The organism is Streptosporangium sp. NPDC049248 (genome assembly GCF_040678965.1).
Lineage (GTDB): Bacteria > Actinomycetota > Actinomycetes > Streptosporangiales > Streptosporangiaceae > Streptosporangium > Streptosporangium fukuiense.
Window position 1 is genome coordinate 1 of the sequence record NZ_JBFAQY010000012.1, and the last position, 230686, is coordinate 230686.

Consider the following 230686-nt stretch of genomic DNA (forward strand, 5'->3'; position numbering starts at 1 on the left):
GGCTGGTCGGGCGGTAGAGGCGGAAGTCGAGATTTCGGCTGTGGATAGCCGTGCCCGGCGTGGGGCCGGATTGGTTCCCGCAGCGGTTTCACTGCGCTGACCTGGTCAGACACCGTCTCGGGAACCGGACAGAGCTGATGTTCTGTCCTGTGTGCCGACCGCTATTGCCCTTTTCCGGCTTACTTGGTCTGCCCCCACAGGAGGGTGTTCATACCCGGGAGGAATGGGAAGCGGGCAAGACCAGCGTCGGACATGTGTCGGTCAGTGCAGACCGCCGAGATGCGGGCGGCCCGCGAGTACCTCGTTGCCGCGATCGGCAACGTCGACATCCTGCTCGGCGTCCTCCTCCCGAACGTGTCCCCAGCCGCCAACTGGCCTTCGGGGAGGATCGGTGCGGATTTTGGCGGTAGGGATGCGAGGAGGGGCCTTTCAGCAGCTCAGAGCATCCCGTGTTGCCCGTCATACCCTGCGGAATCCGATCGATGGTGGGTCTGGTTTCCGGAGCACCGCAGGTAGTGAGCTCTACCGCTAATTTCCGTACCGATCCTCCCCGAAGGCCTGGAGGCGCCCATGCCGAACAGGACGTCGCGGCCGGACAGGTCGCCGAGGATCTGGCAGGCTTCTTCGACGTTGCGGGCGAACCGGTCGAATTTGGTGACGGTGAACACGCTGCCGGGCCAGACGGCTGCGAGGGCCTGGTCGAGTCCGTTGCGGTTTCGGCGGGTGGTGCCGGAGAAGCCGTGGTCGATGTAGATCCGGTCGGCGTGGACGCCGAGCGTGGGCTTCCCCTCGTAACGTAGAGACATCGCCTTAAGGGGGAAACGGCGATGCCAGAGACACGACGGAAGTTCGATCAGGACTTCAAGGACGGTGCGGTGCGGATCGTCGAGGAGACGGGCAGGCCGATCGTGCGGGTGGCCCGGGAGTTGGGTGTCAATGCGGGCACTCTGGCCAACTGGGTGAACATGGCCCGGCAGCGGCACCGGGCCGGTGACGATGGCCTGGGTGAGGACGAGCGTGCCGAGCTGATCCGGCTGCGCCGGGAGGTCGCTGAGCTGGTGATGGAGCGTGATGTGCTCAAACGCTCGGTGGCCCTCTGGGTCAAGGACGCGATGGGCCGGTGAGCCTGGCCGCTTTCATCGCCGCTCAGAGGGCCGAGCACGGTGTTTCGCACGCGGTCGCGTGCCGGGCGCTGGGGGTGTCGCAGGCCTGGTTCTACAAGTGGCGCGCGCGGGGGTTGTCGGCGCGTGCGGGGCGCCGGCAACGATTGGACGCCGCGGTCGCGGCGATCTTCCGCCAGAGGGACGGCAGGGACGGCTCCCCGCGCATCACCGTGCGGCTGCGCCAGGCCGGATGGCGGGTGAGTGAGAACACCGTGGCCGCCTCGATGCGACGGCAGGCCTTGGCGGCCCGCCCGAAGCGGCGGCGTAGGAACACCACCCGGCCGGGCAGGGGACGCCGGCACGCGCCTGACCGGCTGGGGCGGAACTTCACCGCGATGGCGCCGGACATGCACTGGTGCGCGGACGGCACCGAGATTCCCACCGGTGAGGGCAAGCTGTATCTGGCTGCGGTCTCGGACCTGTTTTCTCGCCGGATACTGGGTTATGCGATGAGCACCCATCATGACGCGGCGCTGGCTGTCGCGTCGCTGCAGATGGCCGTGGCCGGCCGTGGTGGCGTGGTCGGCGGCGTCGTCTTGCACTCCGATCAGGGCAGTGAGTACACCGCCGGGCACTTCCGGGCGGCGTGTGAGCGGATGGGCGTGGTGCAGTCGATGGGCCGGGTCGGCTCCGCGCTGGACAATGCCGCCGCCGAATCGCTGTTTTCCAGCCTGGAATTTGAGCTGTTTCGCATCCTGGGCCCGTTCGACACTCGTGAGCAGGCCCGCCGCATGGTCGCGGTCTGGGTCGATGACTTCAACACGATGCGGCTGCACTCGGCCAACGGGATGTGCTGCCCGGTGGAGTACGAGCAACAGCGGGCCGCTACGCGGACCAAGAGGGAGGCGGCATGAGCCGCCACGACTTTCCAGCGAGCACCGCATCTGGCTGGGGGGCGTCGCGCAGCGTCCGGGGCCGCCTATTCCGGCCTCAAGGGTCGCCGGCGCGATCGCTGCGCGACGGCCTTCGGCCGCCCTTGACCCCGGAGACCTCTGCGGCCCTGGGGGGCAGGAGCGCGGGCAGGCCGGGGCCTGCCCCGGCGAGGGCGCGCGGCGCACTGGCAAGATCCTAAAAACGCAAGATCACCACAGGGGATTGCCAACTGTCGAGTTTTCCATAATGGCGTGAAACTGATCGCCCCATCACCGCTTCCCCGCGACAAAACCGCCGGTTGCCGCACAATTCCGCGAGCTGGTCACGACTGCCAACTTGGGTTCTAAAAAAGGCGGCGACATCGGTGTCACGTGGTCGAGGGTTCGGCTGCGTGACGCCAACGGAGCAGGTGGTGCCGGGGCTTATCGCTGGGCGTCTTGGAGAACTCCTTAACGAAGTAGATCGGCGGGGGTAGACGTGCGCGGCGAGATGGGTATCGAACAGATCCGATTTGCTTCTTCCTTCAGCGTCGAGCGCGGCTGCAGGTCTCGCACTCCACCGGAGGTCTGCCTCTGCCCGAATAAGTCAAGGGCTGTCGGCAGACGCGGCAGAGGCGTTCGGCGCCCTGGGCAGGTGAGGCGTCACTGCGGCCGGGAGTGAAGACCGGCAGGGAATGGACATGCAGCCGACCGGCGGGAAGCTCTTGCCGGGCGAGGTCGATCAGATGGGGATGATGGGTGAACACGATCATCTGGAAGCGGTCGGCCATCTCGTTCAAAATCGCCAGGGCCGCGCGGGTGCGGTGGTCGTCGAAGGTGATGAAGATGTCGTCGACGGTGAAGGGGAGTGTGCGGTCCTCTTCGGCGTAGCGCTCCAGGGAGGCCAGACGCAGGGCGAGGTAGAGCTGATCGGTGGTGCCTTCGCTGAGCTGGTTGACGCTCAGCAGTTCTGATGCTCGGCGGGCCAGCACCAGGGGAGCGTCGTGTTCGTGGTCGAGTTCCAGGCCGGAGAACCGCCCCAAGGTCAGGCGGGTGAATAGGTCGCTTGCCCGCAGCAGGATCGGATCCTGCTGCGCTTGTAGGTAGTCCTCCATGCATCGCGCGACGATGGGGCGGGCGACCTGCAGGCGCAGGTATTCCTCGCTCTCCTCTATCAAGGCCGCCACAGAGATCTCCGCTTCGGCCGCTGCCTGGGCGGCCGCGGGCGATCCGTCAAGCTGTGCCAGCTCGGTTTTCTTGCTGCCGGTGAGCTCGGCTTGGTTGGTTCGTTGCCTGTCGAGGTCGGTGATGCGGTCGGTGAGTTCGGCCAGCTGGGCTTCGAGCCGGCTGCCGTCGGCGTTGGCGGCCTCGCTGATGAGGGCATCGAGCTTGTCGCCTCTGGCGGGGATCGCCTGGATCACCTCTTCGAGGCTGGCGCTGAGAAGGGTATGGCGTTGCCGTCGCCGCACGGCCTCGGCAAGGGCGCTTGGGTCGTCCACCTTCGATGCTCGTGCCAGGGCAGCCAGCTCGGCCGCCAGTCGCTGGCTGGTTTGATGGAAACCCGCGACAGCGCTGAGAAGTTCGTCGTGCGTGCTGCGCAGGATGGCGTGTTGTTCGAAACGCGAGCGGTTGGCCTTGGCCTCGTCGTAGAGGGCGGCGACGAGCTGATCACGCTCGGGGGGGTTGTCGGGGAAGCGGCGGCCACACGCGGCGGCGGTCGTCTGCAGCAGGGTGTGGAAACGCTCGATCACAGCGGTGGCATGTTGCGACTCCTGTTCGCTGGTGAGAGCCTCAGTCATCAAGGCCGCGACCCTGTGGAGCCGTTCCAGGTCGGCCAGTGCGTCAGCGGTGTCGTGGTCGGCGGGCAGATCGACGCGGGTAAGCCAGGTGTCCCATGCGGCCTGCCAGTCGGCCAGGTCATGCTCCTGCTCGGCGATCTGAGTCTCGACGGCGGCGAGTTCGGCCTGCGCCGAGGCCAGACGTTCCTGCATCGTGTTGCGCTCCCCGGCGGCCTTTTCCTGCAGGCTCAGCCGGGCTGCGGCGATCTCGCGGAGCTCGGGCAGTTCGACCAGGGCGTTGTGCGTGCCCAGCAAGGTCGAGCCGTGCGGTTCACGCAGCCCTTCCCGTAGCCGCTCGATGTGCTGGTGAGCCTGCCCAGTGAAGGAGGCGAGCCTAGCTTGCACCGTGCTCAGTTCGCTGAGGGCTTCTCGGAGTCTTCTGACGTCGTCGAGGGTGATCAGGGCCGCGGCAGGCAGGGGGAGGGGACCGGGGAAGTCCTGCCACAGGCCGATCCATTCGGTTTCCAGTTTCTCGGCGTGCCGCTGAAGATCGGCTCGCTCTTCGTCCAATTCGCTCAGCTCTCGCTCATCGCTACCGATCTGGAGTTCCATTCGGTAGCGCTCGGCGATCCGGTGGGCGTCTTTGCGCATCTGGTCGGCAAGCCGGTCGGCGTGCACGATCGCCTGCTCGAAGTCCGCGAAACGGTCCAATTGACCGGCGTTGATCTCCTGCCAGAGGGCGTCGCGCAGGGATCGAACACCGAGGAGGTCGTCCTCGCTGGGCGGTGGATCGTTGTTCAGTAGGGTCGCCAGGTTCAGCCGGTTGGCCGCCAGCTGCTTGGTGACGCTTTTGGTGCGTTTGGTCAGATCGCCGCGTTCATGCTTGAGGTCGCTCAGGGCAGCGATGTGTGCCTCGACCTGGGCGCGGGAGGGTACGGTGACGGCTGTCACCTCTTGTACGGTCAGCGGTTGCAGCCGCAGGTCATGCAGGATGTGCTCGGCGCTGCTTCGGATGCGTTGTGCGTCTTCGTCGATGCCGGCTATCTGGCCGAGCAGGTCGTGGGGGATGGCGTCGAGGATGGCCCGAAGCGGCCCGATGTCTTCGGCCACGGGAAGTTCGCTGAGCAGTTTGTCGGCGTCTTCGAGAGCGCGGCGTCGCTGCTCAAGCGCTTTGCGGCTCTGTTTCAGTGCGGCGTCTGCCTTGGTGCGTTCTTCCTGGAGTTCCGCGGCGCGGCTGCGCAGAGAAGCAGGCACGGTGTAGCGGGTGGTCTCGGTGAGCTGGGCGCCGGGGTAGACCTGCTGGAGCAAGGCTTGGGCTTCGGTACGTAGTTTGGTCGCCATACCGGCGAATTTGGCCAGCCGTTGGACGGCTTCCGCCGCAGCTTTACGATCTTGGAAGAGGTTTTCGATCGCGTCTTCGGCGCCGAGAAGGTCGTCGTCGACGATCAGCTCATCCAGCAAGACCGAGGCGCGCTCCGCGCTCGGGATGCGCACCATCATCGATGACTCCACCTTCCATGATCACCTGAAGCTGATGAGCCGATTCGTCCGGCTGGCCGGCTACGACGGCCTCCTGGTCTGCCTGGACGAGATGGTCAACCTCTACAAATTGGGCTCCACCCAGGCACGCAACGCCAACTACGAGCAGATCCTGCGCATCCTCAACGACACCCTCCAAGGCAGCGCCGCCCACCTCGGCTTCGTCTTCGGTGGCACCCCGGAATTCCTCGCCGACAACCGCCGCGGCCTCTACAGCTATGCCGCCCTGCAGTCACGGCTGGCCGAGAACACCTTCGCCTCCGGCGGCCTGGTCGACCGACCCCGCGGAATCCTGCTGATCACCCCAGAATCCCTGGAGGCACTGTTCGTCCTGCGCGGCTGGAAGATGGGCGACCTCACCGCCGCGCTGCGCTACATCGTCATCGACGAGCTGCACTCCTTCATCGGAACCGAGCGCGGCGCTCAACTGCAGTCGCTCATGCACCGACTGGACCTGGCCGCGCGCCGCCACGTTCCTCGCATCGGCCTGTCGGCGACCCTCGGGGACATGAGCCAAGCCGCCGACTTCCTGCGCCCGGGAGCGGGGGAGCGGGTCACCTCGATTGGCCTCCCCGACGCCGCAGACCTGGCGAGCCTGATCCCCGACAAGAGGATCGACAAGTACGACGACGTCATCGGCGAGAGCCTGCTGACCCGCTCTTATGCCGCCCGCAAACTCGACGTCCCCGGCACCGAACAGGCGATCACCACCCTCGCCGACCAGGCCGCTCCCGTACAGGCCGCGCAGACCAAACCTCCTGTCGTCGCAGCCGCGGCGTCGCGTCGGTACCGGCTGGGATCCCTTCCCTACGCCGTCGTCGACGTCGAGACCACCTCAACCGACGCCCACAAGGCCCGCATCGTCGAGATCGCGATCATCCGCCTGCACCCTGACAGCAGTGACGACCGCCTCTACTCCACGATCGTGGACTCCGGAACGGGCCCCGGTCCCACGCACATCCACGGTCTTACCATCGGGGATCTGGTAGGAGCCCCGCGTTTCGCGGAGATCGTCGGCGACATCGCGGCCATGCTCGACGGCGCGGTGATCGTCGCCCACAACGCCCGCCACGACACCGAAGTACTCAGCGCCGAGTTCGCCCGCCTCGGAGCCGCACCTGACGACCTGCTGTCCCTGTGCACCCTGGCCCTGTCACGCCGCTTCGGCCCTCCACTGACCTCCCACCGACTCACCGACTGCGCCGCTGCCGAGGGAATCGACTCCGGCCTGGCACACAGCGCCGAAAGCGACGCACGTACCTGCGCCCACTTGCTGCGCCTGTACCTCGAGCGCGCGAAAGCTCAGGACCTGCGCTGGTTCCATCAGATCGGCACCGTCGGTAATCTTCCCATTACGCCATGGGTCTCATCGCCACCTACCGGCCGCAGTCACCGCCGTCCGATGCTGGATATCACGCCCGCGCCCCATTGGTGAGATCACCGACCGGGGGAGTGGTCCACCATCGGATCCAGAGTGACGTGCCGGTCGCGAGGATCTTCAGTAGCGCTGACCTGCCCATATTCATCCGTCAAAGCGAATATTTTGCCCTGACGGCCCAGGGGAGAGGTCACCTGGGCACTGATTTCGTGGACGCCAGCCACTGTCATTGAACGGCCAACGAAAGACACCCGACAGAGCAGTTCAAATCAGACAAATCGCTCGACCGGGCAGATCGCTCAAGATGACCATGCAAGATGACCATGATCGCAGAGCAGGTTGGCCGAGACGTGCGACCCGATCACATCCACGAAGTAGCTTTTACCGAACAGGCCGCCCGTGACAGGACAGTCCTGCGTGGCACGCACCAGCGGGACCTCTCTACCTCTTGATCATTTTGGACGATACGACAGCTTGTGGATCTTGTTCGACGAAACGATCAAGCATGGCGATCATGCATAGAAGGAGTCTCCGGGCGCCATGACGCCCCCGGAAGGAATCACACCGTTCTCCGTCTTCTCGTAACGGGAAGCATCCGGCGGACAAACCTGCACGACATACCAAACGGGCCCTACCAGCACAAAATACCTTTAACCATACAGAAGCTTGATTCTGTATGGTATAAAACATGACTGTTTCAATGTCTGCCCAACCGGCGGCGGCCGGCTCCCGCCGCAGGATCAGGTTCTGATCCTGCGGCCGTTCCGGCGCCTGACGCGGTCCGGATCACCTCCTGCCGCTGAGCGCTCTCGAGCCGAGTGATCTCCACACTCAAGGCGAGAAACATTGTCCGTAATGTTCCTTATCGGCCTTGTCGATCGACCTGCTGCGGCGACAAGAACCGCTGGTGAAGTTGCTCGATGAACGCCCTGCGGACGGCGAGGTGACCGCCCTCCACGCCCCGTCCCCTTCCATGGCGGCGGTCTACAGCAGCGGCGGGAGGATGAGCAGGTCGTCGCTTCCGTGCTCGAGTCGTGAGGTGACGTCGATGACGCCTTCGAGCCGGTGGATCGCCTGGATGAGCCGGACGGCCTGTGAGCGGTGTTCGACCTTGCCTTCGAGTGTCACCACGCCGTTCTCGACGCCGATCGTCACGTCGGTTCCGGTCAGGTCGCGGGCGACGGCTTCGGCCTCGGCCCGTAGTTCGGCCTCGGGGCGGTCGAAGACGCGCAGCAGGTCCGACCGGTGCAGGATGCCGGCGATGCGGCCGGTCACCGGGTCGATCACCGGGAGTTGTTCGATCTTCTTGTCGTGCATGAGCCGCGCCGCGTCCCGGGCGGGCATGCCCGGGGTGACGGTGATGGCGGGTGAGGTCATCAGGTTCTTCGCCATGACCGCTGCGGCCTTCTCGTGTTCGCGGCGGCGGGCGGCGCTCTCGAAGATCGAGGTGCTGTGGCGCGTCGTGTCGCTCTCCTTGAGCAGCAGGTCGTCCTGGGACACCACCCCGATCGGACGGCGGTCCAGGTCGATGACCGTCACCGCGCCCACGGCGTAGCGCCGCATCACGTCCACGATGTCGGCGAAGCCCGCGTCCTGTCGCACGGCGATGGCGGTGCGCCCCATCACGTCACTCACTTTGATCGGCATCTTCTTCCTCCGTTCCCGTGATTGCTTTGGGTGTTCCTATGAGCGGACGACCGCCACGGCGCAGTGCGCGTGGTGCAGGACGCCCCGGCTGACCGAGCCCAGCAGCAGCGAGCTGAGGGCGCCGCGACCATGGGAGCCGACGACGATCAGGTCGCTGCCGGTGGAGGCCTTGGTGAGCGCTTCGACAGGGTGCGCGCACCGGATGTCCTCGATGAGGCTCACCTCGGGGTATTTCTGCTGCCAGGTGGCGAGCCTGTCGGCCACGACGGCGTACTGGGCGATGCGGATCTCGTCCATGTCGTAGGTGATCTCGGGGGCGTAGGCGTGCACGGGCAGCTGCCAGGCGTAGATCGCGCGCAGTGTGCAGCCGCGCAGCTTCGCCTGTTCGAAGGCGTAGGCGAGGGCGGGGTCGCAGGCGTCGGAGCCGTCGACGCCGACCGTGATCTCGCCATGTGCCGGTGCCTGAGCGGGGCGGACCACGACGACCGGGCAGTGCGTGTGCCCGGCGACGTGCATGCTGACGGAACCGATGACGGCTCCGGCGAAGCCACCGAGGCCTCGGTGGCCGATGACGATCTCCGTGGCCTGCTGTCCCTGGTCACGCAGGACCACTGGGGGCAGGCCCTCGACCGGAGCGGTGCTCACCTCGATGGCGGGTTGCCGGGTGCGCGCCGTCGCCTCGGCCTCGTCCAGTATCTTGCGGGCGTCCCTGGTCATCAGGTCCTCTCCGTTGGGGGCGACGAACCTGGAGAGGTCGTTCGGCCAGCGGTGCACGGCGGTGACGATGCGCAGCGGCAGGCCCGTACGAGCGGCGTCGTCGGCGGCCCATTCGACGGCGGCGGTCGCGCCGGTGGAGCCGTCGGTTCCGGCGATGATCAGAGCAGACATGATTGTTCTCCCTTCCTTTCCCATCAGACCTCGCCGGAAGGCCGGGCCCCAGGGCCACAGGTCCTGATCCCGCCGCGGGAGGACAGGGTCTTTCGCCCTTCGCCGTGATCATGTCCTGCGGGGGTGGGGCGATCACCGGCCCGAGAGCCATGGCGTGCTCTTCGGTGCTGCGCAGATCGCCTGTCCTGGCCTACGGTGGCGATCATGAGTCTGCGTTCCTCTGGTGAGGGCTTGCCCGTCCCGACTCCAGAAGTCGAGCGGAAGGAGACGTTCGATCTCGCCGGTTATGTTCAGCGGGTCAAGGGCGGCCCTTGCTTCGTCTGCGCCATTGTGGCGGGCGCCCCCGGTTATGACTTCGAACAGATCATCTTCGAGGACGAGCAGCACGTCGCCTTCCTGGACCGCTACCCCACGATGCCCGGCAAGGTCCTGGTGGCTCCCAAAGCCCATGTCGAGCATGTGGTCCGTGACCTCAAGGAGGAGGCGTATCTCCAGTTGATGCGGACGGTTCGCCGGGTCGCTCTGGTTGTCGAGGCGGTTGTTCCCTCTGAGCGCACCTATCTGCTTTCGCTGGGCAGTCAGCAGGGCAACACCCATCTTCACTGGCATATCGCCCCGCTGCCGCCCGGGACTCCTTATGCGAAGCAGCAGCATCATGCCCTGATGACCGAGAACGGTGTGATCTCCTGGTCCGCGCAGCAGGCCTTTGATCTCGCCGAGCGTCTCCGTGCGGCCTTGGCCGAGGCGGGCGCGGGCGGGTGACCTTCACCAGGTGCCGGTGTACTCCCCTGCGGGTGCAAGCGTCTGCGTGGATGGCGGTCTATGGCTGGTGCGGGTTTCCGGAGTCCCCGAAGGCGAACGCCCGTGCTGGACCTTGGCCGGAGGCTCGCGCGGTCGTGCCTCGGCTTCGCTTCCGGCGCACGGTGTCACCATCATGCTGGTTTGTGCGGTTTTTCCCCCTTTTTTTGCCTGGAGGAGATGGTGGTTCGCACCTGACATCAAAGGTATGCACTCTATAGAGTGAACGTATGCATATTAAGGATAAGCGGACCAGCTTCTCTCACACCAAGGAGCAGGCGGCCCAGCTCAAGGAGGCCGCCGACGAGTACGGCGTCACCGTATCGGCCTATATCGGGGAAGCCGTCACCGAGAAACTCCAGCGTGACCGCCGCATGACTGCCTGGCGGCAACTCGTCGGCCACGACCTCGATGACTCCCCCGGCGACGTCCTCGCCCGTGTCCGCGCCATGTTCGACCGGATCGAGGAGAGCCACCGTCCGTGAGGTTCTTCGACACCGGTCTCGTTCTGGACCACTCGGCCCTCAACGACTGGCTGAGCAAGGACATCGAGATCGAAGTGATCATCGGCGAGGCCGTCCGTCGCGGGTACCCGATCGTCGTGTCCGCCGTAGCGGCCGCCGAGGCCTCCCGTCAGGCGCTCACCGTTCCAGCTCGCGAGCGTCTGCACGGCCTTCTCTACTTGATCGCCCAGCATGTCGACGGGCTCGACGCCGACGGTGCCCTCATCATCGGCGGCCTGGCGGCCGAGCGCGAGGTCGTCTCCCTGGCCGCCGCCCACACCGCCCACTCGGCCTCCACGCGGGTCGCCGAGATCGGCAATGTCACCGACTGGCGCATCATCGCCCGTGACGCGGAGCCCTATCGGCGGTTGTGCCCGCGCATCCCGGTCAGCTGGCCGTAGCGGGCGAGGGAAGGTGGTGAGAGGCTCCGCTCCCCCGATCTCCGCTCCGGGCTCTCGGCGAAAGGCCACGTGGGCGCCGCCGTGCTCGGTCTGCTGTGAGGGGCGGCCGGGGTGCGGGCGTTCGTTTACCGTGGGGATGGACATGATCGGTGATCTGGCGGGCAGGGCGGGCGCGGCGGTGTTCTTCCGCGTCGCCGTTTCGTGGCCTCGTCCTTACCGGTGCCGGTGCGAGGCGAGTGGCCGTTTCAGGGCGGCCTGGGCGCGAAAGGGGTGTTGTCGGGGTCATGCGGCCGGCTGATCTGAACCGTCTCAGTGTGGGTGAGTCCGCCGACCGTTATGTGGAGCTGGTGCGGGCCAGGACTCTGACCGGTGCGTTGTCGATGTCGACGGCGGAGGTGTACGCGCGTGATGTGACCACTTTTGTGCAGTTGGTTGGCGAGGAGGTGGTTTTGGATGATCTGACGGGTGAGGAGGTGGACGCCGTTCTGCTGGCCTTCGCGCGCAAGCCGGACGGGCGGCGGCGCTCGCAGCCGGAGGCGGCCTCGGGGGCGTTGCAGTCGGCCTCCTCGCAGGCGCGGTTTCGGCGGTCGGTGTCGGCGCTGTTCAAGCACGCGGTGCTGGTCGGGTGGGTGCAGGTCAATCCGATGGCGACGGCGACGGTCACGGCCAGGGAGCGCGGGGGGCTGCGGCCGGAGCGGCGGGCGCTGACCCGTGAGCAGGCGCAGGGGCTCATCGGTGCGGCGCGTGACCTGGGCGGCGGGCCGCAGGGTGTGGCGGCGAAGGAGACGGCCGGCTCGGGGCGCAGGCGTCGTCGTGACCAGAACACCGAGCTGCGCGACGGGCTGATCGTGCTGATGCTGTCGACGATGGGGCCGCGGGTGTCGGAGCTGGTGCGGGCCAATGTGGAGGACTTCTACACCAACGACGGGGTGCGTTACTGGCGGATCTTCGGTAAGGGCGGCCGGACGCGGGACGTGCCGCTGCCCGGTGATGTGGCGCTGGCGCTGGAGGCCTATCTGGCACGGGGGCGGATCGCCTCCCCCGACAAGGCGTTGCTGCTGTCGTGGCGGGGCCGGCGTCTGGCGCGCGGGGACGTGCAGGCGGTGATCGACCGGGTGCAGCGGGGGGTGGATCCCGATCGGCGTCGTTCGGTGACGCCGCACGGGTTACGGCACACCACGGCCACTCATCTGCTGGCCGACGCGGTGGACATGGACGCGGTGCGGCGGGTTCTGGGACACAGTGATCTGGCGACGCTGGGGCGTTACCGCGATGAGCTGCCCGGGGAGCTGGAGGTGGCGATGCGTTCGCATCCGTTGCTGCGCGGCCCGGCCGGCCGCGGCGCGAGTGCGTCGGGATCGGTCTCCGCCGAGGGGGTGGGGAGGTCCGGGCCCGCGGCGCCGGCGTAGCCGGTCGGGCGGGGTCAGGCGGCGCGTTCGCCGGCGCACATCTCGGCCAGGACGTCCAGGGAGACATTGAGGACGGCGGCGAGTGCGGCGATGGTGAAGAAGGCCGGGGTGGGGATGCGGCCTGTCTCGATCTTGCGGAGGGTTTCGGCGGACAGGCCCGCGGCGGCGGCGACTTCGGTCATGCTGCGGGTGCCGCGTGCCTGGCGCAGGAGCGTGCCCAGGCGGTGGCCTCGTTCGCGGTCAAGTTCGGTCAGCGGGGATCGCACCATGCGCATGATCCTAGCAAGCGTGATAATAATACCGCTACAAGTGTTGGGGCGATCAGGGATGTGACGCATGGTGGAGATCAAGACCGTGGCCGAGCTGGACGCGATGCGCGAGGCCGGCCGGGTGGTGGCGCTGGCGCTGGAGGCGGTGCGCGAGCACGCGCGGGTGGGTGTCGGCCTGCTGGAGCTGGACGAGGTGGCCGCGGCCGTCATCTCCGGTGCGGGCGCCAAGTCGGCGTTCCTGGGCTACAAGCCCGGTTTCGCGCCGACTCCGTTTCCCGCGGTGATCTGCGCCTCGGTCAACAACGTGATCGTGCACGGCATCCCCGACGGCTATCGGCTGCGCCCCGGTGACCTGCTGAGCGTCGACTGCGGCGTCTATCTGGACGGGTGGGCCGGGGATGCGGCGATCAGCTTCACCGTCGGTCCGCCCCGTCCCGGTGACCTGGAGTTGATCGCGGTGACCGGTGCCGCGTTGGGGGCCGCGATCGCCGCGTGCGTGCCGGGCGGGCGCCTGGGGGACATCGGCCACGCGGTGCACGCGGCGGGGCGGGCGGCCGGGTACGGCATCCCCGAGGACTTCGGCGGTCACGGCATCGGCCGGGCCATGCACGAGGACCCGCACGTGCCCAACCGGGGACGTGCCGGACGGGGCCTGGTGCTGCGGCCCGGCCTGGTGCTCGCGATCGAGCCGATGTTCGTCGCCGGGGGCGGCGACGGCTACCTGACCGCCCCCGACGGCTGGGCGCTGTCCAGCGTCGACGGCAGCCGGGCCGCGCACGTGGAGCACACGGTGGCCGTCACCACCGACGGGCCGCGCGTGCTGACCCTGCCCTGAGGGCGCGGGCGTACGGCGTCGCTGTCTGATCGATGTCGGTTTGCCCCTGCCCTGCCCTGCCCGGTGCGGTGCGGTGCGGTGCGGGCGACGCTAGCGGGCGGGTACGGCGGAGAACTCCCCGAGGCCGTCTTCCAGGTCTTCGCGCTGGTCGAACTGGGTGCGATACAGCTGCGCGTAGCGGCCGCCGGCGGCCAGCAGCTCGGTGTGCGTGCCGCGCTCGGCGACGCGCCCGTCCTCGATGACCAGGATCAGGTCCGCGGCGCGGACCGTCGACAGCCGGTGGGCGATGACCAGCGCGGTCCGTCCGGCCAGTGCCTCGGCCAGGGCTTCTTGCACCGCGACCTCGGAGGTGGAGTCCAGGTGCGCGGTGGCCTCGTCCAGCACCACCAGCTGCGGCCGGGCCAGCAGCAGCCTGGCGATGGTCAGCCGCTGGCGCTCCCCGCCGGACAGGCGGTAGCCGCGTTCGCCGACCACGGTGTCCAGGCCCTCGGGCAGCGCCGCGACCAGTTCGGCCAGCCGGGCGCGCCGCAGTACCTCCCACAGTTCCCCGGGCTCGGCGTCCGGCCGGGCCAGCAGCAGGTTGGCCCGGATCGAGTCGTGAAACAGGTGCCCGTCCTGGGTCACCATGCCCAGTGTCCGGCGGATCGAGGCCGCCGACAGCTCGCGTACGTCCACTCCCGACAGCCGTACCGCGCCGCTGTCGACGTCGTACAGGCGGGCCAGCAGCTGCGCGATCGTCGACTTGCCGGCTCCGGAGGAGCCCACCAGCGCGACCAGCTGCCCGGCCTCGGCGCGGAAGGACACCGCGTGCAGCACCTCCTCGCCGCCGCGCGCGTCCAGGGCGGCGACCTCCTCCAGGGAGGCCAGCGACACCTTCTCGGCCGAGGGGTAGGCGAAGGTGACCTGGTCGAACTCCACGCTCACCGGTCCGTCGGGCACCGCCTTGGCGTTCGGCCTGTCGGTGATGAGGGGGCGCAGGTCGAGGATCTCAAAGACCCGCTCGAAGCTGACCAGGGCGCTCATCACCTCCACCCGGGCGCCGGCCAGTGCCGTCAGCGGCGCGTACAGGCGGGTCAGCAGCAGTGCCAGCGCCACCACCGCGCCCGGCTCCAGTTGCCGGTTCAGCGCGTAGAAGCCACCCAGGCCGTACACCAGGGCCAATGCCAGCGCCGAGACCAGGGTGAGGGCGGTGACGAACACCGAGCGCACCATCGCGGTGCGTACCCCGATGTCGCGTACCCGTCGTGCCCGTGCCAGGAACTCGGCCGACTCCCTGTCGGGGCGGCCGAACAGTTTGACCAAGGTGGCGCCGGGCGCGGAGAAGCGCTCGGTCATCTGCGTGCTCATCGCCGCGTTGTGGTCGGCGGCCTCGCGTTCCAGCTGGGCCAGCCGGGCGCCGACGCGCCGGGCCGGCAGCACGAACACCGGCAGCAGCACCAGTGCCAGCGCGGTCAGCCGCCAGGAGATGCCGATCATCACCGCCAGGGTCAGGGTGAGGGTGACCAGGTTGCCCACGACCCCCGACAGGGTGTCACTGAAGGCGCGCTGGGCGCCGATGACGTCGCTGTTGAGCCGGCTGACCAGTGCGCCGGTGCGGGTGCGGGTGAAGAAGGCGACCGGCATGCGCTGGACGTGGTCGAAGACGGCGCCGCGTAGCCGCAGGATCAGTCCCTCGCCGATGTTCGCCGACATCCATCTGGTCACCAGGCCCAGCGCCGCCTCGGCCAGCGCGATCACCGCGATCAGCCCGGCGAGCCCTGCCACGGCGCCCGTCGCGGCGCCGCTGACGATCGCGTCGATCACCTGCCCGGCCAGCACCGGGGTGGCCACCGTCAGCACCGCCGAGACGACGCTCAGCGGCAGGAACCAGGCCAGCAGGGTGCGGTGCGGGCGGGCGAAGGCGGCGATGCGCCGCAGCGTGGCGGCCGAGAACGGCCGCCGGTCGCGCTGGGCGTTCATCGCGCCGTACAGCGAATGCCAGGCGGCCATTTCCATGCTCATCACACATCACCGTGCTTTCCGGGTTCCTGGTCTCCCGCGCTCTTGGGGTGAGAACAGCGGCGCGGTCACGGCACGACCCTAAAAGCTGAACTTAAGTTGAGGTCAAGAGGCGTTGTCTTCCGGGCTCTTTCGGCGCCCCTGTGCTTCCCCGGCGCTCCCCCGGCGCGCCGACCGGCCCTGCACCCCCCTAGGCTGAAGAGCATTGTCCGATCCGCACGGATATCCCAGTTTTGATTCCCCTCTTGGGAGAGGTGTACTTCGTCGTGCCGACTCTGCCGCTCACCCTGCGTCTGTTCCGTTACGTGGCCTTCGCCGAGGCGTGTTCGTGGACGGGACTGCTCATCGGCATGTACTTCAAGCACGTGGCCGCCACCGGCGACCTCGGGGTGAAGATCTTCGGGCCGGTGCACGGCGCCCTGTTCGCGCTCTACCTGGTCGCGCTGCTGCTCGCCGCCCGCCAGGCCCGCTGGAGCCTGGGCACACTCGTCACCGGCCTGGTGTGCGCGGTGCCGCCGCTGGCCACGCTGTGGTTCGAGCGGCGGATGTTCTCCCGCCGCGAACCGGCCACCGTCTGATCTGCGCTGCCTGATCTGCGCTGCCTGGCCTACAGGTCCAAGATGGCGCGGGTGGCCGCCCGGCAGCGCCGCGGATCGGCCAGCAGGTCGACGCAGTCGCCGAACTGGTCGACCGACCCCACCGGAGGCAGCGCCCGCACCCGGGCGTCGGTGATGGCGCCGCCGAGGGCGTCGGCGAACCGGCCGGCGTCGATGACCTGGAAGGGCCGCCGATGGTAGGACCGCAGGCTCCCCTCCAGCGCCGGACCCACCCCCATCCGGTTGTACAGGGCCGCCACCCGCCGGTAGACCATCCCCAGGTGCTCCTCGCGCTCCCGCCACCCGCCGGCCGCCACCGCCGCCGACAGCGCCTCCGCGAGCTCGGCCGTACCCGACAGTCGCGCAAAGGCACTGCCCAGCCATTTGGCGTACGGCGGGTAGCGGCGGCGCAGCAGCAGCACCAGGCGCATCAGATCGCGGGCCAGGCCGGCGGTGACCAACGCCGAGCCCAGATCGTCGCCGACCTCCCCGCACCGCCCGGGGAAGGCCTCCTGCTGAGCCAGGCGCCGCCACTGCCCGGCCAGCACGTAGCGTTCCAGATCCGGCGGGTACCAGCGCAGCACGGCACGGGCGCGTTCCAGGACATCCAGGCCGTCGTGGAAGACCTCCCCGCAGGTGACCTCCGCCAGCCTCTGCCAGGGGGTCGACAGCCAGTCCAGCATGCTCACCCCCCGCAGCGGGTCGAAACCGAGCCGCCCGGTGAACCAGGACGCCGCGTCACCGACGTGCACACCGTGCACACCGGGCCCACCGGCACCGGTCACGGCGGTGGGGTAGCCGCGAAAAACCTCCGGCAGGCCGCCGTCGACGGCGCGCCGGACCTGCTCGATCCGGTGCTCCTCGACGAAGAGGACCACCCGAGGACCCCAGTCATGGTCGGTGGAGCGTTCGGTGTCGAACGCCAGCACCTCAGAACCGGCGCCGACCAGCGCGGCACTGTGCGGCACCTCGGCCACGATCGGCCGCACGACCTGGGTGTAGAAAGTACGAGAAAGCTCCAGACCAGGTATGAAACCAGACATCATTTCGTCCACTCTGCCTGCCACGACCTCGCCCCGCACCAGGTTTTCCGGCCCCCGCCCGAGGGCCGGGCTCAGGCACCGCCCAAAGCCGCGGCGGCCAGCGGGCGAAGGCGCAGGCCCAGCCGCCCGTACAGGGCGAGAGCGGTGTGGTTGGCGGTGTCGACCATCAGCGCGGCACGGCCGCGCGAGGTAAGCAGGTCACCCAGCGCCAAGCGGCACACCGCCTCGCCGTACCCCGCGCCGCGGCGGCACGCGGCGGTGGCGACCCCGGCGACGAAACCCACCTGCGGGCAGGACCAGGCGTCGGCGGCCACCGCGACCAGGACACCGTCCTGGTCGCGCACACCCGCCCAGCGGCGTACGCCGGCCACCCCGGGCGCCGCCCACGAGGAGGGCGCCGCGGCCGCGAGCAGGGCGCTCACCTCCCCCTCCTCCTCCGGGCCCAGCCACCGCGCCCGCCCCGGCCCCGCGTTGAGGACGGGGCTGAGCCGGCGGGTGTCCATCCACTCGAAGGTGCCCAGCAGACGCAGCCCCGGTGAGTGGGCGACCACCTGCTCCACCAGTGCCCGGCTGCCCACCACCCGGTAGGAGGGGCCAAGGTGCCCCAGCGCCCACTGCGCCAGCGCGGCCACCTGATCAGGCTCGCCGCACACCGTCAGGCGGTCGCGGCGGTTGAGATCGGGACAGGCCACCGCGACCGCCTCCCCCAGCGCCCAGGCCCGCACGCCCCGCACCATCCCCTGGGCACCCCACAGCACGAGCGGGTCGCCGGCGCAGGCCGCGGCCACCTCGGCCACCTCGCGCAGCACCCTCGGCACCCCCGGCGCGCTGCTCAGAGGATCGCCTCAGGACGGTAGGCGGCCGCCTGCGGATAGCGGGCCACGACCTCCTGCACCCGGGCCACGACCGCCGCCACCTGGGAGGTGGCCGCACCGGTGAAGGAGATCGGCTCGCCCAGCAGGCCCTCCAGCGCCGCCCCATCCAGTGGGAAACGCTCGTCGGCCGCCAGGCGGGCGAGCAGCTCGTTGCCGCCGGCGCCCTCGCGCATGGCCAGCGCCGAGGCCACCGCGTGCTCCTTGATCAGCTCATGGGCGCTCTCGCGGCCCAGCCCCGCCCGCACCGCGGCCATCAACATCTTCGTGGTGGACAGGAACGGCAGGTAACGCTCCAGCTCGGCGGCGATCACCGCGGGGAAGGCGCCGAACTCCCCCAGCACCGTCAACATGGTCTCCACCAGCCCGTCGAACGCGAAGAACGCGTCCGGCAGCGCCACCCGGCGCACCACCGAACACGACACATCACCCTCGTTCCACTGGTCGCCCGCCAGTTCCCCGGCCATCGACGCATACCCGCGCAGGATCACCGTCAGCCCGTTGACCCGCTCACACGAGCGGGTGTTCATCTTGTGCGGCATAGCCGAGGAACCGACCTGCCCCTGGGCGAACCCCTCGGTGACCAGCTCGTGCCCGGCCATCAGCCGGATCGTCTTGGCCAGCGAGGAGGGCGCCGCGGCCAGCTGCACCAGCGCGGTGAGCACCTCGTAGTCCAGCGAGCGCGGATACACCTGCCCCACACTGGTCAGCCGGTGGGCGAACCCCAGGTGCGCGGCCACCTCGTCCTCCAGCGCGACCGCCTTGGCCGCGTCCCCGCCCAGCAGGTCCAGCATGTCCTGGGCGGTGCCGACCGGTCCCTTGACGCCGCGCAGCGGGTAACGGCCGATCAGCTCCTCCAGCCGGGCGAACGCCACCAGCAGTTCGTCGGCGGCCGAGGCGAAACGCTTGCCCAGCGTCGTGGACTGCGCGGCCACGTTGTGCGAGCGCCCGGTCATCACCAGCTGTGAGTGCTCGGCCGCCAGCCCCGCCAGCCCCGCCAGCAGCGCCACGCACCGGTCCCGCACCAGCACCAGGCTGTCGCGGATCTGCAACTGCTCGACGTTCTCGGTCAAATCCCGCGACGTCATGCCCTTGTGCACCTGCTCGTGCCCGGCCAGCGCGTTGAACTCCTCGATGCGGGCCTTGACGTCATGGCGGGTGACGCGCTCGCGGGCGGCGATCGACTCCAGGTCGACGTGCTCGACGACCTTCTCGTAGTCGGCCACCGCCTCGGGCGGGACATCCACCCCCAGCCGGGCCTGCGCGGCCAGCACGGCCAGCCACAGGCGCCGCTCGGCCACCACCTTGTACTCGGCAGACCACAGGCGGGCCAGTTGCGGTGAGGCGTAGCGGGTGGCAAGGACATTGGGGATACGCGGCTTGGCAGTCACGTTGCGTCAGTATATTCCGCCCGCCCCGCCCACCCCGCCCAGGGGTTCGCAGCCGGACGGGCCGGGAACGCGAAAAAGCCGGTCGTCGCGCGGTGCGCACCCCCGCGCGCCACCCCACCCGCCGGTGGGGCGCGGCCGGGCTTGGGCCCCCTCAGATACTGGGGGGGGGGGGGGGGGGGCCCCCCCCCCCCCCACGACCGGCTCACAGGGTTTGCCCGGAACCTACTCCAGGGTTCACTGCCTGCTCGGCGCCAGCTCGTCCTTGTCGTAGACCTTCAGCTCCGGCCGCGAGTTCCCCTCCTTGGGGGTACGCCGCAGCCGCTCCTTGAGCCGCTCCACCATCACGTACAGGGTCGGCACCAGCACCAGCGTCAGCAGCGTCGACGACAGCAGCCCGCCGATCACCACGATCGCCAGCGGCTGGGAGATGAACCCACCCGAACCGGTCAGCCCCAATGCCATCGGAATCAACGCGAAGATCGTCGCCACCGCGGTCATCAGGATCGGCCGCAGCCGCCGCCGACCCCCCTCGACCACCGCCTCCACGATGCCCATGCCCTGCTCGCGGTACTGGTTGATCAGGTCGATCAGCACGATGGCGTTGGTCACCACGATGCCGATCAGCATCAGCATGCCGATCAAAGCCGGCACGCCCAGCGGCGTGCCCGTGGCCAGTAGCAGCCCGATCGCACCGGTCGCCGCGAACGGCACCGACACCAGCAGGATCAGCGGCTGCACGAAACTCCGGAACGTCGCCACCATGATCATGAAGACGATCGCGATCGCCGCGAGCATCGCCAGCCCCAGCTGCCCGAACGCCTCGGCCTGGTCGGCGCTGACCCCGCCCACGGTGAAGCTCGCCCCCGCGGGCATCGCCAGCTTGTCCAGCCTCGCGGTCAGCTCGGTGCTCACCGCGCCCAGGTCACTGCCAACAGCCGTGCCCGACACCGTCGCGCTGCGCGCACCGTCGATCCGGGTCACCTGCGTGGGGCCGTCGACCTTGGAGACCTCGGCCACCTGCGACAGCTTGACCATGCCCGCCGCCGTCGGCAGCGTCAGCGCGCGCACCGCCTTGAGGTCCTCGGGAGCCTCACCGGCCCGCAGCACCACCGCACCGGCGCGCCCGTCCAGTGTCAGCTCGCCCAGCGACATCCCGCGGAACCGCTGCGCGACCAGCTGCCCGATCTGCGTCTCGGTCAGTCCCCTGGCCGCGGCCTTCTGGCGGTCGACCCGCACCTCGATGCGCTGCGCACCGGCCTCCAGGTTCGAGGTCACGTCCCGCAGCTCGCCCAGGTCCGCCATCGCCGCGCGCACCGTCTCGGTCGCGGTGCGCAGCGTCGTCACATCCGGCGCCTGCACGATCACCTGCAACTGGTCGGTCGAACCGCCGCCGGGGGCGCCCTGAGCGCCGCCCACGGTGATCTCCCCGACGTCGGAGAGCCCCTTCAGCCGCTCACGTAGCGTGTCCTGCAACGCCTCGGCGTCGGCACCCTCCTCGATCGTCAGCGAGTAGGAGGCCCGGTCTCCGCCGCCACCACCGGTCAGCCCCTGGAGCCCACCGCCGGCCCCCACGTTCACCTGATAGCCGTCCACCGCCTTCAGCGACTTCAGAACCTCCTCGACCTTCTTGGCCGCGGCGTCCGTCGTCGCCAGGTCCGTCCCCGCGGGCATCCGCTGGCTGACCGAGACCGTGTCCTGCCCCGAGGAGTCGATGAAGTTCGTCTCCAGCCGGCCGGCCAGCCCCATCGTCGCGGCGAACACCACCACCCCCACCAGCAGCGTCACCAGCCGCCGCCGGGTGGCGAAACGCAGCACCGGCAGGTAGGCCCGCTGCAACGGACTGCGCAACTCCTTGGCCTCGGCCTCCTCGCGCACCGCCCGCGCCTGCTCGGGCGAGAGCACCGGCGTCTTCAAAAACCAGTAGGCCAGCACCGGCACCACGGTCAGCGACACCAGCAACGACGCCAGCAGCGCCACGCTCACCGTGATCGCGAACGGTGCGAACAGCTGCCCCACCATGCCGCCCACCACCGCGATCGGCACGAACACCGCGACGGTCGTCAAAGTCGAGGCCGTCACCGCGCCGCTGACCTCACGCACCCCCTCCAGCACCGCCTTGCGCTTGGCCTCGCCGTAGCCGAGATGACGCTTGATGTTCTCCAGCACCACGATCGAGTCGTCGACCACCCGGCCCACCGCGATCGTCAGCGCGCCCAGCGTCAGCATGTTCAGCGAGTAGTCACCCACCCACAGTGCGATCAGCGCGATGATCACCGACAGCGGGATGGAGGCCGCCGTCACCAGCGTCGAACGCACCGACAGCAGGAAGACCAAGATGACCAGCACCGCGAACGCCAGCCCCAGCAACCCCTCGGTCGTCAGGTCGTGGATCGACCGCTCCACATAAGGCGCCTGGTCGAAGACCACCGTCACCTGCGAGGAGTCACCGATCGCCCGCACGAAACCCGGGATCTTCTCGCGCACCGCGTGCGAGATGGCCACCGCGTTGCCGTCCGGCTTCATCGTCACCACCACGCCCAGGCTCGGTTGCCCGTTGGTGCGCGTCAGCGAGGTGCCCTCGGCCAGCGACCGCTCCACCGTGGCCACCTCGCCCAGCCGCACCGGCCGGGGGGCCGGCGCCGGACGCTGGGCCTGAGCCTGCCGGCCCTGCGTGCCCTGCTGGGCACCTCCCGGCCGCGCCTGCGCGGGAACCTGCGCCGGCACCGCGGGGGTCAGGTAGAGGTCCTTCAGCTCCTGCAGAGTCGAGACCCGCGCGCCGACCTGCACCGTCAGCGACGTCTTGTCCTCGGTCAGGCTGCCCGCGGGAATCGGCTGCCCGTTGGCGCGCAGCAGGTCGGCCACCGCCGTGGGCGCCAGACCCAGCAGCGCCAGCTTCCCAAGGTCCGGAGTGATCGTCACCACCTCGTCGCGGGTGCCCGTCACCGCCGCCTCGCGCACCCCCTCGATGCCCTGCAGCTCCGGCACCACCAGCCGCTGCAGCCGCTCGGCCATGACCCGCTGGTCGCCGCCGTCGCCCACCGCCAGCTGCACCACCGGAATGTCGTCGGTCCCGCCCGTCAGCACCTGCGGGTCGACCTCCGCCGGCAGCTGCGTTTTGATCCGCGACAGCGCCTGCTGCATCTTCGAGACCGCGGCGTCGATGTCGGTGCCGTACTCGAACGCCACCTGGATCTGCGCCATCCCCTCCCGAGACGTCGAGGTCACCTCCGTGACGCCCTCCAGCCCCTGGAAACTGTTCTCGATCGGCTCGGTGACCTGCTCCTCGACGATCTCGGGAGAGGCGCCCAGGTAGGGGGCCACCACGAACGCCCCCGGGAAGGAGAGCGAAGGCAGCAGTTGTTGCTTCAACGACGGGATCGCGAAGACACCGAACGCGCTGAGCACCAGCGCGATCAGTATGACGAGGCTACGGTTGGCGAGGCTCAACCTGGCCAAGGAGGTCATGGGGGCGGGACTCCTCAATGGATGTCACAACAAGATTCGCCCCAGACTAACACTTCGCCTCATGCGAATATTTAAGGAAGCTTACCGTTCCTGATAACCTTCTCAGGAAGCGAGAGGTGAGCGTGAACGACAACCGCGAACGACTGATCGACCAGATCGGTGCCATCCAGCGCGACCTGGGACGACTGTTCGCCCAGCACCGCCCCTCCTCGCCCCTCTTCGACTCCAACCTGACCATGCGCCAGCTCAAGGTCGTCATCTTCCTGTCCTGCCAGGACTCCGCCTCCGGCCAGGACCTCGCCGGCCACCTCGGCGTCGGCCTCGGCACCGTCACCGGCATCGTCGACCGCCTCGTCGCCCACGGCCTCGTCGACCGCCGCGAGGACCCCCACGACCGCCGGGTACGGCGCGTCGGACTCACCCCCGCCGGCCTGGCCCTGACCGAGCAGATCGCCGACGCCGGCTTCGCCGACTTCCGCCGCATCCTGTATCACCTCGACACCGCCACCCTGCACGACCTGTCCAACGTCATGGAGAAGATCCAGCAGGCCGCCTCCACCCTGCACGACCACTCTGCACACGAAAAGGTAGGACGATAGGTTTCGTTGCTGTGATCACACCCATCAACGACCTCTTCCGCCTCACCGGCCGCACCGCCCTCGTCACCGGCGGCAGCTCCGGCATCGGACGCACCATCGCCCACACCCTCGGCCACGCCGGCGCGGCCGTCGTCATCGTCGCCCGCCGCACCGAACAACTCACCCGTACCCTCGACGAACTCCACGACCAGGCCATCAACGCCGCCGCCATCAGCGCAGACCTCGCCGACCCCGCCGACATCACCCGCATCCGCGACCAGGCCCCCACCCTCTTCGGCGACATCGACATCCTGGTCAACAACGCCGGCAACAACATCCGCCACCCCATGGCAGAGCTCACCGACGACGACTACCACCAGACCATGGCCGTCAACATCACCGCCCCCTACCTCCTCGGCCAGCACTTCGGCCCGCGAATGGCCCAGCGTGGCTGGGGACGCATCATCAACCTCGGCTCCCAGCAATCCCACAAAGCCTTCGGCGACAGCGGCGCCTACGGCATCTCCAAAGCCGCCATCACCGGCCTCACCCGCTCCCAGGCCGAAGCCTGGTCCCCCCACGGCGTCTGCGCCAACACCATCATCCCCGGCTTCGTCCTCACCCCCCTCACCGAACCCGCCCAGGCCATCCCCGGCCGCGTCGAAGCACTCGCCGCCCGCTCCATGATCGGCCGCAACGCCACCCCCGCCGACTTCGCCGGCCTCACCCTCCTCCTCGCCTCCGACGCCGGCGCCTACATCACCGGCCAGGCCATCTGCGTCGACGGCGGCTTCTCCGTCCACTGAGCCACCCACCGAGCCACCACCGGCCACGCCATAGCAACCCCGCTATGCCCCCCAAGCCATCAAAACCGCCCCCAGACCGCCCCAGGCCGAGGTGGCGCGCCCGGCACCGAGGAGATCGGCGCGCCGCCCATGCCGCAGCAGAGGATGGAACACCAGGCCACGTCGCCGACCGGGACGACCCCGCCCGTGCTACCACCCGGCCGCGACCAGGACGGCGCTCACGGACCTCCCCACACCCTCAGGCCTAGCACTAACACCCACGAGCAGAATCCCAGCCCCAACCCGGCAAAACCCCCATAAACCATCAGCCTGCACATCACCCACCATGATTGAATAACGCCCCGGATCCCAAACACCCCCGGGGACGCTCATGACCACCACACACCAGCACCCCACCAACGCCCGACGAGCCGTCTCCTACTTCTTCATCCTCCTCGGCACCGTCTCCGGAGCCTGGGCCGCCCGCATCCCCGCCATCAAACACACCCTCGACCTCAGCGACGGCCAGCTCAGCTACGGACTCCTCGCCATCGCCATCGGACTCATCACCGGCATGCGCTTCGCCGGACACCTCACCGACCGCCTCGGCAGCGCCCGCCTCATCACCCCCGCCGCCATCGCCACCTCACTGACCGTCATCCCCCCCGGCTACGCCACCACCCTCCCCGCCCTCATCGCCACCCTCTTCCTCTTCGGCCTCGTCAACGCCTCCCTCGACGTCTCCATGAACGCCCACGGCGTCGAAGTCGAACGCGCCTACGGCCGCCCCATCATGTCCTCCTTCCACGGCATGTTCAGCATCGGCGGACTCATCGGCGCAGGCATCGGCGGACTCTTCGCCTGGCTCGACCTCAGCGCCGCCGCCACCCTCACCGCCGTCGGCATCCCCCTCGCCCTCGCCTCCCTGTACGCCCGACGCCACCTCCTCCCCACCACCCCACCCCCGGCCACCCACACCACCACCCCACGCCGCGCCCCATGGACCAACTGGATCATCCTCATGGGAATCGTGGCCTTCGCCGGACTCGTCGGAGAGGGCGCCGCCAACGACTGGACCGCCGTCTACCTCTTCCAGAACCTCGGCGCCCCCCAAGCCGTCGCCGCCGCCGGATTCGCCGTTTTCTCCACCGCCATGACCATCGGCCGCTTCGCGGGAGACCACCTCGCTCAACGGTTCGGCCCGGTGCACCTGGTCCGCTACTCCGGGCTCGTCGCCGCCCTCGGCCTCGGCACCGCCCTGCTCGTCGGCCAGACCCTCGTCGCCTTCGTGGGATTCGCCCTGTTCGGCCTGGGCCTGGCCACCATCGTCCCCCAGGTCTTCTCCGCGGCGGGAAACCACGACCCGGCCCGTGCCGGGCAGGCCATCGCCCAAGTAGCCACCGTCGGTTACGCCGGGCTCGTCGCCGGCCCCGCCATCATCGGCGGCGCCGCCGAACTCATCGGCCTGCCCGCCGCTCTGGGGATTCCCGTCCTGCTCGCGGCGTTCATGGCGGCCTCCGCCGGAGCACTACGTCACCCGCAACCGTCATGATCGGTGAACAGGACGTCCCTTGTCTCCTGGAGAGAGTCTTTAGTCCACTTGTAAATGATCTTGATGCAAAGCGGATGCCTTTACAATGTAGATTTATAAGAGAGGCCCGAGTCCGTACGACCACCGGTGCCGGTACACCTTCGCCCGCTGGCGCTCCACCGGAAGCCGCGAGACCGACCCCGTGGCCATCCCGCCCCGGCTGTGGCGGTGGGACCTTCCCCGACGTGCGTGAAGGCCCCGCCCCTACCTGCCCGCAGGCCTGGCTGGACGCCCCCCAGCCGATACGCGACTGCTCGTGCTCGACATCGGACAACACCCCCGGCGTCATCCGCACCAGGAGGGAAAGACCCGCCCATGACCGACCAGCCCACCCGCTCCGGCGGCGCGACGATCGCGGTCACCGGCGCCACCGGCCGTCTCGGCGGGCGTGTGGCCCGCCGTCTGGCCGCCGCCGGCATCCCGCAACTGCTGCTGGTGCGCGACCCCGCCCGCGCCCCGCACCTGCCCGGCGCCGCCGTCGCCCGTGCCGGCTACAGCGACCGCGAGGCCGCAGCGGCCGCCCTGCGCGGCGTCGAGACGGTGCTGATGGTCTCGGCCTCGGAAAGCCCCGACCGTCTGGAGCAGCACCGCGCCTTCGTCGACGCCACCGCCGAGGCCGGCGTCGCCCACCTGGTGTACATCTCCTTCTACGGCGCCGCACCGCAGGCCACGTTCACCCTGGCCCGCGACCACTGGGCCACCGAGCAGCACATCCGCGCCACCGGCCTGGCCTTCACCTTCCTGCGTGACAACCTGTACGCCGACTTCATGCCCGCCCTGGTCGGCGACGACGGCGTCATCCGCGGCCCCGCCGCCCTGGGCCGAACCGCGGTCGTGGCCCAGGACGACATCGCCGACGCCGCGGTCGCCGTCCTCACCGACCCGGCCGGGCACACCGGGGCCACCTACGACCTGACCGGCCCACATGCTCTCACCATGGAGGAGATCGCCGCCGTCCTGTCGCAGGCCACTGGCCGCACCATCACCTACCGGCCGGAGACGGTGGAGGAGGCATACCGCTCCCGCGCCGCCTACGGCGCCCCCGCCTGGCAGCTCGACGCGTGGATCTCCACCTACACCGCCGTCGCCGCCGGCGAACTCGACGGCCTCGGCGACGCCGTCCCCCGCCTGACCGGCCATCCGGCCACCCCCCTGGCCGACGTCATCGGCGGGCGGAGCGGGTAACCCGAAAAAGGGACGGACACGTCAAACGACAAGTTCGCAGCTCGGTGCAGTTTCGGGAGTACCGGCCGAACCAGCGGGACGTCGGCGAGGAACACAGAGAGTTGACACTGGGTTATCGCAACCTCACAGTGAAGCCGGCAGACGCTCCCGCCGCGAGGGGATCCCATGAGCGCATCGCACGATGCTGACCGCCGTCTCCAGGCCCTGGAGCTGCTTCGGCGGGAAGGGGTCCACTCCCCCGACGACCTGGCGGGGCTACTGCTGGCCGAGGCCGACCGCACGTGAGCCTCTGAGGAGGACATCCTCTACCGCCGGGCCAGCGGCAAGCCGGTCGGGCTCGCCCAGCCCGCCTCCCCCGCGTTGCCTTGGCGGGCCGGGCGTACGCGGCACCGGCCCACCCAGCTGCCGATACTGCTGGACGACAAACACGAGATCGCACCCGGCGAGGTGGCCGCACTGGACGGCCTCGCGCTGGATTACGTATGGGACGACGCAGCCGCCGAACGCCAGGTCCTTCGCGCCTTCTCCGTAACCCAGGAAGCGCTGGACTACATGCGCGACCAGCCCGTGCGGACCGCGTCCCCCGGCACCGGCACCCACTCCGCTATCCCGCCACCTACGGTTTGCCGCCTGGATCCAAGCTGCACGTGCAGCCCTTCCAGAGCATCGCCGATCTGGGAGCCAAGGGGTTCAACGATCGCATCTCGGCTGTGAACCACCACTACTTCGCGTTCTAATGGTCGTTGGTGAGGATCGGCCGATCCTTGGGATCGGTCGCCGGGGTCGGCGACGCCCGCGACGTCGGTGCCCCCAGCACGTGAGGAGGCGACATCCGCAGGTGGGCGCTGTTCGACGATGTCCGACCATCGATCTCAGGGAGCCGCACCAGGCGGGCGGGCGGCCGTAGCGGGGCGGAGAGATCGGCCGCATCGCCGGACCGCCGTACCGTGAAGAAGTGACCACCGTGCCTTCTCATCAGAGGTCCGCGGCTCTGGCGCCGTTCGTGGCGGGCTGCCCTCGTCCACGATGTCGATCACGATCCCGGAGGCGGACTCATTGGAGATCGCATGGCTCGGGCGGCCCGGCTCGCGGGAACGATTCCGGGCCGTCGTCGCCGGGCTTCACCTGAAGGCAGCCGAGCTGAGGCAGGAAGGCGGCACGCGCGGCGTGTGGCGGTCAGCCTGGCGGCAGTGGCTGCGGCGTCGGGATTCGCCGACCAGGCGCACCTCACCCGGGAATGGCGGGCCATCGCCGGGTGCACGCCGACCGAGTGGTTACGCGCCGAAGGCCTGACCGCGCGGGGCCCATCAGCCCACGACAGCCGCCAGGCCATGAGGGTGCGTCCAGATGAAGCGGCCGGTACCGTCGCCCCGAACGGGGCGGCTTTGACAGGGCGGCGGGAGTGCTCGCCCACCGGCGACCACCAGAGACCTCGAGTCTGCCCGAACAGCCGACCCGACGGCTCCCATCAGGCGGCCTTGAGCACGGTGGCCAGGTCGTCGGGGATGGGCATGGGCCGGGTGAGGCCGGCGCGGGCGCGGCCGGTGTTGCCCTCGGGGTAGCGGCCCAGCGCCGAGCCGGGCGCCGCGACGATGATGCGCACAACCTGGCCCAGGGCCTCGCGGCGGTCGCGCTGGGCCACGGCGAGGGCGAACATCGCGAGGTGGTTGGCGGTGTGCGGCCACGGCCAGGGCTGGGAAAGGATGTGGGCGCGCTCCAGGTGCCGCCAGCGGGTCCGCGCCTGCGTGGCGGCGCGGGCGGCGCGCATCTCGGCCTGGTAGGCGACGCGCACGTGTTCAGGCATCCGGCCGATCATCATGCCTCCTGACCACCGTGTCGATGCTGACGGTGGTGGGGGCGTCGGCCTGGCAGCAGCCGTCGGCGCGGTCCTTCCCGCTCGCCGTGGCGCTCTGGCCCGCCTCACCGGTGGGGGCGCAGCAGGCGTCCCCGCGCCAGGCTTCGCGGCCTTCCTTGACCGCGACGGCGGCGATGACCAGGGCGGCGATCGGGTCGGCCCAGGACCAGCCGAACAGGCTGTTGAGCGCCAGGCCCACCAGCAGCACGCCGGACAGGTAGGTGCACAGCAGCGTCTGCTTGGAGTCGGCCACCGCCGAGGCGGAGCCCAGCTCGCGGCCCGCGCGACGCTGTGCGTACGACAGGAACGGCATGATGACCAGGCTCAGGGCGGCCAAGGTCAGGCCAGGGGTGGAGTGCTCGGCCTCGCCGGCGCCGAGCAGGGCGCGGACGGCGTCGAAGGTGACGTAGGCGGCCAGGGCGAAGAACGAGATCGCGATGACGCGCAGCGCGGTCTTCTCGCGGCCTTCGTGGTCGGCGGCGGAGAACTGCCAGGCCACCGCCGCGGCGGAGGCGACCTCGACGATCGAGTCGAGGCCGAACCCGATCAGCGCCGCGGAGGAGGCGGCGGTGCCGGCGGTGATGGCCACGGCCGCTTCGACCACGTTGTAGGTGATGGTGGCGGCGACCAGCAGCCGGATGCGGCGCTGCAGTAAGACCCGCCGCTCCGGGGCGGGCAGGTTCAGCGTGGTCATGACACGCCCTCTGCTTCGATCGCGCCTGCCTGCTCGGCGAGGCGTCCGAGATCGTGGTCGATCTCGGCCCGCAGAGCGCCGTGCGCGTCGGCCGGGCCCTGCCGGGTGCCGGACCGGGTGCCGTGGACGGGGCACAGCATCACGGCGTGGCCGGTGACGGCCAGCAGGTGCTCGGCCGAGGCCAGCAGGTCCATCAGCTCGGGCCGGGCCAGGGAGTAGAAGGACTGGCGGCCTTCGGCGCGATAGTCGACCAGGTCGCAGTCGCGCAGGCAGGCCAGGTGTTTGGACACCGTTGACTGGGCCAGCCCCAGCTCTGCGGTGAGGTCCACCACCCGGGCCTCACCGCGGGCGAGCCGTTGCACGATGCGCAGCCGGCTCTCGTCGGCCAGGGAGTGGAACAGCGCTGCCGCCGGGGAGACACCGGTCGCGATGTCGGCACTGACACACCGGCCACCATCAGAATCAATCGCCATATGACGATGATATCCCGATTTGCTTATGTATTGGGGAGAGGGTGCGCTACGCTCGGCGTTGACATCACGTCACGACGGTCGCAGACGTGGCGGCGCTCAACGCCGAATCGCCCAGCCCGGCGCCCAGGTCCCGGCGGCGTCGTGACCGGCGGCCGCGGCGGCGAGGTGGGCGCGCAGGGTGGCCAGCGCCGGGTGGAGGTTGTCGCGACGCCACAGGAGCGAGTGCGGGTAGACGGGCGTCGGGTCGGTCACCGGGATGCGGCGCAGGCCGTGGTCGGCGGGCCAGACCAGGCGGGTCTGCTCGCTCATGAAGGTGGCCAGGGCCGGGGTGTCGGCGATGGTGTCGAGGAGCGCGTCGGAGCCGAAGTTGGGGCCGGTCGCCTCGATGGTGAGGCCGAACTCGGCGACGAGATCGGCGTAGTAGGCGGCCCACTCGGTGCCGGGGACGATGCCGGGCATCCAGATCCGGTGCCCGGCGAGCTGGGCGACGGTCACCGACCGGGCGCCGGCCAGCGCGTGGGCGGGGCCGATGAGGAGCTGGAGCGGCTCGTCGAGCACCCAGGCGGACTCGACGTCCTCGGGAAGGGGCCGGCCGGGCACGACGACGGCGCGGAAGGAGGCGTCGATCGCACCGGACCGAACGGCGGCGACGGCCGTCTCGATGTCGAACAGCATCACCACGTCGAGCTCGATCTCGGGGTGCGCGCGGTGGAAGCCGCGCATCAGGCCCGACGCCGCGCTGCGCGAGGCGATCACGTCGACGCGCAGCGGACGGCTGCCGGGGAGCACGGACGCGACCGCCCGCTCGGCGACGCGCAGCAGCTCGCGCGCGTGGGGCAGGAAGGCCTGCCCGTCGATGGTGAGCCGGGCCCCGCGCGCAGCGCGAGTGAACAGCCGCACGGCGAGGTCCCTCTCCAGCCCGGCGATGCGCTTGGAGACGGCCTGCTGGGTGATCGACAGGTCTGCGGCGGCGTGCTGGAACTGGCCGGTGTCCACGACGGCGACGAACGTGCGCACAGCATCGAGATCCACACTGGCCGACCTTAGTGCACAACTCGTGGTTGTGTGACTTCGGTCGGCTGGTTGTTTGACCCGCCTGCTGGCTGCGCGTTTTGATCTCTCGAATCAACGGGTGGTTGTTTCCTAGAGATGGCGGGGTACGGGGTGGGAAGGTCGCTGGGGCGGCGGTTCAGGTGGTTCTGGGCCGCCTATGCGGTCAGCACGTTCGGCACGAGGTTCGCCTTCGACGCGTTCGCCCTGATCGCGATTCTCGCTCTGGACGCAGGGCCCACCGAGGTGTCGGTACTGGCCGCCGCGGGGCTCGCGGTCGGGGCTGTGGTCGCGGTGCCGCTCGGGCCGTGGGTGGAGTTCCGGCGCAAGCGGCCGGTGATGATCGCGATGGACCTGATCCGGTTCGCGGCGCTGTCGAGCGTTCCCGCCGCCTACGTGCTCGGCCGGCTGAGCCTCGCTCAGCTCCTGGTCGTCGCGGTCGTTGTCGGCGCGGCCGACATCGCCTTCACCGCCGCGAGCGGAGCATGCCTGAAGGCGCTCGTCCGGTCCGAGGACCTGCTCGTCGCGAACGGGCGGCTCGAGGCCACGACCTGGACCGCCACCGCGCTCGGGCCGCCGCTCGGTACCGCCGCGCTCGGGCTGGTGGGCCCGGTGACGAGCGTGGCGGCCAACGCGGTCGGCTTCCTCCTCTCGGCCGCGGGGATCCGCGCCATCGGCGGGCGGGAGCCACGTCCCGCGCGAACCGCCGCACCGCCCCGGCCTGGAGCCGGCGACCTGCTGGAGGGGTGGCGGTACATCCTCGCCAGCCCGGCGCTGCGCCCGTTGTTCTTCAACACCGTCCTGGTCAACGGCCTGATCATGGCAGTCTCACCGTTGCTCGCCGCCCTCATGCTCGGCGACCTCGGGTTCGCCCCCTGGCAGTACGGCCTCGCCTTCGGAGCACCCTGCGTCGGCGGTCTCATCGGCTCGCGACTGGCCCGCCCGCTCCTGGCGCGGTTCGGGCAGCACAAGGTCATGCTCACCGCCGGGACGCTGCGCGCGTGCTGGCCGCTCGGATTGGCCTTCATCGGCCCCGGCCCCGCCGGACTCCTCCTCGTCATCGCCGTCGAACTCGGGCTGATCACCTGCATGGGCGTGTTCAACCCGGTATTCGCCACCTACCGGCTCGAACAGCTTCCGTCGGACCGGATCGCCCGCACGCTGTCCGCCTGGTCGATCACCAGTAAGGCCACCATCGCGGCCATGACCGGACTGTGGGGCCTGCTGGCCGGCCTCACCAGCCCCCGCACCGCGATCGCGATCGCCGGTCTCCTGCTTCTGGCGACCTCGCTCCTCCTGCCTCGACACGGCGGGGCGGTGCGCGCCGACCTGCTGTGATCCGGCGCGCGGCGACGGGCGAGCGGATCGTTTTCGGCGGTGACGCGGGCGGCGGCAAGGAGTTCAGGGACGATGGAGCGCGACGGGCCGAAGCCGCCGTTCCGCCGCACCGGGCACGGCCCGGATCCCGGCGCGGGTCGCCGGTCAGCCGCGTGTGTCGAGCGGGACGTGCAGCGAGAGTTGCGAGGACAGGGCGCGGAGGAAGTCCGGGGCGTCGAAGACCGCGCCCGCGGAGGCGACGCCGGCGGTCCTGGTCCGGCCGGTGAGGATGAGGATGCGGTCGACGGCCTCCACCGCGAGCGGCGCGCTGATGGCATAGATGTCCTGACCCGCCACTTCCGCTCTGCGGCCGGCACCACCCCGCTGCAGTGGCTGCTGACGCAGCGGATCCGCCGCGCGCAGGAACTGCTGGAGAGCACAGACGACAGCGTCGACGCCATCGCCTCGGCCGCGGGCATGGGCACGGCGATGACTGGGCACGGCGACGACACTGCGCCGCCACTTCCACCGCACGATCGGCGTACCACCGGACACCTACCGTCGCACGTTCCGGGCATGAGGCCGCGGTCCTTTCTCGGTCGGCCGGTGGGGGCGAGCGGGCCGGTGGCCACCGAGGGAGGACTCATCGCGACATCTGTGATCGCGCACATGAGGACGTAGTAGGTCTCCTCCGATTTCAGTCCCTGGACGACCGCGCTCGTCTGGTTCGCGGGCACGTAGGTGACACGGCTGTGCGGGGAGGTGAGGATGGCGTGCTCGCGGACCGGCATGCCTCCCCGTTGGTCTTGGGAGCGGCCCAGGTCACCGGGTAGCGGCTCCTGCAACGCGGGCATCAGGATCGGCGACGGCGTCGTCGTCAACGGCCGGCTCGAGCTCACCCCTCGCGGAATCATCACCAGCCCATGACCCCGACCCGGGAGACATTCCCTGGCCGCGCCCGGGGCCGCCGGGGTCTCGGCCGCCGGCCGGAGCCGAGGTGTGGACGCGAGGTCAGCCGGGACCCGGACCGTACAGCACGGCCAGGTCGGCGACGGTGGCGGCCATCCGTTCGCGCAACTCGGGCGGCTCCAGCACCTCGATGTCCGCGCCCAGGCGCAGCAGCAGCCAGTGGGCGTGCCTGACGGACTCGGTCGGCAGGCGCAGCACCACCCAGCCGCGCTCGTCGGGCGGGCCCGCGGCGGCGAGCGCGGCGTCGGCGACCTCGGCGCCCACCGTGTACCGCAGCATCTTCTCGGTGCCGGGCGCCATCCGCACCAGTGCCTCGCCGGTGTACATCCGCTCACGGAAGTCGGCGGTATAGCGCTGCCAGAACCCGGGCAGGTCGAAGTCGGCGGGGCGCTCGAAACGCCCCGCCAGGAGTTCGGCGCTCACGATCCGCGCCACCTTGTAGGTACGCGGCCCTCCCTCACCGGCGACGGCCACCATGTACCACGACCCGCCCTTGAGGACCAGGCCGTACGGGTGTGCCAGGCGCTCGACGTCGCGAGGTCCCCAGCGGCGATAGGTCATGCGCAGCGGGCGCTGCTCCCACACCGCCTCGGCGACCTCCCCCAGGAAAGGGGTCGCGTCGGCGTCGCGATACCAGCCGGGCACGTCCAGGTGGAAGCGCTCGCGCATCCTGGCGGCGTGGAAGCGCGGTTCGGGGGGCAGCGCGGCGAGCATCTTCAGCTCGGCGTTCGCCGCCACCTCGGCCAGTCCCAGTTCGGCGGCGGGGCCGGGCAGCGCCGCCAGGAACAGGGAGGAGGCCTCCTCGGCGGTCAGGCCGTTGAGGCGGGTGCGGTAGCCGTCCAGCAGGCGGTATCCACCGGCGGGCCCGCGGTCGGCGTAGACCGGCACCCCTGCCGACGACAGCGCCTCAACATCGCGGTAGACCGTGCGGACGGAGACCTCCAGCTCCCTGGCCAGCTCGGTGGCCGTCACCTGCCCCCGCGTCTGCAGGAGCAGCAGGAGGGAGAGCAGACGACTCGCGCGCATGGCGGCCATTGTTCCGCACGTTTGCCAATCTCACACACACCATGTTCAAATGAACACGTGGAAGGTAACAATCGCATTCGCGCGATCATGTCGGCGCTACGCGCCAGCGACGCCGTCTCCGTCGCGGAACTGGCGGTCGAACACGCCGTCTCGGAGATGACCATCCGCCGCGACCTCGACGAGCTCGCCCAGCAGGGCGTGGTCAGGCGGGTCCGCGGCGGCGCGGTGAGCCTGCTGCTGCGCGGGGAGGAACCGCCCTTCGTGGTCCGCGAACGCGAGGCGGTGGAGGCCAAGCGGCGGATCGCGAGCGAGGTCGCGGCCCTGCTCTCCGACGGCGAGGCCGTGCTGCTCGACAGCGGCACCACTTCCCTGGAGATCGCCCGCGCCATCCGTGACCGCCGCCTGACGGTCCTGCCGCTCTGCCTGCAGGTGACCGCCGAGCTCAGCACCGCCCCCCGAATCCGCCTGGTGCTGCCCGGCGGGGAGGTCCGCCCCGGCGAGCTGAGCTTCACCGGCCCGCTGACCGAGAACGCCATCCGTTCCCTGCGCTTCGACACCGCGGTCATCGGTTGCTGCGGCCTGTCCGCCGAACACGGCCTCACCGCCCACGACCTGTCCGACGTCGCCGTCAAGCAGGCCGCGATCGCCTCCGCCCGGCGCGTGGTCGCGGCCACCGACTCCGGCAAGTTCACCCGCACCGCGTTCGGCGCGGTCTGCCCGCTGGACCGTCTCGACATGGTCGTCACCGACACCGCACTCCCCCCCGCCGAGCACGACGCCATGATCGCGGCAGGCGTCGCCGTCCGCGCCGTCTGACCCGCCCGGCCGGAGCCCCTGCCGCACGGCCCGAACCGCCCGACCTGATCCGCACCACTTGACTGGAGCCCTCCCCCATGCGCGTCACCCCCCTCGACCGGACCGCGCTGCTGCGCGGCCGGGTGGCGGTCTACCTGCTCTTCCTGCTCTCGGGCATGGCCATCGGCACCTGGACGGCACGCATCCCATCGATCAAGCAGGGACTGGGACTGAGCGAGGGCGAACTCAGCATCGCGCTGCTCGGCATCGCCGCCGGGGCGATCGCCGGCATGCAGGTGGTCGGCCACCTGGTCGACCGCTACGGCAGCGTCAAGGTGATGCTGCCGATGGCCTTCGCCCAGAGCGTGGTGCTGGTCCTGCCCGCCCATATGCCGAACCTGGCCGGCCTCGCCATCGCACTGTTCGTCTTCGGCGCGGCGCACGGCACCCTGGACGTCGCGATGAACGCGAACGCCGTCGAGGTCGAGCAGGCCACGGGCCGGCCGATCATGTCGTCCTTCCACGCGGTGTTCAGCATCGGCGGGTTTCTCGGCGCCACCACCGGAGGACTGCTCGCCCAGGCTTCGTTCAGCCCGGGAGCCACGTTCACCGCGGTCGCCGCGGTGATCGCCGCGCTCGCGCTCTGGGCGGCCCGCTGGGCGCTCCCCCTGACCGCACAGGCCGTCTCCTCGGGAACGGAACCGGCGTCCGGCAGAGGTGAAGGGGTGATGCTGCTGGGTGTCCTGGCCTTCTGCTGCATGATCGGAGAAGGCGCCGCGGCCGACTGGAGTTCCGTCTACCTGAACGAGAGCCTCGGCAGCTCCGACGGGTTCGCCGCGGCCGCCTACGCCGCCTTCTCGGTCATGATGACCGCCGGCCGGTTCGCCGGTGACAGGCTGGCCGCCTGGCTGGGACCGGTGAACCTGGTACGCGCATGCGGTGTGCTGGCCGCCTCCGGACTCGGCCTGGCTCTGCTGGCCGACCATCAGGTCGCCGCGGTGATCGGTTTCGGCTGTTTCGGGGCGGGCCTGTCCTGCATCGTTCCCCAGGTCTTCTCCGCGGCCGGCCGGCGCGACCCGGCTCGCGCCGGACAGGCGCTGGCCCGGGTGTCGAGCCTGGGCTACGCGGGATTCCTCACCGGACCCGTGCTGATCGGGGGTGCCGCCGAGCTGATGGGCCTGCCTCTCGCGTTGGCGATCCCCGCCCTGCTGGCTTTTCTTGTCGCTCTGGCCGCGGGAGCGCTCAGGACCACGCCCTTTACAAAGTAGATCAAAACAGTGGGCGTGTCCCGCGCCAGGCCACCGGGACACGGCGTCGCTGACCGGCCGAGCGAGATAGCGAGATACGGCCGGTCAGCGGCGGCCCCGTGTCCCGGGCCTTTCGAAGGGGATCAGATCGCGCGGAGCCAGACGGCGGTGTCGGAGGGGAGCCTGTCCCCCTCCAGCGGGCCGCTGGCCAGCAGGACCGACTCGTGCTCCGGCAGGGAGATCGACTCCGCGCCGAGGTTGACCACGCAGATCAGGCCCGACTCCCGGCGGAAGGCCAGCACCCCCTCCCCCACCTCCAGCCAGGCCAGCGTGCCGTCACCGAGCAGTTCACGACGGAGACGCAGCCCGGTGCGGTAGAGGGTGAACATGGACGCCGGGTCGGCGGCCTGTACCTCGGCCGTCAGCGCCTTCCACTCCGGCGGCTGCGGCAGCCACGGCTGCCCCGTACCGAACCCGAACGGCGGTTCGTCACCCGACCAGGGCAGCGGCACCCGGCAGCCGTCACGGCCGGGATCGGTGTGGCCGGAACGGGCCCAGATCGGGTCCTGGCGCCGCTCGTCCGGCAGGTCCTCCACCTCCGGCAGCCCCAGTTCCTCACCCTGGTAGACGTAGAGCCCGCCGGGAAGCGCCATCGCCAGCAGCGCGGCCGCGCGGGCCCGTCGCTCGCCCAGCACCGGATCCGACGGCATGCCGTGCTTGCGGTCGGCGTGGTCGAAGGAGGTGTCGGCCCTGCCGTACTTGGTCACCGGGCGGGTCACGTCGTGGTTGGACAACACCCAGGTGGGGGGCGCGCCCAGCGGGATGTGCGTGGCCAGGGTCTCCTCGATCGACCGGCGCAGCGCGGCGGCGTCCCAGGCGCACGCCAGGAAGTCGAAGTTGAACGCGGTGTGCATCTCGTCGGGGCGCAGGTAGAGCGCGAAGCGCTCCTGGTCGGGCAGCCACACCTCGCCGATCAGGATCCGATCGTCGTACTCCTCGGCCACCCGGCGCCAGCCCCGGTAGATGTCGTGCACGCCGTCGAGGTCGGTGTACGCCTCCTCCCCTCCCTCGCTGTCCATCTCCTTGACCAGCAGGGCGGCCGAGTCGATCCGGATGCCGTCCACCCCCCGGTCGAACCAGAAGCGCAGCACGTCGTGGAACTCCTCGACGACCTCGGGGTTGGCCCAGTTGAAGTCGGGCTGCTCGGGGGCGAACAGGTGCAGGTACCACTGACCGTCGGCGACCCGGGTCCACGCGGGACCGCCGAAGATCGACTGCCAGTCGTTGGGCGGCAGCTCACCACTCGCCCCCCGGCCCTCGCGAAACAGGAAGCGTTCGCGCTCGGGCGACCCGGGCCCGGCCTCCAGTGCCCGCACGAACCACTTCTGCTGGTCGGAGCCGTGGTTGGGGACGATGTCGGTGATCGTTTTGATACCCAGGGCGTGCGCCTCGGCGATGAACTCCTCCGCCTCGGCGAGCGTGCCGAACGATGGCTCGATGTCCCGGTAGTCGGCCACGTCGTACCCGCCGTCGGCCATCGGCGAGGGGTACCAGGGATTGAGCCAGATCGCACCGATGCCCAGGTCGGAGAGGTATGGCAGGCGGGCGCGAAGCCCCGCGAGGTCGCCGACCCCGTCGCCGTTGCCGTCGGCGAAGCTCCGGAGGTAGACCTGGTAGATCGCGGCTCCCCGCCACCATGCTTCGGGGTCCGGGGTCGCTCCCGGGAAGGTGCTGCCGGACATGCTGGAACAACTCCTTGCGGTTGAAAGTGGGTAACGAGGTCAGCCCTTGAGACTGCCGGCCGTGAGGCCGGCCATGATGCTGCGTTGGAAGATGAAGAAGACCACCATGGTCGGGATACTCGCGATCACCAATGAGGCGATCAGCACGTTCTGCGGCATCTGCGCCGAGAGCGAGGCGATGCCCACACTGATCGTCATCTTGTCCCCGTCCGGCAGCACGAGCAGCGGCCAGACGAAATCCTTCCAGACGTTGACCACCGAGAGAATGGACACCACTCCCAGGATCGGCCGGGAGACGGGCAGCACGATCGACCACAGGATGCGGGCCGGAGAGGCGCCGTCGATCTGGGCGGCCTCCAGCAACTCCCGGGGGATCGAGTCGAAGAACCGCTTGAGCAGGAAGATGAAGAACCCGTTGGCCGCCGCGGGCAACCAGATCACCCACGGGGTGTTCAGCAGGTCCCAGCCGAAGATCGGCATGTCCTTGACCGTCAGGTAGGCGGGCAGCAGGATGACCATCGGCGGGATCATGAGCGTGGCCAGCATCAGCGCCAGGACCACGTTGCCCAGCACCGGCCGCAGCTTGGACAGCGCGTAGGCGGCCGAGACGTCGATGGCCAGCGTGAACAGCCAGGCGCCACCGGCGTAGACGACGGTGTTGGTGAGGAAGAGCCCCAGGTCGAGCTGGTCCCACGCCTCGGCGTACACCCCGAAGTCGAAGGAGCCGGGAAAGAAACTCGGCGGGATCTGTGCCAGTTCCTCGGGGGTCTTCAGCGCGCCGGTGACCATCCAGTAGAGCGGGAACACGAACACGGCGGTGAAGACCGCCACCACCAGGGTCAGCGTGATCCGGTAGACCAGCCGCCCGCGCGGGGTGTTGAGCGTGTGCGGGGAGACCAGGCTGCGAAACTCCCTGGGCGCCTCCCTGGCCGCACGCGTCCGCCCGGCCTTCTTTCCCGAGCCCCGCTCCGGCGGCCGGGCGGGGGCGGGGCGAGGTGGGTGGACTGTGAGGTTCGGCATCGGCTCGGCTCCTCCCTAGCTCTGGTTGTCCCGCGACAGGCGCAGGTAGAAGGCGGAGAACACCATCAGCACGACCATGAGCATCAGCCCGAGCGCGCCTCCGGCGCCGAAGTCACCGAAGTTGAAGGCGTACTGGTACATGAGGTAGGCGACGGTGAGCGTCGCGTTCTCCGGGCCGCCGCCGGTGAGCAGGTACGGCTCGATGAAGACCTGCATGGTCGCCACGATCTGCAGCAGCAGCATCACCAGCAGGATCAGCCTGGTCTGCGGGATCGTGACGTGCCAGACCCTCTTGAAGAGCCCGGCACCGTCCAGTTCGGCGGCCTCGTACAGCTCACTCGGGATGCTCTGCAGCGCGGCGAGGTAGATCAGCGTGCCGGTTCCCAGGTTCATCCAGGTGGAGACGATCACGAGGGAGATCAGCGCGGTGTCCGTGGAGTCCAGCCAGCTCAGGGCCGGCAGGCGCGCCAGCTCCAGGATCTGGTTGAACAGTCCGGCGCCCGGGTCGTAGAACCACTTGAACAGCAGCACCCCGACGGCCGGCGGCAGCATCACCGGAAGGTAGACGATGAACCTCAGGTAGGCCCGTGCGTGTCGCAGCTCGTTGAGGACGATCGCCGCCACGAAGGGGATGACGTAGCCGAACACGAGTGCCAGGCCGGTGAAGGCGAGGGTGTTGAGCCACGCGTCGGCGAACGCCGAGTCCTCCGTCACGGTGCGGAAGTTCTCCAGGCCGACCCAGGTGGGCTCGTCGACGAAGTTCGTCTGCTGGAAGCTGAGCAGAACCTCCCGCACCATGGGGTACCAGGAGAAGAAGGCGAAGCAGATCAGCGCCGCGCAGAGGAACCCGTAGGCGGTCAGGTTGCGTTGCAGCCCACGCCGGAACGCCCCCGGTCCCCGCCGCCGTGCACCTTTCACGGTCATTGTGGTCATCGGTCGACTCCCGATTTCGACATGAATGCCGGGGTGCCGGCCGACGGACCGGCACCCCGGGAGGGCAGAAGATCAGCTCGACTTCGCCAGCACCTTGTTGGCCTTGGCCTCGGCGTCGGCCAGGAGCTTGTCGATGTCGGCGTCCTGCCTGGTCAGCACCGCCGACATGGGGACATCGAGGATCGCGTAGAGCTCCTGGGACTTCGGCGGCTCCAGCTTGTTCTGGATGGTCGCCGACCCCTCCACGAAGGGGGTGAAGTTCTCCACCGGCACCGTGGCGTTCGCCTTGCGCAGCTCGGTGATCTCCTTGCCCGGCGCGGCGTCGCCGTACAGGTCGGGGATCGGCAGGCCGACCGGGCGGCCCTGCTGCTTGCTGCGCGCGTAGTTGAACTGGCCCTGGCCCGGGGTCAGCTCATGGAACTCCAGCCACAGCATGGCGGCCTTGATCTTCTCGGGCGTGGCCTTGGGGTTGATCATGTAGCCGTCGCCGCCGTTGAGCGAGGCCCTGGCCTCGGGCAGGGCGGTGACCCCGTAGTCCTCGAACTTGCCCTTGAAGTCGTTGTTGACCGTCTGGACGACATCCGGGGCGCCGATCATCATGCCGAGTTTGCCGCCGCCCATCATCCGCATCAGGTCCTCCCACTGGAGGAGCTGCTTGGCGCCCATGCTGTCGTCGGTCCAGCGCATGGTCTTGAGGTTCTCCAGGACGGCCTTGCCCTCCGGGCTGTTGAACGCCGCGGTCTTGCCGTCGGGGGTGACCATCTCGCCGCCCCGCCCGTAGAGGGAGGCGGCGAAGTGCCAGCCGCCGGTGTTGCCGGCGCTGTACTCACCGAATCCGACATATCCGGCACCAAGTCCGGAGATCTTCTTCGCGGCCTCTCGCACCTCGGCCCAGGTCCTGGGCGGTGCGGCGGGGTCGAGACCCGCCTGGGTGAACAGCTTGCGGTTGTAGACCAGGCCCATGGAGTAGTTGTTCCTGGGAAGGCCGTAGATCTTGTCGCCTTCCTTGAAGATGCTCATGACGTCGGGCCGCAGGTCGCCCAGCCTGGTGACGCCGCCGACGTACGGGCTGATGTCGGCCGCCTGGCCCGCGGCGATGATCTTCTTGACATCGGTGTAGTAAACGTAGAAGACGTCCTCCATCGTGCCGCCGGCCAGCTTCGCCTGGAAGGTGTCCGGGTTGATGCAGGGGAAGGCGTCCTTGCTGTCGATCGTGATGTTCGGATGCAGTTTCTGGAACGCGGCGACGTCCTCGTCCCAGGCGGTTCGCTCCAGCGGGTTGCTCTTCGGCGGCTGGCAGCCGACGGAGATCGTGACCGGAGCATCGGCCCCAGCGGCGCTCGGACTGGTTTCGGCGGCCTTGGATCCGCTGTCGTCGCCGCCACAACCGGCGGCGGTGAGCGCGATGGCTGCGGCGAGCAGCATCGAGAGCTTGGGGGATTTCATCCGAGGCACTCCTTGGCGGGTCGGTTGCGAGAAACATATAGATACGTGCAGGAAGTAGCAAGACTCCGTCAGTTCAGATGCAAAAAAGTGACAGTGGTCGGTCAGCCATCTTGCCGTAACACTTCACCGCGAACCAAAACCCAACCTGACCTGCGGATATGTCGAGACAACACAGAATGACGTCATCCAGCTGCAAGAAGATGCTTGATGACGTCGTTTTCTTGTCAGAACTTTCAGAAAGCGGTTGCCTGAAGCCGCACCGCACGGGGACATCGGGGGAAGAGCCCCAGGCCGCGGGGAGCGGCGCCCGCTCCCCGCGGGGACACTCGAAGGAGCGCGCGGGCACGACGTGGCGAGATGGCCGTTTGAGCACACCACACCGTGGAAGCCGTAGCATCGACGGTCCACGAGGGGGAGACGATGACGGAGCGACTGGTGGTGATCGGCGGCGACGCCGCGGGAATGAGTGCCGCCTCCCAGGCCAGGGACCGGCGCGGGCCCGATGACCTGCGGATCGTCGCCTTCGAGAAGGGCGCGCACGCCTCCTACTCGGCCTGCGGGATCCCCTACCTGGTGGGCGGTGAGGTCACCGACGTCGAATCCCTGGTCAGCCGGCGCCCGGAGGTGTTCCGCGACACGCTGGACATAGATCTGCGGCTGCGCACCGAGGTCGTCGAGATCGACCTCGACCGGCGCGCGGTGGCCGTACGCGCCGAGGAGGGCGACCTCGGCTGGGAGCCGTTCGACCAGCTCGTCATCGCCACCGGCGCCGTGCCCGGCCGCCCCGACCTGCCCGGGGCCGGCGCCGGGGGCATCCACGGCGTGCAGACCCTGGACGACGGCATCGCGCTGCTGCGGGCCCTGGAGAGGGGGCCGCGCGAGGCGGTGGTGGTCGGCGGCGGCTACATCGGCCTGGAGATGGCCGAGGCGCTGGTGCGGCGCGGCCTGAAGGTCTCGCTGGTCGACGCCGCCGGCCAGCCGATGAGCACGCTCGACCCGGACATGGGCGCCCTGATCGCCGACGCACTGCGCGACCTGGGCATACGGGTGCACCTCGGTGAGCGCGTCGAGGGATTCGAGGAGTCAGGCGGGCACGTCACCGCGGTCCGCACCGAGAACCTGACCCTGCCGGCGGACCTGGTCGTCCTGGGACTCGGCACCCGGCCCAACAGCGCGCTGGCCAAGGCGGCCGGCATCGAGGTCGGCGAGACCTCGGGGATCAGGACCGACCGGCGGATGCGCACCCCGACGGAGGGCGTCTGGGCCGCCGGCGACTGCGTCGAGACCTTCCACCTGGTCTCCCGGCAGCCTGTCGCGATCGCGCTCGGCACCCACGCCAACAAGCAGGGACGTGTCGCGGGCATCAACATCGGCGGCGGCCACGCCTCCTTCCCGGGGGTCGTCGGCACCGCGGTGTCCAAGATCTGCGAGTACGAGGTGGCGCGGACCGGCCTGACGACCGCGGAGGCGGCACGGGCCGGGTTCGAGCCGGTCGGTGAGATCATGGAGTCCACCACGCGCGCCGGCTACTATCCCGGCGCCCGCCGGATGAAGATCAAGATGATCACCGACCGGGGGACGGGCCGGCTGCTGGGTGCCCAGATCGTCGGCCAGGAGGGCGCGGCCAAGCGCATCGACGCCCTGGCCATCGCCGTCTGGCACGAGATGACCGTGGAGGAGATCACCGGCCTCGACCTGTCGTACGCTCCCCCGTTCGCCCCCGTGTGGGACCCCGTCCTGATCGCCGCGCGCAAGGCGGCCGAACACCTCGAGCGGCTCGGCCGGAAGGGCTGATCCGCCGGGACGGCCCGGACGCCGCGGCCACAAGAAAATCCAGGTGGATGGTTGGGCCGGATGAGAGCGGGCAAGGGCGAGGAATCCAAGTCCCGATACCGACAAGGAGTAGCAATGCTCACATTGACGGACACCGCGGCCCAGGTAATCCGGGATCTCAGCTCGCAGGTGACGGACTCCCCCGAGACCGGGGTCCGCATCTCGTCCCAGAGCGACGGCACCGGATCGCTCATGCTCTCGATCGCCGAACACCCCGAGTCCGCCGACAGGGTGGTGGAGTCGGCGGGGGCACGGATCTTCCTCGACCCGCAGGTCGTGGACATGCTGGACGACAAGTCCCTGGACGCCGACGTCGACGAGGGCGGCGGCGTCGCGTTTCTCGTCACCGAACAGCCTCACTGACCATCCGCCGTAAATCCGGCGCACGTGCCCCGGTCCCCAGGGGGACCGGGGCACGTCCGTGTTCCCGGCGCGGGCGGGACCGTGGTCAGTACGGCCAGGTCCAGTCCCGGATCTCGGCGGGATCCTCTCCGTACTCGCGGGTGTGGGCGCGAGCGCTCAGCCGGCGGTCCATCATGTGCTGACGCAGATGCGCCGACCGCTCCGCCAGTCCGGGAACCCGGTCGATGACATCCATGACCAGGTGGAAACGGTCGATGTCGTTGAGCATGGCCATGTCGAACGGGGTGGTGGTGGTCCCCTCCTCCTTGTAGCCGCGCACATGGATGTTGTCATGGCCGTGGCGCCGGTAGGTCAGCCGGTGGATCAGCCACGGATAGCCGTGGAAGTTGAAGATGATCGGCTTGTCGGCGGTGAAGACCGTGTCGAACTCCGCGTCCGACATGCCGTGCGGATGCTCACTCGGCGGCTGCAACCGCATCAGGTCCACCACGTTGACCACCCGCACCCTCAGTTCGGGCAGATACTCGCGCACCAGGGCCGCCGCCGCCAGCGTCTCCAGCGTGGGCACGTCCCCCGCGCACACCAGCACCACGTCCGGCTCGGTGCCGGCATCGCTGCTGGCCCATTCCAGGATGCCCAGGCCCCGGGTGCAGTGCGCGATCGCCTCGTCCATCGGCAGCAGGTCCAGCACCGGCTGCTTACCCGCCACGATCACGTTGACGTAGTCACGCGAGCGCAGGCAGTGATCCGCCGTCGACAGCAGCGTGTTGGCGTCCGGCGGCAGGTAGACCCGCACCACCTCGGCCTTCTTGTTCACCACCACATCCAGGAAGCCCGGATCCTGATGGCTGAAACCATTGTGATCCTGACGCCACACGTGCGACGACAGCAGGTAGTTCAACGACGCGATCGGCCGCCGCCAGTGGATCTTCCGGCAGGCCTCCAGCCATTTGGCATGCTGGTTGAACATCGCATCGACGATATGGATGAACGCCTCGTAGCAGTTGAAAAGCCCATGACGGCCGGTCAGCAGGTACCCCTCCAGCCACCCCTGGCACAGGTGCTCGCTGAGCACCTCCATCACCCGCCCACCCCTGGCGAGGTTCTCGTCGGTGGGCAGGATCTCGGCGTCCCAGGCCCGGTCGGTGACCTCGAAGACCGCCGACAGCCGGTTGGACGCCGTCTCGTCGGGGCCCATCAACCGGAAGTTGTCGGGGTTGACGGCGATCACGTCACGCAGGAACATCCCCAGCACCCGGGTGGGCTCCGTCGACACCCGGGCGGGAGCCTTCACCTCGACCGCGTAGTCACGGAAGTCGGGCAGCACCAGCGGCCGCAGTAGCTCACCGCCGTTGGCGTGCGGGTTGGCGCTCATCCGCAGCGGCCCCTCGGGGACCGTCTCCAGGACCTCCGCCACCGGGTGGCCTCGGCCGTCGAACAACTCCTCCGGCCGGTAGGAGCGCATCCACTCCTCCAGCATCGCCAGGTGCTCGGGACTGTCGCGCACTCTGGTCAACGGCACCTGATGCGCCCGCCAGGTCCCCTCCACCGGCAGGCCGTCGACCTCACGCGGCCCCGTCCACCCCTTCGGCGTCCGCAGGACGATCATCGGCAGGCGGTCGGCCCGTCCCTGCCGGTAGTCGGCGATCTGGTCGAACACCCGCTCCAGGGTCTCGGCCATCAGCGTGTGCATGACCTCGGGGTCCTCGCCGGAGACGAAGTGCGGACGGTAGCCGTACCCCTCCATCAGCTTGACCAGTTCCTCCTCGGGGATCCGGGCCAGCACGGTCGGGTTGGCGATCTTGTAACCGTTCAGATGCAGGATCGGCAGCACCGCCCCGTCGCAGGCGGGGTCGAGGAACTTGTTGGAGTGCCAACTACCCGCCAGCGGCCCGGTCTCGGCCTCGCCGTCGCCGATGACGCAGGCCACCACCAGGTCCGGGTTGTCGAACGCGGCTCCGTAGGCATGGGCCAGGGCATAGCCCAGCTCACCGCCCTCGTGGATCGACCCCGGTGTCTCGGGCGCGACGTGGCTGGGTATGCCGCCGGGAAAGGAGAACTGCCGGAACAGCCGCTGCATCCCCCGAGCATCCTGCCCCACGTCCGGATATTTCTCGGTATAAGAGCCTTCCAGCCAGGCATGCGCCACCGCCGCGGGACCGCCGTGACCGGGACCGGCGACGTAGATCATGTCCTGGTCGCGTTCGGTGATGATCCGGTTGAGGTGGGCGAAGCAGAAGTTCAGCCCCGGCGTGGTCCCCCAGTGCCCCAGCAGCCTGGGCTTGATGTGCTCGGGTCGCAACGGCTCGGTCAGCAGCGGGTTGGCCAGCAGGTAGATCTGACCGACCGACAGGTAGTTGGCCGCGCGCCAGTAGGCGTCGACGTGCGCGAGTGCGTCCATACATCGACAGTTCCTCCATGGAGGCGTTCCAATCTCGACCTGGCGGACGTGTTCGCCCCGTGTGCCGGGCACGAGCGCCCCCGCACCGGGCCGGAGCCGAGATCTCCACACCACCGTGATCATCTGTGTCCTCTGTCCCATTACCGTATTGAGGTGGAATGTACGAAGATCTCCGTGGCGAGCCGATGGCGCCGTGGCGGTGTTCGAGGATGCGATGGTTCCCCTCGCCGGGAACGTCGGGAGTGAACGATGAGATTTGTCGGGTTCCGGGATGGTCGTCAGGTCCGGGTGGGAGTGCTGACCGGCACCGACCGGGTGGCGCCGCTGGCCGAGGTGAGCGAGTTCTACGAGGACCTGCCCGGCTGGACCGCCAGGGCGCGCGAGCTCACCACCGACGAGCCCGCGGGTGAGCTCGCGTTGGGCGAACTGAGCCTGGCTCCGGCGGTGACCGGTTCCGCACGGGTGCTGTGCGTCGGGTTGAACTACCGCGAACACGCCGCGGAAGGCGGTTTCTCCACCCCGGAGACACCGACGATCTTCGGACGGTGGACGACGTCGCTCGCGGTCGGCGGGACACCTGTGCCGGTGCCGCCGGACGAGGCGGGCCTGGACTGGGAGGTCGAACTGGTCGCGGTGGTCGGTGCGGCCATGCGGTGCGTGGACGCGGAGACCGCGCTCGCCGGGGTGTTCGGCTACGCGGTCTTCAACGACCTGAGCGCCCGGCGGGCACAGCGGCTGACCGCGCAGTGGACGCTCGGCAAGAACTCCGACCACAGCGGGCCGATCGGGCCCGTCGTGACCGCCGACGAGGTGGGCGACCCGGCCGGCGGCCTCCGGCTGGTGACCCGGGTCAACGGCGAGGTCGTCCAGGACGGCAACACAAAGGACATGATCTTCCCGGTCGGGCAGGTGCTGGCGCACCTGAGCCGGACGATGACGCTGCTGCCCGGAGACCTGGTGGCGACCGGCACCCCCTCGGGGGTGGGGCACGCACGCACCCCGGCGTGGTTCCTGCGACCCGGTGACGTGGTCGAGGTGGAGATCGACCGGCTGGGCTCGGTGCGCAACCCGATCGTGGCCTGGCCGGAGAGCTGAAACGACGTCGCGGGCGTGTCGGCCGGTGCGCTTCCAGATCGCGGTGCGCCGGAACGAGACGCCGTTCGAGGAGAGGAACCCCTGAGTGAGAATCGCCATCATCGGCGGAGGCCTCGGCGGGCTGGCCGCCGCCCTGCTGCTGCGGCAGGCGGGTGTCGAGGCGGTCGTGTACGAGCAGACCGCCGAGCTGCGTGAGGTCGGCGCCGGGATCGTGGTGGGCCCCAACATGGTCCGTCCCCTGGCGCGGGCCGGGCTCGGCGAGCGGCTGGCGTCCTTCGCCGTGCCGCTGGAGGCCGCCTGGGAGTTCCGGCGCTGGCAGGACGGCCGGGTACTGTTCTCCCAGCCGATGGGCGAGGAGTGCCGCCGGCTGTACGGCGCCGACTGCTACGTCGCGCACCGGGCCGACCTGCTCCAGATGCTGCTGGAGGCACTGCCCTCGGACGCGGTCAGGGCCGATCGGAGGCTGGAGACCCTGCGCCAGGACGGCCCCGAGGTCGAGCTGGTCTTCACCGACAGCCGGGGCGAGAAGACGACGGTGACCGCCGACGGGGTGATCGGCGCGGACGGCATCCACTCGGTGGTGCGGCCCGCGGTCGTCGCGGAGGAGCCGCCGCGTTTCTCCGGGCTGTGCGCCTACCGGTGCCTGGTCGAGGCCGAGCACGCGCCGGAGCTGGCGCTACGCCGGGTGCAGACGCTCTGGCTGGGCCCGGGCCGTCACTTCGTCCACTACCCCATCAGGGACAGAAAGCTGATCAACATCGTCGCGATCGTGCCCGCCGGCGAGTGGCGTGTCGAGTCGTGGACCGCCGAGGGACGGATCGAGGACCTGGCACGCGAGTTCGAGACCTGGGACCCGCGGCTGAGGCAGCTGGTCGCCTCGGCCACCGAGACCAGGCGCTGGGCCCTGTACGACCGCAGTCCCCTGGAGCGCTGGACGTCCGGGCGGGTGGCCCTGCTGGGGGACGCCGCCCACTCGATGCTGCCCTTCTTCGGCCAGGGAGCCGCCCAGGCGGTCGAGGACGCGGTGGTCCTCGCGAGCTGCCTGCGCGTCGCCACCCGCGAGACGGTGGCGCAGGCGCTGGTCCGCTACGAGGAGATCCGCCGGCCCCGGGCCTCGCAGGTGCAGCTGATGAGCCGAGGCCGCGAGGTGCAGAACCACCTGCCCGACGGGCCCGCCCAGTTGGAGCGCGACGCGGCCTTCGCCGGCGGCGATCCGCTCCGGCAGAACGCCTGGCTCTACGGCCACGACCCAGAGACGATCACGGCTGGCTGAGGCGGCCGGTACGCACGCTCCGGTACATCCCAGGCCCGGCGTCGGAGCCTCCGCCGGGCGGCCGGGGCGCTCAGCGGCGCGCCCGGCCGTTCACGGTCCGGCCGCGACCTCGTCCCGGGGCTCGGTGGACGTCACGGTGGACGTCGCGGTGGACGCCCTCGGCGGCGGCTGCCTCTCGGCGGCGGTGAGCAGGTCACGGGCGTGCATGATGGCGGCGGGGGTGTCGGGAAAGATCAGGCCGTCGTGCCGCAGATGGTCGGCCACACCGAGCGCGGCCAGCACCTGATCGTGACCGGGCCGGATGCCGGACAGCAGCACGGTGACGCCGCGGTGTTCCAGATCGGTGATCACCTCTCCCAGCACCCGCGCCCCGGTCGCGTCGAGAGTGGAGACCCGGGACATGCGCAGGATCACCACGCGCGTGTCGGCGACCTCCGACAGCTCCAGCAGGAACCGATGGGCGGCGGCGAACACCAGCGGCCCGTCGAACCGGTAGGCGACGATGTGCTCCCGCAGCAGCCGGTACTCCTCCTCGCTGTGGTCACCGCTCTCCAACGGCACCCGCTGCACCTGCGTGTTCCTGACGATGGCGCGCAGCGCCAGGACGATCGCCGTACCGATGCCGACGGCGACCGCGGTCACCAGGTCCACGGCGACCGTGACGACGAAGGTGAGCAGCATGACGAGCCCGTCACCACGTGTCGCGCGGGCGATGGCGCGCAGCGAGCCGACCTCGACCATCCGCACCGTCGTGGCCAGCAGCACACCGGCCAGCGCCGCCAGCGGGATGTGCCCGACGACTCCGGAGGCCGCGAGCACGATCACCGCCAGCACCACCGCGTGGCTGAGTGCGGCCAGCCGGGAGCGGGCGCCCGAGCGGACGTTGACCGCGGTGCGTGCGATGGCGGCGGTGGCCGGGATGCCGCCGAACAGCGGCACGGCCAGGTTGGCGATGCCCTGGCCGAAAAGCTCGCGGTCGGGGTGGTGTCTCTCGTTGACGCTCATCCCGTCGGCCACGGAGGCGCACAGCAGGCTTTCCAGGGCCGCCAGCGCGGCGACGGCCAGCGCCGAGGGAAGCAGCGCGGCTATCGCGCCGGTGTCGAGGAAGCCCAGCGAGGGGGCGGGCAGACCTGTGGGAAGCGCTCCGACCTGGGCGACATCAAGGCCGGCGAAGACGGTGACCACCGTCGCCAGCGCCACACCGATCAGCGAGAAGGGCAGGCCGGGCCGCAGACGGGTGCCGACCAGCATGAGGGCGGCCACCGCCACGGCCATCACCACGGGCACCGGGTCGGGGGCGGCGGCGAAGCGGGCGACGGCCTCGGCGGCCACCCGCCAGACCTGCTCCCCGTCCACTCCCGAGACCCCGAGGGCGGCGGGCACCTGCTGTAGCGCGATCACCACGGCGATCCCGGCGGTGAACCCCTCGATGACCGAGGTGGGGATGAACTGAACGTAGCGGCCGACCCTGGCCACCGCGAGCCCGACCAGCACCACCCCGGCCAGCAGTCCGACCATCAGCACACCGGGTGCGCCGAACTGGTGCACGATCGGCAACAGCACCACGGTCATCGCGCCGGTCGGCCCGGAGACCTGCAGGTTGCTTCCGCCGAAAACCGCCGCGAGCGCCCCGGCGACGATCGCGGTGACCAGGCCTGCCTGGGCCCCCATCCCCGAGCTGACCCCGAAGGCCAGCGCGAGGGGCAGCGCCACGACCGCCACGGTCAGCCCGGCCAGCAGATCCCGCCGCGGATCGCGACGTGCGGGTGTCCAGTCGGCGCGAGTGGGCAGCAGGTCCGACAGGCGGGCCCACCATCGCCCGGCGGCGGTGGACGCGCTCACCCGCGAGCCTCGGCGCGCAACTCGGCGAGCAGCTCACCCTGTTCGGCGAGCAACTCGGTCAGGATGGATCGCGCCGCGAACATCAGGGTGGCCACATCCGGGGTGGAGAGCACGTACACGACGGTGGCGCCCTCCCGGGTGGCGGTCACGAGCCCGGCACGGCGCAGCACCGCCAGCTGCTGGGAGAGGTTGGACGCCTCGACGTCGATGGCGCTCAGCAGATCCCGCACCGGCAGGGGGCCGTCCTGCAGCAGCTCCAGCACCCGGACACGGACCGGATGGCCGAGGGTGCGAAAGAGCTCGGCCTTGGCCTGGTGCAGTGGCACCGGCATGATCACGCGGCCCCGGCGACTGGCCCGCCACCGGGGGGTCGTACCTCGACGCCGTGCCGGGCGGCGATGCGCAGCAGGTTCTCCAGGCGCCCGGTCAGGACCTCGACCGCGTAATCGTCGGAGTCCCGGCGCATGAGCTCCAACTCGTCGTCGACATCGGCTATGCGCGCCCTTAACTCCGCCGCGAACTCGCTCTCGCTCACGCCCCCCACCTCCCGTGGATCAGGTCATCCCCCGGCGCCCGGTTTACCGGCACACCCTTCCTGATGATGTGCCAAATTGCATAATTCTTCAAATCGTAATGACGTTGGCTATGATGGCGGGAGCCGTTTGCCACAGATCCCCGGCCGGTCGGGCCCGATCAATGACGGATCGACCGCCAAGCGGGATACTTGGTGCGGCTACCGCGGGCTGACCTGCGGCGTCAGAGCGCGCCAGCCGGCGATGCGACAGTGACGAGAGGCCGAGCACGGCCTGCGTGAGGGAGTACAGCCAATGGGACGGGGCCGAGCCAAGGCGAAGCAGACAAAGGTTGCTCGCGAGCTGAAGTACAGCAGCCACAGCATGGATCTTGACCGGTTGCGTAAGGAGTTGGGCGCCGGTGACGATACCGCGCCGGAGAGCGAGGCCGACGACCCTGTCGGCGAGCCGACAGGCAGGTAGGGCTGGTTGCGCGGGACTTCGCGGATCGGGGGAACGGCCCGTGTCCCCGAGTACGACGGCGAATCCCGCGCAACATCCTGCAACATCATTGAGGCGACCTGGCAGAGCTGCTTACCGTCACGGTTGTGCGATACCGCCGCGACGGCGGGTCACACCCCCCGTACGGCGCGTCGACGGAGAGCTCTGGCGGGTCCCACCTCATCAAGACGGTGACCGGCTGCCCTTCCCCCCGGACGCCGGGATCCGCCAGTTCACACGCCGTGGCCCCGGGAAGAATCGCCGGCTCCCGCGAGGTCACGCCTCGCCGAGGCGGAAAGTCTCCCTGGGCCACGGCCACCACCCATCGCGTGCGCCGGAGAGTCCTTGACGAACCGCTACGGGGCCCAGTTCGGGCCCGACATCACCTTCCTCGGCGTCGGCCGGTGCTCACTGGACGACCCCGCCAGCTACGCGGGCGCCGACATCGTGATCGTGGGGGCGCCGTTCGACGGCGGTACCTCGCACCGGCCGGGAGCGCGCTTCGGGCCGCAGGCGATCCGGATGACCGACTACCTGCCGCACGACGGAGCGCGTCCCAGCCTGGCACTGCGCACCGACGGGCTGCGCGACCTGCGCGTCCTGGACGCCGGTGACGTCGAGATGCCGCCCGGCGACATTCTGGCCTCGCTGTCCGCGCTGGAGGCCGCCGTCGAGAAGGTGGCCCGAGCCGGAGCCATCCCGGTGGTCCTGGGCGGTGACCACTCGATCGCCTTCCCCGACGCCAAGGGCGTGGCCAACGTCCTGGGGCACGGCCGGATCTCGATGATCCACTTCGATGCCCACGCCGACACCGGCGACATCGAGTTCGGCTCGCTGTGGGGGCACGGGCAGCCGATGCGCAGGCTCATCGAGTCGGGGGCGCTGCGCGGCGACCGGTTCCTGCAGATCGGCCTGCGCGGCTACTGGCCGCCGCCGGAGACGCTGGACTGGATGGCGGAGCGCTCGATGCGCTCGTACGAGATGACCGAGATCGTGCACCGCGGCCTGACGGAGTGCCTCACCGAGGCCTTCGCCATCGCGACCGACGAGTGCGACGGTGTCTTCCTGTCCGTCGACATCGACGTGTGCGACCCGGGTCACGCGCCGGGCACCGGAACGCCCGAGCCCGGCGGCATCACCGCGCGCCAGCTCCTCGACTCCGTGCGGCGCATCTGCCTGGAGCTACCGGTCGTCGGAGTCGACGTGGTGGAGGTCAGCCCGCCCTACGACCACGCGGACATCACCGCAGCGCTGGCCAACCGCGTGGTTCTCGAGGCGTTGAGCGCCATCGCCCGGCGGCGGCGCGACGCCCGGGACGGTACGGCGTGGAACCCGCTGCTTCCGCTGCTCGCCGACCGCCCGGACCGCTGAGAGGTCTACCTGGTTCTCGGGCGGTTGCCCCACCTGGGCTTGCGGAACAGGTCGCGCCGCTCCAGCAGGTAGACGAGCTTGGCGGCCGCGAGCCTGACGGCCTCCTCGTGCCGGTGACGCTTCTGCGGTACGGCGGCGCTCCAGCGCTCAAGCAGCAGGGCGATCTCCTCGGCGAGTTCGCCGATCACCCGGTAGCGGGTGCTGAAGGCGTAGAGGTCCCCGTGCACCGCGTTCACCAGGTCCTCCTCGACCCGGTGGGCGAGCGGCCTGACCCGGCTGAGGATCCCGGCCTCCATCGCCGGGGTGACCGGCGCCCGGCGGGCGTCGCCCTCGGGCACCATGATGAGGGCCCGGATCCGTGCGACGGCCAGGGCACGCTCGGCCTGTGGGGTCGCGGAGTGCTCGGCGAGGTCCAGGAGGCGGCGGAGGGTCTCCTGTGTCTTGTCGTCGAACATGGAAACCCAATCCGCCTTCGCGTCCGATGTTCTCGCCTGACCGGGAGACCGGGTCTCGGCGTCGGCATCCGCGCATGCCGCGCATGTGCGATCACATGCTATTCGACCCGATGGGCACGGGCGGCTCCCGGTGTGCTCCCTGCTTCCCCCGAAGGTGGCCGCGGCCTCTCGCTCGCGGTGTCCGCTCCCGGCCGCCGGACGATCCTAAGGGGTGCATGGCAGGGTTTCACCCCTTTTGTCGAATCCGGTATCCGACAGCCCCTCAAGCCTGCTTTTTCCGTTAATAGCCTCACTTCTCGGTTTTTCTGCGAATACAGTCCAGCTCTATCGGACGGCGCCCCCTTCGCGGAAGGGCGGAGGAGAGTGGACGGGGTGGCTCACGGCCATGGATCCGATCGGTGACGATCTGCTCAGAATCATCAGACCGGAGATCGGGTACCGGGAGGGGCCCGGCCGGCACAGCAAGTTCGGTGAGTGGTACGCGGCCAACGTGGTCCAGGACCCGCAGTACGAGACGGCCCCGTGGTGCGCGATGTTCGTCGCCTGGGCCGCGGAACGGGCGGGCGTACAGCGGTACGTCGGGCAGTTCGCCTGGACCCCGTCACAGGCCCGCTGGTTCGAGACGAACGGCGCCTGGTCGCGGACGCCCGAGCCGGGCGCCCTGGTCTTCTTCGACTGGTCGGGCGGCAAGGACATCAAGGGGATCGACCACGTCGGTGTCGTCGAGAGCGTCGAGGGTGGAACGATCCACACCATCGAGGGGAACGTCGACCGGGTCTGGTTGAAGCGCAAGACCCGCGACCAGAGCAAGGTCGTGGGCTACGGCCTGCCGCGCAAGGTCAAGGAGCAGCTGGCGAAAAAGGACGACACCGCACCGCAGCAGAGCGGCCGGATCGAGGTCCGCCCGGCACTCGCCCCGGCCTCCACCGCCCTGACCGACGCCTCGGGCACGCTCCCCGTCTCCATGGAGACGGCCGTGGTCGCGGGGCTGCTGACCTTCGTCCTCGGCACGTCGTTCGTCCTGTCCCGGCTGCGTCCCCGCGTCTCGGCGGGACGGCACCGCAGGAGGAACGGGCGGGCGGACCGGCGGACCGGCGGAGCGTCCCGGGGCGGGGCCTCGCTCTTTCCGGCCGGGGCGTCCGAACAGGATCGGGCCGGCGGCCCGAAGACGCTCCGGGTGAGCAGACCGGACTGGGCGCACGAGCCGTACCGCGCGGATCGCCCGCGGTCCGTCACCGGTCTTGCCCCCGAGACCCCCGCCCCCAAGACCCGAGCCCTCGAGACTCCGGCCCCCGAGGCGGAGGCGCGCCGGGCCGCGTGACCTCCCGGCCGGCGAGCACGGACTCGCGGTTGATTAATAAGGTTAGGCAAAGCTAAGTTACTGGGAACGGCACTTCCCAGTAAAGGCGGCATGATGACAGCGGGCGGCGAGCAGACCCTGGAGCGGGCAGCGGGGGTTCCGGTCTACCGGGGCCACCACGTGGAGGTTCTGCGGACGGCACGGCTCAGCCCGAGCTTCGTCCGGGTCACCTTTGGCGGCGAGGACCTGGCGGGCTTCGCCGACAAGGGCTTCGACCAGCGGATCAAGGTGATCCTCCCGCTGCCGGACGGCAGCCTCACCCCCCTGGGCGACGGGGACGACTGGTACCAGCGGTGGCGTGCGCTCCCGCAGGAACTGCGCAACCCGATCCGCACCTACACCGTCCGCGCCGTCCGGCCGGAGCGGCGCGAACTCGACGTCGACTTCGTCCTGCACGGCGAGACCGGCCCCGCGTCCCGGTGGGCGACCCGCGCGACCCCCGGAGACCGGGTCGTGGTGGTCGGTCCCAACGCCGCCTACCCCGGCCCCACCGGCGGCCAGGAGTGGGCGCCGCCCGCCGGGGCGACGCACCTGCTGCTGGCCGGGGACGAGACGGCCGTGCCCGCCATCACCACGATCGCCGAGTCGCTCTCCGGTTCCGTGCCCGCCACGGTGCTGCTGGAGGTCCCCGAGGCCGCCGACGCGCTCACCCTCGACGTCCGCCCGGGTGTGCGGGTCACCTGGCTGCCCCGCGACGGGGCCCGCCACGGCGACCTGCTCGTTCCCGCCGTCCGCGACGCCCTGGGCGCACTCGCCGTACCGGCGGGCACCGCCCCCGATGCCGCCGCCCCGCTGGAGGACGTCGACGTCGACGCGGAGATCCTTTGGGAGGTCCCGGACTCCTCCACGACCGGCGGCCTGTACGCCTGGCTGGCGGGCGAGGCGGGAATGGTCAAGCTGCTCCGCCGCCACCTGGTACGCGAGGCGGGGATCGACCGCTCCTCGGTGGCCTTCATGGGCTACTGGCGGCTGGGACGCGCGGAGAGCGCCTGACCCCGGCGGCAGAGGCCCCGCGGGGCCTTTGCCGTTCCCTGCCCGAAAACCTGCCGACTCCTTGACCCGGGACGGAGCCGACCGGGCGTCCGGGCCGCGTAGCTTGAGGGCATAGGACGCCCGGCTCGCGGCCTGGGAGGGCCGACATGACAGCAGCACGGCCCGACTTTCACGACCCGGCGGGAACCACCGGATACCTGCCCATCGCCGACCACGGACTGATCGGCGATCTGCGCACCGTGGCGCTGGTGGACACCGGCGGCACGATCGACTGGTACTGCTGCCCGCGCTTCGACGCGCCCAGCGTGTTCGGCTCGATACTGGACACCACCCGGGGCGGATCGTTCGAGCTGGGCACCGATGTGCCCGCGAGGACCAGGCAGTTCTACTTCCCGGACACCAACGTGCTGATCACCCGGTTCTCCGCGACCGACGGTGTGGGCGAGATCCAGGACTTCATGCCGGTCGTCGACGACCCCGGCGAGTGCGACCGGCACCGGCTGATCCGGCGGGTGAGATGCGTACGGGGATCCCTGCCGTTCCGGGCACGGGTGGCTCCCAGGTTCGACTACGGCAGGCAGTCCCACGCCCTGAGCATGCGGGACGGCCGAGCGATCTTCGAATCACCGTCGCTCCGCCTGACCCTCTCCTCCACTGCGACCCTGGAGGCGGACGGTCAGGACATACGCTCGGAGTTCAAGCTCAACGAGGGAGAGTGCGCGGTGTTCGCCCTCGACAGGCTCAGCGACGACCTGGCCCCGCGCCCGTGCCCGATCGAGGAGGCCGAGAAGCAGTTCACCGCCACCGTCGCGTTCTGGCGCCGCTGGCTGTCGGCGTCGCGCTACCGCGGCCGGTGGCGGGAGATGGTGCACCGCTCCGCGCTCACGCTGAAGCTCCTCACCTACGCGCCCACCGGCGGGATCGTGGCCGCCGCGACGACCAGCCTGCCCGAGCGGATCGGCGGGGAGCGCAACTGGGACTACCGGTACGTCTGGATCCGCGACTCGGCGTTCTGCGTGTACGCGCTGCTCAGGCTGGGCTTCGGCGAGGAGGCCGAGGCGTTCATGAACTTCCTGTCCAAGCACGTCAGCCACGACTGCGGCGGCCCCTCCGGGCCATTGCAGATCATGTACGGCATCGACGGGCGCACCGACCTGCCCGAGGTCGAGCTGGCCCACCTGGAGGGTTACCGGGGCTCGGCCCCGGTGCGCGTCGGAAACGCCGCCGTGGACCAGCTCCAGCTGGACATCTACGGCGCTCTCCTCGACTCGGTCTACCTCTACGACAAGTGGCACCGGCCGATCTCCAGTGACCTCTGGGAGGAGGTCCACCTCCTGGTGGACTGGGTCTGCGACAACTGGGACCGGCCGGACGAGGGCGTGTGGGAGACCCGGGGCGGGCGCAAGGACTTCGTCTACTCGCGGCTGATGTGCTGGGTGGCGATCGAACGGGCCATGCGGATGGCCGCCCACCGCGGCCTGCCCGCCGCCACCCAGCGCTGGCAGCTGGCCCGCGACGCGATCTACCGGCAGATCATGCGGCGCGGCTGGTCGGAGCAGCTGCGGGCGTTCATCCAGCACTTCGACGACGACGTCCTCGACGCCTCGGTGCTGATGATGCCGCTGACCAAGTTCATCTCCCCCGCCGACCCCAAGTGGCTGTCCACCCTCGACGCGCTCGGCGCGAACCTGGTCTCGGACTCGCTGGTCTACCGCTACGACCCCTCGGTCAGCCCGGACGGGCTACACGGGCAGGACGGCACGTTCTCGATCTGCTCGTTCTGGTACGTCGAGTCGCTCACCCGCGCCGGGCGCCTGGACGAGGCACGGCTGGCGTTCGAGAAGATGCTCACCTACGCCAACCACCTCGGCCTGTACGCCGAGGAGATCGGGCAGACCGGCGAGCAGCTCGGCAACTTCCCGCAGGCCTTCACCCACCTCTCGCTGATCAGCGCCGCGTTCAACCTCGACCAGGCCCTGGGCTGACCCCCGGCCACGGCGGGCGGGCGCCGAGAGCCGGACCACCGAGAAGCCTCGGGCCAGCCGGGCCGCTCAGCGGGTGCCCTCCCGGACCGGCGGCTTGACCACGGTCCAGACCGTGACGGGCGCCATGGGCCGCCAGCCGGTGAAGCCACCGGCCGGGGCGGTCCTGCTGATCGCCAGCCGGACCAGGTCTCCCCCGAGTTCCCCCTGCCAGGAGGCCAGAACCGCCTCCGCCTCGACGGTCACCGCGCCGGCCACCAGCCTGCCGCCCGGTCGCAGCGCCTCCCAGCAGCCCTCCACCACCCCGGGAACGGTCACCCCACCGCCGATGAAGACGGCTCCCGGAGCCTTCAGCCCGGCGAGCACGGCAGGGGCGGCACCGGTCACCACGTCGAGACCGGGAACTCCCAGCGCCGCGGCGTTACGGGCGATCACGGCCGCCCGCGAGGGGTCCGACTCCACCGCGACGGCCCGGTTCTCCGGATGGGCACGCATCCACTCGACACCGATGCCGCCCGCCCCCGCACCGATGTCCCACAGCAGCTCGCCCGGGGTGGGGGCCAGCCTGGACAGGACGACCGCGCGTACCTCGCTCCCGGTGAGCCGGCCGTCGTGCTCGAACACCTCGTCCGGCAGGCCGGGCAGCCGGGGCAGCGGAACGGTCCCGGCATCGGCACGGCACTCCACCGCGACGACGTTGAGAGCGTGGGCCACCGGCAGGGACCACTGACCGGCCGCACCGGAGACCACCCGCTCCTCGGCGCCGCCCAGCCTTTCCAGGACCGTCATCGCGCTCGCGCCGTAACCTCGGGCTGTGAGCAACCCGGCGACCCCGGCCGGAGTGCGGCCGTCGGCGCTGAGGACCAGGACCCGGCGACCGTCCTGGACGGCGGGGTGCAGCACCTCGACGGGACGCGCCACGAGGCTGACCACCTCGACCCGGTCGACCGCCCAGCCGAGCCTGGCACAGGCCAGGGAGACCGACGAGGGGTGCGGCAGGATTCGGACCCGGTCGGCACCGAGCAGCCGTACCAGGGTCGCGCCGATGCCGTGGAACATGGGATCGCCACTGGCCAGCACGCACACCCGACGGCCCCGATGGGGCGCGATCAGCCGGGGCAGGGCGGGCAGCAGTGGGGAGGGCCAGACGACGCGCTCGGCACCGGGCTCGGGGAGAAGCCCCAGCTGCCGTGCGCTCCCCATCAGGACCTCGGCGGCGTGCAGCTCGCGCCGCGCCTCCTGGGAGAGCCCGGCCCAGCCGTCGGCTCCGATGCCGACGACGGTGACGAGGTCAGACATCACCCACCCCTTCCCGATGCCGTTCTACCGCTCCACCGGGCGACATGCTAGCCCGGTGCCGGGTCCGGCCGCGGATCACGGCCGGACCCGGCACCGGTCAGCCGTGCACCGGTGCGGCGGATGGGCGCGGGCACGCCGCGGCCACTCAGCTCCCCGGGCTGAAGATGACGTCGTCGGGTGTGATCCGCACCGTGACGCGCTGCTCACCCGGCTTACGGAAGGGATAGGACTCCACGCCGAGATACTTGTTCGCCAGGCCGTCGATGACCTCGTCCGCGCCCTCCAGCTCCAGCCGGGCCTTCCCCGAGACGCTGACCAGGTGATAGTCGTTCTTGGGATCCAGGACGCTCACCGACACGCGCGGGTCCTCGCGCAGGTGGCGCTCCTTGGCCCGGCCCACGGCCGTGTTGAAGACGACATCGTCTCCGTCGACGTCAACCCACACGACCGTGCTGTGCAGCGAACCATCCGGCCTGACGGTGGTCACCCAGGCATGAATCGGCTGCTTCAGCAGATTCTTGGCGTCTTCACTCAGTTTTCCCACGGGAACCTCCACCTCATGAACGATGTCTACCGAACTGTAGGCCAGTGCTCCGGCGTTCACGCCGGGGGTGAGGGCCCATGCGGGAGTGCCCGCCAGGGCTTGAGCGTGCCCTGGCCTTGCGTGCCCATGAGCAGGCCGGCCCACACGGGTCGTTTCCGCTGTTCGGTGTCCTGCTCAAGGACCGCAAGCGGTACGCCGCCCATACTTGCGGCGGAGGAGGAACCGGACCACAAATGCCCGCCCCACAGGCGCCGGCGGACGTGAGCACTGTATTCCTTAGCGCAGCATCCGCGCCCAGAGGCCCTGCGGATGACATGACGTCCGGCGCCTACCTCGGGGTTTGAATTCCACCGCAGTGACCTGAACCAAACGATACGATCACGGCGTGGAGCCGGTGAAGCGGACTCGGGCGCACGTGGCGCGACTCGACCTCAACGCGGAGCAGGTGGTGGTGCTGGACGCTCAGGCGCACACCGCTCGCGCGCTGTGGAACCTGCTGCATGAGTACTTCACCTTCCGCCAGGGCCGGTTCGCGACGGTGAAGGACTGCGACGCGGCGATCCGCACAGCCCGCCGCGAGATCGACTGGATGGGCCAACTGCCCGCCCAGGCGGCGCAGGCGGTGCTGAGAACGTATCGGCAGGCGTGGGCGAATTTCTTCAACCCCGACCATCCCGCCAGGCGGCCCACGTTCAAGGGCCGACTGCGGACCCGGTTGGCCGTGGACGTCCCTCAAGCCCGCGATCTGCAGATCAAGCGGGTCAACCGGCGGTGGGGGGCGATCAATCTGCCCAAGGTCGGGCGGGTGCGGTTTCGGTGGACCAAGGACCTGCCCGGCATCGCCAAAGGCGGCCCTGCTGGGCGGATCACCGGGGCGCGGTTGGTCAAGGATGCCCACGGCTGGCAGGTCGTGTTCCGCACCGAGGCCCTAGCCGAACCCGCCGCCGCCCACCAGGGCCCGCGGGTCGGCGTCGACCGGGGCATCACCGTCGCCCTGGCCCTGTCGGACGGCACCATGCGTGAGCACGCACCCTGGCTCACCCCGGGGGAGAAGGAACACCTGCGCCGGTTGGAGAAGACGTCGGCTCGTCGGCGTGTGGCCCGGCCGAAGAAGACCCGCCCCTCGGGGCGGGAGCAGCGCACCTATGACCAGATCGCCCGGCTGCGCGCGAGAGCCAAGCGCCGAGCCGTGGACTGGCAGCACCGGACCACCACCGAACTCGCCGCCACCTTCGCTGTGATCAAGGTGGAGAACCTGTCCATCGCGAACATGGTCCGCTCGGCCAAGGGCACGATCGAGGCCCCGGGCAGGAACGTCGCCCAAAAGGCGGGGCTGAACCGGTCGATCAGCGGTGAGGCGTGGGGCCGAACCGTCACCCTGCTCGAATACAAGAGCGCCGACCGGGGTGGACAGGTCGTCAAGGTTCCCGCCCCGGGCACCTCACAGACGTGCCACCGATGTGGTCACCGTGATGCGGCCGGCCGCGACAAAACCGTGTTCGCCTGTACCAACCCCGCGTGCGGTTGGGTCGGCCACGCCGACACCAACGCCGCGATCAATATCAAGAACGCCGTCGGAACGCCGGTGTCAGGACGTGGAGACCTCGGGGTTACCCGGTCTGCGAAGCGTCAACCCCCGCGCGCCGCCTGACCGCGACGCGACGGGAGAGTCTCCGGCCCCCGGGCCGGGGAGGAGTTCAAAGGGCAGTCGAACATCGATCATGCGTGATCGATTCCACCTCCTCGGAGAAAACCGCCGGTGGTTCGCGGAACCGGGCACGCGTGGGCGAGACCGAAAGGGTGACGGTCATCGCGGATTCACGGGCGGATCCGGCGCGGAATCCACGTCGGCGACGATCCTTTCACGGCAGGACCGCGCACCCGGTCGCCACCCCCTCGGCAGACGGCATCCTGGTAGACATGAGTTATCGCATATGCGTGGTGTGCATGGGAAACATCTGCCGGTCACCGATGGCCGAGGTCGTGCTGAGAAAGACCCTCGACGAGCACGGCCTCGGAGGTCGCGTCACGGTCGACAGCGCGGGCACCGGCGACTGGCACCAGGGGAATCCGATGGACGCACGGGCCGCCGAGGTGCTCGCCGACCACGGTTACGACGGCTCGCGGCACCGAGCCCGGCAGTTCCTGCGTGACTGGTACGGCCAGGTCGACCTGGTGCTGGCCATGGACACCCACAACCTGAGCGCCCTGCGCCGCCTTGCCCCCGAGGGCGCGGACGTGCGTCTGTTCCGCTCCTTCGACCCCGTGGCCCCGGAGGGCTCCGAGGTGCCCGATCCCTACTACGGCGGGCGCGCGGGTTTCGCCGAGGTACTGGAGATGGTCGAAGCCGCGAGCAGGGGACTGGTCGGGCATCTGTCGATCACTCTCAGATGAGACCTCCCGGGTACTGCTGTTCGATCTTGTCGGGAAGTCGCCGGAGCCATCGCCTTTACAAAGTAAGCCACAGACTCGGCATCCGGGGAGATCACACGTCCCTGCGGGTGAGTGCGACGGCGGCCGCGGCGAGCGCGACGACGACGTACAGGGACATCACCGCCAGCGCCGCGGGCGGTGACAGCCCGATCCCGGCGGTCGCGTCGCCCAGGCCGACCGCCAGCGGCGGCTCGCCCACGGCCTGGACGGTCAGGTCCTCCAGCAGCACCGAACCGATCCTGGCGTTCCACGGGTCGGGCAGCAGGAGCACGAACCTCGGGAGCACGTACAGGTACACGACGACGGCGGTGATCGCCCCCGCGGTGGAGCGCAGCACGGCGCCCGCGCCGAGCCCGACCATGGCGAGCACCAGCACCGACAGTCCCCCGGCGAAAATCTTCGGAAACTCCTGCGCCAGTGGCGTGCCGAAGCCCGGGATCGGGCGGGCACCGATGATCAACCGGCTGGCGAAGAAGGCGATGAAACCGCTCGCCTGCCCCACCGTGAACGCGACGGCGGCCACGACCGCGGCCCTGGCCGCCAGCACGACTCCCCGCCGCGGCAGCACCGTGAAGCTGGTGCGGGCCATGCCGGTGGCGTACTCGGAGGTGAACGAGAGAACGCCGAGCACGGCCATGCAGATCTGCACCGGCATCAGGATGATCTGCTCGGGGCGCGCCGCGCGCAGGGTGAGCCGCCCCTCGGGCGGCAACCCGTCCCAGAGGCTGCCCACGTACAGGGTGAACACGGCCGAGAGCACGACGAAGAACGCGACGGCCGCCAGGACGTACCAGGTGGAGCGGACCGTGCGGAGCTTCAGCCACTCCGCGGCCGGCACGTCGACGGCCGTCGGGCCCCCCGATCCCTCGCGCCGCGACAGGCCGGTCATCGCCCGCCCGCCCGGTACTCGACGCTGTCAGCGGTCAGCTCCATGTACGCCTCCTCCAGGGAGGCGCTGCGCGGGGTGACCTCGTGCAGGGCGAGGCCGCCCCCCGCGGCCAGGTCACCGATCGCCGCGACGGCCAGCCCCCTGACGACCAGTCCCCCGTCCGGCTCCGTCTCGACCCTCGCCCCGGCGGCCTCCAGTACTCCGGTGAGCTCGGCGGCCCGGGGGGAGCGCACCAGCACGCCCCGGTCATGGCGGGCGGCCAGCTCTCCGACCGTGGTCTCGGTGACCAGTCTGCCGCGCCCGATGATCACGAGGCGGTCGGCGGTGAGCTCCATCTCGCTCATCAGGTGGCTGGAGAGCAACACGGTGCGTCCCTCTGCGGCCAGCGAGCGCATCAGATGGCGGATCCATCGCACGCCTTCCGGGTCGAGCCCGTTGACCGGCTCGTCGAACATCAGCACCCCCGGGTCGCCGAGCAGCGCCGCCGCCGTTCCCAGCCGCTGGCGCATGCCGAGCGAGAAGCCACCGACCCGCCTGCGGGCGACTCCGGCCAGGCCCACCTGTTCCAGGACGTCCGTCACCCTGGAGAGCCCGATCCGGTTGCCGCGCGCCAGGCAGCGCAGGTGGTCGAGCGCGCTGCGGCCGCCGTGCACCGCGTTCGCGTCGAGCAGCGCGCCGACCTCGCGCATCGGGTGGCGCATCGTGGCGTAGCGGCGCCCGTTGACCAGCCCCTGCCCCGAGGTGGGTGCGTCCAGGCCGAGCAGGACGCGCATGGTGGTCGACTTGCCCGCGCCGTTGGGGCCGAGGAAACCGGTGACCAGACCCGGTTTCACCTGGAACGACAGCTCGTCCAGCACGGTTTTCTCACCGTAGCGTTTGGTCAGCCGCATGATTTCGATCATGTCGTCGAGGCTCTCGCGGAGCGGGCCGCGCCCGCGTCGGCCCATGGCGGGCAATTCGCGGTCGGCCCCGGGTCCGACGGCAGCGGCCACGGCCCGGAAAGGTGGGCCCCAGGGATGACGTCCCCGAGGTGGAGGCGGCGACACGACCCCTGCGGATACCGTTCCAGCGTGGACGACTCACTCTTCCTGCGCCGCTGGAGTCATGACCGGCTCGTCCGCCTCGATGTCGTGGCGGCCGCCGGATACGCGGTCGCGCTCCTGCTGTTCGCGGCCGAAGTCCCGGATCCGGCGGTGCCCGCCTGGGCGGAGTACCTGCTCCTGGCCGGGATGACCCTGCCGCTAGCGGTGCGGCGGCTGTGGCCGCTCACCGTCTTCTGCGCCGTCCTCGCGACGTCACTGGCATCCGTCCTTCTCGGCCTGGTGCACGACAGGTTCGCGGCGGCGGCTTTCGCGATCTACATGGTGGCACTCACCCGGCATCGGCCGCGCGGGGAGCCCACCCTCGCCATCGGCGTCTGCAGCGCGGTGGCCGTCCTGTTGCTGTCGGTGGCGGGCGTCCCCGGCCCGTCGCCGGACATCCCCGGGGTGCTGCTGGGAGGGGTGGCCTTCATCGGCGGCGCCTGGATCGCCGGCCGCGTCGTGCGCGAGCGCCGGGCGCACGCGATGCGGTCGGCCGAGCAACTCGCCGACCGGGCGGTCACCGAGGAGCGGCTGCGGATCGCCCGCGAGCTGCACGACGTGGTGGCGCACAGCATGAGCCTGATCGCCGTCAAGGCGGGCATCGCCAACCATGTCGCCGCGGCGCGGCCCGAGGAGGCCGCGGACGCGCTGCGCGTCATCGAGGCCACGAGCCGGAGCGCACTGACCGAGATGCGCCGGCTGCTGGGCGTGCTCCGCTCCGATCTCGACGCGGGGCCCGGCCTCGCCCCCTCCCCCGGCCTCACGGATCTCGCCGCGCTGGCCGGGCAGGCGGCGATGGCCGGGGTCCACGTCGAGCTGGACGTCCGGGCGACCGGCCTGCCGGAGGGAGTGGAGCTGTCGGTCTACCGGATCGTCCAGGAGGCGCTGACCAACGTCGTCAGGCACGCCGCCCCCGCCCGTTGTCGGGTCTCGGTCGAGGCGTCGGCGGGCGAGGTCAGGGTCGAGGTCGCCGACGACGGGCCCGGCGAGCGGATGCTGCCCGGCAGCCGGGGACACGGGTTGGTCGGGATGCGCGAGCGGGTGGCCGTGTACGGCGGCAGCCTCACGGCCGGGCGCCGTCCTGAGGGCGGGTTCGGGATCTCGGCGCGCATGCCGTACGGGGAGGCACCGTGATCCGGGTGCTCGTCGCGGACGACCAGGCGCTGCTGCGCGGAAGTTTCCGGCTGCTGGTGGACACCGCTCCCGACCTGGTGACGGTCGGCGAGGCCGGGACGGGTGCCGAGGCGGTGGAGCTGGCGCGCGGTGAGTCGCCGGACGTGGTGCTCATGGACGTGCGGATGCCGGATATGGACGGCATCGAGGCGACCCGGCGTATCTGCGGCCCCACGGGCGTCCCGGGGGTGCGCGTGCTCATCCTCACCACGTTCGACCTGGACGAGTACGTCCACGCGGCACTACGGGCAGGTGCCAGCGGCTTCCTGCTGAAGGACACCCCGCCGGGCGATCTGCTGGCCGCGATCCGGGTGGTCGCCTCCGGCGAGGCGCTGCTCGCCCCGACGGTGACGCGCCGGCTCATCGCCGAGTTCTCCCGGCTCCCGGAACCGGCGCGCCCGGTGGCCCGCGAGCTCGAGGGGATCACCGGGCGGGAGCGCGACGTTCTGGCGCTCATCGCCCGGGGGTTGTCCAACGCCGAGATCGCCGAGCACCTGACCCTGAGCCTGGCGACCGTGAAGACGCACGTGGGCCGGCTGCTCGGCAAGCTCGGCGCGCGCGACCGGGCCCAGCTCGTCATCGTCGCCTACGAGACGGGGCTGGTCACGGCCGCGCGGCCGCCCCGCTGAGGCGTGTCCCGCGGGTCCTCGCCGTGGCGGGGATCCGCCGGCTGGGCGCCCGGCAAGGCGGAGGAGGAGCTCATGGCGGAGACGCCGCGAAGTGCCATCCGAGCGACCTCGGCAGGCGGAGGGATCCGTGGAAAACACCGTGTGGCCCCTCGCCATGGCGGGCGAGCCGGTCAGCGGTGTCCGGCGGTTCCGGTGGCGCGCTCCAGAACCTCCAGGACGATCCCGGAGAGCAGGGCGAGCTTGTGGGGGTTGCGAGCCGCCGGGGTACACCGGGCGGTGGCCAGCCCGGCCGCCCGGTCGAGAGGTTCCCCGGCCAGGAGCGCCTCCTCGACCTCGGGCAGGCGCACCGGGACGCGGGCGACGCCGCCCGCGGCCACCCTGGCGAAGGTGATCCCGCCTCCGTCCATGGCCAGCCGTGCCACCGCCTCCACCAGCGGCCACTCGGCCTCGGACCTGCCGATCGCCCGGTGGTAGGCGGCCCGCTCGCCCGGCACGGGCGGCGGCAGGACGACGGACAGCAGGATCTCCCCCGGCCCCAGCAGGTGGTCGCGGGTGGGGTCGGAGCCGTCCCCGTACAGGTCGCCGACCGGGAACGGGGCCGCACTGCGGACGTCATCGTGGGCACCGCCGTGCACCTCGGCCAGGGCGTCGCAGGCGAGCAGCGCCACCGCCAGCGACGACGGGTGCGGGGCTATGCACGGCCCGGTGTCGACGATCGCGGCGTTCGGGGCGAGCCCGGCGCGGGCCGGGCAGTGGTCGCCGCCGTTCTGGTGGCAGGAGAAGGACGGGCCGCGGAAGTACGCGCAGCGGTTGCGCTGCAGCAGGTTGCCCCCGACCGTGGCCGCCTCCCGGATCTGGGGCGTGGCCAGGCCCGCCGCCGTCAGCGTCAGGCAGGGGTGGGCGGCACCGAGGCGCGCGTCGCGGGCGACCCGCGCGACCGTGGTGAGCGCGCCGATCCGGACCGAGCCGTCCGGCTGCCAGGTGACGTCGGACAGGTCGGGCAGGCCGCGCAGGTCCACGTGTGGCCCGGCCGCGCGGCGGCCCATCAGGTCGGTGCCTCCGGCGCGGAACTCGCCCCCGCGCCGCACGGCGTCGCCGAGGTCGTCGAGGTCGGTGAGCGCGGTCATCGAACGCCTTCCGGTGCGCGGCCCCGGAACCGCCGTCCCGGGGAGAAGGTCGGCGGGACGGCTCCCTCGGGGAGCAGGCGGTACGGCCCTGTCGTGCGGGCGTCGGGGGCCTGCTCCGGGGAACGGGCCGGCCGGCGGCCGGCGACCGCGCGGATTTCAGGGTCCGGCTCCGGGGAGCGGGGAGCCGCCCCGGGGAGTCCGGGGGGCGGCTTCGGGGCGGAGGTCAACGGGAGATCCCTTCGAGGAGCCGGTCGGGGCGGATGGGCAGGTCGTGGGGGCGCCAGCCGGTGGCGTTGTGCACGGCGTTGCCCAGCGAGGCGGCCACGCCGACCGTGGAGACCTCGCCGACCCCGACACCGTGGCCGTTGACGTGCTCCCAGCCGTCGCGGTGGAAGTGCACGGTGATCTCGGGGGTGTCACCGATGCCGGGAATGCGGTAGTCGTCGAGGTTGGCGGTCAGCACGGTTCCGGTCACCGGGTCGACCAGGCGTTCCTCGTACAGCGCGTAGCCGATGCCCTGCACGACGCCGCCCTCGCACTGGCTGCGCGCCAGCCGCTCGGCGTAGATGTGGCCCACCGCGATCCCCGCCCACACCCGCAGCGGCCTGACGGCTCCCAGGCGGGTGTCGACCTCGACCTCGGTGACGTGGACGGCGCCGCTGAACCCCCGGCCGAGGGCCATACCGGCCACCGCGACCGGGGTCAGGTAGCCGCGCCGGTCGCGGCGGCGCCTGCCGACGACCCTGGCCCCGTCGCTCAGGCCCAGCTCCCGCAGGCGCCGCGCGGCGTCGCGTACGGCCGGGGCGACCGAGGCCGTGGTGCGGCTGCCGATGGAGGGCGGTCCGTGCACGGTGCCCGTCCTGCCGATCTCGACGCGGACGCGCTCGGCGGGCAGCGCGAGTTCCTCCCGCAGGACGCCGGCGATGACGCTGCGGATGCCGGTCCCGATGTCCTGGGTCGAGGTGGCGGCCACGACCACGTCGCCCTCGACGCGCAGCTCCACCTCGGTGGCGGGGTCGAGCATGTAGAGCCAGTTGGCGGCGGCCACCCCGACGCCCCTGCGGAAGCGGCCCGTCTGGGAGCCGGTCCGTGGCCGGTCGGCCCACAGCGGCAGGGCCAGTGCCCGGTCGTAGAGGGCGTGCCGTTTGCGGTTGCCGTCCCAGCGGCGGCGCAGTGCGATCGGGTCCTCGCCGCGACGGTGGGCGGCCTCGTCCACCGCCTGCTCCAGTGCCCAGAGCAGGGGTGGTGCCCCGGGTCCGCGGAACGGGGTGCCCGGCGGCTCGTTGGTGACCACGTCGTAGTCGCGGAGCCGCCGGGGCGCGGTGCCGTACATGAGGCGGGCCATCCCGGCGACCATCGATCCGATGGCCACGCCGCCGCGCCCGTGGACGTCCACGGTGAGGGCGGCGAGGTCGCCCCGGTCGTCGGTGAGCAGTTCGAGCGTGGTGCGGGTGCCGGGGCGGTTGCCCGCGTCGCTGAGCTCCTCGGCGCGGCTGAACACCACGCGCACCGGCGCTCCGCAGGCCCGCGCGAGTTCGACGGCCGCGACCGTCTCGACGGTGACGCCGGACTTGGCCCCGAAACCACCGCCGACGTGGTCGGCGACGACATGGACCCGGTCGGCGGGCAGCTTCCACCGCTTGGCGGCCTGTTCGGTGGCCAGTCCGATGGTCTGGGTGGACAGGTGCAGGTGAAGGTCGCCCTCGCCGTCCCAGCGGGCCACGCAGGCGTGCGGTTCCAGCGGGGTGTGGACCTGCACGGCGGTGGTGAACGTGCCGCTCACCAGGCGGGGGTCGGCGTCGCGCCGCGCGGTCTCGATCCGTTTGACGGCGGTGCGACCGCGCCAGCTCGCCCTGGTGAAGGGGCCGCGCACGTTGCCGTGCCAGTCGCCGGGCAGCTCCAGCCCCTCGCTGGAACTGGGGGCGCGCTTCCTGTCGGACTCGTCGTAGACGGGCGGGGCATCGGGCGTGTCGTCGAGCGCGGCGGGCATCGGGACGTAGCCGATCTCCGCGGCCTCCGCGATCGCCAGGGCCTCCCGGCGGGTGGCAGCGGCGACGGCGGCGACGGGCTGGCCCGCGTAGCGGACGGTGCGGTCGGGCGGCAGCAGGTCGATGACGTGTGCGGTGCCGGCGGTCACCGAGGTGACGCGGGCGTGTGCCCTGGTGGAGCGGATGACCACGCCTTCCAGCTGGCCGTCCAGGTGTACGTCGGTGGTGTAGCGGGCTCGGCCGGTGACCTTGTCCATCGCCTCCAGGCGGGCGGGTGTTCCCGCGGCGTCGTCGTGTTCTCCCCGGCAGGCGGCGGCGATCGCCGCGTGAATCCCCTCGTAGGCTCCGCACCTGCACAGGTGGCCCGCCATGGCGGCGGCGATCCGCTCGCGCGGCGGAGCGACATCGCCGTGCTCGGCGCGCCAGGCGTCGACGAAGGCCGCGGCCTCCACCACGAACCCCGGCGTGCAGTAGCCGCACTGCAGGCCGTCGTGGACCGCGAACGCCCGCTGGACGGGGTGGTCGAGGCCCTCCGCGGTGACGACCTCGCGTTCCTCCAGGACGGCGGCGGGCAGCAGGCAGCTCGCCTGGGGCGTGCCGCCCACCATGACCGTGCAGGCGCCGCAGACCCCGGTGCGGCAGGCGGCTTTGGCGCCGGTGAGGCCGAGCCCGTCGCGCAGCACGTCCACGGCGGCGTCGTCGGAGCCTGCGTCCACCGTGGCGGGGACACCGTTCACCGTGATCTTCATAGCTCTCCAGTTGACGTCGTCAACATCATGTTGACAGTGTCAACCAGCTACGTTGACATTGTCAACACGGGCTGCCGGGAAAGGTGCGGGCGCATGATGGACGACACCAGGACCCGCCTGGTCGAGAGCGCGCTGCGGCTGCTGCGCGAGGAGGGGCTCGACGCCGTGACGCTGCGCGCCGTCGGCGACCTGGCCGGCCTGTCCCGTACGGCCCCCTACCGGCACTTCACCGACAAGACCGCGCTGCTGGCCGCGCTCGCCGTCCGGGTCATCGCCGACCTCAGCGCGCACGTCGCCGCGGCGATCGCGCAGGAGGCCGACCGGCGCGACCGGCTGCGGGCCTTCTACCTGAGCTACGTCGAGTACGCCACGGCGCACCGTGAGGAGTACCGGCTGGTGTTCGCCTCGGAGTTCCTCGCGGGTCACCATCCGGAACTGGAGGAGGCGATCGACCAGGTGACGACGGCGCTCGGCATGGCGGGTGCCGGGGAGGGACCGGTGCCCAAGGCCCGGCTGATGGCCCTGCTTTCGACGGCCCACGGCCTCGCGGAACTCGCGGTGACAGGGCAGTTCGCGCACAAGGGAATCGGGTACGGGGACATCGTCGACGTCCTCGTGTCCACCCACGGGGACTGACGACCCCGGCTCACCGCTTCCCGCTGAGCTCCTCGCGGATTCCCAGCAGGATCTCGCGGGTGCGGGTGACCGGCTCGGCCTCGATGCACAGGCGTTCCATGACCTCCAGGTAGCTGTCGACGTCGTCGCGCTTCTCCAGGTAGACGGCGCTGGTGAGCTGCTCCAGGTAGACCACGTCGGGCAGGTCGGGCTGGGCGAATCGCAGGATGCTGAAGGGCCCTCCGGCCGCGGCGTGCCCACCCACGCTGAAGGGCACGATCTGGACCGTCACATTGGGCAGTTCGAGCGCCGTCAGGATGTGGTCGATCTGCTCGCACATCACCTGGACCCCGCCGAGCGGGCGGCGCAGCACGGCCTCGTCCAGCACCGCCCACAGGTGGGGCGGCGCGGAGCCGCGCAGCAGCCGCTGGCGCGCCATGCGCAGCCGCACCCGGCGGTCCAGTTCCTCCCGGGAGGCCGAGGGAAAGCCCAGTTGGACGACGGCTCTCGCATACCCCTCGCTCTGCAGCAGTCCCGGTACGAACTGGACCTCGTAGTTGCGGATGCCGGTGGCCGACTCCTCCAGCCCCACGTACGTCTCGAACCAGTTGGGCAGCACGTCGTTGTAGTTGTGCCACCAGCCGGTGAGGTTGGCCTTCTCGACGAGGGACAGCAGCGGCTCCCGCTCGTCCTCGCTGGTCACGCCGTACAGGGTGAGCAGGTCCGCGACGTCCCTGATCCGGAAGCTGACCCTGCCGAGCTCCATGCGGCTGACCTTCGAGTGCGAGGCCCGGATGGCGTTCCCCGCCTCCTCCAGGGTGATGCCCCGGTGCTCGCGCAGCCGGCGGAGCTGCGCTCCCAGGACGATCCGCAGCACCGTGGAACTGCCCCTCGGCACAGCCATGGGAGTCGGAACGACCGGCTGATCGTCGGCGTGAGGTGTGATCATCTACAGTCCTTTGGGCACGGAGTGCGAGCCTGTTCCAACTTTCCTGCGGCGATCGCGACCCTTCACGCTACTCCGCCCGCCAAGCCCAGACCATAGAGAATTTTATTCTTCAACCACCCCCTGCCGACGGTCAGGCGATCAGGTCGTCGAACTCCCCGCCCTTCACCCCGCGCACGAAGGCGTCGGCCTCGCGGCGCGTGTAGATCAGCGCGGGCCCTTCGGGATCGCGGGAGTTGCGCATCGCGACCCTGCCGTCGGGGAGCTCCGCGAGTTCCACGCAGTTGCCGCTGGGGTTGCTGAAGTGACTCTTGCGCCAGACGATGCCGCCCATCAGGGCTGCCGGCATGCCGTTGTACAGCTGGTTCATCCTCGCCTCTCACCGATTAGGGAGGGAAACAACACCACGAGCATAGAGCTTTTTGTGCAGATGCACGTGCATTTGTACTTGCCTATGCACATTACGGCGTGCAAGATGACTAGACGGATCGCCCTTGCCACACGATCTCCCACCCCCAAGGTCGTCGATGACTGGTTACCAGAGACATGAAGCCACACCCATCCGAGCTGAGATCGGAGGGTGGGAACGGTGGTTGTCGATGCTCGACCACCTACTGCCCCCGAGCGGCCTGCCTCCCTGGACCGGCGGCGAGAGCCATGTCAACCGGCTGCAGATGGCCGTACGCAGCTTTCGCCACGATCCGTGCGCCGCACGGACCGCCCGTGAGTTCACCGCCGGCGCCCTGAGGGCATGGGAGCTGGAGCAACTGATCGACGACACCGGTGTCGTGGTCTCCGAACTCGTGACCAACGCCGTACGTCACGGCACGCGGGGCGTCCAGCACTCCCGGGCCTGCCCCGAGGTCAAGGTGATCCTCTGCCACACCGAACGCTCGATGCTGTGCGCGGTCACCGACCCCAGCGACCAGGAGCCCTGCCTGCGCGAACCCGACTACGAGGCGGAGAGCGGCCGGGGGCTACAGGTGGTCGACGGCGTCAGCGAGATGTGGGGCTGGGCCCCCCTGGAGACCCGCGGCAAGGCGGTGTGGGCGGCCTTCGCCCTCCCCGGGAGAGGGGGGCGCCACCTGGAGGCCTGCCACTGAGCGCGACGCGGCCCGTCACCGGCGAAACGGCGCCCACCCGGAGCGCAGGCAGCCGAGCATCAGGAAGATACGTCCCTAGAAAGGGGTATTGATCGGAAATACATCATCTCGTGGCCTGAGGGCCGATAATGTCCGCTGAAAGCCGCACCGCCGGACGGAGGACATCATGGCGTCGCCGCAACCTGAGCGCCTCAGGTTCGACCCCACGATCCCGAACGCGGGCCGGATAGCCGACTACTTCCTGGGTGGCAAGGACAACTTCGCCGCCGACCGCGACGCCGCGCGGGTGGCACTCGAACTGGCCCCCGAACTTCCCGCCATGTCGATGGAGGGACGCAGGTTCCTCGGCCGCGTAGTGCGGTTTCTCGCCGAGACCGGCATACGCCAGTTCATCGACATCGGCTGCGGACTGCCGACCCAGGGCAGTGTGCACCAGATCCTGCACGGCATCGCTCCCGACGCGCGGGTCGTCTACGTCGACAACGACCCGATGGTCGTCGTGCACGCCCGGGCTCTCTTGAAGGAGGACAGCCGGGCCACGGTCATCGAGGCCGACGCCCGCGACCCGGAAGGCCTGCTGGCCCATCCCGGCCTCACCGACGTGGTCGACCTCGACCGGCCCGTGGCGATCCTCCTCTTCTCGTTCCTGACCGACTTCCCGGACGACGCCGAGGCCGCGCGGATCACCGCCACCCTAAGGAAGGCCATGGTCCCGGGCAGCTACATGGCCATCTCCCACGCCGTCTCGGACCTGTGTCCCGAGAGGACCGCGAAGCTCGCCGACCTCTTTCAGGACCGTGGGTCGATCACCGGCCCCCGCCGTGCGAACCTGCGGACCATAGCCGAGGTCGAGCCTTTCCTCGATGGGCTGGAACCTGTCGAGCCGGGCCTCGTCTACATTCCCCAGTGGCGGCCGGAGGGCGCGGTGCCCCACCGGCCGGACTCCGTCTGGGTCGTCGGCGGAATAGGCCGTAAGGAATAGACTGCCCCGAAAAAAACAGCTTGGCCCCTCGATCGTTACCCACGCCCTGGCAGTCGGGTGTCACCGGACCCTGCCGGGGAGGACGTCAGAGGCAGCAGAGGAGAGAACAGATGAGCGACGCCGACCGGCGACCGGCGGCCGGCCTGAACACGAGCGTGCCCAACGTCGCCAGGATGAACGACTACTTCCTGGGGGGCAAGGACAACTTCGCCGCCGACCGTAAGGCCGCCGAGGAAGTGCTCGCCATCGCGCCGGAGATCAGGACCATGGCCCAGGAGGCTCAGGCCTTCCTGCGCCGGGTGACGAGTTATCTCATCGAGCAGGGCATGACCCAGTTCGTCGTCCTCGGTTCCGGGCTGCCCACCCGCAACAACGTCCACCAGGTGGCCCAGGCGATCGCGCCGGACACCCGTGTGGTCTACGTCGCCACCGACCCGGTCGTGCTCTCCCACGCCCGCGCCATGCTGGCCACCAACCCCCACACCACCATCGTCGAGGGTGACGTGCTGCACCCCCGCGAGTTGCTCAACGATCCCGAGCTGCGGCGTCTGATCGACCTGGACCTGCCGGTGGCCGTCCTGATCCTGTCGGCCCTGCAGTTCATCCCCGACGAGGACGACCCACACAAGAACGTGGCGATCCTGCGCGACGCGGTGCCCACGGGCAGCCACTTCGCCATCGGCCACGTCGTCTTCGACACGCGCCCGGAGGCGGCGGGTCCGCTGGTCGACATCTACCGGAAGGTCCTCAGCCGCCATGAGGACGCCTCCCGGCGCAGTGACCAGGTGCTGCGCTTCTTCGACGGGCTGGAGCTGGTCGAGCCCGGCCTGGTCTACGTCCGCCACTGGCGCCCCGACAACCCGCTGGCGACGCAGGGCCGGGAGAAGACCTGGACGATGGGCGGGGTGGCCCGCAAGACCGAGGACTGACCCACCACCGGCCCGCCGGGCCGCACCGTCCGGCCGTTCTCGGCCATCGGTCTTCGTGACCCGCACGGAACCGGCCCTCGCGCGGCCGGGCGATCGGAGCGCCCGGCGAGAGGTCAGCCCGTGGCCAGGAGGTCCTCGCGCTCGACGGCCTCCAGGGAGAGCGTCTTGTAGCCGACCTCGTCGAACAGCACGGTGATCCGGTCGCTCTCCCTGCTCATCACCACCCCCGCGCCCCAGGCGCTGTGCCGCACCCTGGCGTGCATCTCGAACGGACCTCCCGCCTCGGCCTCGGGCTCTTCGGCGACACCCGCCCTGCAGGTGTCGCAGGCCTCGCAGGTGCGTTCGCGCGGCTCGCCGAAGTACTCCAGCAGGAACCGGCGGCGGCAGCCCGTGGTCTCCGCGTACGCGCGCATCATGTCGATCCGCGAGTCGTCGATGCGGCGGCGGGTGTCGTCCAGCTCGACGGCGCGCGCCGTGGCCGCCTCGGGCGCGGGCCCGCCGGGTGCCGGGCGCAGGTCGCCCTCCCCGGTGACCTCGATCGCGTTCGCCCGCTCCAGCAGGTTGACCGCCCGGGTGAGCCGGGTGGCGCCGATGTCGAGAAGGTCGCGCAGCTCGCCGGCGGGTACGGTGCCGCCGTGCTCGTGGACCAGCGTCGCGACCCGCAGCAGGAGTTCCTCGTCGGCCCGTCCCCCCGCGAAGAACCTGCGCAGCCCCAGATCCTCCGGGCGGTAGAACAGCACCGCGGCGGCGGGCTCGCCGTCCCGCCCGGCGCGGCCGATCTCCTGGTAGTAGGAGTCCGGCGACTCCGGCGGGGAGGCGTGCAGTACGAACCGCACGTCCGGCTTGTCGATGCCCATACCGAACGCGGAGGTCGCCACGACGACGTCCAGCTCGTCGTCACGGAACATCTCGTGGATCCTGTGGCGCTCGGCCGCCTTCATCCCCGCGTGGTACGCCTCGGCCCCGCGACCGGCCTCGCGCAGCGCGGAGGCGTACTCCTCAGCGGCGCGGCGGGTGGCGACATAGACCAGCCCGAGCCCTGAGCGGGACGCGGCGTCCTCCACCAGCGCCCGCCTCAGGTCCTCCTGGGCGACGAAACGGCGCACCTCCAGGTCGATGTTGGGCCGGTCGAAGCCTCGCACGATCTGCCGGACGTTCCTCAGGCCGAGGACCGCGACGATCTCCTCGCGCACCGCCGGGGAGGCCGTGGCGGTCAACGCCACCACCGGAGGGTGGCCGAGCCGCTCGATGACCTGTCCCAGCCGCAGGTAGTCGGGCCGGAAGTCGTGGCCCCAGGCCGACACGCAGTGCGCCTCGTCGACGGCGATCAGCGAGGGACGCGCGGCGCGCAGCCGCTCGACCGTCTCCGGTTTGGCGAGCTGCTCGGGTGAGAGGAACACGAACTCGGTGGTGCCCGCGCGTACCGCCTCCAGCGACGCCTCGCCGCCGGACTGGGTGGAGTTGACCGCGACCGCCCCTCCCGCGTCGGCCTCGGCCAGCCCGGCGACCTGGTCGCGCTGGAGGGCGATCAGCGGTGAGACGACCACGGTGGGGCCGTCGAGCAGCAGCGCGGGCACCTGGTAGACGGCTGATTTGCCGCTGCCGGTGGGCATGACCACGAGGGCGTCGCCGCCGTCCAGCAGGTGACGCATGGCGTCAAGCTGTCCCGGCCGCAGGTCTCGCCAGCCGAAGACCTTGCGGGCCACCGTCCGCAGCCTTCGCGCCCTAGGCCCGAACCTGTCCTTGATGCCCATGACCTCCGCCTTCCCACCGTGTGACCGCCAGTTACCCGCGGATCGGGGTGCTAGTCACACGAGGTGGGCATGACCGAAAGGCGGACACGGGTGGGTCGCGCACGGGACGGGCACGCAGTGAGCGCCGGGCGGGTACGAGGCGGGAAGCGGTGAGACGAGGGACGGGCTCGGGTGAAGTCGAGGAATGGAGTGGGCGGGTGAGGGGCGCCCTCACGGACGCCCCCTCCGTCGGCCGGATCACGGCGTGGCCTGGTGGGTCGGTCGTGGCCCTTACCACCACCGGGCTCACTTGGGCTTGAGCACCCCGTCGATGAGGTAGACGACGGCGTTGGAGGTCTGGATGTCGCCGCAGACCACCTTGGCGTCGTTGACCGTGTACTCCTCACCGGAACCCTTGACCTTCAGCGTGCCCCCCTCCATCGTGGTCAGCTCGCCCTCCGCGAGGTCCTGTGGAGTCTTCTTCCCCTCGACGACGTGGTAGCCCAGGAGCTTGGTCAGCTTCTCCTTGTCGCCCAGGAGCTTGTCGAGCTTCTCCTTCGGGATCTTGTCGAACGCGGCGTTGGTGGGCGCGAACACCGTGATGTCCTTGGCGGAGTTGAGCTTCTCGGCCAGACCGGCCTGCTCGATCGCCTTGGACAGCGTGGACAGGTCGGGGCTGGAGGCGATGGCGGTGGCGACCGGCTGCGTCGCCATCTCGCTGGGACTTCCCGCCCCGCTGGTGGGCAGGGAGGCGCAGCCGGGACCGAACGGCTCGGTCATCATGGCCGAAGGCTCGGGCGATCCGCTCTCACCGGGCATCATGGATTCCGTGGGCGCGGCGGTCTCCTCGGGAGCCGGTGTGGGAGAGGTGATGCGCGCCGGAGCGGCGACCGCCTGCGCGGCGGGGACGGCGGACAGGGCGAGCACGGTCAGGGCCGATGCCAGAAGAGACTTCTGCTTCACGGTTATCTCCTTGCTTGGGCGGATGAGCCACCGGGGTCCGTCGGCCGGTTCCCGAGCCACTCATGTGCTGTATTGGAGATCAATTCCCTGAGATTTGGTGCTAAATGCCCCATTAGAAGACTCTTGACCACATATCTCCCGAGAAAGAGGGCCATTTTCCACCCGGCAGAGCGTTAATTCAGGCGCGCCCTATCCCCGTACAGTGGGGGGATGAGCCCAAAGATCGCGACCAACGAGGTCGTCTCACACGACCGGCTTCTGGATTTCCTCCGTGATCGCCACCACGCGCTGGTCATCACGACACGGCGCGACGGCAGGCCACAGGCGTCCCCGGTGACCTGCGGCGTCGATGCCGAGGGCCGCATCGTGGTGTCCACCTATCCCGAGCGCGCCAAGGCCTCGAACGCCCGCCGCGACCCCCGGGTGAGCATCGTGGTCCTGTCGGACGACTTCGACGGCCCCTGGGTGCAGGTGGACTGCGCGGCCGAGGTCCTCGACCTGCCCGACGCCCTCGAACCGCTGGTCGACTACTACCGGTCGATCTCCGGCGAGCACCCCGACTGGGAGGAGTACCGCGCGGCCATGACCCGGCAGGGCAAGTCGCTGCTGCGTCTCACCCCCGAGCGCTGGGGCCCGATCGCCACGGGAGGCTTCCCCGCCCGGCTGGCCTGAGCATCACTCCAGGCGGCAGGACGGCACCGGCCGTCCTGCCGCGGCCGGAGACCTGAGCGGCCTCCGGCCACGGGCCCCTACCCCAGCTTCACGGTGATCTCTCCGCCGAGCCGGAAACCGCCGGTCAGCTCGAGGTCGTCACCACTCCAGAACCGGCCCGGGTCGTACCAGTTCGGCCTGCGGCCGCCGGGCAGGAGCCCCATGGCCTCGTAGGTGACCGCGACGACCTCGGCGCAGTAGGCGCTCTCCAGAGCACTCTCCCCGGTGCCCCGCTTGAAGATCCTGGGCACCCGCCCCTTCGCCCAGCGACCGGCGAGCCTGGCCGTCGACGGGAACGGCGTGCCGTCCAGCCGGGCGACGGTGCGCAGAACGGCGTCCTCCATCTCGTGGGTGACCTGTGGCTCCAGCTGCCTCAGCCAGCCGCGCTGACCGTATCTGGTGGCCCAGACCGTGACCGCCTCCTGCAGGTCGTGCAGCTGCACGCCGCGCTGGTTGGTCCCCGACCACAGGTCGGGCAGGGACCGGCCCAACTCGGCGTGCCACATCATGGGAGGCATGTCCTCGATGACCACCGACATTCCCACATGGTTCACCGGGCTGTTCGTCACGGTCTGGATGGCTCGATCGGGCACCGTTCGGCCGCGGAACAGCCACACGTCGCCGGTGCGGGTCAGGTTCACTGCCTCGTCGAGGCTGATGCTCTTACCGGACATTCCGCTAGCGTAGGCACATGCGATGGTGGAAGGTACTCGGTCTGGCAGGTGTCGCAGGTGTCGCGGCCACGGGAGTGGTGATCGTGCGAGCCGAGCGCCGACGGCAGGCCTACACCCCGGACGAGATCCGCACCCGCCTGCGCGCCCGCCTGGCGGAGTCCTCAGAGGGCGGCCCCGAGGCCGTCGCCTCCGCCGACCGGAACCCCTGACCGTTCGGGCGCGGACGTCCGGGGATCAGCCGAAACGGATCTCGGCCGGATCCCACCCCTCAGGCAGCGGTGCGGGCACCGGGCAGGTACTGGCGATCTTCACGAACTCGGCCCGCTCCGCGGACTCCGCGACGGCGATCATCGTGTCGAGGACGTGCAGGCCCAGCTCACCGGTGGCGCGGTGCGCCCTTCCCTCCCGGATGGCCTGGGCCATGTCGAGCACGCCCAGACCGCGACCGGCCTCGGTGCCCGTCGTGGGAGCCGGCACCCATTCCTCGTCACCGGTCCGGCGCAGTCGCACCTCGCCGCCGAACGTGTTGGGATCGGGTACCCGCATGGTCGCCTCGGTGCCGGTGATCTCGATGAACCCGGCGCGGCGGAGTGGCGAGTCGAAGCTGAAGATCATCGTGGCCGCCTGGCCCGCGGCGAACTCCAGCAGCGCGGTCGTGTGGGTGGGAACCACCGCGGGAAAACGCGTGCCCGCCCTGGGCCCTGAGCCGATGACCCGCTCGTCCCTGGCCCTGCGGCCGACGGCGGCCACCCGTTCCGCCGGGCCGAACAGGGTCACCAGTGCCGTCAGGTAGTAGGGGCCCATGTCGAACAGCGGCCCGGCCCCCGGCTGGAAGAAGAACTCGGGGCTGGGATGCCACGACTCGGGGCCCGGACTCTGGAACAGGGTCAGGGCGGTGAGCGGCGTGCCGATGGCCCCCTCGGCCACGAGCCGGGCCGCGGTCTGCAACCCCGCGCCCAGAAAGGTGTCGGGGGCGCTGCCCAGGAGCACCCCCGCCGACGCGGCGGCCTCGACAAGTTCCGCCCCGGACTCCCTGTCCACCGTGAACGGCTTCTCGTTGTAGACGTGCCTCCCGGCCAGAACGGCGGCGAGCGCCACCTCGGCGTGCGCGGACGGGACCGTGAGGTTGATCACCAGCTCCACGTCGGGGTGTGAGATCGCCTCCTCCGGTGCGGCCGCCGTCGGCACGCCGTAGCGCGCCGCGACCTCTTCGGCACGTGCCCGGTCGAGGTCGGCGCACGCCACCACCCGCACGCCGGGGAAGGAGGCGAGGTTGCCCAGGTACTGGTGGCTGATGTTCCCGCAGCCGACGATCGCCACTCCGAGCGGTCCGGTCACGAGCTCACCCGCCCGGCGGCGACAAGGCCGGTCAGGTAGGCGTGGCTGTCGGCCAGCGCCTGGAGCATGTCGGTGGCACAGTGGTCGAGCTCCACGATCCGCACCGCGTCCGGAGCGGTGTTCAGCGCGTCCACGATGGGCACCTCGCCCGAGCCGACCGCGGTCATCGGGCCCTGGAGGGTGGCGGGCCCGTCCTTGACGTGCAGGTGGCTCACCCGCTCGCCCAGCCGGGCCAGCAGCCCCGAGGGGTCGACCCCGCCGGTCGCCGCCCAGTAGAGATCGACCTCCAGCAGCACCGAGGGGTCCAGCAGGTCGGCCAGCACCTCCAGCGCGGGACGGCCCTCCACCCGCTGCTCCAGTTCCCACCAGTGGTTGTGGTAGCCGAGCCGCAGGCCGTGGTCCGCCGCCTCCCTGGCCACCTCGCCGATGGTCCTGGCCGCCCGCTCCAGCTCCTGTCTGCCGGCGAACCACTCGGCGGGGGCGGCGGGCACGATGACGGTCCGGGCTCCGATGGCCACGGCGGCGGCCAGCGCCGTCGCGCGCCGCTCGTCGAGCAGCGGGGCGTGCACGCTGCACACCGCGAGCCCGGTCTCCTCCAGCTCCTCGCGGAGCCCATCCGGGTCGAGGTGCGCGTCGTACGGTTCGACCGCGCCGTACCCCATCTCGGCGATGCGGCGCAGCACGGCGCGGCGGTCGACGGCCGCCTGTTCGCGCACGGAGTACAACTGGACGGCTATCGGGCTCATCGGCTCTCCTTGAGGACCAGTGCCGCGGCGCCGTACAGGCCGGCGTCGCGTTCCAGACGGGTGCGCTCGACGTTCAGGCGGTGCAGGAAGCCGAGGCCCGCCTGCTTGGTGACCGCCTGGCGCAGCGGGGTGAGCAGGGTCTCGCCCGCCCCGGAGACGCCGCCCCCGATGACGACGTCGTCGATGTCGAAGAGCGCCGCCGTGGTGAGGATCGCCACGGCCAGCGCGTCGGCGGCCCGCTGGAAGGCCAGCTGGGCCACGGGGACTCCGCGGGCGGCGTCGGCCGAGAGCGTACGGGCGTCCGTCGGGGTACCGGGCTCGCCCCAGCCGTTCGCCAGCGCCCAGCGGACCATACTGGGGCCGCTGGCGATCGTCTCCAGGCAGCCGGTCGCCCCGCATGGGCAGAGCTCACCGCCCCGGTCCACGGAGATGTGCCCGATGTGCCCGGCGTTTCCTGTCGGTCCCAGGTACGGCACCCCGCCCAGAACCAGCCCGCCGCCCACACCGGTGGAGACCACGATGCCCAGCAGTGCCCGGGAGCGCGAGCCGTGTCCGCCCCGCCACCACTCCCCCAGCGCCATGCACTGCGCGTCTCCGGCGAGTGTGACGGGAAGGCCGGGAAGGAGCCCGCGCACCGTGCCGACCAGCGGGAAGTCACGCCAGGAGGGGATGTTCACCGGGCTGACCGTGCCGGCGACGGCGTCAAGGGGGCCCGCGGAGCCGATGCCGACCCCGCTCAGGCCATCTGTGCCGGTACCGTCGCCGACGCCCGCGCCGACGTCGCGGACCAACGAGGCCAGCGTCGCGGCGGGGTCGCTGCCGACCGGCAGTTCCACCCTGCGGACCATGGTGCCGTCCGGCCTGACCAGCGCGGCGGCGAACTTGGTGCCGCCGATGTCGATCGCGAGGGCGGTCACCGGCCGGCCCCTCGGGCGCGCCGGCGCGCGGGGGGACGACCGGTGGCCACCGGGAGCGCCACGTGGCTGTGCAAGGGGATCCTCCGGTGATCAATAGAACCAAAGAGTACGTTCCCCCAGCGACCGGGCAAACAGGCTGAAGGTACGACGCCACTGACAACGTTGTCAACGATGCGTGGGCAGCACCTGGCACCGGTCCGGCACATCGGCCGGACAGCTTGCGGAAACTGTCCGATTCAGGGGTAGATACGGTTAGCTCAGGAGTGACGTGAGGAGACTGTGTTGACGCACGAACGCGCGGGTCAGCCCGCCGAGCCGTCCGATCTGGTCGATGTGGCACGCCTGGTGACGTCCTACTACGCGCTGCACCCCGACCCCGGCGAGGTCGGCCAGCGAGTGGCGTTCGGGACGTCGGGACACCGGGGCTCCTCGCTGAACGTCGCGTTCAACGAGGACCACATCCTCGCGACCAGCCAGGCCATCGTGGAGTACCGGGCCGCCCAGGGCGTCGACGGCCCGCTGTTCCTCGGTGCCGACAGCCACGCGCTGTCGGAACCGGCCCGGGTCTCCGCCTTGGAGGTCTTCGCGGCCAACGGGGTGACGGTCATGATCGACAGCCGGGACGGCTACACCCCGACACCGGCGGTCTCCCACGCGATCCTGACCCACAACCGGAAACGCGCCGCGGGCCGCGCCGACGGTGTGGTGGTGACCCCCTCGCACAACCCGCCCGGCGACGGCGGCTTCAAGTACAACCCGCCGCACGGCGGCCCGGCGGACACCGACGCCACCACGTGGATCCAGGACCGGGCCAACGCGTTGATCGCCGGAGGGATGAAAGAGGTCAGGCGGCTTCCGTACGTCAGGGCGCTGGCCACCGACACGACCGGCCGCTACGACTTCCTCGGTCACTACGTGGACGACCTGCCCTCGGTGCTCGACCTTGACGCCGTACGGGAGGCGGGGGTGCGCATCGGCGCCGACCCGCTGGGCGGGGCGAGCGTCGCCTACTGGGGGGAGATCGCCGAACGGCACCGGCTGGACCTGACGGTGATCAACCCGCAGACCGATCCGACGTGGCGGTTCATGACGCTGGACTGGGACGGCAAGATCCGGATGGACTGCTCGTCACCGTACGCGATGGCCTCGCTCATCGCCGGTCGCGACGCCTTCGACGTCTCCACCGGCAACGACGCCGACGCCGACCGGCACGGCATCGTCACCCCCGACGCCGGTCTGATGAACCCCAACCACTACCTCGCCGTGGCCATCTCCTATCTCTACTCCCACCGGCCCGGCTGGCCCGCGGACGCGGGAGTCGGCAAGACGCTGGTGAGCAGCCGGATGATCGACCTGGTGGCCGCCGCGGAGGGCAGGCGACTGGTGGAGGTCCCCGTCGGGTTCAAGTGGTTCGTCCCGGGCCTGCTGGACGGCTCGCTGGGCTTCGGCGGCGAGGAGAGCGCCGGAGCCTCGTTCCTGCGGCGCGACGGCGAGGTGTGGACCACCGACAAGGACGGTCTGATCCTGGCGTTGCTCGCCTCGGAGATCATCGCGACCACCGGCCGTTCACCGAGCGAGCACTACACCGACCTGGTGGCCAGGTTCGGCGACCCCGCCTACGCCCGCGTCGACGCCCCCGCGACCCGGCAGGAGAAGGCGGTGCTCGCCAGACTCTCGGCCGAGCAGGTCACCGCCGACACCCTCGCCGGGGAGGCGATCACGCAGGTGCTCACCTCCGCCCCCGGCAACGGCGCCGCCATCGGCGGGCTCAAGGTCTCCACCGAGAGCGCCTGGTTCGCCGCCCGTCCCTCGGGCACCGAGGACGTTTACAAGATCTACGCCGAATCCTTCAAGGGAACCGAGCACCTGGCACAGGTCCAGCGGGAGGCACGCGACCTGGTCTCGGCGTCCCTGAGCAAATGATGACGAGGTGAACACGTGCCGGGCGGCCGAGTCGCGGGTGCGTCCCGTGAACCCGTCGCAGACCGTCGGCCGCCCGGCCGTGTCGCTCCTTCGCCTGGTCCTCCTGGTGATCCTTCCTAGGGTCTTCGCCCGCGGGGACCTCGGTCGCGCGGCCCCGCCCCCAGCCGCCGGCAGCGCAGCGCCACCCAGCACCCGGCCCCGACGCCGATCAGCGCGGCCAGCGCGTACACCACCTTGATGGCCGCGTCCGAGACGTAGCCGTTGCCGGCGACGAGGACGGCCATGAGCAGCGCCGCCAGCAACCCCACACCCGCGCCTCCCACGATGCCGAGCAGCCCCGCTCCCAGCGCGCGCGGCAGGCGGCCCCTGCGACGGGGCACCGGCACCATGACGGTCATGATCCGGCCCACGACGAGGGCGGGGTCGTCGTCGATCCCGCCGGCGACGAGTTGGACGGTCACCCCGCCCCGCTCGGGTTCGCTCAGGCAGATCCACTGGCGGTCGTCAAGGAAGACGGTGGCCCCGCCCGCGCCGGGAACGATCAGCCACAGGAACGGCGTGCCCTCGGGAAACGCCCTGACGCCGTGGCGGGCCGTCGGGGCGTGCAGGTCGAGCGCGGCGCCAAGGGCTCGCAGCGCCACCTCCTGACCGGATTTACCCACGGTGGCCTCCCTCCCCATCCCTTCGTAGCGCACGCCTGCCGCCTGCTCCAAGGATCCCGGCGGGGAGCGTTCAGGTGGAGCTCACACGGGGGACCTGCCACGGGGACGGGCCCCGGAGGGGGAACCGTCCACGGCGGAGAGACCGGCGAGGCCGTGCCCGCCACGAACCTCGGCGGCGCGGCAGCGGCGAACCTCACGCTCCATCACATTCGGGGCCTGCCCGCAGGCAGGGGCAACGAACGCGATGAGGTATGTCGTTCACGAAAGAACAGGCCATTTCTCCACAAAGAGCGGCGAGGGCGCGAGGGAAAGGCCCCCTCCCGCGCTAGGGGGCCTCCGGGAAGGTTCGGGGATCCGCCCGGTCCGTGACCCGTTTGAGCTCGAAGAACGCCTCCTCGGTGGCGAGCACCCTGAACGCGTCCCAGAGCCGCCCGGCCCGCTCACCGACCGGGATCTCACTGATGACGGGGCCGAACTGCCCGGCGTGCCCGTTCACCGAGATGGTCGGGACGCCGATCAGCGACTGGTTCTGCTTCCCGGCCGGCACCAGGGCGTGCGAGGCGTGGATCGCGTCGTCCCAACCGGGGTCGGTTCTCGCGGCGAGAAGCCCGGCGGGCAACCCGGCGTCGGCCAGCGCGGCGGCGATCACCGGCGCCAGACCCTCCATCGCGGCCCGCCAGTCGGTGAGGCCGCCCTCGCGGGACCGCTGGAACAGGCCGCCCGCGCCGTGGTAGCGGGTGCCGAGCGCGGTGTAGAGGTCGCCGACGGCGACGTTCCCCGCCGCCTCGCGCGCCGCGGCGAACACCCGGATGGTGCCCCGGCCGAGTTCGACGATCTCGCGGTACTCCTCCGACATCTCCTGTCCCTCGTTGAGCACCGCCAGGCTCATCTCCCGCCAGTTGACCGTGATGGGACGCACCTTGCCCACCTCCACGATCCAGCGGGAGGTGATCCACGCCCAGGGGCAGCCGGGATCGAACCAGAAGTCGACCAGATCCTCGCTCACGGCGATCCTCTTTCCTCGGAAGTCCTCACCTCAGGATGGGACCTCAACCGCGATGGAGGTCAATAGCGAGCCGGAGATCACCGGAGCGCGTGGAGAAGGTGGCCGCGTCAACGAACCCTGCCGTGTGCCACCCTTCATCCGCGGCGGCGTCACGAACGGCTGATCGGATCTGGGGGTACCGCACACCGGCGAGGCATGCCCGACGGCCGCGGAGCCGGCGGCGCGGGCCTCGATCGAGAGAATGACAAAAAGCTACTTTAAAAGCAGTCACTACGAAGAAAAGCGCCATCAATGGGTACCCTGCTCTGGGACGCCTCCCGCCGCCGACCTGTCCGAAGACGCCTCCCTCGACCGAGAAGGTGACCGCATGCCCCACCGCAGCCCCGATCTGGCCCGGCTGGCCATGACCGTCCTCCAGCCGGGCTTCGACGGCATCGAGCCTCCCGGCTGGCTGCGCCGCGCGCTCGGCGAGGAGGGCCTCGGCGGGACGGTGCTGTTCGCCAGGAACCTCACCGGCCCCGCCCACACGGCCGAACTCGTCGCCCGGCTGCGCGCGGAGAATCCCGCCGTGGTGGTCGCGGTGGACGAGGAGGGCGGGTCGGTCACCCGCCTGCAGGCCGCGAGGGGCAGTTCGTGGCCGGGTAACCGGGCACTGGGTGTGGGCGACGACGTCGAACGGACCCGGCTGGTCGCCCGGGAGATCGGCCGTCTCCTCGCCGCGGCCGACATCACCCTCGACTACGCCCCGGTGGCCGACGTCAACGCCAACCCCGCCAACCCGGTGATCGGCGTCCGCTCCTTCGGCCCGGACCCGGAGCTGGTCTCCAGGCACACCGTGGCCTGGATCCTGGGACTTCAGGACGCCGGGGTCGCCGCCTGCGCCAAGCACTTCCCCGGTCACGGCGACACCCACACCGACTCCCACCATGCCCTGCCGACCGTGCACGCCTCCCTGGAGCTTCTGGCCGAGCGCGACCTGCCGCCCTTCCGCGCCGCGGTGGCAGCCGGAGTACGGGCCGTCATGTGCGGCCACCTGCTGGTCCCCGCCCTCGATCCGGACAACCCCGCGACGCTGAGCCAGCGGATCATGACCGGGCTGCTCCGCGAGGAGATGGGCTTCGACGGCATGATCGTCACCGACGCCATCGAGATGCGCGCCGTCGCAGCCCTCCACCCGCCGGGGGAGATCGCGGTCCGCGCCCTGCTGGCAGGGGCCGACGCGATCTGCGCGGGCATCTCCTCCCCCGGTGGCGAGAGCGTCCACGAGTTGCGCGACGCCATCGTGGACGCCGTGCGGGAGGGCAGGCTCCCCGAGGAGCGGCTGGCCGAAGCGGCCTCGCGCGTGCTGGCCCTGTCCCGCTGGTACGCCGCGAGCGGCGCCGCGCGGGCACGGGACGGGGACGGCCCGGGAGACGAGGAACTCGGCCTGAGGACGGCCCTCGCCGCCATGCGCGTGGTCGGCACCCCACCGCCGCTCTCCGGACCACTGCTGGTCGTCGACATAGCGCCCCGGCTGAGCCAGGCGGTCGAGCCGGGTACGCCCACCGGCCTCATCGGCGCCTTCAGCGAGCTGATGCCGGACACCACCGGGTACGTCGTCACCGCGGACAGGCCCGAGCTGCCCGAACTGTCCGGCCCCGGCGGCGGGGGGCGCCCGCTGGTCCTGGTGGTACACGACGCCTGGCGTCACCCCTGGGTCAGGGACCTGCTGGCACGGGCCGTCACGCTGCGCCCCGACGCCATCGTGGTCGAGACCGGAGTGCCCGGCGAGCCCACCGGAGCCGTGTACGTGACCACCAACGGCATCTCCCGAGCCTCGGCCCGCGCCGTCGCCCACTGGCTGACCACTGACCCGGAAGGCGCTCGTTGACCTCCTCCCCGCGACCGAGTCCAGGAGATCCCATCCCTCACCGGCGGCCGTCCGCCCTGCCTGAGCCGGCCAGGTCCCATCTCTCCCCCACCGGCGTCCTGCCTCTCCGCCGGCCCGACGGCGAGAGCACCACGCGGCGTGCTTCGGTAGCTTGGTTATCGCCGGCGCCGAACACCCCACAGAACCATGCGGCACCGCGCCACCTTTCCTCCCCAGAACCAGAGCTCGGGGTCTCCAGGCCCAAGGAGATTTGATGAACGTCCTCGACGGCCCCACCCCCGTGAACCTGGTGGCCACGGTGAGGGCCGTCCTGCCCTCGCTCACCCCCGCGGCCCAGGCCATCGCCCGCCTCATACTCGACGATCCCGGCATGGTGGCCCGCAGCACCATCACCGAGTTCAGCGCGGTCTCCGGGACGAGCGAGGCCACGATCGTGCGCACCGCCAGGGCCCTGGGCTTCGCCGGATACTCCCAGCTGCGCTTCGCGCTGGCCGCCGCGGTGGCCAGGGACCAGCCAGAACGGCTGGTCCCCGGCGACCTCGGCCCCGACGACCCGCTGACCGACGTGATCGCGAAGGTGGCCAGGGCCGAGGCGGAGGCGCTGGCCGACACCGCGGCGCAGCTCAACCCCGACCGGCTGGGCGCGGTGGTGGAGGCACTGATCGCAGCACGCAAGATCGACGTCTACGGAGTGGGCGCCTCCGGGCTCGTGGCGGCCGACATGGCGCAGAAACTGATGCGGATCGGCCTGCCCGCCCACGCCTTCACCGACGCGCACCTGGCGCTGACCAGCGCGGCACTGGTACGGGCGGACGACGTGGCGGTGGTGGTGAGCTGCACCGGCGAGACCCCCGACGTGCTCGCACCGCTGCGCGTCGCGCAGCGGGCGGGTGCGACCACGGTGGCCATCACCAACAACCCGCGTTCCTCCCTGGCCGAGCTCACCGACCACGTCCTGGTCTCGGCCGGCCGGGAGACGGTCTTCCGTCCGGGGGCGCTGGCCAGCCGGATCAGCCAGCTCCTGATCGTCGACTGCATCTTCGTCGGCATCGCGCAGCGCACCTTCGAGACCTCGGACGCCGCGCTGCGGGCCACCAGGGACGCCATCGACGGGTTCAGAGCCGACCACCGCCGCCGGAGCAGGTAGCGCGCCGGGCCGGAGAGCCCGAACACGGTCGTGCCGGCCGCCGTCGTCTTCGCCGCGATCGCGGACGCGACGCGGGTTCAGGACAGGCGCAGGGCCTCGGCGGCGACGGCGTGGCGCAGGTCGCGGATGCCCGCGCGGCCGCGCGACGGATGGACGTTGTTGGTCAGCAGGACGACGGCGAGGGCGCGCCCGGGGTCGACGACGAGCGAGGTTCCGGTGAAGCCGGAGTGGCCGTAGGCGTCGGTGAGCGGGCCGACGATCGCGGGATCGCCGATGCGCACGCCCAGGCCGTGACGGAAGTCCGCACCCTGGACGCCGTGGTCGCGGGTGATCTCGGCGACCGTGGCGGGGCGCAGGACCGGCACGCCTCCGGTGCGCAGCGTCTCGGCGAAACGCAGGAGATCACCGGCGGTGGAGAAGATCCCGGCGTGTCCGGCGACTCCGCCCAGGCCGTGTGCGGTCTCGTCGTGGACCTCGCCGCGCACGCATCCCGGCCCCGGGCGTTCCGGCTTGTGCTCGGTGGCGACGGTCCTGGGCAGCAGGGCCGCGACCGGACGGTAGCCGGTGTCGGACAGGCCCAGCGGACCGGTGACCCGGGCGCGGGTGAGCTCGTCCAGGGGCGCCCGCCCGGCGATCTCCGCCACCCGGCCCGCCGTGATCAGCCCGACGTCGGAGTAGAGGTAGCGCCCGCCCGCGGGCCCGATCGGCGGTGTCGAGAGGATCCGCTCCATACGCCTGGCGTGGACCTCGGGGCCGTCGCCGGGAATCTCCTCGTGGGCCCTGCGGCTCGGCGGCAGACCCGCCGTGTGGGTGAGCAGATGCCGCAGGGTGGCCTCGGGGGCGCCGCGGTAACAGGCGGGCAGCCAGGCGGCGACGGGCTCGTCCAGGCCGAGGCGGCCCTCCTCGACCAGCGACAGGATGACGGCGGTCGTGAAGAGCTTGGTGACCGAGGCGAGATCGAAGATCGAGTCGTGCCTGGCGGGCGGCCGGTCGGCGGCGAGATCCTCAGAGGCCGACGAGTAGCGTACGGTCTCCCCCACGGCCGCGGCGGCCACTGTGACGCCGCCGACGGCGATCGCGGCCACCGCCGCCGAGCAGACGCGCGGCACCGCCGCCTCCAGAATCCCGGCCAGCCCGTCCCCCTCGTCGGGAGGGTCCGCCGGGGGCTCAGGCACCCCGGATCCGCCCCGCCGCCTCCAGCGCCGCCTCCAACTGGTCGCCGTGCCGCTCCAGCAGGACCCGTGCGCCGTCGGCGTCAAGGCCGTGCTCGATCATCAGCACCGCGACCTTCACGTGCCACTCGGCCGCCTCCAGCGCGGAGCGGGAGACCGGCAGGGCGGCCCCGGTGATGTCGCTGACCATCCGGGCCGCGCGGTCGGCCAGTTTGGAGTTCATCGCCGACACTTCGATCATGGTGTTGCCGTAGGTACGGCCCAGCCTGACCATCGCGATCGTGGAGATCATGTTGAGGACCAGCTTCTGCGCGGTCCCCGCCTTGAGCCTGGTGGAACCGGTCACCACCTCCGGGCCGACGACCACCTCGATGGGGTGCAGCGCGGCCGCCGACAGCGGGGTCGCCACGTTGCACGACAGCCCCACGGTCAGCGCGCCGCGGCGGCTCGCCTCGGCGAGCGCACCGAGCACGTAGGGCGCGCGGCCGCTGGCGGAGATGCCCACCACCGAGTCGAGCGCGCCCACCCCCTTCTCGGCGATGGCGGCCGCTCCCCCCTGCCGGTCGTCCTCGGCGCCCTCGACGGAACGGGTCAGCGCGGGGGGGCCGCCCGCGATGACCCCCTGCACGAGTTCGGGATCGGTGCCGAAGGTCGGCGGGCACTCGGAGGCGTCCAGCACGGCCAGCCGGCCCGACGTCCCCGCGCCCACGTAGAACAGGCGGCCGCCGGCCTTCATCCGGGCGACGAGCGCGTCGATCGCGGCCGTGATCTCCGGGATCGACGCGGCCACCGCCGCGGGCACCGTGCTGTCCGCGGCGTTCATCAACCGGGCCACCTGCTCGGTCGAGAGCAGGTCGATCCGGTTGTAGCGGGGATCGCTCTGTTCGGTGGAAAGCGTGGAGAGCGAATCACTCATGGCGTCCAATGTCATTGGAGTTCCTGTCTCGCTGCCGTCAAATAAATGATCTTCTGACAATGAAGGCGTTGTAGGCGTACGCCGGGCCGGGGCCGTCACCGCAGACCACGGCGGTAAAGCCAGAAGACCCGCTCGGCGTGCGCGCCGACCGCCCGGGCGTAGAAGTGCAGTGGCCCCACCCAGCCGATCTGGGCACTCGACATGCCCGCGGCCCGCTGTTCGGCCAGGCAGCGGCGCAGGAGCACCCGGCCGACGCCCAGGCCCCGCGCGGCCGGCGTGGTGCCCATCGGACCGAACCAGGTGGGCCTGGCCCCCCACGCCGCGAAGCCGAGGAGCTTCCCCTCCCTGACGGCGTAGTGGCAGCCGACGGCCTGCTCCGCCTCCCACGCCCAGTTGCCGTTCCACTGCTCCCCGACGAAGGCCGACACCGCGGCGCGGTCCCCGGGAGCGGCGGCGTGCACGGTGACCCCCAGGTCCGCCAGCCGCGCGAGGTCGGCGTCGACGGACAGGTCGCGGGCGAGGTCGACGGTCATGTTCCAGGCGACGTTGTAGCGCTCGTAGCCAAGGCTCTCGGCCAGGCAGGCCGCCTCGGTGTAGCGCACGTCGATTCCGGGCCAGGCGTAGGCGGGCGGGTTGCCCGCGAGGCGGACCTCGGTCGCCCCCTGGCCGCGCAGCCAGTCCTCGGCCGCGGCGACCAGCGCCCGGCCGAACCCCGCCCCCCGGACCTCGGGACGCACGGCGAGCAGGTCGACGTGGCCCGCGTACGGGTCGCGCGCCGACATGGAGACGAACGCCACACCGTCGAGGCCGCGCGTCACCAGCGCCGTCCAGCGCCGGCGCTCGGGCGGCTCGGCGAGCCGGGCGACCAGGCTCGCCGCCTCCCCGGCGTCCAGGGTGAGCGCGGACTCGGCGATCCCGGCGAGCGTCGCCGCGTCGGCCGCGGCGGCCTCGCGGATCCCGGACGCCTCGTGCGTCCCGTGACCGTTCCCCAGCGGGTTCACGACCGGCCGACCGGCATGGCGACTACGTCGCGGGCGGTGGGGTGGAAGCAGGCGTGCTCCTGGGGCGTGCCCCCGCCGTGACCGAGCACCGGCTGTTCGGACTCGCAACGACCGGTGCTGAACGGGCAGCGCCGGGCGAACAGGCAGCCCGCGTCCTGGCGGCTCTCGTCGAGCGCCCCTGCCGGCGTCACCCGCTGCTCACCCGGCCGTTCCAGGCCGTGCAGCACCGGGATGGCCGACAGCAGCGACTGGGTGTACGGGTGCACGGGGTCGGAGATGATCGTCTCGACATGGCCGCGCTCGACGACCTGCCCCCGGTAGATGACGTACAGCTCGCCGTCGTCGCCGATGTAGCGGGCGGTCGCCACGTCGTGGGTGATGAAGAGCACGCTCACCCCGAGGTTCTCGCGCAGGTCCTTGAGCAGGGCGAGGATGCCGAGCCGCAACGACACGTCGATCATGGAGACGGCCTCGTCGGCGACGAGCATCTCGGGGTCGACGGTGAGTGCCCGGGCGATGACGACCCGCTGGCGCATGCCACCGGACAGCTGGTGGGGGTAGCGGGGAAGCACGTAGCCCGGGTCGAGACCGACCAGTTCCAGCAGTTCCCCGGCACGCCCGTCCGCCCATGACCGAGAACGGCCGGTCTGCCCCGCCCGCAGCGACAGCGGCGCGTCCAGCGTCTGGTGCACGGTACGGGTCGGATTGAGCGCCGAGTACGGGTCCTGGTGGATGAGCTGGATGCGGCGGAAGTACGGCTCACGCTGCCGCGGGCGCAGCGACGACATGGGCGTGCCGTCGATGACGATCTCTCCGGAGTCGTGCCCCTCCAGCCCGGCGATGATCCGTCCGAGCGTCGTCTTGCCGCAGCCGGACTCTCCGATGAACGACGCCGCCCCGCCCTTCGGGATGGCGAAGTCGACGCCGCGCAGCGCCTTCACCTCCCGTCCGGCGAGCACGCTTCCTCGTTGCTTGAAGGTCTTCGTGATGTGCTGCCCCGTGATCACGCCTTCTCCTCCCTGGTCTCCGCGTCGCGGGCGGCGACGGCGTGGCAGGCCACGATCCACTCGCCGTACGGGACGGTGGGCGGCTCCTCGGTCTCACAGACGTCCATGCGCAGGTCGCAGCGTTCCCTGAAGACGCATCCCCGTGAGGGAACGGTCCCAAGCGTCGGCGGGCGGCCGGGCAGCGCCCTGGCCTCCCCGAGGTCGCCGACCAGGCGGGGGATGGCCCGGATCAGCCCCTGGGTGTAGGGGTGGCGAGGCGCGCCGAGCACCTCGGTGGTCGGCCCCTGCTCCACCACCCGCCCGCCGTACATGATGGCCAGCCGGTCCGCGACCTCGGCCACCACGCCGAGGTCGTGGGTGATGATGAACGTGGTGAGCCCGCGTTCCTCGTGGACCTCCCTGACGATCCGCAGGATGGTGGCCTGAGTGATCATGTCGAGTGCGGTGGTGGGCTCGTCCAGCACGACGAGGTGGGCGTTGAGGACCAGCGCGAACATGATGCCGACTCGCTGGCGCATCCCTCCCGACAGCTCGTGCTGATGGGAGTCGAGCACGCGCGCGCCGTCCATGCCCATCCGGCCGAGCAGGTCCTTGGCGTCCCTGACCAGCCCGCGCAGGTCCCGGATCTCGTGCGAGCGCCCCAGGTCGAGCAGTTGCTTGCCGACGGTCTTGAGCGGGTTGAGGGAGTTCTGGGCGGCCTGGAAGACGTATCCGATGTGCCGGCCCCTCGCCCTGCGCAGGTCCTCGCCCCGCAACCGGGTGACGTCGCCGAGACCGTCGATCTCCACGCTGCCCGACCTGATCCTGCCGGGTGGCTGGACCGCGTTGAGCAGTGACAGCGCCAGGGTGGACTTGCCCGACCCGGACTCGCCGACCACCCCGGTGATCGTCCCGGGCGGTAGGTCCAGGTCGATTCCCGACACGGCGGGCAACTCTCCCGCGGCCGTCCGGTAGACGACGGACAGGTCCCTGACCCGCACTCCCGGCGGCCCGCTCCGCTCCGCGTCACGGGTGCCCTCGGCGGCGCCGCGGTTCCGGGCGGCCTCGACGCTCCGGTCGCTCCGGACGCCCACGGCCGCGGACAGCCGCTCGCCCAGTGTCACGGACACCTTCTCAGCAGGTACGAACATCGGTCACTCCTCCCGCAGCCGGGGGTTGAAGATCTCGTCCATGGCGTCGACGACGAGGACGATGCCCAGGGTGAGCAGCAGGATCGCCAGCAGCGGCGCCAGCATGTACGGCAGCGCGGCGGTCGTCGTCAGCGCGCCGCCGCCGAACACCGCGAGGTTGAGCATGACCCCCCAGTTGTTGGCGTCGAACGGCAGGACTCCCAGGAAGAACAGGCCCACCTGCGCGTACACCGCGCCGGTCACCGCGATGAGTGTGTTCATCGCGATGAAGGGGGCCATGCTGGGCAGCAGTTCCCGGCCGATGATGTGCCTGGTGGACAGGCCGAGTCCCCTGGCCGCCTCGACGAAGCCGCGCTCGCGCAGCGAGAGGGTCTGCGCCCGTACGGCGCGCGCCACCCCTCCCCAGCCGAGGAGCCCGAGCACCAGGCCCATCTCGATCGCGCTGGTGAACTTCCAGACCGTCGACAGGACCAGCAGCAGCGGGAGCGCGGGGATGGTCAGCTTCATGTCGGTGATCCGCATGAGCACGGCGTCCCAGCGTCCGCGCCTGAACCCGGCGAACAGCCCGACGGCGGTGCCCAGGGCGACCGTGATGACCGCGGTGACCAGGGCGGTCAGCAGGACGTACCGGGCCCCGGTGATCACCAGGGCGAGCACGTCCGTTCCCTCGAAGTCGGTGCCGAAGGGGTGCGCCCAGCTTGGCGCGGCGTAGAGCGCGTTGTCGTCGCGCGGCAGCCGCTCGGGGTAGAGCATCGGCCCGAAGACGCCCATGAACGTGAACACGCCCAGGATGACCACACCCGCCATCCTGCTGGGCTTGCGCCGCAGGACCCGCCAGACGCCGCGCCGGAAGTTGCGTCGCAGCGTCGCGCGGGCGTCGCCCCCGGCGATGACCGGCGCGGTCATGCGATCTCCCCTACCGGCCGCCCGCCGTGGACGCGGCGCCTGTCGGCTGCTGTGATTCGCCCGTTCATGAAGCCTCCTGTCCGGAACGGACCCGTGGGTCGATCGCGGTGTAGAGCATGTCGGCCACGATGTTGGCGATGACGATCGCCACGGTGATCAGCAGGAAGGCCCCGCCCATCAACGTGTAGTCGCGGTCGGTGATGCTGTTGAGCAGCAGCAGACCCAGCCCGGGATAGGTGAAGATCCGCTCGATGAAGATCGCGCCACCGAACAGCAGGCCCAGTGAGAGGGCCAGGATGGTGAAGAGCGGCAGGATCGCGTTGCGCGCCACGTAGCGGAAGATGAGGCCGCGTTTCAAACCGCGCAGCTCCGCGGCCATGATGAAGTCGTCGCCCAGCACGGTGACCACGCTGGACTTCATCGCCAGGATCCAGCCTCCGTAGCCGGCCAGCGCGTAGGTCAGGATCGGCATCGTGGCGTACTGGATCAGTGAGCCGATGTAGGCGGCGTTGAGACCCGGCTCCAGTGTGACGTCGGCCGTGCCTCCGGTGGGGAAGATCGGCAGCAGGGTCGTGAAGACCGCGCTCAGCAGCAGCGCGAGAACGTACTGCGGCAGGCCGTGCAGGAGCGAACCGGAGACCGCCAGGACGTCCCCCAGCCTGCTGGAACGCTTGATCGCCGCGTAGACGCCCATGATGATGCCGACCGCGAAGCTGAGCAGGGTGCCGACGAGGACCGGCAGGATCGTCCAGGTGGCCGCGGCGGCGAGCAGCGTGGTGACCTCCGCGCCGGGGACGCTCAGCGACTGGCCGAGGTCGAGGTGGAGCAGTCCCCTCATGTAGCCGGCGTACTGCTCCCACAGGCTGCCCTTCGGCATGAAGCCGTACAGCGCGGCGGTGGCGCGCTCGGCCTGGTCGGGCGACATGCCCTGCTCGACCAGCTTCTCGTAGCGGGCCCGCATGGGGTCGCCGGGGATGCTTCTGATGATCACGAAGCTGATCGTGGTGACCACCAGGATCATGGCGAACCCCCGGGCGAGATGGCCCGCGAGGCGGCGTGCGATGACCGTCATATGTCGCTACTTCCTCTTGACCATGCCGAGTTGGAGCCAGACGCCCGAGGTGAGGCGCAGCGCGTCGCTGTCGTCACCGGGGAATCCGCTGAAGCGCGTGGTGTTCACCACCTGCGTGTTGACGTAGTCCCACAGCTGGATCACCGGAAGATCCTGGTTGGCGGCCCTGGCGAGAGTTGAGACGATCTTCTTCTGCTCCGCCTCGGGTGCGGAGTTCAGCTTGACCGTCAGCTCTCCGGGGTTGATCCTGCCCTCGCCCGCGAGCTGGACGGTCTCGGCACCGCCCATCCAGTTGCCCTTGGTGCCGGGGGCGACGTGCGTGAGTTTGCCGCCGAAGAGCTGCCAGCCGTTCTGGGCTCCGTACAGGCGCTGGTAGATGTTGTACGGGGCGGGTCCGAGCGCCACCAGCCAGAACCCGAGGTCGTACTTGCCCGCCGCCATCTCCTCCAGGTAGAGCGGGTAGTCGGCGGTGGTGACGACCTCGGCGTCGATGCCGGCGTCGTTGAGCTGGCTGGTGACGGCCTTCGCACCGGCCAGCCAGTCGGAGAAGGACGCGGGCACGTTGATGGTCATCTTCCACGGGCTGCCGTCCGGCATCGTCCACCTGCCGCCCTTCTTCTTCATGCCCGCGGCCCACAGCTCCCGCTCGGCCCTGGCGGGGTCGGTCCGGTACGGCTCCAGTGCGGCGAGGCCGTCACCCAGCCACGCCTTCGCGGCCTCCTGGTGCAGGCCCGAGGTGGTGACCGAGGCGGTGCCGCCCTCGGGGGAGGCGACCTTGGTGACCTGCTCGCGGTCGATCAGGTAGGCCAGCGCCCGGCGGACGTGCACGTTGTCGTAGGGCTTCCTGGACTGGTTGAACGCCAGTGCCTCGCTGACCGGTGAGTAACCCCTGACCACGGCGTTGCCCGGGGTCTGGGTGATGCGCCTCATCACCCCGGCCGGGACCGCGGTGAACGGCGCGCTGTCCAGCCTGCCGGCGACCAGGTAGTTCCAGACCTGCTCGTTGCCCGTGTAGTTGAGGATGCGCACCTGGTCGGCGGCGACGTTGGCCGCGTTGTGGAAGTACCTGTTCTTGACCAGCAACGCCTCACCCGGATTGACACGCTTCAGGACGAACGGTCCCGCGGAGACGTCCTGGGCCGGGGCGAAGGCGATGACCTTCTCCGCGAGGCTGGTGATCCCGGCCCGTGCCGCCTCGGCCCCGGGGGCGTCGCTCTGCGCGACCTTCAGCCTCTCCCAGAAGTCGGCGGGCAGCACGCCGCCCCAGATGTGCTTGGGGACGATGACGGTCTCCATGACGCCGCGGACGAAGGCGGAACTCGGGTTCTCCGCCGTCTGAGTGATCTTGATCGTCTTGTCGTCCACGATCTTGATGTCGGAGGCCGTGCCGGCCGCGGAGGGGTCGAGGGCATATGCGGTGCCGCCCTGGGTGTAGGCCAGGCCGATGGAGAACTTCACGTCCTCCGCGGTGATCGGCCTGCCGTCGGACCACTTTCCGTCCGGGTGGAGCCTGATGGTGATCGAGGATCGGTCCGGGGCGATCTGCCAGCTCTTCGCGACCCCCGGGTAGAACCGGTCCGGGTCCGTCAGGTGGTTCTTGGTCCACCCGAGCCACTCGGCGTTGTAGCCGCGGAAGGTGTTGCCCTTGGGGTTGTACGGGTTGATCGGCGCGTTCGCGTCGATGCCCGGCTTGAGCGTGTCGATCGTGGTGAAGACGGCGCTCCCCACGGAGGCGGAGCTGTCGGCGCCGCCCGCGCCGCCGCCGCAGGCCGCGGTGACGGCGGCGAGGCCGAGAGAGACCGCTGCCGCTACTAGTCGTTTCATGAACGCTCCGTGGGGTGTTCTCCGAGGTCAGGGCATCTGTGGGGAGGTATCAGGCGTTGTCCGGACCTTACGTTCACCTTGACGGTTGCGTCAATAAACTCCACTTTTGTGGAACATTTTGTAGCTTTCCTTCATTCCCCGTTTACCCTTCCGCGGCGCCGCCCTCGCGAGCCGGACGATCGCTCCTCGGCCGGGAACGCCCGCTCCCCCGGCTGAGGAGCGGAAACACCGGAGGGCCGGACGCCGGGGCGGCAGGACACCCGTGGCGGGCGGCTGAAAGTTACACCCTCGCCGGGGATCGCGCCGCAGGTCAGGGCACTCCCGGCGGGCGGCCGGCTTCCCGCTCCCGCCCTGGGCCGCCTAGCATCGGGCCCCATCGAGGCGGGAGCGGAAAATGCGACGAAAGACGCACGGAAGCGGCACGATCCTGGCGGTTCTGACGGCCGCGATGACCGCGGTCGCGGCCCTGGGACTCCTCCTGGCCGCCACGGCGATGCCCGCGCAGGCGGCGGCCACCAGGATCATGGCACTCGGAGACTCCATCACCGGTTCCCCCGGATGCTGGCGGGCCCTCCTGTGGAACCGGCTCGTGAACGCCGGTCACACCAACATCGACTTCGTCGGCACCCTGCCCCCGCAGGGCTGCGGCGTCGCACACGACGGGGACAACGAGGGGCACGGCGGGGCGCTGGTCACCAACGTCGCCGACCAGAACCAGCTCCCCGGCTGGCTCTCGGCGACCACACCCGACATCGTGCTGATGCACTTCGGCACCAACGACGCCTGGAGCAACCGTGCGACCGCCACCATCCTGGCCGCGTACGGCAAGCTGGTGGACCAGATGCGGGCGAGCAATCCCAGCATGAAGATCCTCGTCGCCCAGATCATCCCGATGAACCCGAGCACGTGCGGTGAGTGCGCGCAGCGGGTCTCCGCGCTCAACGCGGCGATTCCCGGCTGGGCGGCGGGCAAGACCACCGCTCAGTCACCGATCGTCGTGGTCGACCAGTGGACGGGCTTCAGCACCGCGGCCGACACCTACGACGGCGTGCACCCCAACGCCTCAGGGGACCAGAAGATGTCCGACCGGTGGTTCCCCGCTCTGGCCGCCCTGCTCGGCTCGGGACCGTCCCCGACGATCACTCCCACCCCGACGCCGACCGTCACGCCCCCGCCGGGCGGCTGCACCGCCACCTACCAGACCACCAACCAGTGGCCGGGCGGCTTCCAGGGCGAGGTGACCGTCAAGAACACCGGCGCGGCGGCCGTCACCGGCTGGAGCGCGCGGTGGACGTTCGGCGGACAGCAGATCAGCCAGTCATGGAACGCGACGGTGACCCAGTCCGGCACCGCGGTCTCGGCGCGGAACGCCGCCTGGAACGGCTCCCTGAACCCCGGCGCGACGGCGACCTTCGGCTTCATCGCCTCGGGGACAGGCTCCCCGGCCCCCTCGGTGTCCTGCACGACCGGCTGACCGGTCCGATCGCCGTACGGCCGGGTTCCGACGCGCACACCCGGCCGTACGGCTTCCCGCGCACCCGGGACCGGCTCCGCGGCGCCGCACGCCTGTGCGGCGCCGCGGGCGCGTACGGCGGGACGCGGGCGCGCCGCGGAGCGCCACGCGCGGGCCGGCCCCCCGGCGGCACCCGTCGCGGAACCGGCTCGCGCGGCGGCCGGACCTGTTGAACCGCCGCTCAGTCCCGGCCGCCCAGCGCGCCGGGAAGCCGCTCCAGCAGGCTCTTCAGGTCGTCGGCGTGCTCCTCCTCCTGGGCCAGCAGATCCTCGAAGATACGCCGGGTGGTCACGTCTCCGTCGCCGAGCCAGTTGACGATCTCGGTGTAGGAGGCGATCGCGATCCGCTCGGCGACCAGGTCCTCCCTGACCATCTCGATCAGGTCGAGGCTGTCGTCGTACTCGGCGTGTGAGCGCGCGGTCAGCGTCTCGGGGTTGAAATCCGGCTCGCCGCCGAGCTGGACGATGCGCTGGGCGAGCCTGTCCGCGTGTTCCTACTCCTCCGCGGCGTGCTCCAGGAACTCCGCCGCCACCACCCCCGCGTGGATACCCGAGGCGGTGTAGTAGTGCCGCTTGTAACGGAGCACGCAGACCAGCTCGGTCGCCAGGGCCTCGTTGCACACCTGGATCACCCGGGGCAGGTCGGCACCGTAGGCGGCCGTTATCGGACCCTTATCGATCTCCTGACGCGCCCGCGCCCGGATCTCCTTGATATCAGTGAGGAATTCAGCCATGCGCCTGCCCCTACCCGGAATCGGCCTCTTTTGACATCCTTCTTCGCGGGTAACGCTCGACGGTTCGAGCGTCGCCGCCCCAGGTGGCGGAGGGGCCGACGGGGGTGGCGGACGCCGATGGACCGTGCGGTCCGGCGCCTTCCGGGTCATGCCTGGACGCGGGGGCCGTGAATATTTCTGCCATTCACAAAAATTTTCCGCGCTCGAACCGGGTACGGAATATCAAAGCGTGTGCGACGCGCCAGAAGAGGCTCGGCCGAAGGGCTACGAGCACGCCTCAGGCGTGGAGCGACACTCCGAAAGGTTTCGGATATGCTGCCGAGCATGTCAGGTAAGCCTCGGGTGACGATCGCCCGCATCGCCCAGGAGGCCGGGGTCTCCGCGCCCACGGTCTCCAAGGTGATCAACGGCAGGTCCGAGGTGTCGCCGGAGACCCGCAGGCGGGTCGAACGGCTCCTTCACAAGCACGGCTACGTCCGCCGCGCCACCGGCGCCGACGGCCCCGTCGGCCTGGTGGACCTGATCTTCGCCGAGCTGGAGAGCCCCTGGGCGATGGAGCTCATCCGCGGGGCCGAGAGCGCGGCCGCGGAAGCCGAGGCCAGCATCGTGATCTCCGTCCTGCACACCCACGCCGGTCCCGGCCGTGACTGGCTCGACCGGCTGGCGGCCCGCCGCACCGACGGCGTGATCATCATTGGCTCCCGGCTCTCGGCTCAGCAGTACGGCCAGCTCAACACCCGCTCGATCCCCTTCGTGGTGGTCGACCCCGAGGGCGAGCCGGCCCCCGGCGTGGCGTCGGTGGGCGCGACCAACTGGCAGGGCGGCCTGAACGCGACCCGGCACCTGCTGGAACTCGGCCACCGCCGGATCGGCATGATCGGCGGCCCGCCCGACGTGCTGTGCAGCCGCGCCCGCATAGACGGCTACCGTGCCGCGCTGGAGACCGCGGGCGTCGAGGTCGATCCCGCGCTGATCCTGCACGGCGACTTCCTCGTCGGCTCCGGTCACGACCACGGTCACGCCCTGCTCTCGCTGCCCGACCGCCCGACCGCCATCTTCGCCGGCAGCGATCTGCAGGCCTTCGGCGTCTTCGAGGCCGCCAGGCAGCGCGGACTGCGCGTCCCCGACGATCTGAGCGTCGTCGGCTTCGACGACCTGCCCCTTTCCAGGTCCGCCTGGCCACCGCTCACCACGGTCCGCCAGCCCCTGGAGGAGATGGCCTTCCTCGCCACCCGCATGGCACTGGGCATCTCCCGCGGCGAGGCTCCCGAGCCCCGCCGGGTCGAACTCTCCACCGACCTCGTCATCCGGGAGAGCTCCGCGCCTCCGGCGGGCTAGCGCGCGAGTCTCACCGAGCTTCACCGGCGGCCTGCCGCGGCCGCCTCCGGAGCGCCGTCACGGGAGCGCCGTGCCGCCGCTCCGCTTCACGTCAATTACGACGCGCCTCTAATCCCGCCAACTCCTATGGCGAATTACCCCGATATTTCATGCGATCTCGCGATAACGCTTCTCCCCTATTACCTTTTCTCATACGGTGACTCTGCCGCTAAAAGCCCCCGAATAATACCGGTATGTGGCCACCAGTGACAGGGGAGAAGCCCATGGCCGCTTCACGATGGAGAATCACTCGTCTCGCACTCGTCCCGCTGCTCACCGGCGTTCTGATCGCGGGCCTCACCGGGACCACGACCGCCGCGACGGGCGGGAACGCCCCGCTGAACGCCTCCGCCGCGAGGAACCTCGACGACATCAACCAGGACATTCGCAGCGCCCAGTACGTCGTCAATCGTTTCTGGGCGACGCACTGGTCCGAGTTCTTCCCCGGCTGGTATTCACCCCCGCGCGTTCTCGGCGGGTACGACGGCGCGCGGAGCAACGCGCCGAGATGCCAGGGATCTCCTCTCCCCGATGACAACGCCCTGTACTGCTGGCCGCCCTACGACTTCATCGCGTGGGACGTCGACCTGATGCGAATGGGATACCGGCAGGGGGACGCCTGGGTCTACCTGATCATCGCGCACGAATGGGGCCATGCCGTCCAGGCTCGTATTCCACGGAGGCTGCTGTCCCGACGAGTCGAACTCCAGGCCGACTGCCTCGCCGGGGCGACCCTCTTCGGAGCCGCCGAGGACGGCATCCTGTTTTTCGAGACCGGCGACACCCAGGAGATCGCGGCGGCCCTGCGGCAGCACGCCGACGACACCCCCTGGACCGACGTGAGCGACCACGGCAGCGCCTCCCAGCGCCTGAGCGCCTTCAACCGGGGCGCGCGCCGGGGCGTGGGGGGATGCTTCACCTGACGAAGGGCTCTCCCGAGATCCCGGCCGTCCTCGCGAACCCGCCCGTTCGGACGCGCTCCCCGTCCCGCGCGGGGCCGGACCCGCGCGGGACGCCGACCCCGTCACGGGCCCGTGATCCCTCCGCGGCGGGTCCGTACCGGATCGAGACGGCCCCGCGCCGTGCACCACGGGCCCAGGGCCTCTCCGCCGTCAGGCGGAGCTGTGTGCCGGGCCCCACCTCGCCTCGGCCGGGAATCCTCTGCCCTTGAGGCAGCGAAGGGGGTCGGCCCTCTTCCTGGAGAGCGACTCGGCGCCCCGCCGGTCGTCCGGCAGCACCTGCCAGATGGGATCACGCCGGATGACCGGCCGGTTCCGTTCCGGCTCCGCCTCCGAGATCGGCGTCCAGAGCGTGCGGACGCCATGCTCGTTGACGAGCCTCAGCAGGGTCCGGCACCCCGGGCAGCGGATCCTTCCGGTGCCGAGCTCCTCGCGCCGGGCGGTGAAGTAGCCGTAGTGGTCCACCCCTCGCTCGTCCCACGCCAGATCCATGTGCCGATCCCAGTCGACCTCCGCGGCGGTTCCGCCCTTCGGGGCGCAGACCGGGCAGGGCACCCGCATCTCCTCCCAGAACCGCGGGCCGGCGAGTTCCGGATCGCGCCTGCCGACGTGCCTGACCGCTCCGGCGACGATCCTCCCTCCGTCCGCCGCTCGCCCGCGGATCTCCGGAGCGGTGGTGATCGGATCGGAGTTGTTGATGAGCCTGGCGAAGCGATCCGCGTGGACGTCACCCAGGCGGGGGACGCCCAGGACGGTACGGGCGGTCAGGTGCTCCAGTCGCCGGATGGCGCCCGAGGGCCGGGCGACGTACGCGGAGGTGATCATGGGAGGCGTGGAGCCGCGTGGCAGCAGCCACAGCGTGGCCAGCAGTTCGCTCACCGCCCAGAACGACGTGAAGTAGTCGGCGGCGGGATGGACGATGACCCTGCCGGTCGCGATGATCTCGTACATCAGCCGTGCCACGCCTTCCCACATCTGCTGCCGCGTGACCACCTCGGCCGGGTAGGAGTACTCGCGGGGCGGCACCATCCGCACGGTGACCGCGTGGGCCTTCTCGAAGGTGGCACGCCACTCCTCCGCCTTCCGGCGCCCGCCGTCGTGGAAACTGAGAAAGTAGTCGGCCGGGTTGTCGAACATCCAGTAGTGCCCCGACGGGTGCGGCGACGGCGCCCGGTCCGCCCCCAGCGCGCGACGCAGGTGCCGCTCCAGCCACTCGCCCAGCGCCGGGTTCTCCAGGGTCTCGCCGTGGACGGGAGCGTGGCTGGCGCGGGTCAGTACGTTGCGGGGCAACGGGCTGCGGCTGAGCACGATGCTGCCGGGGTCGAGCTTGGCGCGCGTGTCGAAGGCCGCGTAGACGTCCTCGGACCCCTCGACCGAGCAGTCCCACACGACGAAGGTCGACGTCCGCCGCGCCGCGAGCGCGACGGCCCCGCCGATGCCGGGAGGCACCACCACCAGACCGATCCCCAGCCTCGCGCAGATCGGCCGTATCCAGTCGTCCAGCAGGTCACGGCCGCTCTCGGTCGGCGGCACGAAGGCCGTCAGGGTGGCGTTCATCCGGCCGTCCCAACCGGCCCAACCGGCCCGGCCTGCCCGGCCGGTGCCGCCGGCACGCCCTGCGGCCGGTGGTCCACGCGGCCCGTCGCCGGCCGACGAACTCGTCGGCGTCGCCGGCCATCCCTCCCGAGGCTGTACCTGGAACCCATCTGATGCTCTCCCCTTGGCATGACGTTCTGTGAACGGCCCTCTCCGGCAGCGGAGGGTGTGCGGCGATCACCGGTCCAGATGGTTCTCCAGGAGGGTGACCAGCTCGATGACCCCGTGGAAGGGGAGAGGCGGCTCGGCCCCCTCGGCCTCGACGGTTCCGGCGATGTGACCGGTAGCGGTCCTCTGGACGTCTATGGTCAACCGCATTCCGGCCTCCCGTCGGCGGCGCCGCTCTCCTGGCGCTCTGGCAGACGCTCACGGTAGTCGCGGGAGACGCGGAAGGCATCCGGGTGGCACCCCTACGGATCAACCGGCGGGCTTCGACGCGCCCTGCCTCTCCGTACGCCGGCCCGGGAAGTGGCGCCGCTCCCCGGTTACTCTCCGGGGTCGGACAGGACGGCGCGAAGCTCGATCCTGCTGGTGACGTTCAGCTTGGCGTAGACGCGGTTCAGCTGTGTCTCCACGGTGCTGATCGCCACCGAGCGCCGCTGCGCGATCTGACGGGTGGTCATGCCCTCGCGGACCATCGCCACGACCTCGCGTTCGGCCCCGGTGAGGCTGCCGAAGGCCGCGCTGGGACCGTCCACCGCCAGCCTGAGCTCCCCCGCCGTCTTCCGGGCGAGGTCGGCGTAGGCGACGGCACCGGTGTGCTCGAAGGTGGCCAGCGCCCGTCGCAGCAACCGCTCCGCCTCGGCGTGCCGGCCCCGGGCGTGCAGGGAGCGCGTCGTCACCAGGTCGATCCTGCCGGCCTCGATCGGCAGGCCCACCTCTCCGGCCAGGGCGAAGGCTTCCTCACAGTCCCGTACGGCACGCGCGTGGTCACCGCGGGCGGCGGCGATCTGGGCCCGCACCCTGGCGATGGACATCAGCGTTGAGCGGCGCCCGCTGGAGGCGGCCCGGTCGGCGAAGGCGCCCAGGGCGGCGTCCGCCTCGTCGAGCCGGCCGAGCAGGGAGAGCGCGTCGGCGCCGACCGGGCCGAACAGGTGGGTACCGGGCTCCAGCGAGTCGTAGTGGAGCTCGATGGTCTCGGCCGCGCTGAGCAGCCGCTGGGCGTCGCCCTGGGCCTGAGCGATCGCCGCCCGCGCGCCGGCCGCGTAGGCGAGGCTCACCCTGCTCTCGACGATCGGCGCCCACTCCGCGGCCTGGCGAGCGTGCTCGCGCGCCCGGCCCCACTCTCCCCTGGCCGCGCGGGGGTAACACGCCAGGGAGTGCAGGAGGGCGTAGTCCCAGACCCGCTCGTTCTCCTCGGCGTCGCCGACGGCGAGCCGAGTGAACCTGACGGCGTCGTCGAGCCTGCCCCGCCGGTATTCGACCTCGCCCAGGAAGCCGAGCGCCTGACCCACCCGCAGCGCCTCGCCGCGCGTGGCCCGCGCGACGCTGTCATGTAGGTCGCTGAAGGCTCCGTCGAGGTCGTCGGTCCACAGCCGGATCATGCCGCGGGCCACCAGACCGTCCAGCCCGGCCGCCGAACCTGGCAGGTCGGCGTCCGCCAGGGACCACAGCGCCTCCTCGGCCCGTCCGGCCAGGGTCCAGCCCAGGGATTGGGCGAACCAGGCGAACGCCCGCACCCACGGCTCGCGGCTGCCCGCCGCGACGGCCGCCGTGCCGTACTCGACCATCTCGGGGTAGGAGATCTCGACCACGCCGATGATCGCCAGCTGGGCCGCGATGCGCGCCCGCAGGTCCGCGGGCGCGTGCGGGCTCTCCGCCCCGCCGTGCCCGGCCGCGCCCAGTGCCTTGACCAGCAGCAGCCTGGCCTCCGCGACGCGTCCGGAGATCAGAGCCTGGTAACCGGCGACGTAGTCGCGCCAGGGGCCCGCCGGCGCGGCGAGGACCTCGCCCTCGTAGCGCCTGGCGACGGTGGCGTCACCGCAGACCAGCAGGGTCTCGGCGGCCATCAGTACGCGGGCGACCCGATCGGGCCCCGGCGGGGTCAGTTCCGCGGCGTGGCGGGCGTAGACGGCCGCCAGTGGCAGCCTGCCCCGGGACAGCTGGGCCTGGGCCTCGCCCTGGGCCAGCGCGGCGAGTTCACCGTCCGTACCGCCACCGGAGGCGGCGATCCCGTGCCAGAGTGCGCCCGGACCTCCCAGCAGGGCGGCGTCGCGGTGCAGGGCACGGCGGCGCTCGACGCCGGAGTCGTAGTAGATGCGGTCCCAGACCAGCAGTGTGGTGAAGGCGAACTCCTGCCCCGCCGTCCCCGGGATCTCCTTGAGCAATCCGGCACCGACGGCCTCCGTGAGAGGAACGGTGACGTCGGCGACGCCGGAGAGCGCACGCAGGTCGGCCAGGCGGAAGCGGCGGCCGAGCACCGCCGCCGCACCCACGACCTCGCGGGTGCGGCGGGCACACGACGCCAGCCGCGCCACGACGGCCTGCGTCATACCGCGGGGGGCGGGCAGCGGGCCGTTGCCGAAGTTGATCGAGTGCATCTCCACCTGGTCCAGCAGGAGGATCGAATGCTGCGCGTTGCCGTCGGTGTGCTCGTGCAGTCTCCTGGCGCCTGAGGGGGTGAGGCCGTCGTGGCCTGTCGCGACGGCGAGCCGTACGAGATCTTCGGCGGAGAGCCCCTCGACCTGGAGCAGGCGTCCCTGCGGCGAGTCGAAGATGCGCTCCCAGCCCTCGTGGAGTTCCAGGGGTGGCGCGTCCGGGGCCGCTCCCGGCGCGTACCCGGGAGCCTGGTGGAGGACCAGCAGCATGACCTGGGCGTTGCGCAGGCGCCGGGCCGCCAGACGGAGCGCGATCATCGACTGCCGGTCGCCGCAGTGCGCGTCGTCGACGACCACGATCAGAGCGTCCGCGGCGGCGAACTCCGCCGCGAGGGCCTGGCCGACGAAGGCGGCCTCGGCCTGGCCGGCCAGTGTCCGGGCGAGCGCCGGGGTCGGCAGCTGCTCGGCGATCTGTTCCAGCACTCCCCAGGGATGGGCGAGCGCGTCCTCGTCGCCGAAGGCTCGCACGGTCCGCACCCCGGGGAGGGTCCGCAGGAAGCGCTCGACCAGCTCGGTCTTGCCGACTCCCGCCGTTCCCCGGACACCCACGATCCGTGCGTCGCGGTGTCTGGCCGCTCCCCACGCCTCCCCGAGGAAGTCGAGCTCCCGCTTCCGGCCGATGAACAGCGGAGAGGTTCTGCCGAGCAACGCAGCGCTCCCTTTTCACGTTTCACATGTTCTTGACGGTGATTATGAATCAGAGATCAACCCGTCGGCACTGATTTCACCCGAAGATTCTTCGCGGAGTGAATACGAATGAATTTCACATCGGCGGCGACGGGTGCGGATTCCGCTCTAAGGCACTAACGCGAGGGCACCCCGGAAAGCGGGCCGCGATCGCGCCGACCACCGGGGTGCGGCTCCGCGGGAGACCCGCTGCGCCCGGCATCGCAGACTCCCACCTGCTCTTTTTCCGACCTCACCGGCTGATTTCCCGCGCGGGGAACGATCCACGTTCGGGAGGGGGAGCGATTCACGAATACGGTCGACCCTAAAACGACCGCCACCCTTGATTCCCACACACATGGTATGGATTTTCCGCGACCGGCGAGTTTCGCGTCCGGTGATTTTACGATGACACGAGGTATCCAATGGCCCGCGTCATTACGCAGGGCACGCCGCGGGTGATTCCCTCGCCACCGGTGGTCAGGGTCCCGCTCGCCGCCCGCCTCGGGTTCAGCGGCGCCTGGCCGGTGTCGCAGGTCGGTCGGCGGCGGCGCGGTAACGGGGTCGAACACCTCGAACCGCGTTCCCGGGTCGCCGTACGCCCCCGAGGGGGTCTCGATCACCCGCGCCCGTAGTGGGTCCCTCCCCGATCAGTCGAGGTGGAAGACCTCCTCGAGCGAGACCATGCCCTCGTCCGGGCGGCCGTCGAGGCTCTCGAAGAACGGCGCCATCTCGGCCTGCCATCGGGCGTTGACCTCTGTCGCGGCCATGGCCTCGCGGGCCGCCTCGAAGTCCTCGGTCTCCAGATAGCCGACCAGCAACCCGTCCTCGCGCAGGAAGAGCGAGTAGTTGTGCCAGCCGGTGGCGCTCAGGGCGTCGAGCATCTCCGGCCAGACGGCACGGTGGCGCTCGCGGTACTCCTGGAGGCGCTCCGGCCTCACCTTCAACAGGAAGCAGACCCGCCGCATGGGATCGCCCTTCTCGGATGTGGCCCGCGCCCGGACTCGCCGGGCACGGACCGTGCCGGTGGTGTCCGTCAGCACAGGCAGGCCTCTACTGAAAAACGATTTAACACATTGAAGCTGGACACTAGAACCAAGCTCCCGGGGGTGTCAATGGCACATGAACACGCTGTTTCCTTAGCGTTACCCGGCACGCGCCCCGGCCGACCCCGCGTCTCCGAGGGCCCATCGCTCTCCACCGCCGCACATCCGGACCGCCATCTGTTGCCACGTTTTAAACATTTCGACACCTCGCGTGGCCTTCGCGACAGTGCCGGCCGCTCCGCGACCGCGGCTCGGCGGAGGCAGGTGATCGTGGCCCCCGGCGGGCGGACGCGTTCCGATGCCCGCGGCCGGTCACCGCCCGGATCACGCAGGCCCACCTTGGGCCGCCGGGCAGCAGGGGCACCGTCTGATCGGCTGTCCACCTCGCCGTCTGGTTCGGGGAGGAAGGCGACTCCATGAGCTGTTTCACCTGCCGTCTCTGACATATCACCCATATCAGGAAGGGCTTTCCGGCTACGCTTGGACCGTGCCCGTCTACGTGGCCGTGGATCTCGGAGCTGAGAGCGGCCGGGTGCTGACCGGCGAATTCGATGGTGAACGGCTCGCGGTGCGGGAGGTGCACCGCTTCGCCAACCGGCCGGTCCGCGTCCTCGACGGCCTGTACTGGGACGTGCTCGGGCTGCTCGCGCAGACGCGCGGAGGCATCGCGCTGGCCGCCGCCCGCGGTCGTGTCACCAGCGTGGGCGTGGACGCCTGGGGCGGCGACTTCGCCCTCCTCGACCGTGACGGGCGGCTGCTGGCCAACCCCCGCCACCACCTCGATCCCTACACCTCCGGGCTGGCGGGCCTCGTCTCCTGGCAGGACCACTACGAGCTGACCGGCATCCGCCCCGGGCCCGGCACCACGGCCTGCCAGCTGCTGGCGCACGCCGGATCGCCGCTTCTGGAGGCGGCCGACCACCTGGCGATGATGCCGGACCTGTTCACCCTCTGGCTGAGCGGCGAGATGGTCACCGAGCGGACGATCGCGAGCACCAGCCAGCTGCTGGACGTCAGGACCGGCCGCTGGGCGAGCAGTCTTGTCACCCGCCTGGGCCTGCCCCGTCACCTGTTCGCCCACCGGATCACCGAGCCGGGCACAATCGCGGGACCTTTGCGCGAGAAGGGCAGGGACGGCCCGGGTGGAGTCGTGGTCGTCGCGGTGGCAGGCCATGACTCCGCCTCCGCCGCGGCGGCGCTTCCCGTCTCGTCCGGCTCTGTCGGCTACGTCTCCTGCGGCACCCGCTCGCTGGCGGGACTGGAGCTCGACGCCCCGGTCACGAGCCGGGCGGCCAGGCTCGCGGGTTTCGGCAACGAGGGCGGCGTCATGGGGACCGTGCGATTCACCCGCACCCTCAACGGCCTGCTGCTGCTCCAGGAGTGCCGCAGATCCTGGGGCGTGCGCACCTCGTACGCGGACCTGGTCGCCGAGGCCGCCGCCGCGCCCGCCTTCGGGCCGCTGATCGACCCCGGCCACCCGTGGTTCCTTGAACCCGGCGACATGCCGGCGAGGATCGCGGCCTACTGCCACTCGACCGGGCAGGCGCCGCCCGCCGGCCGAGCGGAGACGGTGCGCTGCGTCCTGGAGAGTCTCGCGTGCTCCTACCGCTGGGCCCTGGAGCAGGCCGAGTTCCTCAGCGACCGGCGGGTGGAGGCCGTGCACCTCGTGGGGGCCGGGGCCTCCAGCGAGACGCTGTGCCGGCTCGTCGCCGACTTCGCCGGACGGCCCGTGCTGGCCGGTCCCGTGGAGGCGACCGCCGTGGGAAACCTGCTCATCCAGGCCATGGCCGACGGCCGCATCGGCTCCCTCACCGAACTGCGCGAGGTGGTCCGCCGCTCGTTCCGGCCCCGGCCGTTCCCACCCGGCCGCGAACGGGAGCCGTACGAGATCGCCTACTCCCGATACCGGCAGCTGACCGGGATAGACAGATTCCACGTCGATGCGGGACCCGGGCTGGGCACCGGCCGGGAGCGCTGACCCGTAGGCGGCCGATCGGCTTCTCGACCCCGTCCGGCGAGCGGTAGCCTACGTGCCCCGACACCCCGCACCTCCGGCCGTGCCCGGCGGCGCCGTCTGGAAGGTTCCGTTCGTGAGAGCGTTCGTCGTGACCGGGCCTCGCCGCTTCCCCGTGTGGGACGTCGAGTGAATGTATTGTCGTTTTATGCCTGCCACAGCCCCCTTGTCCGATCAGTGGGTGTGATGATCCCCGACCCGTCGGCCGACTGGGCGCGCAGCGGCGTCGTCCCGCTGACCGGCCGCGAGAGCGGCCCTCCGCTGGTGCCACCGGGTCGTGCCGCCACCGTGGCGCGGGAGCTGGCCGACCGTTTCGCCGAGTTCACCGGGGTGCGGGTGGACGGTGCCCGGTTGCTGTCGGAGCGTGCCGCCTTCACCGGCCACCGGCGGGGTGGGGCCGTGTCTGCCGGAGGCGCGTGCCGGCTGCTGCGCACCGCCGACGGCTGGGCGGCGGTCTCCTGTGCCCGCCCCGACGACCCGGCGTTACTGGGAGCGCTGGTCTGCGCGGACGTGGGCGACGACCCGTGGCCGGCGGTCACCAGCTGGATGCGCGAACACACCGGTGCCGAGCTCGCCGAGCGGGCGGCGCTCCTCGGCGTCGCCGCAGGCCCGGTCCGGCACCGGGCCGTTCCGCCCGCCCCGCTCACCCCGCCCGCGCCCGCGCCCGCGACGCCCCGGCCGCCGGACGGTCTGCTCGTCGTGGACTTCAGCGCGCTGTGGGCGGGCCCGCTCTGCGCCCACCTGCTCGGCCTGGCCGGTGCCCGGGTCGTCAAGGTGGAGACCCCGTGGCGGCCGGACGGCGCCCGGGGCGGGAACGCCGCGTTCTACCGGCTGCTGCACGCCGGGCACCGTTCGGTCGTGCTCGACCCCCGCACCCCCTCCGGACGGCACGCCATGGCCGCCCTGGTCGGCGCCGCCGACATCGTCATCGAGGCGTCCAGGCCCCGCGCGCTGGCCGGTTTCGGGCTCGACGCCGAGGCCGCGGTCGCCGCCGGCACCGTCTGGATCTCGATCACCGCGTACGGGCGCGGGAGCGACCGGGTCGGATTCGGTGACGACGTCGCCGCGGCGAGCGGACTGGTCGCCCATGACGCCGACGGGACCCCGCTGTTCTGCGGCGACGCGATCGCCGACCCGCTCACCGGCCTGGCCGCCGCCGTCCTCGCCGCGACGGCGCCGCCGGACGGCACGGGCGCGCTGTGGGACGTCTCCATGTCCGACGTGGTCGCCGCCACGCTGGATCCCGCCGCGGCGACGCCCCCGAGCCCGGTGGCCACCCGGTCGCGAAACGGCGGCTGGGTCGTCGACACCCCCTCCGGCCCGGTCGACGTCGCCGTCCCGCTGCGGCGGGCGGCGTCCGGAAGGGCGCCCGGGAGCGGGGAGCACACCGCCGAGGTGCTGCGCGAGCTGGGCGTCGTGTCCCGGTGACCGGTCTGCTGCTGCGCGACGCCGAGCTCGACGGGCACACCGGGATCGACGTCCGCGTCGAAGACGGCCACGTCGCCGAGGTGGGCGTCGCCCTTGGCCGCCGGCCTGGAGAGGCCTGGTACGACTGCCGGGGCGGCGCGCTGCTGCCTGGGCTCTGCGACCACCACCTGCACCTGCACGCGCTCGCCGCCTGGAGCACCTCGGTGCGCTGCGGCCCTCCCGAGGTGACCGGGCCCGCCGCGCTGGCCGCCGCACTGGCCGCGGCCGTCCCCGACGAGCACGGATGGATCCGTGGCGTCGGGTACGCGGAGACGGTCGCCGGCGACCTCGACGCCACCGTGCTGGACCGCCTCCGTCCCGACCGCCCGGTCCGCGTCCAGCATCGCAGCGGCGCGCTGTGGACCCTCAACACCGCGGCGATGGCCGTGACCGGCCTGGCCGGGGCCGACCACCCCGGCGTCGAGCGGGACGACCACGGCTTCCCCACCGGACGGCTCTGGCGCGCCGACGGCTGGCTGCGCTCCCGGCTGCCGTCCGCCGGACCGCCCGACCTCACCCCGGTGGGCGCCGCCCTCACCCGCTTCGGCATCACCGCCGTCACCGACGCAACCCCCGATCTCGACGCCGGCGCCGTCGCGGCGATCACCGAGGCCGTGCGTGGCGGGGCGCTGCCCCAGCGCGTCCATCTGCTCGGCGTCCCGCTGGACACCCCGGAGGGGCCCGATGACCCCGCGGGGCCACCGGGCCCCTCCGTCGGGCCGTACAAGATCGTGGTCGCCGATTCCGGGCTGCCCGCACTCGACGAGCTCACCGGCCGGATCCGGGCCGCGCACGCCGCCGGGCGCGCGGTCGCCGTGCACTGCGTCACCCGCGAGGCGCTGGTCCTGCTGCTGGCCGCGCTGGACGACGCCGGATCCCTACCCGGTGACCGGGTCGAGCACGCCGCGCTCGTACCGGCCGAACTCGCCCCGGAGATGGCCCGCCTCGGCCTGCGCGTCGTCACCCAACCGGGCTTCCTCGCGCACCGGGGCGACGACTTCCTGCGGGACCTCCCCGCCCGGGACCACAGGGATCTGTACCGCTGTGCCACCTTCTTCCGGACGGGCGTACCCGTCGCACTGTCCAGCGACGCCCCCTACGGCCCACTCGATCCCTGGGCCGTCATCGGCGCGGCGACCCGGCGGCGCACCCCGTCCGGGCGGGTCGCCGGTCCGGGCGAGCGGCTCACCTTCTCCCAGGCCCTCGGCGCCTACCTCGCCCCGCCCGGAGAGCCGGGCGGTCTGGCCCGGCGCGTCCGTCGCGGCACACCCGCGGACCTCGTCGTCCTGCGCACCCGCCTCGCCGACGCGCCCGCCGACCCGGAACCCGTCCGGGCGGTGCTGGTGGGAGGACGTCTCGTCCGGGACGATCCCGGCACGGGTCCCGCCGGCCGGTAAGGACCGTGGATTCGCCATGCGACGCCCCGAGGATGCCCCGGCCCCCAGGCGGGGAAGGACACCGACCCTCACCGGCCGCCGATCCGCGGGCGCGTCGAGCTCAGCCCTTCAGGCCGGTGTGGGCCAGGCCCTCGATGAACTGCCGCTGCGCGAGGACGAACACCACCAGCACCGGTAGCGCGGTCATCGAGGCGGCGGCGAGCTGGACGTTCCACATCGGCCCGCCGTAGGCGTCGACGAACTGGGTCAGCGCCTGCGGGAGGGTGAACCTCTCCGGCGAGGAGAGGTACACGATGGGTTCGAGATAGAGGTTCCAGCTGTGCAGGAAGGTGAAGATCGCGACAGCGCCGAGCGCGGGACGGGCCAGCGGCAGCGCGACCCGGTAGAAGGTGCCGAACCTGCCGAGCCCGTCGACACGGGCGGCCTCCTCCAACTCGCCGGGCAGGCTGATGAAGAACTGTCTCATGATGAAGGTGGCCAGCACGCTGGGCGCGCCGAGGATCGGCACCAGGATCAGCGGCCAGTGGGTGTCGGTGAGCCCCAGCCCGTGGAACATCTGGAACAGCGGGACGATCGTGACCTCGCTCGGGATGAGCAGCCCGAGCAGCACGACGACGAAGAGGACGTTCTGGCCGGGGAAGCGGATGCGCGCGAAGGCGTACCCGGCCATCGCCGCCACCGCCATCGTCCCCACCGTGACGACCAGGGCGATGTAGAGACTGTTGAGATACTGGCCCGCGAAGGGCTGCAGCCGGAAGACCTGCCCGTAGGCCGAGTCGTCCCAGTCCGCCGGAAGCAGCCTCGGCGGGAAGGCGAAGATCTCACTTACCGGTTTGAACGACGAGGTGACCATCCACCAGGTCGGGAAGACGAACGGCACGCACAGCAGGCACAGCAGGCCGTACAGGAGCGTCTTCAGCCGCGTCGGCGTCTCATGTCTCATTGACGACCCACTTCCTGCGCATCCGCCACTGCGCGACGGTGAGCAGTGCCACGATCGCGAACAGCAGGACCGACAGCGTCGCGCCGTATCCGAAGTGATGGAACTGGAATGCCTGCTGGTACAGGTAGTAGACGAGGACCGTCGTCGACATGCCGGGGCCGCCCTGGGTGAGCACCGCGATCTGCGCGAACACCTGCAGCGACCCCACCACGGTGATGATCGAGGTGAGCAGGATGGTCGGGCTGATCAGGGGGACGGTGATCCGCCTGAAACGGGTCCACGCCCCGGCGCCGTCCAGCGCGGCGGCCTCGTAGAGCTGGGCCGGCACGCCCTGAAGAGCGGCCAGGAAGAGCACCATGTTGAGTCCGACGTTCTTGAGGACCTGAACGAGGATCACCGCCGACATCGCCGTGCCCTCGCCGCGCAACCAGTTCGGGCCGTCGATCCCGGCGGCGCCGAGCAGGCCGTTCACACCGCCGTCGTCCTGCAGCAGGAACTGCCACACGATCGTCCAGGCGACCAGCGAGACCACCACGGGCGAGAAGAAGACCGTACGGAAGAACGTGGTCCCGCGTAGCCGCTGGTTGAGCAGGATCGCCAGGAGCAGTGCCAGGGCGAGATTGAAGACGACCAGGCCGACCGAGAACACCGCGGTGCCGGCCAGCACCTCGCGCAGGTTGGCGTCGGCGAGCAGCCGGTCGTAGTTCTCCGTGCCGACGAACTCGAAGGTGCCGGCCAGCACGTTCCACTCGTGCAGGCTGTACCAGAGCACGAGCCCGAGCGGCAGGAGCACGAACAGCACACTGCCCAGGAGTTGCGGGGTGATGAGCAGGTATCCGACCAGGTTGTCGCGGCGGCGCACGGTCCAGAAGGGCCGGCCGCTCCCCCTGCCCCCGGTGGCGTTCCCGCCGGTGACCGGCCGGATGTCAATCCGGCCGGTCACCGCGGATCTCGGGTGTGAGACGGCCACGTCACGTACCCAGCATCGGCTGGATCTTGGCGCACACCCCGCCCAGCACCGCCTTGACGTCGGCGCCGGGCCGCCAGAGCGGGTCGAGTGCGGCCCGCACGGTCTGCGCGAGCTCCGCCTGGCCGGTGTGGCTGGGCTTGACCACGCCCTTCTCGATGCCGCCGATCACGACCTGCTGGAGCTGCTCGGGCTTGAGCAGCGGGTTGCTCTTGGCCAGGGTGTCCGCGGTGAGCTGGGAGGCCCGGGGCGGCGGGAAGTAGGCGGCGAGCCTGGCGGAGTTGGCGGGGTTGGTGAAGAAGGCCAGGAAGTCGACGGCCGCCGCGGCGTTCGCGGACTTCTTGAAGACGCCCAGGCCCGCCTGGCCGATCACCGAGTACTCACCCTTGGGGCCCGCGGGCAGCGGGACGAGATCCCAGCCGAACTTCGCGTCCTGCAGAAGCGAGGCGCGGGAGATCTGGGTGATGGTCATCGCCGCGTCGCCCGCGAAGAAGTCCGCCGTGGTGCCCGGACCGGGGAACGCCTTGTCCGTGAAGACCGCCCGGTGCAGGAACGTCATCGCCTCGGCCATCTCGGGACTGTCGAACCCGCAGGTCCTGCCGTCCTCGCTCCAGGCCTGGGCGCCCCAGCCACCCCACACCGAGGCGAGGTTGTCCCAGCTCTTGTAGTCGAAGTCGCGGACGACCATGCCCGCCTTGCCGGTCTTCGAGACGACCGCGGCGTTCTGGGCCACCACCTTCTCCCAGGTCCACGTACCCTCCTCGATCATCTCAGCGGGGGTCTTCTGGCCCGCCTTCTTGAGCAGGTCGGTGTTGACGAACACCCCGAACGGCGAGGTGGAGAACGGGTAGGCGTACAGCCTGCCCTCGGCCTGCCAGAGCTTGACCGCCGAGGGGGTGAGGTCGTCGAAACCGTAGCCCTCGGCCTTGCGCAGCGTGTCGTCGAGCGGCGCCAGCGCGCCCGAGGAGACGAAGTCGGGCGCCGAATTCTCCAGGATCCAGGCCAGGTCGGGGGCGTTGCCGCCGGCGATCTGGGTGGTCAGGGTGGTGGTGTAGTTCTCGAAGGGGATGGGGTCGAACGTGATCTCGCCGACGTCGGGGTGGGTCTTCCGGTATTCGGCGGCGATCTCGTCGAACAGCTTCAGATGTGCCTCGTTCGAGGTCCAGATCGTCATGCGCAGCGGTTGCGGGCCCTTCGCCACGCGAGTGGCCTCGTTCGCCCCGCCGCACGCCGTCAGGGTGAGCAGCGCCGCCAGCGCGACGGCCGCGGGCTTTCCGAATGGTCTCATGGTCCGATCTCCTTGCTGGGAATCCCCCGACGGTCGTGGTGGGTGCGCGGTCAGTAACCGGTCACCTGCGGCCAGCGCAGCTCGACGCCGTCGCGGGCGAGCCGGTGCTGGAAGGCGGCGAGCAGGCCCTCGTCACCGCGTACGGCGTGCGGGGTGGTGGCGTTGTCCAGGCAGAAGGCGGCGAGGGCGCCGGCGGCCTCGCCGACGTTCCACTCCACCGGGTGCAACCGGTAGGCCCCGTTGGTGATGTGGGTGGTGCCGATGTTCTTGGACGCGGGCAGCAGATTGGTCATCCGCTGCGGGACGAGCGCGCCGAGGGGGATCTCGAACGGCGAGCTGGCCACGTCTATGTAGTTGTCGCCCCCGGTGGAGGGGTGCAGGTCGATTCGGTACATCCCTACGCCGACCGAGTCTGCGTAGTTCACCGCGCCCTTGTCCCCGCGCACCGCGAGCGACAGGTCCTGCTCGGCCACGGTGTACAGGGCACGGATGCGGCGCGACTCGCGGATGTAGGGCGCCTGTGCCAGGCCGTCGTCGCCACCGCCGGTGACGTCGCCCCGCAGGCGCAGGCCGGGGAAGCCGGTCCCCCCGTCGGGGCGCGGCGCCTCGGTCTGCAACCAGTACAGCACCGAGCGGGAGAGCTCGCGGGCCCCGGCCAGGTGCCTGTCGGCGTCCGGCACGTCGATGACCGGGCCCTCCAGGTAGTCGATCATCGGCCAGTTGACCAGGGTGATGTCACTGGCGTAGGCGCCGTCCGTGAAGTTGCGCCGCGCGGCGATCCTGCGGAAGGTCCACAGGTTCGCGTCGCCGGGGTTGAGCCGCTGGTCGGCCTCGACGAGCAGCGGGTCGTCGTCGGGGTTGGGGGTGAAGGAGCGTTCCACGATCTCCAGGGTCCTGGGGTGCGGACAGCGCCAGGACAGCAGCCGGTCACCCCAGAAGTCGGGCTGGTAGCCCCGCCAGAACTCATAGGATCCGGGCCTGTCGATGATGTGGTCGCCGTCGACATGGTCGATCGCGAAGCAGACCGAGACCGCCTGCATGTTCGTCGGCTGGGCCTCGGCGGGCGCGCTCGGCTCGCCGGTGTCGCCCTGCGACTCGAACCCCGTCACGTACTCGGTGCCGGTCAGCGGCAGCAGCTCGCCCGTCTCGGTGGCGTCCAACACGTACGGCGCGACGGCGGTGACCTCCCCGCCCCCATCCCGGTGCTCCAGACGGACCGCCCGCACCCGGTCGCCGTCGACCTCCGCGCCGACCGGCCGATACGGCTGCAGGACGCGCAGCCGCCCCGAACCCCGGTACGGCGCGAGCATGGCCTCGATCACCGCGACCGCGACGCGCGGCTCGTGACAGAGCCGGCTCACGTGTCCGGCTCCGGGGTTCAGCTCCCGCCAGGCCCGCGACCGCTCGGTCAGCGGATAGTGGTCGCGGTAGTAGCGGCGGATGCCCTCGCGCAGCGCCCGATAGGAGGCCGTCACACCGAACCTCTCCACCCAGGAGTGCTCGTCGGGCGGCACCGCCTGGCTGGTCAGCTGCCCGCCGAGCCAGTCGTACTCCTCGGTCAGGATCACTGTGCGCCCGGCTCGCAACAGCGCCAGGGCGGCGGCGACGCCGCCCAGCCCTCCGCCGACGACCACCGCGTCCGCCGATATCTCAACCACGTCGGGGCTCTCTCCCATCGTTCTTCGACCAGCTTGGAATCGGTGCGAGCGTGGATCCCTCGACCAGCTCGCAGGCCAGCAGTTCCTGCGGTGTCTCCCCGCCGCTCTCCAGCAGCTCCGCCAGCAGCTCGACGGCCCTGCGCCCCATCTCGCGGCGTGGGATGCGGAACCCGGTGAGGTCGACGTCGACCTGGACGGGCCTGGTCGGGGCGCCCAGCGCGAGGATCGACAGGTCCCCGGGGATCGTCAGACCCCGCTCGCGCACCGCGTGCGTGATCGCCACGGCGTCGGCGGGTTCCTCGACGAAGGCCGCGGTCACCCGGGCCGCCGACAGCTCCTCCAGCAGTTCCCCGGGGGTCCTGCCGGTGACCTGGACATGCACCCCGTCGGCTCCGACCGCGGCCACGGCCTCGCGGAAGCCGCGCATGCGGTCGGCGGGCGACTCGGCGCCCGCCCCCGCACCGACGTAGGCCAGTCGCCGATGGCCGAGTCCCGCCGCCCGGTCGACCAGGGCGCGCACCGCGGGCGGGTAGTCGGCGCCCACGTACGGCACCGGCGCACCGGCGTCGTCGCGGCGGCCGATGGAGACGAAGGGTATGCCCTCCGCCAGCAGCCGGGCCAGGTCGTCGCGGTCGACCGTGCGCCCGAGGAGGACGCAGCCGTCGGCCAGCCGCACCCGGCTGTCCTCGTTGAAGATCCGGCGCCGCTCCCCCGCGGCCCTGGCGCTGGTGAACAGCAGCAGGTCGCAGCCCATCTCCTCGGCGCACTCCTCGATGCCGAGCAGGAAGGGATGGTAGAAGTCGGCGCTCGCGGTCGGGAAGACCGCCTCATAGGTGAAGACGCCCAGGATGCGGTTGCGCCGCTCGGCGAGTCTCCGGGCGACCGGGTCGGCGACGTACCCGGTCTCCCTGATCACCCTCAGCACCCGCTCACGCGTCTCCGGGGCGATGCGCACCTCGGCGTCGGTCCTGTTGTTAAGGACCAGCGACACGGTGGTCTGGCTCACTCCCGCGATGCGGGCGATGTCCTGCTGGGTGAGTCGGCGACCGGGAGCAGTCACGATCCGTAGCTTCCCATCTGGTGATAATGCGCATTAGCGCGGTTGGGCCGTCATCTTGCAAGTGACCGCCCCCTCCTGTCAAGAGCACGGATCCGGGACCGTCCCTAGGAAATATCACCCGTGATAATTCGTATTAGCGCCTTGACGTGCGAACGCGCCTGGCAGAACCTTTGCGATCAGAGAGATTTGCTCACCGTCACTCACAGTGAAAGTTGTCGCGAAGGGACCGTTGATGACCGAACCTCTCCTGGACCGCCGCGGGCTGCTGCGCACGGCGGTCGGCGCCGGTGTGGCCGGCGGCCTCGGCCTCGCCCTGCCACAGGCGGCCACGGCGTCGATCGTGGACACGGCCGCGGCCGCCCTGGTGGGACCCGCCGGTTTCCCCACCTACCAGTACATCGGCACTCCGTTCGCCAAGGCGAGCCTGCGCTACAACCCGACCAACGAGCTGATCTTCCCCTGTATCCGGGGCATGTACGACAAGATCGCCAACCCGCTCGCCCGCTACTACCTCTACTACGCCCCGCACGACGCGCCCGGCGGCATCTGCCTGGCCTACGGCGACTCGCTCGGCGGCCGGTTCACCGAGTATCCGAGCAATCCGATCATCTCCAACAACTGGTCACCGCACTACTCGGTCAGCCACGTCTCCTCGCCGCACATCATCTGGAACCCTGACAACCGGCAGTTCTACCTGTACTTCCACGGCGAGAACACCACCACCCGGATGGCCTGGTCCACCGACGGCGTGCACTTCACCTACCACGGCAGGGTGCTGCACACCGGGGTCATCCCCGGAGCGACGGAGACGTCCTACGCGCGGGTCTTCGAGCACGCGGTCCCCGGACTCGGCAACAAGTACGTCATGATCTTCATGGGCGTCACCAACGGCACCCGAAAGATCTTCTGGGCCTGGTCGTCCACCGGCAAGAACTGGCAGTTCGACCCGACCCCACTGGTCTCGCCCGGACCAGACGGGCAGAGCGACCTCTCCGGGCCCACCCTCGTCAAGCGCAACGGCACGGCGTACGTCGTCTACCACGGCAACAGCGGGAACATGTTCGTCACCGAGGTGGGAAACTCGTTCGACCGGGAGGTCCACCTCGGCGTCTTCCACCGGCCGCTGGCCGGGGCTCCCGACAACGGCCGCAGCGCAGCGCCCTCCTTCGGCACCGACGGCGGCGTGCAGTACATGTTCTACGAGGCCGGCCAGCGAAGCCGGTCGACGATCGCCGTCGCCCGCGCCGTCTAGGGACACGCGTTCCCTGACGGCGCGATCCGGGAACGCGAGGTCCTGGGGCGCGAAAGCGACATCCCGTACCGGGTAGTGGGGGTCAGGATCTCGATCCTGGTCTAGTCTCACGATCGTGACGATCAGGAACTCGCACTGCTCCTTCTGCGGTGCGGCCTTCGCCCCCGGCCAGTCCTGGCCGCGCACCTGTGCCGGCTGCCGGAACACCTCCTACCTCAACCCGCTGCCGGTCGCGGTGATGGTGCTGCCGGTCGACGACGGCCTGCTGGTGATCCGCCGTGACGTCGAACCGCACCGGGGCGGGCTCGCCCTGCCCGGCGGCTTCGTCGACATGGGCGAGTCCTGGCAGCGGGCGGCCGTCCGGGAGCTCCGGGAGGAGACGGGAATCGTCGTCGACGCGGACGAGGTGCGCCTCCTCGACGTGCTCAGCGCCCCCGACGGCACCGTACTGATCTTCGCTCTGGGGCCGAGGACCCGCTCGGCCGACCTCCCGCCGGTCACGCCCACGGCCGAGACGACGGAGTGGCTGCTGATCGACGGGCCGAGGGAACTGGCGTTCCCGCTGCACACCAGGATCGTGGCGAAGTACTTCGAACGAAACGATCACTAGTGGCACGGACTGGCGGAGCGACCTGTCCGGCGGGCGACCGGCTACTCAGCGGGCTCCGGGACGCGCCAGGCAAGGCCGGTGCCCTCCACCTGGACACCGACCCTGGTGCCGGTGGCCATCGGGTCGGCCGGAGCCGGTATTCGCGCGGTGACGTGCGTGCCGTCGGGCAGGCGCACGGTGACCAGCGCGTCGTGGCCGTGAAAGTCATCGCCGGTCACGGTCGCGATCACGGCCTGCGGGGCCGGTGGCGCGGTGATCCGGACCTGTTCGGGACGTACCAGCACGGTGAGCGCCCCGTGGCCGGAAGGGAGTCCGGCCACCGCGACCGGACCGAGCGCGGTGCTCAACACCGCCGGATCATCGCGGTGCCCGGGCTCGGCCTGTGCGGGCAGCAGGATCGCGTCACCGACGAAGGTGGCCACCCAGGCGTCGGCGGGCCGGCGATAGACACTCGTGGGTGAGCCGTGCTGGACGATCACGCCTTCGCGCATGACCGCGATCTGATCGGCCGTCGACAGTGCCTCGCCCTGGTCGTGAGTGACGAGGATCCCGGTCGCACGGTCCGCGCGCAGCGCGGACCGCACATCGTGCCGCAACTCCGCGCGCAGTCCGGCGTCGAGCGCGCTGAACGGCTCGTCCAGCAGGATGAGAGAAGGCCGCGGCGCCAGGGCACGGGCGACCGCCACCCGTTGTTGTTGTCCTCCGGACATCTGATGCGGCATCCGCTCGCCGTACCCGGCCAGGCCGACCAGGCTCAGTGCCTCGTCGATCCGGCCACGACGCCGCTCGGCCCGGCTCAGCCCGTATCCCACGTTGTCGCGTACCGACAGATGAGGAAAGAGCGCGCCCTCCTGCGGCACGATCACGATCTGGCGCCGCTGGGGCGGCGTGTGCGCGGTGGGGCCGGCGACCACTTGCCCGTCGACGACGATCTCGCCCGCGTCGATCCGCTCGAAGCCCGCAACGCAGCGCAGCAAGGTCGTCTTCCCGCAACCGGAGGGACCCAGCACAGCCGTCAGGGTGCCGCTCGGCACGGTGAGATCAACACCGTCGAGAGCGGCGACGGTTCCGTAGCGCCGGACGATCCCGCGTAGTTCCAACCGGCTCACCGCTGAACCTCCTTGCTGAGAATCCCGGTACGCGCGGCCAGCAGCCACGTGGGCACCGACGACAACACCACGAGCAACACCGCGTAAGGTGCCGCACCGGCGTAGGCGGCCACCGCCGTGTTCGTCCACAGCTCGGTGGCGAGGGTGTCGACGCCGGTCGGGCGTAGCAACAACGTCGCCGGCAGTTCTTTCATGCAGGTGAGGAAGACCAGCGCCGCACCGGCGCCGATGCCCGGCAGCGTGAGCGGCAGGGTCACCGTACCCAGCACCGCCAGCGGCCCGCGCCCCAGGGATCGGGCGACCTCTTCGAGTACGGGCGGCGCCTGGGCCGTCGCCGTGGCGACGGCGGTGACGGCCAGCGGAAGGAAGAGCGCGGCGTAGGCGAGCGCGAGCAGCCAGGTCGTCTGATAGAGCGGGTAGGCGACGTTGATCCCGAAGAACACCAGGGACAACCCGATCACCACCCCGGGCAGGGCGTGGCTGAGGTAGCCGAGCCGTTCCAGCATCGCGGACAGGCGACCGGGCACACGGGCACTCAACACCCCCAGCGGCAGCGCGAGCAACATGGTCAACGCCGTCCCCGCCAGGGAGAGCCACAGGGAGTTGCCCGCGGCCACCATCACCTCCGGCCAGGTTCCCGGGCGGGAGACACCCTCGGCCATCCGCCGGGCGAGGCTGAACGCGGTGACGCCGAGAGCCGAAACCGCGACGGCCAGCAGCGCGGCCACCGCGGGCCAGCGTGCCCGGCCCAGGCCGGCCCTGCCCGGCGGGCGGCGGGTGCCGTTCAACCGGGCGTAGCGAGCCCCGCGCCGCCGGGTCGCGCCTTCCCCCGCCAGGACGAGCACGGTCAGTGCCACGAGCACGGTCGACAGCACCAGCGCGCCGGTCCGGTCGAAGCCGAGGTCGAACGCCAGGAAGATGGCGCGGGTGAAGGTGTCGGCGCGCACGATCGAGACCGCCCCGAAGTCCGACAGCACGTAGAGCGCCACCAAGAGCCCGCCGCCGGCGATCGCGGGGCGGATCTGGCGCAGCGTCACCTGTGTGAAGGTGCGCCAGCCGCCGTGGCCCAGCGATCGCGACACCTCCTCCTGAGCCGGGTCGGCACCGGCCAGGGCCGCGGCCACCGGCAGCAGGACATAGGGATAGGAGCACAGCGTCAGCACCAGGGCCGCCGCCCAGAAGCCCTCGAAACCATCCACCGTGGACACCCAGGCGAAACCGGCGATGTAGGTCGGCACCGCGAGAGGTAGAACGGCCAGGACGGCGAAGACCCGGCGGGCCGGCAGATCGGTGCGCACGAGCAGGAAGGCCGAGCCGACGCCGAGCACCAGGCAGCCGGCGGTCACCACGGCCGCCAGGGCGAGCGTGCCCGCGGCCAGCGCCGCGACCCGCCCGGTCAGCAGTTCCTCGGCGATCCGGACGCCGCCCGCCTCGGCGGTCCTGACCGCGAGATAGACCAGCGGGATCAGGGCGACCGCCACGGCCACCACGGACGACGTGAGCAGCACGGGCCGTGCCGGCCGCGGCGACCGGCCACGGCCCCGTGGCCGGCTCGCGCTTTCTGTCGTGGGGCTACTAGGGGGTGGCGGCGGAGACCCGCCGCGCCCCTTCTGCCTCGCGGAGAGCGATGACGTTCTCAGGGGACCAGTCCCGATTCCTTGATGAGCGCGATCGTCGCCTCAAGCTGGTCGAGGTCGTTCAGGTCGACCGCGGGAACCTTCAGGTCCTTCAGCGCGGGCACTCCTACGGGCGATGCGGCTTCGGCGATGACGGGGTACTCGAAGGTCTCCTCGGCGAAGTACTTCTGTGCCTCGGCGCTGAGCAGGTAGGTGACGAAGGCCTGCACGTCAGGATTCTGAGCGGCCTTCTTCAGCACGCCGACGCCCGCCACGTTGACCAGGGCGCCGCTGTCGCCGTCGGGGAAGAAGTGCAGCTTGGCGGTGAGCGTGTCAGGCGTCGTCCCCTTCTCCTTGGCCAGCTCGCCCAGGTAGTAGTGGTTGATCAGGCCGACGGCGAGCTTGCCGGAGTCGACCTCCTCCAGGATCGGGCCATTGCCTTCACGGATCTGCGGGTCGTTGGCCTTGAGTCCGGCCAGCAACTCCTTGGCCTTGGCCTCTCCATGTTGCACGGTCACAGCGGTGACGAACGCCTGGAAGGACGCGTTGGTCGGGGCCACCCCGACCTTGCCCTTCCAGGCCGGATCGGTGAGGTCGAACACCGAGGTGGGCAGCCGGTCGGCGGGAACCAGGTCGGGGTTGTAGACCAGCACCCGCGAGCGGGCGGTGACACCGACCCATTCCCCGCTCTTGGCCCGATAGGTGGCCGGCACCTGGTCGAGCACGGCGGCCGGCAGCGGCGCGAACATGCCCTTCTTGGCCACGGCGCCGAGCGCGCCGGCGTCCTGGGCGAAGAAGGCGTCCGCCGGTGACTTCTCCCCCTCTTCGAGAAGCTGGGTGGCCATGGCCGCGGTGGCGGCGTAACGGGCCTCGACCGCGATGCCGCTCTGCGCGGTGAACTTGTCCAGCAGAGGCTTGACCAGCGACTCGCTGCGCCCGCTGTAGACGGTGATCTTCTTCTCGGCCGTCGGGTCGGCGGTATCCGTGGATTCACCGCACGCGGCCAGCCCAAGGACGAGAACACCGGTGGCGGCCAGTGCGAGCACGGTTTTGGGGAGAAAAGTCGGCACTGCGGTACTCCTTCGGTCCCGGAGAAGAGCCCCGGCTACAACTACATCGCTGTAGAAGTTAGCAGAGGCTAACCTAAGGGTCTTCTATGGGGGCCCGATGGTCACCGTAGGGCATCCGGCCTGCGACGCTGCGACGCCACGCGCGGGTTCCCCAGGTGTCCGCGGTCGCCTGGGGACCACCGGCCACGCACGTTCCTCGCGGCGAGGAGAGCGGGTGCCCCGGCCTTCACCAGGCCGCTCGCGTGCAACGGGCCGGTCGCCTCCGGCGGCGGAAGGACGAGCGGGTCATCGCCAAACCCGCCCTGGTGAAGTCGGCGGCGAGTATCGACGCCCGGCGTCACCTCACCGCGGACGCTCGGCGCTGAGGCCACCGGTGCAGGGGCCGCCGGGCTGCGTCAGGTCGACGATGGCCTCTCCGGTCCACACCACCGATCCCGCTGCCACCAGGACGGGAACCACGAGCAGGAAGGCGCCGCGCGGGCCGGGCAATGGTTTGAGCAGGGCGGCGATCCGGCGCGGGACGGGCCCGGGACCTCGCCGGGCCAGGAACGGCACCGCCCCGGACGGCGCCCCGTCATCGTGAGACAGCAGGGCCGCCATGGCGATCGCCCGGGCTGTCGCCCTGCGGTCACCGATCTGCTCGGCGGCCTGTTCGTCGGCCCAGCGCTCGATCAGGTATCCCACCAGGTGGCGGACCTGCCACAGGAACGGGTGGGCCGCGACCGCCAACCGGCTCGCCAACAGCCACCGGTGATGATGCCCGGTCAGGTGGGCGTGCTCGTGCGCCATGACCACCGCGTGGTTCTCTTCGTCGAGAGCGTTCAACATGCCCTGGGTCACCACGATCCGGCCCGGCCGCCCGGGGAGGGTGAAGGCGGCCGGCCGTTCCTCGGCCACCACCACGACGACGTCATCACCGGGAAGAGCCGCGGCCTGTTCACGGGCCGCGCACAGCGATCGCCGCTCCCGCCGGGCGCCGCCGGCGAGAGTGGCGACAGCGGTCACCAGGAAGGCGAGAGCGACCCAGTACGGCCATTCCAGCGGTTCACCCTGGACGAGAAGCAGGACGGCATGGATCGAGACAGCCATCACGCTCACCGAACTCGCGGCCGCGACCACGACGGCGGAGGATATGAAGGCCACCGTCGCCGCCGCCGGTTGTTGCCGGTCGACCAGCGCGGCCATCGAGACGACCAGTGCCGCGGGGGCGACGAGCGTCGACAGGACGAAATGGTCGATCATCAGGCTCCGTTCCCGTCTTCCCCCAGCAGCAGTCGCCGGACCAGCTCCTCGTCGCCGGTCGAGAGCCCGGAGATGAAATGCGTCAGGACGGGTGCGTGGTCGGCCTCGGCATCGAGCAGCCGACTCATCCGCCAGGCGACCAGCCCCGAGGGGTCGGCGGGCGTGGCATAGCGATAGGCCCGCCCGGACCGCTCGCGCGTCACGATGCCCTTGTCGTACAACCTGGTCAGGGTGGTCACCACGGCACTGTAGGAGAGTTCGCCACCCCCCTTGTCACCGAGCAGGCCGCGCACCTCCTCCGGAGACAGGGCGCCGGACGCCTCGTGTAGCACGGTGAGAATCTCCGCTTCCAGGACACCCGGGGATCGGCGAGGGCTCATCGGATGAGCCTAGCGACCCCGTTCACCGGCCGAAGAGCGGCCTCGACGGCACGCCGATCGCCCCGGACACCCCTGCCTCCACGGAAGCGCGGAGGCGCCTGGCCGACGAGCCGGCACTCGTCCCGAGTCCGAAACCCGCCGCGTGCCACGACGCGATCCCGCGCCGGGACGAATCACCGGCCCCGATGCCGGACCTCGGGATCGTGTCGACCCGTACGCCGGGCCGACACCGCCACGGACGCGCTACAGCTTGACCTCGCCCGTGACACAGGTGATCGTGCCGCCGCCGACCCAGATCGTCCCGTCGGCGTCCCGGGAGACGTGGGCACGCCCGGCACGCCCGAGGACCGTCCCCTGGCTCGCCACATACGGTGCCTCGGCGCGGCCGGTACGGAGCAGCCACTGCGCGAGCGAGGCGTTCAGGCTCTCGGTCACCGGGTCCTCGGCCGTGGCGCCGTCCTTGGGGAAGAACGCCCGCACCTCGAACGCCTCCGGCGACCCCTCGGGGTATGGGCCGACCACGCCCACGTCGAGATCCACGAGTCCTGGCCGCAGCGCGAGCACCTCGTCCGCGCTCGCCAGCAGGACGGCCACCCAGCCGGGTCCGTTGTCCGCCCACTCGGCGTCCAGGATCTCGGCACGGCCGATGCCCAGCATCCGCGCGACGCGCTCCACCACCGGCTCCTCGACCGGTCCCGAGCGGAACAGCGGCGGCGCGGCGAAGGCCAGCCCGTATCCGGTCCGGCGCACCGGCACCAGCCCCGCCCCGCACTCCTGGACGATCACGCCGGCCCCGCTCGGCGTCCCGCCCGCCGCCAGCCAGGCGTGGCAGGTGCCCAGCGTCGGGTGCCCGGCGAAGGGCAGTTCCGAACCCGGTGTGAAGATCCGCACCCGGTAGTCCGCGCCGGGCACGCTCGGCGGCAGCACGAAGGTGGTCTCCGACAGGTTCGTCCAGCGCGCGAACCCCAGCATCTCCTCGGTGGTCAGCCCTCTCCCGTCGAGCACGACGGCGACCGGATTACCCCGGTATGGAGTGGTGGTGAAGACGTCGACCTGCTGGAAGGGGCGCGGCATGCCGCCGAGTATGCCACTCCGGGCCTCGAGTCCACGCCTTGACAACGTTCACGGCGGGCGCTTGTAATGATCCACGTCGCGTGTCGCCGGCCGGGAGGACGGCGGTGGCATGGAGGCGCCGGAACAAGGGATGATGTCGTGACTTCTCACTTCACAGGCTGCGCCTGACCGCATCGCGCCCGCGCGCCGTTCCCGCATCCGGTGGTGCTGAGCACCGCTTTCGCACGTGAGCTCCTCTCGAATCCGACGGCCCACCGCCCCGGGTACCCTTCGAGGCTCCATGCCCGCGGCGGACCCGGCCCCGGGGCTCTCACCGCCGAGGCCGACCGGCCCACAGCGGAGCCGGAAGCACACCTGGACCACGAAGAACGGCGACCGGTCCCGAATCCCAGCGCGATGACCACCCGGACCAGCCGGTACCGGCCGTTCCAGTGGCATCGTGCCGCTCGCCGAACGCGCCGGCCGGGCCGCGGGAAGCGGGCCGCCACCACGCTGCCATCGGTGCCTTCACCCAGGGCCGACCGGCCGCACGCCATCCGGTGACCGCTCTCGTCACCGGGTCTGTCCCGTCAACGAGCTTCATCCCGTCATCCGCACAGCGGAAGGATCACGTTTTGAACGTCACACACATCCCCACCACGCCCGACGACAGCGCCGCGGCTCTGGCGGAGCTCGGGGCCCTGCGGTCCCGTCCCCCCGTCCTGCCCGCCGACGCCGACCTCACGCCCGTCCTGCCGCACAGCGGCGGCATTTCCGGCACCTGGGTCAGTGCGCCCCGCAACCCGGCGGGCCTGGTGGCGACCGAGACGGGGGTCACGGTCTACGTCCACGGGGGCGGATTCGAATACAAAAACCCCCACATGGAACAGGTCATGGCTTATCGCTTGTCCCGAGCGACCGGCCGCCCTGTCCTGGCGGTGGACTATCGTCTCGCCCCCGCCCACCCGTATCCCGCCGCACTCGACGACCTGGTGACCGCCTATCGAAGCCTGCTGGACCAGGACGTGCCCGCCTCACGGATCATCCTGGCGGGTGAGTCCGCCGGGGGCACGTTGCTGCTGTCGGCGCTGCTCGTGCTCAAGCAGGCGGGCGATCCCCTCCCGGCGGGGGCGGTGGCCGTTTCCCCGCAGACCGACCTCACCCTGTCCAGCCCGTCCATCGACGCGAACGACGGGCAGGACTTCGTCAACCGGGCCGTACTCGACCACGTCCGTACCCAATACCTGGCCGGAGCACAGCCGGACCGAGCGCCTCAGTCCCCCCTGCACGGCGAGCTCGACGGGCTGCCGCCGCTGCTGCTCGCGGTGGGCTCGAAAGAGGTGATGCTCGACGACGCGCGGCGCTTCGCCGAAGCCGCCTCCGCCGCCGGAGGAAACGTCTGTCTCGACATCTACGACGGCATGCCCCACGCCTTCCACGCCACCGTGCTGTCGGCCACCCCGCTCCCCGTCGCCACCACCCTGCTGCGCCGCGTCGCGGACTGGGTCGACCAACGGGACCGATCACAGTGACCGTCCCAGGACTCCGAGTCAGATGAACGGGCCGACGAGGCCGGCGAACTCCTCCGGGCCGACGATCCGCACGCCCAGGCTCTCGGCCTTGGTCCGCTTGGAGCCGGCCTTCTCCCCGGCCACCAGCAGGCTGGTCTTCTTCGAGACGCTGGAGGAGGATCTGCCTCCGGCGCGCTCGATCAGCTCGTTCATCTGGTTGCGGGTCAGCTCCTCCAGCGCCCCGCTCATCGCGCCGGTGACCACGACGGACATCCCGGCCAGCGGCAGCCCGGACGTGCCGCCCGGCTCGGCACCGGGGTCGACGTCGGCGCCGGGATCGGCGGGTGGCGTCCAGCCCGGCTCGGTCATGGTGACCCCGGCCTTGACCAGCTTGTCGATGAGATCGGCGAGCTCGACCAGCTCGGCCACCACCACCGGTGACTTCTCCGGGCCGATGCCCTCCACCGCCTGGATCGCCTCGGCGTCGGCCGCGCGGACGGCGTCCATGCTGCCGAAGTGCCGGGCGATGCGGCGGCTCATGGACCGGCCGGTGCCGCGCACGCCCAGCGCGCAGAACACCCTGCTGAGCGGCTGCGCCTTGGCCCGCTCGATGGCGGCCAGCAGGTTGTCGGTGCTGGTGGCGCCCATCCGCTCCAGGCCCAGCACCTGCTCGCGGGTCAGGTAGAACAGGTCGGCGAAGTCGGCGATCAGCCCGGCGTCCAGTAGCTGCTGGATGCGGTTCTCGGCCAGGCCCTCGATGTCGAGCTGGTCGCGACCGGCCGCATATCCGATGGAGGCGATCGCGCGGCAGGCACGCCCGCGTACGCACCGCCACCGCTCCTGGGAGGCGTCGATCGCGTCGCCGCAGGACGGGCAGACCTGCGGGATCGCGATCGGCCGCTCATCACCGGTGCGCAGGTGCACGACCGGCGCCTCGACCCTGGGGATCACGTCGCCGGCCTTGTAGACGACCACGGAGTCGCCGAGCATCAGGCCGCGGCGGGTGATGTCGGCGACGTTGTGCAAGGTCGCGTAGGTGACGATGCTGCCGTCGAGCTCGACCGGCTCCAGCACGGCGCGCGGGGCGATGATGCCGGTGCGGCCGGTGTTCCACTCGACATCGATCAGCTTGGTGATCTTCTCGGTGGCGGGCAGCTTGTAGGCGATCGCCCACCGGGGCGCGCGCGAGCTGAACCCGGCCTGTGCCTGGTCGGCGGCGAGATCGCACTTGATCACGATGCCGTCGATGCCGAAGGCCAGATCGGCCCGCTTGGCGGCGATCTGTTCGACCCGCCGCTGAACCTGTTCCAGGGTGGCGGCGACGATTCCGCCGACGTCGGTGACGGCGGGAGTCTGCACGCCCTGTCCGGCGACCCACGCCATGACCTCGCTGTGCGGCAGCTCGCGCAGCCGCACGGCCGGCTCGGAGGCGTCGTCGGGGTGTGGCAGCGCGCCGTAGCCGAAGAACGTCAGCTCGCACACGTACGGCCGGTCCTGGGCGCGCAGCGTGCCCGCGGCGGCGCTGCGCGGGTTGGCGAACGTGGTGCCGTCGTGCGCCTGGCGCTTGACGCACGCCTGCTCGAACTGCGACGCGGTCATCATCACCTCACCGCGCAACTCCACCGTGACCGGCTCGGCCAGCCTGGCGGGCAGCCCCACGATGGTGCCGATCGCGTGACTCACGTCCTCGCCCTCGACGCCGTCCCCCCGGGTGACCAGCTGCGCCAGCCGCCCGCCACGGTAACGCGCGGCGATCGCCAGCCCGTCGAGCTTCGGCTCCACGCTCCACGCCGTGACCGGCCGGCCCAGCCTGCGCTCCAGCGACGCGGCCCAGTCGGCCAGCTGCTCGGCGCCGAAGACGTTGTCCAGGCTCAGCATCGGCACCGTGTGCGGCACGTCGCCGACCACCGCGCCACCGGCCACCTTGCCCGTCGGCGAGGTCGGCAGCACCTCGTCGGGATGCTCGTCCTCGTAGGCTTGGATGCCTCGGACCAGCCGGTCGTAGGCGTCGTCGTCAAGCGTGGAGGTGCCGTCGCCGTAGTAGGCCGCGGCGGCGTCCAGGGCGAGCTGAACGGCTTCGGCATAGGCGGTCTGATCGGCGAGAAGAGTGCCGGGGAGTGCGTCGGTCATGATCCCATCATCGCGTCCGGCACCGACAGTTTCGGCCTGTGGACCACGGCCCCGAACCGGGGCGCCCCTCCCGGGTGCGGCCCCCGGAAAAGTGCCGCACCTGTGGACGACGTCGCCGAGGCCGTCGCGTTCCCGACGGGTGGCCGCGCATCGTGGATCGACGGGATCGACCTGCCCGTGGGACGGCGGCCTCCTGGCCGAATCCGCCCCCCGAAAGAGCCGCGAGAAGCACGGGACTTCCATCCGCGATCGACGGTAATGGCTCTCGAAAGCCACGATCAGCGCGTTTCTTCTCGGTTCCCCAGGATGTCACATACCCCTCCCGGCGGTGTTCCGCGAGAAAAGCTCTCGGAACACCGCCGGGAGGGGCCAAAAGCGCGCCGGCCACCTCCCCGCACCCGAAGCCGAGGAGATGGGCGCACCGGAGACCTTCTGTGACCGTATGACATCGATCCAATACACTGCGCGATCAATGATTGTGGCAACGGCCCAACCGACACAGGAGGATGCTCCATGCGACGCGTATTCACCAAGATCGGCAGTTGCGCGGCGGTCGCGACGCTCGCCCTCGCGGGGATACAGCCCGCCCAGGCCGAGCAGGTCGCCGCCAACCCGCCGGCCTACTTCGAGATGACCGACATCAGCAGGGGGTCGTTCATCGTGAAGATCGACAAAGCGGCGGACATCGAACACGCCAGGGACCTGGTGAGCGGCGCGGACAAGGAGAGGCCCCACCTGCTGGGCCGGATCACCAAGCGTCCCGCCCCGTTCAACCCCGGCTGGAGCTACCACTTCGACCCGGCCACGCTGGGCTTCTTCGACGTGGCCATCGAGGTGTGCGACGCCACGATGACATACGTCGAGGACCACCTCGACGAGGCGGGCGGCGCGTTCCTGCCCGGAAATCTCTGGTGTCCCTGGGGCTCGAAGCTGGTGAGGGAGGTCCCCGCGCCGTAACGGTGTCCGCACCGCCGGGGGTGATCACCACTCCGGGGAGAGGCGCGAGGGCCACGCCCACGACGGACAGTGGCCCGCCTCCTCGCGTACCGGCCTAGCCGCGCAGCCGCTCCATCGCCGGGTCGTAGAGCGGCTCCTCGGCGACGACGGCACTCACCCGCCGGTCGAAGTAGCCGATGTGCAGCTCTCGCCCCGGCACGGACAGCTCGGCGGGCAGCCAGGCGTAGGCGATGCCCCTGCCTATCGTGTAGCCGTATCCGGCGCTGGTGACGTATCCGGCGCAGGACCCGCCGTCGTACACCGGCTCCTTGCCCATGACGACGGCGGCGGGATCGTCGACGGTGAGGCAGGTCAGCCTGCGCCGGGTCGCCGCGCCACGCTCGGCCAGGGCCGCGCGGCCGATGAAGTCGCCCCTGCCGGCCTTGCGCACGGCGAAGCCGAGGCCGGCCTCGTAGGGATCGTGCTCGTAGGTCATGTCGGTGCCGAAGGAGCGATAGCCCTTCTCCAGCCGCAGGCTGTTGAAGGCGCCCCGGCCTCCGGCGATGATCCCGTGGGCCTGGCCGGCCTCCCAGAGGGTGTCCCACAGCTTGGCGCCCATGTCGGCGGTCGTGTAGAGCTCCCAGCCCAGCTCCCCGATGTAGGAGAGCCGCAGCGCGGTGACGGGCACGGTGCCGACGTGGGCGCGCGCACCCCGGAAGTAGCGGAAGCCGCCGGGGCCGAAACCGGGACCGGCCAGCGGGGCCACGACGTCACGGGCCCGCGGACCCCAGACGCCGACGCAGCAGGTGCCCGGCGTGACGTCGGTGACGGTGACCGATCCGTCGGCGGGCAGGTGACGGTGGAGCCAGTCGAGGTCGAGGTTGCCGTTGGCGCCGACCTGGAACAGGTCGCGGCCCAGTCTGGCCACGGTGATGTCGCTGCGGATACCGCCGTCGTGGTCGAGCAGCAGGCAGTAGGTGACGGAGCCGACGGACTTGTCGACGTCGCCGGTGGAGATCCGCTGGAGGAAGGCGGCGGCTCCCCGGCCCGCGACCTCGATCCGCTTGAGCGCACTCATGTCGTAGAGCGCGACGGCCTCGCGCGAGGCCTGAGCCTCGGCACCGACGATCGGTGACCAGTAACGGGCGGCCCAGTCGTTCGGCCGGGGGATGTCGCGGCCTTCGAGCAGTGGCGCGTTGGCCTCGTACCACTGGGGGCGCTCCCAGCCGGCGGCCTCCAGGAAGTACGCGCCCAGCTCGCGCTGGCGGGCGTGGAAGGGGCTGGTGCGCAGCGGGCGCAGGTTCTCGGCCGGCTGGAGCGGGTGGATGATGTCGTAGACCTCGACGAAGTTCTGGCAGTCACGGGTGCGCACGTACTCGGGGGCCAGCTGGTGGGCCTCGAACCGGTTGACGTCGCACTCGTGCAGGTCGAAGGAGGAGCAGTGGCCGTCGGCCAGCCATTCGGCCATGGCCCGGCCCACCCCCGCCGAGTGGGTGACCCACACGGCCTCGGCCACCCAGAAGCCCCGCACGTCGCGCGACCGGCCGAGCAACGGCATGTTGTCGGTGGTGAAGGAGAACAGGCCGTTGACGCCCTCTTCGAGCACCGCCTGCTCGGTGGCGGGCAGCAGCGCCCGTGTCTCGGCCCAGGCGGGGGCGAAGTCGTCGCCGGTGAACGGCAGCACCGAGGGCATGACCTCGGCGTCGGCGACCGGGAGGATCTCCTCCGGGGTGATCGGCATCGGGCGGTGACCGTAGTAGCCGATGCCGAGCCGCTCGAACCGCTCCCGGTAGTACAGGTCGGCGTCCTGGTGACGCAGGATCGGCCGGACGGCCTCCGCGCTCTGCCCGCCGAGCGCGGGGACGGGGCCGGTCCAGGCGAGCTGGTGGGCCAGGGGGGTCAGCGGCAGCGCCATGCCGACCATGCCCGCGATCCTGGGGCCCCAGATACCGGCGCAGCAGACCACGAGGTCGGCGGGGATCTCACCCCGGTCGGTGACGACGGCCGCCACCCGGTCGTCCTCGACCCGGATGTCCAGCACCTCGTGCCGGTCCAGCACGCGTACGCCCCGCTCCTGTGCTCGCTCCAGCTGGACCTCGACGGCGCGTACGGCTCCGGCCAGGCCGTCGGTCGGGACGAACAGCCCGCCGAGGACTTTGGCCTTGTCGAGCAGGGAGTGGTGCTCCACGCACTCCTCGGGGGTGAGCAGGCGCGCCTCGAGCCCCCAGGCGGTGGCCCAGCCGTGGCGGCGGTGCAGTTCGGCGAGCCTCTCGGGCGTGGTGGCCACCTCCAGGCCGCCCACCTGGAGGAAGCAGTCGAGCGCGACGAGCTTTTCGACCGTGTAGCGGGCCAGCTCGGTCATGGTCTTGGACGGGTTGGTCTGGAACACCAGCCCTGGCGCGTGGGAGGACGATCCGCCGGTGGCGGGCACGGCACCCTGGTCGACGACCGTGATGTCGTCCCAGCCCTTCGCCGAGAGTTCGTCGGCCAGGGCCGCCCCGACGACACCGGCTCCGATGATGACAACGCGTTGGCCCGACATACACACCTCCGTCGTTGCACAGTCCGGAACACGGTGCGCTTCCCGCAACAGATTCTCCCTTTGCGGGTGGCACTGTCAAGAACGGGCCGTACTCGTCGCTGAAGGGTCCGGGCACGGCATCGGGGCACGCCGCGGACGCAGCCGTCCGCGGCGCGCCCGATCCGTATGACGCCGCGCCCGAGGTGTCTCGCAGTCCGCCGGGACCGTCGCCCGCTCAGCCGGTGGGGAGCCAGGCCTTCACCTTGTCGGGGTTGTCGCCGACCCACTTCTCCGCGGCCTCCTCGGCCGTCATCTTGTCCTCGGAGATGTACTTGGCCACCAGGTTCTGGTCCTCGTTCGTCCAGGAGAAGTTCTTGACCAGCTCGTAGGCCGGGCTGCCGGAGTCGGCGAACTTCCTGCTCACGATCTTGTCGAGGTCGTAGAGCGGGTAGTCGCAGGCCACCTTCTCGGCATCGGCGTCGCAGCCCTCGGTGTACTCGGGCAGGTTCACCTTGACGAGCTTGACCTCCGCCAGGAACCACTGCGGCTCGTAGAAGTAGCCGAGCAGCGCCTTCTTCTCCTTCTCCGCCTTCCTGAACTCGGTGATCAGCGCCGCCTCGCTGCCCGCGTAGACGACCTTGTAGTCCAGTTTCAGGTTCTTCACCAGGGCCGCGTCGTTGGTCACGAAGGACGGGTCGCCGTCGAGCAACTGCCCCTTGTCGCCCGACTCCGAGGTCTTGAACAGCTCGGCGTACTTGTTGAGGTTCTTCCAGTCGGTGATGTCGGGGTACTTCTCGGCCATCCACGGCGGCACGTACCAGCCGATGACTCCCTTGTTACCCGTCGAACCCGCCGCGACGGCGACCTTCTGTTCCTCGATGTACTTCTTCTTCAGGTCGTCGTGCGCCCAGTTCTCCACGATGGCGTCGACCTGGCCGGTGGCGAACCCCTGCCAGGCGACCTCCTCCTTGAGGTCCTTCTTCGTGACCGCGCAGCCGAGCTCCTTCTCGGCCACCTCGGCGATGACCGCCGCGGTCGCCTCGTACCCGACCCACGGGTTGATGGCGATGTTGACCGCGCCGCAGGGCTTCTTGCCGTCCGCGCCCGAGGTGGCGGACGCGGCTGTGCCGTCGCCGCTCTCGCCGACCTTCGCCCCGCCGCACGCGGAGACGAGGAGGCCGGTGGCGAGCAGGAACGCCAACGTCCGTGGCCGCCCGGTCCTGGAAACTGTCACCAAAGTCCTCCTGTACATGAGGCCGCCGTCGGCGGCCGTCCGGGATTTCCGTCTGTCCTGCTCAGCGGGCGCCGTGTGCCTCGGCGTCCGCCCGCCGCGCCGCCGTCCTGGTGATGCGCTCCAGCATGATCCCGAGTACGACGATCGCCACGCCCGCCGCGAGCCCCTTGCCCCGCAACTGCAGCTGGGAGAAGCCCGCCACCACGTCGTAGCCGAGCGCGCCCGCGCCGACCAGACCGCCGACGACGACCATGGCCAGCACGTAGATGAGTCCCTGACCGGCCGCGAGGGTCACCGCGCTGCGCGCCATCGGCAGCTGCACCTTGGTGATGAGCTGCCAGGTGTTCGAGCCCGCGGCCGTGGCGGCCTCCACCGCGCTCGGGGAGACACCGCGGATGCCGTCCGCGACGAGCTTGATCGCGACCGGCGCGGCGTAGACGACCGCGGCGGTGATCGCGGTGACCCGGGTCGCGCCGAACAGGCCGAGGATCGGCACCAGGTAGACGAACGGCGGCATGGTCTGCCCGGCGTCCAGGGCGGGCCGCACCAGCTGGTCGACACGGTCGCTGCGCCCCATCCAGACGCCGAACGCCACGCCGAGGACCATCACCAGGACCGTGGCCACCAGCGTCGAGGCCAGCGTCACCATGCTGTCCTGCCACAGGCCGAGCACCACGAGCAGGGCGAGGCAGGCCGCGGTGACGAGCACGACCCTGACGTTCGCCAGGACGGCGGCGAACGCGAGCACCACCGCGGCGATCAGCCACCACGGCGAGCCGGTGAGCAGGGCCTCGAACGGGTTGAGCAGACCGTAGGAGACGGCGTTCTTGAACGCACCGGTGTAGGCCGCCAGGTTGTCCTGCACCCACAGGGTCGCCGCGTCGACGCCCCGGCGGACGTACGGCCCCAGGTTCGCCTCGCTCGGGAACTCCGCTGCCCACACGTAGGTGTGGGAGAGGTAGACCAGCACGCCGGTGCCCGCCAGGACGGCGCCGATCCCGGCACGGCGGCGGCCGGGCCTGCGCGGACGGCCGGCCCGGTACCGGATCTCGACACGCCTGCCGGCGGCGGAGGTGACCCGGTCGAGGACGATGGCCATGATGACGATGGCCAGGCCCGCGTTGAAGGCGCTGCCGACGTCGAGGGTCTCCAGCGCCTTGATGACCGTCTTGCCCAGTCCCGGGGCGTCGATCAGCGCGGCGATGGTGACCATGCAGAGCGCGGCCATGATGGTCTGGTTGACGCCGACGATGATGGTCCGCTTGGCCAGCGGGAGCCGTACCTTGCCCAGCAGCTGCCAGGCGGTCGAGCCCAGCGAGGTGCCGGCCTCCAGGGTCGCGGGGCGCACCTCGCGGATGCCGTGCGCGGTGATGCGGATCGCGGGCGGTGCGGCGTAGACGACCGTCGCCACGGTGGCGCTCGCCGGGCCGATGAGGAAGAACAGGGTGAGCGGCGCGAGATAGACGAACGTCGGCATCGTCTGCATGAAGTCGAGCACCGGGGTGACCAGGCGGTTGAACCGGTCGTTCACCCCGGCCCAGACGCCGAGCGGGATGCCGATCAGCAGCGAGATCACGACCGCGGCCAGGGTGAGAGCGAGGGTGTCCATGCTCTCCTCCCACAGGCCCAGCAGGCCGAAGGAGGCGAAACCGGCCGCGGTCAGCACCGCGACCCTGAGGTTGCCCCAGAGCAGCGCGGCCGCCGTGGCGACGGTGACCACGCCCAGCCAGCCGATGACCGGCAGCGGCCGCCCGAAGGACGGCCTGCTGATCAGCGCCTGGACGAACGTGACGGCCTCGTCGAGGAAGAGCCGGACGTAGTTGACGAAGTACAGGAAGAACGGGTTGTCGTTCCTGCTGTTGTCGATGACCTCGCTCGCCTCGTTGATCCGCAGGTGCAGCGGCGTCAGCTCCGCGCCACCGAGCTGGAAGGTGTCACGGCCCTGAACGAACACCCAGACGAGCACCCACGCCGCGATGACGGCGGTCAGCAGGTAGCGGCGGGGCCAGGTGGGCAGGCGCCGCAGGCCACCGGTCGTGGTGGCCGGGGTGGCCGTCACCCCTGATCCCCTGCCCTGGCCGGCTCGGCGGACTCGCCCGTGCCCTTCTCCGGGATCTCCGCCTGTGTCTCCGCCGGGAGCGGCTCGCTGGACTCGCCGGAAGTCCTCCCGGTGAGTTCCCCGGGGGCCTTCTCCTCCGGGGGTTCGGCGCGCGTCACGGAGACCTCCGCAGGGGACGGCTCGGCGAGGACGCCGAGGAGTTCCTCGGCGGTGACGACGCCCAGCGGCCCGCCGCCGTCGACCACCCTGACCGGGCTCGTCGCACGCAGCACCGTGTGCACGGCGTCGCGTACCACGACGTCCGGCCCGATCTCCGGCCCGTCCAGCGGCTCGTCGGAGCGGGGCGGACGCATGATCCAGCGAGTGGTGAGCACGTGCGAGCGGGGCACGTCCCTGACGAACTCGCGCACGTAGCCGTCCACCGGTGCCCCGACGACCTCCTCAGGTGTGCCCAGTTGGACGAGCTCGCCGTCGCGCATGATCAGGATGCGGTCGCCGAGCTTGAGGGCCTCGCTCAGGTCGTGTGTGATGAAGATCATCGTCTTGCCCACCTCGCGGTGCAGCCGGATGACCTCGTTCTGCATGTCCCGCCTGATCAGCGGGTCGAGCGCGGAGAACGGCTCGTCGAAGAAGAGCACGTCGGGATCCACCGCGAGCGCCCTGGCCAGTCCGACGCGCTGCTGCATGCCGCCGGAGAGCTGGTCGGGGTAGGAGTCCTCGGAGCCGGAGAGCCCGACGAGCTCGACCATCTGCCTGGCCCGCTCGTAGCGGGCCTCCTTGCGCGTCCCGCGGATCTCCAGCCCGTAGGCCACGTTGTCCAGGACCCGCCGGTGCGGCAGCAGCCCGAAGTTCTGGAACACCATCGCGAAGCGGTGGCGGCGCAGCTCGCGCAGCCGCCGGCCGTCGGCCTTGCGGATGTCCTCGCCGTCGAACAGCACCTCTCCCGCCGTCGGCTCGACGAGCCGGGTCAGGCAGCGTACGAGGGTGGACTTGCCCGAGCCGGACAGGCCCATGACGACGAAGACCTCCTGGGGCCGCACGGTGAAGGAGACGTCGCGGATCGCGGTCACGCAGCCCGTCCTGGCCCTCAGCTCACTTCGCGAGAGCTCCGCCAGCGGAGTTCCGACGACCCGGTCGGCACGCGGGCCGAAGACCTTCCAGAGACCGCGCACGTCGAGGACGGCCCGCTGATTCTCCGCGACGAGATCTCTCCGGTCGCCGTCGAGGTGGAGATCTGACACGAAGGGGCATCCTTCCGGTCATCGCGTAGCTCGTTGCTCGTTGCGTATGGCGCATCGGACCGCTCAGCGAGAAACAGAATCGACCCTCTTATTCACGCAGTCAAGGCTCTACCGGCTTTGTTACCGTGCCAGCACAATCGCGGAAATCTCACCCCCGCCATTATCCGAATGGTGAACCGACTTTTTTCAGCGAGAATTCGACATCCGGCACGTAAGCGGACCGCATGGCCGGATGGCTGGTCAACGCACCCGTGATCAGTGGGCCAAGCCGTCGCGATGGCGGTAGAAGTCGACGTGTTCGGCGGCGAGCGGGGTGTTGCCCAGGATCAGGTCCGCCGCCTTCTCCGCCACCATCATGACCGGCGCGTAGATGTTGCCGTTGGTCACGTACGGCATCACCGAGGCGTCCACCACGCGCAGCCCCTCAAGGCCGTGTACCCGCATGGTGAGCGGGTCCACCACGGACATGTCGTCGACACCCATCCGTGCGGTGCACGAGGGGTGCAGCGCGGTCTCACCGTCCCTGGCCACCCAGTCGAGGATCTCCTCGTCGGTCTCGACCCCGGGCCCCGGCGACAGCTCCCCCGCGTTGAACTCGTCCATGGCCGGCTGGTTGAGGATGTCGCGGGCGGCCCGGACCGCCTCCACCCACTCGCGCCGGTCCTGCGCGGTGGACAGGTAGTTGAAACGGAGCGCCGGGTGGACCCGGGGGTCGGTGCTCCTGATCTTCACCGAGCCTCGGGAGTCCGAGTACATCGGCCCGATGTGCACCTGGTAGCCGTGCCCGCCCGCCGGAGCCGAGCCGTCGTAGCGGACCGCGATGGGCAGGAAGTGGAACATCAGGTTGGGGTAGTCGACGTCGTCGTTGCCCCGGATGAAGCCACCCGCCTCGAAGTGGTTGGTCGCACCGGGGCCGCTGCGCGCGAACAACCAGCGCGCGCCGATCCACGGCCGGTTGCGCCACTTCATCGCGGGCTGCATCGAGACCGGCCGCCTGCAGCCGTACTGGATGTAGACCTCCAGGTGGTCCTGGAGGTTCTCACCGACGCCCGGCAGGTCGCACACGACGTCGACGCCGAGGGCGCCCAGCTCGGCGGCGTCGCCCACCCCGGAGAGCTGGAGCAGCTGCGGGGAGTTGATCGCGCCGCCGCAGAGGATGACCTCGCCCGCGCGAACCTTTCGGCCGTCGTACTCGACGCCGACGGCCCGCTTCTTCTCGAAGAGGATCCTGGTGACGTGCGCCCGCGTCCTGACCTCCAGGTTGGGGCGGTTGGCGACCGGGTGCAGGTAGGCGCGGGCGGCGGACAGCCGGCGTCCCCTGCTGATGTTGCGGTCGAAGCGGGCGAAGCCCTCCTGGCGGTAGCCGTTGACGTCGTCGGTCAGCGGATGTCCGGCCTGCTGCACCGCCTCGAAGAACGCCCCGAACAGCGGGTTGCGCACCGGCCCGCGCTCCAGCACGAGGGGCCCGCCCCGCCCGCGCATCGGGTCGGCGGGGTCGGCGGCCAGGCAGTTCTCCATGCGCTTGAAATACGGCAGGCAGTGGGCGAAGTCCCAGGTCTCCATGCCGGGGTCGGCGCCCCAGCGCTGGTAGTCCAGCGGGTTGCCCCGCTGGAAGATCATGCCGTTGATGCTGCTCGATCCGCCCAGCACCTTGCCCCGGGCGTGGTAGATGCGGCGGCCGTGCATGTGCGGCTCGGGCTCGGAGGTGTACTTCCAGTCGTAGAAACGGTTCCCGATGGGGAAGGGCAGCGCGGCCGGCATGTGGATGAAGACGTCCCACGGGTAGTCCGGGCGGCCCGCCTCCAGCACCAGTACCCGGTTGGCGGGGTCGGCGGAGAGCCGGTTGGCGAGGGCGCTCCCGGCCGAGCCACCTCCAACGATGACAAAGTCGTACATGTCCGCCTCGCCTCCCTCAAGCAGGAACAGTGTCCGAAATTGGAGCTAATAGCGCAATAGGGTGCACCATTCGCAACGGATGTCGTCGTCCCCGATGACGTTCGTTCCCTTTCCAGCGCCTACAGTTGCGCCATGGGCAACGATCGCACCGACAGCGGCGGTGGAGTCCAGTCCGTCGACCGGGCCATCACCATCCTGGAGATCCTCGCCGAACGCCGCGAGGCCGGGGTGAGCGAGATAGCCCAGGAGATATCGGTGCACAAGTCGACGGCGTTCCGGCTGCTGGGCGCGCTGGAGGCGCGCGGCCTGGTCGAGCAGGCCGAGGACCGGGGAAAATACCGCCTCAGCTTCGGCCTCGTCCGCCTCGCGGGCGGGGTGGCCTCCCGGCTCGACCTGACCCAGCAGAGCCGCCCGGTCTGCCACCGTCTCGCCGAGGAGCTCGGCGAGACGGTGAACCTGGCGGTGCTGCGCTCCCACTACGCGGTCAACCTGGACCAGGTACGCGGCCCTTCCGCCGTCACCACGCACAACTGGGTCGGCCAGCTCACCCCGCTGCACGCCACCTCCAGCGGGAAGGTCCTGCTGGCCCACCTCGACGAGGCGCACCGGGCCCGGCTGCTCTCCGCGAGCGGCCTGGAACGCTACACCCCGAACACGATCACCTCCGTCGCCGCCCTGGAGGAGCAACTGGGAGAGGCCCGCGAGCGGGGTTACGCCGTCACCGTCGAGGAGTACGAGATCGGCCTGAACGCCGTCGCCGCGCCCGTCCGCTCCTACGACGGTGAGATCGTCGCCGCGGTCAGCGCGTCAGGCCCCGCGTACCGCCTCGGCGAGGACCGGCTGCACGAGCTGGCACCGCTCGTGATCGCCGGCGCCCGCGACATCAGCCACCGCCTGGGGTACGCCGGACGAGCCTGACCACGGATATTCAGCCGTCGGCGGGCTCCCGCCGGACGAGTCTGACCACCACGCTCTTGGAGGTGGGGGTGTTGGAGGTCTCCGCCACCGAGTCGAGCGGGACGAGCACGTTGGTCTCCGGGAAGTACGCGGCGCAGCAGCCGCGCGCGGTCGGGTAGGCGACCGCGCGGAAGGCCTCCGCCCTGCGCTCCCCGTCGGGCCACTCGCTGACCAGGTCCACCATGTCCCCGTCGGCCAGTTCCCGCTCGGCCAGGTCGTCGGCGTGCACGAAGACCACCCGGCGGCCGTTGCGCACGCCCCGGTAGCGGTCGTCCATGCCGTAGATCGTGGTGTTGTACTGGTCGTGGCTGCGGACCGTCTGCAGCAGCAGCCGCCCCGGCGGCACCCGCAGCACCTCCAGCTCGTTGACCGTGAAGTTGGCCTTGCCCGTCGCGGTCGGGAAGCGTCGCTCGTCGCGGGGCGCGTTGGGCAGCGCGAAGCCGCCGGGAGCGCGGATCTTGGTGTTGAAGTCGTCGAATCCGGGCACCACCCGGGAGACCCGGTCGCGGATCGCGTCGTAGTCGGCCGCGAACTCCTGCCAGGGCACGTGCGGATCGTCACCGAACAGCTCCACGGCCAGCCGGCAGACGATCTCCACCTCGGAGAGCAGATCGTCGGAGGCGGGCCGCAGTCTGCCCCGCGAGGCGTGCACCATGCCCATGGAGTCCTCGACCGTGACGAAACGGTCGCCGTCGCGTTCGGTCCGTCCCAGCGTGGGCAGGATGAGCGCCTCGCGCCCGCAGACGGCGTGCGAGCGGTTCAGCTTGGTGGAGACCTGCACCGTCAGCCTGGCCCGGCGCATCGCCTCCTCGGTCGCCGCCGTGTCGGGGGTGGCCGACACGAAGTTGCCGCCCATCGCGATGAAGACCTTCGCCCGCTCGGAGCGGAGCGCCCTGATCGCCTCCACGGTGTCGAAGCCGTGCTCGCGGGGCGGCTCGAAGCCGAACTCGTCGCGCAGCGCGTCCAGGAACCGGGCCGGTGGCTTCTCGTAGATGCCCATCGTGCGGTCACCCTGGACGTTGGAGTGGCCCCTGACCGGGCAGACCCCGGCGCCCGCGCGGCCCACGTTGCCGCGCAGCAACAGGAAGTTGACGACCTCCCTGATGGTGGCGACGGAGTTCCTGTGCTGGGTGAGCCCCATCGCCCAGCACACGATCACCGACTTCGCGCCCAGCACCTCCCGTACGGCCTCCTCGACGGCCGGGCGGTCCAGCCCGGTCGCCTCCTCGACCTCCGCCCAGTCCAGGGAGCGCAGATCCTCGGCCCATTCGTCGAAGCCGTGGGTGTGCGCCTCGACGAAGTCGCGGTCGATCACGGTGCCGGGGGCGGCCTCCTCGGCCTCCAGCAGCAGCAGCGACATCGCCTTGAAGAGCGCGAGGTCGCCGTTGAGCCGGATCTGCAGGAACCTGTCGGACAGCGTCGTACCCTTGCCCACCAGCCCGGAGGCCCGCTGCGGGTTCTTGAAGCGGAGCAGCCCGGCCTCGGGCAGCGGGTTGACCGCGACGATCCGGGCACCTTCGCGCTTGGCTCGTTCCAACGCCGAGAGCATGCGCGGGTGGTTGGTGCCGGGATTCTGACCGACCACGAAGATCAGGTCGGCCCGGTGGAGATCCTCCAGCGAGACCGTGCCCTTGCCGATACCGAGGGTCTCGGTGAGCGCCGAGCCGCTGGACTCGTGGCACATGTTGGAGCAGTCCGGCAGGTTGTTGGTGCCGAACCTGCGCACCAGGAGCTGGTAGGCGAACGCGGCCTCGTTCGAGGTGCGCCCCGAGGTGTAGAAGAGCGCCTCGTCCGGGCTGTCCAGCGCGCGCAGCTCCCGCGCGATCAGGGAGAAGGCGTCGTCCCAGCTCACCGGGACGTAGTGGTCGGAGCCGGCGGGCTTGTGCATCGGCTCGGTGAGCCGCCCCTGCTGGCCCAGCCAGTACTCGGTGTGCCCGGCCAGGTCGTCGACGGTGTGCCGGGCGAAGAAGTCACGGGTGACCCTGCGGACGGTGGCCTCCTCGGCCACCGCCTTCGCGCCGTTCTCGCAGAACTCGAACGGGCTGCGGTGCTCCCCCTCGGGCCAGGCGCAACCGGGGCAGTCGAAGCCTTCCTTCTGGTTGACCCCGGCCAGGGTGAGGAGGGTGCGGCCGACGCCCATCTGGGCATTGGCGGTCAGCAACGACCGGGTCACTCCCGGTATACCGGCCGCCCACTCCTTGGGGGACCCGATCTCGATGCCGTCCTCGTTGACGTCGTCGCGCGGAGCCTTCCTGGCCATCCTCGCGCCTCCTTCCTTGCCCTCCCCCCCTGAAACGGCGGGTTGCGCACACTATAGGCGCTCCCCTTCCATCAGTCCGGCCCGGTACCCAGCCTGTCGATCAGCCAGTCGTGGAAGCCCCCGATGTGGTGCTCGCTGGGCACCAGGACCCCGCCCCGGGCGTACGCGCGGGAGTTCATCGCCGGCTGGCACCTCTCACAGGCCGCGAAGTCCTGCTCGTTGACCCGGTGGAAGAGCTCGACGGACGGACCGAGATCGGTGCCCGCCTCCACGACGTCCCTGAGGAAGAGCCAGTCGCACTCCACGATCGTCCGGTCGGCCGCCAGCGGGAACATCCGGTGCCAGATCACGTGGTCGGGCACCAGGTTGACGAAGACCTGCGGTTTGATGGTGATCGCGTAGTAGCGGCGGTCCTGCTCCTCGCCGACCCCCGGGATACGGTCCACTCCCGCCGAGCCGTCGACGGTGAACCCCCGGATCTCCTCGCCGAACTCCGCTCCGTGCCCGACGAAGGACTGCGCCGCGTAGCCGTCGGCGAACTCCGGCAGCACCTCGGTGAGCTCGGGATGGATGGTGGCGCAGTGGTAGCACTCCATGAAGTTCTCGACGATGAGCTTCCAGTTGGCCCGCACGTCGTAGACGATCCTGCGGCCCACCGCCAGGTTGGCGATGTCGTAGCTCTCGATGGCCCGCTCGTCGCCCAGCCGGGCCGTCGCCTCACCGATCACATCCGCCTCGAACGACGGCGGCTCGTCGGCCAGGCAGACCCACACGTACCCACTCCACTCGCGCACGGCCACGTTGACCAGCCCGTACTCGACCCGGTCGAGGTCGGGCATCCTCGTCAGGTTCGGCGCGGCGATCAGCCTGCCCTCAAGATCGTAGGTCCAGGCGTGGTACGGGCACTGGAAGGCCCGCCTGACCTCGCCGGACTCCTCGGTACGTATCCGGGCGCCACGGTGGCGGCACACGTTGAGGAAGGCCCGGATCGAGTCGTCCCTGGCCCGGGTGACCAGGACGCTCTCCCGGCCCACCTGGACGGTCCGGAAAGCCCCCGGCTTTCCCAGATCGGAGGCCCGGACCACGCAGAACCACATCGACTCGAAGATGCGGGCCTGCTCCAGGGCGAAGACGTTCTCGTCAGTGTAGTAGCCGCCGGGCAGGGTGGCGATCACGCTGGGCGGCAGGCTTCTCGCGGTCACGATCGCTCCCTGGTCTGCCATGTCGACGGGTTGGGGCGGCCGTTGCCGGGGAGGGCGCGCGTCGGCGTCATGCGGTACTCGCGCGCACGCCGGGCGGCAGGTTCGGCGGCTCCTCGGAGGGCACCACGTAGACGGTGTCGTCGGAGACCACCACCCGGTGGGTGCGCAGCGGCAGCTTGGCAGGGGGGCTGCTCGGACGTCCCGTCCGCAGGTCGAAGCTGGAGGCGTGCAGGGGGCACTCGATCTCACACCCCTCCAGCCACCCGTCGGAGAGCGAGGCGTCCTGGTGGGTGCAGGTGTCGTCCACGGCGTAGATCTCGCCGTCCTCGGTGTGGAAGACAGCGATGGGCGGGTCGACGTCGAGCCGATGGGCCTCACCCGGAGGAAGGGCCGCGAGGGGGCAGACAGGGATCATCGCAACAAACCCCGGTTTCGTAAAGCAGAACAAGCAGCGCTATACGCAACAGCGTGACCTCCGGAAATCCCACTGTCAAGGGTCTTCCCCATGGTCACGCGAAGGCCGAGTGGCGCACCCGCCATCGCCGCTCAACCGATCCGCACGACGTTCCCCTGACACACCAAAGGCTCCGCACGTAGCCTGAGGTTGTAAGGACCGTTACAGATACGTGTGGGGCCTGCTCATGCGCGACGGCAGTACGAATGGCCCAGCCGCCGAAGAAGCTGTCGGGCGGCGGATCGCCCAGGCTCGCAAGCTGCGCGGTCTGACGCAGCAGCAACTCGCTGACCGAGTGCCCTGTTCCAAGAGCCTGATCGCCCAGGTCGAACGGGGGCACAAACCGGCCACGCAGGCCCTTATCACCGCTGTGGCGCGGACCCTGCGGATCGAGCTCGGTGAGCTGACCGGCCAGCCGTACCGTGACCCCGGCACGCGAGAGGACCGGATCCACGAGTGCGTCCCGCAGCTCCGACGAGCACTCCTGTCCTGGGACCTGCCCGACGAGGACGTCCCACCGCCGCCGACAGAGCAGCTCCGCGCGGACGTGCGGCGCGCGTCCGCACTGGGCAGGCAGGCCCGGTACATCCAGCTCGGGGAGATGCTTCCGGGCCTGCTGGAAGAGCTGACGCGAGCCGTTCACGCCAGCGAGGGAGCCCGACGTGACGAACTTTTCGGGCTGCTCTCCGAGGCGTACACCGGGGTGACGGCGATCGCCTACACGCTGGGCTACTTCGACCTGCGGGGCCTCGCCATGGATCGCGTGGCATGGGCGGCCCAGGCGTCACAGGACCCGCTGCGGGTCGCCCGCACGCAGTGGCAGCGTTCGACGCTGTTCCTGGCGACGGCCACCTACGACAAGGGGCTGATCCTCCTGGATCGGATACGGCGCGAGGTCGGCGAGGACCTCGGCCGGCTGACCGCCGCCGAACTGAGCGTGTACGGCGCGGCCCATCTCCGATCCGCGATCTTCGCTGCCCGTGCGGCTGACCGGCAGACCGCGTTCGACCACATCGAACACGCCCGCGAGGCCGCCCGCGTACTGGGCCAGGACGCGAACCACTACGGCCTGGAATTCGGCCCCTCCAACGTGATCATGCACGAGGTCGCAGCCGCGGTGGAGATGTACGACGGCGGCGAAGCAATCCGCCGCGCTCAGCACACAGCACTCTCTCCAGCGGTCGCACCTGTCCGGCTCGGCCACCACTACATCGACCTGGCGCGCGGCTGGCTCTACCACGGCAACCGCCAGAAGGCCCTGGAGACACTGCTCGCCGCCCGTCGGGCCGCCCCTCAACAGACCCGCAACCATCCGATGGTCCGCGAAACCGTCCGGATGCTCGTCAACCTCGAACGGCGACGTCCCCGAAGCCTCAGCGGCTTCGCGAGCTGGCTCGGCCTGCCGTAGCGAATTCGAGTTTCACGAACCTGTGATACTTCGCCGTCCCCCGCGACGGCCACGCTGTCCGCATGCACCACGCAGCGATGACCCCGTCTTCTTACCGGCCGCCCGGCCCGTACGACGCCCCCCTCCACACCCTCCTCACCTCACAAAACGGGCCTGTTCAACCATGCGAGCGACCGGACGGGCCCTTGATCGGATGGAGGTCCAATCAATGACCGATGCTGAATCCACCACCATTCCCGGTTGGCGGCTGATCCTCAGTGACGCCGGACGGCTGTGGGCCAGCCGGGAGAGGCCCTTCTGCGCCCTGGCGTTTCACGCCGAAGCCGAACGGACGGTCGGCGCCGACAGCCTTGAGGCCCTGCGCGCCGAGACCGACCGACAGGAGGCCATCGCACGACAGGCGCGGCAGCGGGCCGCCGGGCAGGTGATCTCGTGATCCGGCGACGCCTTGCCCGCCCTCGCGGTCGTCACCGCGACGGCGTGCCCCCCGGTTCGGTCCCGCACTACACCTGGGACCACGAAGCCCGCACCGAGGCCGCGATACTGCAGATCACCTGGCCCGGCTGGGCCGTGCTGTACGGCACCGGCAGCCGTCTCTTCCACGCCATCGCCACCTGGCCCACCCCCGAACCGCTGCTGCTCTGCGACCGCACCGTCGAGGGCCTCAAGGCGCAGATGCGCGAGGCGGAGATGACCGCGCTCACCGGAATTGACCACCCCTGAGCAGGCATGACGGCCTCTCCCTTCCCCGATTCAGGCCGCCATGCCGTTGACGACGTACCGTACGGGCGCGAAGAGGTGCCCGTACGGTACGTGAGACGGTCGGGCGTGCTCATCTGGTCGCCCACGTCATCCAGCCAGGAGTGCCCGCACCTCGGAGTTGGTCAGGGCGGTCAAGGTCCGCATCACTCCATGCCAAGGCCGCTCTGGGCCTCGTCCTCAGACTCACCAGCATGATCGTCCGGTCGGACTGGGTGAAAGGTGGATCCGGATATCCGGCCGGCCTGGATCACCAGACCGGACTGCACTTTTCCGCTGATGCTGTTGTACACGGTGCCCACGGGTGAGGTCGGAAGACTCCGCAGTTCCTCGATCAGGCCGGGGTCCGATCGCATCAGGTAGAGCAACCGGGATCGCCACTCGATCTCGATCTCGGCTGCTTTCTCGTCATCGCCGTGTGCGAGGGCGGCCATCAGTGTGGCCCGGGAAACCTCAAGGTCCCGCAGCAGGTCTTCCGAGTCCCCGGTACGACTGAATGCGCGCGCGAACCTTTCCTTCACCTGAGTCCAGGTATCCGAGACCATCAGTGCGATCAGCGTCGTGGCCCCAGAAGCCGCCAGCGCCGCCAGTTCGGCTTCCATGAGCGTGCTCAATCCTGTCCGGTCTCTTCGGGGACATCGTTCGGCCAGTCGGTCGGCGGATCCGGTAGGGGGCCGAAGGGAGAAGCCTCCGTGTCGAACCGGAGCATGATCTCATCAGCCACCTCCGGTCGGCCGTGCTTGCCGACCAGCGTGGCCACCTCGTGAGCGAAAAGTGTGCTCTGCGAGTCTTCCTCCTTGAAATCCAGTTTATGGAGGAAGGCGGTGAAGCAGTCGACCGCGGAGGCTCCGTTCCCGAAGGGGAGGCGGGATGCCTCGGGCAGGTCATCGGAGTCCGTGTCCGACTGGAGATGCCGGAAGCCCTCGGGTAGTTCCTTGTTGTTGGCCGCGAAGGACAGCCGGGTGAGAAGGCCGATGTCGTTCACCGCCTTTTCCACATGCTCGTCGTTTCTTGCCAGCCACCAGACCACGGCACTACCGGTGTCCTTGAGCACGTCCTCCCCCAGGTACTCGCGCTTGTTCTGTTCGTACTTCCGCTCGTGTTCCCAGACGGCTTCCTTCTTGCGTATCCTGGCGAGCTTCTCCAGTCTTTCCTGGTCATGGGCGGGAAGGGTGACCTCAACCGACTCGGCCATCGCCTGCACGCATCGGGTGTCATCGGCCTGCATTGTGCCCAGGATGCCCCCCAGTTCGTGTTGAACGAGCGAGGCCCGGCCCGGTTCTCGCTGCCTGGTGATCTCCTCTGCTCGTTTCAGTATCGCGTTGACCGCCAGGGCGGCCGCGTTGACCTTGTCCTCATCCGTCGTGAAGGCGAGCGGCGACCAGAGCACCGTCGCGGAGAACAGGAAGTCGTAGTCCTCCTCCTTGCTCGGTAGCGAAACTCGCTCCACTTTCTGTTCCCGGTGCTTCACAGGTGGCGGTGAAGGCGCGTAGCGGGGCGAGGGCTCCGGCGGAATATTCGATCGGCGCTGCCTGAAGGCTCTGATCAGAAGGAACGCCACGGCTATGAGCGCCAAGGCAAGGACCGGTCCCCATATCTGCCAGGGAGCGAAAAGGACGAGGCCGACCAGCAGGACCCCACCGATGGCGGCAAAGTAGATCACGACCGTGTCACGGCCCGTACTCATGGTGCCCTCCCCTGTTCCGTACTGGTGACGTGGTTGCTCATGCGATCCGGATGCCCTGGACGGCGCAGATTTTCCGCAGGACGATGTCGCGAAAGACGGTGTGACGCTCCTGATCGTCCGCTGCGGGCCGAGGCATATTGCGGACGGCGGCGTATAGAAGGCCCAGGATGTTGCCTCGCCCCTCACTGCTCTCGACGAGGATGTCGAGCAGCACCTCACGATTGCGCTCGTCGCCAAGAGCCACGTACAGCCACTGCCGTAGCGGTGCCCTCCACATCTCCTGAGTGCACCGCGTGAAAACGCGCCGCCAACCTTCGGCCAGCATGCCTCTCACGTCGGCGTCGGCGATGAATGGGTGGTTACGGCTTCCCCGATCGGTGAGTGCCGCCGGATCGGCGAACTCCAGGAAGAGGCCGGGGTCGACCTCCCATCTCCAGCCATCGGGAGAAAGAACAATGAGCCGGACAAGCATCTGCCGACGGAGCCGCGAATCACCGTTGACCAGTTGAACCAGTGCCTCACGGGCGATCGTGTTGCGCTCCTCCCTCCGCGCTCGATGATGAAGGCGGACCATGGCCTCGTCTGGGTGGTGGACAGCTATGACCTGGGCGCACATCACGGTGATCACCCGGGCGAGCCCCTCGGGTAGGTCTCTGTTGTGCGACCAGGAGTAGATCTGCTGACGGAAGAACCGGCCGTGCTTCTCTGCTGTGAGTCCACACCGCAGTGCGAGACCGGCAGCCCACAGCCGACGTTTGGTCGTGGATCCCCTGCTCCAGCGAAGCACCGAGCCCACCAATACTTGTCGGTACTCGTGGCGCAGGCACTGCTCGGCGAATCGGGTGACCAGCCTGCCGCAGTCTTCCTGCCCTAGGTCCGCGGAGTCGACGACCTTCTCCACCCACGTCTGAATGCCATCCCGTAGTTCCGGTATCTGGTTCCAGAAGTAGGCACGTACTCCCGAGTCGTATCCGAGTTTCCTGAACCGCACATGACGGTTGCCATTGATTTCAACGTCAATCTTCTGAAATTGCTCAACGAGATCGGGGCGTTCCAGCAGGGGGCACTCGTCCTCGGGATGTCCCAACGTGTTCAGCAGTGCTGTGGCTGCGCGATACACGTGATCCACATGGGCACCGTGCAGCATGGCCGCAGCCAGGAGCAGAGCACGTTGGGGACCCTCGGCCAATGTCGCTACGTCCTTGGCGACCTCCTGCTCCCTACCGGTCAGCGCCTCGTGCGCGATGGCGTACCAGTTGGCAAGGTCGCCCTCGGTGTTCGCCCATGCCTCAGCGACGAGTCCAGCGAATATGGCGATCTCTTGGATCGGCGGGTCGGCATCCAGATAGCCGGTCAGGAGCGGGGTCGTTGGACTGGTCACCGCACCCGGAACGGCCATCAACCGCAGATGGCGACGTAACACCTCCTCAGCCGGTGGGCGGTCGATCTTCGCGAGGTATGGGCCGAATTCTGGACGAAGCCTCTCACCTCTGTTACCCGGTAACACGACCACCAGATAGGCGCCGTGTTCGGCAACGGCGTTACGCACGGCGGACAGCTCGTTCTGAACGTCCCGCCAGATCTGCTCTTCAACGCCTGACAGGTCCAGCCACACACGATCGTCGTCACCAATGTGATCCGGATCCAGGCGGTGCTTGCCGTCACTCTCCTCCCACGACAGCTCACGAAACCGCTCATCGCCGGAGAACAGCTCATACAGGAGCGTCTTGGCAGCGGCAACCCTGCCGCTACCGGGTGCACCATCAAGGAGAACGATCCTGTACGTCTCCAGAAGCTCACGCGCACGGCCAAACCCCGAAGGGTAAACGAAACGCTGCCAGATTCTCTCCAGGTCATCGACAGCGTTCGCCCGAGGACTCCGTGTCGTTACGCCGGCCAGCACTGCGTTCTGGTAGTAATTTCCGATGTTAAGAGGAGCATTGCTCGTCTGAACAGGTCCGTTGACACCAGATATCTGAGTAAAAGAAAAATTGGTCAACGGTCGTCGTCCTCATCTCTGCGAGAGCCGCCGAAGTCGTGCCGGATTCCGCCCTGGTTATCGCCCGCGATATACGTCGCGCCGGGTCCCGAAGCATGCGGAGAATTATTGTTCAGGTCTCCGTTTCCGCTGTGAACCGGCCCCTGGTTGCCCTTGATGACGGTGCCCGCGTCACCGGTGAAATTACCGGTCTGCACGACGGTGCCGTGAGCTTCGTTCACCGAGTTGCTCACACTGTCGGCATCCTGCGGCTCACGAGTGGCCCGATCCACCTCCTTGAGTGACGGTAGTTTCCTGGCGAGTTGGTCGCCGATGCGCTTGAGCCCTGCCTCTTTCTCGTGCAGGTCCAGCCGGACCGACTGAACGTCGGCGAGCCTGACCAGTTCCTGAGGCAGGTCCGCGACGTTAAGGCGCTCGACCTTGCGACCGTCGAGAACAGGTATCACCTCTATGCCGCACTTGAATGCCTCCAGGATCTCCTTCCGCACCCAGTCGTCCTCGTCGTGTAGCCGGGAGTGTTGTGACCAGCCCTCACCGATCACTGCCAGCACGACACTGCTGCGACGTACCGCGCTGAGAAGTCTGTCCGGATAGGTCTCTCCGGGAGGGATGGACGCGCTGGCAAGAAAGGTCCGTTCACCCTCGAAACGCTTCGAGAGGTGCTCATGGAGCAAGGCCGCGATCTTCTCGCCGTCCCCGGTGCGATAGTTGATGAAGACCTCGTGTGCCATTGTGTTCCCCTTTCTCGGGGTTTACGGGATGACAGAGCGCAGGGTGTGGCTGAGTTCGGGGGTCAGCTCGCGCACCGCCGCATTTTTCGGATGACGACCCAGCGTCCGCGCCAAAGCCCGCATGTCCTCGGCGATGGTGGCCGAGCTCACCGTGACGGCGCTGCCGAGCAGTTGGCCCGTGAGGTGACAGGCATGGTCGATTTCGCCCGCCATGGCGTGCGCGAGTGCGCGTCGTACGCCATAGCGAACCAAGGTCCGCAGCGCCTGTGGCGGCACCTGAGCCATCTGCTTGCCGATGAGCTCGGCGGCTTCCCCTGGCCGACCCAGGTCGTACAGGCACCAGCCGGTGATCATCTCCACCGGGTCGGACAGGTTGGTGGTGCCGATGACGGGTGTGTCCGAGTCCAGAGCGCTGCTCGCAAGCAGCGCACGAGCCCGGTCAAGGCTGAACATGCAGGCGTTGTAATCGCCGGCGAGAGCGTGCCCCTGCGCCTCCCGCTGCGCCGCCAAGCCGCGAATTCGCGGTGGGAGCCCTCCTCCCTGCGCCTGCCTGGCCAGTTCGATCGTCTGCTCGGCGTCGTTTCGGTACAGCGTGACCAGCGCACGACGGACCAGCCCGTACGCGGCCAGATGATGATCGCCCCCCGAGGCCGCAAGGTCGACCGCTCGCTCTGTCCACCACAGGGCCGCCTGATCGTTCCCGGTCTCCTGCATCATCCAGCCGACGTACTCGGCGTACCGCGAGGCGAGGCGCAGCAGCCCCTGCCGGGTGCGCGGTCCCGCGTGTGCCGACAGCTCTTGCAGCGTGTGAGTCTGCGCGATCAGTGCGGGAAGCAGCAGGCCGGGGCCGGCCACCTGACCAAGCTGGCGATACTGGTCGAACAAGGACCGAGACATGCCGAGCAGCGTCGCGTCCTCGGTATGGGAACTGGTCCTCGGACTGCCGATGCTCATACCCGCCATCGACGTGGCGCCCGCCACCATCACCTGCCGCCGACTCACCGGCTGGAACCAGCTCTGCCCATCTCCGGACAAGTGCATCAGCCATACCTCCTCGTCTCCGCGGCTCGTCTTGGTGGCCCCTGTCGCCGCAGGCCGTGTGTCGACCAGGGCGGCGAGCACACCTCCGGCGTCGAGCGCGGTATCGCAGAGGCGCGCCAGCTCACGGCTGGGCGCTTTCAGACCTCTTTCGACCTTGCTCAACTGACCTTTGCTGTAATGCACCAGCCTGGACAGATCGGTGAGCGTGAGGCCGGCGGCGAGACGCCGCCTCCGTAGTTCTCTGCCGAAGGGGATCGGCTGCTGGACCACATGGGCCTCCCTTGCTGTCCGTTCGAACAGCTGAGAGCCATCGCTGACAAGCGTGCGGTAACCGGCGTCGAACGGACAAGAGCAGTTCTGGTGTTTCCCGTTTCCACCCTCGCAGAAAATAAGAAAAGATCACTCTTTTCGAGACCAAAAGCTCCAAATCCCCCTTTTGGGGTGCCCAAAACTGTTATCCGGTCAGGATTTCCAAAGCCCTATTAAGGACATTGGATACTCAATGGGAATCGAAAGCCTTTTGATGACTAGAGGTTTGATATATCGAAATTATGGGGTACTGGGAAGACGTCGTATTGACCGTCCAAGGTGACTGCTGCGCAAGGCGTGTGGTCGGTCACGTCCATGCATGTGGTGTACGAGCACCGGAGGGGCGCCAATGAGCACCTCTGTCTGCCCTCGGTGTGCTTTTCAGCACGTGCGGCACCGCACCCGAATACTGCCGGGTCACTCCCGGTGAAGCGGTACCGTCCTTGGGGAACCCGGCGTCGTCGATCACCCATGCCGCCGGTCCGGCTCGGCCACCACTACATCGACCTGGCGCGCGGCTGGCTCTACCATGGCAACCGCCAAAAGGCCCTGGAGACCCTGCTCGCCGCCCGCCGGGCCGCTACTCTCTGCGACCGGCCCATCGACGGCCTGAGAACTCAGGTGCGCGAGGTCGAGACGACCGCGCTCCTCCGCCTCGGCCGGTATCGGCCGCTTCCGAGCGGGCACGGCGGCCACGCCTTCCCCAGGCCGAGCCGCCGTGCCGCGGACGACATAGCCCCCAGATTCCCGGACCGCATGGCGCCCGATATGGCGGATCCCTAGCATGAGGCAGCATGGAGATCATCGCCTCGGCAGACGACGTGGAGGAACTTCACTCACTACGGGGGTGGCTCGACGAGGACCCGGGGTTGGCACGATCCGTACGGACGGTGCACGGGGAAGCGCCGTCCGGGACGCTGAGCGGTGGCCTGCCGGTCCTGCTGCAGCTGGCGTTGGCCCCCGGTATGGCGGCAGGCGTGGCGATGGTGATCACCACCTGGATCCGCAACCGCAAGCGGTCGGTGACGGTGTCCCTGAAGCGGGCCAACGGCGAGGAGTTCACACTCACCGCCGAGACCGTGCGGGGGATGGACGCCGCACGCCTGGAACAACTCGTCGGCGAACTGGCGGGGTGGATGGGGAGCCAGGACGCCACGCCCGCCGTCACTCAGGCGGATGACAGCGCCCCGCGTTGACCTCGCCCGCGCCCAGGTCCTGCTGATCGGCACCGGCACGCACCTGGCCGGTTCGGAGCTGCGTGACGAGCCGGCCGTGGAACGGACCCTGCGCGATCTGAGCGAGGTGCTGGTCAAGCGGTGCGGGGTGCGCGGCGATGCGCTGACCCTGTGCCTGGACCCGCCCTCGGTGGGAGCGTTCGGCGAGGCGCTACAGCAGGTGACGGAGCGCGCGAGCCCCGGGGACGCCCTGCTGATCTGCTACACCGGGCACGGCATCCTCGGGCAGAGCGGCGAGCTCTTCCTTGGGACGCAGGAGAGCGGAGCGGGAGGCAGGACCGAGCACACCGCCTGGCCGTACGCCTATCTGCGCAGCTACGTCCGTGACAGCGCGGCCATGACGAAGATCGTGATTCTGGACTGCTGCTTCTCCGGGCGCGCGGTGGGGGCGCTGTCGTCCGGCGGGAGCGACATCGCGGCGCTGGCGGAGATTCACCGCTCCTATGTGCTGACCGCGTCGGGCGCCTCGCAGTTCGCCCTGGCCCCCGAAGGCGAACCCCACACCGCCTTTCTCGGCACGCTGATCGATCTGCTGGAGCGGGGTGACTCCCAGGGCGAACGGGAGATCACCATCGAGTCCGCGACCGAGCACGCCCGCAGGGCGCTCGGCCGCAGGGGTTTCCCGCTCCCCACCCTGACCAGGCAGGGGCTCGGCGGCGGTGTCGTCCTGGCGGCCAACCGCGCGTGGCGGCCGACCACCACCGTGCCCGGACCCGCGTCCCCGCCGAGCGACACGGACCGCTGCCCCTATCCCGGTCTCGCCGCCTTCACCGACGCCGAGTTCTTCCACGGCCGCGAGCGGCTGACCGGCGAGGTGGTCAGGGAGCTGGCGCGATGCCATGAGGAGCGCTCGCCGCTGCTGGTGATGGGCGTGTCAGGGTCGGGCAAGTCCTCGCTTCTGCGCGCGGGCGTGCTCCCCGCGCTCGGCAGGGGCCACCTGGGAATCACGGGTTCGGCGACCTGGACGCACCAGATGATCACGCCGACCGCCCATCCGCCTCTCGTCACGGCCGGTCCCGGCACGGTGCTGGTCGTCGACCAGTTCGAGGAGCTGTTCACCCAGTGTGCGGACGCGCGAGAGCGAGCGCGCTTCGTCGGCGCGTTACAGGCCGCGTGGAGCGGCGGCGCGCTCACCGTGCTGGTGGTCCGCTCCGATCACTTCGGGGCGCTCGCCGACTTTCCCGAACTGCGGCGAGCCATCGGCCGCACCACGACCGTGGTCGGCGCGATGAGCGCCGAGGAGGTGCGTGAGGCCATCGAACGCCCCGCCGCCGCGGTGGACCTCGCGCTGGAGCCGGGACTGACCGATCTGCTCCTCGCCGACCTTGACGAGCGCGTCGCCCCCGAGCAGGCCTACGAGGCGGGACGGCTGCCGCTGCTCGCGCACGCCCTCCGCACGATCTGGCGGCTCAGAGAACCCGGCCTGCTGACCGTCGCCGGGTATCACGCCAGCGGCGGCATCAGGCGGGCGCTGGCCGACAGCGCGGACCGGGTGCTGGCCTCGCTGGACGCTCCCGGCGCGGCCATGGCGCGGCACGTACTGCTGCGGCTGGTGAACGTGGGCGAGAGCGACGACACCCGCGCTCGTACGCCGATCACCGACCTGGTCGAGCACGCCCCCGACCCGCGGGCCGCCCAGACCGCGCTGCTAGCGCTCTCCGCCGACGACACCAGGCTGGTCACCTTGGACAGGACCGACGCGCAACTCACCCACGAGGCGCTGGTGCGGGCCTGGCCGACACTGCGTGGCTGGATCGACGAGGACCGCGACGATCTGCGGGTACGGCAACGTCTCGAAGCCGAGGCCAGGACCTGGGATGACGGCGGCCGCAGGAGCGCCGACCTGGCGACCGGCACGTCGCTGGCGCTCGCGCGGGACTGGCGCTCCGACCCGGTACGGCTGCGCGAGCTGGACGGCCAGGCTCAGCACTTCGTCCGGGCCTCGATATTCCGCTCGACCATGCGCCGCCTGCTGGTGGGCGGGCTGGTGGTCCTGCTGCTCCTCCTGCTGGGCATCACGGGGTACTTCTGGCGGCGCGCCGAGGACGGGCAGCGGCTGGCCGTCGTGAAGCAGCTGGTCGCGGAGGCCTCGACGACCCGGGCGACCTCCCCGCGGTCCGCCCTGCTGCGGAACCTCGCGGCCGACGCCCTCTCGCCGAAGGACGATCCCGCCGCCGTGGAGGCCAGAACCGCGCTGACCGCCGCCGTACTGGACGGTGGCCTGCCGGACGCCCAGTCGCCGCCCGGCGGGGTACGGGACCTGACGGTGAGCGCCGACGGCGCCAGGCTGGCGACGGCGGGAGGGGACACCATCACCCTGTGGGATTTCCGCGACCCGGTCCGCCTGCACGTCCTCGCGACGCTCAAGGGACACGGGGCGGCGGTGACCTCGGTCGCTTTCAGCCCCGACGGCCGGACGCTGGCCAGCGCGGGCGAGGACGGGCAGATCATTCTGTGGTCCGGTCAGCGGCGGATGGGCACGGTGAAGGGCAAGGGCCCGCTCGCCTTCGGCGACGGTGTGGTCGCGGGCCAGGACGAGAAGGGCAGAGCGACCCTGTGGGATGTCCGTGACCGCGCCAGGCCCGCTGTCCTGTCGGCCCTCGAAGGGGACGGGGTACGGGCGGCGGCTTTCGCTCCCGACGGCAGAACTCTGGCGATCAGCGGGGTCAACGGCACGATCACGCTGTGGGACGCCGCGACCTGGCGCGCACTGTCGGTGCTGCGCACCGACGATGACGACCTCCGCTTCGACAGCCTCGACTTCGACGCCGACGGATCCACCCTGATCGCGGGGGCCAACGCGGCAGTGGTCGTACCGTACGGCGGGGTGGTGGCGTGGGACGTCTCCAAGCCGAGGGAGCCCGCGTTCGCGGGCGAGTTCATCAAGGACATCCCCCGGATGACCGCCGTCGCCGTCAACCCGGGGGGCACCAGGGTCATCGCGGGCACCTCGGACGGGACGAGCTTCGTGCTGGACGGTCAGGCCAACAGGCTGGACACACTGCCGATGCCGATGACGGACGCGGCCTTCTCATCCGACGGGCGGACCCTGGTCTACGGGGAACGGAACGGCCGGCTGAGGGTGCTGGTCCTGACGGGGGATCTGGTTCCCCGTTCGATCGCGTCCCTGCCCATGACAGACGACATGGCCGTGTCGGGAGACGGCTCGGTGCTCGCCGGCCTGTCAACGGGGTCGGACCGTATCACGCTGTGGGACGGGATGGGCAAACAGCTGACGGCTCTTCCCACCCCGGGACCCAGCGGTGACACGCTGGCGTTCAGCTCCGACGGCGGTCTGCTCGTGGCGGACGCGGCCGAGGACGACGTCGTGTTCTGGGATCTCCGCCACCTCGCCAAACCGGTACGCCACGAACTGGCGGATGCGGGACGGGTGGTGGCCCTCCATCCCAGGCGCCCGGTGCTGGCCGCGGTGAAATCGGAGAAGGTGACCTTGTGGGACTTGAGTGATCCTGCCGCACCGGTCAGAGGCGCCTCGGTGACAGGCGCCGGAGACATGGGCATCGCCGCCTTCAGCCGCGACGGCAGGTGGCTGGCCGTCGCGGTTGAAGGCGGTGTTCTGCTCTGGGACACGGAGAACGCCCCCTTCACCCGGCAGACAGACCGGGTCACCGCCCTGGCCTGGGGGTCGGGCGACATGCTGGCCGTCGGTCTGGTGGGCAGGACGGTCGAGCTGTGGAAGCCAAGAGCCAAGGTCACGTCCTTCGTCAGCCCCAGGAACGTCGATCGGCTGACGTTCCATCCGCGAGGCGATCTGCTGGTCGTCGGGACAGACGACCTGAGCGAAGACCGGTACGGCCCCGCCGTCGTCGACGAGGAACTCTGGGGCAGGGACGAGTCCGTCACGTTCTGGCTGATCCGTGGCTCCGCCGCGCCGTATCGGGTGCGTACGGTGAGCGGGCCGTTCTCTTCTCCGTACCTGTTCACGCTCGACGGCCGCACGCTGTTCAGCAAGGGGGCCCGGTGGGACGCCTCCGCCCTGAATGACGCGCTGGCCGATCCCGTGAAGCGGGCGTGCACGCTCACCGGCGGTTTCACCGAAGCGGACTGGGCCGAACTCGTGCCCAGCCTTCCCTACCGGCGCCTCTGCCCCTGAGCGTGAGCCCGCCCGAGAGGGAGTCCGTCGGGAGAAGAGAGAACGCGCGGAGCGTTTTCAATCCTCCGCCCCGTACGGCCCGGCGACCTCGCTCATTCCGCCCCCTCGCCCTCGGGGTCGCCGGCGAGTACGCGCGCGGCCGCCACATCGTTCTCGTCCCAGCCCCAGTGACCGTCGCGTTCCCCGGCCTGTTCGTCGATCCATCGGTTGTGGGCCTCCCATGCCGCCTGCTTACTGGTTCCCAGCGCGGCACCGATCTGCGACCACGAGGCGCCCGCTCGGCGGGCGGAGCGCACGGAGAGCTGGCGCCCGTAGCCCGCCTTCCGTGCGATCACCTCGCCCAGCGCGAGAAGCTCCAGCGCCTCGCCCCGGGTCAGGGGCTCGGTGTCGGGGTCGGGCTGCGCGAGCTCGGAGTCGTCCTCATCGGCCGGTGCGGCCAGGGCGTCACGGGTGCGTAGCGCGTCGTAGCGCGCGGCCGCGGCCAGCAGCGTGAACCGGCGTTCCAGCTCGTCAGGAGTAGACATGGGTCCAGTATTTCGTCAGGCCACCTTGACGTCAAGGTAGCCTGACATATCGGGCTTTCCCGCTCTGATCAGCTCCGGCGAGACCGCGGTCGGCGTCGGCCGGACGCTTCCAGCGGCATCGTGGCCGCCCACGGTGTTCTCGATCACTGAGCTTTCCTCATCATGCGTTTCCACAGCTCAGCAGAGCGACCCTGAAGCCCGCTCGTACCCGGGACCGTTCGGCGCCTCACGACGCATCGGAACACTCCCTGACCGGAATGAAAAAGGCTCCATGACACCCGCACTCCCCGCTGTGACACGGCTGCTCGTCGGCGACGCGGCCGGTGGAAATGAACGTGCTCTTCACAATGCCCGATCTTCCCGGTACGCGCCGGTTCCGAGCGGCACCGCGTCTTTCGACGGTGACCGGCTTCCAGGGCGGCTCCCGGACTCTGGACGCTCGTACGGCAGAGACGGCTCACGTATAGACGTCGACGCCGAGTTTGAGCGCGACGAGCAGGCCGCAGGTGGCGGTGCCGAGGCGGAGGGCGCGGCCGGGCAGGCGGCGGGCGATAACCGGGCCGAGCCGGCCGCCCAGCAGGAAGCCCAGGGCGAGGGGCACCGCCGCCGACCACTGCACCGGCCCGAAGAGGGCGAAGCCGATCGCCGCCACCCCGTTGGCCAGGGCGGAGACGACGTTCTTCAGAGCGTTGATCTTGACGGGTGGCTGGTCGAGCACGGCCGAGAGCACCGCGAACATGAGAACCCCGCCGGCGGCCCCGAAATAGCCGATGTAGATCGCGACGGCGAACATGGCGGCGCGCGCCTTCCACCCGTCCTCGCCGCCGTACCCCGTCATCGTGTTCGGCGGGCGGAGCAGCAGCAGCGAGGCGAAGGCGACCAGCCAGGGCGCGATCGCCTCGAACGTGGTGGACGGGGTCACCAGCAGCAGTCCGGCCCCCGCCGCCCCGCCGAGCAGGGTCATCGTGCCGAGTCGCAGGACCCTCGGCCCCTGTCCGGCCAGCTCCGGCCGCGAGCCGAACGCCGCCCCCACCCCGTTGAAGGTCAGCGCGACCGTGTTCGTCACGTTCGCGGTCACCGGCGGCAGGCCGAACGCCAGCAGCACCGGATAGGAGATGATCGAGGCCAGGCTCACCACCGTGCCGACCACCCCGGCCAGCATCCCGGCTCCGAACAGACCCAGCACCTCAGCGACGTCCACGGAGGGACAGCCAACCACACCGCACCGTCCCGACTCCAAACGCCTCCTCCCCGCGCATCGCCGCGTGATCGCCTCCATGCTGCCGGCATGGCGGAGGAGCACTTCAAGGACGGAACCCTGTCAGGCAGGGGCGACCACTCGGGCGGTCGGCGAAGTGGGCCGTGGACGTTCTACTTCCGGAACGGCCGGTCGTCTCGTCCAGCCTGCCGAGCCCTTTCCAGGTAGTCGACCAGGTCACGCATCCGGGCCGCGGGCCACGGCAGGCTCCGGCCGATCTCCTCGCTGTTTTCCCGCCACATCCCCCGCGCCGCGGCTCTGGTCTGCTCCCCGTCTCGCCCGTTGGCATGGAACCGGTTCGCCAGGGCGTCCCAGCGGCCGACCAGGACCCGCACTCTCGGGTCGTCGACGGAGGTGTCGTCCTGTACGTGCCGTAAAAGCTCCTCGACGAGCCCGGCCCATTCGGTTTTGGCCGCCTCGACGGCTTCCTGGCCGAGTTCGGCCCTGCGCCGGGCCAGTTGCTCTCGCTGTTCCGTCGTGAACGAGGTCTCGAACACAGAGATCATCTCCAAGGTCATCATGAACTGGTCCGAATCGGGCATCGACCCGCTGCCGATCTGCTCCAGCAGCCCGCCGAGTCGGTGCGTCAGCCGCTGGATCCGTGCGGCGTGTGCTTCCAGTTCGCGTAGCTGAGCCGTCAGTAGGTCACGCATCGCCGCCAGATCGTCCGTGGAGTTCGCGAGTACGCCCGCTATCTCCTCCAGCGACAACCCGAGCGCCCGCAGTGCCCGCACCCGGTACAGCCGCCGCACATCGCGCCTGGTGTAGCGGCGGTGTCCCGATGCGGTGCGTTCGCTCGCGCTCAGCAGGCCGATCTCGTCGTAGTGGTACAGCGTGCGCACGGTCACCCCGCTCGCCTGCGCCACCTCGCCGATGCTCCACCTACGTCCGGCGTCGTCTTTCCCGATCACGCCCGCAACGGTAGGACCTCTCGCCACGGCAGGTTCAATCCCCTGCGCCTTTGGAAGTCGCGGGCCCCCGGTTTTCAAAGGGAACCTGACCTCGTCCAGCCGATCGAATGACCGTTCATCGGGCACAGCCACCAGGTGAACAGCAGACGGGAGGAGCCCGGCGCGTTGCGGGTGTGGCCACCGCCGGTGGGTCCCGTGGCGACGCGCGCGTCGAGGACGATGGGCGCGCTGGGCGCGGTGTCGCTGGCCGCGATGGTGGTGGCACAGGTCGCCTCGGGGCTGCAGCCTCGGCCGATCGCGCTGACCGGTGTGGTCGTCCTGCTGCTGGTGACGAGCGCGCTGGCCTTCGCCTCGGTGACCCACTCCCCCGCCGGGGCCGTCGCGGCGTTCACCGCCGTGGTCGCGATCGGGTACGCCGCGGAGTGGGTCGGGACCAGGACGGGGCTGCCGTTCGGCGACTACCACTACACCGGCGTCCTCCAGCCGGTGCTCGGCGGGGTACCGGTGATCGTGGCGCTGGCCTGGGGTGGCATGGGACTGGCGGCCCACGCGGTGGCCGCCGCGATCGCACCCGGCAGCCGGGCCGCACGGGTCGTGCTGGGAGCGCTCGCGCTCACCGCCTGGGACGTGTTCCTGGACCCGCAGATGACCCGGCTGGGCCTGTGGATCTGGCAGGCCCCCGGCCCCTACCGGGGCGTCCCCCTCGGTAACTTCGCCGGCTGGCTCGTCGTCTCGCTGCTGGTCATGGTCCTGATCGAGCGCCTGGTGCCCGAGCCCGCGGCGTGGAGCGCCGGACTGGTGTCGATATACACGGCGATGGCGGTCATGGAGACCGTCGGTTTCGCGGCGGTCTTCGACCCGCCGGATCCGCTGGTCGCCGTCGCGGGAGGGACGTGCATGGGCCTGTTCGTCCTGCTCACCTGGGGACGCGGATGCCGGAGGTGACGGTGATCGGGGGCGGCGTCGGGGGCATGGTCTGCGCCCTGCTGCTGGCCCGGGAGGGGCACCGGGTGCGCCTGTACGAGCGGCTCCCCCGCCTCGGCGGCAAGCTCGCCGAGCACACCAGGGACGGCTTCACCTTCTCCCTCGGCCCCTCCCTGCTGACCCTGCCCGGCCTCTTCGCCGATCTCGGGCTGGAGCTCGACCTCGTCGAGCTCGACGAGCTGTGCCGCTACCTCTTCGCCGACGGCTCGACGCTGGCGGCGTACCGTGACCCGGCCAGGATGGCCGCCGAGGTCGACCGGCTCGCTCCCGGCGAGGGCCGAAACTGGCTGGCCTTCCACGACTGGGCACGGGGCTGCTTCGAGGCGTCGCGCCGTACCTTCTTCACCGGACCGCTCATCCGCCCACCCACCGAGGCCCGCCTGCCGGACCTGCTGGCGGTCGCCCCCGGCAGGACCCTGCACGGCCTGGCCCGCCGTTTCTTCACCGATCCGCGGCTGTGGCAGTACGTCGACCGCTACGCGACGTACGCGGGTTCCAGCCCGTACCTGGCCCCGGCCGCGCTGGGGTGCATCCCGGCGATCGAGCACGGCGAGGGCGGCTGGTACGTCCCCGGAGGGCTGCCCCGCATCGCCGACGCCCTTGCCCTGATGCTGGAGAAGGCCGGGGTGGAGATCGTCCTGGGCGCCGAGGTGGCGCGGGTGCTCGCCGACGGCGAACGGGTCAGGGGGGTGCGGCTCGCCTCCGGAGAGCGCGAGCGCGCCGACATCGTGGTCGCCAACACCGACGCGGCCGCGCTGTACGGGCGGCTGCTTCCCGACCGGCGGCGGCTGCGGCGCATCGCCGAACTCGGCACCTCCTCCTCGGTGTTCCTGCTGCTGGCCGGGGTGGACGGCAGGACCGAGGGGCTGGCGCACCACTCGATCGTCTTCTCCGCCGACTACGCGCGGGAGTTCTCCGACATCTTCCGGCGGCGCAGGCCACCCGAGGATCCCACCGTCTACATCGGCTGCTCGGCCGTGGACGATCCATCACAGGCTCCGCGGGGCGCGGAGAACCAGGTGATGCTGGTCAACGTCCCGGCCCGCGACCCCGACCGGTGGCCGATGTCACCCGAGGCGTACCGGGACCTGGTGCTGGAGCGGCTGGCCCGCCGGGGACACGACCTGTCCGGGCGGCTGCGCTTCGTCGACCTGTTCACCCCCGCCGACCTGCGCGACCGCTACGGCGCGTGGGGCGGCTCGATCTACGGCGCCGCCTGCTCGGGCCGGTTCGCGCCGCTGCGCCGCCCCGGCAACCGGGGGCCTCGGCGCGGTCTGTACCTGGTGGGCGGCTCGGCGCATCCCGGCGGCGGGCTGCCGCTGGTCACGATGGGCGCCCGCATCGTCGCCTCGCTCGTCGAGCAGGACTTCCCCACCGGTTCCCTCCGCCTGACCACCACCGGAGGCCACGGACCCGAAACCGCCCGGTGAACCATCCGCCCGAGACTGTGGAGGTGTCGCGATGAGAGCGCTGACCGTGCTGCAGGCCGCCGCCGCGCTGGCGGTGGCGGTGCGCCTGGCCCGGGGACGGCACCGCCTGCCCGCGTTGAACCCCGTGCCGGCCGACGCGCCGGCCCACGCGCCGACCTCGACGAGGACGGCGCCGCCGCGCGTCTCGGTGGTGATCCCCGCCCGCGACGAGGAGGCCCGCCTCGGCCCCTGTCTGTCGGCGCTGCTCGCCGATCCGGCCGTCGCGGAGGTCGTCGTCGTCGACGACGAGTCACACGACGGCACGGCGGACCTGGCCGCCCGGCTCGGCGCGAAGGTCCTCATCGGAGCGCCGCTTCCCGAGGGCTGGGTGGGCAAGCAGTGGGCCCTGAAGCAGGGGGTCGAGGCGGCGATGGGCGAGGTCGTGGTGACCCTGGACGCGGACGCCCGGCCCGCGCCGGGACTGATCGGCGCGCTCGCGACGGTGCTGGACGGCTACGACCTGGTGAGCGTGGGCCCCAGGTACATGTGCGAGGGGACAGCCGAGCAGGCGCTGCACGCCTCGTTCCTGGCGACGCTGGTCTACCGCTTCGGCCCGATCGGGCCGCCCACTCCCCCGGCTCCGCACCGTGCGGTGGCCAACGGCCAGTGCATGGCCTTCCGCCGTACGGCGATGCTGAACGTCGACGGGTTCGCGCGGGTCCGCGGGCACCTGGCCGACGACGTGGCGCTGGCCAGGACGCTGGCGGCCCGGGGCTGGGCGGTGGGATTCCTGGAGGCCGGGAACCTGCTGGAGGTCGACATGCACGATTCGGCCGCCGGGGTGTGGCGGGATTGGGGGCGGTCGCTGTCGCTGCGCGACGTCACAGGGCCCGGCTGGCAGGCCGCCGACCTGGCCGTGGTCTGGCTGGCCACCGCGCTGCCCGTGCTGCGGCTGGCGAGCGGCAGGACCACCCGGCTCGACCTGGGCCTGCTGGCCGTACGGCTGCTGCTGGCCGGCGCGCTGCGCGGCAGCTACACGCGGCCGGGTCCCGGTGTGCTGCTCTCCCCGCTGCTGGACCCGCTGGCGGCGCTGCGGCTGACGCAGACCACGTTGCGCCCGGCACGCGGCTGGCGGGGCCGGGTCTACCCGGCTGCCACGACGGGCGTCCGCCTCGGCCGGGTCACGACGGGCGGACGATCGGCCCGAGCGACGGCGGACGGGCGAACGGGCCGGGTCACGACGGGCGGGAGGCCCATGCCGCCTGGCCGAACCGCAGCCCGACGAGGCACATGAGCAGGCCGGTCCCGATCACGTGCGTGACCGGCGCGAAGAACAGCTGGAACAGCGGGATGCCGAAGACACCGACCCGCGCCCCGATCGCGAAGGACCGGGTCACCACGGCGGCCGTGACCAGGGTGGCGACACCGAGCAGGAAACCGGGTGGGCAGATGACGGCGAAGCCTCCGGCGAGGGCCAGGATCGACCGTCCGCCCCTGAAGGCGGCGAAGAGCGGCCAGGCGTGCCCGACCATGGCGGCGGCCACCGCCAGGTACACGGCCGGCACGCTGTCGCCACGCACCCCGCCGGGCCAGGCGGGGGGCGTGCCACAGGCCACCAGGGCGAGCAGTCCGGCGAGGGTGCCCTTGAGCGTGTCACCCGCGAAGACCGGCACGGCGGCCCGCCAGCCGATCCGCTCCCTGACGTTCCAGAAGCCGGGATTGCGGTCACCGACCTCGCGGGGGTCGAACCCGTGCGCGCGGGCCACCAGCACGGCGACCGGCACGGACCCGAGAAGGTAGCCGCCGATGACCGAGACGAGCAACGGGCCCATCGTTTCCTTCCATCTCACGAGATACCCGGATCTGGGTGCCATGCGGCACATGGCGTTCGACCGGCCGGTGCTGGGGCGCACGCCGGGGCTGGTGTTCTGGCGGCTGCTCGGCTCCGGCCGCGGGGCGTCGACGAGCGCGGGGGCGGACCTGCGCCGCTGGGCACTGCTGGCGGTGTGGCGCGAGGAGCATGCCCTGGACGGCTTCCTGAGCGACTCCCCGGTGGCGGCGCGCTGGCGACGCGAGGCACGGGAGTCCTGGCAGGTGCGGCTGGCTCCGCTGACCTCGCGCGGCAGGTGGAACGGGGTGGACCCGTTCGGCCCCCTCCTGCGGAACACCCGGGAACGCGACCCCTGCGGCCCGGTCGCCGTGCTGACCCGCGCGTCGATCCGGCCCCGTCGCCTGGTGGCGTTCTACCGCTCGGTCCCCGGCGTGGACCGCCTCCTGGCCGAGCAGGACGGCTGCCTGGCCTCGGTCGGCGTCGGCGAGTGGCCGCTGGCCCGCCAGGGCACGTTCTCGCTCTGGCGTGACGCCGCCGCGGTACGGGACTTCGCCCACCGGGGCCGGGCGCACCGGCAGGTGATCGGCAGGACGCGCGCGCAGGGCTGGTACTCCGAGGAGCTGTTCGCCCGTTTCTCCCCCTACGCGAGCGAGGGCACCTGGGACGGCGCCGACCCGCTGGCCTGACCTCGGCGCCGGGCCCACACCGGTTCGGCTCCGTCGCCCCGCCGCGACGAGACTCCGCCGCGCCGCTCAACGGGCGGCCTCCGGGGTGAGCCGGTCCGCGAACCGGGTGACGACCCCGCCCTCGGCGAGATCGTGCGCCACCGCGCAGGCGCGCGCGATCGTCGCCGCCCGCGAGGAACCGTGTGCGACGACGACGGTGCCGATCAGACCGAGCAGCGCCGCCCCGCCGTGGGCCTCCGGGGCGTAGCGGCGGGCCACCGCCCGTAACTCCTCGGCTCCGGCGGCCCCGGAACGCGCCACCAGGGTCAGCGCGGCCCGCACCGAACCCTCGACGTTCTTGAGCACCACGTTCCCGGTGAAACCGTCGGTGACGATCACGTCGACGGTGCCCGCGAGCACGTCGTGTCCCTCCACGTTGCCGCAGAAGCGCAACGGCAGCCCGGCGAGCAGCTCACCGGCCCTGCGGGTCAGCCGGTTGCCCTTGCCGGGTTCCGAGCCGATCGACAACAGGCCCACCGACGGATCGGCGACCTCCAGCACGAGCTGGGCGTAGGAGGCGCCGAGCAGCGCGAACTGGGCGATCATCTCCGGGATGGGGTCGGAGGTCGCCCCGACGTCGATCAGCACGGTCGCGCCGCCGGTGACCGAGGGCAGCGCGATGGCCAGGGCGGGCCGCAGGACGCCCGGGGCGCGCCCGATGCCGTGGATGGCGCACGAGACGACCGCGCCCGTGGAACCGGCCGACACGAACGCCGACGCCTCCTTCCGCCGTACGAGGTCGCAGCCGACCGTCAGGCTGGTCGTGGTGGAGAAGACCGCTCCCGCGCCCCGCTCGGTCATCGGGACGACGTCCTCGGCGTGCACCACGCCGATCTCGCCGACGGCGCCGTGGCGGGTGAGCTCGGCGCGGACGGCGCCGGAGTGGCCCACGAGCACCACGGGGATTCCGAGCTCGCGCCGGGCCACGACCGCCCCGGCGACCGTCTCGCCCGGTCCGTGGTCTCCGCCCATCGCGTCGACGGCCACAGGCTCCGACATCACACCCTCCCGACGACAGCATTGGACGACCTCGTGCCGGCCCCGCCCGGCCGGTTCACGGCACCTCGGCGATCAGCCGGCGTTCGGCGCGGCCGGCCGCGGACGCCGCGAGCAGGTGCCGCGCGAAGATCGCCAGTCTCCTCCGCCCGGGTACGGCCGCCCTGCCGCCGAGGACGTCGTGGCCCGCGGCCTCGATCCGGTCGAGGATGCCGCCGTACAGCTGGAAGGCCGCGCGGATGCACGGCCGGGAGGAGGGGGTCAGCATGCCGATCCCCTCGCCGGCCCGCGCGTAGTGACCCCTGGCCCGCCGGATCTGGAAGGCCAGCAGCTCGCGCAGGGCCGGGGTGGGAGCACCGCGCCCCAGGTCGGCCACCTCCACCCCGAACCTGTCCAGGTCCTCCAGCGGGAGGTAGACCCGGCCGCGTTCCAGGTCCTCGGCCACGTCGCGCAGGAAGTTGGTCAGCTGGAAGGCCAGCCCCAGCTGGCGGGCCGGCTCACAGGCCTTGTCCCGCATGCCCGGCAGCGGTTCGAGGACGGGCAGCATCATCGTGCCGATCACCGCGGCCGAGCCCTCCATGTAGGCGAGCAGGTCGTCGTAGGTTTCGTAGCGGGCCACGGTCAGGTCGGCCCGCATCGAGCGCAGGAACGCCGCCACGTCGCCGTGATCGATGCCGAAGGAGCGCATGGTCTGCGTGAACGCGGGGAGCACCGGGTCGTCGGTGGTGCCACCCTCCAGCGTGACGGCCAGTCGCGCGGCCAGGCCGTCGAGTGCCCTTGCCCTGTCGCCGGTCATCGTGAAGGAGTCCACGATCTCGTCGGCGTAGCGGGCGAAGCCGTACAGGGCGTGCACGTGCGGCCGTTTCCAGGCGGGCAGCAGCAGGGTGGCCAGGTAGTAGGAGCGACCGTGACGGGCGTTGAGCCTGCGGCAGAGTTCGTAACTCGCGGTCAGGGTCATCGGGAGGTCTCCAGTACGCGTTCCGCGGCGAGCCTGCCGGAGATCAGCACCGGGGGCACCCCCACCCCCGGCGCGGTGTACATACCGGCGAAGTGCAGTCCCGGGACACGCCGGGACACTCCCGCCGGCCGGAACCAGGCGGTCTGGGTGAAACGGTGGTCCAGAGCGAACGGGGTACCGGCCGAGTGGCCGAGCCGCGCCCAGGCGGGCGGGTCGAGGGTGAGCCTCGGCGCGCGGGACAGGTCGCCGTAGCCGAGGTCGGCGAGCCTCGCCAGCAGCCGGCCCTCCAACTCCGGGGTGAGCCGGTCCCAGTCGGCGCCGCCGCGCAGGTTGGCGGTCGGCTCCAGCACGGTGAGGGTGGCGTGGCCGGTCGGAGCGGCGTCGGTGTCGGACTCCGGATAGGTGACCAGCAGGTTCGGATCGGGCTGTGGCCGTCCGGCCCGCAGCGCGGCGAAGGTGGCGTCCCATTCCCTGCCGAAGTGCAGGGTGTGGTGCGCCTGCCCGGTGAGCCTCCGGTCCAGGCCGAGGTGCAGGACCAGGCAGGAGGGCGAGTAGCGGGGACGGCGGAGCCGCCAGTCACCCGCCTCCTCGGGGAGCAGCCCGGTATGGGCCCGGGGCAGGTCGCAGGCGACCACGACGTTCTCCGCCGCCAGGCGCTCCCCGGTGTCGAGCCGTACCCCGCGGACACCCGAGGACCCGGTCTCGACCCTGATGGCGCGCACCCCGTACCTGATCCGCGCGCCCGCCCTCTCGGCCAGCGCGGCCAGGGCCCGCGGGATGGCCCGCATGCCGCCGTGTCGTGGGAAGAAGACGCCGCCGACGGTGTCCATGTGGGCGATGACCGCGTAGATCCCCAGCGCCCTGCGCGGCGGCAGGCCCACGTACAGGGCTTGGAAGGTGTGCGCCTTGACCAGCCGGTGGTCGGTGAGGTGGCTTCTGACCAGGGAGTCCAGGCTGCGGAAGCCGCCCAGGGCCGCCAGGCGGGCCAGGACGCGCGGCCGGGCGAGGTCGCGCAGCCGCGTCATGTCGCGGTCTATGAACGCGGGCCACTCGGCGTCGAAGAGTTCGCCGAGCCGGATACGGAAGCGCCGGTACCTGTCGGCCTCCGCGGTTCCGCACAGCGCGCGCACCTGCTCGACCATGGCGTCCTCGCCCGCCACCACGTCCAGGTGGGAGCCGTCGTGGTAACGCAGCCGGTAGTACGGGTCCAGCCGCCGCAGCGGGAGCAGGCTCTCCATGTCCTGCCCGGCCGCGGTGAAGACGTCGGCGAGGACCTCGGGCATGGTCAGCACGGAGGGGCCGGTGTCGAAACGGTACTCGCCGACGGCGGCCGTACCGCAGCAGCCGCCGGGTGCCTGGCCGGCTTCCACGATCGTGACGTCCCGCCCCGCGGCGGCCAACCGGACCGCGGCGGCCAGGCCGCCGAGACCCGCGCCGATCACCACGACATGGCGCACGCGCTCCTCCTCGTCACCAGGTCCGCGGGGTCCGCGCGCAGGCGTTCGGATGCGTTCGTCCGGCGGCGGGCGCACGGCCCATGATCAATGGTGTCGGACGACCCATCCCCGGGCCGGGCTGCGGATAAATCAACCCGTCGCGCAAGAAGGCGTAAAGACGGCGTCGGCTCTCCCGCCCTTTCGGGACCGGGGAGCCGAGGCGCGGTGAGCTGCCGCCGGTCGTCCCGCGGGAGCGCGGACGAAGGTCAGAGGTCGAGCAGCCGCATCGCCTGCTCGCGCATCTCGACCTTGCGGATCTTGCCCGTCACCGTCATGGGGAACCCGTCGACCAGATGGACGTAGCGGGGCACCTTGTAGTGGGCGAGCCGCCCGGCGCAGAAGTCCCTGACCGCCTCGGCCGTCAGCGGGACGGCCCCCGGCCGCATGACGATCCAGGCCATCAGCTCCTCTCCGTACTTGGGGTCGGGGACGCCGATCACCTGGACGTCGTCGATGTCCGGATGACCGTGCAGGAACTCCTCCAGCTCGCGGGGATAGACGTTCTCACCACCCCGGATCACCATGTCCTTGATGCGTCCGACCACGTTGACGTAGCCGTCGTCGTCCATGGTGGCCAGGTCGCCGGTGTGCATCCAGCGGGCTGCGTCGATCGCCTCGGCGGTCCTGGCGGGCTCGTCCCAGTAGCCGAGCATCACCGAGTAGCCGCGGGTGCACAGCTCGCCGGGCTCACCGCGCGGGACGGTCAGGCCGCTCTCCGGGTGGACGATCTTGACTTCGATGTGCGGCATCGCCCGGCCGACCGTCTCGGTGCGGCGGGCCAGGTCGTCGTCGGCCCTCGTCATCGTGGACACCGGCGAGGTCTCCGTCATCCCGTAGCAGATCGCCACCTCGCGCATGTTCATCTCGGTGACCACCCGCTTCATGATCTCCACCGGGCAGGGCGAGCCCGCCATGATCCCGGTACGCAGGCTCGACAGGTCGTACTCGGCGCGGCCGAGCTCGCCGAGCTCGGCGATGAACATGGTCGGCACCCCGTACAGGGAGGTGCAGCGCTCCCGCTCCACGGCCCGCAGGGTGGCGGCGGGGTCGAAGCCCGGCGCGGGGATGACGACGCAGGCCCCGTGGGAGGTCGCCCCGAGGTTGCCCATGACCATTCCGAAGCAGTGGTAGAAGGGCACCGGCAGGCAGACCCTGTCGGTCTCGTCGTAGCCGACCAGCTCACCGACGAAGTAGCCGTTGTTGAGGATGTTGTGGTGCGACAGGGTCGCGCCCTTGGGGAAGCCGGTGGTACCCGAGGTGTACTGGATGTTGATCGGGTCGTCGAAGGTCAGCGAGGCCATGCGCTCGCGCAGGCTCTCGGGACCGACGCCCGTGGCCCCGGCCAGCAGGCGGTGCCAGCTCTCCTCGCCGATGTAGGCGACATCGGCGAACCCGATCCCGGCGACCATCGCGCGGTAGTCGCTCGTCTTGTGGCTCACCGCGCTGATCAGCAGCCGCATGCCGGACTGGCGGACGACGTAGTCGAGTTCGTGCCCGCGGTAGGCGGGGTTGACGTTGACCAGAATCGCGCCGACCTTCGCGGTGGCGTACTGGACGATCACCCATTCGGCGCAGTTGGGCGACCAGATCCCGACCCGGTCCCCCTTGGCGACGCCCCGGGCGATCAGGGCTCTGGCCAGCCGGTCGACGTCGGCGTTCAGCTCGGCGTAGGTCCAGCGGCGCTCGCCCGGCAGGTCGACCAGGGCCTCCCGGTCACCGAAGCGGGCCACGATCCGCTCGAAGTTCTCCCCGATGGTCTCGCCGAGGAGGGGGGCGCCCGAGACGGCGCATGAGTAGGACAGCATGTGGGAAACCTCCGGTCGCTGAGTAACAAGGTGCACGCCGCTCACGGCTCCCGCAAGAGGTGCCGCCGCGGTCGCAGCGGATCGTCGGCGACCTCCGACTCGGTATCGAAGATCATTACTTGCCTGCGGGAGCGGTCGAGCCGGGCCATCCCCGCGCGCAGCGCGTCCAGCGGTGCGGGGGGCACCAGGTCGCCGTCCACGACGGGCTGGATCGGTACCGCCCCGCTCATCTGAAGCTCCATCCCTCGGTGCCCTCGACGATGCGGATCGCCGCGCGGGTCAGCGGCACCAGGCTCGCCTCGTCGACCTTGTCGAGGGTGTCGGCGGAATCGAACAGGTACATGGGGGCCGCGAGAAAGTGCACCAGCGGCACCCCCTCCGGGTGGAAGAACGCACCATCGGTCGGCGGCATCGGCGAGAACACGTCGGGCGGCAGCACGAACGACCTGCGCAGGTCCTCGGCGACCAGCGCCCGCTCGACGAGCCGCTCCAGCTCGGGGCGCCGGGTGGTGAACCACCAGCGCGGTTCGGGGGCACCGGTGGGCACCAGCGTCCCGCCCTCCGCGCGGCACTCGCGGGCCGCGTGCTCCAGGTGGACCTGGAGCACGACCCGGTCCAGCAGAGCACGGTTCTCCTCGATGAACGCCCGGGTGCCCGCCGCGTGCGCCATGTGCCCGGCGGTCAGCAGGAAGAGCAGGTTGTGCGGCCTGTCCTCCTCCGGCACCCGCGACCAGTGCCTGGCGGCGGCCAGCACCAGCGCGACGCCGGAGGCGTCCTCCACCGCGGAGGCCCAGGGGGCGTCGTGGTGCGAGGCGACGATCACCCAGCCGTCGCCCCGCCCGGGCAGGGTGGCGATCACGTTGTGCGAGGTCGCGGTCGCGGTCTCCGACTCCACGGACAGCGTGCCGGCGCAGGGCCCCTCGTCCATCAGCGCCAGCACCCGCCGCGAGTCGGCCGCCGACAACCAGACCGCGGGTACGGACCGGTGCACCGCGTCGTAGGGCACGTAGTAGTCGCGTGTCTCCCACGGGACGCCGGTCAGCGCCCCGACGTACCCGGCCGCCCCCGAGGTGACCGCCCCGTCGAGGTCCTCCAGGTAGCCGGGCGCGAACGGCAGCGTCTGCACCAGGCCGTCGAAGTCGCCGTCGGGGTCGTGCACGGCGGTGGCGATCTCCCGTACCAGGGCCTGGGGCAGCTCGGCGAAGGTGTGCTCGCGCACCGCGATGCGACCGGGGGCCGCCGACCGGGTGAGCGGCGCGGTCACCGTCGCCTTCGGGGTGGTGTACGGCAGGGCGAACGCCTCCACCTCGACGGCGCGGGACGGATCGGCGTCCAGGTGGGCGCGGAGCGTGGCGGTGACAGGGTGCCAGGTGGGCACCTCGACCGGCGCGAGGCGCACGTCGAGCCCGAAGCCCGCCAGCAGCCCGGCCGCCCACCTCTCCGTCCACGCGTCGGCGGGGTATCCGGGACGCCGGATCCCGCTGGCCGTGATCGTCTCGATCCACGCCATGATCTCTGCGGTGTCCGGGACCGTCACTTGACCCCTCCGAAGGTGAGCCCCGCCACGTAGTAGCGCTGCAGCCCGGCCAGCAGCAGGAACGGCGGCACGGCGGTGGCCAGGGCGGCGGCGGTCATGAGGTGGTAGTTGAAACCGTGCTCGCTCTGGAAGTTGGCCAGTCCCACGGGCAGCGACCACAGTGCGGGGTCGTTGGCGACGATGAGCGGCCAGAGCAGGTTGTCCCACTGGGCGAGGAAGTGGATGAGGAAGAGCGTCACCAGTGCCGGCCGCAGCAGCGGGAGCGCCACCCGGAGGAAGATGCGCAGCTCCCCCGCCCCGTCGACGCGCGCCGCGAAGATCAGCTCTTTGGGGATGCCGAGGGCGAACTGGCGGACCAGGAAGACGCCGAAGGCACTGATCATGCCGGGGACGATCACTCCCTGGAAGGTGTTCACCCAGCCCAGCTCCTTGACGATCAGGAACACCGGAATGATCATGACCATCGGGGCGAGCGCGAGCGTACCGACCACGAGCGCGAACAGCACGCGCCTGCCGGGAAAGGACAGCTGGGCCAGGGCGTAGCCCGCGGCCGAGGAGAAGAGCACGTCCATCGCCCCGCTGCCGACGCAGTAGATCACACTGTTGCGGAAGTAGACGGGGAAACCCTCGCCCGCGAACAACTCGGCGAGGTTCTCCGGCAGGTGGAAGCCGTTGAAGACCAGCCCGCCGAGATCGGTGTCGTCGGGAGCGGAGGCGACCACGAGCATCACGTAGATCGGCAGCAGCATCGCGCCCACGGCGCTCAGCAGCCAGACGGTCCGAAGCACCCTCATTCGTCCCCACCCCGCAGGAAGCCGAACTGGACGATCGAGACGACCAGCATCGCGACCAGCAGCATCATGGCCAGCGCGGAGGCGTAGCCCATGTGCTCGTAGGGGAAGGCGTTGGCCCAGATGTAGTAGGGCAGTACCTGGGTGGCGTCGGCCGGACCGCCGCCGGTGAGCAGGAAGGCGGGCACGAAGGCCTGCATCGATCCGGCGACGGAGATGACCAGCACGAACAGCAGGGTCCTGCGGAGCAGCGGGACGGTGATCCTGCGGAACGTGGTGACGGGCCCGGCACCGTCGATCGCCGCGGCCTCGTAGACCTCCCGGGGCAGCGCCTGCAACCCGGCCGTCAGGATGATGACGAACAACCCCAGGCTCTTCCAGACGACCATGACGACCAGCGCCCAGATCGCCAGATCCGAGCTGGTCAGCCACGACTGCGGCTCGATGCCGACGGCGCCGAGCAGCGTGTTCGCCAGACCCCGGTCGGAGTAGATGATGACCCACACCATCGACGTCGCGGCCAGCGGCATCACCGCGGGCACCAGGACCAGCGAGCGGAGCACGCGGTTGAGGCGGCCGGGCCCGCTGAGCGGCACCGCGACGAGCAGCGCGAGCAGGATGGTCGGCAGGACCGTGAAGACCGTGTAGACGACGGTGATCCACGCCGAGTTCCAGACCCCGGGGTCCTGGAGCATCCGCGCGTAGTTGTCCAGCCCGATCCAGCTTGGGGCGCCGGCCATCTCGTAGTCGGTGAAGCTGAGGTACACGGCACCGCAGAACGGCACGAGCCAGAAGACGACGAAGAAGACGGCCACCGGGATCGTCAGCACGATCCCGGCCCCCGCCTCCCGGCGCGACCTGCCGCGCCCGCCCTTCCCCGGCCTCGGCGAGGGTGCGGGCACGGCCGCCTCGGCGGTCTTTGCGGCCAGGGTCATCGGGTGCTCACCACGTCACTTCGGCCCGTGTGCCGCCGGCCCGGACGGTCCGGGCGCTCGGTGTCCACGTTCACAGCGCGAGCCGTACGGTGGCGTCGAAGTCCTTGGCCGCCTGGGTGGGCGTGGAGCGGCCGTGGGCCACGGCGTCGCAGGCGCTGGAGGCCGCCTTGGCCAGCTCCAGCGCGGCGGGGACGGCCGGGCCGAAGTCGGCGTCGGGGATGCCGGAGGCCGCGATCCCCATCAGTTCGGAGGTGCCGCGCGGTCCGGCGTCCCGCCAGCCGGTGGCCGGGATGACGATCCCGTTCTCCAGGTTGGCCGTGACCGACTCCCGCCCCTGGAGGTAGTTGATCAGGTGCCAGGCGGTGAAGCCGTTCTTCGACGCGGCGGCGACGCCCCAGCCCCACGTGTAGGCGGGCACGACGGCCCTGCCGCCCGCCCAGCGGGGCATGGGCGCCACGCCGTAGTCCTTGCCCGGCTTGAGGGTGTCCTCGCCGAGCCGCTCCAGCGCGGGACCGAGGAAGGTCCCGCTGACGACCATGGCGGCCTCACCCGAGTAGAACAGCCCGAGCGCGCCGAGCGGGTTGGAGAGCCGGGGATTGCCGATCCCGGCGAAGTACTCCAGGGCCCGGATGCCGTGCTCGGTGTCGAGGGAGGCACGGGTGCCGTCGGCGCTGACCAGCTCGCCGCCGCCGCCCTTGATGAGCGCGGTCAGCGTCATCAGCGCCCACTGCGGGTCGCCGTAGAGCCACTGCAGGCCCACCCGCCTGCCGTCGGCCGAGGTGAGTCTCCTGCTGTGGTCGGCGACCTCCTCCCAGGTCGTGGGAGGTTTGTCCGGGTCGAGACCGGCCTCCTCGAAGCGGTCCCTGCGGTAGTACAGCATGGCGGGGTTGAGGTCGATCGGCACGCCGTACGCCTGGCCGCGGTAACTCAGCGGGGCGACCGTCCCCGGCTCGTACCGTCCCAGGACGGCCGCCACGTCCGGCGCGCCGAACGCCCGGGGGTCGATGGGCGCCAGCCGTTTCTTCCCCGCGTGGGAGGGGAAGCTCCAGTTCCCGATCTTGAAGACGTCGGGTGGGGTGCCGCCGCCGAAGGCGGTCAGCAACTTGGCGTCCAGCTGGGCGACAGGCAGGTAGAGGAGCTTGACGTCCACACCGAACTCGTCGATGTAGCGGTGCACCAGCTTCTCGAACTGCGGGCCCGTCTCCTGCGAGCCGTGCAGCCAGACGCTGACCTCGCCATGCGGCCTGCCGTCCTGGACCTGCCGCTCGGGCCGGTCGTCGCCGCAGGCCGCCAGCACACTGGGCGCGGCCAGGGAGAGCGCGCCGGCCGCGAGCAGCCGGCGCCGTGTCAGATCCGCCATGGCGGTTCTCCTGGGGGGTGATCCCGCACGGCGGGCACCGCGCGGGATGAGGTGGTCACGGGGGTGCTTGGCGGCCTCGCACCGGCGGGCCGCGTCGGCGTGGTGGTCACGGGAGGTTCTTGGCGGCCTGGTTCTGCCAGGCGGTGTTGGCGGTGAACTCGGGGGCGCTCCCGGCGAAGGCGCCTCGGGCGTAGTCGTCGTCCTGGAGGCGGTACATCAGCCAGGCCGTCAGGTAGCCGAGGAAGCCGCCGCCGGTGCCCTGGATGTCGTTGTGACCCGCGCCCTTCAGCAGCGCCATGGCCGCCGCCCCGGGCACCTGGTCGTAGTAGCCCCGCAGTGCCGAGGCCGGTGAGATCAGCCAGTCGTTGCTCCCGCTCAGGAACAGGACGGGGCAGGCCAGCTGGGAGACCTGAAACCGGTCGCCGGCCCCCACCCAGAGCTGCGCGGGCAACGCGATCGGCACGGCCGTGGTGACGAGCCCCGCGGAGAGGTTGGCCGCGTTGACCGTGCCACCCGCGCCCTGGGAGTGCCCGGCGGCGCCGACCCTGGTCGCGTCGAGCCTCTGATGGAACGGGCTCGCGGGGTCGGCGTTCCTCGCCACCAGGTACTGCGCGGCGGCGAGCATCTCGGTGCCCGTCCCGGTGGTCGTGTCGGTGGAGGCGATCACGGCGAAGCCCCAGGAGGCGAGCTGGTCGAGCACGCCGGGGTAGAGGGCGGGGGTGGCGTGGGAGCCGTTCCCCCAGGTGACGATCGGGTGCCGGAAGCCACCGGCGCCGAGGTCTGCCGGATGGTGCAGCCGGTAGGTTCCCGAGGCGTCGCCCGCGTCGGAGGCGGTGACCGCCCAGGGGCCCCGGACCGCGTAGTGCGACTCGATCGTGCCGGCCGCCACCGCCTGGGTGGTCCGCGACACGAGGCCCGCCGACAGCAGCCCGACCGCCGCCACGCGCAGCATCCGCCGCCGGGACATGCCCTTGTCTTCCATGGTCACCTCACCGATTCTTTGGAGACGTGAACGTCTCCTAACAGAGGGAAGTACGATCTGTGATTGATGTCAAGACAGGATCGGAAGAAAATTCCGGAGGGTGAGCCCCTCCCCCGCGGCCGTCACGGGCTGCCCCCAGAAGTGGTCCGCACCTCGCAGCGCGACCGCCTGATCCAGGCGATGCTGCTGCTGGTCGCGGCCCGGGGGTACGCCGCCACGACCGTGCCCGATGTGATCGCCGCCGCGCGGGTCTCGCGCAACGCCTTCTACGCCAACTTCCACGACAAGGAGGACTGCTTCCTCGCCCTGTGCGAACGGGACCTGCCCGGCGTGGTCGAGACGATCCTGTCCGCGGCCGAGGGCACCGGCCACGACTGGGTCGCCGCCGTCCGCCGGGGCCTGCACGCCTACCTGCGGTGGTGGCAGGACCGTCCCGAGTACGCCCGCGCCTACTTCGTCGAACTCCCCGCGGCGGGCCGGCGGGCGATGGAACAGCGCGACCGCGCCTACCTGCCCTTCCTGGAGATGCTGCGCGCCCTCGCCGCGCGGGCCAGGGCGGAGACCCCCTCCCTGGGGCCGGTCAGGGAGAGGGTGCCCTCCCTGATCGTCTTCGGCGTCACCGAGTTCATCGCCGCCGAGGTGCGCGCGGGGAACGCGCAGCGCCTGTCCGCACTGGAGGAGGACGTGCTGCACTACACGGTCACACTGCTCGCCGACCACGCGACGGCCGACCGGGCACTCGGCTGACCTCCGGCCCCCGCGCCGCGAGGGCGCGGGGGCCGCGTCCGGGTCAGGGCATCGCCCGCACCCCCTCCACCTGGACGTTCCAGCCCTCGGGGAAGCCGGGCGCGCACCTGCCGGGGCCGCCGTCCCAGCCCGCCGCCATCAGCGCGACGGCCGCCAGCAGGCCACCGTTGCCCGGCAGGTAGAGCGGCAGGATCCCGGGCCACTGCCGGTTGTGGCCCGAGACCAGATGCGCGTTCTTGGGCGTGTCCATCAACAACGCGTCGACCGCCTTGCCCGGCTCGCCCAGCCTGGCCGCGCACATGGCGAGCATCGGGTAGTCCCAGCCCCAGGTACTCGGCAGATCCCAGGTCTCCAGCACGTCGTCGAGGGTGGCCCGCATGGTCTCCGGATCGATCAGCGGCGTCGCCGGAACGAGGCCCAGGGCCCCGGTCATCGAGGGATGGTCCGTCCTGAGCGTGTACGGCTCCACCGCGACGGCCGCGTAGACGCCGTCCCTGACGCACGGCGCGGCCAGCCCGTCCCGTACCCTCTCCCACTCCGGGTCCCGGGCGAGACCGAGGCGCTCACGCCACCGCTGCGCGGTCTCCAGCCCCCACCACCAGTAGGCCAGCTCGAACGTGGGATTCCTGACCGTCGTCCTGATCTCCGCGTACGACTCCTGTGCCGGGATCAGCGGCGGCCCCAGCACATGGCGGCCGTCCTGCTCGACGGGAAAGGACGCCATGAACTCCGCGGTCTCGAAGACCAGGTCCCGGTAGTCGTGCAGCGCCTCCGGCCGGACCCGGTAGAGCAGTTCGGCGAAGTAGATCGGGTGCGGCTGCTGCCAGATCAGGAACGGCCCGATCGTGCTGGGGCTCTCCCTGCCCTCGGGGCCGACCTGCTTGGGCCAGCGGGCCCCGCGATACCCCTGCCCGGCGGCCGTGGCCCGTGCCGCGGGAAGGATGCTCCGGTACCACGGCAGGCTGCGCTCCAGCAGTTCCGGCCTTCCCCACAGCGGGAAGTGCGCCGCGTGCCACCAGTGCATCTCCAGGTGGAACTTGCCGCTCCAGGAGTTGCAGACCAGGCCGGTCTCCTGCGGCGGCAGCGAGCCCGCGCAGTTGACCGCGGTCAGGTACTGCGAGAGGATCACGCGCCGTTCCAGCTCGGGCGCGCGTGGATCCGAGCTGCCCTCGAAGCTCACCGCGCCGCCATCGGTCCAGAAGCGGGCCCAGTGCCGGGCGGCGGCCGCGCGGACCTCCGCGAATCCGGGAAGGCCGGGCCCCGCGGGGTCGAGCCCGAAGGCCACGACGAACTCGGTGGCGCCCTCCAGCCGGTAGCGGTGCTCGGCGATGGGCGTGAGCCGGGCCGGCCCCTGCCAGGCGAGGGCGACGTGGTGGCGGTCGCCGTCCAGTACCCGGGTGAAGTCGCAGCGCGAGGCGCCGACGACGTGGCCGGTGACGTGCCGCTCCGGGCCGTCCCAGTCGGCGGCCACGTTCCAGGCCGCGCAGGCGTACGGGAAGGCGATCGTCACCGCCGCCCCGCCGGTGACGCGCACCGCCAGCAGGTCGCGCCCGGGGTGGCAGACCGTCTCCACCTCGTACGGCACGCCGTCGAGTGTGAACGCGCTGTGCAGCAGCCCGCTCCACAGGTCGAGCCGCTGGTGGACGCCGACGAGGTCGGTGATCTCCACGTTCTCGCCGAGGTCGAGCCCGATCCTGCCCAGGTCGAGCCGCTGGGGATTGCCGTGCAGCCACGCACCGGCCTCGAACTCCGGCGCCACCGGACCGCCGAAGGTCATCCGGTGCCGGTCGGGATAGCGGGCCCGGCCGTAGCCGGTCATCGTGTCCTCCAGGACGAAGCCCCGGGGGTTGGGCATCGTGTGCCAGCCCCACTGCGACTGGGTGCCCAGCGGCATGCTCGCGGCGTGGAAGGCGGGGAAGGTCTGCAACCCGGTGACATCGGCGGTGAAGGCGAACTCGCCGTTGCCGACGGTCAGCGGGGACTCCGCGTCCGGTTCGGTCAGCACCACGGCGTGCCGCCCTACCAGGGACTCGCGGTCGATGCTCACGAGCACCCCGGCGTGCCCGAGGCACGCTGGGCGCGCATGAACGTGACGTCGCCCGCGACGTCCGCCTGTGACATGGTGCCGAGGTCGAGCACGACGTCGGTGAAGGCCAGCGACGCCCGGCGCATCGCCGCCACATCGATCGCCTCGGCCCCGAAACGCGGTGAGAAGAGCGTCTTGGGGGCCGCGATCGGCGCGATGGTCGGCAGCAGGTGCTGGTTGTACGGCGTGCCCTCGCCCCCGAAGCCGCAGTGGTGCGGCACGGTGCCCAGGTCGGCCGCCGACAGCCCCTTCAGCACGGCCGTGCGCCGCACGTCCCAGTACTGGACATGGCCCTTGACCAGCTCGCGCAGGGGCGTGCTCTCACTGACCGGGACCCAGAGCAGCTCGGTGAGCGAGGGATCGGCCACGAGCTCCAGCCCGGGCAGTCCTCCGGCGCGGGTGACCGCGTCGTAGCGCCGGGCGCCCAGGTGTTCCAGGACGACGACCGAGGAGACCTTGCCCTGGTCGTACTCGGCGTCCAGCATGGCCGCCAGTTGCCCCGCGCCTCCCTCACGGACGCCGGGTCCGGTGAGGTGCTGGTAGAGGTGGCCGGTGACGAAGGCGAACTGGACCGTACGCGGACGGCAGCTCACCGGCAGCGACGCCAGGTAGCGGGCCATCTCCACCATCGTGAGCGGGCCGTTGTCCCACACCGGGCTCATGCCGTCCGTGTGGCTCTCCACGACGATCTTCTGTTCGCTCACCCCGGGCAGGGTGGCGAGGACGGTGCGGGTCGTCTTCGGCGTCCACGCCGCGTCGACGGTCAGCACGGCCTCGACCGGCTGCCCGGCGGCGAGCGCCTGCTTGATCCGCTCACCCTGGTCGACGCCGAGATAGGCGCCGGGAACCTGGTAGGGCAGCCCCTCGTAGGGCGCGTACATCCCCTCGATCTGGGCGTGCGGCAGGCGGCTCACCTCCAGCACCCCCGCCGCGCCCGCCGCGGCGGCGGCTTTGAGGTCGGCGTCGGCCCCGGCGGGAGCCTCCATGGAGTCGGAGCCGAGCAGGTTGATCGTGAGGCCGGGGTCGTACATGTGGTAGCCCAGCAGGGGCGGATAGAAGAGCAGGTTGGGCACCGTCGACCAGGGCAGATCCCTGACGACGATCTTCCCCGCGGCGTTCGACGCGGTGATGGCGGTGCCCGCGGGCAGGTAGGTGAGCGGGGCGGTCACCCCGCCCGGCCCGGTGGAGGAGGAGAAGGGCACCGGCGCGGCGACCGCCACATCCTGGCCGTCGACGGTCAGCCCGGTGGCGAGGTCGTCCCAGCGGTCGATCTCGTAGGGCAGCGAGGAGAGCTGGACGCCGGGGACCGCGCCGATCTCGTCCTCCAGCCAGTCGATGTAGTCGTCGTGGGCGGCCGAACCGGTCGGCCGGGGACCGAAGTCCTCCTGCCGCTCGGCGAGTTCGAGCAGGCGGGCCTCTCCGGCGAAGCTCGCCGGGTCCACTCTCACCGGGCAGGTCGTCGCCTGGGCGGCGAGCGCGGCTCCCGGCAGGGAGACGGGGAAGGTGAGGGCGAGAAGCATCGGTCCGATGAGGATGAGACGTTTCACGGGGGGTCCTTCGCGTCGGAACACGGTGACATGGCGGTCCCTCGCGGGGACCGCTCAACGGGATGCTCGTGCCGGGGCGGGGTGCTTCGGGAGATCTCGGTCAACGGCGGGTCGACGCCGTCCGGTCACTCCCGTCCGGCCGGTGGGCCGGTGGTGCCGCGGACGACGAGGGTGGGTGAGACGGAGGACAGGACGGACCGCCCGCGGCCCTCGATGCGCTCGACGAGCAGGCGCGCCGCAGTGGCCCCGATGACGTGTCCGTCCTGGTCGACGCTGGTCAGGGAGATGGGATTGAGGGAGGCGATGCCGATGTTGTCGTATCCGGCGACCGACAGGTCACCGGGGACCGACAACCCGGCCTCGTAGGCCGCGCGCAGCACCCCGAGGGCCGCGACGTCCGCGCCGGCGAAGATCGCGGTGGGCCTGGCCGGCCGGGCGAGCAGCTGCCGCGCCCCCTCGTAGCCGCCCTCCTCGGTGAAGGAGGTGGCCACCACGTCGACCCCCTCCGCCAGGCCCCTGGCGCGCATGGCCTGGCGGTAGCCCTCGGCGCGGACGGCCTGCGGGGAGTCGGCACCGGAGGCGCGGCCCCGGTCGAGATGGGTGATGTGGGCGATCCGCCGGTGGCCGAGATCGGCCAGGTGGTCGACCACCAGGCGGGCACCGACGACGTCGTCGTCGACCACGGAGTCGTACTCGGCGGCACTTCCGTGACGGCCGATCACCACGATCGGCGTCGTGGTGGCGATGGCGGCGAGTTCCGTACTCGACATGACCGGAGATATCAGGATGATTCCATCCATGCTCCGGTCGATCATCGCGTCGGTCATCCTCGCCTGGCTCCTGGGCTCGTCCCCGCCCGGACCGAGCAGCACCTGGTACTCGGTGCCGACCAGCTGGCCGGTGACGCCCTCGATGATGTCGGGGAAGAACGGGTTCCTGGTGTCGGACAGCATCACACCGAGGGTGTAGGTACGGCCCCGCATGGCCCTGGCCGCGGCGTGCGGCCGGTAGCCGAGCTCGTCCATGGCCTCACGGACCTTGGCCCGCATGCCGGGACTGACCCCGTAGGCCCCGCGCAGCACCTTGGACACGGCGGCCGTGGAAACGCCGGCCCGGCCTGCCACATCGGCGATGGTCACCCGGCGCGGTGCTGATCCTGTGGTCACACGAGTCCTTCGGTAGGCGAAAGGCGGGAACGGCGCCGCGGCGAGCCTCGGGGAAAAGCGGGGCAAATCGCCGGATGGGCGCGGCGCTCGAGTGTAGAACGAAATACATTCTGGCAACGCAGAGGTGACGGTACCTGGTCGAGGCCATCCCCGCCAGACCCGAGTTTTACCACTTATTAACGAGTTGGTCACCTGGAACGTGGCCCTTGACGCCGCAAACGCCTCTGGTCTAACAATGGAGAACGTTCTACGAAACATGACGGAAACCCGCATGTCTTGTGGCCCGGAGGCGTGCAGGCGTCCGCCCGGAGGCCGGCTATCACCAACCCCGTGACGAACAGGAATAACGAGCATGAGGGTATCGAAACGACTGCTGGGAGCCGCGGCCTGTGCCGCCCTCACCCTCACCGCGGCGGGCTGTGGCGGCGCCGCCGAACCAGGCGGAACCGACGGCGGGAAGGTCACGCTGACGCTCTGGCACAACACCGCCGACCCCGCCCCGCTGGTGGAGATGTACAAGCGGTTCGAGCGGGAGTCGGGCCACACGATCGAGCTGGTCCCGATCCCCTCCGACGGGTTCGAGGACAGCACCCAGACCAAGTGGGCCACCGGCGAGCGGCCGGACATCCTCGAATACCACGCCACGGTGAGCAACCTGCTCGCCCTGAACCCGTCGGAGAACCTCAGGGACCTGTCCGGCGAGGCGTACGTCGCCAGGTCCGGCGACCTCTACAGCAGCGCGGGCGCCACGGGAGGGAAGGTCTACGCGGCCATCACCGGCTTCCCCCAGGTCTTCGGCCTCTACTACAACAAGAAGGTCCTCGCCGACGCGGGTGTCAAGCCCCCGGGAACGTTCGACGAGCTCTCGGCGGCCTGCCGCGCGCTCTCGGCCAAGGGCGTGACGCCCGTGTTCGAGTCGGGCGGGTCCATCTGGCCGGTGCAGATCCTGCCGCTGCTGTACGTCAGCGCCAGCAACGAGGCCAACGCCTACGGCAAGGCCATCGCGGGCCACACCGCCACGCTGGCCGACCCCGGCTCACCGTTCGTGGCGGGGCTGAGCGCCTACAGGAAGCTGCAGGACGACGGCTGCTTCAACAGGGACATCACCACCGCCACGTTCGAGAACTCGATGAAGGCCCTGGTGACCGGCAAGGCCGCCATGGTCGCCCAGCACTCCGACATGCTGCCGGCCATGCTCGCCGCCGCGGGCGGCGACCAGCGGAAGGTGGACGACACCGTCGGGTTCACCGGCCTGTCGAGCACCAAGGCCGTGGTGACGTACGCGCCGGGGCCGATCGGCACCTTCTACCTACCCAAGACGGGCGACGCCGGGCGGGAGAAGGCCGCGCTGGACTTCGTCCGGTTCATGACCGGCCCCGCCTACGCCGACTACGTGAAGTCCGCGAAGACCTTCCCCGTGCTCCAGGGCGTGGACGGTCCGCAGGACGTCTCCCCCGTGCTCCAGGACGTCAAGAAGGCATACGACAACGGCGCCGTCATCGCCTTCAACTCCGACATCCCCGGCATGGCGGGGCTGGCGCCACTGATGTCGGAGCTGATCGCCGGGCAGAAGGATCCGCAGAAGGCCGCCACCCAGCTGCAGGGCCAGGTCGAGCAGGCGGCCAAGGCCGCCGGGCTGCCCGGATGGTGACCTCGCTACCCCCGCGCGAGCACCCCCCGGGCAGCGAGGCCACCGGGGCCGCACCGGCCGCACCGCACCCCGCGAGCGTGGGCGGCGGCGAGACCGGGGACCCCGGCCGGCGGGGCTGGCTGCCCTGGGCGCTGCCCGCCGTGCTGCTGGTGGCGTTGTTCTTCGTGCTGCCGTTCGTGCTCAACGCCCGCTTCGCCTTCTCCGCCTGGACGGGATTCCGCTCGGAGATCACCTGGAACGGCCTGGACAACTTCCGCACACTCGTCGAGCAGGACCTCCTGACGAACGCCGTCACGGTGACCGTGCTCTACGCGATCCTGTGCATGGCCATCCAGAACACCGTCAGCCTGAGCCTCGCACTCGCCCTGCAGCGGACGGACCGGGTCAACACCGTGTTCAGGTCGGTGTTCTTCCTGCCGACCCTCGTCTCGCCGCTGGCCGCCGGTTACATCTGGCGGGGCATCCTCGATCCGGCGGGCCCGGTCAACTCCTTTCTCGGCGTCGACTGGGCCTGGCTGGGCGAGCCCGCGACCGCGCTGCTCACGGTCGCGTTCGTGGACGCCTGGAAGTGGAGCGGGCTGATCACCCTCGTCTACATCGCGGGCCTGAACTCGGTGCCCAGGGAGCTCATCGAGTCGGCCAGGGTCGACGGCGCGGGCCCCTGGACCCGCTTCGCCCGGGTGCGGTTCCCGCTGCTGGCCCCCGCGATCACCTTCAACGTCGCGGTCACCCTGGTCGGCGCGCTCAGCGCCTACGACGTGATCGCCGCCACCACCGGTGGCGGCCCCGGCGACCACACCAGGGCACTGAACGTCGTCATGCGCCAGCAGTGGGGCCAGGGGTTCTTCGGCTCCGCCAGCGCGCTCAGCCTCACGGTGACGCTGCTCGTGATCGCGACGGCGGTACCCCTCGTCTGGTGGCTGCGCCGCCGGGAGGTCACGGGATGAGAGTCGTCAAGTACACGCTGCTGTCGCTGTTCGCGATCCCCTGGGTGGTCGTGCCGTTCTGGCTGGTCGTGGTGAACTCCTTCAAGCCCGCCGGCGAGGCGGCCGAGCTCGGCCTCGGCCTGCCCCGTCAGTGGGCGATCGTCGAGAACTACACGACCGTCGTCGACACCGGCGACTACCTGGGCGGACTCGCCAACAGCCTCATGATCGCGGTACCCGTCGTGCTGGCCGTGCTGCTGCTCGGCGCGGCGGCGGCGTGGGCCTACGGCCGAGGCGACTCGCGATGGCTGCGCGCGACCTACTTCGTGCTCAGCCTGTCGATCCTCATCCCGCCGTCGATCATCCCGACCGTCCACGTGCTGCGCGGGCTCGGCCTGGACGGCACCCCGTTCGGCTACGCGCTGGTCCTGATCGGCACCCGGCTGGGCATCGTGGTCTTCCTGGCCACCGGGTTCGTCCGGGCCTTCCCGCCCGACCTGGAGGACGCCGCCGCCATCGACGGGGCGTCCCGGCCGCAGATCTTCGCGCGCATCCTGCTGCCGCTGCTGCGCCCGGTGCTCTTCGTCGGGAGCGTCATCCTGGTCATCAACGTCTGGAACGACTTCTTCTTCGGGCTGTTCCTCCTCAAGGGGCAGGACAACGCGACCCTGCCCCTCACCCTCTTCCAGTTCGCCTCCGGCACGCTGCAGACCCTGCAGTGGAACCTCGTCTTCGCCCACGTCCTGCTGACCACGCTGCCGCTGGTGGCGGTGTACGTGTTCGCGCAGAAGCACGTCCTCGCCGGACTCACAGAAGGAGCACTCAAAGGATGACCGACCAACCGTTCGCGCTCGCCGTCGAGTGGGTGAGGCGCATGGTCCGCGAGGGGAGACTCCCGTGCGCGGTGCTCGGGGCGGCCACCTCGCAGGGCACGGTGCTGCTGGAGTCCTTCGGAGAGCACGACGGACGCGCGACCCGCGCCGACGACCACTTCGCGCTGTTCTCGGTGACCAAGCCGCTGGTCGGCCTGCTGGCCATGCGCCAGGTGGAGCGGGGACTGCTCTCGCTGCGCCGCCCGCTCCGTGACGCGGTGCCCGGCTTCGGCGGGCTGCGCTCCGACGAGGTCACGCTCTGGCACCTGCTGACCCACACCAGCGGCATCGCCGAGCAGACGCTCACCCCGGACGACCTGGTGGAACATCTGATCGCCGCCCCCGCGCTGTTCGAGGCGGGCACGCTCAGCCAGTACTGCAACATCGGCTTCGCCGGCATCGCCGAGATGATCAGGGATGTCACCGGCAGGGATCTGGCCGACGTGATCGACACCGACCTGAACGCGCTGGTGCCCGGCGGCGGGCAGATCACCTTCGACCCGGCCTGCGACCCTGCCGAGGTCAGGGCCGTCGAACTGCTCGGCGTCGACTACGACAGGTTCGTCCGGCTCCGGCATCCGGCCGGGGGCCTGTTCTCCCGTGCCGAGGACCTGCTCGCGCTGGGCGGCGCCCTGCTCCGCGGCGACCGGGCGCCGGTCCACCCGATCACCCTGGCCGCCATGACGGAACCCCAGACCACGGGCCTGGTCAAGCTGCAGCCCGACCCGGTCAACGCCGGCCAGGACTGGGGGCTGACCTGGAACCTGCGCCACTCCGCGCCCGGCCTGCTGGAGCGGCGGCTCTACGGGCACGGCGGCGCCTCCGGGTGCCAGTGGTGGATGTATCCCGACCACGACGCCTGCTTCGTACTGCTGATCAACGTGATGGCGCCCAGCCTGCACGGGGTCGACATCGACGGACTGCACAACGCCTTCACGACGGGTCTCGGCGCATGATCCGCGTCCCGGGAACCCCCGGCATGGCACGGGCCGTCTCGGGCGGCCAGGTGCCGGTCGGTTCCTCCCCGCCCGCCGAGGCGGTCGCCTGCCACACCTGCGGGCTCGTCGACCCGGTCGGCGTCGACGACCCCTCCCCGCGCCTGTCCTGGGCGGCCAGGCTGCTCCGTTCCGAGCGGCTGACGGTGTCCACCGGCGGGCGCGAGGTGTGGGCACGGGACCTCCCGCCGGGTACCGGCTGGGCCGATGTGCCCCAAGAGGCGCTGGAGCCGCTCACCCCGTACACCTGGTCGGTCGCCGGGCACCTCGGCGGCACCTTCGTGACCGGGCTGCGCGCGGGCGGTGCCTGGAACGCCCCCTGGGTCGAGGACGGCGGGAACGAGAGCGGCGAGGGCGCCGTCCGCCTCGGCGGGACGTTCGGCTGGGAGCCTCGGCCGGGGCGGGTCTGGCTGGCGACCACCGCGCTGGGCGTCTACCGGGCGGTGCTGAACGGCGAGCGGCTCGGTGACGAGGAACTCGCCCCCGGCTGGACCGACTACGGCCGCCGGGTCCGCTACCGGCTGGCCGACGTCACCGCGCTGCTGCGTACCGGGGAGAACCTGCTGGAGGTCTGGCTCGCCCCCGGCTGGTACGCCGGCCACGTCGCGGCGGGCGGGCCGCGCCGATACGGCGACCGTCCCGCCGCCAGCGCGCGGCTGCTCCTGCGCGATTCGGAGGGCGTCCATCCGCTCGCGGCCACCGGCCCCGGCTGGACGGCCGAAGACCTGGGCATACCCCGCGCCGACCTGGTGATGGGCGAGACCGTCCGCTGCGAACCCCCGCCCGGCCGGGAACGGGCCGTGGCACTGCTGGAGCCGCCACCCGGCCTGCTGGTGGAGGCCGATCCCGCTCCCCCTGTGCGGGAGATCGGCACCCTGGCCGCGGTGTCGGTCACCGAACCCGTCCCCGGCGTTCAGGTGCTCGACTTCGGCCGCAACGTCGTGGGACGGCTCCGGCTGCGGATCGACACGCCGTACCCGGTCCATCTGGTGGTCCGTCACGGCGAGGAGCTCAGCGCGACCGGCCGCCTCTACGACGCCAACCTGCGCACGGCCGAGCAGCGCGACGAGTTCCTCCTCCCCGCCGGGCAGCACGTCGCGGAGCCCGCGTTCACCTTCCACGGGTTCCGCTACGTCGAGATCACCGGATGGCCCGGCGGCATGTCCGCCGGCGACGCCGAGGCGGTGCTCCTGTCCTCGGCGCTGCCCGTCACCGGCACCCTGACCGTCTCCGATCCCGCCGTCAGGCAACTGGTCTCCAACATCGTCGCCTCCGCCGAGGGCAACCTGCTCAGCGTGCCCATGGACTGCCCGCAGCGTGACGAGCGGGCCGGCTGGACCGCCGACATCTCGGTGTTCGCCTCGACGCTGAGCTTCCTCCGGCACACCCAGGCGTTCCTCTCCGGCTGGGTGACGACGCTGATCGACGGCCAGCGGCGGGACGGGGCTGTCCCGCACGTGGCTCCGGTACTGCCCGAGTACGGGTTCGACTCGCCGGTCTGGTCCGACGCGATCGTGGAGGTGCCCTGGCTGCTGTGGCGGCGCTACGGCGACGACCGTACCCTGCGCCGGGCGTACGGGCCGATGCGGCGCTGGGCCGACTACTGCCTGGCACAGTGCGACGACGGGGTCCGCCCCGGCCGGGCGCTGGGCGACTGGCTGGCCCCTGGAACCGTGGAGACGTCCAAGAGCCTGATCGCCACCGCCGCCCTCGCGCGGAGCCTGCGCCTGATCGCCGACGTCGCCGGCGTGCTCGGCGAGCCGCACGCCAGGGAGTACGGCGAGGCCTCGACCATGGTCTCGGGCGCCTTCCAGCGGGCCTTCCTCACCGAGCACCGGCTGCGCACCGAGACCCAGACGGGGTACGCCCTCGCCCTGGCCTGGGACCTCGTCCCGCCCGAGAACCGTGCCCGGACCGCGGCGGCGCTCGCGGAGCTGGTCAGGGCGGACGGCCACCGGCTCATGACCGGTTTCGTCGGCACGCCGCTGCTGCTGCCGACGCTCTCGGAGACCGGCCACCACGACGTCGCCTGCCGGGTCTTCAACCAGGAGGGGCACCCTTCCTGGCGCTACCAGCTGCGGGCGGGCGCGACCAGCATGTGGGAGCGGTGGGACGCCTGGCACCACCGGCGGGGCATGCACACCCCGACGATGAACTCCTTCAACCACTACGCCTACGGCTGCGTCGGCGACTGGCTCTTCCGCCACGTCGCCGGTGTCGGCGACGACCCGCGCGGGGTGAACGGCGGGTTCACCGAGCCGCTGCTGCGCCCGGGACCCGTCCCGCTGCTGCGGCAGGCGCACGCCAGGTACGACAGCCCCGCGGGCACCGTCGAGTCGGGATGGCGCGCCGGCCCTGACGGCCTGCAGTTCGTCTTCCGGGTCCCGCCCGGCGTGACCGCCCGCGCGGTGCTCCCCGTCCACGGCACTTGGGACGGCATGACCGTCAACGGCACCTTCCTGATGGGGCTGGCTGAGCGGCTCCCCACCAGGCGGCTGGCCGATGGCTCGTGCTCACTGGACCTGCCGCCGGGCCGCTGGTCGATCACGGCCCCGGCCGCCGCCGCGGATCCGCTGCTCTCCGCCTGGGACGAGTTGTGACGGCCTCCCCTTCCGTACGCCGAGAGCGCTCCGGCCGCCGCCGTGGCGGCGGCCGGACAGCCGGCCCGGGTCAGCGCACCGCCCGCAGGGCGTCGACGATCCCGTAGCCGTAGAAGCCGTTACCCGGACCGCCGCCCTCGCACGTGTGCGTCGTGGTCGCCGTGCCGCCGCCCGGCAGGTGCCTGGTGTAGGTGTGGGTGGCCGGGACCGGGCAGGCCGTCCTGGTCGCGGTGCCCTTGAGGACCATCTCCACCACGGCGGGGTGGAGTGTCTTGCCGCCGTGCACCCGGTCGGGCCGGCCGAACCTGGCGACGATCAGCGCGGCCACTCCTGCGGCGCGCGGCGAGGCCATCGAGGTGCCCTGAAGGTACTGGTAGTAGGCGCAGACCTGGCCCCGGCAGCTGCGGACCACGCTGGTCACGTTGGGCGTGCCGTCGGGGTTGAGCTGACCGCGTTCCTCGGCCAGCGCCTTGGGGTAGGCCGCCAGCGTCGCCCTGGTGACGTCGCGGGTGCCGTCCCCGGTGTCGTAGACGTCGCCGCCCGGGGCCGCCACGTCGACGTGACCGTCGCCGTAGTCGGAGTAGTACGACTTGCGCCTGCTGACGCCGGTCGAGGATACCGAGATCACGTGCCTGCCCTCGCTGGGCATGGAGACGCAGCTCGGGGGGATCGTGCGCGGGCGGGGCAGCTCGCCGGGGACGCCGGCGAAGTCGGGGCTGGAGCCGTCGGCGAGCTCCCTGGTGTAGTCGGTGGCGCCGTTGCCCGCCGCGGACACCAGGGTCACACCCCTGTTGTAGGCGTAGGTGAGCGCCCGTTGGGCGGCCTTGATGATCGTGGCCTGCTCCAGCCTCTCGGCCGGGGAGTCCGCCGGGTTGTCGACGCAGTTGAACAGCCACGGGTCGATGTAGTAGCTCATGTTGACCACGTCGACGCCGATGTCGGCGGCGTAGGTCAGCGCGTCGACGCTGGGCTGCAGGAAGAAGTAGCCGGAGTCCTGCCCGGCCCGCAGGTTCACGATCGAGACCCTGGGCGCCACGCCCGACATGCCGAGCCCGTTGACGGGCGAGGCGATCGACGACGCCACGTGCGTGCCGTGGTCGTTCTCGTCGACGTCCGCCGGGTCGTTACAGGAATGGTCCGGTTCGGCCTGGCAGGGGCCGTCGGCCTTGTTGCCGTCGGCGTCGACGGGGATGTCGACGGTGAAGTTGCGGCTCAGCTCGCGGTTGAAGTTCGGCGCGATGTCGGGGTGGGACCCGTCCACGCCGGTGTCGATGACACCGACCAGCACGCCCGGGTCACCCTGTTGATGACGGTAGGAGCCCCGCACCGTCGCGTGGATCTGCTTCATGTCCCACTGGAGCTCCGACAGCGGCTCCGCGCTGGGGGCGGCCCCGCCGAAGGTGGAGGCGGCGGGGGCGCCGTCACCGGCCTTCTCCACCGCCCTGGCCTGGACCGTCGCGCGGCCCGCGACTCCCCCGGCGGCCGTGGGCACGCTGCCGATGGACCGGTTGTGGGCGATGTCGTCGATCGAGTCGGCGTCGCGCACCGCCTCGGCGAAGCGGGCGTTCCTCGTCGTGACGGTGGCGACGCCGACCGCGGCGTTCTCCTTGAGGATGCTCCCGCCCGCCGCCCTGATGGCCTGCTGGGCGTCGGCGGGACGCGCGCCCTCGGTGTACAGGACGACGTACTCGACCTCCGCGCCCGGTTCGGCGGTCACCTGCCGGGCCCGCGCCGAGGGCATCGGCGCGGCTGCCGCGAGGGCGGTGACGGCCACGGCGACGATGACCCGTTTCACGCTTACCTCCAACATGGTCAAAAGCCCCCTCGCAACCCTGATTTCCCCCGCACCGGCAATCCGGGCATATAGCTGTTTGCCACCAGGATGTAATCTATCCAGCAAACACTAGAAATCCTGCTGGCCCTGTGACCTGCACACATTGGCGAATTATGCCATCACCGAATCCGCACATGAGGATTCCCACTCCAAAACCAACGAGGGCACGGAATTTCGCACTGCGAAATCCTCCCTAAAAGGGGACGAGGCGTCACCGGTACCGAAATTCGGCGCGGGATCCGCGACGAAGACCCTCACGAGCGCGGGGAGGAACATCGACAACCCGCGCATTCTGCGAGCGGGGTCAGCCGGGCGGGCCGATCCGCTCCTGCCTGCCGGGCAGCGAGGTCACGTACGAGATGAGCGCGCGGAGCGGGCCGGAGAGGTCACCCTCGCCGACGCGCACCGTGTGCGCCCGGCCGCCGTCCTCGACGGTCAGCTCGTAGTCGAAGCGGTCGGGCTGCCCGGCGGAGGCGCCGGAGCGTTCCGGCGCATCGGACAGCCCGGCCCGCTCCACCCTGGAGCGCAGCTCGGCGACCTCCTGCGACGCCAGCGCCGCGGAGTCGACCGTGGTGACCGTGACCAGACCGGCGATGCCGCCACCCCGGACGATCGACACCTTCATGAGCACGATCCTAAACCGGCCCCGCCTGGAGAACCCCGACCTGTTGCCAGGCGGCGCGTACCTTGCGCTGCTCGTCGCCGTCCGCGCCGAACAGTTCCCCGGCCACCTGCACCGTCGCCGCCGCGGCCTGCCGGAAGTCGGAGCGCGGCCGGAGTCGCTCGGTGAGGGCGACGTACCAGATCCGGCCGGCGCGCTCCCAGGCGTTGCCGCCGATGGCGGTGGCGGCGAGGTAGAAGGCGTGGTTGGGGATGCCGGAGTTGAGGTGGACGCCTCCGTGGTCGTTGGAGGGGTTGCCGTCGTCGGGCAGGTCCAGGTAGTCGCGCATGTGCGCGGGCTGGCGGTCGCGGCCACCCGTGGGGGTCGACCAGGCGGTCCCCGGCGCCTTCAGCGACCGCAGGGCCGTCCCGCGCAGGGCGCTGCCCAGGATGCCCTCGCCGATCAGCCAGTCGGCCTGCTCCGCGCTCTGCCCGAGGCCGTACTGCTTGACGAGGGACCCGAAGACGTCGGAGAACGACTCGTTGAGCGCCCCGGACTGCTTGCTGTAGACCAGGTGCGCGGTGAACTGGGTGATGCCGTGGGTCAGCTCGTGGGCGACGATGTCGACGGCCTTGGTGAGAGACCCCTTGTTGAAGATCTGCCCGCTGCCGTCACCGTAGATCATCTGGAAGCCGATCCAGGCGGCGTTGTCGTAGTCGTTCCCGTAGTGGACCGAGGAGACGATCTCCAGTCCCCGCCCGTCGATGCTGTCGCGCCCGAAGACGGTCCGGTAGAAGTCGTAGGTGGCCCCCGCCCCGTCGTACGCCTCGTCGACCGCCGCGTCACCGAACGGCGGATCGCCCTCCCCTCGCCGTTTCCTGCCGGGAAGGTCGAAGTCACCGCCGTTCTCCGCGTCGTAGACGGTGCGCACCATGCCGGGGGCCGGCGCCACGTCGGCGATGGTGAGGGTGAGCCGGCTCAGCGCGCCGGTGACCGAGGCGCGCTGCGCCCGGGAGTTCTCCGAGGTGGCCAGGGTACGGAGCGCGGCCTCCCGCTCCTCGGGGGTGCCCTGCTCGGCGACCGCCTCGAGCAGGTCGGGGGGCGCGATGCAGCACGCGGGCATGCTGTCGAAGGTAGTCATACGCCAAGAATCGTCGCTGTCTTCGGCAACCGCATGAGTATCGCGGTACTCATGCGGAATGCCCGGTTCCGAAGGTCTGGTCCGGTGTGCACGGCGAATTTGAAGCACTCCCCACGGACGAATCCGGGGGATTCCAGCCGTCCCAAACATGCGGCTCTGCGCATGGGCGCGACGCTGTTCGCGCGTCGTCGACCGATCAGGAAATGCGCCTGCCGGCACCGGCGCTTCGCTGAAAAAGTGCTGAGGCGATGGTCAGGAAACGGACGCTCTGGGCGATCCGTGGCTTCAAACGCCAAACCAGGGGTACGGCGTACTGCTATCGCCGGGCGCCGGTGGCCGGAACCCGTGCCACCGACGCGTCGGCTTCGTCATGTCCGAAATCAGTTCTCGAAGACGGTGGAGAGCCACTGCTGCCACGTCTCAAGGGGGGAATAATGGAAAAGTCTCGTCCAGCAAAGGGAACGGTTGACAAGATCGTCGACAAGGTGGTCGATGCCGTGTCCGACGGCGGGCCGTCCAACGAGATCCCCGGCAGGCCCGGCAGGGAACCTGCCCCGCTGGAGGAGCCGACCGAACCCCGGGCACCGCTCCCGCCCAAGCCCGACCAGGCCGGCCCGGAGGTCTTCACCGCCACGGGCCGGCTCACCGACGTGCCACCGACCGCATGGGCCCAGGGCGGCGAGTACCTGACGACGGCCCAGGGACTGCGGCTGACCGACACCGATCACTCGCTCAAGGCCGGTCCGCGGGGGCCGGTGCTGCTGCAGGACCACCACCTGCGCGAGAAGATCATGCATTTCGACCACGAGCGCATCCCCGAGCGCGTCGTACACGCCCGCGGGGCCGCCGCGCACGGCGTCTTTCGCGCGTACGGCACGGCCACGACGGTGACCAGGGCGGCGTTCCTCGCCAAGAACGTCGAGACGCCGGTCTTCGTGCGTTTCTCGACGGTGCTGGGGTCACGGGGATCGGCCGACACGGTACGTGACACGCGTGGTTTCGCGACGAAGTTCTACACCGGTGAGGGTGTCTTCGACCTGGTGGGCAACAACATCCCGGTCTTCTTCATCCAGGACGCGATCAAGTTCCCCGACGTCATCCACGCCGGCAAGCCGCATCCGGACCGGGAGATCCCCCAGGCCCAGAGCGCGCACGACACGTTCTGGGACTTCGTCTCCCTGCACACCGAGGCCACCCACCACACGCTGTGGAACATGTCCGACCGCGGCATCGCCCGCTCTTTCCGGATGATGGAGGGCTTCGGCGTTCACACCTTCCGGCTGGTGGACGCCAAGGGCGCGACGACGCTGGTGAAGTTCCACTGGAAGCCCAAGGCAGGTGTGCACTCGCTGACGTGGGAGGAGGCACAACTGATCAACGGGATGGACCCCGACTTCCATCGGCGCGACCTCGCCGACGCGATCGAGGCCGGCGCCTACCCGCAGTGGGAACTGGGCATCCAGACCTTCCCCGACACCCCCGAGCAGACCTTCCAGGGCATCGACCTGCTGGACCCGACGAAGATCGTGCCTGAGGAACTGGCGCCGGTCCAGCCGATCGGCCTGCTCACCCTCAACGCCAACCCGGTCAACTTCTTCGCCGAGACCGAGCAGGTCGCCTTCCACCCGGGACACCTGGTGCCGGGCATCGACATCACCGACGACCCGTTGCTGGCCGGGCGTCTGTTCTCCTACCTGGACACCCAGATCACCCGTCTGGGCGGCCCCAACTTCGCGCAGATCCCGATCAACCGTCCCCACGCCCCGATCAACGACATGCTGCGTGACGGCTTCCACCAAGACGCGGTGCACTCGGGGGTGGCGCCCTACAAGCCCAACTCGCTGGACGGCGGCTGCCCCTTCTTCGCCGGGCAGTCCGAGGGCGGCTACCGGGAGACGCCCGTGCGGGTGCCCGCGGCGGAGAAGGTCCGCGAGGCTCCGGCGTCCTACGCCGACCACTTCAGCCAGCCGCGCCTGTTCTGGCTGAGCCTGACCCCGGTGGAGCGCGAGCATGTCATCGCCGCCTACACCTTCGAACTCGGCAAGGTCTACGAGCAGGCGATCAAGGAACGCGCCCTGAGGACGCTCGCCGAGATCGACTCGTACCTGTGCGAGCAGGTGGCCCAGGGTCTGGGACTGCCGGCCCCGAAGCCGGTGAACTCGCTGCCGTCCGTCGAGCCCAGCCCCGCGCTCTCCCAGCTCGGGCGGACCTGGCCGACCACCGGCCGGATCATCGGCATCGTCGCCGACGACGGCAGCGACCTGGAGACGGTCCGTACCCTCCGCCAGGCGATCCTGGACGGCGGCATGGTGCCGCTGGTCATCGCCCCGGCGGGCGGCATGCTCGGAGCCGACGGCGGTGACCCCGTCACCGTGCAGCGCACGTTCGCCACGGCCAGGTCCGTCGAGTTCGACGCCCTGCTGCTGGCCGGCACGCCCGCGCCGGGCAAGGACGCCTACGGCGCCCGGGACACCAAGGCCGGCAACGGCGTCACCGGAACGCCCACCGACCCGAGGGTGCTGCTGATGCTCGCCGAGGCGTTCCGCCACGCCAAGCCGCTCGGTGGCTGGGCGGACGCCGAACAGGCGCTCACCGCCGCGGGGATCGACACCGCGGCGCCCGGCGTGCTCGTCGCGGAGAGCGGCGACGCGGCGCTGGAGGAGATCGTCCGGCTACTGGGACGGCACCGGGTCTGGGACCGCTTCCCCCCCGCGGTCGGCATCGCCTGACCCACGCTGAACTGCGTCAGATCGGCGGGGAGGACGCAGGCCGCGACCGGGTGGCCCGGCCGATGCGCGGCCGGGCCCCGGGATCTTTCCGCTTCATCCGTGCAGGTTGCGAAGTTGGTAAGGCTCCGGGCAAGCGCGCGTGGTCCCGATCACCGAGGGTAGGCATCGGCCTACCTGAAGGGAGAGTGGCATGGCCAAGCACGACACGATGCCCGAGACGATGAGCGAGAACGACGTCGTCGATTTGCTGCTGGCTCAGCACGCGCGGATCCAGAAGCTTTTCGACGAGGTGGAGCGAGCCTCCGGTGAACAGCTGGCGGAGTCCTTCACCCACCTGGTCCGGCTGCTGGCCGTCCACGAGACCGCCGAGGAGGAGATCGTTCATCCCTACGCCCGCCTTAGACTCGACGGCGGGGACGCGGTCGTGGACGACCGCCTGCAGGAGGAGAACCGGGCCAAGCAACTGCTCATGAAGATGGATCGGGCCGGCGTCGAAGCCACCGACTTCATGGAGAACCTGGCCGCGCTCCGGGCCATGGTGACCGCACACGCCCACAACGAGGAACGCCACGAGTTCACACAGCTGCGCGCCCACACCAGCCAGATCGAGCGACGCGGCCTGGCGGTCGGTGTCAAGGCGGCCGAGGCCCTGGCTCCCACCCATCCCCACCCGGGTACGGAAGGTGCTGTCAAGAACGTGCTCGTCGGCACTCCGATCGCGATGATGGACCGGGCCCGCGACGTGATCCGCCAGGCCATGGGCAAGCAACCCTGAGCCAGGACCACGATCTCCAGCTGTGGAGGGAGTCCATACCCTCGTCTCGTCTCGCAGTGCGGCGCTCCGGGCGGGACCATCACCGCCACCTCCTCCACCCGCGTCTCCGCCCTGGCCGACGCCCTTGAGGCGTTCGTCGCCGATCCCGAACAGGCGGTACGGGCCGGCCGGGCGGCCCGCGTCTCCGCCCTGACCCGCTACGGTCTCGGCCGCTTCCCGGCGGACCGGGACCCCCTGATCGCCGGGATCAGCGGATGCGCCCGGAGCGTTTCGCGGAGAACGCGATAGTCCCGATCACGCGGGGTAGACGGGGCAGATGAAGGTTCGGAGCACGATGACGGTCGTGCCGACACTGGTGGCATGCCTGACCGGCTGCGCGGCGACGGCCACCGCGCCCGCCGAGCAGGCCGCCCGGCATTTCTACCTCGCAGTGGAGAGCGGTCAGGGGCAGCGGGCGTGCTCACTGCTGACACCGGAGGCGGCGGAGAGCCTGAGCACCGGCGGCCAGACCTGCGCCACGGCCGTCCTCGGCCTCGACCTGCCCGGTGGCCGGGCGCGCGACGCCCAGATCTGGGGTGACGAGGCTCAGGTCCGGCTCACCGGGGACACGGTCTTCCTGCACCACTTCCCCCAGGGGTGGCTGGTACGCGGTGCGGGCTGCCGTCCCCGCGGCGAACGGCCCTACAGGTGCGAAGTGGAGTCCTGAGGTGCGCGCCATGTTCGTCACGACCGTCGCCGTCATCACGGTCGGCCTGATCTGTTTCCTCGTCATCGGCCTGCTGCACCGCTAGGGGGAAGGCGCATGAGACGTTTCGTCAGGGACAACTCGCTGAGTCTGTTCTTCCTGATCGCATTCCTGCTGGCGCTGGCCGGGCAGTCCGTCGCGGGCAACGCGGACGCCAACGCCCGGCGGCTCAGCGAGGGGAGCGCGCCGATCTCCTGGCCGGCCTACGTCACCTCCTCCGACTTCGCCGTAGACGTCGCCGAGAACTGGCAGTCCGAGTACCTGCAGTTCCTGCTGTTCATCCTCGTCACGGTCTGGCTGGTGCAACGAGGCTCGCCGGAGTCGAAGAAGCCCGGCGAGGAGGGCCGGGAAGGCGACGCCGAGCAGAGGATCGGACGACACGCCCTGCCCGGCAGTCCCGGCTGGGCCAAGGCGACCGGACTGCGGCAGACGCTGTACGGCAACTCCCTCGGCCTGCTGATGGGGGTGATCTTCGTACTGTCCTGGCTGGGCCAGTCCGCCGCGGGCAACGCCGCCTACAACGAGCGGCAACTCGCCCAGTTGCAGGATCCGGTGAGCTGGGCGGGCTACGTGGTCTCAGCCGACTTCTGGAACCGCAGTCTGCAGAACTGGCAGTCGGAGTTGCTCGCCGTGCTGTCGATGGTCGTGTTCTCGGTCTATCTGCGCCAGCGCGGATCACCTGAGTCGAAACCCGTCGGCGCCTCGCACGACACGACCGGCACGGGGGGCTGAAAGCCCGCCCCAGCGCATGTCACCGCCCGCCGCTCCGGCTCCGGAACGGACCTGTCGCGCGAATCCCTGTCCTCGCCCACCCCGGCGACGGCGACATCGCCGGGGCGGCGGCCAGAAAGATCCGGTTCAGGCAGCTCGGAGCCGTCGCCGGGTTCAGCGTCTTCACTCCCGTTGACGGTTGATGATGAGACCCGTGCCGCCTTACCCGCCCCTTCGTAGGACGAAAGACATCAAATAATGACATTCAATAATAAAAAGGAAAAGATTACCGGTAAACGGCATGGTCCGTCGTGGTAGGGCGGAGTGCGCGTCCGGGGGCGATCGTGAGAAGGTTCCCTTGCTCGGCGATCACAGATTCGTGACCGCGCCCGGGGAACGGGCGGGACGGAGGCGGCGGTGTTTGTGAACGGGGAAACGCGGGAGTCGCTCCCAGGGCCGGTGCGCGGCCGGTGCGCGGCGGTCACCGGTCCGTTTTCGACAGGCCCGGTGCCGGGATGCGCCGGTCCGCGAAGGACGGGCCAGGCATGACATCACTGCTGGCCATCAGCGACCTGCACATCGGTTACCAGGAGAACCGGCGCATCGTCGAGGAATTGCGGCCCACCTCCGACTCTGACTGGCTGCTGGTCGCCGGGGACGTCTCGGAGAAGGTCTCCGACGTCGCGTGGGCCCTGGGACTGCTCGCCGACCGGTTCGAGAAGGTGGTCTGGGCGCCCGGCAACCACGAGCTGTGGACCCATCCCAGCGACCCCGTCCAGCTGCGTGGCGAGGAGCGCTACCGGCACCTGGTCGAGGTGTGCCGGAACCTGGGGGTGGCCACGCCCGAGGACCCGTACCCGATCTGGAACGGCCCCGACGGCCCGATCGCCGTCGCCCCGCTGTTCGTGCTGTACGACTACACCTTCCGGATGCCCGGCTTGGCGACGAAGGAGGAGGCGCTGGCCCGCGCGTACGACAAGGGCGTGGTCTGCACCGACGAGATGCTGCTCCACCCCGACCCGTACCCGACCAGGGACGCGTGGTGCGAGGCCAGGATCGCCGAGACCGAGCGGCGCCTTTCCGCCAGGCCGCCCGGCGTGCCGACGGTGCTGGTCAACCACTATCCACTGGTGCGCGAGCCCACCCTGATCCTGCGCCACCCGGAGTTCGCGATCTGGTGCGGCACCGAGCGCACCGCCGACTGGCACCTGCGCTTCGACGCCGCCACCGTCGTCTACGGTCACCTGCACATCCCCCGGACCACCTGGCACGACGGGGTCCGCTTCGAGGAGGTCTCGTTGGGCTATCCACGCGAATGGCGTCCCCGCTCCGCCAAGCCCGGCCAGCTGCGGCGCATCCTGCCCGGCCGGCAGCCCGTCGCATGATCGAGAAGATCCTGCCGCCGTGGGTGGCGAGCGCGGAGTCCTTCGACGATCCGCCGGGGGTGACGCTGTTCCCCGAGGAGGAGGCGGTCATCGCCCGTGCGGTGGACAAGCGGCGGCGCGAGTTCGCCACCGCGCGCCACTGCGCCCGCCAGGCCCTGGCCCACCTCGGGCTGCCGCCGACGCCGATCCTGCCCGGCGAGCGCGGTGCCCCCGGCTGGCCCGGCGGGGTGGTGGGCGCCATCACCCACTGCGCCGGGTACCGCGCCGCGGCCGTCTCCCGTGACGCGCTGACCGTCGGCATCGACGCCGAGCCGCACGAGCCGCTGCCAGACGGCGTCCTGGACGCGGTCTCCCTGGAGGCCGAACGGGCGGCGATCGCGCGGCTCGACGGCGGCGTGCACTGGGACCGGCTGCTGTTCAGCGCCAAGGAGAGCGTCTACAAGGCGTGGTTCCCGCTGGCCAGGCGCTGGCTCGGCTTCGAGGAGGCCCACCTTGTCTTCGACCCGTCCGGTACGTTCACCGCCCGCCTGCTCGTCCCCGGCCCCTCGGTGGCGGGCAGGGAACTGACCGGCTTCACCGGCCGCTGGCTGGTGGCCGACGGCCTGGTGGTGACCTCCATCGCCGTACCGGAAAGGCCACGCCCTGACCATGCCGCATGATCCGACGGTCCCGCCCTCCAGCCTGGAGAACACCGCGTTGTACTTCGCGATGCGACACCGCAACGAGGCCGTGGATCGCCTGGAAAGCACCGGTCGGCAGAGGCCGATCGTCACCGGAGAGCGGCTTGCGGAAGTCCGGGCGGAGGCGGGCCTGCCCGGCTCGCGTCCATCGGCCCGTCGAGGGCGACCGAGCGCTGCCGTGAGTTGAACGCCCTTCAGAGGGGCGCGCCGGCCCAGCGCCGACAGATCGTCAGCGTCTGCTGCTCGGCGGGCCTCTCCACCAGCGGCGTCCTGCCCGGCGAAGCGCGCAGCCCGTCGAGCATGACCTGCAGATAGCGGCGGTACAGACTCGGGTGGACCTGGACGGAATGCTGCGCCAGGTCGGTCACCAGCCACAGGATCATCGTCACGTCGTCACCGACGACACCGTCACGCAGATCTCCCTCGGCCCGCGCCCGGTCGAGCAGGTGCTTCATCACCTCGGCGACGAGCTCGACGGTGGGCCTGCCAAGCCGCCATCCACCACCGCCCAGCGCGACGTCCCGCAGTCCGAGGTTGTCCACCAGGAGCCCGGTGATGCTCTCCAGGAGAAGTTCGAGGCCGTCCCAGGCCCGCTCGGCCTGACCCGCTCGCTGCGCGACCTCCGCCAGCTCGCCCAGCGGCTCCGCCAGCGCCGCGTGCATGAGCTCCTCCTTGTCGGCGAAGCGCCTGTACACGGTGCCGACGCCGACGCCGGCGTGGTGGGCGACCTCGTTGAAGCCGACGGCTAGGCCACGCTCGGCGAAGAGTTCCCGGGCGGCGCGCACTATGCGGTCCCGGTTGCGCTCCGCGTCCCGGCGCAGGGCCCCACGCGACGCCGGCTCATGGGCGGCAACGGGTCGCGGCATCACGCCTCAAGCGTACCCCTAAGCGGATAGGTGGGATCAACATCACAGCCCATGCCCCCGATGAACCGGATGATCGCTATCCGCTTCTCGCTAGACTCCGGAATCGGATATGTCTTATCCGCTTAATCGATCCCCATCTCAGCCCCCCTATCACAACCAGAAGGCGAGTCCACGATGGCCGAACTGCTCTACCGACTGGGCCGGTTCACCGCCCGGCGGGCCTGGTGGGTGATCACGGCCTGGGTCGCCGTGCTCGCCCTGGCAGTCGGAGCCTTCCTGGCCTTCGGCGGGACCATGAGCTCGACGATGACCATCCCCGGCACGCCCACGGCGCAGGTGACCGACCGGCTCAAGACCGAACTGCCCGTGGCCAGCGGCGGCACCGGGCAGGTCGTCATCCACTCCAGGAACGGTGCGGAACTCACGGACGCGCAGCGCGAGGGCATCAGCGCCGCGCTGCGCAAGGTCGCCGACCTCGACGGCGTCGACCAGGTCGCCGACCCGTTCACCTCCGCCGAGGCGCGCGCGGACCAGGCGAAGAAGATCACGAACGGCCTGGCTCAGGTCGAGGACGGTCGCGACCGGCTCGCCAAGGGCCAGAAGCAACTCGACCAGGCCCGTTCACAAACCGAGGCGGCCATCGAGCAGGCCGGCTCCAACCCGCGACTCAAGGCGACCCTCGCCCAGCTCGACGCGCAGCAGGCCGAGCTCGACAGGCAGAGCACCACCCTGGAGAAGTCCGAAAAGCAGTTGCTCGTCGGACGCGACCTGCTGACCATGGCGGAGGACATCCGTACGGTCTCCTCCGACGGCTCGACCGCGACCGCGACCGTCGTCTTCGACCTGCCGCAGCAGGAGATCACCCCGGAGACCAAGGAAGCCGTCACCGAGACCATCGACACGGCTCTCCCCGAGAGCGTCACCGCCGACTACTCCGCCGAGATCGCGCAGGGCGAGATCCAGCTGGGCGGCGTCGGCGAGGCGGTCGGCCTGGTCGTCGCGGCGATCGTGCTCATCATCATGACCGGCACCCTCGTGGCCGCCGGGCTGCCGATCCTCAACGCGCTCTTCGGCGTGGGCGTGGCCGTCGCGGGAGCCATGGCCCTGTCCGGCACCATCGAGATGACGTCGGTGACGCCCATCCTGGGCGCCATGCTCGGCCTGGCCGTCGGCATCGACTACTCGCTGTTCATCCTGCACCGCCACCGCCGCCAGTTGAAGGCGGGCATGGCCGTAGAGGAGTCCATCGGGCTGGCCAACGGCACCAGCGGCAACGCGGTGGTCTTCGCGGGCAGTACCGTGCTCATCGCACTGCTGGCCCTCAACGTCACGGGCATCCCGTTCCTCGCGCTGATGGGAACCGTCGGCGCCGTCGCCATCGCCGTCGCGGTGCTGCTCACCGTGACCATGACCCCGGCACTGCTCGGCCTGCTCGGGCACCGGCTGCTCCCGCGGCGTGACAGGAACTCCGCCGCGAAAGCCGCAGGGAACGCCGCGACCCCGGCGGCGCCCAAGCAGGTGCGGCCGACGACCACCGGCCGTGCCGTACTGCGCATCGTGATCGGCGTCGGCGCGCTGGCCCTCATCGCGCTGCCCGCCGCCTCGATGCGCCTCGGCCTGCCCACCGGCGCGTCCGAGGCCGCCGACTCCACGCAGTACCGCGCCTACAGCGCCATCACCGAGAGGTTCGGTGCCGGCGCCAACGGGCCCCTGATCGTCGTCGCCGACCTCGGCCACGGCGTGACCGGGGACGGCCTCGCGCCGGCGCAGGCCGGCCTCGGCAAGCAGCTCATGGACGTCGACGGTGTGACCGCGGTCGCCCCCATCGGCGCCAACGACAAGGGCACCGTCCTCGTCTTCCAGGTCGTCCCGACCGGCGGACCGACCTCGGAGTCCACCGAGGGCCTCGTCCACGACCTGCGCGGTCGTACCCTTGACCTCGACTCCGACGACGTCTCCCTGTCCGTCGCGGGCAGCGCCAGCGCCAACATCGACATCTCCGAGAAGCTCGCCGACGCCCTGCCGACCTACCTCGTGCTCGTCGTCGGCCTGTCGCTGCTCATCCTGATCGTCGTGTTCCGCTCGATCCTGGTGCCTCTCATCGCCACGGGCGGCTTCGTCCTGTCGCTGTTCGCGGCGCTCGGCGGCGTCACGGCCGTTTATCAGTGGGGCTGGCTCGGCAGCGTCTTCGGCGTCACCGATCCCGCGCCGATTCTCAACTTCCTGCCGACCCTGCTGGTGGGCATCCTGTTCGGGCTGGCCATGGACTACCAGCTCTTCCTCACCTCAGGGATGCGTGAGGCCTACGCGCACGGTGCTCCCGCCCGGCAGGCGGTTACCGAGGGCGTGCGTGCGGGCAGGGCTGTGGTCACCGCCGCCGCGGTCATCATGATCTCGGTCTTCGGCGGGTTCATGTTCTCCCACATGACGATGATCCGGCCGGTCGGATTCGCCCTGGCCTTCGGCGTGCTCGTCGACGCCTTCGTCGTGCGCATGCTGATCATTCCGGCGGTCATGCACCTGGCGGGTGACAAGGCGTGGTGGCTTCCGCGGTGGCTCGACCGCGTCCTGCCTGACGTGGACGTCGAGGGCGCCAAACTGGAGCGCCACCACCAGGCTGCGCCGGTACGGATCCCTGAGACCGCTGTGCGCTGACGGCAGCCGCCCGACCGCGCGGTCGGGCCATCCGCCCCGTGCCCGGCGCGGCGGGCGGGTCACACGACTCCTGCCTTGTGCGCGAAGACGGCCATCTGCAGGCGGTCGCGGAGGTTGAGCTTGCACAGCAGGTTGGAGACGTGGAACTTGACGGTCGCCTGGCTCACGTACAGCCTGCTCGCGATCTCGGTGTTGTTCAGCCCGTCGGCGACCAGGACCAGCACCTCGTGCTCGCGCTCGGTGAGCGACTTGACGGCCTCGGGCGGGCGGTAGGGCAGCCCGTTCTCGAACCGTCGCAGGAAGCTGCTGGCGACCTGCGGCGCGAAGAACGCCTCACCCCGGGCGATCGCCCTGATCGCCCCCACCAGCTCGTCCTGGTCGCTGGAGCGCAGCAGGAAGCCACGGGCTCCGGCGCGTACCGCGTCGAACATGGTCTCCGGCTGCTCGGTCAGGATGACGCTTCGCACCGGACCGGCCAGCGAGTCGGCGCGGAGCCGCTCGGTGACCTGGATGCCGTCGAGTCCGGTGAGCCGCTCGTCGACGAGTGCCACGTCGGGCCGCAGGCCGCGGGCCTTGGAGACCGCCTCGAATCCGTCGCCGGCGTCCCCCACGACGCGCAGCCCCGGTTCGGCCGCGAGGATCGAGCACAGCGCCGTACGCAGCAGCCTCTCCGAATAGCAGATCAGAACCCGGATATCCGTGGTCGAGCTGTTCGTCACCGTCTCACCTCAGACGCGCGAGGGTGAGGTGCCTGGACGGGGCGAGCCCCACGAGCGGTTCCCTGCCGGTGACGACGACGGCGGTGAAGCCGAGCGTCAGCAGCGGCGGCAGGCGGTCGGCGTCCCGCGCGCCGTCGGCGTCGTCGACCAGCAGCAGGCACCGCCCGCCCGAGGCCGGGGAGGTCATGCGATCGATGCGCGCCAGCCGCACGGCGGCGCGCAGCCCGCCGGGGTCGCGCCGGTCCCGGCCGAGGTCGAGGAAGAGCACGTCCAGCGCCATCCGCTGGCGCAGCACGTGGGCGCACTGGACGGCGAGGGTCGTCTTGCCGACTCCGGCCGGGCCCGTGACGGTCACCAGCGCGGGTTCCCCGCCACCTGAGGCGACCGACACCACCTCCTCGACCTCCCGCAGCAGCGGGAGCCGGCTCAGCGCGACGGTGCCGCTCACCGAGGGCAGGCCCCACTCCGGAGGCGGTGCCACGGCGGGGGCGCCGAGCGAGCGGGGCGGCGCCGCCTCGAAGGTCACCCGGTCCTCACCGGTCAGTTCAAGGGCGGCGGCCAGGCGGCGCACCGAGGTACGGTGCGGGTAGCGGGTGCGGCCCCGCTCAAGGTCGCGCAGCGTGCGCACGCTCAGGCGGGCGCGTTCGGCCAGCTCCTCCTGGGTCAGCCGCGCCTTGTCGCGATGGGTGCGCAGTAGCTGAGCGAATCCCAGGCTGTCGGACAACAGTGCAGACCTCACGTGAATCCTCCCGGTGACGACCAGATGCCGTCAACGTAGGAAATGCCGACTATCGTCGGATATCGCCCCGATATCGCCGGTCATTCCTCCTGGTCACCCCCCATACGCGCTGGCAGCGTGAGATGCATGCTTCCGACAGGACGGATACGACGGGGCCCGGCGCCGCTACTGGACGACGCGGTCCTGACCCAGCGGTTCGACTGGGAGACGCGCACCCTGCTGCGGCACTACCGCTGGATCGAGCTGACCCACACCGGTGAGTACGCCCGCATGGGACTGCTCGACCGGGACGCGGCCGAGCGGATCCGCCGGGCGGTACTGGACCTGACGCCCGAGCAGGTCGGCGCCGAGCGTGCGGCGGCCATGTCGGATCCGCTGTTCGCCCTGGAGCGGTGCGTCCAGGCGCACGTACCCGAGCGCGCGCACGCCTGGCACGTCGACCGCAGCCGCAACGACATCCAGGCGTGCGCCCAGCTCATGCTCGGCAGGGAACGTCTGCTGGAGACCGTGGCCGCGGTGAGCCGGCTGGCCCGCGCCGCGCTGGAGACCGCGGCCGGGCACACCGAGTCGGTCATGCCGGGATACACCCAGCACCAGACCGCGCAGACCATGACCTTCGGCTTCTACCTGGCCGCGCTCGCCGAGGCGGTTACCGGTGCCGCCGAGTCACTGCAGGCGCTGTTCGACGCGGTCAACCTCTGCCCGCTGGGCGCCGGGGCGATGGCCGGTCTGGAGCTGCCGTGGGACCGGGGGCGAATCGCGGTCGCACTGGGTTTCGACGGCCCGCAGCCGCACGCGTTGACCTCGGTCGCCTCCCGCGCCTGGGTGCTGCGCACGGCCGGGGAGCTGTCGGTGCTCGGCACCACGCTGAGCCGCTTCCTGACCGACCTGATCTGGTGGAGCGGGTCGAGCTGCCGCTTCATCGACCTGCCGGACGAGCTCGCCGGCATCTCCTCGGCGATGCCGCACAAGCGCAACTTCCCGATCCTGGAACGGGTCCGCGGGATGAGCGGCCACCTGGTCGGGCTCTCGTACGACCTCATGATCGGCCAGCGCAACACCGGCTACACCAACCTCGTGGAGGTCTCCAAGGAGAGCACCCGCTTCCTGGAGGACCTCTTCGCGACCTGCCACACGATGCTGGCGCTGTTCGAACGGGTGGTCACGGACGTGCGGTTCCACCCGGAGCGGGCCCGCCGGGTGGTGCGGGACGAGCTGATGGCCGCCTCGACCGTCGCCAACCACCTCACCCTGGAGCACCGCGTGCCGGCCAGGGACGCGCAGGTGCTCGTCGGTGCGTGGATCTCAGCCGCCCTGGAGCGGCTCGGCCCCTCAGGCACCCTCACCCCCGACCTGCTCTCGGCGGCGGACCTGGCCGCCGCGGGCGAACGACTCGGCTTCACCCTGGCCCTCACCGAGGACGAGGTACGCGAGCTGCTGGATCCGGAGGCGGGCGTGTGGCGCAGGCAGACCGCCGGCTCGACCCGCCCCGAGCAGGTCCTTCTCCTCCTGGAGCAGGTCGGCGACCGGCTGGCCGCCGTCGACCAGGGAGCCGCAGAGCGGTCCCGATGGCTGCGAGACGCCTGGGAGCACACCACCGGCACGAAGGCGGGCGAGCTGACATGACCATCCAGATGCCGATCCGGGAGAGCGACGGCCGCAGCGGAGGGGTCGGCCGGGGACGCGCCCCCGGCACCTTCGGCGAACTGCTGCAGGGGATCCTGGGATCCGGTACGGACTTCCTGGTGACCTTCCCCGTCGACCTGTACGTGGAGGCCGCCTTCGAACCCGACCCCCAGCTGGACCAGGTGATCGTCTCACCGCCGCACAAGAACAAGGCACGGCGCCTCGCCACCGGGATCATGTCCCACTACGGGGTGCACACCGGCGGCTGGCTGATGCTCAACAGCGCGCTCCCCGAGGGCAAGGGCATGGCCAGCTCCACCGCCGACCTGGTCGCCACCGCGCGCGCGGTGGACTCGGCCTTCCGCCTCAAGCTCCCCAACCGGCTGCTGAAACAGATGATGGCCGAGATCGAGCCGTCCGACGGGGTCATGCATCCGGGAATCACCGCGTTCTTCCACCGGCAGGTGCGGTTGCACCGGCGGATGGGCACGCTCCCCCAGCTGACCATCGCCGGAATCGACGACGGGGAGAGCGTCGACACCGTCGCCTTCAACCGGTCGAGAAAGCCGATCCCCGCTCACTGGGCGGTGCGCTACGGCGAGCTGCTCGACCAGCTCACCCGCGCCGTACGTGACCACGACCTGACCGCCGTGGGCCAGGTCGCCACCGCCAGCGCACGGCTGTTCCAGACCTTCAACCCCAAACCCCACCTGGCGGCGGTGGAGGAGATCTGCCACGACGTCGGCGGGCTCGGCACGGTCGTCGGTCACAGCGGTACCTGCCTGGGCATCCTGCTGGCCCGGCACGATCCCGAGCACGGTCCCCGGCTGGCCCGCGCCCTCACGGAACTGGAGCGGCTGGGGCGGCCCCTCATCGTCTGTAGGAGCACAAGCCGGACATGACACTCAGAACTGATGCCATCGACGCCATCGGCCGTACTCCGCTGATGCGCCTGCGCGCGACCGGCGGGGCGACCGTCCACGCGAAGCTGGAGCTGGCCAACCCGTACGGAATGAAGGACCGCGTCGCCCGGCAGGCGATCCTGACCGCCAGGGCCGAGGGGGTGCTGGCCGACGGCGGCCTGATCGTGGAGAGCTCCTCGGGCACCCTGGCCATGGGGGTCGCGCTGGTCGGCACGTACCTCGGCCACCAGGTGCACATCGTCACCGACCCACGGATCGACCCGATCACCATGGCCAAACTGGAGGCGCTGGGCGCCACCCTGGACATCGTGCCCGCCATGACCGGCAACGGCTGGCAGAGTGCCAGGCTGGAGCGGCTGCGAGCCGTGCTGGCCGCCAACCCCGGCGCGTTCTGGCCCAGGCAGTACGACAACCCGGCCAACCCCGCCGCCTACGACCGCCTCGCCGAGGAGGTGATCTCGGAGATCGGCCGGGTCGACGTGCTGGTGGGCGCGGTGGGCAGCGGCGGCTCGCTGTGCGGGACGGCGCGGGCGCTGCGCCGGACCAACCCCGCGCTGCGGGTGGTCGCCGTGGACGCCGTCGGCAGCGCCATCTTCGGCCAGCCCGACGTGCCGAAGCGGTTGCAGAGCGGACTGGGCAACAGCCTGGTCCCGGCCAACGTCGACTTCTCGGTCATCGACGAGGTCCACTGGCTGTCGGACCGGGAGGCCTTCGCCGCCACCCTGGAGCTCGCCTCGCACGAGAAGGTCTTCGCGGGCAACAGCTCCGGCTCCGCCTACCAGGTGGCGCGCTGGCTCGGCTCGCGGCTCGACCCGGACGTGTCGGTGGTGGTGATCTTCCCCGACCGGGGCGACCGGTACGTCAACACCATCTACAGCGCCGAGTACCGGGCTGCGCACGGCCTGACCGACCTTCGCCCGCCGCTCGCCCCCGAACCGATCCAGCTCACCGACACCGCCGTGAGCTGGTCCTACGCGACGCTCCACCCGGCCTGGGAGTACGCATGAACCCCGTCCTCGTCTTCGTCGAGTCCAACACCACCGGCTCCGGGATGCTGGCCTTCGCCAGGGCCGCCGCGCTGGGGTTCACCCCGGTACTGGCCACCGCCGACCCGTCCCGCTACACCGGGCTGGCGGCCACCGGAGTGCGGGTCGTCACCTGCGACACGGACTCTCCCGCCACCCTGGCGACAGAGCTGCGCCGCGCCCTGGGAAAGATCGCCGGGGTCACCACGACCAGTGAGTTCTACACCGTCGCGGTCGCCCGGCTGGCCGCCGACCTCGGGCTGCCCGGCAGCCCGCCGGAGGCCGTGGCCGCCTGCCGGGACAAGGGGCGGACCCGCCGGATCCTGGCCGCGGCCCGGCTGCCCTCCCCCGCCTTCGAACTGGTCGGCCCCCACGACGACATCGACGCCCGGGTCGTGGTCGCGCTGTCGCGGATCGCGCTGCCCTGCGTCGTCAAGCCCGTCGACGACACCGGCTCGCTGAGCGTGGTGCTCTGTCACACGCCCGGGGAGGTGGCGGCCCACTGCCGCCGGATCACCTCGGCCGCCGTCAACGTACGGGGCCAGGCCACCGCGAGGACCGCGCTGATCGAGGGCTATCTGGCAGGCCCCGAGTACAGCGTCGAGACGGTCGGCTCCGGCGGGTCGCACCGCTGTGTCGGCGTCACCGCCAAACGGGTGACGGCGCCGCCGCACTTCGTGGAGCGCGGGCACGTCTTCCCCGCGCCGCTTCCGGCGGACGAGACCCGAATCCTCGTCGAGACCGCGTTTCGCGCGCTGGCCGCCGTCGGTGTCACCCACGGTGCCGCCCACATCGAGATGAAACTCATCGACGGCCACGCGTACGTGGTGGAGATCAACGCCCGCCCCGCGGGGGGCATGATCCCCGAGGTCATCGCGCGGGCGGGTGGCTTCGACCTGCTCGACGCCCACCTGCGGGCCGCGGTCGGCCTGGACCAGTTGCCGCTGCCCGAGCGGTTCGCCCCGGCGGGGATCGCCTTCCTGCTGCCCCCCGACCACGCCGTGGCCGGGCGGGGGAGGACCGTCCTGCGGGAGGTGGCCGGGATGCGGGAGGCCGGTGCCGTGCCGGGTGTCGACACGGTGGCCGTCACCGCGCCGCGGGGTTCCGAGGTGCGGCCGGCCCGCAGCAGCTACGACCGGCTGGGCTATGTGATCGCGCACGCGCCCGGCCATCGCGAGCTGGACGAGACGCTGAAGACCGCGCTCGGCCACCTGCGGCCGGTGCTGTTCCACGAGTTTCCGCCGATCGAGATCCCCCGCCAGGAGTACCGGACCTCGTTCTCCTGAACGTCCGCCCCCGGTCGTCCCTGGCTGTCCCTGTCCGTCCTCGGCTTCCGGGCGTTCACCGGCTTTCCCGAGCGGCCCCTGCCTCCGTACCCGGAACTCCCCCGATTGGAAATCCCATGACGAGCGTGCTGGACACCCCCCACCTGGTCGCCGGAGAGAACGACGGCGGCGAGATCGAGCTACGCAGCGACACCTTCACGCTGCCCACCCCCGCGATGCTGGAGGCCGCCGCGAACGCGCCGCTGGGCGACGACGTCTACGGCGAGGACCCGACGGTGGCCAAGCTGGAACGGCTGGCGGCCAACCTGCTCGGCAAGGCCGCGGGCTGCCTGATGCCGAGCGGTACCATGGCCAACCTCGCCGCGCTGCTCGCGCACTGCCCGCGCGGCGGCAAGGCGATCGTCGGCCACGAGTCCGACCTGTACGTCTACGAGGCCGGGGGTGCCTCGATGTGCGGCGGCATCGTCTACGAGCCGCTCGCCAACCTGCCCGACGGGACGATCAGCCTGGAGGACATCGCCGAGGCGTGCACCGTCGACCGCACCGACCCGCAGATCGCCCCTCCGGCGCTGGTCAGCCTGGAGACGCCGCAGAACCGGTGCGGCGGCCTGCCGCTCCAGCTCGACTACCTCGCCGAGGTGGCCCAGCTGACCCGCTCGCACGGTGTGGCGCTGCATCTGGACGGGGCGCGCATCTTCAACGCCTCGGTCGCGCTGGGCATCACCCCCGCGGAGATCGCCTTCTACGCCGACACCGTGCAGATCTGCCTGTCCAAGGGCCTGTGCGCGCCGATCGGATCGGTGCTGGTGGGCGATCGGGCGATCATCGCCCAGGCCAGGCGGATGCGGAAGATGCTCGGCGGTGGCATGCGGCAGGCGGGCATGATCGCGGCCTGCGGCATCATCGCCCTCACCGAGATGACCGGCAGGCTGGCCGAGGACCACGAGAAGGCCGCCCGCCTCGCCCGCGGACTGGCACGGCTGCCCGGCGTACGGCTGAACCCCGGCCCGCCGATCACGAACATGGTGTTCTTCCGGATCCGTGACGAGCGCTACACCACCCGGTCGTTCATCGCCGCCGCCTGGCGCAGAGGCGTCCGGGTGGAGGAGCTGGGGCACGGGCGGATCCGGGCGGTGACCCACGCGGGGGTCAGCACCGACGCCGTCGACCGGGCGATCGGGGTCTTCGCCGATCTGCTCGCCCCCACCGGCCGATGAGAACCAACCGGGGCGGGGAGACCATGCGAACGGACGGGAACAGCACGTCGGCACAGCGGGCGGCGGCCACCGCCGAGGACGAGCCGACGGAACGACGAGGAGCGACGGACCTCTCTGACCGGGACCGGCCCGCGGAACGACAGGCGACGAGCAGCACGGCGGACGAAGCGCCGAAACAGCGGGCCGGGGGAAACACGGGCCGTCCGGGGCTGGGGCGCCCGTTTCATCACCTGTGGGCGGCGTCCGGCCTGTCGAACCTGGCCGACGGCGTCCTGCTCGTCGGCGTCCCCCTGCTCGCGGTCTCCCTCACTCGCTCACCGGCGCAGGTGGCGCTGGTCAGCGCCGCGACGACGCTGCCCTGGCTGCTGCTGGCCCTGCACGCGGGCGCGATCGCCGACCGCCTGGACCGGCGCCGGATCATGGTCCTGGCGGGCTGGTCCCGCGCCGCCGTACTGGCCGCGACGGCCGTCGCCGCCTGGCTGGACCTGCTGAGCCTGCCGGTGCTGGTGGCGGCGGTGCTGCTGGCCGGCGCCGCCGAGGTGTTCGCCGACACCTCGGCCCAGTCGGCGCTGCCGATGACCGTGGCCGGCGACCGGCTGGGCGCGGCCAACGGGCGGCTCGTCGCCACCCAGACCCTCGGCAACCACTTCCTCGGCGCCCCGCTCGCGGGCCTGCTGGTCGGCGTCGCCACCACCGCCGTGTTCGGCACGGCCGCCCTGCTGTACGCGGCCGGCGCGCTGCTGCTGCTCGGCATGCGCGGCCGGTTCCGCCCGGAGGCCGCCCCCGCCCAGGCGCTGCGCGCCGACATCGCCGACGGCATGCGCCACCTGTGGGGACACCGCGCTCTGCGTGCCCTGGCCGCCTACTCCGGCGTGCTCAACCTCGCCTACGGCGCCTACTTCGCGGTCTTCGTGCTCTGGGTGACCGGCGACGGCTCCCGGGTGGGTCTCACCCCCGCCCAGTACGGCCTGCTGGCGGCGACCCTGGCCGCCGGCGCGCTGGCCGGTTCGGTGCTCTCCGGCTCACTCACCCGCCTGACCGGCGAGAACGGCGCCCTGGTGGGCGTCACACTGCTCAACGCGCTGCTGCTGGTGGTGCCCCTTCTCCTGCCCTCTCCCCTGGCGGTCTTCCCCGCCGCGGCGGGCATCGGCGCGGCCAACGCCGTCACCAACGTCGTCTCCGTCTCGCTGCGCCAGCGGCTCATCCCCGAGGGGCTGCTCGGCCGGGTGAACGCCACCTGCCGCCTGATCGGCATGGGCGCCATGCCCCTGGGCGCCGCCACCGCCGGCCTGCTCGCCACCCTGGCCGGCCTGCCCGCCGTCTTCTGGTCCGCCTGCGTGCTCTCCCTGCTCGCGGCGGCTCTCATCCTGCGTGACGGGCAGGCCAGAGGCCCGGCACGAGGCCACCGCGGGGCCGAGAGCCACGAATGAGGCGGCGGTCCGACACCGTGGCCGGCGGCCGGGAGCCCCTGATCCAGAAGAGGCTTTTAACCAGGCTCTGGTCGCCCTCACGATGAACAGGCCCATGCGCCAGGGGTGCGGATCAGACGCGGGTCCAGCGCTGGTTGAGGGCGCCGCTGCAGGACCAGATCTGGAGTTTGACACCGTTGGCGGTGGAGTAGCTGGGTGCGTCCAGGCACTTGCCTGCGCCGAGCGCGGTGATGCTTCCGTCACTGTTGAAGCGCCACTTCTGGTTGCTTTGGCCGTTGCAGTCCCAGATCTGCACCTGGGTGCCGTCGGCGGTGCCCAGGTTGGACACGTCCAGGCACTTGTTACCGTACACTCGCAGCTCACCCGCGTCGGTCTGCGTCCAGCGCTGGTTGACCTGCCCGTTGCAGTCCCAGATCTGCACCGGGGTGCCGTTGGCCTGCGAGACGTTGGCGACGTCCAGGCATCTGCCAGAACCCGCGCCGCGGATCGCGCTCATCGGCGCGGACGAGGGCGTCGGGCTGGGGACGCCGGGCTGGCCGATGCTGCCGGAGACCGACTGGAGTGCCGCGTACCAGGCGGCGGCCATCTTGTCGTAGCCGCCGGCGGTGGGGTGGATGCCGTCGATCAGGTCGGACGTGGTCAGCTTGCTGTGCATGTCGACCAGATGGACGCGCTTGCCGCTGTTCACCTTGTTCTGCACGATGCCGGGGATGGCCGCGTTGAAGGTGCGGGCGGCGGCCTCCTGGCTCGCCGACGACAGCGGGATGATGGTGGCGACGAACACGTCCGCGTCCGGCACGGTCGCGGTTATGCGGTCGATCAGGGTGGACAACCGCTGGGGCGCGCCGGCCACGTTGTAGTTCTGCAGTATGTCGTTGGTGCCGATGTGCAGCAGCACCGTGCGCGGATTGTAGGTCCGCGCCCAGCCGGCGATGTTCGCGTCGATCTGGTCGATGCGCCAGCCGGGGTGCCCCTGGTGGTCGTGGTCACCCAGGGCGGCCGGCCCGTTGAACTGCGACCCGACGAAATCCACCGTGTACCGGCCGGAGGCCAGCCGCTGCCACAGGCCGATGCGGTATCCGCCCGGCACCTGGGTGCCCTCGGTGATCGAGTCGCCCAGCGGCATGACCCGCACGCCGCCGTTGGACTCCGCGCCGGCGACGCTCGTCCGCGTCACCGCGCCCAGCGCGACCATGGTCACAGCCAGGAACGCCGCGGTGAACCACCGTCTCCACCTACGCATGCTCAACCTCTTTCCGGAAGCTGAGAGCAGTTACTGCTGACAGCTCGTGTAGCGCTGACGGTCTGTAAACGAATGTCATGTGGCGGCGGAAGCGGCGGCTCGGGCACATCGCGGGTGCTCGCCGGTCACAGGGCTGCGAGGTCCGATGTATCAGGCTGATCTGAAGTTCTCGCCGTGCGGAGAATCCTCCTGTCAAGAGGTCGTCGACCGTGAGGGTGAATCGCGGATGTGGTGTCTGTCCGGGATTCACGGTCGCCGAGCATGTCTTTTCGAGAGGCAGAGAGATGTGAGCGTTAACATTTTCTGCCGGTTGCGGCTTCTTGCCGCGCCGAACGATTGTGGTGGTGGAGCGGAGCAAACACGAGGCGGGGAGAGGCTGTCAAGAGCCTGAAACACGACAAGGCGGGCAGGGGTGGGAGCCGGAGACGGCTCATCTGGTGTTTCACGGGTCGCCGCACCGAGCGTGCCGGGGCGATGTGATGAAAATTTCACGGCCGACATTTCATCCCGGATGGCGAAACCACGACTTTCAAGGACCCGGCAGACGTTGAAGCAGGCGTGCAACATGTGCATCAAGCGATGAGACAGAACCTTCCTGAATGAGCTTGACACATTTTGTAATAGTTTCCACACTGAGTCCCCGAGACGGCCCCTATGCCAAGTCGGTGGTGCGCGGCAGGGGCCGTCGACCACGACGCCCGAGTGGTGTGTGTTCCCGATGACGGGACGCGGCGTCGATCCCGCGAGGTGTCGTCCCCCGCGATCATCCGGATCTCCAGGTGGCTCGTGAGAACACGGACCGCTCCCCCACGCCGAATCCACCTGTTGACATCGGGAGCCTGCGTGCTTGGAGGCTTCCGGCAATCGAAAGGACACGACATGAGACGAAGGCTCAGGGCCATACTGGCGGTCGCCGCGTTACCCCTGATGATCGCGAGCCTGCTCCTGGCGGTCCGGCCCGCCGCGGCCGCGTCGCTGACCCAGGTGACCGGCTTCGGCAACAACCCGACGAACCTGAACATGTACATCTACGTGCCGGACAGGGTCGCGGCACGGCCGGCGATGCTGGTCATGGTCCACTACTGCACCGGCACGGCCGGCGGGGTCTTCAACGGCGTCGGGCGTGACTACGTGACCGCGGCGGACCGGTACGGGTACATCATCGTGGTTCCCGAGGCCACCCGCGAGGGGCGCTGCTTCGACGTCTCCACCCCCGCCGCGCTCAGACGCGACGGCGGCGGCGACTCCACCGGAATCATGTCCATGGCCGCGTGGGCCCGGCAGCGCTACAACGTCGACCCCGCCCGCATCGTGGTCAGCGGCTTCTCCTCCGGTGCGATGATGACCAACGTGCTCGCCGCACAGTACCCGGACGTGTTCACGGCCGCCGCGGCGTTCTCCGGCGTCCCCGCCGGGTGCTTCGCCACCACCAACGGGTCGCTGTGGAACAGCCAGTGCTCCGGCGGGAACCTCATCAAGTCCGCGCAGCAGTGGGGTGACCAGGCACGGGCGATGTATCCCGGATACACCGGCCGCTATCCCCGGATGCAACTGTGGCACGGCGGCACCGACACCACACTCGCCTACCCCAACTTCGGCGAAGCGATCAAGCAGTGGACCAACCTGCACGGATTGGGCCAGACCGCGACGTTCACCGACAGCCCCCGATCGGGTGTGACCCGGACCCGGTACGGCGCCACCACGCCCCAGGCTCCCGTCGAGGCGTTCAGCTTCGCGGGCTACGGTCACTCCCTGCCGCTGGACGGCATGTTCCCCCACGCCATCACGTTCCTCGGCCTCGACGGCGGCGGGAACCCGTCCCCGTCCCCCACGCCTCCTGCCGGGAGCGCGATCAGGGGGGTCGGCTCGGGCAGGTGTCTCGACGTGAGCGGCGTCTCACAGGCCAACGGCGCCCAGGTGCAGCTCTGGGACTGCAACGGGCAGATCAACCAGCAGTGGACGCCGACCGGCACGGGTGAGCTGCGGGTGTACGGCAACAAGTGCCTGGACGTGTACCAGAGCCCGGCCGGCCTCACCAGTGTGGTGATCTGGGACTGCAACGGGCAGGCCAACCAGAAGTGGAGGTTCAACCCCGACGGCACCATCACCGCCCTCGGTATGAACAGATGCCTGGATGTACCCAACAACGCCACGGCCAACGGCACCAGACTCTCCACCTGGTCCTGCAACGGCGGCGCCAACCAACGCTGGACCCGAACCTGACCTCACCTGGAATGCCCGGTGAGGTCACGGGCGGAGCGGCTCGAGGTTCAGGGCTCCGGAGCGGAAGACCGCCACCTCCACCTGGGCACCGGGGAAGCCGGCCTCGCGTCCGGCCGGCACCAGGCCCGGCAGTCCGGCGGCCCGGGGCATCAGGCCGGCGTCCGGCCCCACTCGCACCCGGTCGCCGATCGCGTACCTGTAGGTCGGTGACCGGCAGACCGGCCCTGGCCGGCAGGCGGCGCACCGCCACACCCCCTACCGATTGGAACGACCATGTCCGAGCACCCCCTGACACGAAGGCGACTGATGCAGATCGGAACGGTCGGAGCCGGCGCTCTGCTGTTACCGATGCAATGGACGGCGGCCGCCCGAGCCGCCTCGGCGCCGCCCGCGGCGGTGCTCGCCGCCAACGACCTCGCGCTCTGGTACGACGAGAGCGCCGGCACCGACTGGCTCCGCGCGCTTCCGATCGGCAACGGCCGCCTGGGCGCCATGGTGTTCGGCAACATCGACGTCGAGCGTCTGCAGCTCAACGAGGACACCATCTGGGCCGGTGGCCCTTACGACCAGAGCAACACGAGAGGCGCTGCGGCACTGGGGCAGATCAGGCAGCTGGTCTTCCAGAACCAGTGGAGCCAGGCCCAGACCCTGATCGACCAGAACATGCTCGGAAGCCCCGCGGGCCAGCTGGCCTACCAGCTCGCCGGCAATCTGCGGCTCACCTTCGGCAGCGCGACCGGGGTCTCGGAGTACAACCGCTACCTGGACCTGACCACGGCCACCACCATGGTGTCGTACCTGCGGAACGGCGTACGGTACCAGCGCGAGACGTTCGCGAGCGCACCCGACCAGGTCATCGCCCTGCGCCTGACCGCCGACAGGCCCGGCTCGATCACGTTCTCCGCGACGTTCGACAGCCCTCAGCGCACGACGCGCACCAGCCCCGACAGCACGTCCGTGGCGCTCGACGGCGTCTCGGGCGACATGGAGGGCAAGACCGGCGCGGTCCGGTTCCTCGGGCTGGCCCGCGCCGTCGCCGAAGGCGGCACCGTCACCAGCAGCGGCGGCACCCTGCAGGTGACCGGGGCCAACAGCGTGACGGTGCTGATCTCCATCGGCACCGGCCACGTCAACTACCAGAACGTCGGCGGCGACTACCAGGGCATCGCACGGCGGCACCTCGACGCGGCCGTCCCCAGGACCTACAGCGATCTGCGCGGCCGGCACGTCGCCGACTACCAGCGGCTGTTCGCACGCACGACGCTCGACCTCGGCCGCACCTCGGCGGCCGACCAGCCGACCGACGTGCGGATCGCACAGCACGCGAACACCAACGACCCGCAGCTGTCGGCGTTGCTGTTCCAGTTCGGCCGATACCTGCTGATCTCCTCCTCGCGTCCGGGCACCCAGCCGGCCAACCTGCAGGGCATCTGGAACGACTCGCTGAGCCCGTCATGGGATTCCAAGTACACCGTCAACGCCAACCTGCCGATGAACTACTGGCCGGCCGACACGACGAACCTGTCGGAGTGCTACGAGCCGGTGTTCAAGATGATCAACGAGCTCGCGGTAAGCGGCGCCCGCACGGCCCGGGTGCAGTACAACGCCGGCGGCTGGGTGACCCACCACAACACCGACGGGTGGCGAGGCACGTCGGTGGTCGACGGCGCGTTCTGGGGCATGTGGCAGACCGGTGGCGCGTGGCTGGCCACCATGATCTGGGACCACTACGACTTCACCGGTGACGTCGACTTCCTACGGGAGTACTACCCGGCGATGAAGGGGGCCGCGCAGTTCTTCCTCGACACCCTCGTGGAGGAGCCGGCCCTCAGATATCTGGTGACCAACCCGTCGAACTCCCCGGAACTGTCCCACCACTCGGGCGCCAGTGTGTGCGCGGGCCCCACGATGGACAACCAGATCCTGCGTGACCTGTTCGACGGCTGCGCCAAGGCGAGCCAGGTGCTGGGCGTCGACGCCGACTTCCGCACGCGGGTCCTGGCGACCAGGGACCGGCTCCCGCCGATGAAGGTCGGCTCGCGCGGCAACATCCAGGAGTGGCTGTACGACTGGGTCGAGACCGAACCGTCCCACCGGCACATCTCCCACCTCTACGGCCTGCACCCCAGCAACCAGATCACCAAACGCGGCACCCCCGCCCTGTACACCGCCGCGCGGCGGACCCTCGAACTGCGCGGTGACGACGGGACCGGCTGGTCGCTCGCCTGGAAGATCAACTACTGGGCGCGGATGGAGGAGGGCGACCGGGCGCAGAACCTGATCCGCCTGCTGGTGACGCCGGCCCGGCTCGCGCCGAACATGTTCGACCTGCACCCGCCGTTCCAGATCGACGGCAACTTCGGCGCCACCTCCGGCATCGCCGAGATGCTGCTGCAGAGCCACAACGGCGAGCTGCACGTGCTGCCGGCGCTGCCCTCGGCCTGGCCGAGCGGGAAGGTGCAGGGACTTCGGGGGCGCGGCGGCTACACCGTGGACACGACGTGGAGCTCCGGCGTGGCCGGCGAGATCCTCATCAAGTTCGACCGCGCCGGCACGGTGAACGTGCGCAGCCAGGCGTTCAACGGAACCTACCAGGTGGTCGACACCGCGACCGGCGGCACCGTGACCGTCACCAGGCCCGAGGCCGGTGTCATCGGGCTGACCGGCCAAGCCGGCCGTACGTACCGCGTGACGGCGTCCGGCGGGCCGCAGCCGACGGGCTACGTGCGGATCGCCAACGTCACCACCGGCCTGGTGCTGGACAGCGGCGGCAACGTCGCCTCAGGGTCGAACCTCAAACAGTGGAACTACGACGGCAGCGCCAACCTGCAGTGGCAGCTCGTCGACCTGGGCGGCGGCTGGTACCGCGTCGTCAACCGCACCAACGGCATGGTCATCGACAGCTGGGGCAACACCGCCAACGGCGCCAACGCCAGGCAGGCGGCCTGGAACGGCGGCGACAACCAGCAGTGGCGCCTCAACAGCGTGGGCAACGGCCGCTACCAGATCATCAACCGCGGCACCAACACCGCCCTCGACGGCATGGGCAGCAGCACCGCCGGCTCCACCGTGTCCATGTGGGCGCCCAACGGCAACACCAATAACCACTGGACCGTCACGAGCGTGTGACGGCCGGCGACCTGTCGCCGGCCTGACCCGTACGCGCTTCGCCGTGACCGGCCACCGGTCGCGGCGAAGCCCATCCCGGTGTGCACGTCGTTGCCGGGGAGCCGACGATCCCATTGCTCACCTCGGCGAACCTGAAAAGGCAACGCTGATCACAGCGGAGCCCTGTCGTCCCGTGCGCACGATCGCGCTGTCGCGCCGCGACCACCACGGCGTCTTCGTGAAGGCGATGTCACGAACGTAGTGCTCGCGGTTTGCCACTCTTCAGTGTGGGCCGGTCCGGCCAGGTGGCCGGTAGGTCTGTGGCTGGAGGCAAGCGCGTACGGCACGCAGGAACGGGGCGGGGCGGACTTCGGGTCAGCCGGTGCGGCGGGAGCGGGCCAGCGCCAGCCCGCCGAGGGCCATGGCGATCAGCCCGACCGCCAGGGCCACGAAGCCCCCGACTATTCCGTAGCCGGTGCCGGGACCGCCGTCGGCGGCGGCCACGACCAGCCCGCCGCCGACCGCGCCGGCCAGCCCCGCCGCCAGGGCCACGATGGCTCCCCTCCGCCCGGTGCCGGTGCCGATACGACCGGCGGAGCGGGCCAGGGCCAACCCGCCGATGACCACGCCGGCCAGCCCCAGCAACGCGGCCACCAAGGACCAGAAACGCCCGGCGGTCAAGGTGTAAGCACTGGCGGGATCCGGCTGTGCGGCAAGCTCGACACCTTCGACCAGGGCGGCTTCGGCCACGGCGATCACGAATCGGACTGACATGCGGTGCTCCTTCTCTTCCTGCGAGTGGACATCGCCTGATCATGTCCGCCGGGCCCACCGCCGGTCGTCCGGCGGACGCAGACAATTCGCACTACCGCGGACGCCGCAGCGGCCGCGAAGATACCGCGTGTGCGGTAGCCGGCCGATCATCCGTGCGCAGGAGTCGCCCACGCGGACATCCGGCTAGGGTGCGCGCATGAGTACAGGACGGGCCGGTGTCCGGGCCGGTGTCACAGACTGGGCGATCGCCGTCTGCGTGGCGGCGACGCTGCTGGTCACCGGGCTGTCCGGGCAGAACTCCGGCACGAACATCGACCTGTTCGGCTACGCGCTGCTGGCGGCCGGCGGCCTGGTGCTGGCAGCGCGCCGCCGGGCCCCGGTTCCCGTCCTGGCCGTCACCGGGCTGTGCGCGGTGGGTTACCAGGCGGCCGGTTTCGACGTGCCCGCCGTCGCCTACCTGTGCGCGGTTTACGCGGCCGTACGGGCGGGACACCGCACCGTCACGGTGGCGGTGAGCGTGATCATGCTGGCCGCTCTCCCCTTCGCGGCCCTGGCCTCGGGTCTGCACGACACGGGCGAGGCGCTCGCGCAGGCCCGAGGCGCCCTCGAACTGGCCTGGCTGGTCGCGGCCGGTGCCGCGGGTGAGGCGCTGCGGCAGGCCGAGCGGCGGGCGGAGGAAGCCGAGCACACCCGGGAGGAGACCGCGCGGCGCCGCGCCAACGAGGAGCGGCTGCGCATCGCACGGGAGTTGCACGATTCGCTCACCCACCAGATCTCGGTCATCAAGGTGCAGGCCGAAGTCGCCGTCCACGTGGCCCGCAAGCGCGGTGAACAGGTGCCGGAGGCCCTGCTGGTGATCCAGGAGGCCGGTCGTGAGGCGACCCGGGAGCTGCGCGCGACCCTGCAGGCGCTGCGCGACGACGACACGACCCCGCCTCGTGGGCTCGACCACGTCCCGGAACTGGTGGAACGGGCCCGCACCATCGGCCTGGACGCGACGCTGACGGTCGAAGGACAACGACACGACGTGCCGGCCGCGGTGAGCCGGACCGTCTACCGGATCGTTCAGGAATCGCTCACCAACATCGCCCGTCACGCCTCCGCCGCGACGGCGTCGGTCCGGATCGACTACCGTCCCGACGCCCTCGCGATACGCGTCGATGACGACGGCAAGGCCACGCCGGACACCGTCCCGGTGCCCGGCGTCGGACTGCTCGGGATGCGCGAACGAGTCACCGCCCTCGGCGGGCGCCTGCGGGCGGCACCACGCGGTGAGGGAGGCTTCACCGTCCACGCCGAACTTCCCGTGGACCGAACGTCATGATCCGTGTCCTGCTGGTCGACGACCAGCCGCTCATCCGCAGCGGATTCCGCGCGCTCCTCGACCTCGAAGACGACATCGAGGTGGTGGCCGAGGCCGCCGACGGGAAGGAGGGCCTGGCCCTGGCCAAGGAACACCTGCCCGACATCGCGCTCGTCGACATCCAGATGCCGGTCGTCGACGGCATCGAGGCGACCCGGCGCATCGCCGCGGACCCGGCCCTGGCCGGGGTGCACGTCGTCATCCTGACCAACTACGGCCTGGACGAGTACGTCTTCAACGCGCTGCGCGCCGGTGCGGCCGGATTCCTCGTCAAGGACATCCAGCCGGAGGACTTCCTGCACGCCGTGCGCGTCGCCGCGCGCGGCGACGCGCTGCTCGCCCCGTCGATCACCCGCAAGCTCATCGACAGGTACATCACCCAGCCGCTCAACCCCGGCACCGACACGGGGCTGAAAGAACTGACCAACCGCGAACGCGAGACCGTCGCCCTGGTCGCGCAGGGCCTGTCCAACGACCAGATCGCCGACCGCATGGTGATCAGCCCGCTGACCGCGAAAACCCACGTCAACCGGGCCATGGTCAAGCTCCATGCCCGTGACCGCGCCCAGCTCGTGGTCCTCGCCTACGAATCCGGCCTGGTGACCCCGCGCAACTTCTGAGATCCACGGTCCGGGTGCGGGTCCGCCCGCCGATTAGTCGGCTTCTCACCCCTGAACCCTTTTCATCCTCGGGCGGGCTCGTAGTCCTTTAGGACGGCGATGGTCTTGCAGAGGTACCCGGCCTTATGTGGGCAGCCCGTCCGGTGATTGAAGGCGTACGGGTTATGTGGTGAGAGAGGGCACTGGGGTCTCGGTTGTGGTGGTGAGGTGATCGCGGAGGACGGCGTGACGGAACTGGTAGAACGGGCCGACCGCGCGCAGGACTCCGAGGCGGTGCATGTCGCCCAGGAACCGCATGAGCCGCAGGGGCAGGCGACCCGACAGGGCGGTGGGTAGCAGGCCGATCGTGGCCAGCAGCCAGGCCTGGCGGGTCTGCTGCACCACGCCGAGGGCGGCTCCGGTCAGCAGACCCCAGCCAAGGTCCCGCCAGAATTCCGTCTGCGATGGGCCGAGGTAGGAGGTGACGTAGTCGCCGGTCAACGCGATGACAGCCCCCACCAGCAGCCCGTTGACGAGCCGGAGCCCGAGCAAGAACCGATTGACCTTCCATGAGGTCAGTGGCGTGAGCGCGGCGGTGAAAGGCAGGAGCGTGTCCGTGGGCTCAGGTTTCCGTTTGGCGGAGGGCATCCGGTCGTTCATCACGATCACCATCCACATGACCAGCACGAGCACCAGCCCACTCGCTAGCGCCGCCTTGAAACCGACGGTCGTCGACAGACCAAGGACGACGAAGGTCGGCGGCCCCAGCAGGATGAGGAAAAGCCGGTGGCCGTGGTGGCTGATCGTGGCGGTGATCCGCCGGGCGACCGGGAGCTGGGTGAAGTCGAGAGCGTTCAGCGCCCTGCTCTGGCAGGCGAACCCGAACACCAGCCCCGCCGTCACGCCCAGAACGGGCCCGTCACCCAACCCGGCGGCCAAGCCGACGGGAAGGCCGTAAAGCAGCGCTGCGCAGAACTTCACCACCCACAGGCGGCCTCGCGTGGTCAGCTCCCACCAGGCCAGGTCCGGGGATCCTTCCCTGGACAGGGTGACCAGCCACCGCCGCACCCGCTCGGGGCGGGTGGTCCGCTGGTGGGCCTGGAGCAGCGCGGGGACGAGACCGTCCAGGAGATGCGTCTGCAGCGAGGCGGCGTCCGTGTAGGTCGTGACCAGCGCCGTCGGATCCTGGGCTCGGTCGAGGTAGGTGGCCCTGAGCAGCCAGAGCCCCAGCGCCGTCGACGTCACAGCAGCGAGCGCGGGAGCACGCCCCGACTCCAGCATCTCCAGCACCGCCCCCCAGGCGGGCGAGGGACGCGGGCCGAGACAGCCGGACAGATACGCATGAGCGTCCCGAGCGGTCAACTCTCTGGGCACGATGACGGCCGCCGCCTTGAGCGCCCGGCGTGCCTCCTGCAACGCCCCGCCGTACTCCGTCGTCCGTGAGGTGACGATGACCTGGTCGCGGTCGGTGAGGGTCTTGCTCAGCGCGGCGATGACGCCCGCGCGGGCGGCCGGGGGCAGCTCGTCGAGCCCGTCGAGGATGGCCAGGACATGCCCGCCCGAAGCCAGCATCTCCGCCGTGTCCGGACCTCTCCTGGCGCGCATAGCCAGGTAGTCGGTGCGCAGGCGTTCGGCCACCCAGCCCGCCAGGCGGGGGTGGGTCTCGGTGTTCCAGTCCGCGACGGACAGCAGCACCGGGACGGGCTCGTCGTTGGCGCGGTTCCTGGTCAGTTCGAGCAGCAGTTGTACGGCCAGCGTCGTCTTCCCGGTGCCGGGGCCGCCGGTGATGACCAGGCGGCGACGCCGTAGCCGACGGAACTCGCCCGCCAGGGCAGCGATCTGGTCCGACCGGCCGGTGAAGGAGAGCTCACCGTCGGTGATGAGGTGCGGATGGTCCATGAACCTGGTGCGGCGCGTCACCTGCCACGAGACCGGGATCGGTGGATCGCCGAGTGAACGCCTTGACAGCTCCTGGTGCCAGAAGGTGTCCACCAGGTCGGTCAACCGCTCCTTCGTCTCGGCGAGGGTACCCATGGGCTGAGGGGCATATTTCGCTTGCTGGCGGACCGCCCCCGCGGCGGCCAGCGTCAGGACCACGGTGCCAATGGTCCAGGGTTTGCTCCACTGGCCGTCGACCAGCACCTGGTTGACAGCGACGGCGACCACGGAAGGCCCCAGAATCGCGGCGAGGCTCCAGGCCCAGAAGCGGAACGTCATGCGGAGATTTTGATATTTCACCCCCAGACAACAGGGTGGAATTGTGCAAATCGTAATCAATCGATGAGGGGGCGGAGTTGAACTGTCCACTCTCACACCACCGGACATTCGATGATCGCCCTCTCGGCCGCCACATCAGCGGCCGTGGCGAAGTCCCCAGCGCCGTGGGATGTTCACGAGCAGAGCCGAGCAGTGGTGATACGAGGGCCGGGAAGATCGTTTCCCGGATCTTGCGTACCTGGAGCCTTTCCATCTTGATCACCGGCCGTCTCCCGCAGCCTGAAGGACGAGGATGACCTGCACGATCGCGGTGGCCCGATGTGGGCAGCAGCGCAGACGGTTCAGGATCCTCCAGGTCCTGAGGGTGGCCACGGCTCGTTCGCCGATGGCGCGGATGCGGGCGTGGGCGCGCGATGGCCGTGTGGAGGTCGTCGGCGAGGGTGGCGAGCAGGTCGACGGCTTCCCGGTCACATCTCCGGTGCACAGCCAGGGAAATCGCGGGCCATGACCAGCTCGCCCCGAACGTGGCCTCAGCCTTTCAAGATCAGCATAAGCGACCGTTAAGAACGCTTAAGGCTTCTTAAGCGTCCGCGGATTATCGTCGGCACGAAAGGGCTCATCGGCGGTGAACCGGTGAAATGGAACCCCGGACTCCAGTGCCCGGGTGAGCATGGCCGTGACCGGCTGCCGTTTCGTGGCGAACGGCATCCGGCCTGCCGATAACAGCGTCCTCCGTCCCGGTCGTTTCGGTGATCGGCGAAAGTCAAGCCGAGAGTCGGGAACGCCTTGTCGTTCCTATCGAAAGTGGTTCATAAGTACCCGCCACGATGCTGTCCCGGTACGGCGAATTCGTCGTACCGGTACGGACCCGGAGCACGACCTTGGTCGAGGAACCCGCCCGCGCCGATGAAGCGGCATGGTAGGCACCACACCGAGTCCGACCACACAGACTCCGCCAGACGAGCCGGCGGTCACGGAGACCGCCGCAGTCTCGGTGGAGGTCCTCCCAACAAAAGGAGAAGAGCAGTGGAACTCGACATCAACTCTCTGGACATGCTCCCCAGCAAAATGGAAGCCGCTCTGTATCCCTGCAAAACCACCTGCGTTACTCTCGTCTCCCTGATCACGCTCACCCTCGACTGATGTTCACCGCGGGAGCGGCCAGATCGGACGCTCGCGGTAGGTGAGCGGTCGAAAGCGCGGCGCCTCGGCTGCGGAGGCACTCGTCGCGGGTAGGCGGCGGCCGGGGCGACACGCGATGAACGCCTGACCTTCGCCGTCCCGCACCGGCCCCGCCGCTCGACCGTCAGCGCGATCGCCCGCGACGCCTCCCCGGCCCGAGGCCGCGCCGGTCGTAACGGGGCTCCGGTCGGGAACCTGTTCGGCGAAGGTCCTCTTGGCGCAGGTGTCGTTACGGCAGGGGAAGCGATGAACCTACTCCTGCGAAACATTCACACGTTCGTGGTGAATTGGCCAAAATCGGGGAGATGGATTCACATCGTAAGATCGCCGAACGTGTCGGAGCGGAGCTCGCCGAACGGGACGATGTGCTCGCCGTCCTGCTTGCCGGATCGGTGTGCCGTGGCGAGCATGTGGCCACCTCCGACATCGACCTGCTCGTCGTGACCACGGAGGACTCCGCACTGGAGGTGGGACCTCGACGGCTGGTCCAGGGCCTGTTGGTGGAGTGGATCGCGCGACCGGAGGCGGAGTGGCTCACCCGTTTCGACCGGCCGAAGACCTCGTGGCTGTATTCGTTCCTCGAGGCGGAGGTCCTGATGGACACGGGGCCGGCCGCCCGCCTCGTACAGGCGGCCGCGAGGGTGCTGGAGACCTATCGCACGTCGGCACGGTTGCGTGAACTGCTCGCGACCACTCTCTGGCATGGTCAGGCGAAACTGGACCGCGCACAGGCGGCCGGAACACCCCGGGAGCTCGGGTTCTGGTCCGCGATCTGCGTGGAGACGGTACTGGACGGCCTGTACGCCGTACACGATGTTCCATTGCCCGCCGGTGCGCGCCGGCTGGCCTACCTGCATCGGGTTCCGTTGACCGAGGGCGAGAACGCACTCGTCGAAACGATGCTCACCGGCGATACCGCCGGCCGCTTCGAAGCGACCCGGCACCTGACGGCGCGACTGCGCACAGAGCTCGGCCCAGCCGACCACGAACGCGCCTGACGGCCGCCCTCCCCGGAAGACGAGATTCCCGGCTGCCCCGGTTCCCTGACCGGGAGAACGGCGACGACGTCAGCGGGAGACCCCCGAGAAGGCCAGGGCCTTAGGGCACGTATCGAGTCGTGATCAATCTGCGGGATTCGTCCTCACGGCGGGGCCTGGGCTGTTAGATCGTCTTGTGTGACGCGTGTGCGACGATGGCTCCAGGCACCACCTTCGACCATCGCACTGGCGTGGAGACGTCCCGGGAAGGAGGGGCAGTGGCGCGAGTACTGGTGATCGGTCTTGATCCCGCCAAGATCCAGGGCTGGGACCCGGAGCCGGTTCAGGCGGCGATAGCACGCGGTCAGGCCCGTTTCGACGATCAGGGCATCGAGTCCGACTATTGCCTGGTGGCACTCGATGAGAACCCCGAAGGAGCGATCGTTGAGGCGTTGACCCGCAAGGACTACGCCTGTGTGGTGATCGGGGGCGGTATCCGCACGCACGAGCCGTTGCTCGAATTCTTCGAGAAGGTGGTCAACCTGGTCCGGCAGCACGCGCCCGACGCCGCCATCGCCTTCGACAGCAGCCCCGAGGATTGCGCCGACGCCGCTGTGCGGTGGCTGCGTCAGGGCGTGTAACCGCCCCCAGGGCCCCTCTTCTTCCGGTTGGCGGCCTGGTCCCTCTTTTCCGGGATCACTGCCTTGATGCCGCGTCTGCACAGGTGGGTGCGGTTGCCACGGGACGAGTAGGCCTTATCCTCGGCGACCGCGTCCGGCCGGGTGCGGGGACGACCGACAGGCCCGCGGACCCGAACCTTCCCCAGCACGGGGATGAACGTCGCCCTCGGCCTGAACGCCTACGCCGCGCGTGCGCTGTCGGTTGCGGCTATGCCGGCACCTCGCTTCCCGCACCAGCGGCGAGGGTGAGCCGAGGCCACTCTTCGACGTCTTTGAGAAGTTGACGATCGTGACTGGACAACACGAGGGCAGCCTGAGTGCTGTGCAGTGCCTCCGTGAGTTCATCGACGAGCGAGATCGACAGATGGTTCGTCGGCTCGTCCAGCAGGAGCAAGTGCGGCCGGGACGCGATCGCCAGGGCGAGGTCCAGCCGTCGCCGCTGTCCCATCGACAGTTCCCCGATGCGCTTGTTCGCTTCGCGTGGGCGCAGGAGCCCGAGCGAGGACAGCCCGACCGTTTGTTCCGACGGGATCTGGCCGGTGGAGACGAGCATGGCCACGTGTGTCGTGTAGACGTCACTGGCGCGGCGTTGGAGCGGAAGCGCGGATTCCTGGTGGAGAAGCACTGTACGTGCGCTCCGAGCCCGGTGGACACGCCCACTTGAGGGTTGCAGCTCACCTGCCATGACAGCGAGCAGCGTGGACTTGCCCGCGCCGTTCGGTCCTGTGACGACAAGGCGCGACCTGCCTTGCAGGGTGACCGATGTCGGCGAGGAGAGCCGCCCGGCCACTGTCACGTCCTCGGCCGTGAGCAGAGTGGTTCCCGATCGGGTACGAAGCTCCGGGAAACGCAGCGGTTGCGGCGGCGCGGGCATCGTCACAGCATGAGCTTCGAGCGCCGCCCGCCGGCGGTGAACGCTCCGCACGAGTCCCGGTGCGCGGCTTGCCCGCTGGTGCTTGCCGGTTCCCTTGTCGGGTCGCCATCCGGTGACCAACCGGTTCTGCGCCGCGCTGAGGTCGTCCTCCAGCCGGGCTCTCTCCGACTGCTGACGCTCGAAGTCCTGTTCCCAGCGCTCACGCTCGGCACGGCGACCTTCCCGGTAACCGTCGTATCCGCCACCGTAGACGCGGGGGCGGTCGTCAGGGGTCGGATCGAGGTCGACGATGGTCTGCGCCACGTCGCCGAGCAACGCCCGATCGTGACTGACGAGAACGATTCCACCGGTACGGGCACGAAGCTGCTGGGTCAGAAACTCGAGGCCGTTGCGGTCCAGGTGGTTGGTGGGCTCATCGAGCAGCAGGAAATCGGCGTCACCACCGAGCAGGCAGGCCAGGCGAACCCGATACCTCTGACCTACGGAGAGCTCCGACAGGCGTCGCGCCCAGTCGGATTCCGCGGCCAAAGCGTCGAGAGCGACGCGGACGCGGCGTTCCGCGTCCCAGGCACCAAGGGCCTCCGCGCGTTCCAGCGCGGCGGCGTATCGCTCATCCGCGATCTCATCGCCATTTGCCAGGGCGATGCTCGCCGCGTCCAGTTCGCCGAGCGCGGCGAGGGAGTCCGCCACGGCATCGGCGACCACCTCTCCGACCGTACGCTCGTCAGCCGTTGACATCTCCTGCTCGGCGAGTCCGAGCGTCCCGACGCGAGAGACGGAGCCCTCGTCCGGCGTCAGTCTGCCCGCGAGGAGATAGAGGAGCGTCGACTTACCTCGTCCGTTCTCACCCACGATCGCGATTCGAGATGTGTGTGTCACGGTGAGGTCGACTCTGTGGAGAACCGGGGTCGCGCCCAGGGCGATCGAAGCCTCTGAGAGCACGATCTGTGCACGCGAGCGCGCAGGTACGACTGTTGGGGTAAGCATTTGATTCCTCCGAAGAGGCGCGCTCACGTCTCGCCCTGTGAGGGCGCGAGGCACGCGATGTGACGGCGACCGTGAGTGGTCATGACGATATGACCGCCGCGAACTCGGAATGTCTCAACGAGCGCGGCAGGCCCGGTCGGCCGTCACAGGAAGTACAAATGCATGCCACCAACCTACCGCACGACGCCGCGGCCTCGGCTCCGCTACTCGCACCCCAGCAGGCGAAGTCGGCGACATCCAGAGCTGCCGGGGCTGCGATACTCGGAGATCCGCTCCGGGGGAGGAACACCAGGTAACGGTTGTCCGCCTCCTGACCGCCATCCTCAGCCATTCCGGGGCTGACGTGACCTTCGATCAGCGGCTCGCGAATCTCCTGTGGCCAGTCGGCCATCTCCCGGGCGAACAGGTCGCGGTAGAACCGGACGATCTCGTCGGGCAACTCCTCGGGCAACGCCTCGTCGGGGCCCCATGCCTGGTACAGCTCGTTCAGCTTCTGGGGCATGTAGGAGTCGTAGTCCTCGTGTTCGGGCTCCACCAGGACCAGGCCCGCCACCTCGTCGGGGAAACGGCCGCGCATAGTGGCGTGCGTAGAGGCCGCCGAGAGAATGACCGACCAGCAGGTAGGGAGCGGACACGCCGGCGACCGGCAGCAGCTCGCGCAGCTCGTCGGTGACCTGGGTGGAGGTGCGCGGCAGCTCGGCCCGGTCACTCCACCCCGTCCCGGCCCGGTCGTAGAGCACACTCGTGGTGAGTTCGGCGGCTCGCCGTTGAACGACGAAGCCGTCCATGCCGGACGAGCCGGCCCCGGGCAGGAACACCACCGCCGGACTCCCCTTACCCGACCGGTGAAGGAACAGTTTCCGGTCCCCGACCTGGTAGTGCCGTCCCACCGGGGGCGTCACCTCGGCCGCTTGACGTTGCATCGCTGACTCCCTCACTGACGGAGGAACCGGAGCGTCCCCGTGAACCGGGTCTCACATCCGCAGGCTGAGCGCCTTGCCCACCGGATCGAGAGTCAAGGTGACTCCGTGCGTATCGAAGGTGGCATACGAGTTTCCCCAGCCGGATGGCATGGTTCCGCCTGTTCCACCACTCCAGCGGAGGCCCCGCGGTCGTCCGGTCCTGCCCGTGGCCGGTACGTCGGATCGGAACACGTCCATGCCCGGCACCTCGACGATCCACGGATCGGCGCCCCGGCCCTGTTTGTGGCCGGGCGGGATGAGGCGACATCCCGGCAACCGTGGAGAAAGCCGACGCCGTTCCACGACGTGGCTCACTCTCCGGCACGGGACACAGGCATCCACCGTGGTCCGCGTCGTCCGGCGAGGAAATCGCCGACGAGCCGCGTGCACAGTTCCGGGTGTTCGAACAGCAGCAGGTGACTCGATCCGGGGACGATCGCGAGGTATCCGTCGGGGAGAGCCCGATACAGCTCCAGGGTGTGCTCGAGCGTCACGATGTCGTCGTCTGCGGCGATCACGAGCGTGGGGCACTTCACCTGTGCCAGGGCCTCGGAAGTGAGTGGCGCACCGTCATCGACGGATGCTGCGATCTTGCCTGCGACGACGGGGAAGTGGGCCTCGCCATCGGGCGAGACCTCGCCATATGCCTCGATCAGCTGGGGCGGCCACTCTCCGCCGGCATCGGGTCGCACGATCAGGCCGGCCGGGTCGAACGCGCAGCTGATCAGCACGAGCTGCGACACGAGGTCGGGGCGCCGGGTCGCGACCCACAGGGCGACGGCGGCGCCCGCGCTGTATCCGACAAGCGAGGACGGGCCGCCGACCACCCGCTCAGCGAACGCGATCATGTCCGCCGCCATGTTGTCGATGGTGATGGGACCGGCGACATCCGCCGTGTGCCCGTGACCCCGGCGTTCGGGCAGCAACAGCCGCGAGTGCGAGGAGAGTGTGTCAAGGTTCCCTGCGAAGTCGCGAGAGTCACTGAAGTTGCCGTGCATCAGGACGACAGGCTCCCCAGCGCCCTTCTCGTCGTACCAGAGGTCGACCTCGCCAAGGCGTATGTAGTTGCTCATGCCAAGGTATACGAGGCAGCCTCCCGAAACTCATCGGGCAGACCGAACATCTCGAGCATCCGCGACGGCTGTTCGAGGAGCGACGCCATCCACAACCTCGACGGCGACCCCGTCCCGAGACGATCATCACCGGCTACGCCGACCTGGTGTTCGGGCTGTTCGCGATCTGCGGGTACCGGTTCTCCCCGCGCGTCGCCGGCCTGGCCGAACACCAGGTCGGAGGTGTCGGCG

197 protein-coding genes and 3 pseudogenes are annotated in these 230686 nt (G+C 70.5%); 86 read left to right on the forward strand and 114 right to left on the reverse strand.

Annotated features, from left to right (window positions below; all coding sequences use genetic code 11):
- Positions 1-437 precede the first annotated feature (437 nt).
- Positions 438-806, reverse strand: coding sequence for a recombinase family protein (locus AB0K21_RS22350; protein WP_343966273.1), 369 nt, complete (start codon positions 804-806; stop codon positions 438-440).
- Between the two features lie 21 nt (positions 807-827).
- Between AB0K21_RS22350 and AB0K21_RS22355 the strand changes: the two genes are divergently transcribed.
- Complete coding sequence (locus tag AB0K21_RS22355; protein ID WP_364152734.1) at positions 828-1124, forward strand: transposase; 297 nt, start codon at positions 828-830, stop codon at positions 1122-1124.
- Complete coding sequence (locus AB0K21_RS22360; RefSeq protein WP_364152737.1) at positions 1121-2017, forward strand: IS3 family transposase; 897 nt, start codon at positions 1121-1123, stop codon at positions 2015-2017. The genes AB0K21_RS22355 and AB0K21_RS22360 overlap by 4 nt, the downstream gene beginning before the upstream one ends.
- A 542-nt stretch (positions 2018-2559) precedes the next feature.
- Here AB0K21_RS22360 and AB0K21_RS22365 read toward each other — a convergent pair.
- On the reverse strand, positions 2560-5292 hold the full coding sequence (locus AB0K21_RS22365; RefSeq protein ID WP_364152740.1) for a hypothetical protein: 2733 nt from the start codon (positions 5290-5292) through the stop codon (positions 2560-2562).
- Between AB0K21_RS22365 and AB0K21_RS22370 the strand changes: the two genes are divergently transcribed.
- On the forward strand, positions 5279-6766 hold the full coding sequence (locus tag AB0K21_RS22370) for a BREX system ATP-binding domain-containing protein (protein WP_364152743.1): 1488 nt from the start codon (positions 5279-5281) through the stop codon (positions 6764-6766). The genes AB0K21_RS22365 and AB0K21_RS22370 overlap by 14 nt on opposite strands.
- A 927-nt stretch (positions 6767-7693) precedes the next feature.
- On the opposite strand, the gene AB0K21_RS22375 is transcribed toward AB0K21_RS22370, so the two are convergent.
- Together AB0K21_RS22375 and AB0K21_RS22380 are read right to left on the reverse strand one after the other, a co-directional pair.
- Entirely contained in the window at positions 7694-8356 is a 663-nt protein-coding gene (locus tag AB0K21_RS22375; protein WP_343966261.1) for a CBS domain-containing protein, read from the reverse strand.
- 36 nt (positions 8357-8392) lie between these two features.
- Positions 8393-9244 (reverse strand): universal stress protein, encoded by an 852-nt coding sequence (locus tag AB0K21_RS22380; RefSeq protein ID WP_343966259.1) that lies wholly within the window; start codon positions 9242-9244, stop codon positions 8393-8395.
- A 204-nt stretch (positions 9245-9448) separates the two neighbouring features.
- On the opposite strand from AB0K21_RS22380, the gene AB0K21_RS22385 reads away from it, so the two are divergent.
- The 4 genes from AB0K21_RS22385 to AB0K21_RS22400 all read left to right on the forward strand — a co-directional run bounded on the left by AB0K21_RS22385 (position 9449) and on the right by AB0K21_RS22400 (position 12355).
- Positions 9449-10006, forward strand: coding sequence for an HIT family protein (locus tag AB0K21_RS22385; RefSeq protein WP_364152748.1), 558 nt, complete (start codon positions 9449-9451; stop codon positions 10004-10006).
- Between the two features lie 266 nt (positions 10007-10272).
- Complete coding sequence (locus AB0K21_RS22390) at positions 10273-10527, forward strand: hypothetical protein (protein ID WP_364152751.1); 255 nt, start codon at positions 10273-10275, stop codon at positions 10525-10527.
- Positions 10524-10946, forward strand: coding sequence for a hypothetical protein (locus AB0K21_RS22395; RefSeq protein WP_364152753.1), 423 nt, complete (start codon positions 10524-10526; stop codon positions 10944-10946). The genes AB0K21_RS22390 and AB0K21_RS22395 overlap by 4 nt, the downstream gene beginning before the upstream one ends.
- A 314-nt stretch (positions 10947-11260) precedes the next feature.
- Entirely contained in the window at positions 11261-12355 is a 1095-nt protein-coding gene (locus AB0K21_RS22400) for a tyrosine-type recombinase/integrase (RefSeq protein WP_364152755.1), read from the forward strand.
- A gap of 14 nt (positions 12356-12369) precedes the next feature.
- Here AB0K21_RS22400 and AB0K21_RS22405 read toward each other — a convergent pair whose 3' ends face one another.
- Entirely contained in the window at positions 12370-12624 is a 255-nt protein-coding gene (locus AB0K21_RS22405; protein WP_343966250.1) for a helix-turn-helix transcriptional regulator, read from the reverse strand.
- Between the two features lie 67 nt (positions 12625-12691).
- Between AB0K21_RS22405 and map the strand changes: the two genes are divergently transcribed.
- On the forward strand, positions 12692-13459 hold the full coding sequence (gene map / locus AB0K21_RS22410) for a type I methionyl aminopeptidase (RefSeq protein ID WP_343966247.1): 768 nt from the start codon (positions 12692-12694) through the stop codon (positions 13457-13459).
- Between the two features lie 90 nt (positions 13460-13549).
- Here map and AB0K21_RS22415 read toward each other — a convergent pair whose 3' ends face one another.
- Positions 13550-15460 carry an ABC transporter ATP-binding protein gene (locus tag AB0K21_RS22415; RefSeq protein WP_343966245.1) on the reverse strand — a complete coding sequence of 637 codons (1911 nt, stop codon included), beginning with the start codon at positions 15458-15460 and terminating at the stop codon, positions 13550-13552.
- Positions 15461-15723: 263 nt separating this feature from the next.
- Between AB0K21_RS22415 and AB0K21_RS22420 the strand changes: the two genes are divergently transcribed.
- Positions 15724-16035, forward strand: a complete 312-nt coding sequence (locus AB0K21_RS22420) for a DUF3817 domain-containing protein (protein ID WP_343966243.1) — start codon at positions 15724-15726, stop codon at positions 16033-16035.
- Positions 16036-16064: 29 nt separating this feature from the next.
- On the opposite strand, the gene AB0K21_RS22425 is transcribed toward AB0K21_RS22420, so the two are convergent.
- The 4 genes from AB0K21_RS22425 to AB0K21_RS22440 all read right to left on the reverse strand — a co-directional run bounded on the left by AB0K21_RS22425 (position 16065) and on the right by AB0K21_RS22440 (position 22824).
- On the reverse strand, positions 16065-17099 hold the full coding sequence (locus AB0K21_RS22425) for a DUF4037 domain-containing protein (RefSeq protein WP_364152758.1): 1035 nt from the start codon (positions 17097-17099) through the stop codon (positions 16065-16067).
- Positions 17100-17167: 68 nt separating this feature from the next.
- Positions 17168-17905, reverse strand: a complete 738-nt coding sequence (locus AB0K21_RS22430) for a hypothetical protein (protein WP_364152761.1) — start codon at positions 17903-17905, stop codon at positions 17168-17170.
- 23 nt (positions 17906-17928) lie between these two features.
- Entirely contained in the window at positions 17929-19359 is a 1431-nt protein-coding gene (gene purB, locus AB0K21_RS22435) for an adenylosuccinate lyase (RefSeq protein ID WP_364152764.1), read from the reverse strand.
- A 234-nt stretch (positions 19360-19593) separates the two neighbouring features.
- Positions 19594-22824, reverse strand: a complete 3231-nt coding sequence (locus tag AB0K21_RS22440) for an efflux RND transporter permease subunit (protein WP_364152767.1) — start codon at positions 22822-22824, stop codon at positions 19594-19596.
- Positions 22825-22940: 116 nt separating this feature from the next.
- Here AB0K21_RS22440 and AB0K21_RS22445 point away from each other — a divergent pair, with 116 nt between their 5' ends.
- From AB0K21_RS22445 to AB0K21_RS22460, 4 genes are all read left to right on the forward strand, one after another.
- Positions 22941-23423: a MarR family transcriptional regulator gene (locus tag AB0K21_RS22445; protein WP_364152770.1), complete on the forward strand. Its 483-nt coding sequence runs from the start codon at positions 22941-22943 to the stop codon at positions 23421-23423.
- Between the two features lie 11 nt (positions 23424-23434).
- The gene (locus AB0K21_RS22450) at positions 23435-24208 is read left to right on the forward strand and encodes an SDR family oxidoreductase (RefSeq protein WP_364152773.1); all 774 of its coding nucleotides are present in this window, start codon (positions 23435-23437) and stop codon (positions 24206-24208) included.
- Positions 24209-24578: 370 nt separating this feature from the next.
- Positions 24579-25739 (forward strand): MFS transporter, encoded by a 1161-nt coding sequence (locus AB0K21_RS22455; protein WP_364152776.1) that lies wholly within the window; start codon positions 24579-24581, stop codon positions 25737-25739.
- 354 nt (positions 25740-26093) lie between these two features.
- Entirely contained in the window at positions 26094-26963 is an 870-nt protein-coding gene (locus AB0K21_RS22460; protein ID WP_364152779.1) for an SDR family oxidoreductase, read from the forward strand.
- A 1468-nt stretch (positions 26964-28431) separates the two neighbouring features.
- Here the strand turns inward: AB0K21_RS22460 and AB0K21_RS22465 are convergent.
- The 4 genes from AB0K21_RS22465 to AB0K21_RS22480 form a co-directional block, all read right to left on the reverse strand.
- The gene (locus AB0K21_RS22465; RefSeq protein WP_343973436.1) at positions 28432-28767 is read right to left on the reverse strand and encodes a DUF3703 domain-containing protein; all 336 of its coding nucleotides are present in this window, start codon (positions 28765-28767) and stop codon (positions 28432-28434) included.
- Entirely contained in the window at positions 28760-29512 is a 753-nt protein-coding gene (locus AB0K21_RS22470) for a cation transporter (protein WP_364152783.1), read from the reverse strand. Before AB0K21_RS22470 ends, AB0K21_RS22465 begins: the two co-directional genes overlap by 8 nt.
- Positions 29509-29985, reverse strand: a complete 477-nt coding sequence (locus AB0K21_RS22475; RefSeq protein ID WP_343973430.1) for a metalloregulator ArsR/SmtB family transcription factor — start codon at positions 29983-29985, stop codon at positions 29509-29511. Before AB0K21_RS22475 ends, AB0K21_RS22470 begins: the two co-directional genes overlap by 4 nt.
- A gap of 96 nt (positions 29986-30081) precedes the next feature.
- On the reverse strand, positions 30082-31017 hold the full coding sequence (locus tag AB0K21_RS22480) for a LysR family transcriptional regulator (protein ID WP_343973427.1): 936 nt from the start codon (positions 31015-31017) through the stop codon (positions 30082-30084).
- Positions 31018-31134: 117 nt separating this feature from the next.
- Between AB0K21_RS22480 and AB0K21_RS22485 the strand changes: the two genes are divergently transcribed.
- Complete coding sequence (locus AB0K21_RS22485; RefSeq protein WP_364152788.1) at positions 31135-32373, forward strand: MFS transporter; 1239 nt, start codon at positions 31135-31137, stop codon at positions 32371-32373.
- Between the two features lie 144 nt (positions 32374-32517).
- Here the strand turns inward: AB0K21_RS22485 and AB0K21_RS22490 are convergent, their stop codons facing one another.
- On the reverse strand, positions 32518-32853 hold the full coding sequence (locus AB0K21_RS22490) for a hypothetical protein (protein ID WP_364153094.1): 336 nt from the start codon (positions 32851-32853) through the stop codon (positions 32518-32520).
- On the opposite strand from AB0K21_RS22490, the gene AB0K21_RS22495 reads away from it, so the two are divergent.
- On the forward strand, positions 32749-33033 hold the full coding sequence (locus AB0K21_RS22495) for a hypothetical protein (protein ID WP_364153079.1): 285 nt from the start codon (positions 32749-32751) through the stop codon (positions 33031-33033). The genes AB0K21_RS22490 and AB0K21_RS22495 overlap by 105 nt on opposite strands.
- A gap of 330 nt (positions 33034-33363) precedes the next feature.
- Here AB0K21_RS22495 and AB0K21_RS22500 read toward each other — a convergent pair whose 3' ends face one another.
- Positions 33364-34347: a YafY family protein gene (locus AB0K21_RS22500; protein WP_364152791.1), complete on the reverse strand. Its 984-nt coding sequence runs from the start codon at positions 34345-34347 to the stop codon at positions 33364-33366.
- Between the two features lie 57 nt (positions 34348-34404).
- On the opposite strand from AB0K21_RS22500, the gene AB0K21_RS22505 reads away from it, so the two are divergent.
- Positions 34405-35163, forward strand: coding sequence for a DeoR/GlpR family DNA-binding transcription regulator (locus tag AB0K21_RS22505; protein ID WP_364152794.1), 759 nt, complete (start codon positions 34405-34407; stop codon positions 35161-35163).
- Between the two features lie 77 nt (positions 35164-35240).
- Positions 35241-36410, forward strand: a complete 1170-nt coding sequence (locus AB0K21_RS22510) for an MFS transporter (RefSeq protein WP_364152797.1) — start codon at positions 35241-35243, stop codon at positions 36408-36410.
- Between the two features lie 122 nt (positions 36411-36532).
- On the opposite strand, the gene AB0K21_RS22515 is transcribed toward AB0K21_RS22510, so the two are convergent.
- From AB0K21_RS22515 to AB0K21_RS22530, 4 genes are all read right to left on the reverse strand, one after another.
- Positions 36533-38131 carry a glycoside hydrolase family 13 protein gene (locus tag AB0K21_RS22515; protein ID WP_364152800.1) on the reverse strand — a complete coding sequence of 533 codons (1599 nt, stop codon included), beginning with the start codon at positions 38129-38131 and terminating at the stop codon, positions 36533-36535.
- 39 nt (positions 38132-38170) lie between these two features.
- On the reverse strand, positions 38171-39151 hold the full coding sequence (locus AB0K21_RS22520) for a carbohydrate ABC transporter permease (protein WP_364152803.1): 981 nt from the start codon (positions 39149-39151) through the stop codon (positions 38171-38173).
- Between the two features lie 15 nt (positions 39152-39166).
- Positions 39167-40084 carry a sugar ABC transporter permease gene (locus tag AB0K21_RS22525; RefSeq protein ID WP_343973396.1) on the reverse strand — a complete coding sequence of 306 codons (918 nt, stop codon included), beginning with the start codon at positions 40082-40084 and terminating at the stop codon, positions 39167-39169.
- 72 nt (positions 40085-40156) lie between these two features.
- Positions 40157-41530 (reverse strand): extracellular solute-binding protein, encoded by a 1374-nt coding sequence (locus AB0K21_RS22530; protein ID WP_364152807.1) that lies wholly within the window; start codon positions 41528-41530, stop codon positions 40157-40159.
- Positions 41531-41950: 420 nt separating this feature from the next.
- On the opposite strand from AB0K21_RS22530, the gene AB0K21_RS22535 reads away from it, so the two are divergent.
- Together AB0K21_RS22535 and AB0K21_RS22540 are read left to right on the forward strand one after the other, a co-directional pair.
- Positions 41951-43324 carry an FAD-dependent oxidoreductase gene (locus AB0K21_RS22535; protein WP_364152810.1) on the forward strand — a complete coding sequence of 458 codons (1374 nt, stop codon included), beginning with the start codon at positions 41951-41953 and terminating at the stop codon, positions 43322-43324.
- 114 nt (positions 43325-43438) lie between these two features.
- Positions 43439-43726, forward strand: coding sequence for a Fe-S cluster assembly protein HesB (locus AB0K21_RS22540; protein ID WP_343973386.1), 288 nt, complete (start codon positions 43439-43441; stop codon positions 43724-43726).
- Between the two features lie 85 nt (positions 43727-43811).
- Here AB0K21_RS22540 and AB0K21_RS22545 read toward each other — a convergent pair whose 3' ends face one another.
- Entirely contained in the window at positions 43812-46127 is a 2316-nt protein-coding gene (locus AB0K21_RS22545; protein WP_364152814.1) for a phosphoketolase family protein, read from the reverse strand.
- A gap of 249 nt (positions 46128-46376) precedes the next feature.
- On the opposite strand from AB0K21_RS22545, the gene AB0K21_RS22550 reads away from it, so the two are divergent.
- Both AB0K21_RS22550 and AB0K21_RS22555 read left to right on the forward strand, forming a co-directional pair.
- Positions 46377-47222 (forward strand): fumarylacetoacetate hydrolase family protein, encoded by an 846-nt coding sequence (locus tag AB0K21_RS22550; RefSeq protein WP_364152817.1) that lies wholly within the window; start codon positions 46377-46379, stop codon positions 47220-47222.
- An 85-nt stretch (positions 47223-47307) separates the two neighbouring features.
- Positions 47308-48495: an FAD-dependent monooxygenase gene (locus AB0K21_RS22555; RefSeq protein WP_364152820.1), complete on the forward strand. Its 1188-nt coding sequence runs from the start codon at positions 47308-47310 to the stop codon at positions 48493-48495.
- Between the two features lie 90 nt (positions 48496-48585).
- On the opposite strand, the gene AB0K21_RS22560 is transcribed toward AB0K21_RS22555, so the two are convergent.
- From AB0K21_RS22560 to AB0K21_RS22570, 3 genes are read right to left on the reverse strand one after another with little or no spacing between them, the layout of a single operon-like run.
- Entirely contained in the window at positions 48586-50337 is a 1752-nt protein-coding gene (locus AB0K21_RS22560) for a SulP family inorganic anion transporter (protein ID WP_364152823.1), read from the reverse strand.
- On the reverse strand, positions 50334-50669 hold the full coding sequence (locus AB0K21_RS22565; protein WP_343973370.1) for a metalloregulator ArsR/SmtB family transcription factor: 336 nt from the start codon (positions 50667-50669) through the stop codon (positions 50334-50336). Before AB0K21_RS22565 ends, AB0K21_RS22560 begins: the two co-directional genes overlap by 4 nt.
- A gap of 2 nt (positions 50670-50671) precedes the next feature.
- Positions 50672-50872 carry a hypothetical protein gene (locus tag AB0K21_RS22570; RefSeq protein WP_364152826.1) on the reverse strand — a complete coding sequence of 67 codons (201 nt, stop codon included), beginning with the start codon at positions 50870-50872 and terminating at the stop codon, positions 50672-50674.
- A 292-nt stretch (positions 50873-51164) separates the two neighbouring features.
- Here AB0K21_RS22570 and AB0K21_RS22575 point away from each other — a divergent pair, with 292 nt between their 5' ends.
- A complete protein-coding gene (locus AB0K21_RS22575; RefSeq protein WP_084195352.1) occupies positions 51165-51332 on the forward strand; it encodes a DUF3073 domain-containing protein in 168 nt (55 codons plus the stop codon).
- 363 nt (positions 51333-51695) lie between these two features.
- On the forward strand, positions 51696-52721 hold the full coding sequence (gene speB, locus AB0K21_RS22580) for an agmatinase (protein ID WP_343973359.1): 1026 nt from the start codon (positions 51696-51698) through the stop codon (positions 52719-52721).
- A gap of 5 nt (positions 52722-52726) precedes the next feature.
- Here the strand turns inward: speB and AB0K21_RS22585 are convergent, their stop codons facing one another.
- Positions 52727-53176, reverse strand: coding sequence for a hypothetical protein (locus AB0K21_RS22585; protein WP_030911451.1), 450 nt, complete (start codon positions 53174-53176; stop codon positions 52727-52729).
- A 385-nt stretch (positions 53177-53561) separates the two neighbouring features.
- Between AB0K21_RS22585 and AB0K21_RS22590 the strand changes: the two genes are divergently transcribed.
- From AB0K21_RS22590 to AB0K21_RS22600, 3 genes are all read left to right on the forward strand, one after another.
- Entirely contained in the window at positions 53562-54497 is a 936-nt protein-coding gene (locus AB0K21_RS22590) for a CHAP domain-containing protein (protein WP_364152830.1), read from the forward strand.
- 90 nt (positions 54498-54587) lie between these two features.
- Complete coding sequence (locus AB0K21_RS22595) at positions 54588-55529, forward strand: siderophore-interacting protein (protein WP_364152833.1); 942 nt, start codon at positions 54588-54590, stop codon at positions 55527-55529.
- A gap of 146 nt (positions 55530-55675) precedes the next feature.
- Positions 55676-57514, forward strand: coding sequence for a glycoside hydrolase family 15 protein (locus AB0K21_RS22600; RefSeq protein ID WP_364152836.1), 1839 nt, complete (start codon positions 55676-55678; stop codon positions 57512-57514).
- 66 nt (positions 57515-57580) lie between these two features.
- Here AB0K21_RS22600 and cbiE read toward each other — a convergent pair whose 3' ends face one another.
- Both cbiE and AB0K21_RS22610 read right to left on the reverse strand, forming a co-directional pair.
- Positions 57581-58810 (reverse strand): precorrin-6y C5,15-methyltransferase (decarboxylating) subunit CbiE, encoded by a 1230-nt coding sequence (gene cbiE, locus AB0K21_RS22605; RefSeq protein WP_343973342.1) that lies wholly within the window; start codon positions 58808-58810, stop codon positions 57581-57583.
- Between the two features lie 145 nt (positions 58811-58955).
- On the reverse strand, positions 58956-59354 hold the full coding sequence (locus tag AB0K21_RS22610) for a TIGR03618 family F420-dependent PPOX class oxidoreductase (protein WP_343973339.1): 399 nt from the start codon (positions 59352-59354) through the stop codon (positions 58956-58958).
- 385 nt (positions 59355-59739) lie between these two features.
- Between AB0K21_RS22610 and AB0K21_RS22615 the strand changes: the two genes are divergently transcribed.
- Together AB0K21_RS22615 and AB0K21_RS22620 are read left to right on the forward strand one after the other, a co-directional pair.
- Positions 59740-61005, forward strand: a complete 1266-nt coding sequence (locus AB0K21_RS22615; protein ID WP_343973337.1) for a transposase — start codon at positions 59740-59742, stop codon at positions 61003-61005.
- 269 nt (positions 61006-61274) lie between these two features.
- Positions 61275-61748: a low molecular weight protein-tyrosine-phosphatase gene (locus AB0K21_RS22620; protein WP_343973334.1), complete on the forward strand. Its 474-nt coding sequence runs from the start codon at positions 61275-61277 to the stop codon at positions 61746-61748.
- 91 nt (positions 61749-61839) lie between these two features.
- Here the strand turns inward: AB0K21_RS22620 and AB0K21_RS22625 are convergent, their stop codons facing one another.
- Both AB0K21_RS22625 and AB0K21_RS22630 read right to left on the reverse strand, forming a co-directional pair.
- Entirely contained in the window at positions 61840-62676 is an 837-nt protein-coding gene (locus AB0K21_RS22625) for an ABC transporter permease (protein ID WP_343973331.1), read from the reverse strand.
- The gene (locus AB0K21_RS22630) at positions 62673-63578 is read right to left on the reverse strand and encodes an ATP-binding cassette domain-containing protein (RefSeq protein ID WP_343973328.1); all 906 of its coding nucleotides are present in this window, start codon (positions 63576-63578) and stop codon (positions 62673-62675) included. Before AB0K21_RS22630 ends, AB0K21_RS22625 begins: the two co-directional genes overlap by 4 nt.
- A gap of 168 nt (positions 63579-63746) precedes the next feature.
- On the opposite strand from AB0K21_RS22630, the gene AB0K21_RS22635 reads away from it, so the two are divergent.
- Together AB0K21_RS22635 and AB0K21_RS22640 are read left to right on the forward strand one after the other, a co-directional pair.
- Positions 63747-64892 (forward strand): sensor histidine kinase, encoded by a 1146-nt coding sequence (locus AB0K21_RS22635; protein WP_364152843.1) that lies wholly within the window; start codon positions 63747-63749, stop codon positions 64890-64892.
- Positions 64889-65560, forward strand: a complete 672-nt coding sequence (locus tag AB0K21_RS22640) for a response regulator transcription factor (RefSeq protein WP_343973319.1) — start codon at positions 64889-64891, stop codon at positions 65558-65560. Before AB0K21_RS22635 ends, AB0K21_RS22640 begins: the two co-directional genes overlap by 4 nt.
- A 170-nt stretch (positions 65561-65730) precedes the next feature.
- On the opposite strand, the gene AB0K21_RS22645 is transcribed toward AB0K21_RS22640, so the two are convergent.
- Positions 65731-66687: an FAD binding domain-containing protein gene (locus AB0K21_RS22645; RefSeq protein ID WP_364152847.1), complete on the reverse strand. Its 957-nt coding sequence runs from the start codon at positions 66685-66687 to the stop codon at positions 65731-65733.
- 223 nt (positions 66688-66910) lie between these two features.
- Positions 66911-69424 (reverse strand): molybdopterin-dependent oxidoreductase, encoded by a 2514-nt coding sequence (locus tag AB0K21_RS22650; protein WP_364152850.1) that lies wholly within the window; start codon positions 69422-69424, stop codon positions 66911-66913.
- A 93-nt stretch (positions 69425-69517) separates the two neighbouring features.
- Here AB0K21_RS22650 and AB0K21_RS22655 point away from each other — a divergent pair, with 93 nt between their 5' ends.
- On the forward strand, positions 69518-70060 hold the full coding sequence (locus tag AB0K21_RS22655; RefSeq protein ID WP_343977206.1) for a TetR/AcrR family transcriptional regulator: 543 nt from the start codon (positions 69518-69520) through the stop codon (positions 70058-70060).
- Between the two features lie 10 nt (positions 70061-70070).
- Here the strand turns inward: AB0K21_RS22655 and AB0K21_RS22660 are convergent, their stop codons facing one another.
- Together AB0K21_RS22660 and AB0K21_RS22665 are read right to left on the reverse strand one after the other, a co-directional pair.
- Positions 70071-70988: a helix-turn-helix transcriptional regulator gene (locus AB0K21_RS22660; protein WP_343977209.1), complete on the reverse strand. Its 918-nt coding sequence runs from the start codon at positions 70986-70988 to the stop codon at positions 70071-70073.
- A gap of 130 nt (positions 70989-71118) precedes the next feature.
- On the reverse strand, positions 71119-71355 hold the full coding sequence (locus AB0K21_RS22665) for a DUF397 domain-containing protein (RefSeq protein ID WP_343977212.1): 237 nt from the start codon (positions 71353-71355) through the stop codon (positions 71119-71121).
- Positions 71356-71584: 229 nt separating this feature from the next.
- Between AB0K21_RS22665 and AB0K21_RS22670 the strand changes: the two genes are divergently transcribed.
- The 3 genes from AB0K21_RS22670 (at position 71585) to AB0K21_RS22680 (ending at position 73999) form a co-directional block, all read left to right on the forward strand.
- Positions 71585-72088 (forward strand): ATP-binding protein, encoded by a 504-nt coding sequence (locus tag AB0K21_RS22670; protein WP_343977215.1) that lies wholly within the window; start codon positions 71585-71587, stop codon positions 72086-72088.
- A gap of 166 nt (positions 72089-72254) precedes the next feature.
- Positions 72255-73070, forward strand: a complete 816-nt coding sequence (locus tag AB0K21_RS22675) for an SAM-dependent methyltransferase (protein ID WP_343977218.1) — start codon at positions 72255-72257, stop codon at positions 73068-73070.
- A gap of 110 nt (positions 73071-73180) precedes the next feature.
- A complete protein-coding gene (locus AB0K21_RS22680; RefSeq protein WP_343977220.1) occupies positions 73181-73999 on the forward strand; it encodes an SAM-dependent methyltransferase in 819 nt (272 codons plus the stop codon).
- A 113-nt stretch (positions 74000-74112) separates the two neighbouring features.
- Here the strand turns inward: AB0K21_RS22680 and AB0K21_RS22685 are convergent, their stop codons facing one another.
- Both AB0K21_RS22685 and AB0K21_RS22690 read right to left on the reverse strand, forming a co-directional pair.
- A complete protein-coding gene (locus AB0K21_RS22685) occupies positions 74113-75753 on the reverse strand; it encodes an ATP-dependent DNA helicase RecQ (protein WP_364152856.1) in 1641 nt (546 codons plus the stop codon).
- A 285-nt stretch (positions 75754-76038) separates the two neighbouring features.
- Positions 76039-76695 (reverse strand): fasciclin domain-containing protein, encoded by a 657-nt coding sequence (locus AB0K21_RS22690; protein WP_364152859.1) that lies wholly within the window; start codon positions 76693-76695, stop codon positions 76039-76041.
- A 210-nt stretch (positions 76696-76905) separates the two neighbouring features.
- Here AB0K21_RS22690 and AB0K21_RS22695 point away from each other — a divergent pair, with 210 nt between their 5' ends.
- The gene (locus tag AB0K21_RS22695) at positions 76906-77367 is read left to right on the forward strand and encodes a PPOX class F420-dependent oxidoreductase (protein ID WP_343977229.1); all 462 of its coding nucleotides are present in this window, start codon (positions 76906-76908) and stop codon (positions 77365-77367) included.
- A gap of 77 nt (positions 77368-77444) precedes the next feature.
- Here the strand turns inward: AB0K21_RS22695 and AB0K21_RS22700 are convergent, their stop codons facing one another.
- Complete coding sequence (locus tag AB0K21_RS22700) at positions 77445-78080, reverse strand: hypothetical protein (RefSeq protein WP_343977232.1); 636 nt, start codon at positions 78078-78080, stop codon at positions 77445-77447.
- 17 nt (positions 78081-78097) lie between these two features.
- Between AB0K21_RS22700 and AB0K21_RS22705 the strand changes: the two genes are divergently transcribed.
- Positions 78098-78289 (forward strand): hypothetical protein, encoded by a 192-nt coding sequence (locus AB0K21_RS22705; protein ID WP_343977234.1) that lies wholly within the window; start codon positions 78098-78100, stop codon positions 78287-78289.
- Between the two features lie 25 nt (positions 78290-78314).
- Here AB0K21_RS22705 and AB0K21_RS22710 read toward each other — a convergent pair whose 3' ends face one another.
- From AB0K21_RS22710 to AB0K21_RS22720, 3 genes are read right to left on the reverse strand one after another with little or no spacing between them, the layout of a single operon-like run.
- Positions 78315-79418, reverse strand: a complete 1104-nt coding sequence (locus tag AB0K21_RS22710) for a Gfo/Idh/MocA family oxidoreductase (RefSeq protein ID WP_343977237.1) — start codon at positions 79416-79418, stop codon at positions 78315-78317.
- Positions 79415-80164, reverse strand: coding sequence for a sugar phosphate isomerase/epimerase (locus AB0K21_RS22715; protein ID WP_364152865.1), 750 nt, complete (start codon positions 80162-80164; stop codon positions 79415-79417). The genes AB0K21_RS22710 and AB0K21_RS22715 overlap by 4 nt, the downstream gene beginning before the upstream one ends.
- On the reverse strand, positions 80161-81081 hold the full coding sequence (locus AB0K21_RS22720; protein ID WP_343977243.1) for an ROK family protein: 921 nt from the start codon (positions 81079-81081) through the stop codon (positions 80161-80163). Before AB0K21_RS22720 ends, AB0K21_RS22715 begins: the two co-directional genes overlap by 4 nt.
- A gap of 282 nt (positions 81082-81363) precedes the next feature.
- Between AB0K21_RS22720 and pgm the strand changes: the two genes are divergently transcribed.
- Positions 81364-83004, forward strand: coding sequence for a phosphoglucomutase (alpha-D-glucose-1,6-bisphosphate-dependent) (gene pgm / locus AB0K21_RS22725; protein WP_343977247.1), 1641 nt, complete (start codon positions 81364-81366; stop codon positions 83002-83004).
- 116 nt (positions 83005-83120) lie between these two features.
- Here pgm and AB0K21_RS22730 read toward each other — a convergent pair whose 3' ends face one another.
- Positions 83121-83666, reverse strand: a complete 546-nt coding sequence (locus AB0K21_RS22730; protein ID WP_343977250.1) for a hypothetical protein — start codon at positions 83664-83666, stop codon at positions 83121-83123.
- Positions 83667-83991: 325 nt separating this feature from the next.
- Positions 83992-84672: a disulfide bond formation protein DsbA gene (locus AB0K21_RS22735; RefSeq protein ID WP_343977253.1), complete on the reverse strand. Its 681-nt coding sequence runs from the start codon at positions 84670-84672 to the stop codon at positions 83992-83994.
- A 367-nt stretch (positions 84673-85039) separates the two neighbouring features.
- On the opposite strand from AB0K21_RS22735, the gene AB0K21_RS22740 reads away from it, so the two are divergent.
- Together AB0K21_RS22740 and AB0K21_RS22745 are read left to right on the forward strand one after the other, a co-directional pair.
- Positions 85040-86542 (forward strand): glycoside hydrolase family 3 N-terminal domain-containing protein, encoded by a 1503-nt coding sequence (locus AB0K21_RS22740; RefSeq protein ID WP_343977256.1) that lies wholly within the window; start codon positions 85040-85042, stop codon positions 86540-86542.
- A gap of 253 nt (positions 86543-86795) precedes the next feature.
- A complete protein-coding gene (locus AB0K21_RS22745; RefSeq protein WP_343977259.1) occupies positions 86796-87689 on the forward strand; it encodes a MurR/RpiR family transcriptional regulator in 894 nt (297 codons plus the stop codon).
- A gap of 77 nt (positions 87690-87766) precedes the next feature.
- Here the strand turns inward: AB0K21_RS22745 and AB0K21_RS22750 are convergent, their stop codons facing one another.
- From AB0K21_RS22750 to AB0K21_RS22785, 8 genes are all read right to left on the reverse strand, one after another.
- Positions 87767-88864, reverse strand: coding sequence for a serine hydrolase domain-containing protein (locus AB0K21_RS22750; RefSeq protein WP_364152872.1), 1098 nt, complete (start codon positions 88862-88864; stop codon positions 87767-87769).
- On the reverse strand, positions 88857-89777 hold the full coding sequence (gene murQ / locus AB0K21_RS22755; protein ID WP_364152875.1) for an N-acetylmuramic acid 6-phosphate etherase: 921 nt from the start codon (positions 89775-89777) through the stop codon (positions 88857-88859). Before murQ ends, AB0K21_RS22750 begins: the two co-directional genes overlap by 8 nt.
- A 95-nt stretch (positions 89778-89872) precedes the next feature.
- Complete coding sequence (locus AB0K21_RS22760) at positions 89873-90778, reverse strand: GNAT family N-acetyltransferase (RefSeq protein WP_364152878.1); 906 nt, start codon at positions 90776-90778, stop codon at positions 89873-89875.
- Positions 90775-91785, reverse strand: a complete 1011-nt coding sequence (locus tag AB0K21_RS22765; RefSeq protein WP_343967070.1) for an ABC transporter ATP-binding protein — start codon at positions 91783-91785, stop codon at positions 90775-90777. The genes AB0K21_RS22760 and AB0K21_RS22765 overlap by 4 nt, the downstream gene beginning before the upstream one ends.
- On the reverse strand, positions 91782-92915 hold the full coding sequence (locus AB0K21_RS22770; RefSeq protein WP_364152882.1) for an ABC transporter ATP-binding protein: 1134 nt from the start codon (positions 92913-92915) through the stop codon (positions 91782-91784). The genes AB0K21_RS22765 and AB0K21_RS22770 overlap by 4 nt, the downstream gene beginning before the upstream one ends.
- 3 nt (positions 92916-92918) lie before the next feature.
- Positions 92919-93821, reverse strand: coding sequence for an ABC transporter permease (locus tag AB0K21_RS22775; protein ID WP_343967065.1), 903 nt, complete (start codon positions 93819-93821; stop codon positions 92919-92921).
- 64 nt (positions 93822-93885) lie between these two features.
- Positions 93886-94893 carry an ABC transporter permease gene (locus tag AB0K21_RS22780; RefSeq protein WP_343967063.1) on the reverse strand — a complete coding sequence of 336 codons (1008 nt, stop codon included), beginning with the start codon at positions 94891-94893 and terminating at the stop codon, positions 93886-93888.
- 6 nt (positions 94894-94899) lie between these two features.
- Positions 94900-96717 (reverse strand): ABC transporter substrate-binding protein, encoded by a 1818-nt coding sequence (locus tag AB0K21_RS22785; RefSeq protein WP_364152887.1) that lies wholly within the window; start codon positions 96715-96717, stop codon positions 94900-94902.
- Between the two features lie 394 nt (positions 96718-97111).
- Here AB0K21_RS22785 and AB0K21_RS22790 point away from each other — a divergent pair, with 394 nt between their 5' ends.
- Positions 97112-98191, forward strand: a complete 1080-nt coding sequence (locus AB0K21_RS22790; RefSeq protein ID WP_343967059.1) for a cellulose binding domain-containing protein — start codon at positions 97112-97114, stop codon at positions 98189-98191.
- Positions 98192-98411: 220 nt separating this feature from the next.
- Here AB0K21_RS22790 and AB0K21_RS22795 read toward each other — a convergent pair.
- Positions 98412-98711: pseudogene (locus AB0K21_RS22795) on the reverse strand (ferritin-like domain-containing protein); the annotation flags it as partial.
- A 12-nt stretch (positions 98712-98723) separates the two neighbouring features.
- The gene (locus AB0K21_RS22800) at positions 98724-98963 is read right to left on the reverse strand and encodes a hypothetical protein (RefSeq protein WP_364152890.1); all 240 of its coding nucleotides are present in this window, start codon (positions 98961-98963) and stop codon (positions 98724-98726) included.
- A gap of 324 nt (positions 98964-99287) precedes the next feature.
- On the opposite strand from AB0K21_RS22800, the gene AB0K21_RS22805 reads away from it, so the two are divergent.
- Positions 99288-100301 carry a LacI family DNA-binding transcriptional regulator gene (locus AB0K21_RS22805; protein ID WP_343965403.1) on the forward strand — a complete coding sequence of 338 codons (1014 nt, stop codon included), beginning with the start codon at positions 99288-99290 and terminating at the stop codon, positions 100299-100301.
- Between the two features lie 263 nt (positions 100302-100564).
- Positions 100565-101263 (forward strand): neutral zinc metallopeptidase, encoded by a 699-nt coding sequence (locus tag AB0K21_RS22810; protein ID WP_364152893.1) that lies wholly within the window; start codon positions 100565-100567, stop codon positions 101261-101263.
- 189 nt (positions 101264-101452) lie between these two features.
- On the opposite strand, the gene AB0K21_RS22815 is transcribed toward AB0K21_RS22810, so the two are convergent.
- From AB0K21_RS22815 to AB0K21_RS22830, 4 genes are all read right to left on the reverse strand, one after another.
- Entirely contained in the window at positions 101453-102856 is a 1404-nt protein-coding gene (locus tag AB0K21_RS22815) for a hypothetical protein (RefSeq protein ID WP_364152896.1), read from the reverse strand.
- Between the two features lie 216 nt (positions 102857-103072).
- Positions 103073-103213: a hypothetical protein gene (locus AB0K21_RS22820; protein ID WP_343965410.1), complete on the reverse strand. Its 141-nt coding sequence runs from the start codon at positions 103211-103213 to the stop codon at positions 103073-103075.
- Positions 103214-103380: 167 nt separating this feature from the next.
- Positions 103381-106140, reverse strand: coding sequence for an AAA family ATPase (locus AB0K21_RS22825; RefSeq protein WP_364152899.1), 2760 nt, complete (start codon positions 106138-106140; stop codon positions 103381-103383).
- Between the two features lie 668 nt (positions 106141-106808).
- Positions 106809-107126, reverse strand: coding sequence for an L-rhamnose mutarotase (locus AB0K21_RS22830; RefSeq protein ID WP_343965421.1), 318 nt, complete (start codon positions 107124-107126; stop codon positions 106809-106811).
- Between the two features lie 565 nt (positions 107127-107691).
- Between AB0K21_RS22830 and AB0K21_RS22835 the strand changes: the two genes are divergently transcribed.
- From AB0K21_RS22835 to AB0K21_RS22845, 3 genes are all read left to right on the forward strand, one after another.
- The gene (locus AB0K21_RS22835; RefSeq protein ID WP_364152902.1) at positions 107692-109182 is read left to right on the forward strand and encodes a rhamnulokinase family protein; all 1491 of its coding nucleotides are present in this window, start codon (positions 107692-107694) and stop codon (positions 109180-109182) included.
- 222 nt (positions 109183-109404) lie between these two features.
- Positions 109405-110646 carry a CoA transferase gene (locus AB0K21_RS22840; protein ID WP_364153082.1) on the forward strand — a complete coding sequence of 414 codons (1242 nt, stop codon included), beginning with the start codon at positions 109405-109407 and terminating at the stop codon, positions 110644-110646.
- Entirely contained in the window at positions 110643-112082 is a 1440-nt protein-coding gene (locus AB0K21_RS22845) for an amidohydrolase family protein (protein WP_364152905.1), read from the forward strand. Before AB0K21_RS22840 ends, AB0K21_RS22845 begins: the two co-directional genes overlap by 4 nt.
- Positions 112083-112182: 100 nt before the next feature.
- Here the strand turns inward: AB0K21_RS22845 and AB0K21_RS22850 are convergent, their stop codons facing one another.
- The 5 genes from AB0K21_RS22850 to AB0K21_RS22870 are packed head-to-tail and all read right to left on the reverse strand — an operon-like array spanning position 112183 to position 117998.
- Positions 112183-113025, reverse strand: a complete 843-nt coding sequence (locus AB0K21_RS22850; protein ID WP_364152908.1) for a carbohydrate ABC transporter permease — start codon at positions 113023-113025, stop codon at positions 112183-112185.
- On the reverse strand, positions 113015-113968 hold the full coding sequence (locus AB0K21_RS22855; protein WP_343967244.1) for a sugar ABC transporter permease: 954 nt from the start codon (positions 113966-113968) through the stop codon (positions 113015-113017). Before AB0K21_RS22855 ends, AB0K21_RS22850 begins: the two co-directional genes overlap by 11 nt.
- A 28-nt stretch (positions 113969-113996) precedes the next feature.
- Complete coding sequence (locus AB0K21_RS22860) at positions 113997-115280, reverse strand: sugar ABC transporter substrate-binding protein (protein ID WP_343967242.1); 1284 nt, start codon at positions 115278-115280, stop codon at positions 113997-113999.
- Between the two features lie 50 nt (positions 115281-115330).
- Positions 115331-116938, reverse strand: a complete 1608-nt coding sequence (locus tag AB0K21_RS22865; protein WP_343967240.1) for an FAD-dependent oxidoreductase — start codon at positions 116936-116938, stop codon at positions 115331-115333.
- A complete protein-coding gene (locus AB0K21_RS22870; RefSeq protein ID WP_364152913.1) occupies positions 116931-117998 on the reverse strand; it encodes a LacI family DNA-binding transcriptional regulator in 1068 nt (355 codons plus the stop codon). Before AB0K21_RS22870 ends, AB0K21_RS22865 begins: the two co-directional genes overlap by 8 nt.
- Before the next feature lie 232 nt (positions 117999-118230).
- Here AB0K21_RS22870 and AB0K21_RS22875 point away from each other — a divergent pair, with 232 nt between their 5' ends.
- Together AB0K21_RS22875 and AB0K21_RS22880 are read left to right on the forward strand one after the other, a co-directional pair.
- Positions 118231-119250, forward strand: a complete 1020-nt coding sequence (locus tag AB0K21_RS22875; protein ID WP_343967236.1) for a hypothetical protein — start codon at positions 118231-118233, stop codon at positions 119248-119250.
- A 115-nt stretch (positions 119251-119365) separates the two neighbouring features.
- Complete coding sequence (locus AB0K21_RS22880; RefSeq protein ID WP_343967234.1) at positions 119366-119860, forward strand: NUDIX domain-containing protein; 495 nt, start codon at positions 119366-119368, stop codon at positions 119858-119860.
- Between the two features lie 41 nt (positions 119861-119901).
- Here the strand turns inward: AB0K21_RS22880 and AB0K21_RS22885 are convergent, their stop codons facing one another.
- From AB0K21_RS22885 to AB0K21_RS22910, 6 genes are all read right to left on the reverse strand, one after another.
- Positions 119902-120969, reverse strand: coding sequence for an ABC transporter ATP-binding protein (locus tag AB0K21_RS22885; protein ID WP_343967232.1), 1068 nt, complete (start codon positions 120967-120969; stop codon positions 119902-119904).
- Positions 120966-122477 (reverse strand): iron ABC transporter permease, encoded by a 1512-nt coding sequence (locus AB0K21_RS22890; RefSeq protein WP_343967230.1) that lies wholly within the window; start codon positions 122475-122477, stop codon positions 120966-120968. The genes AB0K21_RS22885 and AB0K21_RS22890 overlap by 4 nt, the downstream gene beginning before the upstream one ends.
- 128 nt (positions 122478-122605) lie before the next feature.
- A complete protein-coding gene (locus tag AB0K21_RS22895) occupies positions 122606-123655 on the reverse strand; it encodes an iron ABC transporter substrate-binding protein (protein ID WP_364152919.1) in 1050 nt (349 codons plus the stop codon).
- A gap of 342 nt (positions 123656-123997) precedes the next feature.
- Positions 123998-124897, reverse strand: a complete 900-nt coding sequence (locus AB0K21_RS22900; RefSeq protein WP_343967225.1) for a M56 family metallopeptidase — start codon at positions 124895-124897, stop codon at positions 123998-124000.
- Positions 124897-125277, reverse strand: coding sequence for a BlaI/MecI/CopY family transcriptional regulator (locus AB0K21_RS22905; RefSeq protein WP_364152922.1), 381 nt, complete (start codon positions 125275-125277; stop codon positions 124897-124899). Before AB0K21_RS22905 ends, AB0K21_RS22900 begins: the two co-directional genes overlap by 1 nt.
- Before the next feature lie 243 nt (positions 125278-125520).
- Positions 125521-126351, reverse strand: a complete 831-nt coding sequence (locus tag AB0K21_RS22910) for a PhzF family phenazine biosynthesis protein (protein ID WP_364152925.1) — start codon at positions 126349-126351, stop codon at positions 125521-125523.
- A gap of 614 nt (positions 126352-126965) precedes the next feature.
- Here AB0K21_RS22910 and AB0K21_RS22915 point away from each other — a divergent pair.
- Entirely contained in the window at positions 126966-127862 is an 897-nt protein-coding gene (locus AB0K21_RS22915; protein WP_364152928.1) for an alpha/beta hydrolase, read from the forward strand.
- A gap of 18 nt (positions 127863-127880) precedes the next feature.
- On the opposite strand, the gene ligA is transcribed toward AB0K21_RS22915, so the two are convergent.
- Complete coding sequence (gene ligA / locus AB0K21_RS22920) at positions 127881-129971, reverse strand: NAD-dependent DNA ligase LigA (RefSeq protein WP_364152931.1); 2091 nt, start codon at positions 129969-129971, stop codon at positions 127881-127883.
- Between the two features lie 513 nt (positions 129972-130484).
- Here ligA and AB0K21_RS22925 point away from each other — a divergent pair.
- Positions 130485-130928, forward strand: a complete 444-nt coding sequence (locus tag AB0K21_RS22925; RefSeq protein ID WP_364152934.1) for a calmodulin-binding protein — start codon at positions 130485-130487, stop codon at positions 130926-130928.
- A gap of 94 nt (positions 130929-131022) precedes the next feature.
- Here AB0K21_RS22925 and AB0K21_RS22930 read toward each other — a convergent pair whose 3' ends face one another.
- From AB0K21_RS22930 to betA, 5 genes are all read right to left on the reverse strand, one after another.
- Entirely contained in the window at positions 131023-133449 is a 2427-nt protein-coding gene (locus AB0K21_RS22930; RefSeq protein ID WP_364152937.1) for an FAD-dependent oxidoreductase, read from the reverse strand.
- Positions 133450-133663: 214 nt separating this feature from the next.
- The gene (locus AB0K21_RS22935; protein WP_364152940.1) at positions 133664-134662 is read right to left on the reverse strand and encodes an ABC transporter substrate-binding protein; all 999 of its coding nucleotides are present in this window, start codon (positions 134660-134662) and stop codon (positions 133664-133666) included.
- Positions 134663-134723: 61 nt separating this feature from the next.
- Positions 134724-136721: an ABC transporter permease subunit gene (locus tag AB0K21_RS22940; protein ID WP_364152943.1), complete on the reverse strand. Its 1998-nt coding sequence runs from the start codon at positions 136719-136721 to the stop codon at positions 134724-134726.
- Complete coding sequence (locus AB0K21_RS22945) at positions 136718-137893, reverse strand: betaine/proline/choline family ABC transporter ATP-binding protein (RefSeq protein ID WP_364153085.1); 1176 nt, start codon at positions 137891-137893, stop codon at positions 136718-136720. The genes AB0K21_RS22940 and AB0K21_RS22945 overlap by 4 nt, the downstream gene beginning before the upstream one ends.
- Before the next feature lie 324 nt (positions 137894-138217).
- The gene (betA, locus tag AB0K21_RS22950; RefSeq protein WP_364152946.1) at positions 138218-139858 is read right to left on the reverse strand and encodes a choline dehydrogenase; all 1641 of its coding nucleotides are present in this window, start codon (positions 139856-139858) and stop codon (positions 138218-138220) included.
- A 132-nt stretch (positions 139859-139990) separates the two neighbouring features.
- On the opposite strand from betA, the gene AB0K21_RS22955 reads away from it, so the two are divergent.
- Positions 139991-140776: an IclR family transcriptional regulator gene (locus AB0K21_RS22955; protein ID WP_343967173.1), complete on the forward strand. Its 786-nt coding sequence runs from the start codon at positions 139991-139993 to the stop codon at positions 140774-140776.
- A 10-nt stretch (positions 140777-140786) separates the two neighbouring features.
- On the opposite strand, the gene AB0K21_RS22960 is transcribed toward AB0K21_RS22955, so the two are convergent.
- From AB0K21_RS22960 to AB0K21_RS22970, 3 genes are all read right to left on the reverse strand, one after another.
- A complete protein-coding gene (locus tag AB0K21_RS22960) occupies positions 140787-143075 on the reverse strand; it encodes an FdhF/YdeP family oxidoreductase (RefSeq protein WP_343967170.1) in 2289 nt (762 codons plus the stop codon).
- A gap of 71 nt (positions 143076-143146) precedes the next feature.
- Positions 143147-144277: an aromatic ring-hydroxylating dioxygenase subunit alpha gene (locus AB0K21_RS22965; RefSeq protein ID WP_364152951.1), complete on the reverse strand. Its 1131-nt coding sequence runs from the start codon at positions 144275-144277 to the stop codon at positions 143147-143149.
- Positions 144278-144344: 67 nt separating this feature from the next.
- Entirely contained in the window at positions 144345-144692 is a 348-nt protein-coding gene (locus AB0K21_RS22970; protein WP_343967167.1) for a bifunctional 3-phenylpropionate/cinnamic acid dioxygenase ferredoxin subunit, read from the reverse strand.
- Between the two features lie 211 nt (positions 144693-144903).
- Here AB0K21_RS22970 and AB0K21_RS22975 point away from each other — a divergent pair, with 211 nt between their 5' ends.
- The 3 genes from AB0K21_RS22975 (at position 144904) to AB0K21_RS22985 (ending at position 146862) form a co-directional block, all read left to right on the forward strand.
- Complete coding sequence (locus AB0K21_RS22975; RefSeq protein ID WP_350926385.1) at positions 144904-146139, forward strand: helix-turn-helix transcriptional regulator; 1236 nt, start codon at positions 144904-144906, stop codon at positions 146137-146139.
- A gap of 208 nt (positions 146140-146347) precedes the next feature.
- Positions 146348-146575: a hypothetical protein gene (locus tag AB0K21_RS22980; RefSeq protein ID WP_343967162.1), complete on the forward strand. Its 228-nt coding sequence runs from the start codon at positions 146348-146350 to the stop codon at positions 146573-146575.
- A 44-nt stretch (positions 146576-146619) separates the two neighbouring features.
- The gene (locus tag AB0K21_RS22985) at positions 146620-146862 is read left to right on the forward strand and encodes a hypothetical protein (RefSeq protein WP_364152956.1); all 243 of its coding nucleotides are present in this window, start codon (positions 146620-146622) and stop codon (positions 146860-146862) included.
- 182 nt (positions 146863-147044) lie between these two features.
- On the opposite strand, the gene AB0K21_RS22990 is transcribed toward AB0K21_RS22985, so the two are convergent.
- The 6 genes from AB0K21_RS22990 to AB0K21_RS23015 form a co-directional block, all read right to left on the reverse strand.
- Positions 147045-147500, reverse strand: coding sequence for a hypothetical protein (locus AB0K21_RS22990; RefSeq protein ID WP_343967158.1), 456 nt, complete (start codon positions 147498-147500; stop codon positions 147045-147047).
- 8 nt (positions 147501-147508) lie between these two features.
- Positions 147509-148561: a hypothetical protein gene (locus AB0K21_RS22995; RefSeq protein ID WP_343967156.1), complete on the reverse strand. Its 1053-nt coding sequence runs from the start codon at positions 148559-148561 to the stop codon at positions 147509-147511.
- Between the two features lie 61 nt (positions 148562-148622).
- Complete coding sequence (locus AB0K21_RS23000) at positions 148623-150584, reverse strand: hypothetical protein (protein ID WP_343967154.1); 1962 nt, start codon at positions 150582-150584, stop codon at positions 148623-148625.
- Positions 150581-151315, reverse strand: coding sequence for a toll/interleukin-1 receptor domain-containing protein (locus AB0K21_RS23005; protein ID WP_343967152.1), 735 nt, complete (start codon positions 151313-151315; stop codon positions 150581-150583). Before AB0K21_RS23005 ends, AB0K21_RS23000 begins: the two co-directional genes overlap by 4 nt.
- A 21-nt stretch (positions 151316-151336) precedes the next feature.
- Complete coding sequence (locus tag AB0K21_RS23010) at positions 151337-152626, reverse strand: helix-turn-helix transcriptional regulator (protein WP_343967150.1); 1290 nt, start codon at positions 152624-152626, stop codon at positions 151337-151339.
- 346 nt (positions 152627-152972) lie between these two features.
- Entirely contained in the window at positions 152973-153134 is a 162-nt protein-coding gene (locus AB0K21_RS23015; RefSeq protein WP_364152962.1) for a transposase, read from the reverse strand.
- 2 nt (positions 153135-153136) lie between these two features.
- Here AB0K21_RS23015 and AB0K21_RS23020 point away from each other — a divergent pair, with 2 nt between their 5' ends.
- Genes AB0K21_RS23020 through AB0K21_RS23030 form a run of 3 tightly spaced genes read left to right on the forward strand, consistent with a single transcriptional unit; the run spans position 153137 to position 158014 of the window.
- Entirely contained in the window at positions 153137-153448 is a 312-nt protein-coding gene (locus AB0K21_RS23020) for a hypothetical protein (RefSeq protein WP_364152965.1), read from the forward strand.
- An 11-nt stretch (positions 153449-153459) separates the two neighbouring features.
- Positions 153460-153861 (forward strand): hypothetical protein, encoded by a 402-nt coding sequence (locus tag AB0K21_RS23025; RefSeq protein WP_343967146.1) that lies wholly within the window; start codon positions 153460-153462, stop codon positions 153859-153861.
- A complete protein-coding gene (locus AB0K21_RS23030) occupies positions 153842-158014 on the forward strand; it encodes a WD40 repeat domain-containing protein (RefSeq protein ID WP_364152967.1) in 4173 nt (1390 codons plus the stop codon). Before AB0K21_RS23025 ends, AB0K21_RS23030 begins: the two co-directional genes overlap by 20 nt.
- A gap of 92 nt (positions 158015-158106) precedes the next feature.
- On the opposite strand, the gene AB0K21_RS23035 is transcribed toward AB0K21_RS23030, so the two are convergent.
- The 4 genes from AB0K21_RS23035 to AB0K21_RS23050 all read right to left on the reverse strand — a co-directional run bounded on the left by AB0K21_RS23035 (position 158107) and on the right by AB0K21_RS23050 (position 160707).
- Entirely contained in the window at positions 158107-158538 is a 432-nt protein-coding gene (locus AB0K21_RS23035) for a hypothetical protein (protein WP_364152970.1), read from the reverse strand.
- 15 nt (positions 158539-158553) lie between these two features.
- Positions 158554-158685, reverse strand: a complete 132-nt coding sequence (locus AB0K21_RS23040; RefSeq protein WP_343967140.1) for a hypothetical protein — start codon at positions 158683-158685, stop codon at positions 158554-158556.
- A gap of 310 nt (positions 158686-158995) precedes the next feature.
- Entirely contained in the window at positions 158996-159739 is a 744-nt protein-coding gene (locus AB0K21_RS23045) for a sulfite exporter TauE/SafE family protein (protein WP_343967138.1), read from the reverse strand.
- Between the two features lie 170 nt (positions 159740-159909).
- Entirely contained in the window at positions 159910-160707 is a 798-nt protein-coding gene (locus AB0K21_RS23050) for a MerR family transcriptional regulator (protein WP_364152974.1), read from the reverse strand.
- 135 nt (positions 160708-160842) lie between these two features.
- Between AB0K21_RS23050 and AB0K21_RS23055 the strand changes: the two genes are divergently transcribed.
- Genes AB0K21_RS23055 through AB0K21_RS23065 form a run of 3 tightly spaced genes read left to right on the forward strand, consistent with a single transcriptional unit; the run spans position 160843 to position 164394 of the window.
- Entirely contained in the window at positions 160843-161652 is an 810-nt protein-coding gene (locus AB0K21_RS23055; RefSeq protein WP_343967134.1) for a carotenoid biosynthesis protein, read from the forward strand.
- Positions 161640-163121 (forward strand): phytoene desaturase family protein, encoded by a 1482-nt coding sequence (gene crtI, locus AB0K21_RS23060; RefSeq protein WP_343967132.1) that lies wholly within the window; start codon positions 161640-161642, stop codon positions 163119-163121. The genes AB0K21_RS23055 and crtI (AB0K21_RS23060) overlap by 13 nt, the downstream gene beginning before the upstream one ends.
- Positions 163122-163152: 31 nt before the next feature.
- Positions 163153-164394, forward strand: coding sequence for a glycosyltransferase (locus tag AB0K21_RS23065; RefSeq protein ID WP_364152979.1), 1242 nt, complete (start codon positions 163153-163155; stop codon positions 164392-164394).
- On the opposite strand, the gene AB0K21_RS23070 is transcribed toward AB0K21_RS23065, so the two are convergent.
- Positions 164336-164932: a glycerol-3-phosphate acyltransferase gene (locus AB0K21_RS23070; RefSeq protein WP_343967127.1), complete on the reverse strand. Its 597-nt coding sequence runs from the start codon at positions 164930-164932 to the stop codon at positions 164336-164338. The two genes, AB0K21_RS23065 and AB0K21_RS23070, sit on opposite strands and share 59 nt — an antisense overlap.
- Here AB0K21_RS23070 and AB0K21_RS23075 point away from each other — a divergent pair.
- The gene (locus tag AB0K21_RS23075) at positions 164907-165617 is read left to right on the forward strand and encodes a spheroidene monooxygenase (RefSeq protein WP_364152983.1); all 711 of its coding nucleotides are present in this window, start codon (positions 164907-164909) and stop codon (positions 165615-165617) included. The genes AB0K21_RS23070 and AB0K21_RS23075 overlap by 26 nt on opposite strands.
- A gap of 66 nt (positions 165618-165683) precedes the next feature.
- Here AB0K21_RS23075 and plsX read toward each other — a convergent pair whose 3' ends face one another.
- The 10 genes from plsX to AB0K21_RS23125 all read right to left on the reverse strand — a co-directional run bounded on the left by plsX (position 165684) and on the right by AB0K21_RS23125 (position 176516).
- On the reverse strand, positions 165684-166655 hold the full coding sequence (gene plsX, locus AB0K21_RS23080; protein ID WP_364152986.1) for a phosphate acyltransferase PlsX: 972 nt from the start codon (positions 166653-166655) through the stop codon (positions 165684-165686).
- A 55-nt stretch (positions 166656-166710) separates the two neighbouring features.
- Positions 166711-167610 carry a phytoene/squalene synthase family protein gene (locus AB0K21_RS23085; RefSeq protein WP_343967121.1) on the reverse strand — a complete coding sequence of 300 codons (900 nt, stop codon included), beginning with the start codon at positions 167608-167610 and terminating at the stop codon, positions 166711-166713.
- The gene (crtI, locus tag AB0K21_RS23090; RefSeq protein WP_364152989.1) at positions 167607-169067 is read right to left on the reverse strand and encodes a phytoene desaturase family protein; all 1461 of its coding nucleotides are present in this window, start codon (positions 169065-169067) and stop codon (positions 167607-167609) included. The genes AB0K21_RS23085 and crtI (AB0K21_RS23090) overlap by 4 nt, the downstream gene beginning before the upstream one ends.
- A gap of 245 nt (positions 169068-169312) precedes the next feature.
- Complete coding sequence (locus AB0K21_RS23095) at positions 169313-170911, reverse strand: AMP-binding protein (protein ID WP_343967117.1); 1599 nt, start codon at positions 170909-170911, stop codon at positions 169313-169315.
- Between the two features lie 41 nt (positions 170912-170952).
- A complete protein-coding gene (locus AB0K21_RS23100) occupies positions 170953-171141 on the reverse strand; it encodes a hypothetical protein (protein ID WP_343967115.1) in 189 nt (62 codons plus the stop codon).
- Positions 171138-172448 carry a M28 family peptidase gene (locus AB0K21_RS23105; RefSeq protein ID WP_364152993.1) on the reverse strand — a complete coding sequence of 437 codons (1311 nt, stop codon included), beginning with the start codon at positions 172446-172448 and terminating at the stop codon, positions 171138-171140. Before AB0K21_RS23105 ends, AB0K21_RS23100 begins: the two co-directional genes overlap by 4 nt.
- Positions 172445-173242, reverse strand: a complete 798-nt coding sequence (locus tag AB0K21_RS23110; RefSeq protein ID WP_364152996.1) for a carbohydrate ABC transporter permease — start codon at positions 173240-173242, stop codon at positions 172445-172447. Before AB0K21_RS23110 ends, AB0K21_RS23105 begins: the two co-directional genes overlap by 4 nt.
- Positions 173239-174174, reverse strand: coding sequence for a sugar ABC transporter permease (locus tag AB0K21_RS23115; protein WP_364152999.1), 936 nt, complete (start codon positions 174172-174174; stop codon positions 173239-173241). The genes AB0K21_RS23110 and AB0K21_RS23115 overlap by 4 nt, the downstream gene beginning before the upstream one ends.
- A gap of 70 nt (positions 174175-174244) precedes the next feature.
- Positions 174245-175534, reverse strand: a complete 1290-nt coding sequence (locus AB0K21_RS23120; RefSeq protein WP_364153002.1) for an extracellular solute-binding protein — start codon at positions 175532-175534, stop codon at positions 174245-174247.
- A gap of 106 nt (positions 175535-175640) precedes the next feature.
- A complete protein-coding gene (locus AB0K21_RS23125; protein ID WP_364153088.1) occupies positions 175641-176516 on the reverse strand; it encodes an alpha/beta hydrolase in 876 nt (291 codons plus the stop codon).
- 66 nt (positions 176517-176582) lie between these two features.
- Here AB0K21_RS23125 and AB0K21_RS23130 point away from each other — a divergent pair, with 66 nt between their 5' ends.
- Positions 176583-177263 carry a TetR/AcrR family transcriptional regulator gene (locus AB0K21_RS23130; protein ID WP_343967105.1) on the forward strand — a complete coding sequence of 227 codons (681 nt, stop codon included), beginning with the start codon at positions 176583-176585 and terminating at the stop codon, positions 177261-177263.
- A 43-nt stretch (positions 177264-177306) separates the two neighbouring features.
- Here the strand turns inward: AB0K21_RS23130 and AB0K21_RS23135 are convergent, their stop codons facing one another.
- The 3 genes from AB0K21_RS23135 to AB0K21_RS23145 form a co-directional block, all read right to left on the reverse strand.
- Positions 177307-179310, reverse strand: a complete 2004-nt coding sequence (locus AB0K21_RS23135) for a hypothetical protein (protein ID WP_364153005.1) — start codon at positions 179308-179310, stop codon at positions 177307-177309.
- The gene (locus AB0K21_RS23140) at positions 179307-180896 is read right to left on the reverse strand and encodes a hypothetical protein (RefSeq protein WP_343967101.1); all 1590 of its coding nucleotides are present in this window, start codon (positions 180894-180896) and stop codon (positions 179307-179309) included. The genes AB0K21_RS23135 and AB0K21_RS23140 overlap by 4 nt, the downstream gene beginning before the upstream one ends.
- A gap of 125 nt (positions 180897-181021) precedes the next feature.
- Entirely contained in the window at positions 181022-182062 is a 1041-nt protein-coding gene (locus tag AB0K21_RS23145) for a LacI family DNA-binding transcriptional regulator (protein ID WP_343967099.1), read from the reverse strand.
- A gap of 352 nt (positions 182063-182414) precedes the next feature.
- Here AB0K21_RS23145 and AB0K21_RS23150 point away from each other — a divergent pair, with 352 nt between their 5' ends.
- From AB0K21_RS23150 to AB0K21_RS23170, 5 genes are read left to right on the forward strand one after another with little or no spacing between them, the layout of a single operon-like run.
- Positions 182415-183713 carry an ABC transporter substrate-binding protein gene (locus tag AB0K21_RS23150; RefSeq protein WP_343967097.1) on the forward strand — a complete coding sequence of 433 codons (1299 nt, stop codon included), beginning with the start codon at positions 182415-182417 and terminating at the stop codon, positions 183711-183713.
- Positions 183707-184660, forward strand: a complete 954-nt coding sequence (locus tag AB0K21_RS23155; protein ID WP_364153010.1) for a sugar ABC transporter permease — start codon at positions 183707-183709, stop codon at positions 184658-184660. The genes AB0K21_RS23150 and AB0K21_RS23155 overlap by 7 nt, the downstream gene beginning before the upstream one ends.
- Complete coding sequence (locus AB0K21_RS23160) at positions 184657-185472, forward strand: carbohydrate ABC transporter permease (RefSeq protein WP_355564829.1); 816 nt, start codon at positions 184657-184659, stop codon at positions 185470-185472. Before AB0K21_RS23155 ends, AB0K21_RS23160 begins: the two co-directional genes overlap by 4 nt.
- Entirely contained in the window at positions 185469-186467 is a 999-nt protein-coding gene (locus AB0K21_RS23165; protein WP_343967091.1) for a serine hydrolase domain-containing protein, read from the forward strand. The genes AB0K21_RS23160 and AB0K21_RS23165 overlap by 4 nt, the downstream gene beginning before the upstream one ends.
- Positions 186464-189106: a family 78 glycoside hydrolase catalytic domain gene (locus AB0K21_RS23170; protein WP_364153015.1), complete on the forward strand. Its 2643-nt coding sequence runs from the start codon at positions 186464-186466 to the stop codon at positions 189104-189106. The genes AB0K21_RS23165 and AB0K21_RS23170 overlap by 4 nt, the downstream gene beginning before the upstream one ends.
- 70 nt (positions 189107-189176) lie before the next feature.
- On the opposite strand, the gene AB0K21_RS23175 is transcribed toward AB0K21_RS23170, so the two are convergent.
- The 3 genes from AB0K21_RS23175 to AB0K21_RS23185 all read right to left on the reverse strand — a co-directional run bounded on the left by AB0K21_RS23175 (position 189177) and on the right by AB0K21_RS23185 (position 192682).
- Entirely contained in the window at positions 189177-190901 is a 1725-nt protein-coding gene (locus AB0K21_RS23175; RefSeq protein ID WP_364153018.1) for a S8 family serine peptidase, read from the reverse strand.
- A 343-nt stretch (positions 190902-191244) separates the two neighbouring features.
- The gene (locus tag AB0K21_RS23180) at positions 191245-191565 is read right to left on the reverse strand and encodes a protealysin inhibitor emfourin (RefSeq protein WP_343976907.1); all 321 of its coding nucleotides are present in this window, start codon (positions 191563-191565) and stop codon (positions 191245-191247) included.
- Between the two features lie 10 nt (positions 191566-191575).
- Positions 191576-192682 (reverse strand): M4 family metallopeptidase, encoded by a 1107-nt coding sequence (locus AB0K21_RS23185; protein WP_343976910.1) that lies wholly within the window; start codon positions 192680-192682, stop codon positions 191576-191578.
- Between the two features lie 485 nt (positions 192683-193167).
- Between AB0K21_RS23185 and AB0K21_RS23190 the strand changes: the two genes are divergently transcribed.
- From AB0K21_RS23190 to AB0K21_RS23215, 6 genes are all read left to right on the forward strand, one after another.
- Positions 193168-195411: a catalase gene (locus tag AB0K21_RS23190; RefSeq protein WP_364153023.1), complete on the forward strand. Its 2244-nt coding sequence runs from the start codon at positions 193168-193170 to the stop codon at positions 195409-195411.
- A gap of 190 nt (positions 195412-195601) precedes the next feature.
- A complete protein-coding gene (locus AB0K21_RS23195) occupies positions 195602-196186 on the forward strand; it encodes a hemerythrin domain-containing protein (protein ID WP_343976916.1) in 585 nt (194 codons plus the stop codon).
- A gap of 316 nt (positions 196187-196502) precedes the next feature.
- Positions 196503-196892, forward strand: a complete 390-nt coding sequence (locus AB0K21_RS23200; RefSeq protein ID WP_364153026.1) for a hypothetical protein — start codon at positions 196503-196505, stop codon at positions 196890-196892.
- Between the two features lie 96 nt (positions 196893-196988).
- Entirely contained in the window at positions 196989-197663 is a 675-nt protein-coding gene (locus tag AB0K21_RS23205; protein WP_364153029.1) for a DUF6766 family protein, read from the forward strand.
- A 524-nt stretch (positions 197664-198187) separates the two neighbouring features.
- Positions 198188-199027 (forward strand): metallophosphoesterase, encoded by an 840-nt coding sequence (locus AB0K21_RS23210; protein ID WP_343976925.1) that lies wholly within the window; start codon positions 198188-198190, stop codon positions 199025-199027.
- Entirely contained in the window at positions 199024-199686 is a 663-nt protein-coding gene (locus AB0K21_RS23215; RefSeq protein ID WP_364153033.1) for a 4'-phosphopantetheinyl transferase superfamily protein, read from the forward strand. Before AB0K21_RS23210 ends, AB0K21_RS23215 begins: the two co-directional genes overlap by 4 nt.
- A gap of 215 nt (positions 199687-199901) precedes the next feature.
- Here AB0K21_RS23215 and AB0K21_RS23220 read toward each other — a convergent pair whose 3' ends face one another.
- A complete protein-coding gene (locus tag AB0K21_RS23220; RefSeq protein ID WP_343976930.1) occupies positions 199902-200573 on the reverse strand; it encodes a helix-turn-helix domain-containing protein in 672 nt (223 codons plus the stop codon).
- A 174-nt stretch (positions 200574-200747) separates the two neighbouring features.
- Between AB0K21_RS23220 and AB0K21_RS23225 the strand changes: the two genes are divergently transcribed.
- Positions 200748-203228 carry an MMPL family transporter gene (locus tag AB0K21_RS23225; protein ID WP_343976933.1) on the forward strand — a complete coding sequence of 827 codons (2481 nt, stop codon included), beginning with the start codon at positions 200748-200750 and terminating at the stop codon, positions 203226-203228.
- 59 nt (positions 203229-203287) lie between these two features.
- On the opposite strand, the gene AB0K21_RS23230 is transcribed toward AB0K21_RS23225, so the two are convergent.
- Both AB0K21_RS23230 and AB0K21_RS23235 read right to left on the reverse strand, forming a co-directional pair.
- Positions 203288-203947, reverse strand: coding sequence for a response regulator transcription factor (locus AB0K21_RS23230; protein ID WP_343976936.1), 660 nt, complete (start codon positions 203945-203947; stop codon positions 203288-203290).
- 4 nt (positions 203948-203951) lie between these two features.
- The gene (locus tag AB0K21_RS23235; RefSeq protein ID WP_343976939.1) at positions 203952-204686 is read right to left on the reverse strand and encodes a helix-turn-helix domain-containing protein; all 735 of its coding nucleotides are present in this window, start codon (positions 204684-204686) and stop codon (positions 203952-203954) included.
- Between the two features lie 126 nt (positions 204687-204812).
- On the opposite strand from AB0K21_RS23235, the gene AB0K21_RS23240 reads away from it, so the two are divergent.
- The 6 genes from AB0K21_RS23240 (at position 204813) to AB0K21_RS23265 (ending at position 212193) form a co-directional block, all read left to right on the forward strand.
- Positions 204813-206312 (forward strand): lyase family protein, encoded by a 1500-nt coding sequence (locus AB0K21_RS23240; protein ID WP_343976942.1) that lies wholly within the window; start codon positions 204813-204815, stop codon positions 206310-206312.
- The gene (locus AB0K21_RS23245; protein ID WP_343976945.1) at positions 206309-207214 is read left to right on the forward strand and encodes a hypothetical protein; all 906 of its coding nucleotides are present in this window, start codon (positions 206309-206311) and stop codon (positions 207212-207214) included. The genes AB0K21_RS23240 and AB0K21_RS23245 overlap by 4 nt, the downstream gene beginning before the upstream one ends.
- Positions 207211-208242 carry a cysteine synthase family protein gene (locus AB0K21_RS23250; protein WP_364153041.1) on the forward strand — a complete coding sequence of 344 codons (1032 nt, stop codon included), beginning with the start codon at positions 207211-207213 and terminating at the stop codon, positions 208240-208242. Before AB0K21_RS23245 ends, AB0K21_RS23250 begins: the two co-directional genes overlap by 4 nt.
- Positions 208239-209546, forward strand: a complete 1308-nt coding sequence (locus tag AB0K21_RS23255) for an ATP-grasp domain-containing protein (protein WP_343976951.1) — start codon at positions 208239-208241, stop codon at positions 209544-209546. The genes AB0K21_RS23250 and AB0K21_RS23255 overlap by 4 nt, the downstream gene beginning before the upstream one ends.
- 116 nt (positions 209547-209662) lie before the next feature.
- A complete protein-coding gene (locus AB0K21_RS23260; RefSeq protein WP_364153044.1) occupies positions 209663-210763 on the forward strand; it encodes a GntG family PLP-dependent aldolase in 1101 nt (366 codons plus the stop codon).
- A 23-nt stretch (positions 210764-210786) separates the two neighbouring features.
- Positions 210787-212193, forward strand: a complete 1407-nt coding sequence (locus AB0K21_RS23265) for an MFS transporter (protein ID WP_364153047.1) — start codon at positions 210787-210789, stop codon at positions 212191-212193.
- A gap of 112 nt (positions 212194-212305) precedes the next feature.
- Here AB0K21_RS23265 and AB0K21_RS23270 read toward each other — a convergent pair whose 3' ends face one another.
- On the reverse strand, positions 212306-213436 hold the full coding sequence (locus AB0K21_RS23270; protein ID WP_343976960.1) for a ricin-type beta-trefoil lectin domain protein: 1131 nt from the start codon (positions 213434-213436) through the stop codon (positions 212306-212308).
- Between the two features lie 879 nt (positions 213437-214315).
- On the opposite strand from AB0K21_RS23270, the gene AB0K21_RS23275 reads away from it, so the two are divergent.
- The gene (locus tag AB0K21_RS23275; protein WP_364153051.1) at positions 214316-215659 is read left to right on the forward strand and encodes a PHB depolymerase family esterase; all 1344 of its coding nucleotides are present in this window, start codon (positions 214316-214318) and stop codon (positions 215657-215659) included.
- Between the two features lie 24 nt (positions 215660-215683).
- On the opposite strand, the gene AB0K21_RS23280 is transcribed toward AB0K21_RS23275, so the two are convergent.
- Positions 215684-215836, reverse strand: a complete 153-nt coding sequence (locus tag AB0K21_RS23280; protein ID WP_343976966.1) for a hypothetical protein — start codon at positions 215834-215836, stop codon at positions 215684-215686.
- 171 nt (positions 215837-216007) lie between these two features.
- Here AB0K21_RS23280 and AB0K21_RS23285 point away from each other — a divergent pair, with 171 nt between their 5' ends.
- A complete protein-coding gene (locus AB0K21_RS23285; protein ID WP_364153054.1) occupies positions 216008-218788 on the forward strand; it encodes a glycoside hydrolase N-terminal domain-containing protein in 2781 nt (926 codons plus the stop codon).
- 354 nt (positions 218789-219142) lie between these two features.
- Here AB0K21_RS23285 and AB0K21_RS23290 read toward each other — a convergent pair whose 3' ends face one another.
- Positions 219143-219541, reverse strand: coding sequence for a DUF6223 family protein (locus AB0K21_RS23290; protein WP_364153057.1), 399 nt, complete (start codon positions 219539-219541; stop codon positions 219143-219145).
- A 196-nt stretch (positions 219542-219737) separates the two neighbouring features.
- Between AB0K21_RS23290 and AB0K21_RS23295 the strand changes: the two genes are divergently transcribed.
- Together AB0K21_RS23295 and AB0K21_RS23300 are read left to right on the forward strand one after the other, a co-directional pair.
- Positions 219738-220865, forward strand: coding sequence for a sensor histidine kinase (locus AB0K21_RS23295; protein WP_364153060.1), 1128 nt, complete (start codon positions 219738-219740; stop codon positions 220863-220865).
- Complete coding sequence (locus AB0K21_RS23300; RefSeq protein WP_343976976.1) at positions 220862-221524, forward strand: response regulator transcription factor; 663 nt, start codon at positions 220862-220864, stop codon at positions 221522-221524. The genes AB0K21_RS23295 and AB0K21_RS23300 overlap by 4 nt, the downstream gene beginning before the upstream one ends.
- A 162-nt stretch (positions 221525-221686) precedes the next feature.
- On the opposite strand, the gene AB0K21_RS23305 is transcribed toward AB0K21_RS23300, so the two are convergent.
- Positions 221687-223720, reverse strand: coding sequence for an NACHT domain-containing protein (locus AB0K21_RS23305; protein ID WP_364153063.1), 2034 nt, complete (start codon positions 223718-223720; stop codon positions 221687-221689).
- A 258-nt stretch (positions 223721-223978) separates the two neighbouring features.
- Positions 223979-224134 (reverse strand): annotated as a pseudogene (locus AB0K21_RS23310) (transposase family protein); the annotation flags it as partial.
- Positions 224135-224746: 612 nt separating this feature from the next.
- Between AB0K21_RS23310 and AB0K21_RS23315 the strand changes: the two are divergent.
- The 3 genes from AB0K21_RS23315 to AB0K21_RS23325 all read left to right on the forward strand — a co-directional run bounded on the left by AB0K21_RS23315 (position 224747) and on the right by AB0K21_RS23325 (position 226520).
- Complete coding sequence (locus tag AB0K21_RS23315) at positions 224747-224863, forward strand: ALQxL family class IV lanthipeptide (RefSeq protein ID WP_343976982.1); 117 nt, start codon at positions 224747-224749, stop codon at positions 224861-224863.
- A gap of 344 nt (positions 224864-225207) precedes the next feature.
- Positions 225208-225900, forward strand: coding sequence for a nucleotidyltransferase domain-containing protein (locus AB0K21_RS23320; protein WP_364153066.1), 693 nt, complete (start codon positions 225208-225210; stop codon positions 225898-225900).
- A 257-nt stretch (positions 225901-226157) separates the two neighbouring features.
- The gene (locus tag AB0K21_RS23325; protein ID WP_343976988.1) at positions 226158-226520 is read left to right on the forward strand and encodes a hypothetical protein; all 363 of its coding nucleotides are present in this window, start codon (positions 226158-226160) and stop codon (positions 226518-226520) included.
- 11 nt (positions 226521-226531) lie between these two features.
- Here AB0K21_RS23325 and AB0K21_RS23330 read toward each other — a convergent pair.
- From AB0K21_RS23330 to AB0K21_RS23345, 4 genes and pseudogenes are all read right to left on the reverse strand, one after another.
- Positions 226532-226717, reverse strand: a pseudogene (locus AB0K21_RS23330) (IS5/IS1182 family transposase); the annotation flags it as partial.
- Between the two features lie 50 nt (positions 226718-226767).
- Complete coding sequence (locus tag AB0K21_RS23335; protein ID WP_364153091.1) at positions 226768-228420, reverse strand: ABC-F family ATP-binding cassette domain-containing protein; 1653 nt, start codon at positions 228418-228420, stop codon at positions 226768-226770.
- Between the two features lie 323 nt (positions 228421-228743).
- On the reverse strand, positions 228744-229343 hold the full coding sequence (locus tag AB0K21_RS23340) for an alpha/beta hydrolase (RefSeq protein ID WP_364153069.1): 600 nt from the start codon (positions 229341-229343) through the stop codon (positions 228744-228746).
- A gap of 350 nt (positions 229344-229693) precedes the next feature.
- The gene (locus tag AB0K21_RS23345) at positions 229694-230455 is read right to left on the reverse strand and encodes an alpha/beta hydrolase (RefSeq protein WP_343976994.1); all 762 of its coding nucleotides are present in this window, start codon (positions 230453-230455) and stop codon (positions 229694-229696) included.
- Positions 230456-230686 lie beyond the last annotated feature (231 nt).

Bases quoted from the DNA above. Each gene is read 5' to 3' on its own strand.
- AB0K21_RS22350 (WP_343966273.1), bottom strand. From the start codon at position 806: ATGTCTCTACGTTACGAGGGGAAGCCCACGCTCGGCGTCCACGCCGAC.
- AB0K21_RS22355 (WP_364152734.1), top strand. From the start codon at position 828: ATGCCAGAGACACGACGGAAGTTCGATCAGGACTTCAAGGACGGTGCG.
- AB0K21_RS22370 (WP_364152743.1), top strand. From the start codon at position 5,279: ATGCGCACCATCATCGATGACTCCACCTTCCATGATCACCTGAAGCTG.
- AB0K21_RS22365 (WP_364152740.1), bottom strand. From the start codon at position 5,292: ATGATGGTGCGCATCCCGAGCGCGGAGCGCGCCTCGGTCTTGCTGGAT.
- AB0K21_RS22375 (WP_343966261.1), bottom strand. From the start codon at position 8,356: ATGCCGATCAAAGTGAGTGACGTGATGGGGCGCACCGCCATCGCCGTG.
- AB0K21_RS22380 (WP_343966259.1), bottom strand. From the start codon at position 9,244: ATGTCTGCTCTGATCATCGCCGGAACCGACGGCTCCACCGGCGCGACC.
- AB0K21_RS22385 (WP_364152748.1), top strand. From the start codon at position 9,449: ATGAGTCTGCGTTCCTCTGGTGAGGGCTTGCCCGTCCCGACTCCAGAA.
- AB0K21_RS22390 (WP_364152751.1), top strand. From the start codon at position 10,273: ATGCATATTAAGGATAAGCGGACCAGCTTCTCTCACACCAAGGAGCAG.
- AB0K21_RS22405 (WP_343966250.1), bottom strand. From the start codon at position 12,624: ATGGTGCGATCCCCGCTGACCGAACTTGACCGCGAACGAGGCCACCGC.
- map (WP_343966247.1), top strand. From the start codon at position 12,692: ATGGTGGAGATCAAGACCGTGGCCGAGCTGGACGCGATGCGCGAGGCC.
- AB0K21_RS22415 (WP_343966245.1), bottom strand. From the start codon at position 15,460: ATGAGCATGGAAATGGCCGCCTGGCATTCGCTGTACGGCGCGATGAAC.
- AB0K21_RS22425 (WP_364152758.1), bottom strand. From the start codon at position 17,099: ATGATGTCTGGTTTCATACCTGGTCTGGAGCTTTCTCGTACTTTCTAC.
- AB0K21_RS22440 (WP_364152767.1), bottom strand. From the start codon at position 22,824: ATGACCTCCTTGGCCAGGTTGAGCCTCGCCAACCGTAGCCTCGTCATA.
- AB0K21_RS22455 (WP_364152776.1), top strand. From the start codon at position 24,579: ATGACCACCACACACCAGCACCCCACCAACGCCCGACGAGCCGTCTCC.
- AB0K21_RS22460 (WP_364152779.1), top strand. From the start codon at position 26,094: ATGACCGACCAGCCCACCCGCTCCGGCGGCGCGACGATCGCGGTCACC.
- AB0K21_RS22465 (WP_343973436.1), bottom strand. From the start codon at position 28,767: ATGCCTGAACACGTGCGCGTCGCCTACCAGGCCGAGATGCGCGCCGCC.
- AB0K21_RS22470 (WP_364152783.1), bottom strand. From the start codon at position 29,512: ATGACCACGCTGAACCTGCCCGCCCCGGAGCGGCGGGTCTTACTGCAG.
- AB0K21_RS22475 (WP_343973430.1), bottom strand. From the start codon at position 29,985: ATGGCGATTGATTCTGATGGTGGCCGGTGTGTCAGTGCCGACATCGCG.
- AB0K21_RS22485 (WP_364152788.1), top strand. From the start codon at position 31,135: ATGGCGGGGTACGGGGTGGGAAGGTCGCTGGGGCGGCGGTTCAGGTGG.
- AB0K21_RS22500 (WP_364152791.1), bottom strand. From the start codon at position 34,347: ATGCGCGCGAGTCGTCTGCTCTCCCTCCTGCTGCTCCTGCAGACGCGG.
- AB0K21_RS22510 (WP_364152797.1), top strand. From the start codon at position 35,241: ATGCGCGTCACCCCCCTCGACCGGACCGCGCTGCTGCGCGGCCGGGTG.
- AB0K21_RS22515 (WP_364152800.1), bottom strand. From the start codon at position 38,131: ATGTCCGGCAGCACCTTCCCGGGAGCGACCCCGGACCCCGAAGCATGG.
- AB0K21_RS22520 (WP_364152803.1), bottom strand. From the start codon at position 39,151: ATGCCGAACCTCACAGTCCACCCACCTCGCCCCGCCCCCGCCCGGCCG.
- AB0K21_RS22525 (WP_343973396.1), bottom strand. From the start codon at position 40,084: ATGACCACAATGACCGTGAAAGGTGCACGGCGGCGGGGACCGGGGGCG.
- AB0K21_RS22530 (WP_364152807.1), bottom strand. From the start codon at position 41,530: ATGAAATCCCCCAAGCTCTCGATGCTGCTCGCCGCAGCCATCGCGCTC.
- AB0K21_RS22535 (WP_364152810.1), top strand. From the start codon at position 41,951: ATGACGGAGCGACTGGTGGTGATCGGCGGCGACGCCGCGGGAATGAGT.
- AB0K21_RS22540 (WP_343973386.1), top strand. From the start codon at position 43,439: ATGCTCACATTGACGGACACCGCGGCCCAGGTAATCCGGGATCTCAGC.
- AB0K21_RS22545 (WP_364152814.1), bottom strand. From the start codon at position 46,127: ATGGACGCACTCGCGCACGTCGACGCCTACTGGCGCGCGGCCAACTAC.
- AB0K21_RS22550 (WP_364152817.1), top strand. From the start codon at position 46,377: ATGAGATTTGTCGGGTTCCGGGATGGTCGTCAGGTCCGGGTGGGAGTG.
- AB0K21_RS22565 (WP_343973370.1), bottom strand. From the start codon at position 50,669: ATGCCGGTGCCACTGCACCAGGCCAAGGCCGAGCTCTTTCGCACCCTC.
- AB0K21_RS22575 (WP_084195352.1), top strand. From the start codon at position 51,165: ATGGGACGGGGCCGAGCCAAGGCGAAGCAGACAAAGGTTGCTCGCGAG.
- AB0K21_RS22585 (WP_030911451.1), bottom strand. From the start codon at position 53,176: ATGTTCGACGACAAGACACAGGAGACCCTCCGCCGCCTCCTGGACCTC.
- AB0K21_RS22590 (WP_364152830.1), top strand. From the start codon at position 53,562: ATGGATCCGATCGGTGACGATCTGCTCAGAATCATCAGACCGGAGATC.
- AB0K21_RS22595 (WP_364152833.1), top strand. From the start codon at position 54,588: ATGATGACAGCGGGCGGCGAGCAGACCCTGGAGCGGGCAGCGGGGGTT.
- AB0K21_RS22600 (WP_364152836.1), top strand. From the start codon at position 55,676: ATGACAGCAGCACGGCCCGACTTTCACGACCCGGCGGGAACCACCGGA.
- cbiE (WP_343973342.1), bottom strand. From the start codon at position 58,810: ATGTCTGACCTCGTCACCGTCGTCGGCATCGGAGCCGACGGCTGGGCC.
- AB0K21_RS22620 (WP_343973334.1), top strand. From the start codon at position 61,275: ATGAGTTATCGCATATGCGTGGTGTGCATGGGAAACATCTGCCGGTCA.
- AB0K21_RS22625 (WP_343973331.1), bottom strand. From the start codon at position 62,676: ATGACCGGCCTGTCGCGGCGCGAGGGATCGGGGGGCCCGACGGCCGTC.
- AB0K21_RS22630 (WP_343973328.1), bottom strand. From the start codon at position 63,578: ATGATCGAAATCATGCGGCTGACCAAACGCTACGGTGAGAAAACCGTG.
- AB0K21_RS22645 (WP_364152847.1), bottom strand. From the start codon at position 66,687: ATGACCGCGCTCACCGACCTCGACGACCTCGGCGACGCCGTGCGGCGC.
- AB0K21_RS22650 (WP_364152850.1), bottom strand. From the start codon at position 69,424: ATGAAGATCACGGTGAACGGTGTCCCCGCCACGGTGGACGCAGGCTCC.
- AB0K21_RS22655 (WP_343977206.1), top strand. From the start codon at position 69,518: ATGATGGACGACACCAGGACCCGCCTGGTCGAGAGCGCGCTGCGGCTG.
- AB0K21_RS22660 (WP_343977209.1), bottom strand. From the start codon at position 70,988: ATGATCACACCTCACGCCGACGATCAGCCGGTCGTTCCGACTCCCATG.
- AB0K21_RS22665 (WP_343977212.1), bottom strand. From the start codon at position 71,355: ATGAACCAGCTGTACAACGGCATGCCGGCAGCCCTGATGGGCGGCATC.
- AB0K21_RS22670 (WP_343977215.1), top strand. From the start codon at position 71,585: ATGCTCGACCACCTACTGCCCCCGAGCGGCCTGCCTCCCTGGACCGGC.
- AB0K21_RS22675 (WP_343977218.1), top strand. From the start codon at position 72,255: ATGGCGTCGCCGCAACCTGAGCGCCTCAGGTTCGACCCCACGATCCCG.
- AB0K21_RS22680 (WP_343977220.1), top strand. From the start codon at position 73,181: ATGAGCGACGCCGACCGGCGACCGGCGGCCGGCCTGAACACGAGCGTG.
- AB0K21_RS22685 (WP_364152856.1), bottom strand. From the start codon at position 75,753: ATGGGCATCAAGGACAGGTTCGGGCCTAGGGCGCGAAGGCTGCGGACG.
- AB0K21_RS22695 (WP_343977229.1), top strand. From the start codon at position 76,906: ATGAGCCCAAAGATCGCGACCAACGAGGTCGTCTCACACGACCGGCTT.
- AB0K21_RS22700 (WP_343977232.1), bottom strand. From the start codon at position 78,080: ATGTCCGGTAAGAGCATCAGCCTCGACGAGGCAGTGAACCTGACCCGC.
- AB0K21_RS22705 (WP_343977234.1), top strand. From the start codon at position 78,098: ATGCGATGGTGGAAGGTACTCGGTCTGGCAGGTGTCGCAGGTGTCGCG.
- AB0K21_RS22715 (WP_364152865.1), bottom strand. From the start codon at position 80,164: ATGAGCCCGATAGCCGTCCAGTTGTACTCCGTGCGCGAACAGGCGGCC.
- AB0K21_RS22740 (WP_343977256.1), top strand. From the start codon at position 85,040: ATGCCCCACCGCAGCCCCGATCTGGCCCGGCTGGCCATGACCGTCCTC.
- AB0K21_RS22745 (WP_343977259.1), top strand. From the start codon at position 86,796: ATGAACGTCCTCGACGGCCCCACCCCCGTGAACCTGGTGGCCACGGTG.
- murQ (WP_364152875.1), bottom strand. From the start codon at position 89,777: ATGAGTGATTCGCTCTCCACGCTTTCCACCGAACAGAGCGATCCCCGC.
- AB0K21_RS22770 (WP_364152882.1), bottom strand. From the start codon at position 92,915: ATGTTCGTACCTGCTGAGAAGGTGTCCGTGACACTGGGCGAGCGGCTG.
- AB0K21_RS22775 (WP_343967065.1), bottom strand. From the start codon at position 93,821: ATGACCGCGCCGGTCATCGCCGGGGGCGACGCCCGCGCGACGCTGCGA.
- AB0K21_RS22780 (WP_343967063.1), bottom strand. From the start codon at position 94,893: ATGACGGTCATCGCACGCCGCCTCGCGGGCCATCTCGCCCGGGGGTTC.
- AB0K21_RS22785 (WP_364152887.1), bottom strand. From the start codon at position 96,717: ATGAAACGACTAGTAGCGGCAGCGGTCTCTCTCGGCCTCGCCGCCGTC.
- AB0K21_RS22790 (WP_343967059.1), top strand. From the start codon at position 97,112: ATGCGACGAAAGACGCACGGAAGCGGCACGATCCTGGCGGTTCTGACG.
- AB0K21_RS22800 (WP_364152890.1), bottom strand. From the start codon at position 98,963: ATGGCTGAATTCCTCACTGATATCAAGGAGATCCGGGCGCGGGCGCGT.
- AB0K21_RS22805 (WP_343965403.1), top strand. From the start codon at position 99,288: ATGTCAGGTAAGCCTCGGGTGACGATCGCCCGCATCGCCCAGGAGGCC.
- AB0K21_RS22810 (WP_364152893.1), top strand. From the start codon at position 100,565: ATGGCCGCTTCACGATGGAGAATCACTCGTCTCGCACTCGTCCCGCTG.
- AB0K21_RS22815 (WP_364152896.1), bottom strand. From the start codon at position 102,856: ATGAACGCCACCCTGACGGCCTTCGTGCCGCCGACCGAGAGCGGCCGT.
- AB0K21_RS22820 (WP_343965410.1), bottom strand. From the start codon at position 103,213: ATGCGGTTGACCATAGACGTCCAGAGGACCGCTACCGGTCACATCGCC.
- AB0K21_RS22830 (WP_343965421.1), bottom strand. From the start codon at position 107,126: ATGCGGCGGGTCTGCTTCCTGTTGAAGGTGAGGCCGGAGCGCCTCCAG.
- AB0K21_RS22840 (WP_364153082.1), top strand. From the start codon at position 109,405: ATGATCCCCGACCCGTCGGCCGACTGGGCGCGCAGCGGCGTCGTCCCG.
- AB0K21_RS22850 (WP_364152908.1), bottom strand. From the start codon at position 113,025: ATGAGACATGAGACGCCGACGCGGCTGAAGACGCTCCTGTACGGCCTG.
- AB0K21_RS22860 (WP_343967242.1), bottom strand. From the start codon at position 115,280: ATGAGACCATTCGGAAAGCCCGCGGCCGTCGCGCTGGCGGCGCTGCTC.
- AB0K21_RS22875 (WP_343967236.1), top strand. From the start codon at position 118,231: ATGACCGAACCTCTCCTGGACCGCCGCGGGCTGCTGCGCACGGCGGTC.
- AB0K21_RS22900 (WP_343967225.1), bottom strand. From the start codon at position 124,897: ATGATCGACCATTTCGTCCTGTCGACGCTCGTCGCCCCCGCGGCACTG.
- AB0K21_RS22905 (WP_364152922.1), bottom strand. From the start codon at position 125,277: ATGAGCCCTCGCCGATCCCCGGGTGTCCTGGAAGCGGAGATTCTCACC.
- AB0K21_RS22910 (WP_364152925.1), bottom strand. From the start codon at position 126,351: ATGCCGCGCCCCTTCCAGCAGGTCGACGTCTTCACCACCACTCCATAC.
- ligA (WP_364152931.1), bottom strand. From the start codon at position 129,971: ATGACCGACGCACTCCCCGGCACTCTTCTCGCCGATCAGACCGCCTAT.
- AB0K21_RS22925 (WP_364152934.1), top strand. From the start codon at position 130,485: ATGCGACGCGTATTCACCAAGATCGGCAGTTGCGCGGCGGTCGCGACG.
- AB0K21_RS22930 (WP_364152937.1), bottom strand. From the start codon at position 133,449: ATGTCGGGCCAACGCGTTGTCATCATCGGAGCCGGTGTCGTCGGGGCG.
- betA (WP_364152946.1), bottom strand. From the start codon at position 139,858: ATGTACGACTTTGTCATCGTTGGAGGTGGCTCGGCCGGGAGCGCCCTC.
- AB0K21_RS22955 (WP_343967173.1), top strand. From the start codon at position 139,991: ATGGGCAACGATCGCACCGACAGCGGCGGTGGAGTCCAGTCCGTCGAC.
- AB0K21_RS22960 (WP_343967170.1), bottom strand. From the start codon at position 143,075: ATGGCCAGGAAGGCTCCGCGCGACGACGTCAACGAGGACGGCATCGAG.
- AB0K21_RS22970 (WP_343967167.1), bottom strand. From the start codon at position 144,692: ATGATCCCTGTCTGCCCCCTCGCGGCCCTTCCTCCGGGTGAGGCCCAT.
- AB0K21_RS22980 (WP_343967162.1), top strand. From the start codon at position 146,348: ATGACCGATGCTGAATCCACCACCATTCCCGGTTGGCGGCTGATCCTC.
- AB0K21_RS22990 (WP_343967158.1), bottom strand. From the start codon at position 147,500: ATGGAAGCCGAACTGGCGGCGCTGGCGGCTTCTGGGGCCACGACGCTG.
- AB0K21_RS23005 (WP_343967152.1), bottom strand. From the start codon at position 151,315: ATGGCACACGAGGTCTTCATCAACTATCGCACCGGGGACGGCGAGAAG.
- AB0K21_RS23020 (WP_364152965.1), top strand. From the start codon at position 153,137: ATGCCGCCGGTCCGGCTCGGCCACCACTACATCGACCTGGCGCGCGGC.
- AB0K21_RS23025 (WP_343967146.1), top strand. From the start codon at position 153,460: ATGGAGATCATCGCCTCGGCAGACGACGTGGAGGAACTTCACTCACTA.
- AB0K21_RS23030 (WP_364152967.1), top strand. From the start codon at position 153,842: ATGACAGCGCCCCGCGTTGACCTCGCCCGCGCCCAGGTCCTGCTGATC.
- AB0K21_RS23035 (WP_364152970.1), bottom strand. From the start codon at position 158,538: ATGTCTACTCCTGACGAGCTGGAACGCCGGTTCACGCTGCTGGCCGCG.
- crtI (WP_343967132.1), top strand. From the start codon at position 161,640: ATGCCGGAGGTGACGGTGATCGGGGGCGGCGTCGGGGGCATGGTCTGC.
- AB0K21_RS23065 (WP_364152979.1), top strand. From the start codon at position 163,153: ATGAGAGCGCTGACCGTGCTGCAGGCCGCCGCCGCGCTGGCGGTGGCG.
- AB0K21_RS23075 (WP_364152983.1), top strand. From the start codon at position 164,907: ATGACCGAGACGAGCAACGGGCCCATCGTTTCCTTCCATCTCACGAGA.
- AB0K21_RS23070 (WP_343967127.1), bottom strand. From the start codon at position 164,932: ATGGGCCCGTTGCTCGTCTCGGTCATCGGCGGCTACCTTCTCGGGTCC.
- plsX (WP_364152986.1), bottom strand. From the start codon at position 166,655: ATGTCGGAGCCTGTGGCCGTCGACGCGATGGGCGGAGACCACGGACCG.
- AB0K21_RS23085 (WP_343967121.1), bottom strand. From the start codon at position 167,610: ATGACCCTGACCGCGAGTTACGAACTCTGCCGCAGGCTCAACGCCCGT.
- AB0K21_RS23095 (WP_343967117.1), bottom strand. From the start codon at position 170,911: ATGCTGTCCTACTCATGCGCCGTCTCGGGCGCCCCCCTCCTCGGCGAG.
- AB0K21_RS23100 (WP_343967115.1), bottom strand. From the start codon at position 171,141: ATGAGCGGGGCGGTACCGATCCAGCCCGTCGTGGACGGCGACCTGGTG.
- AB0K21_RS23110 (WP_364152996.1), bottom strand. From the start codon at position 173,242: ATGAGGGTGCTTCGGACCGTCTGGCTGCTGAGCGCCGTGGGCGCGATG.
- AB0K21_RS23115 (WP_364152999.1), bottom strand. From the start codon at position 174,174: ATGACCCTGGCCGCAAAGACCGCCGAGGCGGCCGTGCCCGCACCCTCG.
- AB0K21_RS23120 (WP_364153002.1), bottom strand. From the start codon at position 175,534: ATGGCGGATCTGACACGGCGCCGGCTGCTCGCGGCCGGCGCGCTCTCC.
- AB0K21_RS23125 (WP_364153088.1), bottom strand. From the start codon at position 176,516: ATGGAAGACAAGGGCATGTCCCGGCGGCGGATGCTGCGCGTGGCGGCG.
- AB0K21_RS23130 (WP_343967105.1), top strand. From the start codon at position 176,583: ATGTCAAGACAGGATCGGAAGAAAATTCCGGAGGGTGAGCCCCTCCCC.
- AB0K21_RS23150 (WP_343967097.1), top strand. From the start codon at position 182,415: ATGAGGGTATCGAAACGACTGCTGGGAGCCGCGGCCTGTGCCGCCCTC.
- AB0K21_RS23155 (WP_364153010.1), top strand. From the start codon at position 183,707: ATGGTGACCTCGCTACCCCCGCGCGAGCACCCCCCGGGCAGCGAGGCC.
- AB0K21_RS23160 (WP_355564829.1), top strand. From the start codon at position 184,657: ATGAGAGTCGTCAAGTACACGCTGCTGTCGCTGTTCGCGATCCCCTGG.
- AB0K21_RS23165 (WP_343967091.1), top strand. From the start codon at position 185,469: ATGACCGACCAACCGTTCGCGCTCGCCGTCGAGTGGGTGAGGCGCATG.
- AB0K21_RS23170 (WP_364153015.1), top strand. From the start codon at position 186,464: ATGATCCGCGTCCCGGGAACCCCCGGCATGGCACGGGCCGTCTCGGGC.
- AB0K21_RS23180 (WP_343976907.1), bottom strand. From the start codon at position 191,565: ATGAAGGTGTCGATCGTCCGGGGTGGCGGCATCGCCGGTCTGGTCACG.
- AB0K21_RS23185 (WP_343976910.1), bottom strand. From the start codon at position 192,682: ATGACTACCTTCGACAGCATGCCCGCGTGCTGCATCGCGCCCCCCGAC.
- AB0K21_RS23195 (WP_343976916.1), top strand. From the start codon at position 195,602: ATGGCCAAGCACGACACGATGCCCGAGACGATGAGCGAGAACGACGTC.
- AB0K21_RS23200 (WP_364153026.1), top strand. From the start codon at position 196,503: ATGAAGGTTCGGAGCACGATGACGGTCGTGCCGACACTGGTGGCATGC.
- AB0K21_RS23205 (WP_364153029.1), top strand. From the start codon at position 196,989: ATGAGACGTTTCGTCAGGGACAACTCGCTGAGTCTGTTCTTCCTGATC.
- AB0K21_RS23210 (WP_343976925.1), top strand. From the start codon at position 198,188: ATGACATCACTGCTGGCCATCAGCGACCTGCACATCGGTTACCAGGAG.
- AB0K21_RS23215 (WP_364153033.1), top strand. From the start codon at position 199,024: ATGATCGAGAAGATCCTGCCGCCGTGGGTGGCGAGCGCGGAGTCCTTC.
- AB0K21_RS23220 (WP_343976930.1), bottom strand. From the start codon at position 200,573: ATGCCGCGACCCGTTGCCGCCCATGAGCCGGCGTCGCGTGGGGCCCTG.
- AB0K21_RS23225 (WP_343976933.1), top strand. From the start codon at position 200,748: ATGGCCGAACTGCTCTACCGACTGGGCCGGTTCACCGCCCGGCGGGCC.
- AB0K21_RS23240 (WP_343976942.1), top strand. From the start codon at position 204,813: ATGCTTCCGACAGGACGGATACGACGGGGCCCGGCGCCGCTACTGGAC.
- AB0K21_RS23245 (WP_343976945.1), top strand. From the start codon at position 206,309: ATGACCATCCAGATGCCGATCCGGGAGAGCGACGGCCGCAGCGGAGGG.
- AB0K21_RS23250 (WP_364153041.1), top strand. From the start codon at position 207,211: ATGACACTCAGAACTGATGCCATCGACGCCATCGGCCGTACTCCGCTG.
- AB0K21_RS23255 (WP_343976951.1), top strand. From the start codon at position 208,239: ATGAACCCCGTCCTCGTCTTCGTCGAGTCCAACACCACCGGCTCCGGG.
- AB0K21_RS23260 (WP_364153044.1), top strand. From the start codon at position 209,663: ATGACGAGCGTGCTGGACACCCCCCACCTGGTCGCCGGAGAGAACGAC.
- AB0K21_RS23265 (WP_364153047.1), top strand. From the start codon at position 210,787: ATGCGAACGGACGGGAACAGCACGTCGGCACAGCGGGCGGCGGCCACC.
- AB0K21_RS23270 (WP_343976960.1), bottom strand. From the start codon at position 213,436: ATGCGTAGGTGGAGACGGTGGTTCACCGCGGCGTTCCTGGCTGTGACC.
- AB0K21_RS23275 (WP_364153051.1), top strand. From the start codon at position 214,316: ATGAGACGAAGGCTCAGGGCCATACTGGCGGTCGCCGCGTTACCCCTG.
- AB0K21_RS23285 (WP_364153054.1), top strand. From the start codon at position 216,008: ATGCAATGGACGGCGGCCGCCCGAGCCGCCTCGGCGCCGCCCGCGGCG.
- AB0K21_RS23290 (WP_364153057.1), bottom strand. From the start codon at position 219,541: ATGTCAGTCCGATTCGTGATCGCCGTGGCCGAAGCCGCCCTGGTCGAA.
- AB0K21_RS23295 (WP_364153060.1), top strand. From the start codon at position 219,738: ATGAGTACAGGACGGGCCGGTGTCCGGGCCGGTGTCACAGACTGGGCG.
- AB0K21_RS23300 (WP_343976976.1), top strand. From the start codon at position 220,862: ATGATCCGTGTCCTGCTGGTCGACGACCAGCCGCTCATCCGCAGCGGA.
- AB0K21_RS23305 (WP_364153063.1), bottom strand. From the start codon at position 223,720: ATGACGTTCCGCTTCTGGGCCTGGAGCCTCGCCGCGATTCTGGGGCCT.
- AB0K21_RS23320 (WP_364153066.1), top strand. From the start codon at position 225,208: ATGGATTCACATCGTAAGATCGCCGAACGTGTCGGAGCGGAGCTCGCC.
- AB0K21_RS23335 (WP_364153091.1), bottom strand. From the start codon at position 228,420: ATGCTTACCCCAACAGTCGTACCTGCGCGCTCGCGTGCACAGATCGTG.
- AB0K21_RS23340 (WP_364153069.1), bottom strand. From the start codon at position 229,343: ATGCAACGTCAAGCGGCCGAGGTGACGCCCCCGGTGGGACGGCACTAC.
- AB0K21_RS23345 (WP_343976994.1), bottom strand. From the start codon at position 230,455: ATGAGCAACTACATACGCCTTGGCGAGGTCGACCTCTGGTACGACGAG.